Below are 163,175 nucleotides of genomic sequence, written 5' to 3' on the forward strand. Positions count from 1 at the left end.
ATGCCACTCCGCTTCAACTCCGGGGAAAGAGCGTTCCAGCCCTCTCCCGCAAGTCTGATTGACGCCAGGTCTCGTCGTGTCGCGAACAGAAATTCGAAGGCTGCGCAGGCAAGCCGAAGACCCTCGGCGTCGCCTAAGTGGAGATCGTCGATGCGGAGTTCCCCCTCCGCAAATGCGAAGCGCGCGCGGTGACCGCGGGCCGCCGAGGCCGACAAGATTGAACCGGCCTCGTAGAGGTCGACGGGTCCGCTAGAATGAAGCTGAAAGGAGCGAAAGGCGCGGCCATCTTGAACGTCGGACCCAGCGTGCCCGCCGCCCGCTCCCGGGGTGGAACCCCACTGTCCTCGGTGACCCCGGTCCATTAAAAAACCTTGGTCAGCGAGACCGCGAATGTGCGGCCGCGGCCCTTGTAGTCGAACACCGACTCGTCGGCCAGGCCGCCGTAAAGGGCTTTGGCGCGAGAACCCCAGATAGTGGTGTAATCAGTATCGAAGATGTTATGGATACCGAAATTCAACGTCGTATCGGTATTCTCGAACCTATAGCCGCCGGTTAGATCAAACAGCGTATAATCGTCGATCTTGAAATCCTGGGCGTCGGTGAGTTCGAATACGTGCTGACCGGAAAACCTAACGCTGAGAGCGTCATTGGTCCAGCCGACATAGCCGCCGAATTTGGAGACGCTCGCGCTGCCGACAGAGTCCTTTTCCCAACCGTCGGCTCCCTTGACCTCGGTTCTGACCCAGTGCCCCAGAACTCCAACGTTGAAACCATGACCGAGCTTTACGCCCGCCTTTCCTTCGATGCCGTAGACGCGTCTCTCCCGATCGATGACCTCAACGGCAAGCGATGAGCGATTGAGATTGATGGAACGATCGGAGAGCGAGTAATAGGCCGCCGTTTCAAGACTGTAAGTGCCGTCATCGAGACGATAGCCGATTTCGAATGAGTTGGTCTTGATCGCCTCGAGCGCGGAATCGCCCACGTTCACGCTATCGAGAAGCGTGTAGTGTCCACCGGAGAAGGAGTAGTTGCCAATTCCATAGTACTTGGCCGGATCCGGCAATTCGAAGCCCTGGCTGAAATTGGCGTAGACCTGCTGCGTATTCGTCAACTGATAGGTCGCGCCTGCACTGAACAAAGCGGCGTCATAATTGACTTCGCCGCCAGGTATGGTGTCGGCAGAAGTTGCTCTGCCCTGCAGGATGGCGACCTGCTGCGCCGCTCCGATAAAGTCGGATACTTTGGTGTTGACGAATTGATAGCGCACCCCGCCGTTTAGAGTGAGCCTGTCGGTAGCCTCGTAGGAGGCCTCAGCAAAGCCGGCGATGGTGGAGACATCGATGGATGGATAAAGACCGGTCCTCCCGATCGTATCGAAATCGAGCCCTCCGGATTGCCCCGCTGTCAGCGTGTCGAAAATGTTCTGACGCGCCTTGAAGGAATCCCTGTCGGCGTCGACGCCATAGGTGATTTTCAGTGCATCGGTGGGTTCCGCGACCAAGGCGGCCCTGATGCCGTAATAATCTGTGTCCTGCGAACTGCCGTAGAAGTAAGGACCCGTCTCACTATTGCCTGAAGCAGGGAAGGGATGGAACTTTATTTGCTCAGTCCGGTAAGATCCTTGAAGCAATAGCTGCTGGCCGAGAACGTCATTATCGGTGTAGGTGAGGTTGAACATCGAGCGGCGTGTCTGCGGATTGAAGTCGGACTCGTATCCGGGACGGGTTTCAAACAGGCTGGGGTCGGCGAGCGCTGCAAAGAAGGGCCCGTAATAAACCCCGTAATCCGAATCCTGCTTGCTGTCGAAGTATTGCCCGGAAAATTCAAGGCGACGGCCGTCGTCGATCTGGTAGCCGACTGACCCCATCAGGTCGATGCGCTCGTTGAAGGCGGTGGACGTCTGCGTAATGTCGGGGATCAGCAGCGTGCCGCTGCCGTCATAAAAGGCGCCGGTCCTGTTGCCGGCAATCGAAAGGCGGGCATCCCAGTTTTCGCCGTTGTAGGTGACCGCACCCGCCGCATTGCGGTCTAAGTCCTGGCTGCCGGCAAAGCCGCTGCCCATGCCGCCGGTCACTTCCGCATGCAGGCCCTGCTCCGCGTCCTTGCCCTTCTTCGTGATGATGTTGATGATGCCGCCGGTCGCGTTTCCGCCGTAGATTGCGGTGGCCCCGGACAGGACCTCCACCCGTTCGATGTTGAACGGATCGATGGCATCGAATTGTCGGCTCAGCGAGCGCGCCGAGTTCATCGAGACACCGTCGATGAGGATCAGTGGTGGCCGGCCACGCAGGTTCTGGCCGAAGGACGTGCGCGCTCCGTCGCTCGCGGGATCGAAGCTCGGAATGGATTCACCCAGAATCTGCTGCAGCGTCTTGCCCGACCTAGCCTCGGCCTGGATCTGATCCGAATCGACGACGTAAATGGTGCGCGCGATTTCCGAAATTTGCTGAGCGGATCGTCCCCCGGTGACTACGATCTCTTCCAGGCTTGTCGCAGCTTCGGATTGATTCGCCGCCTCCTGCGCGACAGCACTCGTGCCAAGCGTCATTAACAGGAAGCAGACGCACGAGCCTAGGCCGCCCTTCTCAAAATTACCCATAACGCCCCCTGCGGCCCAGAAGACAACTGCCGCTGCCGGTGAATACAAGACTATTTAAGTCATGTTTAATGGGCTAAGGGTGTTCGCCGCTTGGATAATGGCGAACCTTATTTGGACGCATGCGAACGTCAACAGGAAAGGCTGCTCACGACATGGAGACGATCCGACCGCTGAAATTCGGGACGCTTTCTTTGCCTGATCGGGAAAGTAGACTCGTTTGCAGAAGCATTCTTCTGGATATGCTCGGAGAGGCGACCATCGCCGCGGACGAGGGCGATTTGACTGGTGTGACCGGCCTCTTCTGGAAATACGTTTCCCTGTCGCTGGCAACCGTCTATTTTCCCAGAACAATGCTTCGCGTCAAGGCAAGCGGCATGGGGGACGCCGGTATCGTCATCCTTCGTGCGATGGACGGTCCGCTCGTCATCCGTCACCGTCGGATAAAGGTTGAGACGGCGCGCGCAGACGTCATATTTCTTCCCTCGGACGCTTCATCCGAGATCACACTGCCGGAAGGTGGGCGCTTCGATTGTGCGCACCTTCCGGCCTATGCTCTGGCTTCCAAGCGTGATCTTCTAAAGCCGATCATGATGCAACCGCTCGCGGCGGAATGCCTGCCTTTGCAGCTCCTGACGAATTATGCGGGCTATCTTCTAAGGCAGGAGTATCAGAGCGAGGAACATGCCGGTATGATGGTCGCGCATTTCTACGATCTTCTGCCGGTGCTTGCTCAAGATATCGGCAAGGTAACTCCGCGAGAAACGCCCCACAGTCGCATGGCATCCATCAAGATGCACATAGAACAGAACCTTGCGAACGGCTCTTTCTCGATAACCGACGTGGCCGAGGCCGAGCGTATCACCCCGAGGGCAATCCAGAAATTCTTCAGCCGCGAGGGCACAACATTCTCCCGTTATGTGCTCGGAAGACGGCTCTCACTCGCCAAGGGCCTCATACTGGCCGAAGGCGAGGCCACGTCCATCAGCCAGATCGCCTACAATGTCGGCTTCAACGATCTTTCCTATTTCAATCGAACCTTCAGGAGCCGCTACGGCGTGCGCCCCTCCGACCTGCGCCGGCTCGCGGCGGCCGCCTGACGAACTGGCAGACAAAAGGGCGCTCCCGGTTTAGGGAGCCGCCATTCTTCCGTTGCAGCCGCCTTGAAGTCGGTTACGCGGCGTTGCTGCGCTTGTCGAAGGCGACCAGTGGATTGTCCACCATGCCCTGGAAATCCGGTACCGGGCGCTCGTCGTCATCGGCATAGCCATGCGTGAACAGGCGAACCCGGTTCAGGCAAAGGCGCGGATATTCATCGCCGAAGAGATCGAATGTCGCGAAACGAGAGGCCATCTCGGGGAAGCGCTTCTGATAGGCGAGTATGCTGCTGCGCGCCAAAGCCCAGAAGGCTTGCTCGGAGAGGCCGGAGCGCTGGTCGAGCAGGACCGACATGTAGCGGAAGACGCATATAAAGAGCGTCGTCTGGATGAAATGGATCAGGAAGTCCGCAGGCAGGCACAGGAGAACCGCCCGGACCTCTTCCGGCAGGGTGGCGCTTTCGGGAAACGCCTGATCGCATACAATAACGTCGTCGATGAAATCGCGCAGTGCCAGACGCTCCGGCCGGCCGTCCTTGAGAATAAGTGTCGCATTCTGACCGTGCGCCGAAAAGGCAAGGCCGTGCTTCGCGAGCAGATGGAAGACCGGCGGGATCACGACGTCGAAGAACCGCGCCATCCATTCCGAAACCGTCATGCCTGTTTTTTCGGCGAGTGCCTGAACCAGCGGCTTGCGGTCCGTGCCGGCATGGAGGAGGGCGGCAAGTGGCATGCCTGTTTCGCCGGACTTCAGATGCGCTGCCAGACTATCGCGCCACATGCAGCCTAGCATTTCGTTGAACTGATAGGGCGCGCCCTCAATCGCGGAGAATTGCGGATGGACGTAGTGCATGCCTGCGCGCTCGCCTAGAAGAACGAGACCGCACTCCTCGGAAAGGAATCGGTCCCTGGCGAGCAGTTGGTCGAGCCACGTCGTCAGCGGCGCAGCCGTCAGCGCCCGCTTGCCGGGTATACCGCGATAGACGGCCGTGTTCAGGATGGTCATGCATAGCTTCAGCGTCGACTTCTCCGGATGGGAGATGTTCGACAAGGTTCGGACCGATTGCTGCGGCAGGTAGAGATCATCACCCTCGCCGAGAAACACGATGTGCCCTGCTGCTATGTCGGCGGCAAAGTGCGCAACGATCATGTGATCCCATTGCCATGGATGCACCGGCATCATGTAATGCGTGTCGACTGAACCGCCTCGCACGGCGAGCGTGGCGCAAAACGTGTCGAAGCGCGACACTCCGACGGCTTCGCGGACAAGCCCCTCGTTGGTCAGCGTCTTTTCCGCGACGAAGGAGGCGCGCTCCTTGCTGACACCGAGCCAAAGCACCTCGGTCGCCGTCCGGTTTTCTGGCGTGTAGGCAAGATAATCGGAATAGCCGAGGCCGATGCGCCCCTTGCTGACGGTGACCCACGGATGACCTGTGGTCTCGCCTTCCATGTTAATGTCATCGAGCTCGGCAAGTTCGGCGCCGGTTTTGGCCGCGCGTGCGGCAATATGGGCGTCGGAAAGGAGCGTGTTGCCGAGTTCTTTGATGAAGTGTGCGACCGTCATCGGCTTGACGCCGAGCTTGGGCAGCACCTCAGCGCAAAAGGCCAGCGGATCGTGAAGCGGGGTATCCGTATTGCCGTGTCGCTTCGACAAGCTCGCAGGATCGACCGAAAGGTTGTCGAAGACATAGCGCTTGGCTTTGAAGCGATACTGGCACTCGCCGAGATCGATGCGGTAGTGCCCCGGTTTTTCCTCCAGAACGCCGAAGACACGTTCATAGGCGAATTCCTCGACGACTTTGGCCAGAAGGCGTTTGGAGACCTGCTGCCAGAGCTCCTCGGAAAAGGCGCCGGGAAGAAGGGGATCATGATGCATGGGCATAGTAATCTCCTGAAATCGAGGACGAACCGGTCTGACTGGAGGGCAGACCGAACTTTTGGAACGATGCCGGCGCGTTGACGCGGTAATGTTCGCGGCCGAGAAGCTGATTGACGATGACGCCATTGCGGAAGGCGCCGAGGCCGAGATCCGGCGCGCCGACGCCGTGGTGGAAGGTTTCGGCATTCTGGACGAACACATGGCCGTAGCCGTCGTCGCTGCGGCGTGCACGGAAATCCTCGCCGACCATCAGGTCGCCCCGCTCGCAAATCGCTAGAACGCTGCCCTTCAGCGACCCCAGCCATTCCGGCCAGGCATGCCGGTACCCCGTTGCGGCCACAATCGCGTCGGTCTCAACCGTTGCCTTCTCATCCAGATGGTTGTGGTTGATGCCGATGCGCAACGACCCCGATGCCCCTGCGCTCTCCAGCGTTTCGACCGCACAATTGGAAAAGAGTGCCAGGCCTGGATCGCGTCCGCCCACCGAACGTTCATACATGAGATCGAAGATCTCACCGATGGTCGAAAAGCTGATGCCCTTGTAGAGCAGGCCTTGATTCGCAACGATCTCGCGACGTCTGGCCGGCGCGATTCGATGGAAATGGCGCATGTAGTCAGGCGTGAAGTATTCGAGTCCCAGCTTCGAATACTCCATCGGGAAGAACCCCGCCGAGCGGGTGATCCATTGGATCGAAGCGCCAGCTGCGACCATCTCCGGCGTCAGATCGTTCAAAAGCGCAAGAACGCATTCTGCGGCGCTTTGCCCTGAGCCGATGACTGTTACACGGCGTCGTTTCGAGAGCTCCAGACGCCGCCTCCCGAATTCGCTGGAATGCATGAGCGGTGCCACGGTCTTGATCTGCGCCCACTTCGGCAGGAAAGGAGCCGTGCCGACACCGACCGCAATGTTTCGGCTTCGATAGTGCTGCTTTCCCCCCAGGGCGGATCTGCTTTCGACAATGAAGCTGTCGGATGCCGGCTCATGGGCGACGTCGACCACTTCCTCGCCGAAGCGGCAAGCGGAAAGTTGCTGCGAGGCCCAGCGGCAATAGTGATCGTATTCCTGCCGCGGGATCATGAAGTTTTCGTAGAAGTAGAACTTGTAGAGGCGATCGTGCACAGCAAGGTAGTTGAGGAAGCTCAGATGATGCGTCGGGTCCGCCATTGTGACGAGATCCGCTATGAAGGGGACCTGCAGCGTCGTCCCGGGAAGAATGAGACCTTCGTGCCACCGGAACACCGGTTTGCGCTCGAGAAACACGCTCGAGAGATTTTCGTGGGAAGAGAGAAGGGCGGCAAGGCCAAGATTGAACGGCCCGATGCCGATCCCCACTAGATCGAAATCCGTCATGATCATAATCCGAATTGTTGAATGAAGCGTTCCCGGTAGCAGAACATCAGTTTGGCGCGCTTGTCGGGAAGGTCGATTTCGCCCTGTTCCTCGAAGGCGCAGGCTGGTGCATAGCGAAGCAGGCGCCGGGCTGCGACGCTCGGCTCACCGACTACCTTTTGCGTTCCCGGGTCATCGAGAAAGAGGAAGCGGGTGAAGGCACGGATGACTGCGGGCGCGATGCCGCGGCCGAAAAATGAAGGTTCGCCGACCAGCATGTGCCAGCCCCTGTCCTTTTTCTCTGCCGGATAGTAGCGGCCAAGCACATCATCCTTCGCCCAGTAGGCTTCCCAATAGCTCATCGGGGTCCCGTCGATGAGGCCGATATACGGATCCTGGTGCGGATCGGCGAGGTTGATATCGATATAGGCTGCGATGTCTTCGATCGGTTGCGCCATCTTCCATTGCGGCACGACATGCGCCTGGTTCATCCACCGCCAGAGGAGCTGAAGATCGCGCTGCTTCTCAAGAAGGCGGAAGCTGATCGTCCCGCGGATGTCGGGGTCGTAGCGCGAATAGGCCAAGGCAGTGTCCAGCTCGCTCCTCTCAAGCATCTGCCAGAACCTTTTCCGGTTCAAACAGGGGGTTGGTGATTTCAAGGTAGACCGATTGCGTTTCAAGCGGGCCGACGAGCTCGTCCATGCGGGCAAGCCGCGTCTTGAGATTCGCCTTGCATTGTAGCGTCGGCGCCAGCATCTTGCGCACAATAGGGGAATTCGCCCCCTCAAGCGCCTCGAGCCGCAGCAGCTCGCTCCGCAACATCGCAAGAAGGGCGGTCTCGCTGACGAGTCCCTCCCGCCCGAGCGCTCCAACCATGCCGAGAACCGAATTGATGAAGGCGTAGTAGAGCAGGCGCTCATCGACCGGCTCTTCGCCAAAGACGGACTCGCTTGGCTCTCCGAAGCCCGGCAGCGCCTCGACAAGCGCTCCGTGTGCACGCTCATGATGGAAGAAGCCCTGATTATCACGGTAGAACAGGCCGATCGGATAGCCGCGCTCAATTTCGACCAGGATGTTCTGCTGGTGCGCCTCCATGGCGATGCCGTGGCGTAGATAGAGCCCAAAAATCGGCCGGACGAAAATCGCCAGGAACCGCTCGAACCAATCCCTCGCAACGATATCGAGCGGGCGTTTCTCCAGGCGCGCCCGGTTTCGTATCAGCGCCCCGAGCCGGCTGCCGCGGTCCGGCAGATGCTCGCAAACGGCCGCAAGCAGCGACACATTGCGATCGGCATCCGCGCCAGTAAAGGGATTTTCACGCATCGAGAGGGAGAGACCGTCGACCAAGGTGCCGTCAATCTTGACGCCCATAAAGGCCGGATCCGGAATGAGTGTCAGGCCCGGATAGCTGCGCGAGAAATCCTGCCATAGCCCGTGGCGGCGGAAGCGGTACATGTCGTCCCCGCGGAGGAGTTCCCGGGCAAGATTGACGCGGACGGAATTGGTGATGCCGACGCCCAGCGACATCTTCAGCATGAAAGGCGCATCCGGGCGGTAAAGGGTGCGCACGGACGATGTCGGGAACCATGGCTTGCCGGCCTCGCCGCAATCGATTATACGCCCGCCCGCCACGAGAGCTGCCACTGTGGGATCCTTCAGCATCTGGTCAGCCTGCCAGGGGTGCACTGGCAATAGAGCGAAGTCGCCTACGGGCAGACGTGCCTTGAGGGCATCGATGTCGCTCCCCATTGCCTCTTTCAGCCATTCTTCCGCCGAAGGCGAGCCCTCGGAATGGCCGGTATGGAAAAGCCCGCCTTCGACGGCGAACCAACGCAGCGGGAAGCCGGCGGCGAATTCGGGGGAGTAGCGCCGCGATTCCGCTTCCGTCATGCCTTCGCGGCTTTTCGGGCAGGGATGAATGCCGTGTCCGGCAATCAGCCCCTGTTCCGCCGCGACGAAAGAGACCTCATTGCCCGCGAGTGCGGCCAGGTCACCGTTGCGGGCTTGAAGCGCCGCTTCGATCAGGAGCCGGCTCGAATGCGTGCGGCTTAGCAGGTCGGCACGGCCGTCTTTCGCAGCATTGGAAGGTTCCAGACGCTCGATAACGGCGGCTATCGCTTGCACGGCATCGACCGCCTTCGCCCCATTTTCGTCCGTCAGCATCACCGGCTCGCCGAAAAGATGGTGACCGGTTGCCGAGCGGTAGTGAGCGGGTAGGCCGAGGCTCCCGCCGCCGTCGGGGAAGGTCAGCATAAAGCGCAATTGGCCTTGCGTCTCCAACCAGCGGACGTGATGGGAATACTCGCGTGCTACGCAGTTGAGAAGGGAGCGCAGGGTAAGCGTCGCAGCGTTATGGGCGTGCATGATGGGTCTCCAGTTCGCGGGCCGTTTCGCCGATCGCATCGAGGATGCGGTGGACGACATCGGGGGTTGAACGCGGATTGAGCAGGGTGAGCTTGAAGTGGACGCGGCCGTCGAGAACGGTCGTCGCAAGCGCCGCGATGCCGGCGTTGAAAAGCGCCGCTCGCGTCTTCAGCGTGATTGCATCGGCGAATTTCGGTCCCCTCGCCGAGACGTAACGGAAGAGAACCGTCGACAACGACGGTGGCCTAGCAAGACTCAAGTATTCCCGTGTCTTCACTGCTTCCGCGGCGGCAGACGTATTTTGCAAAGTCTGGCAGATCAGAGCGTCCAGCCCGTCGCGGCCGATAGCGCGCATGGTCATGAGAATCTTCAATGCGTCGGCTCTGCGCGTCGTCTGCATCGAACGCTCGACGAGATTCGGGGCGTCGGCAAAGACTGCATCTTCGGGGTTAAGGTAATCCGCCTTGCTCGCAAGCGGTGCGAAATCCGCCCGGTCGCGCAAAAGCAGCGCGCCGCAACTGATCGGCTGAAACAGCATCTTATGAAAATCGAGCGCGACCGAGTGGGCACGCTCCAATCCCTTAAGGCGGCTGCGATGGCGGGAAAACAGAAGCCCGCCGCCGTAGGCAGCATCCACATGCATCCAAAGCTTCTGAGCGGCGGCCAAATCGGCGATGTCGACGAGCGGATCGATGGCGCCGAGGTCGGTCGTTCCCGCCGTGGCGACCACGGCGATCGGTATGCGACCTTCGCCGGCCAGCCGCAGCAACTCGGCTTTAAGCGCGTGCACTGACATCCGGCCATCTGCATCACATGGAATAGCGATGACCGCATCTCCGGCGAAACCCAGTATCGCGGCGCTCTTGCGGATACTGAAATGCGCATGTGCCGACGTCAGGATGACGCCTGCTTTGCGCGCTTCGGGGCCGCACCGCACCGCGGCCAGATATAAGGCGGTCATGTTCGACTGGGTGCCGCCGCTGGTGAAATTGCCGCTTGCCGAGGCCGGCAATTCGGCCAGTTGCGTGAGGCAGGTGAGAACGTGCTCTTCGACGAGCGTGGCGAAGGGCGATTGATCCCACGAATCGAGCGACTGGTTGGTGGCCGAGATCAGGACCTCCGCCGCGAGTGCAGGCACCGCGACGGGGCAATGGAGATGAGCCATTGCCGCCGGATGACCGACCGTCATAGCATGCTCGAGCGCCGGTCTGCCGATATCGGCAAGTGCGGCGGCGATCCCCGTCCCGGCCTCCGGCAGCGGATCGAGATCGTCGAGGAGGCCGCGTAGCCCCTGGACGCTCGTTCCGGAGTAGAGACCGCTTGCGGCTGCCGTTTGATCGACCACCATGTCGATGGCCTGCAGCATCGCGTTGCGGAATACCAGGCGTGACTCGCTGTCGGTGCCGAGTATCTGGTCGGCGTGATCAGGTTGGTTGGTCGGTGGGGTTCTGAATGCAGCGACGTTGATGTTCATGCCGCCTTGCGTCCACGACGCTCGAATGCGGCGGCAAGAGCGCCAGAGACCTGATCGATCTCCGCGTCGGAGATTACCAGCGGGGGCAAGAGGCGTAGCACGCTGCCGTAGCGGCCGCCTGTTTCGAGAATGATCCCGGCACGGAACATCTCGTGCTGGATCGTCCGTGCGATCTCCTGCCCATGCGGCGGATGGCCGAGCGCATCCGGCAGGCCATCTGGATCGACGACTTCGACGCCGAGCATCAGGCCTTCGCCGCGCACTTCACCTATGTAAGGCGTCTGTGCCGCGATCCGTTCGAGATTGGCGCGAAGCCTTCGCCCGGCGATCGCCGCTCGTTCGACAAGCCTGTCGCGCTCAATGATTTCCAGCGTCTTGGACCCGGCAGCCATGGCAAGCTGATTTCCACGGAAGGTTCCGGCATGCGCGCCCGGTTCCCAAAGGTCGAGACCCTCGCGGTAGATCACGACCGCAAGCGGCAGTCCGCCGCCGATCGCCTTGGAGAGCACGACGACGTCGGGAATGATGCCGGCCTTCTGGAAGGCGTAGAAGCTGCCCGTGCGCCCGACACCGCTTTGCACTTCGTCGACAATGAGGGGGATGCCGAGATCGCGCGTCACGCGGCGGACCGCGCGCAGCCATTCGACCGGAGCGGGTATGACGCCGCCTTCTCCCTGCACGGCTTCGAGAATGACCGCGGCTGGGCGGTTGAAGCCCCCCTCCGGGTCACGCAGTGCGCGCTCGAAGTACTCCGCGGCGAGGGTTGCAGTCTCGTTGCCCCCACGGCCGAAGGGGCAACGATAGGCATAGGGGTAGGGAAAGAAATGCGCACCGGGCACCAGCTGGCCAACGGAAGCTTTTGGTCCAAGCGAGCCCATGAGGGAAAGCGAACCCTGCGACATGCCGTGATAGGCGCCCCGGAACGAGACGACGTCGGTGCGGCCTGTCGCCGTCTTCGCAAGTTTGATGGCCGCCTCGACGGCATCAGTACCGCTCGGCGAGCAAAATTGGATCTTTGCCTCGTCACGAAGTCCGGCGGGGAGGGTGCCGAAAATGTCGGCGACAAAGCGGTCCTTCACCGGCGTCGTCAGATCTAGGGTGTGGAGCGGCAGGCCCGAACCGAGGACCTGCTGCAGCGTCTCGATCACTTCCGGGTGGTTATGACCGAGCGCCAATGTTCCAGCGCCTGCGAGGCAATCAAGATAAGATCTGCCGTCGACGTCGGTAACTGTGCAGCCGAAGGCCGATTTCAGCGCGACGGGAAAGCGGCGCGGGTAGCTGCGGGCATTCGACTCGCGTCTTTCCTGTCGGTTGAGATAAAAGGCGTTGTCAGCGCGTGCGGAAGCATCCATGAGATCAACTCCGTTCAAGATTTTCGATGACGTTCGGGCGGCTAACTCAGCCGGCGCCTCGGCCTAACTCTTTACAATCACTCTGCTTCTGCGATTTTCAGGTCGATCGACCTGAAGTCATCATGACCTAGAGGTGAAGGACGCGCTTTGATCCTTTCCAGCATCCAGACGGACAATCCGATGCCGAGCACGGAAATGAACGTCGCCGAGGAGAAGAGCGTCGCATACCCGTATCGGTCGGCAAGATAGCCCGCGACCGAGGTACCGATCAGATACACCACCAACTCGGCGCAGCTCAGGATGGTGAAGTCCGTCCCAGGCTGGTCGTCGGACGAGGACGCCATAAAGAAGGAATAGATGGCGACCAATTCCATGTAGCGGATCAGGGTCTGGAAGGCGGAGGCGGACATTACGATGGCTATACCGGGCCATATGCCGAAGGCATTGAGTGCGAAGGCAAGGAAGCAGAGGCTGCGAAGCCCGCCGAGCAGGATGAGCGTCGCCGTCAAGCCCGCCTTGCGGATGATCAGCGCGGCGATCAATGCGCCGAGAAGCCCCGCTGTCGCTGCGGCCGCCCCGGACATGTAGCCGATCCACTCGGTCGGCACTTTACTGTCGACGAGGTAAGGTCCTTCCATGCCGCGCACGAGGCCCTCGCTCGCCCTATAAGTGAGGGCGAAGGCAAGGATCATCCAGGCATTCGGCCGCTGGAAGAAGCTGAAGAGGCTTGGTCGCATGCGCGGCGGCGCTTCCGGACTAGCTATGGCCTTATCTTTCATCCAGACCGCCGCGACCAGCGGCAACAGGGAGAGGCACGCGACAAGCAGGATCGTCGGCCGCCAACCGATCTTGTCGAAAAGGACCAGCGTCAGCGTACCTCCGACAATGACGCCAAGCGCGACCGATCCGGCCTGGACGGCATTGCCGATAGGCCGCGTCCTGCCGCTAAGGTGGCGCACTGCATAGCCATCAGTGGCGATATCCTGCACCGAGGAAAGAAGCGTAATGCAGATGCCGATCGCGAACAGCGCGCCGGCCTGGTCGAGCTCGACCAGCGCCATCGATGCTATACCTGCACTGACGAGAAGCTGTGTCGGCACGACCCAGCCGCGCCGGTGGCCGAGCCCCGGCCACGGCGTCCAACGATCGATGAGAGGCGCAACCGCGAATTTCAGCACAAGCGGCAACATCAGAAGCGAGAACAGACCGATCGCAGTGCGCGATGCGCCGCTCTCGCGCATCAAGGGCGGAAGGGCCACGAGCAGGAGGTAAGTTGGGATCCCCTGGGCGAGATAGAGTCCGCCCAAGACCGCGTAAAGCCTTCCTGCACCTGCCGCCGTCGACCCTTCGCGGACCGCTGGAGAAGTCTTCGCAATTGTCATGATAAGGATCCGATCCTTGGACCACAGCGGCGAACATCGAAAACTGCCACTGCCGGGCAACATTGTTTGATGATAAACATGAGTATCGTAATCATCTTTAAATGGGCGGCCGGTGAACGGCTTGGATGTGAGCGAACCTGATTAAGACAATAGCGAACGCCCTTTTGAGAGTGGCGATAGGACGTCACAAGAGCGCTTACTCTGCTGAAATACTCGGGCGAGGAGAAAGAGACCAGCCGACGCTTCCGGCGCAGCGTCGAAGGCTATGATCACCCTCGGCCCGAACTCCTTATCTTATCTTATGGGGCAGCCACCCGGCGTGGCGGCGCTTGCGGTTTATGCGCGGGCCCTCAGTCAGGTTTAGGAGGATGCAATGGTCGAGGTGTTGATCAAGCTCGTCGTCGCCGTCGCGCTCGCAACCCATCTTATCGTGACGCTTGTCGGCCAGACGTTTCTCGGTTGTAGTGACAATTTAGTCTTGGTCTAGTCACAGAGCGTGATGCTAGGCACACCGGTCGGCGCCTTTCGGTCGACATGGTCAAGCGCGTCGTGACGCGCGACCACGGAGCTCCGCCTGATTCCCGACGGAATACGACTTCCTCGTCGTGCTCGCACATCAGGCCGGCCGCGTGGTCACCCACAGCACACTGCAACCTCCATCTTGGGCGTCGCTCACGGGAGGACATTTGAGAGTCTACATCCAGTCACTGCTTGGCAAGATCGAACGGGATCCCGGCAATCCAAAGATCGTCCGCAGGGACCCGGCGTCGGTTGCGGCTTCGTGGGCGAACGGGGATTGAGGAGCTCGAGCAGCCGACCCCATCATCGAGCCCCGGCGGCGGTGAATTCTCTGCAGGGCAATTCCAGGAACAGTGAGCAGCGGTTTCCGAATTGCGGGAAACGAAGCTGGAGCATTTCCGTGCGGAGAAGAGTGGGGGTCGCCATGTTCAACCCCCTTATTCATTGGCCTCTGGGCTGTTACTTCGGGTCGTCGCGCCAGATGCGCTCTACGGCAATGAAAGTAAACGAAGCCGACCAGGCAATCAGAACGAGCCCGTTCAACCCTTCCAGTCCGGCAAGAATTCGCATGTCGCCTGTCGCGTAGACATCGCCAAACCCCATTGTACTGTAGCAGGTCAGCGAGAAATAGAAGAAGTCTGTGGCGTTTGAGCCTGCCAGCCCTTCGAGTGAACCGAATTCAGGATGGTAATGCATCCAGGCAAAGGCCAGAGCGTAAAGGCCGACGCCGAAGAGGTGAGCCATAAAGGCTGACCCAAGAAAAACGACCATTTCAGCTCGTTTTGAAAGCACCTTGCGTCGACGCAGGATCGCTACGCCGGTCATGATTTCAAAATGAGTAGCGCTTGTCACGGTGATGAGTGCGGCGGAAAGCAGGCAGACCAACACAATCCCTGGCACTTATCAACCTCGCCCTGTGCTTGCCGCAGTACGACGGCGCCTCAAACGCACCAACTCGACTCGACGACGCTGGTACAACCACCATAGCAGGACATCGTCCGGATTGGGAGTTTCGGTCTGTCGGACCCGTCCCAATGTGCCGTTGCCGAGACCGACGGTGGGCAATAGCGGGAGTACAGGACAATGCATCTCAGGAATTCGGCGCGGTCCGTCGAGCATTTCCTTATTTTCTCTAATAGGAACCCCTGCGAAGCGCTGCCAGAGGACAGCCAGTGCGATGACCATCACGCATTGCTGAACTCTACTGCCACATGGTGCGCATCCGGGCCGCGACATCGATGCGGATCTGCTTTGCGCTGCGCTCGGAGGCATTGGGGCTGGCGACGGGCCAGATTGCACTCTCGAAGAACTGAAGCAATGTCGCGGGGATAAAGCGTGTGCGGCTCGCGTAGACATGGCGGTCACCCTGCGCGTGCTGACCGCCGGTGAAGAAGCGTTGCGGCACCATCAGCGTCAAACTGTCCTTGGCGCGCGTCATGCCGACATAGAGAAGTCGCCGCTCCTCTTCCAGCTCGTGGCTGGTGCCTGTGGCCAGATCTGACGGAATGCAACCGTCGACGACGTTGAGCATGAAGACGGAGCGCCATTCCTGCCCCTTGGCCGAATGGATGGTCGACAGGATCAGATAGTCCTCGTCGAGCAGCGGTACGCCGGCCTGGTCGCTCGTCGCGTCCGGCGGATCGAGCGTCAGCTCGGTGAGAAAGCGCTCGCGGCTCTGATAGCCGGCGGCGATCTGCTCGAGTTGCACGAGGTCGGCCCGGCGCGTTTCGGCATCCTCGTGTAGTCGTTCGAGATGGGGTTCGTACCATATCCGCGCAATCTCGATTTCCATCGGCCATGCGGGTTTGCGCAGGGCCTGCAGCAGCTCGACCAGGGACAGCCAGTCCGAGCCGCTCCTCGGCGGAGCGGGGACTTCCCCAAGCGCCATCAACGGCTCGGGGTCGGTTGCGATCGTGTCCAGGATCTTGCCTGCGGTCTGCGGGCCGACGCCCGGCAGCATCTGCAGGAGCCGGAAGCCTGCGACGCGGTCACGCGGGTTCTGTGCAAAGCGCAGCACAGCCAGCATGTCCTTGACGTGAGCGCTGTCGAGGAACTTCAGACCTCCGAACTTTACGAAGGGGATGTTGCGGCGGGTCAGTTCCACCTCGAGGGGGCCGCTGTGGCTCGAGGTGCGGAAGAGGACGGCCTGCTGTTTGAGGAGCATTCCGGATTCGCGATTGGCAAGCACCTGCTCGACGATGCAGTTCGCCTGATCGGCCTCGTCCCTCACCGTCAGCAGCTTCGGACGTTCAGCCGACTCGCGATCCGTCCAGAGGTTCTTGGTGAAGCGTTCCCGGGCCAGATCGATGACCCCGTTGGCGGCCGCGAGGATCGGCTGGGTCGAACGGTAGTTGCGGTCGAGGGTGACGATCTCGGCCGGCGGCGAGAACTGCTTCGGAAAATCCAGAATGTTGCGGACCGTCGCCGCCCGGAACGAGTAGATCGACTGCGCGTCGTCGCCGACGACCGTCAGGCCGCGCCCGCCGGGCTTCAGGGCCAGCAGCACTGAGGACTGGAGTCTGTTGGTATCCTGATATTCGTCGACGAGGACATGGTCGAAGCGGTTGCCGATATCGTCGGCCAGGGAGGGATCGCTGACCATCTGCGCCCAATAGAGAAGCAGGTCGTCGTAGTCGAGGACGTTCTGCGCCTGCTTGGCCTCGACGTAGACGGCAAACAGTTCCTTCAACTGCTGTTCCCAGCCGGACACCCACGGGTACCAAGTGCGGAGCACTTCATTCAGCGGCATTTCCGCGTTCACTGCCCGCGAATAGATCGCCAGGCAGGTGCCCTTGGCCGGAAACCGGCTTTCCATCTTCGAGAAGCCGAGTTCGTGCCGCATGAGGTTGATCAGGTCGGCGCTGTCCTCGCGGTCGTGAATGGTGAACTCCGCATTCAGCCCGATCTGTTCGGCATAGATTCTCAGCAGCCGTGCCCCAATACCGTGAAATGTGCCCGCCCACGAAAGAGCGTCGGTCGTCGTTGCGGAACTGGGACCGAGCACCTGCGCGCAGATGCGCCCGACGCGGCGCGACATCTCGGCCGCGGCCCTTCGCGAAAAGGTCATCAGCAGAATGCGGCGCGGATCGGCCCCGTTGACGATCAGGTGAGCAACACGATGAGCCAAGGTGTTGGTCTTCCCGGAGCCCGCGCCGGCGATGATCAAAAGCGGGCCTGCCTGGGCGTCTTCTCCTGCTCCGATACCATATTCGACGGCGCAGCGCTGTCTATCGTTCAGTTTCTCCAGATACGCCGCCGTCGCCATTTACTTTCCCTCGATGAGCTCTTTGATATCCGGCCGCGGCCTTAAGAACGGAGGGGGAACATACAAGCCCGAACGGCCGTTGGAAAGTGGGACGTCCCGGATTCGCTCGGACGTTGCCGCTTGTAATCAATCGACCGGCGCGGACCTTTGTCAGCCGGTCGGTGCGGCGGTGAAAACCGCCAGCTGAGCGTCGAAAGCGCGTTTGTATGCGGGCCGCGCTTTGCCGCGGGCCACATAGGCGCAGAGGTTCGGATATTCCTCCAGTATCCCCGATCCTTCCAATCTCCGCAGCACCGTCACCATCAGGAGGTCAGCGGCGCTGAACGCTCCGTCGATCCAGTCCGCATTGCCCAGACGGCCGGAAAGTTCGCCCAGCCGCCTGCGGATGCGTTCATCGATGAAGGGCAGACGCCGCTCGTACCAGGTCTCGTCGCCTTCCAGATACTCGGCGACCTCGCGATCGACGATCGGCGGCTCCACCGTGTTGAGCGCGGCAAACATCCATGTGATCGCGCGCGCCCGGGCATGGGCATCGTCCGGCAGCAGGCCCGCATGGCGCTCAGCGATATGGAACACGATCGCCCCCGACTCGAACAAAGCGAGATCGCCTTCTTCATAGGTCGGAATCTGCCCGAATGGATGAAGCGCGAGATGCGCGGGTTCCTTCATCGCCTTGAACGAAAGAAGACGAACGTGGTAAGGCTGGCCCACTTCTTCGAGCGCCCAGCGAACGCGCATGTCACGCGCCATCCCCTGGCCGCCATCGGGCGACCGCTCAAAGGCGGTAATGGTAATAGTCATGCTGCTCTCCATCGCTTGTCCGTCTTGAAGACGACCGGCTGAACGCGATTCCGACACTCCTTGCGCGAGATAATCCTCGCGGCCGATTCAGATACAGCACGATGGTGCGTTCCTGCCGTTGCTAAGCGGAAGACGGCTTCCTGGCAGCTTCCGCCCCAAAGCGTCATAGGAGTTCCGAGACCCGCTGGCGCAGAAATGCTGCCGTCCGCTCGGAAGCAGTCTGCCGATCTTGCCAGTCGTCCTTGACCTTGCCCAGATAGGCCTCACCCGCGTAGATCAGCATATCAGCTTCCTCGTCCGGCATCTGGCTTGCTGCCCATGTCGCTGCAGCATCCTTGGTGATGAAGTCACCGGTGGCCGATGTACGCCACATGCGCGCAAGGGTTAGCAACACGTTCCGCTCGTCCCCCTGTAAACTGTCGCCCAATGAGGGGAGTGCATCGCGCATTGCGCGGCGAATTTGTTCCGGCGGAAGCGAGGGCAGAAGCTCCATTGCATCGGGGCCGAACAGTGGAACGGCCTCTTGTCGCGCCTGGGCCAGCACAAGCGTGTTTTCCGGGTCGGACACAGGTAGGGGGAGACCTCCGCATTCAAAGGTGTCCCGCAGCCATTCGCCATAGATGAATTCAGCCCGAGCAGGAAAATTCGGTGCGGCGATATCTGCCCGCAGAAACACCATCAGTTCGATGCAGCGGGGCGCCCCGACCAGACGGGGATGGCGGCCGGACATTCGCAGCAAAGCCGCCAGAAGATCGCGACGCTGTTCGTCAGCCATGGGGCAGTCGACGATCGCGAGGAGGTCGACGTCACTCTGCGGTCGCAAGCCACCCGACACTGCCGATCCATGCAGATAAACCGCAAGGAGCGCGTCTCGAAGGATGCTGCGGATGGTTTCTGTCGCTGCCAGTGCCTCGTCAATCTGTTGTCTGTCCGCTCGCATGGCTCGGCTCGATTTGCATGAGTACTAACAGGAGAAAGTGCGTACCGGCTTCCCGTGCGGAAATGCGCAGTTTCAGAGTGTTAGAGCGTTTCACTGGTCCAATGAACAGTGAAACGCGCTAGAATATTGCAACGAGCGTATCAAGCTCTTGAACCGATACAAGGCAGCTTTTAGTGCGAGCGGACCTTCAGGCAGCGCTCGACTGGCCCGGGTCGCCATCTCGCAGCCACCGGACGTCACCTGGGGAAAGCGCAATTGAGAAAGCGTCGAGGCTGTGGTTGAGCTCGGAAAGCGAGCGCGGGCCGATCAGCGGGATGACACGGCCCTTCTGCGCCAGAACATAGGCGAGCGCTATTTGAATCGGGTCCTTGCCGAGCTTGCGCCCGAGTGCGATCGCCCGGTCCCGCCGAGCGAAGTTGCTTTCGGAATACCAGGAGCGGGCAAGTTCCGAATCGTCCCGCTTGCCGCGGCCCGCGCGGTCGGTGAAGAAGCCGCGCGCCTGGCTCGACCAAGCGAAATTGGTGACGCCTTTCTCCTCCAGCCAGTGCATCCAGGCGTCGTCCGAGGACGAAATGCAGCCGGCCCAGACCGGCTCGACCATCTCGGCCAGTGAGAAATTGTTGGAAAGCACGCTCGGTTTCGTCTTGCCGGTACGCTCGGCATAGGCGATTGCCTCATCGAAGCGTTCGCGCGTCCAGTTCGAGCCGCCGAAGGGACCTCGGATCCGTTCGGCCTTCACCTCCGCGTCCATGGCGTCGACGAACTCGCCCACGGGGATGTCCGGACTGTCGCGGTGCATGAAATAGATGTCGACATAATCGGTGCCCATGCGCTCGAGACTGGTTGTCAGTTGCTTGCCGATCACGTCCGGATAGCAGAGCGGACTGTGCGCACCCTTGGCGATGACGACCGTTTCCTGGCGCACACCGCGGCTGCGCATCCACTCGCCGACGAGCCGGTCCTGCAGGCCATTGCCGTAGAGAAACGCAGTATCAACCAGGTTGCCGCCCGCCTCGAAAAAGGCGTCGAGTACCATGGCAGCGGATGAGAAGGTCGAAAACTCCATGAGGCCGAGCGCAGCAAGCGATATCTCCTTTTGCAGGCCGTCGATGCGGCCGCTCCGCACATGGCTGGTCTTGCGGGAAAGCTTGTCGCCGCGCACCGTTCGGGTCCGCACGGTGTGTTTCTCGCCTTCGTATTCCAGGCCGATCGCCGCACGCCACTTGTCCATGACACGCAGATTCCCGAGTGTGTCGGCCCGGCTCGTGCCCGGATAGGCAAATTCCGTGCGACCTGCGCGGATCGCGTCGCCGGCGGCCTCGACCTCGAAGCTGTAGAGATGGCGTGGCTCGGCGACCGGGACTTCCTCCTGGCGGCCGTCGGCGTGGATTACGCGGATGATGTTGGTGCCTCCCCGCTTACCGCCGGCGAACCAGAAGTGACCGACCTCGATGCGGCCATTCGCGCCGAGGATCCGCAGCACGTTTTCCTGCACGAGAGAGACCGAGCAGGAAAGCTCGGCGATGATGCCGTTCGGGAAGGACAGGAGGGCAGAGGTCCACTCGTCGACGCCCGTCCGACCAAGATGGCCGAGGGCGGTCACCTCGGTCGGCTCCATCACGCCCGACGATGTGCCGACGCCCGCGATGAGGCGCGCCATGGAGGTGGTGTAGCCGCCAACGTCCAGTATGCCGCCGCCCGCCATTTCATTGGAAAAGAGCCGATGCCCCTCATCGTAGGGCAGCTTTGCAAAACCGAAACTCGACTGGATCTTGCGCACCTCGCCGACCATCCCGCTTTTCACGAGCTGGACGATCTTGGCGGTCAGCGGGTGAAGCCGGTACATGTAGGCTTCGGCCATGAAGGTGCCCGCCTTGCGGGCAGCCTCGAACATGGCGTCCGCTTCCGCCGCCGACAGACCCATCGGCTTCTCGCAGAGCACGTGCTTGCCCTTTTCGGCGGCCTTGATTGCGTATTCCGCGTGAAGCGGATGGACCGTGGCGATGTAGACCGCATCGATTTCCGGGTCGTCGAGCAGTGCATCGTAACCGGCGACGATGCGCGTGCCCGGAAAATCGTCCGCAAGGCCGGGCTTTGCCGGATTGCGGGCGCCGATTGCGACGACCTTTCCGTTGGCGGATTGCAGCGCGCCGGCGAAGAAGTCCTTCGCGATGTTGCCGGGGCCGAGAATGCCCCAGCGGATCCTGGTCAGTTCGTTCATATCGTGCCTACTTTGGTTTGGTTTGAATGGATGGCCTTGCGGACCGTCACGGTCCGCTCGCCGTCGCCGGCGAAGAGATAGGCGTCGTGCGGATCGATCGAGAGCGATACCAGGCTATCGGCGGCTATCGGCGTCACCTGGCCGATCTGCACCGTGATGTTGCCCGTGCCGCTCTCCGAACTGACGCATTGCAGGGCGCCGGCGTCGACATAGAGGATCGTTTCGCGGCCGAGATGCTCGACGAGGCGTACCTTGCCGGAGATCGCCGCCCGGGTGGCATCGCCAGCGGCGAGGCGGATGTTCTCGGGCCGGATACCGAGCGTGGCCCTGTCGCCCGATTTCAGTACTGTACCCTCGGCGAGCGATACGGCCAGGGGTGCAAGACCGGGCGCCGAGATCCCGGCCATCGCCCCGGAAACCTCGTCGATCGTCACGTCGAAGAAATTCATGCGCGGCGCGCCCAGAAACCCCGCGACGAAGAGGTTGCCGGGGTTGCGATAGAGTTCGAGCGGCGAACCGACCTGTTCGATCGCACCGCGATTCAGCACGACGATGCGGCTCGCCATCGTCATCGCCTCGACCTGGTCGTGCGTGACGTAGATCATGGTCGCGCCGAGTTCAGCATGGAGGCTCGAAAGCTCCACGCGCATCTGCGTCCGCAACGCCGCATCGAGGTTCGACAGCGGTTCGTCGAACAGGAAGACGTCCGGCGAGCGCGTGATTGCGCGTCCGATCGCGACGCGTTGGCGCTGGCCGCCGGAGAGCTGCTTTGGCCGTTTGTTGAGCTGGTCCGTGATCCGGAGGATCTTCGCTGCGCGTGCGACGGCGGCGTCAATTTCCTCCTTCGGACGCTTGGCCATGCGAAGCCCGAAGCCCATATTCTCTGCGACCGTCATGTGGGGATAGAGCGCGTAGGATTGAAAGACCATGGCGATGCCGCGATCGCCCGGTTCTTCCTTCGTCACATCGCGCCCGCTGATCAGGATCCGCCCCGAGGAGATCGTCTCGAGCCCGGCGATCGTCTTCAGGAGGGTGGACTTGCCGCAGCCGGACGGTCCGACCATGACGATGAACTCGCCGTCTTCGACGGAAAGGTCTATTCCGCGAAGAGCGTGGTAGGCGCCGTAGCTCTTCTCGATCCGGTGAAGTTCAAGGCTTTTCATGGTGTTCCGCTCGCTACGGTTCCTGGACTTGGCAAAGATCGGCGAGGAAGCTGCAGTCATCCCTTCACCGCTCCCATGGTAAGTCCTGAGATGAAGTGTTTTTGCATGAGGAAGAACATGACGACCGGCGGCACGGCGACGATGATCGTGCCGGCCGAGATCAGGTTCCAGGCGGAGACCCATTCGCCGCGCAGGTTCGCAAGTCCTGCCGTCACCGGCTTGACATTGTCGCTCACCGTCAAGACCACCGCCCAGAAGTAGTCGTTCCAGATGAAGGTGAAGAGCAGGATGGCGAGCGCCGCCAGCGCCGGCCGGACGAGGGGTACGACGACATGGTTCAGGGTCTGGAAGGGTGTCGCACCCTCGGCACGCGCGGCCTGGAACAGTTCGTCGGGCAACGCGGCGATGAAGTTGCGCATGAAGAGCGTCGCGAAGCCGGTCTGGAAGGCGACGTGAAAGATGATAAGCGCCGTGGTTGTGTCATAGAGGTTCAGCCTCACCATGAGATCGCGCACCGGGATCATCATGATCTGGTGCGGCAGGAAATTGCCGCCGACGAAGAGCGCGAAGATCAGCATATTGCCCGGGAAGCGGTACCGCGCCAGCACGAAGCCCGCCAGCGTCGAAAGGATCAGCACGCCGATCACCGAGGGAATGGTGATGACGAGGCTGTTGAGGAAATAGCGCGCCATCGGAGTCTGCGTGAAGACCGCCGTGTAGTTCTCGACGACGGCGATTTCCGTGGGCCAGCCCCAGAGATTGCCGCTCATCACGTCCGCCATCGAGCGGAACGAGGTTAGGATCACGGCGAAGAGCGGCGCAAGCCAGATGATGAGGATCGCTCCGACGAGCGTCATGTAGAGCCTGCGGCTCGCATGCGCAGTTTCGGGTATGGGACGGGGATACATCAGGCGCCCCTTTCTTCCGCGCGGATGATGCGCGTGAGATACCAGGCGATGAAGACGGCCATGATCACGAAGAGCACCGAGGCGATCGCCGCGCCATAGCCGAAGCGGTAGGAAAAGATCGACTGCTCGAACATCTGGTAGGCCAGCACAGACGAGGAGCCGAAGGGGCCGCCGCGCGTCATGACGGAAATCATATCGAAGGAGCGCAACGCGCCGACCACCGTCACGGCGATCGCGATGAAGGTGACTTGCGTCAGTTGCGGCAGCACGATGTGGCGCAACATGTTCCATCCGCGCGCGCCGTCGACGCGGCCGGCACCGATCAGCTCCTCGCTCAGGTTGTTGAGCCCGGCGAGGTAGAGAACCATGCAAAAGGCGATCTGCGACCAGAGGGCGGCGACGACGATGGCAAAAGTGACGAAGTGTTCGTCCGACAGCAGCGCCGGAGCGTTCGCCCCGAATGCGCGGAAGATGAGCGCCAGTAGCCCGAACTCAGGCGTGTAGACCCAGGTAAAGACCACGCCGACGGCGACCGAGGCGAGCACCAGCGGTATGAAGAACATCGATTTGATGAGGCGCATACCCTTTATCTTCTGGTTGACCAGCAGCGCGATCGCGAGCCCTATCGGCGGCGCGAGCATGAACATGACGAGCCAGATGACGTTGTTCTTGAGCGAGACGTAGAATTGTGGATCGTCCATCAACTCGCGGTAGTTACCCAGGCCGATCCAGACCATGGGACCGAAGCCGTCCCAGTCGTGCAAGCTGATCCACAAGCTTTGGATGGAGGATGCCAGGATAACCACGGCGAAGAGGATCGCGCCAGGCAGGATCAGGAGTGTCGGGGTCAGCCACCAGCGGTGGCGGCGCCAAAGGCTCGTCATGCGTGGAAGTCCCTGTGTGGGTAAGGGAAGGGCAGGACCGCAGCAGCCCAGCCCCGAGGTTATTGAGGAAGGTCTCAGAGCTTGAAGATCCGCCGGCGAGTTCCCTCCAGCCGCTGCAGGATGGCGTCCCGGCGCTCCGGTCGGGCCATGAACTCCTGGAAGCCGACAAGACCAGCCTGAGCCATGTCAGGATCTGTGTCCCGATCGTAAAATTGCGACGTGCCGGCAACTGCCTTGAGACTCTCTACGGCGGCGTTGACGAGCGGATCCTTGCTTGGCGGTAGGTCGTTGCGCGGCGGAACATTGCCGCCCGGCTCCAGATAGGCGGCCAGATTCTCCGGCTTGTAGAAATGGGTCAGGAATTCGCGCGCACCCGACTTGTTTTTGGCGTTTGTCGGAATGTGCACGGAGTTCAGCGAGAATTCCTCATACCGGCCGAGGCCATCGTCGATCACCGGGAAGGGAGCGAAGGTGAGTTGCGGCAAGTCTTGTTCGGGGAAAGCCGCCCGGACAAACGCACCGAGGTTCATTATTCCGGCCCGCTTCTGAGCGAGGAAGGCGCCTGCCTCCTGCCACCCGAAGGAGGTATGATCCGGCGTGAAGAAGCCCTGCTTTATCAATTTTTCCCAATGTTTAAAGACCGGCTTCAGCGTCTCATCCGTATAGGCCATCTCCCCGTTCATCAGTGCGAAGTGTTTGTCGAGACCATTGATACGGAGGTTCATCTGGTCGAACCATCCGGCCGCCGGCCAGAGGTCCTTCGTTCCCATGGCGACCGGCGTCAGGCTCGCACTTTTGCACTTCTCGCCGAACGCAAGGAAATCTTCCCAGGAAGCGGGGACCTTCAGCCCGTGCTCGTCGAAGACGTCCTTGCGGTAGAACATGCCCCAGAGGGTGCCGCCTGTCGGCAGGCCGTACTGCTTGCCCTCGACCGTCACCGAGCCGGCGGTAGCGCCCAGCACATCGGCATATTTCTCCTTTTGGAAGAGGTCGGAGATGTCGTCGAACAGGCCGCGTGTCACGAAGGCGCGCATGCGGTTGCCCGAAAACCAGAAGCAGACGTCCGGCGCACCGGCGACGAGATAATTGCGGATCGCCGTCTTATGGGCCTCGTGGTCCATATTGTTGACGACGACCTTGGTGCCGGCCGCCTCTTCGAAATCCGCAGCAATGCGCCGCAGGACCTCTGCCGTATTGGCGTTACTCTCGGCGGAGATGATCGTCACCTCGTTTGATTGGGCGAGAGCGGGAATTGGAAACCCGCTCAAGGCGGTAGAAACTCCGGCGGTGCCCTTGAGGAACGTACGTCGGGACAGGCTGCGCTCAATCCAATTGAAAGTCACTCGATAATCCTCCCTGGAATGGCTCGATTAAGGCGCTTCGCCCCGTCTCCTCCCAGGGCTGGCTGCCAGCAAAAGGATCCCCGTGCCGGCAACGCATTGCGTCGCCTGCTTTCGCTGCGGGGATTTCTGCATTTCAGCCGGTCGCGGATCAGGGTTGACCCGCTTGATCGGCGCGCTCAGTTATGCATAGTCGCGGAGACGAGGCAATATTAATTTACAAAATAAAATAAGGACAGACGTGAAGACGAAGGGTGACCAAAGCACGACGCGTGCGATGAACCGCCGGCTTATCCTCAACCTGCTCCGGCGCGAAGGCCCCAAGAGCCGTGCCGAAATAGCCGCCACCACGGGCCTTAGTCCCGCGGCCGTTACCTTTGTGGTGGGCGACCTCATCGAGGAGGGGTTGCTCATCGAAGGTCAATCCGTTGCCGGCGCACAGGGGCGGCGTCCGATCCCGGTCGCCATCGACTATGCCGGCGGTGTGGCGCTAGGCTTCAAGCTGATGGCAGGCAGCGTCGAGTGCGTCGTCACTGATCTAGAGACGACACCGCTCGCTTCCCTGCGGCTGCCGCTGCCGGCGCATGATCCCGATACGATTGCCGATGCCCTCGCGGGAGCGGTGCCGAAGCTGATTGCACTCGCCAACCGGCCGGCCACCCGGCTCGCCGGGATTGGCATCGCCATGCCCGGGGTCATCGACAATCAGCGGGCGGTCTGTATTCGGAGCAACCGGTACGGTTGGGACAATGTACCCCTGGGTGATCTCGTGGCGCGCCGAATCGGGGTACCCGTCTGGCTGGAAGACGACACCAATGCCTATGCGATCGCCCAGCAGCTTTTCGGCCTCGGACGGCATTACAAGACCATGGGTGTTCTTGCGATTGGGGTGGGGGTAGCCTGTTCTTTGGTGCTGGATGGTAAGCTTTATCGCGGCGCGCACGGCGCGGCCGGCAAGTTCGGCCATTTCCCACATGTGGAGGGCGGCAGACCCTGCGAATGCGGCAAGCGCGGCTGCCTTATGTCTTACTTCTCAGAGCCGGCAATGCTTCAAACCTGGCACGAACGCAGCGGCCGACCGGAGACGGACGGACGGGCCGAAATGGTCGCCGCGATTGCCGCCGGCGACAAGGCCGCTCATTCGGTCATGCGCGAAGCGGGTGAAACTTTGGGCCGGCACCTCGCCGGTCTGATGAACGTGATCGACCCGGAGGTAATCGTGGTCGGCGGCGAAGCAGTCGCCTACGGAGACGCGCTCTTCGGACCCTTGCGAGCGACCCTTGAACGCTTTGCATTCCGTCAAGCACCGCCTGTTCTACTAGATTGGGAGGACGATTCCTGGGCGCGGGGTGCAGCGGCGCTCGTGACTCAAAAGCTATTCGACTTCGAGACAACGGCGGGCAATGCCTGAGCGCGCCTGACCCGGAAGTCGCGACATTGCACCGCAGCCGCCACGCCTTCCAACGCTCGCGGCAACCGCCGCCACGATTTGCCGTATGGACTGCAACTCGCGAGTTCATACGCCGGTGATCTTGCCAGCAGGAGGTGCTCCCCTAGATGGTCAAGGATGGAGCTTCAGGAAAGCGCAGTTGGTGCCGGTCGCGTGAGCGCCTCTCCGGAAATGCGGTATCAGCCGCGCAATCCGGCTGTCATGGCCGAAGTCGAGCGCCTTCTCACGGGCCGCACGCGGGACATTCGTCTAAGAGGTGAGCTCGGTCGCCTGTTCCAGGAGCGTTCGTGGTCGCGTACGGCCAAGATCATTCGCGCGTGGATGATATGGGTGACCTTGCTGGACGTGCTGACGCTGGGTCTCAACGCGATCCTGCTTCCGAAGGCGGTCGTGCTCTCGATGCTTCCGCCGGCCTGCATTCTGCCGCCCGCGGCGCTGGCCACCGCCTATGTCTGGCGAAAACCGCGCGGTGTGCGGCTGCAAAGGATGTCCCTGCTTGCGGGCCTGTTCCTCATCCTCCTTTCGGTTGCGCTGGTGGGCGTGAGCGCGGGTGGGGAATTCCATGAGCGGCACCTGAACATCATGCTGTTCGTCGCCATCACCGCCATCATCATTTTCGCAGTTCCTTTGGCTTGGACGGTGGCGGTCGCCTCTTTCGCGCTCGGCCTCTACCTGATCTTTCAGTTGCACAATCCGATGCTGGAGAGGGGCAGTGCCGTGGCTGGAACGCTGTTTTTTGCGAGCGGTATTGTTGCGACCGTCGTTGCCCGACGCACGATAACGATCCTGGCCCAGAAGACTTTCCTTCTCGAACTTCGCGACATGCGGCGGGTAGCGGAGCTGGCCGACGCCAATGCCCGGCTGGAGCGCCTCGCAAAGACCGATCCCTTGACCCGGATCGCCAACAGGCGCTGGATGATGGAAACCCTCAGCCGCCTCTGGAGCGCAGGCGCGGAGCGGCGGCCGGGCACCGCCATGCTGATGTGCGACATCGACGATTTCAAGAACCTGAATGATCGGCTCGGTCATGCCGAGGGCGATCGCTGCCTCGTCAAAGTTGCCGGGATCATTCAGAGCAGCGTCAGGCGAAACCGCGACCATGTAGCCCGTTATGGCGGTGAGGAGTTTCTCGTCGTGCTCCCGGGCGCAGATGAAGAAGCGGCGCTGGCTACGGCTGAACGAATTCAGGGCGAGCGTCGAAGCTGCCTCCCTTCCTAACCCCGCATCCCGCGTATCGCCTTACGTCACTCTCAGCATTGGCGTGGCGGCGCAGGCGCCAGGTGAAGAGATCATCGCGCCGGAGAAGCTTCAGAACCAGGCTGACGCTGCACTCTACCTGGCGAAACAAGCGGGCCGTAACCGGGTGGTCCTCTATCAGCCTGACCTGCCGACCGTATAGCGCCGCGGGAGCCTGCGCCGCGGCGGCACCCAAGCTCGCGCTTCCTCCGCTGCGCGGCGGTCGGGGTTAACGCTCACGGGCGCCTTCTGTGGCTCTTTACGGTGAACAAGTGGGTGGTCGGCGATGACTGGCTCGGCGCGGAAGGCACGATCGCTCTTTTGCAGCGCTTCGACGTGCAGATGCCGCGGCCGTCTTATCTCGTGAACCGTTGGCTGACGGCGATTTTCACCGCCTATGAGCGCGAGATAACCGAACTGATCCGTGAGCGCGATCGCGCCTTGCTCACACACCGCCAGCCTGTAGGCGTCGAAGCACGCCAGGACCGTGCGCTGGAGGTCACTTCAGAACCTCGAGCCCTCAGATTGTAGGTGTAGCCGACCTTGCGGCCGATGCGCGGTGGCGGCATTTCTGCCGCCCCCGGGGCCACATTAGTTCGGGCAACCCGGATCGCCCGGTTGGCAGACACGTCGCTGCGGCCTGCGGCGGTCATCGTCACCACCGCTCCGGTTGCGGTTGTCGTCGCCGCGGCGGATGACGCGATTGCCATCATTGCCCCCACGTTCGAAGTTCCGGCGGTTGCGATCGCGATCGTTGCGCAGTTCACGGTCAGAGTCCCGCCGCCGATCCACATCGGGCCTGCGGTTGGGCACGCGCTCGACATCCGGAAGGCGATCTGGGCGATCGTCGAAGTCCCGGCGTCTTTCAGAGCTGCGACTAGAATCGGGCCTCCGCTCCAATCTCCGGTCAAATTCCGGACGCTGAGCCGGCCTCCGCTCGAAATCAGGTCTGCGGCTGGGCGGGCGGTCGGGTTCCACACGGCGATCCGGGCCGCGATAGAAGTCGGGCCCGCGGCGCCAGCGATCGCGGTCGCGATAAAAGTCACGGTCGCGGTAGTGACGATCCCAATAGCTGCCGAAGCTGAAGACGACGACAGGAATACCGAGGCGGCGATAATATTGAGGGCCCACATAAACCCGGCGCTGTTGATAAAGTGCCTGGATATATCGCCCGTGCACCCATCCACGGCCGTCGTAGAACTCCACGTCGCACCATGGCACGTCGGCAAGACAGCCGTAGATTTCGATAGATTCGCCAGCCGGTATTACGGTAATCGCCGGATATGCTGTGCTTGGGCCGGCGCGCATATTGACGTTCGCCGTTGCGAAGCCTTCTGCCGCCTGAGCGATCGACGGAGCAAGCAAAAGCATACCGGTCGCGGCAATTTTCAAAAGCGTGGATTTCATGTTTTCAACTCCCTGGAGGCCTGCGTCCTGCCACCGCATCCGGAACTTGCTGTACTTCGGGCTTTTCCGGTCCCGGGCATGGTCGGAGCGCTCGACAGCTTGCGTCAGGCGGCCACCATCCTCTTGTCTTTCAATGGTTTATAGCGCCTTTTGCATGAACGCGGCTTGAACACTTAGGCCGTGAGCCCCAGGCAGGAAGTCGATGGGCACAACGACGGACGCTTCCAGTCTCTTCAGCACCTGTGCCTGGCAGAAATGGGCTCTGAGCGCTCCGAGCCCTGCCAGAAGTCCAGGGGCCATCGGTAACACGCGCCTAGCGCCAATCAGTGAGGGCGGGCACGAAACCGCAGCCGCAACCAAACGACGACCGTCCCGCGATCATTCACGCGTTAATCGCTTGAGGGATCTACAGACGGTTCTCCCATCGCCACAGGAACAGCTTCGGCGTCTGGCAGCGATGGGAAAACGGGCGTGAGGAGCATCGGGAGGATGCGATGCAGAAGGGCGCCGCCGAGCGGCACGGCATTCCATCCGGAGGTGCGGTTGCCATGGGTTTCCGCCAGGCCGCGGGGCTCGTCCAGCAAGGTGAGCAGCAGGTACCGGGGATCGTCCGCCGGTACGATGCCCATGAAGGATGTGACGTTGAGAACCTTGGAATAGCGGCCCTGGACCACCTTTTCCGCCGTACCGGTCTTGCCGCCGATCACGTAGCCGGGGACAACGGCCTTCGTGGCTGAGCCGACGGCGGTGTTGAGGCGCAGGAGGTGGCGTATCGCCTCACTGGTGTTCGCGGACACGAGGTTTTCCGCCATGGTTCGTTCGGACACGGGGCTGTCCTTTATGAAGGTGGGCCTGATCAGCTTTCCGCCGTTCGCCAAAGCGGCGACGGCCATGCTGGCTTGCAGGGGCGTCACGGCGATCCCGTGGCCGAAGGAAACCGTTGCCGTGGTCACCTCGCTCCAGGAGGAGGGCCGCAGCGGTGCGGCGCTCTCCGGCAGCTCGGTCGCAAGCTGAGACAAAACGCCGAAACGTCCGAGAAAAGTCCGCAACGCTTCGGGGCCGAGCGCCATCGCCATTTTCGCCATGACGATGTTCGAGGAGTGAATGAAGGCTTCCCGAATGGTGAGCGGCCTGTATTTCCCGCGATAGTCGTGGATGCGCTGCCGTCCGAAACGCAAAGGTCTGCTCGCATCCACGACGGATTGGAGTTCGAACCGGCCCGACTCCAGCGCCATTGCCGTGGTCAGAGCCTTGAACGTCGATCCCATCTCGAAAACGCCGGCGGTGACGCGGTTTATCCGGCCGGGCTTGAAGGCGTCCACCGGATTGTTCGGGTCAAAGGCCGGATAGGAGGCGAGCGCCAGTATTTCGCCATTCGTGACGTCGAGCAGGAGCCCGGCACCCGCGGCAGCTCCGAATTTCGTGACGGCTTTACCGAGTTCCTGCTCCATGGCGTACTGAACGCGCAGGTCGATTGAAAGCTCGACCGGCTGGAGCTCACGCCCCTTAAGTTCGATGCCGGTGCCGCGCAGGTCCGCAAGCCAGTTTGCGTCGATCCATTTTTCTATGCCGGCGATGCCGAAATTGTCGATGTCCACGGCGCCAAGGACATGGGCAGCCAACGGACCGTTCGGATAGAGCCGTTGATTTTCGGGCCGAAAGCCGACCGCCGCCAATCCGGAATCGATCACCGCCTGCTGCTTGTCCGGTGGTATCTGCCGCTTGATCCACGTGAAGGCATCTTTGCGTCGGAGACGGGTATGGAGTTCGCGCGCGTCGAGTTCCGGGAAGATCGCAGTGAGTTTCTCGACCACCTCGTCCAGATCGGGAATAGATCGCGGCTCGACGTAGAGTGACGCGGTCGGAATGTCGGTCGCGAGCAGTTGTCCGTTCCTGTCGACGATCGCAGGTCGTCCACCGGGAGCCCTGTCATAGGTGAGGCGGGTTTCGCGGCCTGCCTCTTCCTGCATGCCGAGTTGCACAAGTCGTATGAACGCGCCGGCGAAAATGGCGGCGAACGCTGCCATGATGCAGACGATGCGTAACCGCCTGCTGCGTGCCCTGCTCCGCAGGGCGAAGGCGTGCTTCCTCATTTCGATCCCTCGGCGAGATAAGAGGCAATGGCTCAATAGAGGCCTTGGGGGGCTGTCAGAAGCTGCTCGCGCAACGCGGCAGGGAGTTCGGCTCCCTCCGCGCCGAACCCGTCTATGACGGGACATTCCGTCAAGCACGGCCCGGTTCCCGGTTTGAAGACCTCGACAGCCGAACCGGGGTCTCCTGAAGCGGCCCGCTTGCCCGTGCGGCGGTTCACGCTCGCGAAGGTCAGGCCTTGCGGAACGGGAAAGTCCACGGCAGGTTTGCCGCGCATTGCCACCTTCATGAAGTCGATGAAGATCGGGGCCGCGAGTCCGCCGCCCGTTTCGCCGTAGCCCATGGGTTTCGGTGCGTCGTATCCCATGAAGATGCCGGTCACCAGCGTCGGGGTATAGCCGACGAACCAGACATCCTTCTCGTCGTTCGTGGTCCCGGTCTTGCCGGCGACGGGTGCGCCGAGCTGCGCCACCCGGTGCGCCGTTCCACGCTCGACCACGCCGCGCAGCATCGATGTCACCTGATAGGCCGTCATCGGGTCGAGCACCTGCTTGCGGGTGTCGCGAAGCACCGGCTCTTCTTGATGCTGCCAGCTTGCGGCGTTGCATCGATCGCAGGCGCGACCGTCGTGACGGAAGATCGTACGACCGTGACGATCCTGGATGCGGTCGATCATCGAGGGCTTAACGGCGTGTCCGCCATTGGCGAGGACCGCATAGGCCGAAACGAGCCGCGTCAGCGTGGTTTCGCCGGCTCCGAGCGACATCGGCAAGTAGGGGGCGAGCTTGTCGTAGAGGCCGAAGGCGCGGCCATATTCGGCAACGACGCCCATGCCCAGATGCTGGGCGAGGCGCACCGTCATCAGGTTGCGGCTTTTCTCAAGGCCGGTGCGCAGAGTGGAAGGACCGCCGAATTTGCCGTCGTAGTTCTTCGGTTTCCAAAGACGGCCCGCCCCGTCCGGCATCGAAAAGGGTGCGTCCATGACCAGCGTCGCCGGCGTGTAGCCGGTATCCAGGGCAGCGGCGTAAACGAAGGGCTTGAAGGCCGAGCCGGGCTGGCGCAAAGCCTGCGTCGCGCGATTAAAGCGTGACTGTGCAAAGGAAAAACCGCCAATGCTCGCCAGCACGCGACCCGTATTCGGGTCCATCGACACGATCGCGCCCTGCACTTCGGGTATTTGTCGCAGGAGGTAACCGTCTTCCGCCTTCTCGACATGAACAACGTCCCCCGGCGAGAGGACCTTGTCGATGGAGTCGACCTGCCTGATCCTGCCTCCGGCAGAAAGCTTCAGCGCCCACTGCATGGTATTGCTGCCGATAAAGCCCGTTTCGGGGCCGGACGGCGAGTGCTCGGGACCGGGCTTTGCACTGCGAAGTCCGATGCGTATACCCGTATCGGAACAGGAGAGCACTACGGCGATCCGCCACTCCTTCACATCCGTCAAAGTCTTCTGCTCAGCCAAGGCCGCCGTCCAGTCCGAGACATCGATATGTGCGACCGGCCCCCGAAACCCCCGCGCCTGGTCGTACTCGACGAGGCCGGCCCGAAGCGCCTTCAGCGCAGCCGACTGAAGGGTCGGGTCAAGCGTCGTGCGCACGGAAAGCCCGGCATTATAGAGCGCCGCCTCGCCATATTGCCCGGCGACTTCCCGGCGCACTTCCTCGGCGAAATAGTTTGCCTCCGCCATCAAGGGGGGTTCGGCCCGAGCCTTAACGCCGAGAGGTCTCGTCATCATGCTGCTTGCCTCCGCGGCGCTGACGAAGCCGTTGCGCTGCATCTGGCCGATCACCCAGTTGCGCCGGCTGACCGCGCGCTCGGGATGCCGGTGCGGGTTGTAGTTGTTGGGTCCCTTCGGCAGAGCAGCGAGATACGCTGCCTCGGCAACGGTCAATTCGCTGACGGACTTGTCGAAATAGGTCAGCGCACCGGCGGCAATGCCGTAGGCCCCGAGCCCCAGGTAGATGTCGTTCAGATAGAGTTCGAGAATTCTGTCTTTGCTGAGAGAGTGCTCGATACGGATCGAAAGCACCGCCTCCTTGATCTTGCGTTCAAAGGTGCGATCCGAAGAAAGCAGAAAGTTCTTGGCAAGTTGCTGGGTGATCGTCGAGGCTCCGATCAACCGTTGGCCGGAGCCCAGATTCACGGCATTGGACCAGGCAGCCTTGACGATGCTCACGACATCGATTCCGGAATGGGAATAGAAGCTCTTGTCTTCGGCCGAGAGAAAGGCCGCCTTCACGCGCTGCGGGATCGTGGCGATGGGCAGATACAGACGCCTTTCCCTGGCGTATTCGGCAATCGGCGTTCCGTCATACGCGTAAAACCGCGTCATGAGCGCCGGCTCCCATTCTGCAAGCTTGCGGTGATCCGGCAGATCCTTCGCGATTCCCGACAGATAAACGGCGCCCGTGCCGAAAATGGCCAGCAATGCAGCCGAGGCGATGCCGAATATATAACCGATGACCTTCATGCCGATACCAGTGGCTCCGACCAGACAAAAACTTGACACAGGAATGGATGCCGCCTGTGGCGGATGCCGCGACGGTCGTGATTGAATGCCTGGTGCGGGATGAGGAAAGTGTGTGCGGCTTTCCGCCCGCATCCCTCTCTAACTTGTTGGAATCGATCACGTTCGTGATTTTTGGTCGACTCGATCAGAAATCGTCGTGATCTTGTACTGCCTTGAACTGCGGGGAGAATGGCAGAAGCAAGAGCACTCGACAAACGAGCAATCTTGCGGGTAGGCATGAATCAAACTTGGTCTAAACGAAGCTGATTCCATGGAACTCCCAAAACTGCCCCTCAATGCATTGCGTGCCTTCGAGGCATCGGCGCGCCACTGCAGCTTTACCCGTGCCGGACTGGAGCTACGGGTTTCGCAGACCGCGATCAGCCATCAAGTGAAGTCGCTCGAGGATCTGCTTGGCGTCAAGTTGTTCCGGCGGCTGCCGAGGGGCCTCGCCCTTACCGATGAGGGGTCGGCGCTTGCGCCGGTGATGAGCGACGTGTTCAAGCGCATGTGTGCGGCCATAAGCCGTTTCGAAGAAGGAAACTTCCAGGAAGTCGTGACCGTTGGCGTCGTCGGCACCTTTGCGATCGGCTGGCTGATGCAGCGCTTGCCGGATTTTCATGATGCACATCCGAACCTGGACCTGCGCATCCTGAGCAATAACAACCGCGTCGATCTGGCCGGCGACGGCCTCGACTTCGCGATCCGGTTCGGGGACGGGTCATGGCATGGCACGGACGCAATGCATCTGTCGGTCGCACCGCTATCGCCGGTCTGCTCGCCTCGGATTGCTGCTCGGCTCAAGGAACCGGTCGACCTCGCCGGAATCGAGCTGTTGCGTTCGTACCGATCCGATGAGTGGGCCCAATGGTTCCGGGCAGCGGGCGCCCAGCCTCCCATCCTGCGCGGCATGGTTTTCGATACCTCGCTGGCGCTGGCAGAGGCGGCCGCCCGGGGCTCGGGCGCAGCCCTCCTGCCGATCACCATGTTCGAGCATTATATCGAGAGCGGACGGCTGGTTCAGCCTTTCGACATCACGGTGGCAGCGGGCGACTACTGGCTGACTTGGCTGAAGTCACGCCAGTTCACCAGAGGCATGACCGCGTTCAAGTCGTGGCTGAAGCAACAATTGCCCAACCCTGCCGGCGTGCCATAGGCGGCAGGGTAGCTGCCGGGGCATGCCCGCCCCGGCATACCTGGCTTCAGACTGGTCGCCGCGCCCTCATGTCAAGGGCGAGTTCGCTGTCCTTGATTTCGCTGGTCGGCGCGAGCATCGAAAGTTCGAACGGCCGCAATGCGCTGCGTTCGGCCATGCGATGCGGCCAATCGGGATTGACGAGCGCGCCGCGTCCGAGCGCGATCATGTCCGCTCCGGCTTCCACCACCTGCTCAGCGCGCGCAAGATCGTGCAGGCTGCCATTGGCGATGAGGAAGAGACGCGGAGCGTGACGGTGGGCAAGCGACACGAGAGAGATGTCGCCGCCTTCGAAAGCCGGTTGCCAGGCTTCGAACTCCGTCACGTGAGCGAAATCGGCCGGGCTCCCGGCCAATGCCTCGAACACTCTCGCCGCCCCCTGTTCCCGCTCCGCCCATTTGTGCCGGAAGTCGTTGACCTTCCCCTGGGAGAGGCGCAGGCCGAGCGGCACGGATTGGCCGATGGCCGCGCGTACGGCCTTCAGCACTTCCAGGGACAGGCCCAGGCGAGCGACGATGTCGCCGCCCCAACGATCCTTGCGATGGTTGGTATAGTCGGTGAAGAACTGATCCAGGAGATAGCCGTTGGCGCCGTGTATCTCGATGCCGTCGAAACCGGCGACCTCGATCGCCAGGCGCGCGGCACCGGCGAAACCCTCTATCGCGGCGGCGATCTCTGCTTCGCTGATCTCGCGCGGCACGGCATAGGGGCCGTCGCCGCGGTAGCCGGTCATCTGGCTGCCTTTAGGGCGGACGGCCGAGGGACCGACTGTACCGGATCGGTGAGGATTTGCTTGAGACAGCGCGCCGCCATGCATGAGTTGCGCGAAGATCCTGCCCCCGGCCGCATGGACCGCATCGACGACGCGGCCCCAGGCCTCCGCCTGTTCCCGGTCGGTCAGGCCGGGCTGGCCCGAATAGGTCTGCGCATAGACCTTGTCCGTGTAGATGCCTTCTGTCGTCACCAGGCCGAAGCCGCCGCGTGCGAAGCGCTGATAGTAGTGCACCATGCGTTCGCCCGGCACACCGGCGGACGAAGCGCTGATGCGTGTCATCGGAGCGACCGACAGCCGGTTGGCGAAATCGAGACCTTTGAGGCTGGTACCGGTGAAGACCGGTGAGGGGATGATCGCCGGCGCGTTCATGTCAGCGGCTCCCGTCAAGCGCGATGGCCTCGATCTCGATCAGCGCCTTTGGCGAATAGAGCGAGGAAACCTCGATGATGCTGTCGGCTGGATAGGGCGCGGAGAACCACCTGCGGCGCAGTTCTACGATCTTTGCGAAATTTTCCATGGAGCGCAGGAAAATCGTAACCTTGACGACCTTGTCGAGCCCGGAACCGGAGGCCTTCAGGGCGCGATCGAGATTGCCGAAAGCCTGCTCGGCCTGGCGGTCGAAGTCGCCCTCGCCGACGATCTCGCCATCGTCGCCGATCGCCGCCTGACCCGAAACGAAGACGAACCCATTGGCCTTGATTGCCTGCGAAAGCAGGAACGGAGCATAGGGATCCGGCTTCGTGACGACCTGTTCGAGAAACATGGGGTGTCCTTTCATGATTGAGTTCTTCTCAGCTCGGCACTGCCGCCTTGCTCGTCGAGGGCAATATGTTGGTCCCTTCGCGCATTGACAAAGGAGCATTTCTCAGTCGATAGATGAGTTGAAATCATGCGTGAGGAAGTGATGAGAAAGCTGCCGTCACTTGGCGCATTGCGGGTCTTCGAGGCTGCTGCCCGCCGGCTGAGCTTTAAGGACGCATCCGAGGAACTCAACGTTTCGGCGACCGCCGTCAGCCACCAGATCCGCCAGTTGGAGGAGACGCTGAACGTCAAGCTCTTCGAGCGCGCAACGCGACAGGTGCATCTGACCGCCGCGGGAAAGACGCTGTATCCGGTGCTGCGCGACGGCCTGGACCGCTTCGAACAGGCGATCGCAGACGTGCGCCGCCAGCAGGCGGGACAGGTGGCGCGGCTCACGTCCACCGTCGCCTTCGTCGCGAAGCGGCTGGCGCCGCTCGCAGGCTCGTTTCGCGAGGCGTATCCGGATTGGACGTTGCGGCTCGACGCCTCCAACCTGGCCGTCGATCTAGAGGCGGATGCGGATGCCGCCATCCGTTTCGGCGGCGGCAACTATCCGGGGCTTGTCACGGAGCCGCTGTTTGCGGATCGCTTCGCGCCGGTCTGCGCGCCGCGCCTGGTTCGAACCAGCGCTGCCGATCTCCGGCATGCGACGCTCATCCATTTCGATTGGGGTCCGGCACGGCGCGACGATCCGCGCGCGCCCGTGTGGCGGCAATGGCTGGCACGGGCCGGCGTCGCCGACATCGACGCGAGCGCGGGAATTTCATTCACAGACGAAATCCACGCGGTCCAGGCCGTTGTGGCCGGGCAGGGGATCGGGTTGCTGAGCCTCACCCTGGTCGCGGAAGAGCTCGCTTCCGGCATCCTCGTCCAGCCATTCGAACTGTCGCTCGAAGGCGACCGCTGCGATCTCGTCTACAGCCCGCGCATGGCCGACCGGCCTGCGACGCGCGTGCTGCGCGACTGGGTGATGGCGCAATTCGGCGATACGGAGCATCGACTCGGCCGGCGGTCACTTGCCCAGCCTCGCGCTTAGAGCACGATGCTCTTGGGTCGGGTGGACCTAAAAACATGAACATGATCGATTTCAGGACGTTTGAGCGGGATGCGGGCGGAAAGCTGTACCCACGTCGTCGGCAAGGTGTCGCGCGGCGGAGTTTTTGCGCCAACATGTGAATTGCCGGTCGTCGAGCGCTTCGGCGCGCCGGTGCACGGCTTGGCTCTCTGAACCCGTGGCTCTATTATCTTCTTTCATGGGGTCCAGCCTCCGCGCCGTTGCGGAAATTACGGAAAACGATTGTTGAAATGACATCCACTGCGACCGCCGCGACGGTTTCCAAGAATTTCGGGGCTTTCCAGGATGCCGCCGTGCGCGAGCCGGTGATCATCACCAAGAATGGCTGGCCGCGCACCGTGCTCATCGCCTATGAAGACTATCTGCGGCTGGCGCGACGCGATCGCCGGGTCGAGGCAACGGCGGAGCTGAGCGGCGACGAGCGTGCCGCAGTCTAAAAATCCGAAATGGAGACGGGCTTCGATCATCTCGATGCCGAACTGCTGACGGACAAGAATGCTGCCGACTGAAATAAAGGTCGGCCACGTCTTCCGTTATTCCTATCTTTGGCACTGGCAATATCTCAAGGGCCGCGAGGAAGGTGACAAGGATCGGCCCTGCCTGGTGCTGGCGCTGGTCACCGCGCTCGAAGATGGCACGCCCGCGGTGCGGGTGCTGCCAATCTACCCATACGCCACCGGGCAAGCTCGACGAGTCGATCGAGATGCCACCGACGACCAAGCCGCCGCCTTGGGCTTGATGACGAGCCCTCCTGGATTGTGCTCAGCGAAAGCAACCGCTTCGCTTGGCCTGGTCCGGATATCCGGCCGGTGAATAGCGACAGCGGCTATTTCGGACCGTTGCCACCGGCGCTGTTTGGCGAAGTAAAGCGCCGCTTTGTCGAACTTGCCCGGGCTCAACGGCACCAGCCGGCAATCCGCAGCGATTAAGGTGGGCGGCAGAGAGTGCTTTGCCCGCAGCGGCATGAGTGAGGTCCATCGGATAGGGCGCCGCGACGCGTTCGGAAAGCACGCGCGGCGCCCCGACTTTATACGTTCCGAGACCTGAATTTTCAATCAGGATACAATTTCGTGCAGGTTCTCTTTCCTTTTGAATTGGATGCCCTAGCCTTCTGTGAGGCGCTGCGTTTGGAGAGGAGACGCCTAGATGTCCGATGCCGACCAGACAACGGCGGACCTGTCACGCTTGCGGCGACAAGAATTCATCACCTTTCTCGTGCTGGCCTTCGGCATTTGGCCACTTGTTGCCGTGGGGTTCGTAGGCGCCTACGGCTTTCTCATCTGGATGTTCCAGATCGTCGCCGGGCCGCCGGGGCCGCCGGGACATTGAGGGCGGCATGGGCGAGGGCACGGACACATCGAGACGGAATTTTTTGCGCGGCCGGTACGACACGCCAAGCCATCGTGTCTGTCCCCCCGGAACTACTGCTGCGAGCCTCGATGCCTGCACCGGCTGCGGGAGGTGTGTCGACGCCTGTCCGACGCACATCATCAGGTTGATCTCGGATCGCCCGGCGCTCGATTTCTCCGTCGCAGAGTGTACATTTTGCGGTCAATGCGCGGAACTCTGTCCCGAGCCGGTTTTCACCGGCCGGCTGGGATACTTTCCCCACGTCGCGATGATCGGCGAGAGCTGCCTTGCCAGGAACCGCACCGATTGCCAGGCCTGTCGCGACGTCTGTCCGACAGAGGCGATCCGCTTCCGTCCGCGTGCCGGCGGACCCTTCTCACCCGAGCTTAGCGATGAGGCCTGCACCGGCTGCGGCGCCTGTCTTTCCGTCTGTCCGGTGGCGGCGATCGGCATTCGCGAGGTCGAGTGGGAGCGCGCCCATGTCTGATCGGAGCGCGTCCTATCATATATCCAGCGCGGTTATCGTGACGATGCCACATATGCGGGAGCGTGTCGTCGAAAGTCTCACCGAGATGCCGAACGTCGACGTTTACGCCCATGAGGCGGGAAAGATCGTCGTCGTGATCGAGGGCACGAGCACAGGAATGCTCGGCGAAAGTCTTTCGCGCATCGGGATGCTCGAGGGCGTGGTGGCAGCGAACATGGTGTTTGAGCATGTCGAAACTCAAGGAGAGGTCGGCCATGACCGGCGAACTGACGCGGCGTGAAATGTTGAAGGCGCATGCGGCCGGCATCGCCGCAGCTACGGCAGGGATCGCGCTTCCGGCGGCGGCGCAGCCCGTGCCGGGCGGCGTCGAAGCACTTCAGATAAAGTGGTCGAAGGCGCCCTGCCGTTTCTGCGGTACCGGCTGCGGCGTCATGGTCGGGGTCAAGGAGGGACAGGTCGTCGCCACACATGGCGACATGCAGGCCGAGGTGAACCGCGGCCTCAACTGCATCAAGGGCTACTTCTTGTCCAAAATCATGTACGGCGCCGACCGTTTGAAGACGCCGCTCCTGCGCAAGCGCAACGGCGCCTTTGCCAAGGACGGCGAGTTCGAGCCGGTGAGCTGGGACGAGGCCTTCGACGTCATGGCCGAGCAGGCGAAGCGGGTGCTGAAGGAGAAGGGGCCGACCGCCGTCGGCATGTTCGGTTCCGGGCAGTGGACGATCTTCGAGGGTTATGCCGCGACCAAGCTGATGCGCGCCGGTTTCCGCTCCAACAATCTCGATCCGAATGCCCGCCACTGCATGGCCTCGGCGGCCTATGCCTTCATGCGCACTTTCGGCATGGACGAGCCGATGGGTTGTTATGACGACTTCGAGCACGCGGACGCATTCGTGCTCTGGGGTTCGAACATGGCCGAGATGCATCCGATCCTGTGGACGCGGCTCGCCGATCGAAGGCTAGGCCATGAGCATGTGAAGGTGGCGGTTCTTTCGACCTTCACCCATCGCAGCATGGATCTTGCGGATATTCCGATCGTCTTCAAACCTGGGACCGATCTGGCGATCCTTAACTACATCGCTAATCACATTATCCAGACAGGGCGGGTGAACGAGGATTTCGTCAGCAAGCACACGACCTTCATGGTCGGCGCGACCGACATTGGCTATGGCCTGAGGCCTGATAATCCGCTCGAGGTCAAAGCCGTGAACGCCAAGGATGCGGCGAAAATGACGCCGAGCGACTTCGAGAGTTTCAAATCCTTCGTCTCGGAGTACACGCTCGACAAGGTGGTCGAACTCACGGGGGTCGAGGCTGGGTTCCTCGAACAATTGGCAGATCTCTACGCCGATCCCAACCGCAAGGTGATGTCGCTCTGGACCATGGGCTTTAACCAGCATGTGCGCGGCGTCTGGGTCAACCACATGGTCTACAACCTCCATCTGTTGACCGGGAAGATCTCCGAACCCGGCAACAGCCCTTTCTCGCTCACTGGACAGCCCTCGGCCTGCGGAACGGCGCGCGAGGTCGGCACATTTGCCCATCGGCTGCCGGCCGACATGACCGTTGCAAACCCGGAGCACCGCAAGCATGCCGAGGAGATCTGGCGCGTGCCTTACGGCATCATTCCCGAGAAACCGGGCTACCACGCAGTCGAGCAGGACCGGATGCTGAAGGACGGAAAGCTCAATTTCTACTGGGTGCAGGTCAACAACAACGTCCAGGCGGCTCCCAATACGCAGAACGAGACCTATCAGGGCTATCGCAACCCGGAGAACTTCATCGTCGTCTCCGACGTCTATCCGACGATCACCGCTATGAGCGCGGACCTGATCCTTCCGGCTGCCATGTGGGTGGAGAAAGAAGGCGCCTACGGCAATGCGGAGCGCCGAACCCATGTCTGGCACCAGCTGGTGAATGCCCCCGGCGAAGCACGTTCCGATCTCTGGCAAATGGTGGAGTTCTCCAAGCGCTTTACCACCGACGAAGTGTGGCCGCCCGAGACTCTCGACGCCAATCCCGGCTATCGGGGCAAGACCCTCTACGATGTGCTCTTCAAGAACGGCAATGTCGACCGTTTCCCCGCAAGCGAAATCAACAATGAATATGCCAACCGGGAAGCGGAGGCCGTCGGCTTCTACATCCAGAAAGGCCTTTTCGAGGAATATGCCTCCTTCGGGCGCGGACACGGCCATGACCTAGCGCCCTATGACCGCTACCATGAAGAACGGGGCCTGCGCTGGCCGGTCGTCGACGGCAAGGAGACGCTCTGGCGCTACCGGGAAGGGTACGATCCCTATGTGAAGCCGGGGGAGGGCGTGAAGTTCTATGGTCGCCCGGACGGCAAGGCGGTGATCCTCGCCGTTCCCTACGAGCCGCCGGCGGAATCTCCCGACGACGAATACAATGTCTGGCTGGTGACGGGCCGCGTCCTCGAGCACTGGCACTCCGGCTCGATGACGATGCGGGTGCCGGAACTCTACAAGGCGTTCCCCGGTGCCGTCTGCTTCATGAATGCCGGTGACGCCCGCGATCGCGGTATCAACCAGGGCGCGGAGGTCAGGATCGTTTCCCGACGCGGCGAGATTCGCGCCCGCGTCGAGACGCGCGGCCGCAACCGCATGCCGCCGGGCGTCATCTTCGTACCCTGGTTCGACGCCAGCAGGCTGATCAACAAGGTGACACTCGACGCAACCGATCCCATCTCCAAACAGACGGATTTCAAAAAATGCGCGGTCAAAATCGTCTCTGTCGCATGATGAGAACCCCTGGACCGATGCTGGGGGCGCTATTGGCGATCCTGTTCGTCGCAACGGGAGCAATCGCGCAAATGGCCGACAAACGGGTGCCGGAGCTTTCCGGCCCGCCGCAGGAAATGGGCGACGTAGCGGCGCACCCGATCCCGAAATGGGTCGTTGACGACGTCCGCAAGGAGCGCGCCTATCCCGACCAGCCGCCTATCATCCCGCACTCGATCGAGGGCTATCAACTTTCGGTCAACACCAACCGATGCCTATCCTGCCACAAGCGCGAACTCACGCAGGAATCCGGCGCGCCAATGATCAGCGTCACCCACTACATGACGCGGGAGGGGCAGATGCTCGCGGACGTTTCGCCGCGGCGTTACTTCTGCACAACCTGCCATGTGCCGCAGGCCGACGTGCGACCGCTCGTGGGCAACACCTTCCGGGACATGAGCGAGATGGGCGTGAAGCAGGCGGGGAGCGAGTAGGCCATGGCTCGGATAAAGCGCCTCCTGCTCTGGGTGTGGAGGATTCTGACCACGCCGGCCGCAACGCTCAGCCTCGCCTTTTTGACGCTCGGCGGCTTCGTCGGTGGCGTGATCTTCTGGGGCGCCTTCAACACCGCGTTGGAGCTGACCAACACGGAGGAGTTTTGCGTATCATGTCACGAGATGCGGGCCAACGTATATGAGGAGCTTACGCGCACGGTTCATTTCTCCAACCGCTCGGGCGTCCGGGCATCCTGTCCCGACTGCCACGTGCCGCATGAATGGACGGACAAGATCGCCCGCAAGATGCAGGCTTCGAAGGAAGTGTGGGGCAAGATTTTCGGGACCATCAATACGCGCGAGAAGTTCCTCGACCACCGCCTGGAACTCGCCAAGCACGAATGGGCGCGGCTCAAGGCCAACGACAGCCTCGAGTGCCGCAACTGTCACTCGTCGGCAGCGATGGACCTTTCCAAACAGACCCAGCGTGCCGCGGAAATCCATACGCGTTACCTGCTGCCGGGCAGGGCGACCTGCATCGACTGCCATAAGGGCATCGCTCACGAACTGCCCAACATGCAGGGCGTTGAGCCCGGATGGAAGCTGCCGCCCGAACTCGAAGGAGAGACGCTGCCCTCCGCTTCCGCGATTGATGACCTGAAGAAGGCCATGGATAACGCCCATAGAATGGTCGCATCCGAACATTGACGCCAGCTGTGCGGACCTAGGACGATTTGTTTCAGATGGAAGGATGCCTGCTGGCACGGCGTTGTGCGCGGCCCACGACCAGGTTACGACGATTAGCGAAATCCGTGCCCGTTCCGCCGACACGGGATTGCCTCCTCGGCAGTCGCTTTGGCATAAATGGCGCGCGAAGGCGCGATTTAAGCAGCCAGCCGTTCACAAATAGAGCAGCGCTCGCAGAAGTGACCGCAACGGGGCGAACTGCGCCGCCGGACCCACCCAAAGGAGACGTAGGCTGAAAGGCAAAACCAGTCTACTTCAGACCACTTCCCCGCGATTGTCTCGAGCCGCTGATTCTCACATCAAGTGACAAAATCCAGCAGCGCTTCTTCAGGCGAAAATGGCTCTGGCACGGTCAAGACGGGGTAATTCACTCTTCGTGTTCATCGCCCGCCAGCCCACTGCGCCGTCGCTGCCAAATGAACACCGGAATTCCGAGCAGCAGCAGGATCAGACCATAAAGGACGGCCTCTGCTCCGCAGCCATAAAGTGTGAACATGGCAAAAGCAAAAGCGATAAGCTCAATGATGGTGACGCGCGGTACGATTGCGCCTTTGGTGACACGTGCTGAGACAAGGCTGCCCGCAAGGGCACAAAAGGCGTAGGGCACTACCGCGGTCATTGTGCTCAACCCCACGAAAAGCCGGTAGATCGATGAGAAACCCTGGGAGCCAGCCACCTGAAGCAGCACAAGCAGTGTGGCAAGTAGTGCCGAAACGATGATCCCGATGGCGGGCACGTTGCGCCCCGATAGTTTGCTGAATAATGGCGGAAAGAGACCATCCTGAGCGGCGGCCATCGGCACCTGGCCCATCAGGAGTGTCCAGCCGTTCAGGGCTCCGATGGAAGACACGACAATAGCCAGGGAAATCGCAAGCTCGCCGGACCGACCCCACATGATCCCGGCAGCCTTTGAAAAGGGAGCAACGGAATTTACCAGCTCCTCTCTGGGCACAAGTCCGATGACGACGATGCTGCCGAAGACGTAAAGCGTGGCAGCGATACTTATTCCAAGCACGGTTGAGCGGGGAATGGTTCGCTCTGCGTCGCGAACATCACCGGCCGGTACGGTGGCCGATTCAAGCCCGAGATAGGCAAACATCGTCAGCGGAGCGAGAGCGGCGCTTGCTTGGAGCAGCGGCAGACCGCTGGGGTTGAATTCAGCAAAGTGAGAGGTGTCGATGTACAGCAGACCGAGTATGGCAACTGCACCAAAAGGTATCATCTTTGCATAGGTGGTGATTTCGGAGAAAAGCCCGGCCGCGTGGACGCCGCGTAGATTGACGAGAACCACTGTCCAAATCACGCCCAAGGTAAGGCAGACCGCCACTGCGCGACCGTGTATAAATGGGAAGAGATCAAGCACGACGCCGGCGAAGGCTGCTGCGATGACGGGCAGTGCGGCCCAGATCGAAATCCAGTACCCCCATGCAATTAGAAAACCTGCAAAGTCTCCATAGGCCAATCGAGTATAGGCGTAAGGCCCGCCCACGACGGGCGCCAGGCGGGCCAATTTCGCGAAGGTGAGACCAAGGCAGATCGCGCCCGCTCCCATGATGATCCAAATTAGAATAGCAAGGTTGCCGTAAGGAGCGATCGCGGCCGGAGAGAGATAGAAGCCCGATCCGACCATGTTGCCAACGACTATCGCGGTGCATGCGGCCAAACCCAGGCCTTTACCATGTTCGGGTGTCGACATGCTGGATCCCCCTCGAGAGCGGTGCTCATGAGGTGGTCGCGCCAGTTTCTCTCCGACAGAGACAGCCAACGCGAGCCACCTCTGCCTAAGGTCTGCTGCCCTACGTTCGACAGCTCACATTCTCGCGAATTGGAATTTTACGCAATACGAAAGAGGGAAGCTTCGGATGTTACTGAGATGGCGAGACGAACGAAGCTCAATACTAGCAGGCGAAAGCCGTAGATGAATTGACCGCCCTTGAGCTATACTATCCCGACGCCTTTATGGTCTTGTTCGAGGTGCTCATTGAGAAGCGGTTTGTCCCTAGCAGCCGATGGCGATCAACTGCCCTGCGGCCGCGGAGAGCTACACCTGTAAATGCTTCGCGATGTCGTAGAGGTAAATCCTCAGGGAGCGAATGGTGGATGAGCAAGGTTTCCTGCGCGCGTCGATCGCTGCAACCGTAGTAGTGGCTGGCTTTGGAATTGTGTTCGGCTTTTTGTCCGGATCGTTCTCGATCGCCTTTGACGGTGTTTATTCCCTTGCGGATGCTGGAATGACGATTTTGGCGCTGTTTGTCTCCAGCCTGATTGTGAGGTCAGCCGAGAGCAGCGCCCGTCCTGGGCGGTTGAGCAGCCGGTTTACGATGGGTTTCTGGCACCTTGAACCCATCGTCCTCCTCCTGAACGGCAGTCTGCTGATGACAGTAGCGGTCTATGCTCTCGTGAGCGCGTTAATCAGCATTTTGAACGGCGGCCATGATCTTCAGTTTGGATTCGCGATCGTCTATTCGGCCGTCACGGTCGTCGCCTGCGCCGTCATGGCCACGCTTGGAACGAGGGTCAACCGCAAGCTTCGATCGCAATTCATCACGCTCGACGTAAAGGCCTGGATGATGTCCGGCGGGATTGCACTGGCTTTGCTGGTCGCCTTCCTTATCGGGCAGGCGGTATCCGGCAAGTCGTTTGGTTGGCTTGCCCGCTATGTGGATCCCGGGGTCTTGGCCCTTGTTTGCCTTGTGATCATTCCTCTGCCGATCGGCACCGTGCGGCAGGCCCTTTCTGATATTTTGCTCATGACCCCAGCCGATCTGATGGCGCGCGTGGATCAGGTGGCCGGCGAGACAGCGCGGCGGCACGGCTTTCTATCCCACCGGGCGTATGTGGCGAAGGTCGGACGCGCCACGCAAGTTGAGCTTCATTTCCTCGTGCCAAGGAACCTTCCAGCGAGAACTATCGAACAATGGGACCAAATCCGAGAGGAAGTTGGCGCAGCGATCGGAGACAAGAGCCAGGATCGCTGGCTCACCATCGCATTTACTGCGGATCCGAGTTGGGCAGAGTAGCTGAGACCTGCTTCGACTCCGGCAGGTTCCCTGTTCGCCTCTCCAAAGCTTTCGTCGTCCTATTGATCCGAATCAACGACGCGTGAGCATGTCGGATGTAACACTGTGCCATTGCAGAGGCTTAGCACTAGGCGAGTGACGCCAAGACCTTGATCGGCAGGAGGCTGGAACATGGAGTTCTACAGGGCCTTCCCTATTGCCATAATCGACGACGACTTCGAAGGGAAGAATGCCGCCGGGCGCGGTATGCGGAACCTGGCGGATGCGATCGAAAAGAAAGGTTATCGCATCGTCGGAGGGGTAACCTATGAGGATGCGCGCCGCCTCGTTCATGTCTTCAACACAGAATCGTGTTGGCTCGTCTCAGTCGATGGGAGTGAGGACCGTGCCACCCGATTGGAAGTTTTAGGCGAGGTCCTCGCCGCCAAACGGTCCAAGAACAATCTCCTGCCAATCTTCCTTTTTGGAGACGATACGACCGCCGAGATGGTGCCAGCGAACGTGCTGCGCCACGCAAACGCATTCATGCGGTTGTTCGAGGACTCCCCCGAATTCATGGCCCGCACGATCACCCGCGCGGCGCACAACTATCTCGATCGGCTGCCACCGCCGATGTTCAAGGCGCTGATGCAATATACGCTCCACGGCGCCTATTCCTGGCATACTCCGGGACATGGGGGCGGGGTAGGTTTTCGCAAGAGCCCGGTAGGGCAGCTTTTCTATGAGTTCTTCGGCGAAAACACGATGCGTTCGGATATTTCCGTGTCCGTGGGAAGTGTCGGTTCGCTTCTCGACCATACCGGTCCCATCGCCGAGGGGGAGCGAAACGCCGCGCGCATCTTCGGTGCTGACGAGACGCTCTTCGTTGTCGGCGGAACATCCACCGCGAACAAGATCGTCTGGCATGGCATGGTGAGCCGCGGCGATCTTGTGCTGTGCGACCGCAACTGCCACAAGTCAATTCTCCATTCCCTCATCATGACGGGCGCGACCCCAATCTACCTGACGCCGTCGAGGAACGGTCTCGGGATAATCGGGCCAATCGCCAAGGAACAGTTCACACCTGAAGCGATCGCGGAGAAGATCGCGGCCAACCCGTTTGCCGACGAAACGCATGGTAGAGTGCGGCTGATGGTGGTGACCAATTCCACCTACGACGGGCTCTGCTACAACGTCGACGGCATCAAGGCATCGCTTGGCGAATCTGTCGACGTCCTGCATTTTGACGAGGCTTGGTATGCCTATGCGAACTTCCATGAGCTTTACGACGGCTATCATGCGATCTCTTCCGCGAGCCCGGCTCGCTCACGGCGCGCGATAACCTTTGCGACACAGTCGACGCATAAGCTTCTTGCGGCTTTTTCGCAGGCATCGATGATCCACGTTCAAGATGCCGAGGAAGAGTGCCTGGACATGACGCGCTTCAACGAAGCGTTCATGATGCACACGTCGACTTCGCCACAATATGGAATCATCGCCTCATGTGACGTTGCCGCTGCGATGATGGAGCCTCCCGCTGGTCGGGCGCTGGTACAGGAAACCATCGACGAGGCGATCAGCTTCCGCCGGGCCATCAACAGCGTCAGGAACCAGTTCAACGGCTCATGGTGGTTCCAGATCTGGGAGCCCCCGATCGCCGACGAAACGCCAAGCGGTTCAAAGGCGGAATGGCTTCTGAGACCGGGAGATACCTGGCACGGATTCGAGGGCCTTGCCGAAGATCATGTGATGGTCGATCCGATCAAAGTCACCATTCTTGCTCCAGGGCTTAGCGCTAACGGCACCATGCTGGAGCAGGGCATCCCCGCAGCCGTGGTGACAAAATTCCTGTCGTCGCGCCGAATCGAAATCGAGAAGACCGGGCTCTATTCCTTCCTGGTTCTCTTTTCCATGGGAATCACGCGGGGAAAATGGAGCACTCTCATTACCGAACTCATCAATTTCAAAGATCTCTACGACGCCAACGCACCACTCACTCGTGCTCTTCCAGCTCTCGTGGAAGCCCATCCGGAAGCCTATCGGGAATTGGGGCTCAAGGATCTCTGCGCGCGTATTCACGAAGCCTATCGCAAGGACGGTGTGCCACAGGCGCAACGGGACATGTACACGGTCCTGCCTGAAATGGCGCTCCGGCCGGCAGATGCCTATGAGCACCTGGTCAAAGGGCGCGTAGAAAGCGTTGAGATCGACGAACTCATGGGCCGTACTCTCGCAGTGATGATCGTTCCTTACCCGCCAGGCATCCCGCTCATCATGCCGGGTGAGCGGGTTACCGCTGCCACGAAGTCCATCCAGAATTACCTCCTCTATGCACGTGCATTCGACAGAAAGTTTCCTGGTTTTGAAACCGACATCCACGGGCTCCGTTTCGCACCCGGCACAGCAGGGCGGCGGTATCTCGTGGATTGCGTGACCGTGGAGGCACGTGATGATACCGCGTGACGTGAAGGCGCCAACCGTGGCCATTCCGTTTCACAAGCTGCTTAAGGTTGTAGCGATAGTGGACGGAGCCAACGCGCAGACTAGAGAGCTTCTTGATCAAATCGCTTCCGAGAGATTTGATGTTGAACTTCGCGACAGCTTCGACGGTGATGTGTCCGAGGACGCGTCCGTCGGAGCCTATATCGGCTCGGTCGAGAATGGGCGAATTGAGGACGCTCGCAACTTCGTTCGAGCTGTCAGGAAGCAGGGCTTCCGCACACCGCTCTGGGCGCTTGCCGACTTGCGGGGCACCGCCGACATCCAAGCAGCCGAGATGGCGGGGGAGGTGGACGGCTTTGTTTATCTTGGGCAGCAAACACCCGCCTTTTACGCCAAACAGATCATCTCCAGCCTGGTCAATTACGGCAAGACACTGCTGCCCCCGTTCTTTGGCGGCCTCATGGCCTATGATGGAGAAGCGAACATAGCCTTCGATTGTCCCGGCCACCAAGGTGGCCAGTTCTACCGCAAGTCGGCAACCGGGCAACTCTTTTTCAAGTACTTCGGGGAAAGCATCTTTCGCAACGACCTCTGCAATGCGGACGTCGACTTGGGAGATCTGCTCATCCATGAAGGTCCGGCGGTCGAGGCCCAGAAGAACGCGGCCAAGATCTTCGGCGCGGACCGGACCTACTTCATCCTGAACGGCACCAGTACGTCCAACAAGGTCGTCACCAACGCTGTCCTGCGGGCAGGGGACCTCGTGCTCTTCGACCGCAACAATCATAAGTCGCTGCACCAGGGAGCGCTCGTCCAGGCTGGAGCGATACCCGTATATCTACCAACCTCCCGCAACCCCTTCGGCATGATCGGTGCTGTGGACTGGGATGCGTGGGATGAAGCCGAGTTGCGCGACCGTATCGCGAACCATCCTCTGTTAGAGAACAAGGAAAGAGCCAAGGGGGAGAGGCCATTCCGCCTCGCCTGCATTCAGCTCGCTACCTATGACGGCACGGTCTACAACGTCCGCAAGGTCATGGAGAAGATCGGGCACTTATGCGATTACGTGCTCTGGGATGAGGCCTGGATCGGTTACAACGCATTTCATCCGCTGTTCAGGGACCACAGCCCGATGCGGCTCGAGGCGCTCGGGCCGGATATGCCTGGGCTCTTTTCCACCCAGTCGGTCCACAAGCAGGGTGCAGGCTTTTCACAAGCCTCGCAGATACACAAGCGCGACGAGCACATTCGAGGCGAACGCCGCTTCATCGAGCATAAGCGGTTCAACGAGTCCCTGTTGATGCATGTCTCGACATCGCCCTTCTATCCACTGTTCGCATCCTTGGACGTGAATGCAAAGATACATGAGGGCAAGGCAGGTGAGGCACTCTGGGACCGCTGCATCGATCTGGGAATCGAAGCGCGCAAGAAGTTCCGCGAGTTCGTTCGCCACTACGAGTCTACTGGCAATGGTCCCGAAGAGCGTTGGTTCTTCGATCCCTTTGTGCCGGATGTGGTCACCATATCCGCATCGGAGCACACTCAGGATGTTGTCGATGCCCGCTGGGAGGACCTTCCGACCGCGTTGCTCAAACGGGAGCAGCAATGCTGGCGCTTCAAACCGGAGGCCGCATGGCACGGTTTTTCGGGCTATTCAGACGAATATGTGATGGTGGATCCCAACAAACTTACGTTGCTGACGCCAGGCATCGACCGCAAGACAGGCCACTATCGCGATTTTGGCATTCCCGCGACCGTCGTCGCGAACTATCTGCGCGAGCAGCGTGTGGTTCCTGAGAAATGCGACCTCAACAGCTTGCTGTTCCTACTGACCCCGGCGGAAGACGAGAGCAAGATCAACACTCTCATCGCCAAATTGGTAAAGTTCAAGAACCTCTGGGACCGGGATGCCTCTCTCGCAGAAGTCCTGCCGACCGTCACTGCGTCAAACAGGGAGCGCTACTCCGGCTATACGCTGCGTCAGGTCTGCGCCGAAATGCATGGATTCTATCGGCAGGCCGGCGTCAAGGAGCTGCAACGCCTCTGCTTCCGAGCGGAAAGTTTCCCCGAGCCTGCAATGTCCCCGAAACGGGCCTGTGAGGCTTTGGTTGCAAATGACGTGGACTATATTCCTCTCGAGGAAGCCGCTGGCCGTATCTCCGCCACTCTCGCACTCATCTATCCACCCGGGATCGGGGTAATCGTACCTGGAGAGCGGTGGGACGATCGGGCAAAGCCGATGCGCGACTATTTCCTGGCGTTTCAAGAATCATTCAACCGCTTTCCTGGCTTCAACTACGAGGTCCAGGGAGTTTTTCAGGAACGCGTCGACGGGCAGATCAAGTTCTACACATACACCGTTCGCGAATGACTGCCTCGCACAAGGGGAGTACCGAGGCCATGTCTGAAAATTCAATCAGTGTCGTTGCTGCAGCGGCCGCGCCCAAGAAGATGAACCTGATGCAGCTCACGTTTATTGTTGCCGTGAACATGATGGGCTCAGGCATAATCATGCTGCCAGCAAACATGGCGCAGATCGGTGCCATATCCCTTCTGTCATGGCTGGTGACGGCGATCGGATCTATGGCAATCGCCTTTGGCTTCGCTCAAGCGGGTCTCTTCAATCAGCGTCCGGGCGGAATGTCGGCCTATGCCGAGGATGCTTACGGTAGGCCGGGATACTTCCTGGTGTTCTTTCTCTATTTTCTGTCTCTGGCGATAGGCAACGTTGCGATCGGCATCTCGGCCGTCGGGTATCTTGCCGGTTTCTTCCCATGGCTGACCTCGACCCCCGTCATGACTTGCATAGGCTTGATCGCTCTGCTCTGGTTGACGACGGTCGCCAACTTTGCGGGACCGCGGATAACGGGCCGCATCGGATCGGTCACTGTTTGGGGCGTTATAATACCGGTCGGACTAATTTCGATCATTGGTTGGCTGTGGTTTAGTTCGCAAATTTTTACGGATGCATGGAATCCGAAAGGTTTGACGCTTGGGCAAGGAATGGGCTCGAGCATTTCGCTGACGCTATGGGCCTTCCTAGGGATGGAATCGGCCGCGCAGAACTCCAATGCAGTCGAGAACCCCAAGAGGGATGTGCCTCTTGCCTGCATGTTCGGGACGCTAGGGGCAGCGGTGATCTACGTCCTGTCTACGACCGTGATTCAGGGGATCGTGCCGAATGCCGATCTTGCCGCCTCCACGGGCCCGTTCGCCCTTGCCTACGCCACAATGTTCAGTCCAGCGATCGGCTCGGCTATCATGGCTCTCGCGGTGCTCGCCTGTTTAGGATCGCTGCTGGGATGGCAGTTCACTATCGCCCAGACCGCGAAGGCCGCCGCCGATGAGCGCATGTTCCCGGCCCTGTTCTCGCGAGTGAACCATGCAGGGGCGCCCGTCACTGGCATGATCGTGATGGGTATCGTTCAGACCTTATTGGCACTGATGACGATTTCGCCGACGCTGAACGAGCAATTTGCCTCACTTGTGAACCTTGCTGTCGTTACAAACGTGCTGCCCTACATCATTTCCCTTTCCGCGCTCTTCGTCATGATGAAGGCGGCCGGGGTTCCCGAGGGCAAGTACCGTTTGAACGCGGCCATCGCTATGGTGGGGATGCTTTATAGCGTCTTTGCGATTTACGCATCCGGCAAGGATGCTGTGATGGGCGGCATGCTCGTGACTGGTATAGCCTTTATCATTTACGGCCTCATTGCGCCTCGGTTCATAAGCAAGCAAGAGACGTTGCGGACGGTTTGATGATTGGCAATTCGGGAGGGAGAACTATGCAAAACGCACCCGATCGGTGGCGCCATCCGGGCAGGCGATCCATTGCTGGTGGGCTTGCCATGTGTGCTGTCGCTGCAGCCTCTTGGACGTCGGCCGAAGCGCAGACGCTGGAGCGCATTCGCAGCGCCGGAACGTTTAAGCTTGGATACGAGACGGATGCGCGACCTTTCTCCTTCGAAAGTGAGCCCGGTGAAGTCGTCGGCTATGCCGTCGCACTCTGTACGGAAATCGTTGATCAGGTTAAATCCGAGCTAGGGCTTGTGGATCTTGCGGTAGAATGGCTCCCACAGGACACGGGGCTGGGCATTCAGGCCGTGCGAGAGGGTTCAATAGACTTGCTCTGCGGCGCAGAGCCCGTCACGTTGAACCACAGAAAGGACGTTTCCTTCTCCATCGCTATCTTTCCAAGTGGGACGGGAGCGGTCGTGAGCGCCAATTCCCCCGTTGCCCTGCGGGAAGTACTCACAAAGGGCCAACCTTCGGATCGGCCTATCTGGCGCGGTTCCCCCGCGCGGACGGTACTTGAGGAAAAAACGTTCTCCTCCATCGCCGGCACGACCAGTGAAACCTGGCTGGCGGAGCGCGTTAAGACGTTCCAGCTCTCCGCGAGCGTGTCGCCCGTCGAAAACTACAAGCAAGGCATCGAAAGGATACTAGCCGGAAACTCCGACGTTCTCTTCGGTGACCTGCCGCTTCTTCTCGACGCCGCTACTCGCAGTGAAGGCTCAGGAAACCTGATCGTGCTGGACCGCCATTTCACCTACGAGCCGATTGCACTGGCACTCGCCCGCGGTGACGAGGATTTTCGTCTCGTTGTCGACAGCTCGTTGAGCGAGACGTTCCGATCTGAGGATTTTCGTGAGTTCTTCACCCAATGGTTCGGCCCGCCCGACGAAACCATTGTCACTTTCTTTCGGCAGACAACATTGCCTGAATAATATCGGCGGATTGTAGCTCGCTCAATATAGCTCCAACAGGGCTTGCCTGAAGGCGTGCGTTCGCCCTGTTGAATTCCTGCAGTTGGTGCGTGAGACCGCCGAGAAGGAATGCACCTCCCAGCTTGAACAGGATGCTAGTGACGTGCCTTCTTCCCTAATCAGTGACTACGCTCCATTTGTCATCCGGGTCGAAACGGTCGATGAATGGTACGATTGCCTCGGTGCTCGGACCGAGATCCCGTTCGTAGACGATGCCCTGTTGATTGATGACGAAGGTCTTGACCCCGGTTTCGGCATAGGTGACAGGCCAGGTGATCAGCGCGAAGCCAGCGATCATGTTCCCGTTGATGGTATAATCGTATTTGCCGCCGGCGATATTGTCGCCTTGTGAGGTCAGGATGCGGAACCGGTAACCGAAATAGCCTTCTCCGGCCCTTGCTTTTTCCAGAGCGGCGTCGCTGATAGCGTCACCGACCGGGCTTTCGCCATCCCCCTGGTCTGCCGGCCAGTAGAGCCCATCCGTCTGGCCCGGGCTGCTGATCAGCTTCTGAGCGTATTCGAAAACCCCGTCCGCATCGCGGTCCTGCAATACATAGTCCTTCTGCGCCTCGACATAGGCGCGCGCGGTCTCGATCGCCTCCAGCTCGTTCTCGCCAACGCGGCGGTTAACGATCTCCTCGAGCCCGACATAGGTGTCGAAGGCCCATCTGCCGCCCTCGTCCTTGGCGATCGGAAACGGCAGTGGCCAAAGCCTGTCGCCGATGACGATGATCTTTCGATTGTCGAGATCGCGCACGAGAATGTTGCGGGCCGCACCCTCGCGAATTAGACTGAAGGTCTCCATCGCCCCTTCGCCCGCTTTCAGTTGTGTCGCGTTCAGGCCCAGAAGTCGTGCCAGACCGTCGAAATCATTGGCGGCAAGGGCCGACTTGAAGGCTTCCACCGCGTTCGCCGGATCGTCGAACGCCGGCGGCTCTCCCGCAGCGGCATAGTCGTAGATGCTTGCTGGTCCCTCTGTCTGCGCGAGAGCAGCATCGATCGGGGCGAGGAGGGGAGCAAGCGAAATCGCCGATCCCAGGAGAAGTGTGTGCAATAGCTTGATCATGGTCCTGCCTCTCGCAGCCCGCTCAACGTCTGCCGCCGCCGCGGCCGCCACCGCCGCGACCACCGCCGCGTCCGCCGCCCCCCATCGGCGGCCTGCCGCCGCCGCGGCTGATCTGCGGCCGCCCGCCGCCACGTTGCCCGCCGCCCATACTGTGGCCGCCGCGCCGCGAGGCAGATACCTCTCGCCGTCCGGAGTTGACGTTGCCGAGCCCGGACGGTTTCTTCGGCCTGTTCTGCGCCTTCGAGGCCATCTTCTTCTTGCCTGCCGGCCGGTTGGCGGAGGATTTCTTGCCCTTGGGGCGGTTGGCTCCGGGTTTCGCGCCGCTGGATTTTACCTTTGCCACCGCCTGTCCGCCGCCGGCCCGTGCGGCGGGTCGCGCCGCGGCGTCCCGTCTCGGTTGCGCCTTCAGGCCGTCGAGCGTGCTCTTGCGCACGTCCTTGAGCTGGCCCCCACCGCCGCCTGCGCGTGCCTGCGGCCGCTCGCGATTGATCTCCGCGGCGCGGTTGCGCAGGTTGTTGTCACCATTGGCCTTGATGTTGTTCTTGATGTTCGTCCGGTCGAATTTCTGGAGCTGGTCGCGGTCGAAGCTGAGCTTGCTGCGGTCGACATTCTTCCAGTCGATGTCGTTCCAATTGACCTTGCCGTCGAAGTCGATGCTGTTGAAACACTTGTTGCAGTCGACATCGATGTCGCCGCCCCAGTCGCCGCCCCAGACACCCCAGTCGTCCCAGTCGACGATGGCGCCGAAGACCGCGCCGGTGACGGCGCCTGCAAAAAAGGCCGCGCCCGGATAGTAATAGGAGGGATAGGGGTCGTCATAATAGTCGATCGGAGCCGGCGCGTAATCCGCCTCGTAGAGCATCTCCGGCGGATACTGCGGCACATAGATGGTCTCGGGGCTCGCCGACTGGATGATGATGTTGTCTCCCTCCTCGACCACCTTCATCTTGTCGTCCGTCTTGATAATATCCTTGGCGACCGCCTCGTCGCGCAACTGCTGGATGGCGATCAGCACGTCCTTCTGCTGATTGGCGATCGCCTCGCCGAAGGTCTGCGTCCATTCGAGATCTTCACTCATCATCTCGATGATCTCGGGATAGTTCAGCAGTGAAATGACGCTGCCGTCCCAGTCTTCCTTCGGCTTCAGGTCGGGGCTTTTCTTGCGCTTCTCGAGAAACCGCTCCGCCTCTACGATCTGCAAGGGATAGAGCGATACGGCAGAAACCAGCGCGACCAGTTCGTCCGGATAGAGCGCAATCCGCGCCACCAGGACCTCCAGTTCGTCGTCACTCAACGGCTCCGGGGTTGATGTCGTAGTATCAGTTGCAGCTTTTGACGGTTCTTGTGCGAGTGAGGCGTCGATTTGCATCGACAGCATGAGCGTTAGGGCGCTCGCGAGTGCAAAGGTGGTGCCTTTGATCATGTTTTCGCCTCCCGGACGCGGGCCCTTCCGCGATTATCAAGATCGCGCTGACGTCAAGATGTCCCCGGTCTCGGCATCGACTGTCCCCACGCCTATTGCATGCAACTGCACTAGGTTACGGGCGAACGGTGCTTGTTGTCGGTGCGCGCGTTGCCGGTGCAGGCTTTGGCACTGAGCCGGTAGCCGCCGGAGGCCGTTCCTGTGCTGCCCTCCGCTTGAGGAGGTAAGTATTAATGGGTTGCCGTTTCCCGTCGATCTGACGCTGGTTGATGTCGACGCCTTCATAATACTCATCTGCAGGCGCTGGCACTGCGGCGCCCAGGATCAAACAGAAGGCCACCATCATCGCCCGACTAATTGGAATCTTGCTCATTTTCGTGATTCCTTCCTGCGATTGGCGCAGCGCAATTTTAATTGGAATCGAACGGCAAGTCGTTGATCGCGATCAAGAACGAAAAAATCCACCGCACTGCTGGCTCGGGCGACGACCGTGCGCATGGTTGATCCTGCGGGGGAAGTTACAATTGTAGGAACAATTGTTCCTGATCAATGCCGTCCGGTGCGCAAAGAATTATTCTGTTTCGCCAGGAAATACAGACGTGGGCTATCCGCGGCCTTGAGAACTGTTTTGGCTCCGGCCATGCAGGGCGCGGGAGCTCAAATGAGAAGCCTAGTTTCGCAAGCGCCGGGATGACCGTCCGGCCGGACTTTCGTCAAATGCGACCAACGCACGTCAAGTCTCAAAGACCGATGTCGCCAAAGGAGATGGCCAATGCGCACTGTCGGTGTCCATTCGGAAGTCGGCAAGCTTAGGACGGTGATGGTCTGCGGGCCGTCCTTGGCTCATCAACGACTGACCCCGGGCAATTGTCACGACCTGCTGTTCGACGACGTCGTCTGGGTGCATGAGGCGCAGAAGGACCACTACGATTTCGTCCTGAAAATGCAGGAAAGAGGGGTGGAGGTCCTGGAGTTGCACGACCTGCTGACCGACACTCTCATGGATGCCGAAGCGCGCCAGTTCGTGCTTGATCGCCGGGCCACCCCGAATGTCATGGGATCCCAGATCGCCGAGGTTATGCGTCCTTGGATGGAGGAAATGGATGCCAGGCGGCTGGCTGCCTTCCTAATCGGTGGAATCTCGATTGCAGACCTTCCGGAAGGACAGGGCAAGGCTCTCATGGCATCTGCCTTCCACTCCACCGAGTTCGTCCTCCCTCCTATACCAAACACATTGTTTCAGCGCGATCCGTCCTGCTGGATCTATAACGGAGTAACGTGCAACCCAATGTTCTGGCCCGCACGGCGCGCGGAAACCCTGGTTCAAAGGGCGGTGTACAAGTTTCATCCATCCTTCAAGGACGCGGCCTTCGACATTTGGTGGGGCGACTCCGACGAGCAGTTTGCAAATGCCACGATCGAAGGCGGTGACGTCATGCCTATCGGCAACGGTATCCTGCTGGTGGGAATGGGTGAGCGGACCACCTACCAGGCGGTGGGCCAGGTTGCCAAGGCGTTGTTCAAGGCAGGCGCCGCTACTCGCGTCATCGGTTGCCTGATGCCGAAGAGCCGGGCAGCGATGCACCTCGATACCGTATTCACATTCTGCGATCGCGACGTGGTGACGCTCTTCGCAGACGTTGTAGATCAGATCCGTTGTTACAGCCTTTTCCCTCTCGACGACCAGGGAAACTTCGAGGTGCTGCAGGAAAGTCGCCCCATGCTCGAAGTTGTCAGCGAAGCATTGGGCATCGACAAACTTCGAACCATCGCCACCGGTGGAAACGCATATGAGGCGGAACGTGAACAGTGGGACGACGGAAACAACGTCGTTGCCCTCGAACCGGGCGTTGTCGTTGCCTACGACCGGAACACGTATACCAACACCCTTCTGCGCAAGGCAGGCATCGAGGTCATCACAATCCGCGGCGCCGAATTGGGCCGAGGACGCGGGGGCGGTCACTGCATGACGTGTCCGATCTGGCGAGAGCCGGCCGACTGAATTTGCAAACGGAATTTCCGCAAATTGGAGCAACACCATGAGTTTTAATCTCCGAAATCGCTCGCTTCTAACCGTGCAGGACTACACACCGCGGGAGTTTCGTTACCTCGTGGATCTCGCTCGTGATCTGAAGCGCGCCAAATATGCGCGCACCGAACAAGAGCACCTGAAAGGCAAGGAAATCTGCCTGATCTTCGAAAAGACCTCGACGCGTACGCGATGCGCCTTCGAAGTGGCCTGTTCCGATCAAGGCGCCAATGTCACCTATCTCGACCCTGCCGGCTCGCAGATTGGACACAAGGAGTCTTTCAAGGACACCGCGAGAGTCCTCGGCCGAATGTACGATGCCATCGAATACCGCGGTGCCTCTCAGAGCGGCGTTGAAACTCTCGCAAAATATGCGGGTGTGCCCGTCTATAACGGTCTGACCGATGAATACCATCCAACGCAAATGATCGCCGACGTCCTGACGATGCGCGAGCATAGCGACAAGCCGATCAGCGAAATCAAGTACGCCTATATCGGCGACACCCGATCGAACATGGGTCATTCTCTGCTGATCGTCGGCTGCTTGATGGGTATGGATGTGCGCATTTGCGGTCCCCGATCTCTGTGGCCCTCGGAAGAATTTCAGACCATCGCGCAAGAACTTCAGGCTCAGTCCGGAGCGCGCCTGATGATCACGGATGATCCGAGGACTGCAGTGGAGGGAGTTGACTTCATTCACACGGATGTCTGGGTTTCGATGGGTGAGCCGAAGGAGGTCTGGAAAGAACGAATTGATTTGCTGACGCCTTATCAGGTCAATGCCGAGTTGATGGCAGCAAGCGGCAACCCGCAGACCAAGTTCATGCACTGCCTCCCGGCCTACCACGATACCGAGACCACTATCGGAAAACAGATCGCCAATGACTACGGGCTATCAAACGGTCTCGAGGTCACCGACGAGGTGTTCGAGTCGCAAGCGAACATCGCGTTTGAACAGGCCGAAAATCGCATGCACACGATCAAGGCGCTGCTGGTTGCAACTCTGGGGGACTGACCATGCGCGTCGTGATCGCCTTAGGCGGGAATGCGCTCCTAAAACGAGGGGAGCCCATGACCGCCGAAACACAACGTCACAACATCAAGATTGCGGCCGAGGCCATCGCGCCGCTGGCCGCCGAACACCAGATCGTGGTTACTCATGGAAATGGACCGCAGGTCGGCCTGCTGGCCCTGCAGGGAGCCGCATACAAGCCCGAGGAGGCCTATCCGCTTGATATACTTGGAGCTGAGACGGAAGGCATGATCGGCTATATGCTGGAGCAGGAACTTGGAAACGTGCTCCCTTTCGAGGTGCCGCTGGCAACAATCCTCACAATGGTTGAGGTCGATGGTAACGATCCCGGATTCCAGAACCCCACCAAATTTGTCGGCCCGGTCTACGAGGCAAGCGAAGCTGGCGAGCTTCATCAGCAGAAAGGGTGGGCATTCAAGCAGGACGGGAATAAATGGCGCCGCGTCGTAGCGTCGCCGATTCCCAGACGGATCTTTGAACTTCGACCTATCCGGTGGCTTCTCGACAAAGGAGCGGTTGTCATCTGCGCCGGCGGCGGCGGTATTCCGACGATGTATGAGCGGGGCAAGGAACGGACATTGATTGGCGTGGAAGCGGTCATCGACAAGGATCTCTGTTCAGCCCTTCTTGCCCGGGACATTGGAGCAGATCTGCTCATAATGGCGACCGACGCGGACGCTGTTTTTACCGGCTGGGGAACCCCGGAACAGAAGGCAATCTTCAAGACGAATCCCCGCCGGATAAGCGAGTTCTCGTTCCCCGCCGGGTCCATGGGACCCAAGGTCGAGGCCGCCTGTCATTTTGTCAATGCAACCGGGCATGCTGCAGCGATAGGTGCGTTGGCCGACATCCCGGCAATGGTGCGTGCAGAGCGAGGCACCATCATAAACTCATCATTCCCTGACATCACGTGGCATGTCGAGGTTCCGGTTCCTGGTCCAGTCTCCGGTCCAGTCTAGGATTGTTTGCGCATAGTCGAGGTGTGGGAAGAGCGATTGCCTTCAAGAGGTGACGGATGAAGGTGGAAATCGAAAGGAAGTTTCGGATCCTCGACGAGGGCTGGCGTGCGCAGGCTTCGGCCTCGTCGGAGCTTCGCCAGGGCTACATCGTTATGACAAAAAAACGCGTTGTGCGCGTCAGAACAATTGATGGTGCCGGAGCGGTCCTGACGGTAAAAATCCGCACCAGATCCGGTCGACGCGAGGAATATGAGTACGTGATCCCGTACGATGACGCGACAAGAATGCTTGATCACGCCCTCTGTACAATAGATAAGACGCGTCATGAGGTCGAGTATCGAGGCTTTCGGTGGGAGATAGACGTCTATCACGCTATGCAAGAAGGCTTGATCATTGCAGAGGTTGAGCTCTCAGCTTCGACAGATGAGCCACCTCTGCCGCCGTGGCTTGGCCCCGAGATCACTGGAAACCCCAAATATTCAAATCGGGTACTTGCGAAGAAGGGTGCTGCTGCGCATACCGATTTTCCCGATGTCGGCCGCAGTGGTGAACGCCTGCTGACAACTATGCGGCGAGACGTGATTTTCCGTCCTTTTGACTGAAAGTGGAGCAAGGACATGGCTGAAAAACGAGACATCGACCCGAATGCGACACCTCCGAGCGCCAAGGACCTGCGCATGCAGCTTCTTCAGCGAGAGATGGAGGAAGTGGAGAAGGAGCGGAAGTTCAAAACGCTGCAGGAGCAGAAGTTAACTGAGTTCGCCGAAAAATTCCTTGAAGAGCACGTGACGCCAGAGGAGGTTGCCGTGGTGCGCCGCCTGGTAGCAAACGCTGTTCGAGACGGAAAGTTCGAGGCGATGGTTTACAGCTTCCCCTCGGATCTTTGCACCGACAGCGGGCGTGCGATAAACAGTGCTGACCGGGACTGGCCACAGACTCTCCAGGGTAAGGCGAAGGAGTTCTTTGAGCGATATCAAAAATTTGGCAAGCCCCAGGGCTTCAAGCTCAAAGCCATGATTATCAATTTTCCAGGCGGTATGCCGGGCGACATCGGCTTCTTTCTGAACTGGGCTCCTGACGACGTCTCTGGATGAAATCTGCAACTCTGGTCCAGCCTCCAGCCAACAGTAATTTTGGATCGGGCCTCTAGGCCGTCACGCTCAAGGCGTCACCGTTGAACGCGCGGAGAGCATCTTCGATACCTTCAAAGATCATCTCGGAACCGATTCTGTCGATTACGCCAGCACGCGAGAGCATGGCACGGGCGTCGGTGTGCAGTTCAGCAAGCCCAAGTGCAATCCCTCGATTCTTCAGATCCGCATGAACTTCCTCCAGCATGATGGTCGCCGTGCTGTCGATTTGCGGCATGGCACTCGCGTCGATGATCAGCCAGCGAGTGTCCGCGGGCAGCTCGTCGGCGATCACGCGAAGGCGTTCCTGAACATGGTCGGTATTGTAGAAGAGTAGACTGCCCTGGATCATGCAAATAGTGAGGCCGAACACCGGACGCGCTGCCGGAGTGCGATGGAGCTTGTAGAAACCGTCGCGCCCCGGAATCCGGCCGAGAAGGGCGTCGTGGGGGAACATGCTCTTTTGAAGAATGTAAACGAGGGTTGCCGCAATCGCTATGATCACGCCATTCAGAACACCCAACCCGATCGGCCCCCACATGGCTATCAGTGCAAATATGAACTCCATCCGGCTGACGCGCCAAATCTGCTTAAAGGCGGCGATATCGATAAGGCTCAGTGCGGTCGCTGCCAGGATCGCACCCAGTGCGGGGATGGGCAGAATCCGCAGAATGTCTCCGAAGAAAAGGACTGTCGACATAAGTGCCGCTGCCGCGACAAGGCTCGCTATCTGCGATCGGCCTCCCACAAGGAGATTTACTGCAGTTCGGGAATCAGAGGCTGTTACCGGAAAGGCGCCGAAGAGGCCGGCAGCGATGTTGGCAGCACCGAATCCGGTAAGTTCGCGATTTGGATCGACGTGGTGTCCGGCTTTGGCGCCGAAGCTGCGGGCAGCAATGATGCCTGAGCCGAAACTGACGAGAAAAATGGCTGCACCGCCCAGCAGTAATGGCTGAAGGTGAATATTGCCGATGCTGGGCATTGCCAATGGGGGAAGTCCACCAGGGATATCGCCGACGATTGCTATTCCGTGCGTTTCGAAATCGAACATTGCGGAAAGCAGGACTGCCAGGACAACGACGAGAATCGGCCCTGGGATAGGCGAATGCATGGTACGGGAGGCCTGCAGCAGTGCGAACGAGGCCAGTGCCAGAAAGAGTGAGGGCAGATGAACCGATCCGATCTTTTGCACAAGCTCAAGAACGGGGCCGATCAGGCCTTCGGACGCGACCTCGATACCGGTAAAGCGACCAATCTGACCGATCAGAATCGACAGAGAAATGCCGGCGAAAAAGCCCGTCAGAATGGGACGTGAGAGAAAGGTCGCGAGGACGCCCAGTCGGATTGCGCGGGCAATCAGGCAGAGCGTTCCGACGACGAGCGCCAATAGCGCCGCCACCGCAACGCGATCAGCCGTGACACCGGGTGCCGCAAAGATCGTCGTCAAGACCGCTGCCAGCACGGTCATGGTGGCTGCATCCGGACCGACGATGAGCTGACGCGAAGGCCCAAAAAACGCGTAGGCCACCAACGGGGCGATGCTTGCGTAAAGTCCAGTTTCGGGCGGAAGGCCAGCAATGGCCGGATAGGCGATGGCGCTGGGCAGTCCCACAGCAGCGATTGCGAGCCCGGCGGAGACGTCACTGCGCAGCCATGCCGGGCGGTAGCCGTCCAGACCTGCAAGGAGGGGTAAACGGGGGAGGGCCAACGGCATGCTGGGCTTCCTGATCAGTGTCCCGTCAGAACGAGCGTTTGGACGGGCAGCAGCAGCGCCTGCAGCCGCAGGATCATGGCATGCACCAGTCCAAGCGCATCCACCATATGAAGGAAGAGCCAGCGCGGCGTGCTTACGTTTCCGTGGGTCAGTTCGTCATGATTGCTCGTGTAGGCATTGGCGATGCAGTTACTTCCTGGCGGAATGCCGGTGAACTGGTCTTCATAGAGTGGTTCCAGGAAGCTGGTCAGCGTTCCGGGCCTGGCCATCTGCTGCACGTCTACGAGCTGATCCGCGGGCCGGACCTGGCCAGCGGCAATAACGTCCTGGACCTCGGTCACGACCATTGGAATGATGGTAAAGGGCTTCCCGATACACGTGACTTCGGCAATCATCCCCGGTTTCAGGACCTGAGCCTCGATCTGTCCGAACCCTGCTATCAACCCTACGCGGCGATCCTCGGGAATCAGGATCCCGGCCGAGCGGATCATCGGATTGACGATATCGCCAGGTCTCAGCGCGAACTGTTGAACCATTCCGGCGGTTCCAGCGCGCACGACAGTCTTGTCCAATTCCACCTGCGCCTGGGCAAGTGCAGCTTCGGCGCTTGCCTTCTGTGCCGGCAGGAGCGAGGCGATTTTCGTTTGCAAAGTCTGCTTGTTGGAAACGGCGGCGGCGAGCGCGCCTTCTCGGCTGTTTACCGCCACTTGGCGTCTCTCGATTTCGCGCTTTGCGACCACGTTCGGATTGCGCCGATTGAGCTCAACCTGTGTCTGGTATTCGTCCACGGCCTGCTGGTAGGCGCCTTCTGCCTGGGCGATCAAACCGTCTGCCGCCACCAGCTCCGTTTTTGCCACCGCCGATTCGGCATCCAGTTCGGAAACGCGCCGGCGAGCGGTTTCCAGCGCCGCCTCCTGTCCCGTGCTGTCGAGGCGAAATAGGGGGGCACCAGCGGCAACCTTCTCATTTGTGCCAACGAAAACTTCCGCAACGCGGCCATTTGCCTCGGGCAATATGGTAACGGTGCGGAACACCGCTGTGACGTTTTTGGTGGAAGGATGATAGTAGAAGATGAGGGTAATGAGGGAAAGTGTAAGGATCACACAGGCCGTAATACCCCAGCGCAGCTCAAACCACATGGAATAGAGATTGATCTCGCGGCCGAGCCTCTTGCCCTGGGCATAGCGGCGGAAAAGAAAGTCCGGAAAGATCGTGAGCATGGAGCAGATCATGAACTCAAGCATGGCTTATCCCCTCCGCTCCGAAAGATTGTTGTCACTAGCCGAAACTTCATTTTCTACCGGTACCCACGGAGGTTCTGTCGGCACGGGGCGCGGCTTGACCACTGGTTCGAGGCCGGTTGGGTGGGCCTCGGCTGAAGAGGAGGAGGCGTCCCGAGCAGCAATCGATCGGAGCGAGTCGGCAATCGAAGCCATCGGACTGGAGAAATCAGGAAACTCGATCATTGCCAGTAGCAGGGCAGCGATCCAGAAGAGGTGGTTATGCGTAAACAGTGCAATCAAGGCGAGTACCGCGACCAGCTGTAGTTGGCCCTTGCTCGCCCCGTGAGCCATGTGTTCGGGAAGCGCGTGAAGGCGTAAGTATAATACGCCGATGAGGAGTATCAGAAGCAGGACGAAGACGGTCATTATATTGAATAAAATATCCGTCTCCCCGGGTGCGGTGATGAACGCAGGCAAATGATTAACTGCCGCTGGGTGCACGGACTCTGCCATTTGCGCTCTCCTCCGGAGACGACGTCTTTTCAGACGTACACGTATTACCGTAATGCTTCAATCGCTGCATGTTGCCGAAAAACATGCAGCAGGCGAGGACACTCCTGCCGCAGAATAATGTCAACTCAATAAGCAAAGGGCCGGTCAAACGCTTTCGTATCGCCACGATGATACGCGAAAAGGGGTGACTGGCAATGACTCGAGTCAATCGCTGAGCACTTCCGAGCTCATAACGTCAGAAATCGAAGATCTGCCCTGAGTGTCAGAACGCGCGGCATTTTTCCTTACCCGCGGAGGAGACGGAATTGTCTTTGAAATGCAAGAATCGAATCCCCCGAATGCTGAATGCGTATCCTACGGTATTTTACTGTGGCTTCATCAGAGGAAGCGCTACGATCGAAGCATCGTTCTCCAAGCGTTCTTCACGCAATATCGCGAAATGAGTTGCAGCAGACCTCAGCGGCCGTGCGAAAACGATACGAGTGCCGCTTGCAAAAATGCGCTGCGTGACGACGCAACTTAGGGGAGCGGCGAAGAGAGAGCGCACAGCTGGGTGGAAGAGGCAACAGAATGGCTGAGGATCAGCCTGACAAGGACGCCGTGAGTACCGGCCGACCTGACGAGCCATCAATAGAAGCGAGGATTACCGATATCGCCCGAATCGGGGTGGTCGTGCTTTTCGCCTATTGGTCGCTTACCCTTGTCGCTCCGTTCGCCATCATTATTATCTGGGCGATAATTTTGACTGTTGCTCTCTATCCGCTATATCAGGAGCTTAGCGTCTTGCTTGGCCAACGCGTTCGATTGGCCGCGGCCTTGATCACATTTGTCAGTCTCGTGATCATCGTAGGCCCGCTTGCAGCTATTGCTTTTAACTTCGCTGAAGGTGCGCAGACGCTTTTCACCAGATTGAGCGAGGGTTCCTCCCTGGTGCCACTGCCCACGGAAAATGTCAAAAACTGGCCACTCGTCGGTGAGCGCGTTTTTGAGGCCTGGACTCTTGCCTCTGTCAATCTTGAATCGGCAGTGAAGCGCTTTGAACCATCGTTGCTGCATGTTGGGAGCGTCGTCCTAAGCAAAGTTGCCAGCGTCGGCGTTGGCCTGTTGAGCTTCGTGGCGTCCGTGCTCGTGGCAGGCTTTCTTTTCGGGTCCGGTGCGCGCTTTGCCGAAAACGTGCAAGGCTTCGCTCGCAGAATGGGTGGGAATAGGGGCGTGGGTTTTGTGCAGCTCGCGGCGGCCACTATCCGTAATGTGGCGCGTGGAGTAATCGGTGTCGCGCTGTTGCAGGCGTTTCTTTGCGCACTGATCTTAAGCCTGTTTAGCGCACCAGCGCCTGGGATGGTGGCGTTTGTCGTGCTTATCCTATGCATTGTTCAAATCGGGCCAGCGCTTGCTTTGTTGCCTGTCATGATTTGGGCCTGGACAGAGTTGAATCCGGCCGCTGCAGCACTACTCACGCTCTTGTTGATCCCTCTGATCCTCATCGACAACGTGATGAAGCCGGTGTTGGTGGCTCGCGGACTTTCGACTCCGACTCTCGTAATTCTTCTCGGTGTGCTTGGAGGTACTCTGTCCTATGGTTTGATCGGCTTGTTCCTCGGACCCATTGTCCTCAGTGTTTTCCACGACTTGGTGATGGTTTGGATGAGAGGTGGAGCAGCGGCACCTAACACGCCGCCCCTGGCGGCAGCTTCAGAGGGAATATCGGAACAGAATTGAACAATTGAACCGCAGCAACGATTGAAGGGAAGGGGCGTCCGACGAACCGAGCACCTTCTTTATTAGTAAACGTTCGGGACTATGTTGCGTGCTGTGTTGTCGTCGACGAAATCGTCCGGCCGCTTTTGACGCTTGCCGAGTTCCGGTTTGTCGTACTTGATCCTCTCGTACGGGATAGACTTGAGAATGTGGCTGATGCAATTGACCCGCGCGCGCTTTTTACTGTCCGAGGGGACGATCCACCATGGCGCCTGCGGACTATCGCTCATCCGGATCATCTCATCGTAGGCGCGGCTGTAATCCCACCAACGGCGATAAGACTCGAGATCCATGGGGCTGAGTTTCCATTGCCGCCGTGGATCGCGAATCCGGCGTCGAAACCGACGCTCCTGTTCCTCTTCGCTCACCGTTAGGAAGTACTTTAGCAGCATCACGCCGCTTTCGACGATCGCCGCCTCAAAACGGGGCACCAGTTCGAGAAAGCGCCGCGCCTGCTTGACGGAACAAAAACCCATCACTCTCTCGACGCCCGGACGATTGTACCAGCTGCGGTCGAATATGACGATCTCTCCCCCGGCGGGAAGATGCGCCACATATCGTTGCATGTACATTTGCGTCTTCTCCCGGTCTGTCGGCGCCGGCAAGGCAACGACGCGAAACACGCGTGGGCTGACGCGCTCGGTAAGCCTTTTGATAAGGCCTCCTTTTCCGGCCGCGTCACGTCCTTCGAAAATAATCACAATGCGGGCGCCGGATGTCTTCACCCAGGCCTGGAGATGGGACAGCTCAATCTGAAGCCTTGCCATTTCCTCTTCATATTTGTGCGATCCGGTCTCTTCATTGCCGCGCTCCCGCACCTGCAAAGATCTGTCGTGCTCCGCGTCCATTCCGCCACCCTCCGTGGTTCCACATCGGCCGCCGGCCGGTCCTGCCCAGGTTCATTTGGGAGTAAATTAATGCGGAGAAGGCAAGAGTGCTTGTAGTATCGTGTAGCGTCTATCGGAGTGGCCGCAGCCCGGGTCCCTGTGGGCTCGTGTCCTGCGAAATGGAAACGCCCGCTTGCCGCAATCCCTCAAGAAAATGAAGCTGATCCTCAGTCCGGTGGATGCGCATCGCAACTTCGCGCCCGATATTCTTCAGGACGCCGGGCGCATTCGTCTCAAGCCATCGCCGCTCGATGCGAGCTTCGTCGGTCTTGCCGAGCTTACCGAGCGTGGCAAGCAATATGACGTGGAAAATTGGGTTGGCACGAAGGTCGGATAAGCGAGCCCACTTTTCCGCCGCGACGTAGTCCCGGCGAATATAACAGCAGACTGCCAGCGCCGCCTGAAAATACCCCACGGGACCAGGATTCCGGTCAACTGTCTTGGACACGAGTTCGCAACCCCTGCCCCATTGACCAGATAGCGCGAGACGGAACCCATATTCGCCGGCAAGTTCCGTGTCACTTGGGTTGATCGCAAAGGCGCGCGCGCCGACCGCCAGGGCTGCGTCGACTTGGCCGCGGAAGAAAAGCGCGACCATTCTTGCTTGGAGAGCACGGACGTTCTGCGGGTCCAGTTCCACAGCGCGTGCCGCCGTTTCGATCGCCCGGTCAAGAGCAACGGTTGACGAACCGCCCAGGCGGTTGCGAAAGCGGAGTTCGTCAACATAGGTGAGCGAAAGCAGCGCCCAGGCGGTTGCATAGCCGGGGAAGCGCCTCGTCGCGTCTGTGAGGCACTCTCGAACGGATGTATGTGCCTGAGGGTCGAGATTAGCGCGATAGCCGTAGTAAGAAAGTGTACAAGCATAGGCTTGCCAATCATCCGGAACAGCGTGCGTCAGATGCGTGGCATTTGCCTGAAACATGACTCCGTACGGCTGTGCGATCGCACTGGCTATAGCCGTCGCAGCGCGTGCCTGAAGTTCAAGCACTTTATGAGGTCGGAGATCTTCGTCATAATTGTTAGCCCATACCACTGATCCTTCTGGATGCTGAACGAGGCGTATTCCGAGCCTCAGTTTACTTCCGTCAATTCGGACACGGCCTTCCAGGGCGTAAACGGGCGGGCTCCCTTGGGCTGGATCCGGACTTTGGAGCCCGTCTATTCCCTCGTTCGTGGCAACGGTTATCTCCTTAAACTTGGAGAGATTGCTGATGACTTCGTCCGTCAGGCCTCTTGTAATCATTTCCGATTGAGGGGAACTTGAAAGATCTTCAAAGGGCATCACGACCAACCTTGGAAGCTTTGGCAGAGTCTCCCGCGTGTTGGTGGCGCTTTTCTCCAGCGCGGTTTTGACCGCGAGAAAACCGCTCGCGCCCAGTGTCGCAAGAATTGCGATAGTCGGCAGTATTCCGAACCCGCTCCAAAGAAATTTGTATCGGTTAAAGACGCTCGACACTCCTCGTCCGGAGCTTCGAGACTTGAATTTGGTCGCAGTGCCGCTCCGCGTGTGAAAAATCGGAACATAACCACCCTTGGGTATTGTTATAACGATCGGATCCTGGCGACCCGCCACTAGATAATAGCGTTCAAGAGCACGCCGGAGACGACCGGCTTCGATCCGCACCACAGGATCGTTCTGAGCATCGAACGAAGGGTCCCTGCCGAAGACCACGGTAGCGATCGAATAGGCCTTGATGCGATCAGCCCGTCCGGCGATCGCTTCCTCGATCACGTAGCTCAGAAACTTGCGCGCGCGTTCCGGGACGTCGAAATCAGCGCTTGACCGGATCCGATTGAGTTGTGCGGTGATTTCTGCGTTCGAGGGCAGGGCCGTAGACTCATGCCTGACCTTTTCCAAACCATTCGCTGTCATGCCGCCCCCGGTTTAACATACGCTGTACGACATGAAGTTCTGTAGCTTTCCGTATCTTACTCCCGGGGCGAGTGGGCGGCAATGTAGGATGCACTGAAAGTATATTTCGTTCTCGGCCCTGGAGAGGGGATCGAAATGAACAGTCATGAACTAGGCGGACGTGAACATGGTCTGACTGCGGTCTTGAGACGGTTTCCGGCGCGGTCTTTACAAATCAAGGAGCTGTCGATCCGGGACGAGAGCTTCAGGGGAATGTGCGAAGATCTTGCGGTCGCTGAAAACGCACTTGCTGCCGCCGATCAACTGCCAGTTCAGGTGAGGGAAGAGCGCCGAGCCGAATTTAGCGGCCTCGTCGAGAGCCTCGTCGCAGAGATCGAGCAGACGCTTGGATAAGCCAATCGCGCAAGCACGCAACGCTATGCATGACAAAACCTCCGGCGACTGCCGCGCGGCGCTCGGAGGAAAACAACTGCGCAGAACCTCGCAAGCCCAAGCGATTGAGCACAGCGACCCCGAAGTATGGAGAGTTGGACCATGGACGCTTATGTAGCAAACGCGTTGCAAGCCGGCACAATCATGCCCGCTGCCAGGACTAACCAGGAAGATGTGGAATCGAGGCCGCTGAGCAACTTTGCCGACGGAGAGAGGATTTACATGGATGGGGAGAGGGCCGGCCAAATCTATCGCGTGGAATATGGCGCAGTTCGCATTTGTCGCATACTGGCCAATGGCCGTCGGCAAATTCTTGCGTTTCATTTCGGCGGTAACTGGTTCGGCCTGCAAGCCGAAGATCTGCGGCGCTCCTCCGCGGAAGCGGTAGGCGCTACCGGAATAAAATGCATTAGCATTCAGGAAACGCCAGGCATGTGGCAGGGTCTGCTTCCCGTTATTCTCGACAGCTTTTCGTCGGCGCAAGAGCATCAATTGGTGATTGGTCGTCACAGCGCGATCGAGCGTGTGGCAGCCTTCCTGCTCGAAATGTCGGATCGCTCAGGAGCGCTCTGCAAATTTGATCTCTTCATGCCACGCGTCGACATTGCTGATTATCTCGGATTGACCATCGAAACCGTCTCACGCTCACTTACCAAACTAAAAAGCAGAGGCGTCATCAAACTGAACGGAACTCGCGGCATCGAGATCCTTAATCAGGAGATGCTGGAGACTTTGTGCATGTAGCATGAGTAGTTCGAGGTGGACTCATCCCACCCCTATTCGCCTTCCTGCGTGGTTCCGACGCGCAGTTCGATTTTCTGGTCGGGTAACTTCGACGTGCTCGATCTTGATTTGCGGTCCGCTAAACCCTTCCCCAACAATTCGCGCCTTCACGCGCCGGGTGCGGCCAAAGCGGCTACCGAACCGAGGAGTGACCACGTGTCGGCAGAGTTCGCACGGATTCAGCTATCGGTCGAGTTGCGAGCTATTTCGCCGGCGCTTCTGCCGCCAGCGCTGCCAAATGCTTCTTGGTGATCGCGTCGCGTGTCGCGGCAGCTGCCGCCGCCGCCGATTGCGGGTCGTCGCCGGCGACCTGGACCGTCGGCGAGGCGAAGTGGATGCCATTGGCATCGAATGCCTCTTTGATTAAGGCTTGAGCGCGGCGTCTGACCTGGGCTTGAGATCCTGGCTTGGTGGTCAGGGCGAAGCTTAGCGTTATGCCGTAATCGCCGAACTGCTCCACGCCCTTCATCTTCACCGTTTCGATGATCATCGGCGCGAGCTCCGGGTCTTCGAGCAACGCGGTCCCGATGCCCTTCACCACCTTCTTCACCTTGGCGACGTCGGAGTCATAGGAAACATTGATCAGGAACTTGTCGATGACCCAGTCGCGGCTCATGTTCTGCACGGCGCCAAGCGTTCCGAAAGGCACGGTGAACACCGGTCCCCGGTGATGGCGCAGCTTGACTGAGCGTATGCTGAAGGACTCTACCGTTCCCATGTAGCTGCCGCTCTGGATATATTCGCCGACCCGAAACGCATCGTCCATCATGTAGAAGATGCCGCTGATAACATCCTTGACCAAGCTCTGTGAGCCGAAGCCGATGGCGACGCCGAAGACCCCAGCGCCGGCGATCAACGGACCGACTGCGACGCCAAGGCCGGAGAGGACCATCATGCCGGCGGTGAGGGCGATAAAGGCTGCGAGGAAATTGCGCAGGATCGGCAGCAGCGTGCGCAGCCGCATGCTGCGAGCAAGCTGGGCTGGATCCGCGCCCTCTATACTGGCCCTCTTGATGCGAAGGCTGATGTATTCCTTCACCAGTTGCCAGATCAGATCCGCGGCAAGCAAAATCACGACGCCGGCGAGTACGCCACGGAAAATGCGATTGAATTCGTCGTCCTGCATCATCGCTGTCCCGTTGAACCGGAAGACGACGGCAAGCCAGGCGGCAGCGAGCGCGATGATCATGAACCTTGCACCACGCTCGATCAGGACGTTGCGCATCACCGGAACGTCGTTGGCAGCCGAAACGACGAGCATCGCCTTGGTCAGCGCGCTGGTGAAACGCAACAGCGGCGGCAGGGCGAGAATATAAACGCCAATCCAGAAGAGCACCTTCATGCCGGCGACCCAGAGTAGCCACAGCAGAACAAGGAAAGCGATGATAGTCGCGTTGTGCATCGTTCGCCGCGCGGCCCTCGCCGCCATGGGGCGGGACAACGTGGCTTCAGTTGCCATCCCCAGGACCACGAAGCCGAGAGCGGCTGTAACGAGATCATTGACGTCATTTGGAAACGAGAGCGCCCGCATAAGATCCCGGACCGCCCACAGGAAAGCCAGTGCTGATATGAACAGAACGGACCGCCTATACCAGAAGTGAGCCACGCGCGGGGGGATGGCCCCATTTCCCTCCTGTGCCTCTTCGGTCGCGCCTTTAAATGCAGGCCTCGATGCCGCCCAGACGATTGAAATCAGCAGGCGGGCGACGATCCACGCGATGAGCAGTGGCGCGACCGCCGCCTCCAACTGCGCCGGCCAATCGGAAAGCGCGAAAGCCGAGACACTCGCAATGGCGAAAGCCATTATGGGCAAGATACGCGTTAAGGCGGCAAGGCTGTGACCGAATTGCCTCGAATGTCCTTTTGCACTGCGGCGCAGGAAGTAACGCAGGAGAAATTCCGCGCTGTAACCGATAAGGAGAATAAGCACTAGTCCCCTGAGGATCGGCATCGCTCCCTGATTAGGCATGTCGCTCGCTATGCGGGCCATTGCCGCCTGCCATTCCGGGACCATTCGTGGCGCGGCATCCCGCAAGCCGCCAAGGTGCCGCCGGATCTCTCCAATCCATCGCGAGGCAAGGCTCGCCGCTGGCACCGCAGTCGACGGCGCAACTGCCTGCTTCGTCGAGAGCCATTCGCGTACTTCCGGATCGTCAAGCAACTGAAATAGCTGCTGTACCTTTGCCGGGGAAGCTGTAGTGGCCGGCTCTTGCGCCGCCACGAGACTCGGATGGCCAAAACCCGGTTGGAAGAACAGCAGGGCTAAGACGATAAAAATGCCTCGACGTCCACGCTCCAAGGTTGCGCTCATCGGTAGCCCCCTAGCTTGCGGCCTCTGACGACCCCGTAGCGGCTCGATCCATCATCGTGTCATAGTAGGTTCAAGCATCCTCTCCCCATAGGGATCGGGGACTTTCGGCTCCCCGACGTGAAGGAAGGGCACCCCTTTTGTTTTATGGCAGTCGTTACATTCGTCCGTCATCTCGGCAAAAAACTGATCAAATCGCTTTTCATCTTTTGTTTGTACAGCTTCTTCAAGCAGAAGCGTGATCCGATCAGTTTCCGCAAGGTCGGAGGTGGGCATGGGATAAAGGAGCTCCAGGTCCCTGAAACCCGACTTGACTTGTCCCAATTGATATACAGCCAATGTCCAGTTTCGCAGCCTTACTGAATACCAAAGCTTGGAACGACTCAGCTCGATTTTGGTCATGATCTCGCCGAGGCTGGGTACATATGCGATGGAGTCCTGGGTGGCTTCATCCTCTGCGGTAGCCGACATAGCTGGCAACATAGCAACCAAAATCACCCCGAGCGGTCGCATCACCCCGCTCCTCCGAGGTATTCGCGTTGGGTTTGGCCAACGGCGCCGATTCGAATATGGCCCGCTCCTGTCTGTGTGCCGCCATATTCGATGACAAACGAGTCTGATGAGTTGAGACAGCTTGAGTCTCCCTCAGCCTAGCGGAACCTCTCGCACTTGCTGGTGCTATCTTACTCCTGTTCGGTGGTATCGTCGTTGACAACGATCAAGGGCGCAAAATTCCGTGGCCGGCCGTTCACGGCGGCCGGTGAAAACACCCGCACGCGCGCACTGTCCCGTCCACGAACGTGTCAGCCCCACCACGGATCGGGATTTATGCCAAAAGAGGGCGCGGCGATGGTGGCGCCGCAAGGTTCATTAGGTCGACAGCAGCCGTACCCTAGGAGTCTTGTGGAAGAAGAAATACAAGATCTCGTATAGTTTACAATCGTAGCGAAAGCGCGACGTAGTGTTTTTATTGGAAGATTCGTTCGATCCAAATAAATGTTAGGAAATCACGCCCAGAATACATAGCATATGAAGATTAGATGAAGTATCTCAATAAAGAGCCGCCAAATTCCGCCATGGCGCTCAATCCCCAACTCCTCGCCGGCCAAATGACGCGCCACGATGGCATAGGGATGTGGGTTGGGCGATCAAAAACAGGGCGCGGCTGCCGTTTAGGATTGTCCATCGCTCCACACTTGTAATGATTACCTGCACCTGGAGCCGTTCACGCCCAAGCGGGTGCGCCCCGTCTCGCAAATGCGCGCCCGTTGGACGCTCACGCCGCCTCGCCCGTCACGCGCCAGATCACATCGCCGACATCGTCCGCCACCAGCAAGGAGCCGTCCGGGCCGAGGCTGACTCCAACCGGCCGTCCATAGGACGCCCGCTCGTCGGGCGAAAGGAAGCCGGTCAGAATGTCGCGCGGGGGGCCGGCGGGGCGTCCGTCTACGAACGGTACGAAGACAACCTTGTAGCCGCTCAGCGAGCTGCGGTTCCAGGAACCATGCTGACCGATCACCATTCCATTCGGAAAGCCCGGCAGAGTGCCTGCGGGAAGCCAGCAGAGACCGAGTGATGCAGTGTGTCCGCCCAAGGCATAGTCCGGCGCCAAAGCGGTTGCGACCAAGGCCGAATCCTGCGGCACCCGGTGGTCCACGATCTGCCCCCAGTAGCAATAGGGCCATCCATAAAAGCCACCGTCGCGAACGGATGTCAGATAGTCGGGAGGCGTCTCGTCGCCCAGCCCGTCGCGCTCATTGACGACCGTCCAGAGTGCACCTGTCGTTGGCTCCCACGCCATGCCTACCGGGTTCCGCAAACCGGAGGCAAATATGCGGCGTTCACCACTCTCGAGGTCAAGCTCGTGAATGGCCGCCCGTCCTTCCTCGGCCGCCATGCCGCGCTCGCCTATGTTGCTGAGCGACCCGACGCCGCTGAAGAGCTTTCGTCCATCCCGACTGGCAAGCAGGCTCCGTGTCCAGTGCCCGCCTCCCTTGAAATCTGCCAGCTTTCGCCCTGTCGCGCGGATGCTGGTGTCGCCCGTTTCATAGGGGAACGCGACCACCCCGTCTGTGTTGCCGACATATAAGGTATCGCCCAGCAACGCCATGCCGAACGGTTGATTGAGCCCCTCGAGAAATACGGTGCGTATTTCGGCCACGCCGTCGCCGTCCGCATCACGCAAAAGCGAGATGCGGTTCGGACTGGCGCCCACTGCAGCGGCGCGTTTCATTGTGCTGAACATGGCGTAGTCGAAGGCAGATTTTATGCCCCCCGGCTCGCTGAGCGCCTCGGCAACCAGGACGTCGCCATTCGGCAACACCTCAATCCAGCGGGGATGTTTAAGCCCGGCCGCGAATGCGTTCACCTTCAGCCCAACCGCCGCAGTCGGCCTTTGCCCATCGGTCCATCCCCTGGCCGTAGGCATTTTCAGCGTGGGAATGCCTTGCGGTTTGGCTCCCGGGATATTCGGGGCGCTACCATAGGCGGGTTCCAGAGAAGCGCCGTTCTGGCGGCGCACAAGGATTGCGGCGGCACCGATCAGTGCGACCAATCGACCAAAAACGTCTGACAGGCCCATGTGTCCTCCTAACCTTTTGGGAAAGCTAGCCGAAGCGCCCGCGGGTGGATACCCTCAAACTGCATTGTTCTGTGGCTGGGAAACGTCTCCTTTTGCCGATTGCCTGATCCGGCAGCGCTACCATCGCGGCCGCTCGCGTCTCTTTCGCGCGCGTCGGAGGGCCGTGCGCTGCGGGAGACCAAACTCGCCCAATCGGAACAATCGGCGTCGTGGTCGATTACACTGGAGCTTGCCAGCTACGTTGGATGGGAAGATGGCAAAGATCCCCGGGACACAAACTCTCCCGGCAGTGCTTGAGCCGCGAACGGGAACGCCAAGCCCCAGGCTGGCGGAGAACGAATTTCGCCGCCGCTTCCTCAGCCGTTTCCAAGACCCGGTTTTCAGCGGTCTTCGATCGGAACTGGATAAGATCGCTGCGGCGGCTTGGGATGCTTATTCCAACGAGCGAAAAGCGCCCAACACGCGCAAGGCCGGCACTGCCTTCAAGGACCCCGATTACGATCTGTCCGTCGATTGGCTCGCGGCGCGCGACGCAATTCATGCTGCGCAAGAGCGTCACTCGGACCCTCGGGAGCCTGCGCGCATCCTGTTGATCAGCGGGTCATCGCGCAGCGAACACACTTGTCCCGGCGAAATGTCGAAATCCTATCGGCTGACGCGGATCGCGCAGGCAACGATCGATCAAACGGCGGGGGTGAAGACCAGCATACTCGAGTTGCATCGCCTTACTTCGGAATATGGGCGAACGATCCACCCGTGCAAGGCCTGCTTTTCCACCTCGCCAGCCCTCTGCCACTGGCCGTGCTCCTGCTATCCCAACTACTCGCTTGGCCAGGTCGACGACTGGATGAACGACATCTATCCGATGTGGGTAGAGGCGCACGGCATCATGATCGTCACGCCTGTGAACTGGTATCAGGTCTCGTCGCCGGTAAAGCTGATGATGGATCGGCTGGTTTGCGCGGATGGTGGCAATCCGGACCCCACCCTAACACAGGGCAAGGATGCGAAGCTCGCAAAGGCGCTTGAACTCCAAGGCTGGAACTATCCTCGGCATCTCGCCGGGCGGCTCTTCTCCGTCATCGTTCACGGGGACGTGGAGGGCGCCGAGAACGTTCGACGCAGCCTATCCGACTGGCTGTGCTACATGCATCTCGAGCCGGCGGGGCCCTTGGCGGAGATGGATCGCTATATCGGCTACTGGAAGCCATACGCGCTCAGTCACCAGGAGCTCGATGCGGACGAGGCCGTGCAGGAAGAGGTCCGCAATGCGGCGCGAACATTGGTGGAGGCGGTGATGCTCAAGCGCGCCGGCAAGCTCGTTTCGGCGGGTGGCGAGCTCTCGGCCCCACGGCAGAAATAGTCAAGCTCTGGCCCTTGCGAAGCAATCTGAGGAACAACTCATACCCAGGAGCGTTGGGCCACCACAGGAGGAATAACGATGGCCGACCCTAATCTGCATCAATCGCATGACCTCATCGCCAGCGACATGGTCGTGGGCACCACTGTCTACGACATGAACGGCAATCAGGTAGGCTCAATAGAGAGGATCATCCTGGAAAAGCGCGGTGGACGCGTCGCCTATGCCGTGATGAGCTTCGGCGGCTTTCTCGGGGTTGGACATGAACACTATCCGCTTCCTTGGGAAATGCTCGACTACAATACGGATCTCGGCGGTTTCCAGGTGAACATCACAAAGGAACAGGTCGAAGGAGCCCCGCGCTATCCCGCAGACCGGGAATATGACTGGGGGCCCGAAAGCGGCCGTAAAGTCTACGACTATTATGGCATTCCGCCCTATTGGGTATGAATTCGCAAATGCTCAGCGCTCCGCGTTGCTCGCGGAGTGATGTCCATTGCCGCGTCGCTGCCGGATTATGATTTCGAGCGGTGTTCATCGCGGAGCGCCTTTACGGCAAGCGCCAACAGGACGTGATCTATCCGCCTGAGTCGGGACTACTCCGAAAGCGCGCTGCTAGGTACTCGCCCGCGCTGCTCTTGTGGCTCTCCAGGTCTCGTGTCTTTGCGCCCCGGGAGGGGGCCTCGCGCAGTTTCGCCTGCGTCATCAGTGGCTCGTGGACGTGTGAGACGGCCGGCCGCATACCCAGCTTCAAATGCTTCGCGTGTTCGCGCCATGTCACGATTGCACCGGGCAACATGTCCAAGCCCTCGCCACCACTCTTCCCAAGCATCCGTTACTTGCATCTGAACCTCCCTGGCGCAGCCGGGACCGCCTCGTGTGGAAGTTGAGCCGACCGGGTAGTCACCGCATAGCTGGCGAGGTCGTCCGAGGTGACACTATTCAGCAATACAATTCGCGAGCCCGCCGTTTGCCCTTTGGAACTTCGTCGCGCGCGCACTCCCGGCTGAGTGCTAAGCAATATATATCATAGCATGATATACGCAAAGAGTGTAATCGGTTGCCTTCGCGCACATAGGGCGCCGTTCAGCTCGTCAAGCGTTGTTTGTGATGCTTGCGTCCTATGGGCCCCTTGCAAACCTCAGCACCATTGCTCGCCTCTCGCGAACGCGGATTCAAGTTGCCTCCACGAGAAGTCATTAGCACCCGGCGCGGTGGGCGCTCTGGTGTCAGACAGCGGTTAGTCGTCCACTCAACAACAATTGCTCAGCGTTTCCGCGAAAACGGACGGCCGATTCGGGGGAATGAAGCTAATGTGATCCTGGTTTCACGGTAGTCCTGATCTTCGCCACTGCCTCGAGCGTGCGATGGACCGGGCACTTGTCGGCAATTTCGGCAATCTTGCCGCGAAGCTCCTCCGAGACCCCGCCATCAATTGAAATGACGCGTTCGAAACGATCGATCCTGCCGCTGCCGCTGCGTTCCGCTTCGGTGCACTCCTCGCAATCTTTTGCATGGATCTTCGCATGCGAGACGTCGACGCCGATGCGTCCGAGCGACAGCTGCTTATGGTCGGCATAGAGGCGCAGCGTCATCGAGGTGCAGGCGCCAAGAGCAATGGACAGGAAGTCATAGGGCGACGGCCCGGAATCGAGCCCACCCACGCTCTCGGGTTCATCGGCGAACAGCCGATGACCGCCAGCCTGAATCGCGTTCTGAAACTTGCCTTCGCCCGTTTCCATCACACGCACATGTTCAATTGGTCCGGTGCCCTGCGGCGTATCCGCGGCGAGATAGCGCGTCAGCCATGACGAAATGATCTGTCCGGCAAAGGCCGCATCCTGAGGGTCGGTGAGTAGGTGATCGGCCCTGTCGAGCGAAACAAAACTTTTCGGATGCCTCGCCGCGCTGAAGATCTCAGTAGCGTTCTCGATTCCGACCGTCTGGTCCAACGGCGCGTGAAGAATGAGAAGCGGTTTTCTCAGGCTTGCAACAGAGTCTTTTATGCGCTGTGCGCGCGCGTCTTCGACAAATTGCTTTCTGATGAGGAACCTACGCCCGGCAAGATCAACTTCGGCAGACCCGGTCTTCTCGATCTCCTCGAGACTCGCTCCGAAGTTCTTCAAGACGTGGCCGACATCGGCCGGCGCACCGATCGTAGCAACGGCGCGGACCTCAGGAATGTCCCTGGCGACCGCCAGGACGGCGGCGCCGCCGAGTGAGTGGCCGATCAGAAGCGACGGCGCTTGATAGTGTTGGCGCAGATAGTCGGCGGCTGAGAGCAGGTCGGCAACATTGGAGGAGAAATTGGTCGAGCCGAACTCACCTTCGCTCGACCCCAAACCCGTGAAGTCGAAACGCAGGACAGCGATACCTTCGCGAGCCAGCTCTGCTGCAACGCGGCGCGCTCCCGCGAGATCCTTCGAACAGGTGAAGCAATGGGCAAAAAGCGCGTAGGCGCGCAATGGCCCGTTCGGTAGATCAAGGCGCGCGGCGAGCGTCGCGCCGGAATGGCCGGAAAATTGGAGCCGTTGCGAGTTGAAAGACATGGTGACTTCTCCGCTGCAAGGAAGTCATCATTCTACATCCGCAAGGACATCCGGCGAGACAGAATGGCGGCGGCGCGCTCGCCGCCTTTGAACTCGGGTCTGGAGCGCTGTAAGAGCGGTTGTCCTTGCCGTCGCGATAGATCAGCGGACTGCGCAAGTCTCCCTCGAGGCGTTCGATTGCCGCGGGACCGGGAGGCAGCGCTTCGACGCGCGGCTTCGGTGAAGTTCAACGATTCAGCCACATTTCGTCATTCGGTCAAGAGTTTGCTTGAACAGAAATTGTATCATGCTATGATATAAAACGGAGGAGGAGAGACATGGCCGAAACGAATGACAGCGGTTGGGCGGCGTACCGACCTTCCAAGAGTGTATGGTTCTGGTCGGTTGTCGGCTCATCGATACTGACTATGGTGGTCGGTTTCACATGGGGCGGTTGGACGACAGCAGGTCGTGCCGGAACCATGGCCGATCTCGCGGTCCGGCAGGCTCGTGCAGAGCTCATCTCAAACGTTTGCGTGCACAATTTCGTGTCCGCCCCCGACGCGGCACAAAACCTTGTGGAACTCAAGTCGAAGTCCAGTTGGGAACAAGACAATTTCATCGAGGAGGGAGGTTGGGCGGTCGTTGCTGGTCTGTCGAAGCCCGTTCCGGATGCGGCCGATACCTGTGCCGATGCGCTTGTAAGCTTGGAGGAACTTCCATCGCTCTTGGAAGCCGAGACGAGCAGCTGAACGGCGTCTTCGGACGAACGTTGGCTGTTGCGGCTGGGGCGAGGGAAGGGGCAGCCTGAAATGATTTCAGGCTGCCCCTTCGGCGTCGTATAATTGGCGGATGCCGAGCGTGTTGCAATGATGAGAGAACGCCGAAGTCCTCCCGACCCTGGCAGCTTGTGATGTTCTCCTAATCGCTGGTTCAGGCGTGATGTTCATCGTGCGAGCCTGACAGAGCGTGATTGTGCGCAACAGAGCTCATTCTCGAAGTGGCCATCGATCAAGCGATCTTGAAATATACCTCAGCTTGCCAAAGACATGCCCTCGCAATGACAGCATTTGGCGATATATTTCGCGAGCGCGGCACTTTGCGGCGTTCGCCGTTCAGATAAGTGGGCGCGCTCGCGCCTCCTCCCTCCTGAGGTTCAACCAGTATATATCATAGAATGATATAAATAAAGGATGTTACGAATGGCCTCCGGCGCAGGTTCTAAGTCCCGCACACAAGTCCCTGAGATTGCCGATGAGGAGGCGCTTGATCCGGGGGTGTTCGAAGGTCTGGCCGGAGTCAGGCTGGCCATGCGTCGCTTCCTCTCCTTCAGCGAGGCGGTCCTTTCCGAGGCGGGCGTGACTTCGCAACAATATCAAGCACTGCTGGTACTCAAAGTTGCTCCCCAAAGCCGAATCATGCTCCGGCAACTCGCCGAAGAGATGCTGATACAACATCACGGCGCGGTTCAGCTCGTTGACCGGCTGGTGGCGGCTGGACTGGCACTGCGGATCCCATCGGCCGACGACAAACGCCGCGTCCTCGTCGGCCTCACCGATTATGGCGAACGGGTTCTGAACTTTCTGGCCAAAAGACATTTGGGTGCCATGCTCGATAATGAGCCGTTGCTGATTGAATCTCTCTCGCGTCTCCGCGCACTGGCTCGGACCGGCTAAACCCCGGTCAGTCCGCTGGTCGCGTCACGTGGCGAACTGCCCAAAGTGCTCGAAAATGCCAGCGGACCGGTGATCCGTGGACGAGAGCTACAAACGGAGCAAATCAGAAACAGGCGGGACAGAAGAAGGCTGATGGCCGATTTGGAACGTGATCGTTGAGCGTGTTCCCGGCATCGCATAATGTATCGGCTGGAAAGGTGCAGTGCCGGACATCGCCATTGAACGCCTGGTGCGCGCGCTAGGCTCCAGACTCAATTAGTCCACCAGATGACGATAGCAGCGATGTGGACGGCGGCCTGGAAGTTTGTGGCGAGCTTGTCGTAGCGGGTAGCAATCCGCCGCCAATCCTTGAGACGGCAGAACATCCGCTCGATGACGTTGCGCTGGCGATAGGCCCTTGCATCGAAGGGATGGCGGCGCTTTCTGGTCGGGTTGTTGGGAATGACCGGAATGGTGCCGCGTCCGGTCAGATACTGGCGCAGGGCATCGCTGTCGTAGGCGGTGTCGGCGGCGAGGAAATAGGCGGGTGGCAGGTGCTGGAGCAACGGCACGGCGGCGCGCACATCGCCCATCTGCCCCGGCGAGATCTGCAGACCGAGCGGCCGGCCGCGACCGTCTACGACGGCGTGGATTTTCGTCGTCCGGCCGCCGCGGGAGCGACCGATCGCCTGCGTCTGCGCCCCCCTTTTCCACCAGCGGCCGAGCGATGGACCTTCGCGGTGGTACTGTCGATCATCTGCATGTCGCCTGGACTGGCCGCGACCAGGGCCGAAAACAGCTTCAGCCACAGGCCGCGGCCGGCCCAACGATGAAAGCGATTGTAAATCGTGGTTGGCGGGCCATAGACGGCCGGGCAATCCTGCCAACGGCACCCGACACGCAACACATGGACAATGCCGCTGATGACGCGGCGGTCATCGACCCGGCGCGCACCGGGTCGGTTCTTCGGCAGCAGCGGTTCGATAACGGACCATTGCTGATCGCTCAACCAGAATTCGCTTCCCATGCTTCAACTCCGCTATTTTTCGGAAAAGAATCATGGAAATCACATGCCATCAATAGGCTGATTGAGTTTTGACCCTAGGCCGGTTCGGCTTGTTTTCTCTTCTTTTGAAGGCTATATGTAGGTAACTACCTACATGGAGGTGAGGTGTGGGTATTACGACCCTTTCCAGCCGAGAGTTGAACCACGACGTGAGTAGCGCCAAGAAGGCAGCAAAAAGCGGCCCGGTCATCATTACGGATCGCGGCAAGCCTTCCCATGTGCTCATGACCTACAATGAATTTGAGCGCTTGACCGGCAAGCACCGCAGCCTTGTCGAGGCTCTCGCCATGCCTGGCCTGTCGGGGATCGATTTCGAGCCGAACCGCGTTGAAATCAGTCCGCGCGACGTGGACTTGTCTTGAGATATCTGCTCGATACCAATGTGGTTTCCGAACTGCGCAAGATCGGTGACGGCAAAGCCGATGCCAATGTCGTCGCATGGATCGGAACGGAAGATGCATCGCGCTTTTTCCTTTCGGCGATCACAATTCTCGAACTGGAGCGGGGCGTACTCGGGGTGCACCGCCGAGACGCCGCACAAGGCGCTCGGATGCGTTCCTGGCTCGACAGTCATGTGCGTCCGGAATTCGCCGGCCGTATTCTGCCAGTTGACGAGGCGGTTGCGACACGTTGCGCCCACCTGCACATCCCCGACCGGCGCAATGAGGCCGACGCGCTGATTGCGGCGACGGCTCTGGTTCACGACATGACCGTTGTGACACGAAACACCAGAGACTTCGAAGGCACCGGCGTTGTTGTCGTCGATCCCTGGCAAGGCTGACCTTTCACTTATCCGAATACAGGCGGTCCCCGGCCGGGCAGCTCGATTGCTGGATGGCCGGATCGAATCCGTTCAAGGAGGGATAAAAATCGACCTTCTCACCGAAGCGGCGGGTGCATCTGCTGTAGCCGATCGTCCGCGAGGGGGCGGAGAGCCCGAAGAATAGAGCACTTTGCGCTGCAAAATCGGAGACACTGGTGAACTCCTATGGGAAAGACCTTGCGGTCCATTCTGCCAATTGCCGCATTGGAGGAAAGCGGCAGTACGCTATCTCTCGACGTTTGAAGCCGCGTTGCGTGCACCTATTGGAGGAAATAATGAGCGGAGAACTCGCTGACATTTATCGTGCCTACCTGGATTGCCTCAATCGACAAGCCTGGGACGAGCTTGGTCAATTCGTTGACAACGATGTGCAGCATAACGGTCACCTTCTAAGGCTATCGGGCTACCGGGAAATGTTGGTGCAGGACTTCGTAGACATTCCGAATTTGCAGTTCAACATTCAACTGCTTGTCTGCGAACCCCCGCGCCTTGCTGCCCGCCTTTCATTCGATTGCTCCCCGAAAGGCGAGTTCATGGGCCTAAGCGTCAATGGACGTCGAGTGTCCTTCACGGAGAACGTTTTCTACGAGTTCGTGGGATCGAAGATCCGCTCGGTATGGTCGGTAATCGACAAGTCCGCGATAGAGGCCCAGCTCCCATACTAAAAAGAGAGAGAGAGAGAGAGAGTTGAAACGGTCCTGACACCACCAAGAGCAACGGCCATGGCCTTTTATTCAGTGTTCAGTTCCGCGTATCGGCGGGGGTGTGCAACGACGCCCCCGCCTTTTCGGCCGCTGCCCGCAAACGCTTGTCTCGCGTCCACAAAGCCACTCGCTGACCGAGGAGAACCGAAGCCAGCAAATGTGCACCCGTGTAGCCAATCCCCATGCTGAAAATGGCGTGGCGATCAACCATCATCATGACCTCGTGGTGCGTTGCGACGAGTGCTTCGCGCTGAGCCATCAGGAATGCTATCACGGTACTTCGTTCCCGAAGACTGCCGAGTGCAAGCTCTCCGATCACGGCCGGATGGCAGAGGAGACGATCGTCCTCAACAATCCTACGCAGCTCGGCATCGGTATGCCGGAAATGATCAATCCAGATTGAAGTGTCGGCAAGAATCACTTGGCAGCTGCGCTCCGGCGGCGTGGAGCTGCCTCCGCATCCGGCATAGTTCCCCCGAGCGCGATGAGGCGTTTTCCTGACTCCACACGGACAAGCGTCTCCAATGCCTGGCGGACCAGAGCGGCGGTTTCTTTCGTGCCGGTTAGGAACTTAGCCCTTTCCATGAGAGCGTCGTCGAGGTTGATAGTCGATCGCATCGTTCGGGTTCCTGATTTTGGTGCTAAAATAGCACCATTTGGTGAAGAAATCTACGCCTGGACTGGCCATCGTAGCGACCGCATCGGCCGCACGAGCCTAAGACTGGCTAGGGCCGAGGGTTCGATTCCGCTCAAGGCGAGAGATACAGGTCGATCTTCCCGAACTCCGGAGCGATGCTGAAGCGTAGCGGCATTCGTGACTGGAGAGGCGCTTTTGTCTTTAGTAATTTGTTTCAAATTTCGATTATTAATAAATATAAAGTCAGAATATTATTGTCATTGAACTTGAAGAGAAGCGTACTATATTCCCGCGATCAACTATGAGGTATCGGCTTATCTATCCGGACGCCTCGTGTCTCAGCTGGGAGGAGCGGTTTCATGACGAAGATCGTGGGGACGGGCGGGGGCGATACGCTGCGCGGGACGGACGAGACAGATCGCATCTGGGGCCTTGCCGGCAATGACGACATCGATGGCGGTGGCGGAGATGACCTTGTCGATGCCGGTGCGGGAGACGACGTCGTCAGGAGCACAAGCGGCTATGACCGCCTCGACGGCGGCGACGGCGACGACCGGTTGATCCTCGCCGGGACGGGCGGCGCGGTCACCGGCGGCGCTGGCCACGATATCCTCGTCGTCAATGCCTCCTTGGCGACGGAGGACGTGATCTTCAACGGTCCGCAGGGTCACGCCATGATCGGCCGCGATCCCTCGACCGCCCAGCATGTCTTCTTCCGGGATATCGAGCGCCTTGAGCTGCTCACCGGCAGTGGAAATGACATCGTCTACGGCAGTACGCGCGACGATGTCATCGTGACCGGCGACGGGTCCGACGCGATCACCACGACGCTGTCTTCGGCTGTGATCGATGGCGGCGCCGGATGGGATTTGGTGACAATCGACAATTCCGAAGACGTGGATGGCGTCACCATCGACTTCGCCGCGGGCAGTGCATCGACCGGCACGGTCCTGCGCAACCTCGAGACGGCCCGTGTCTGGACCGGAAGCGGCGACGATACGGTGATCGCCGGCGGCCTCGACGATCTCCTCGCCAATACCGGTGCGGGTGACGATCGAATCGAGGGCGGAGACGGCAACGACAACCTGAACGGCGGCCTGGACAATGACGTTTTGTCGGGCGGAGACGGCAATGACGGCCTGAGCGGCGATGCCGGCAATGACCGCCTCTTCGGCGGGGCGGGGAATGACGGCCTGTCCGGCGGGAGCGGAGCCGACACGATGTCCGGCGGCGACGGGGATGACAATGTCAGGGCGGGAGCCGGCAATGATATCCTCGAGGGCGGCGCCGGCGATGACAGAATGGACGGTGGCCCAGGAGACGATCGCCTCTTTGGCGGATCGGGCAACGACATCATGGAAAGCTTCGACGGTCGCGACGTCATCGACGGCGGCGATGGCGACGACCGGATTTCGCGTTTCTCCGGCAGCGGCCCGGCAACGATCAGCGGCGGCGCGGGGAATGACCAGATCAGAGCGTGGGGCTCGGACAGCGTCGACGGCGGCACAGGGGATGACCGGATCGGAGCGGGGAGCTCGGGCAGCGTCGACGGGGGGGAAGGCAACGATCACCTCGCGTTCGAAGTGTCCCATCTGCTTGGGCCTGTCGATTTCGACGCGACGCGTGGATCGATCTCGACCGGGCTGACATGGACCGACATCGAGAGCTTCACCGTGTCGAGCGGGAGATTTGGCGATCTTGACGATACGCTGCGTGGCGCCGACGGGGCTGATCAGCTCTCAGCCTTTTTCGGTGACGATCTTCTGGAAGGACGGGCCGGAGACGACCGCCTGTTCGGTGGCGATGACAACGACCGCCTGCTCGGCGGCGACGGCGACGACTTCCTGTCCGGCGATTTTGGCGACGACCGCCTGCTTGGCGGCGTCGGCTCCGACGATCTGCGGGGCGAAGCTGGGGTCGACGATCTGAGCGGCGGTTCGGGTGACGATCACTTGTGGGGACATACGGGCAGGGACCGGCTGTCAGGAGGGAGCCGATTATCTGCACGGTGGCGGCGATGCTGACATCTTCCAGTGGTACGTCTCGTCTCTTGAGACCGACAGCGTCGACCGCATCGCGGATTTCAGCGCTTTGGCGGGCGACATCCTTAGCTTCGCCATCGACGCCGATGGCGAGATCGCCTCGATCCGCAGCTACGCGGATTTCCTGGCGGCCTCGCATGACACGCAGGACGGCGTTTTCGTCACGCTCGACGGGTTCCACGATGCCGGCATCCTGATCGAGGGCGTCACCCTCACGGAGATTTCGGCCGAGAACCTGTCCTTCACCGAGTTCTACTTTTGAGGCGCCTGGGGGTGCCCGAACCGGGGATGTCAATGGGCGTCGAATGGAATGTGGCGCTCGCCGTGAGGTACCGCCCAAGGGAGTTCATCCTTCCTCCACGAGGCGGTTGCAGGCCGTCGTCCCGGGATGTTCACGTCCTGGGCTAAGAGGATCGCAGGCCGCGCCACTCATGAGGGCTGGCGATTGCGATGATCGTAGCTCCTCGTCGCGACTCCGGCATGCGCGCCGAATGCCGAAGGGCGGCATTGTTATCGGCGGCCCTCATCCGGAATATCGAGGTCGAATTCATTTCGATTTGACCTATCCACGTCGTTCTGGCGACCCTATGAGAGTCGCATCAGAAGAATCGCACGGGAGGGACGGCATATGAGCCATGAGGCACAGAAAACCATCACCACATGGTACGTCGACCCGGACGCGGAAGACAGGATGGCGGACGGACACGCCCCGATCTGGCGGCATCTCGTCGGGCTCATCGTCGAGCGCGATCTTTCGGAAAAGAATGTCGTCGACTTCGGCTGTAACCAAGGCGGCCTGCTGCGGCATCTTTATGCGATCAGGCCGTTCCGCAAGGCGCTCGGCATCGACATTGCAGAGCAATCCATCGCAAAGGCCGAGACTCTCAAGGGCAATATTCCCGTCCAACACGCTGTTGGTGGAACGCTCGAAGGCTGGGTCGACGAGTTCGATCTCGCGATCAGCCATGAGGTCATTTACCTCCTCGAGGACATCGACGCCCATGCCGCGGACATCTTCAAGGCTCTGACGCCCGGTGGAGTGTACTATGCCGTTACCGGTTGCCACACGGACAACCCGCTCTGGCCGAAATGGCGCGAGCTCGTCGCGAAGCGCACGAACACCGTCGTCCAGGATCGCTCCATTTCCGATTACTGCCGCGCCTTTGCGAGGGCTGGCTTCGAGGTCTCCGGCCGGAAGCTGGAGTATGACGGATACATTCCATTCGTCGAGGATGGCTGGACTCCGGATTTTGCCGATGCCCTGAACTATTACACTGAGACCAAGATCGTGTTCCGCCTGATCAAGCGCCGGAGCGCAGGAAGCGCGTAAGCTCGACGTCGAAATGCGGCGGCTTGTCCGGGGCAACCTCGACGAACCGCCCCTTCACCCGGAATGTCTTTTCGATCAGGCCGCTTTCGGCCAGCGCCCTCGGCTCCCCGTCGAAGCGCAACTCGCCTTTCTCCAACAGCGAGATGCGGTCGCTGATGGCAATCGCCTGGTTGATGTCATGAATCGCCATGACGATCGTCACGCCTTTCTCTCGGCTGAGGCGTTGGACGAGGTCCAGAACCTCCACCTGATAACCGATGTCCAGGAATGACGTCGGCTCGTCGAGCAGAAGGATGGCTGCCTCCTGCGCCAGCGCCGCCGATATCCACGCCCGCTGCCGTTCGCCGCCCGAGAGTTCCTGAAGCGTTCGATTCGCCAAACGCGTGAGGCCGGTGCATTCAAGCGCCCATTCGATGGCCGCCTCGTCCTTGTGGTCATAGGAGCGGAAGAGCCCGACGTGAGGAAAGCGCCCCTGCCGCACAAGCTGGGCGATCGTCATCTCGTCGGGGGCGGAGGGCTGTTGCGGCAAGAAGGCGAGCTTTTTGGCGATGGCGCGCCGCGACATCGAAGTCACCGGAACATCCCCGATCTTCGCCTGCCCCTCCGCGGGCCGGATCAAGCCTGCCATTGCCTGTAGTGCCGTGCTTTTTCCGGAGCCGTTCGGTCCGATAAGGGTGCGGATTTCGCCTTTCTGCACCGATAGCCGAAAGCCGTTCAGCGCCTTCCGGCGACCGTAGCTAACCGATAATTGCGTACATCTCAGAGGCATGGGCGATCTCAGGGAGCTTTGCGTACAAGGGCGAGCAGTACCGGCACCCCGACGATGGCAGTGACCACTCCGATCGGCACTTCTTCGGCTTGCCCGACCAGACGACCAATCAGGTCCCCGAGGGTGACGATCACCGCTCCGAGGACGACCGTCAGGGGAAGCACCAGCGGGAAATCTCGCCCGGCGAGGAAGCGCGCCAGATGCGGCACCATGAGCCCTACGAAAACGATCGGGCCCACTGCCCCCACGGCGCTTGCGGCGAGCGTGCAGGATACGAGCAGGGCAAGCGAAAACTGCTTGCGATAGGAGAGCCCAAAGGAACGGGCGACATCGGAGTCGAACTGCAAGAGGACCAGCGGACGATAGATCAGAGGGAGGGCGGCAAGGCCGGCGATCGTGAACGGCAGCAGGAAGATCGCGTGATCCCATGTGCGCGCATAAAGGCTTCCGGAGAGCCATTCGAGAATGATCTCGATGCGGGCCGAGCCCCAGCCCGCGATCAGGCCTATGGCAAGCGCGTGCAGAACCGCCCCAATCGCGATCCCGCAGAGGGTGATCCTGAGCGGACTGAGGTCGAGCCGGAAAGCCATAATGTAGATGACTCCTCCCGCCGCGATGCCACCCACCATTCCCGCCAGCGGCAGCCATGCGATCGGCAGCTCGGCCACGGTGTTGGAACCGGGATCAAAGATGTAGACGGTGAACAGCAAGAACGCTGTGACCGTCAAAGTCGCGCCCTGTGACACCCCCATCAGTGACGGATCGGCGAGAGGGTTTCGGGTTATCGTCTGGAGCAATAGTCCTGCGACGGCGAACTGAATCCCGGCGAGGATGCCCGTGACGATACGTGGCAGACGGATGTCGAGAATGATCGAACGTGCTTCAGGCGAACCGCTCCCGGCCAGAACCGAGGCGACGTCCGTTGCGGGAATGTCGACCACGCCCAGGAGCACAGCGGCGACGAACGAGAACAGGACCAGCAGAATGACCGCGGGCAGGAGCCACGGTTTCGGTCGGGTAAGGCCGAGCGGGACTGGAGTCATGCGGTCTTTCCCTTGATACCGACGCGTCCTCGCTGGATGAGATAGATGAAAATCGGCCCGCCGAGAAGCGCCGTGATGATGCCGACGGGAAGCTCCTTCGGGATGGCAATGGTGCGGGCGATGCAGTCGGCGCAGGTCACCATCAGCGCCCCGATGGCCGCCGTGAGCGCGATCTCAAACGCAGTTCCCGAGGGCCGCAGGAGCCGGGCGATATGCGGGGCTGCCAGACCGACGAAGGCGACGGGGCCTGCAACGGGGGCGACGCCCGCTACCGGACAGATGCCGAAAAGCAGCAGGACGGGTTTCCAGAAATGAAGCTGCACGCCCATTCCGGCGGCGGCGTGGTCGCTCAGGGCGAACATGGCGATTACCCGGTGGAGCGACAGCGCTCCCACTACCCCAAGGCCAACCCAGGGAAGCATATGGACGAGGTGCGACCAGGTGCGCCCGGCGAAGCCGCCGGACAGCCAGAACAGTAGTGCGGTCGATTGCGGCCCTGCCAGAAGCAGCATGTAAATCGTGATCGCCCCGAGAAACAGCGACACGCTGACGCCCGCGAGGGCGAGATGAAGCGGGCGCCCGGTTCCGCCGCGTGCCACCCAGAAGGTCACCCAAGCGGCGGCGAGACCGCCCGCGAGGCCTACGAATGGGTAGTAGGCGGATGAAAACCATGGCAGCAAGACGAAGCAGCCAACGATGGGCGCAACGGCGCCGGCGGTGACGCCCGTAATCCCCGGATCGGCGAGCGGGTTGCGGGTCAGTGCCTGCAGCAGATAGCCCGAGACAGCGAGGCCCGAACCCGCGACGGCGGCCGCGAGGCTTCGCGGCAGCCTCAGGGTCCAAACCAGGATCGACTCGATCTTGCCGTCGGGAGCAAAGAGCACGCGCAGAACGGCATCGATGGAAAGTGTCCGCGCCCCATACAGCAGCCCGACGAGAACAATCAGCAGTGTCGCCGCGAAGACGAGGCCTATGGCTATGGAGGATTTCCGGGTGCCCATCGCCGTCGCGATCGCTCGTCCGCTATTTCTGAGCCTCGGCGGGAATGATCTTGGCGGCTTCCGCCTTCACGTCCACGGCAGGGAAGACGTCGGGATAGAGGTAGTGGGCCGCCTCGCGCAGAACGATTTCGCGCGCGATGGGGCCGTTGGTCTCGACCCACTGGTCACCGACATAGAAAACCCGATTGTTCTTGACGGCCGTCAGTTCCTGCCAGATCGGGTTGTTCTCATGCGGCCGATCGGGGCCCGAGTCATAGATAAAGAGGACTTCAGGGTCTTTCTCGAGCATGGTCTCCAGGCTGAGATCGACACCGAACTCTCCGCCCGGCGTCATGTTGCCGGCGATGTTCTCGCCACCAATCGCCGCGACGATGGACGCAGCCGTGTTTTCCGTGTGGAATGCGAACGGCGTCTCGCCACCCCACATGATCGCGAAGCGAGGGTTCACCTCCTTCGGAGCCCCGGCGGCGAATTTCGCCAGGTGCTCGCGGAACTCCTTGTTCAACTGGAGGCCGCGCTCGGGCTTGCCGAGGATCTTCGAGAGCTCGGCGATCTCACGGTCGCTCCCGTCCAAAAGCTCCATGTTGTAAGCGACATAGGGGGCAATCTTCTCGAGGTGCGGCGCATTGCCGACGGTGTAGCGGCGGATGGCGACGATCAGGTCGGGCTTGGCTTCCGCAAGAAGTTCCAGGTTTGGCTTGGCCCGCTGGCCGATCTGCTTCATGCCTGCCGTCATGCCGAGGAGGAAGTCCGGCTCCCGTCCCGCGGTCATATAGGTGCTCGCCACGGGCTTGATGCCAAGGGCAAGAGCCACGTCATCCGCGAAGTAGGAGATCGAGGCGATGCGTTTCGGCTGAAGGGGGACCTCCACCTTCACGCCACGGTCGTCGGTGATCGTCAGTGTCTTGCTGTCCTGGGCGTGAGCGGGGCCTCCTGCCATCACTGCCAGAAGAGCAGAGAGAATTGCGATTCTACGTGCGTTCGCCACGGCGATGTCCTCCACATGAATGTCGACACCGCTTTAGCTATTAAAGAGGAGTCCTGCAATCCACTTACCTGCACTTCCGATCAATTCCGAGAATCGCTTCCGCGTATGGGCCGGTGCGTTGCCCAGTGCTCGAAGGCATGGTTCACGGCATCGACGCTTGACACTGTCCACATTTCGAGTATTCTAGACATATGGAACAGGAAAATGCAATTCTGGCCCTTGCGGCGCTCGCTCAATCGACCCGGCTGGAGACCTTCCGCCTTCTTGTCCGGCATGAGCCCCATGGGCTGCCCGCCGGCGATATCGCGCGCACCTTGGCGGTGCCCCACAACACCATGTCGACGCATCTGAATATTCTTGCTCGGGCGGGCTTGGTGTCTTCGGAACGCCGCAGCCGCCTCATCGTTTACCGCGCGGATGTTTCGCGTCTGCGCGATCTCACCCTTTTTCTCCTCAAGGATTGCTGCGGAGGGGATGCCGATCTCTGCGCTCCGCTGATCGAGGAACTCAATCCCTGTCGTTCAAAGGAAAAGGTAACCGGATGACCAAGACGACGTTCAATGTGATGTTTCTCTGCACGGGCAATTCAGCACGTTCGATCATCGCAGAAAGCGTTCTGCGAAAGGACGGAGCCGGCAAGTTCAATGCCTATTCCGCGGGGAGCCAACCCAAGGGCGAGGTCAATCCGTTCGCCATCGAGACGCTCGCAGGCCACCACTATCCCGTCGAAGGGCTTCGGTCGAAAAGCTGGGACGAATTTGCCGTGCCCGGCGCTCCCCAACTCGATTTCGTCTTCACCGTCTGCGACAATGCCGCGGGCGAGGCCTGCCCCGTCTGGCCGGGACAGCCCGTGACAGCGCACTGGGGCGTCGAAGACCCGGCAGCCGTCGAGGGGACAGACGCCGAGAAGCGCGTCGCGTTCGCCACGACGCTTCGTTACATGAAACTCCGCATTGCCGCCTTCGCAGCGCTTCCGGTGGAAAGCCTGGAGCGGCTGAGCTTGACGGCAAAACTGCACGAGATCGGCCAGATGGAAGGTTCCACTGCGCAGAGGCCCGACGTCGCATGAAAGACCCGATCGACATCGTCATTTATCACAACCACGATTGCGGCACGTCTCGGAACACCTTGGCAATGATACGCAACGCCGGAATCGAACCGCATGTGGTGGAGTATTTGAAGACTCCGCCAAGCCGGCGGCTGCTGGAGCAGCTGGTCGTGCGTATGAGTATACCCGTTCGCGAGTTGGTTCGGGAAAAGGGTACACCCTACGAAGAACTCGGCCTCGGCGATCCGGCTCTCACCGATGACCAGCTCCTCGACGCGATGATGCAGCATCCGATCCTGATCAACCGCCCCATTGTCGTCTCGCCGCTTGGCGTCAGGCTGTGCCGACCTTCCGAGGTCGTCCTTGAGATCCTGCCCCAGGAGCAGAAGGGCGCTTTCGCGAAGGAAGACGGCCAGATCGTCGTCGACGCGAGCGGCCGGCGCGTCTAACCGAAGCAGAGCAGACCAGAGCAAGCGAAGCGACGCCTCGAGCGAGGCTGCGCACCGGACTTCATTTTCAAGGAGAACGCAGTTGCGTCCCGCCCAACCCACAATCCGCCTCTCGTTCCTCGATCGCTATCTTACGGTCTGGATATTTGCCGCCATGACGCTCGGCCTTGTGCTCGGCACCGTGTTCACGGGCTTGCCGGCAGCCCTCGACAGTCTTTCCGTGGGGACCACTAACGTTCCGATCGCGATCGGACTCATCCTGATGATGTATCCGCCGCTGGCAAAGGTGCGTTACGAGGAACTCCATCAGGTCTTTGCCGACAAGCGCATACTAACGCTCTCCCTGGTGCAGAACTGGTTGATCGGCCCGGTGCTTATGTTCGGGCTCGCCGTGTTGTTCCTGCGCGACTATCCGGAATATATGACGGGCCTTATCCTGATTGGTCTCGCCCGCTGCATCGCCATGGTTCTCGTCTGGAACCAGCTTGCCCGCGGCGACAATCAATACGTTGCAGGTCTCGTCGCCTTCAATTCGATCTTCCAGATACTCTTCTTCAGCATATACGCCTGGTTCTTCCTCACTTTTCTGCCGCCTTTTTTCGGCCTGGAAGGAAGCGTGATCGACGTGTCCTTCTGGACGATCGCCGAAGCAGTGCTGATCTATCTCGGGATACCGTTCCTCGCCGGTTACCTGTCGCGCCGCATTATTACGCAGGCAAAGGGCAAGGACTGGTACGAGAACGCCTTTCTTCCGAAGATCAGCCCAATAACCCTTGCGGCGCTGCTGTTCACCATCGTGGCGATGTTCAGTCTGAAGGGCGGCGATGTCGTAAGGCTGCCGTTCGATGTCGTCCTGATCGCGATCCCCCTGACGATCTACTTCGTCATTATGTTCACCGTCAGCTTCTTCATGGCGAAACTGATCGACACCGACTATCCCCGCACCACCGCCGTGGCATTCACGGCAGCGGGCAACAATTTTGAACTGGCGATCGCTGTTGCCATTGCGGCCTTCGGTCTTGCATCGCCAGTGGCCTTCGCCGCGGTCATCGGACCGCTCGTGGAAGTGCCCGTGCTGATTCTGCTGGTGCAGCTCGCACTGTGGCTCGGCCGCCGCTACTTCGCCGAAACGGCTCCCGCGGCTGTCTGAAGCATAGGAGACCCTGCAAATGAGATTGCGCACCGTTCCCGACATCAACCACCTGCCGGCTCTCGACCCTGCCTACGCACATCGTAATCCAGCGGAAGGCCTCGGCCCGATGGACCACAAGCCCCGCATCCTGCTCCTCTATGGATCGCTGCGAGAGCACTCTTACTCCCGTTTCTCGGTAGAAGAGGCGGCGCGAATTCTCGAGTACTTCGGCGCGGAGACCCGCATATTCGACCCTTCGGACCTGCCGCTGCCCGACCAGGTCAAGGGCGACGATCACCCAGCCGTCAAGGAGCTCCGTGAGCATGCGATCTGGTCCGAAGGAATGGTCTGGTGCTCACCAGAGCGCCATGGCCAGATCACCGGACTAATGAAGGCGCAGATCGATCACCTGCCGCTGAACATGGGCGGCATCCGTCCGACGCAAGGCCGTACCCTCGCTGTCATGCAGGTGTCCGGCGGCTCGCAGAGCTTCAACGCAGTCAATACGCTGCGCATTCTTGGACGTTGGATGCGCATGTACACCATCCCGAACCAGTCGAGCGTCGCCAAGGCGTTCCAGGAATTCGATGCGAACGGGCGCATGAAGCCTTCCAGCTACTACAACCGCATCGTCGATGTCATGGAGGAACTCGTCCGCTTTACGATCCTCCTGCGGCCGCACTCGGCTCAATTGGTCGACCGCTATTCAGAGCGCAAGGAAGCGAAAACGCCGGTTAACCCGGAGACCGACCTCTCCGCCATCGCGATCGCCCCGCAAAAGGGTGCGGCGTAAAAGCCGAGACCGTTCACAGCGGCAACCGATCCAAAGATCTGCACGCTTGAGTATTCAATCGCCGAAGGAGGCGATCGAACGGTGAGGCGGTTTCTTCGGTGCGCAGTGACGCTTAGACAATCAGCCGGGCCGCTCGTCCGTTCTTCCGTTCCGCGTTGTTGTAATAGCTGGCCGCCTGGCTCACTGACTTATGCAGTGACTGCTGCATGGCCTCCGGGAGGGGGATCCCGCGGTTTGCCGCTTCGGTCAGATAGCCGGATCTCAAGCCATGGGCGGAAAACAGCGCCGGATCAAGGCCGGCCTGTTCGCAGCGTGATTTCAGGATCAGGTTGATGGATTGTGGCGTCAGCGCCCGTCGGTCGACGTTGCCCCACTGATCGACGCGCCGGAACACCGGTCCGTCCTTGATTTGCGCTTCAGCCAGCCACCCTTTTAAGGCCGTGACGGGCCGGCCGATCAACAGCACATGTTCGTCATCGTCGGCCGCCGTCGTCTTCGTGCGGCCGAGGCGGATCGACAGACAGGGCAGGGGAGGGGAGTTCTTGTCGGACGGATCGGCGCGGACCGGCTCCTCGTCGGCGAGATCCTCGACGCGCAACGCCGTTACCTCGGAGCGGCGGCGGCCGCCGGAGGCAAAGGCGGTGAGGAGCAGCGCGTGATCACGAAGGTCAACCAGCCGATCGCCAGCACAGGCCTGCAACAGCTTTGCCAGGATATCGACGGTCACCGCCTTCTTGCTCTTGCGCTGCCGCGGCCGGGCGCTGGCGCGCACCGCGAGGCGCAGGGCGGATTTGAGCGACGGCGCGGCGAAGGCGCCGGCCAGCCCCCGCCAGCGCGTCAGGATCGACCAGGAGGTCAGCCGTCGCCGCACCGTGGCCGGCGCGTGCGGACCGATGGCTTTGAGCAGATGGCCGGCGCGCAGGCCGCTTTCCACCTCGATAGGCATGCCGTGGGTCGGATCCTCAGCGCGCTTGACTGGATCCCAAAGATGGTGGGCGACGAATTTCAGGAGCAGCGCTTCCGGCGCCGGCCAGGGGAGGGCGGTGCCGATCGCCAACTGACACCAGGCCTCGAGATAACCAAGATCGGAGGCAAGCGCCCTCAGCGTGTTCTCGCCCATTCCTTCGCCGGCAAGATGTTTGAGTGTGGTGACGTCGGCGTCGGTCAGCAGCGCTGCGAGCTGGTCACGGCGGTCGAAGGGCAGGATGGCGCCGAGCGCATCGAGCGCTTCGGCACGTCGCGCGAGATCGGACGAACTCTGTTCAGCGCTCATTTTCGAAGGGCCCGAGCACCGGCACCTTTTCAGCTCGCGCCGCACTGGCGAGCTTGCGGTCGAGGGTCGCGAGTGGCAATGACTGTCGGACTGCCAAGTCGAGATAGGCGGCGTCATAGGCGCTGAGCGCATGCGCGCTGGCAAGCTCGAGCACCGAGCCGTCCTGGCCGGCTCCCGCATCGTCGAGCGGCAGGCGGCGCAACCGTGCCATCGCATTGAGCGCTTGGCCGGCGGCGATCCGCTTGCGCCGTTCGGCGCTGATCAGAATGCTGCGCGCCTCGTGCCAGAACAGGTTGGGCACCGGGCAAGGCCCTGAGATGCCGGCAATCAATCGCTCGGCCGTCTCACTGTATTCCTCCGGCAAAAGCCAGGCGGCGGCAGTCGAGGCATCGAGGACGAACACGCTCAAAACCGCTGTCCCTCGCGCTTCCAATCGAGAATCTCGTCATTGCTGACCGGCTTGGCCCGCGCCCGCGCCGCCCTGACTTCGGCGATCAGCATCGCGAGCTCATTCTCCTTCTTTACCCGCGAGAGCCGGGCGACCGGATCCTTGCCGCGGGAGATGATTACCTCCTCGCCCGCTTCGACGCGCGCCAGCAACTCGGAGAGATGAGCCTTGGCCTCGGCGACCTTTACGTTGACACTCATGGAAAACTCCGTTGTTTGTCTCTGGGGCGCGCGAGCCTCGAACTCCGCGCGACGCGGGCATTTGACCGATGATAGCTTTCGATTTCGATGTGGTCAACTTGGTAGACCATCTCACTATCGATACTTGAAAACTATCGATAATGACGTGTCGAGAAAAACTTACGCCTGGGTGACGGAAAAGAAACGCCGATTAGCTTCCATTTACAGAATTTCCAACGTTAGTTCACATGGTTAATCGTTCGTAAAGTCGGTTGTTTGGTGCCCTCGGCGCTGCCGCGCCTATAGGGTACTCAGTGCGCCCGCGCAATGTTTGAATTCCGCGACTACACGGAGGGTGTCATGCGGGTGGCTCTCGAGCCTCGGGCTCGCCAATTATGCCACGGCCTTCGCTAAAAACGAGATCAGTTCGAAGTGCTGCCGCATCTGTCGGATGCGGACCTCAAGGCGCTGGGGCTTCCGATGGGTCCGAGGAAGCTCGTTCTGGCCGCGATTAGGGAGCTTGGCCAGCCCGATATGCGGGGTCCCACGGCGGCCGGCTCTTCGCCCCGCCCGGAGGCGGAACGTCGCCAGTTGACGATCATGTTCGTCGATCTCGTTGGATCGACCGCGTTGTCAGGTCAATTGGACCCGGAAGAAATGGCTGAGGTGATCCGGAAGTATCAGAACGCCGTGGCCGCGGAGATCACACGTGTGGATGGCCATGTCGCGAAGTTCATGGGGGATGGCGTGCTGGCCTATTTCGGCTGGCCGCGGGCGCACGAGGACGACGCCGAGCGGGCGGTGAGGGCCGGACTCGCCATCGCCGCCGCGGTCGCCAAGCTGATGACGCCAGCGAAAGCGCCGCTGAGAGCCCGGGTGGGCATCGCAACTGGTTTGGTGGTGGTGGGCGATCTTGTCGGCAAGGGCGCGGCGCAGGAGGCAGCGGTGGTCGGCGAGACGCCAAATCTGGCGGCACGACTGCAATCACTGGCCAAGGTCGGCTGTGTGGTTGTGGCCACTCCGACGCGGCGGCTGCTTGGCGAGCTCTTCGAGCTGGTTGATCTCGGCACGCACGACCTGCAGGGTTTCGCTCATCCGGTGCAAGCGTGGCTGGTCATTGGCAAGAGCCAAGCCGAGGGCCGCTTCGAGGCGCTGCACGGGATGCGGGTCACGTCGCTCGTCGTCCGCGATCAAGAACTGGCCGCGCTCCTCGAATGCTGGCGGCGGGCCAAGGATGGCATGGGTCAGGTAGCGCTGCTGTCGGGCGAGCCGGGCATCGGCAAATCGCGCATCGCAGTCGCCCTGCGCGAGCGGCTCCGAGACGAGGAATGCGTGTCTCTGGGCCATCACGGCTCAACCTATCATACGAACACCGCGCTGTTCCCAGTGCTGGACCAGTTGCGTAGGGCCGCTGGAATTGAGGGCCCCGATGCGCCCGAGGTGAAGTTGGCCAAGCTGGAAGCACTGCTTGCCATGGCTGTATCCGATCCGACACCGGCGATGCCGGAGATCACACTGATAGACGTTCAGACGAGTGCAGCATCCGCGCCGGCAGCTCGCTCTCGCCGAAGCCGCGCGAGCCACGGCTGACGCGCGGGTGGAAACAGGCCTTGGCGGAGGATTGCCTTTTTAAACCAAGCTACCCGACGGCTTCGTCAAGGGACGCTTCCAGGATCGGCCCTGGAACGCGATCGTAAACCGGCGGACGGAGAACTGAATTCTGGGGGGAGAAGTTCAGCGCGATGGTTATCGTCAGCTTCAATTTCGATCTGCTCTCAGGAGCGAGACCCGTCCTCAAGCCATGCGAAATGTCGTTGTCGAGGGTGATCGACTTCGTGCTGGCGTCGAGCATGCATCAAAATCTGCGACTCACTTTGCGCATTCGCGGCTGACGCCGCCAGGTCAAGCGAAGTGGCTAGTGGCATCTTCGAGCGAGAGGGAGGTGCAGATCAGACGGGTCTGACGTTTTCTGCTTTCGACTTCCCGGTCTTGCGGTCCTGACCCAGTTCGTAGCTGACCTTCTAGCCGTCTCGAAGAGATCCGGATCCCTGGACCGCCGATACATGGACGAAGACGTCTGTGCCGCCATTGTTGGGCGTTATGAAGCCAAAACCCTTGTCCTGATTGAAAAACTTAACGGTACCGGTCGCCATGAACATCCTCTTGAGCTGGGCGGCTTGAGCGCCGCCGACGGACCTTAATTCATCGCTGCGCCCGGCTGCAACCTTTCCTCCGCGCGACAGAGCGGACCAGACTGAACCCGCAAACGGCTTAGCTACTCACCGGCGAGGGATGCAGCCTCCGAAAAGTGTCGGTCGCACCGGTCGTCTCAAATGGGTGGACGGCGGTCGTCTGCCACAACCGTCACAAACTGCTCCCATGGATACGCGGTCGTCGCCAAGCCGATTGCCGAATGACGTGTTCGGGGCCGTTAGCCGGCGGACTGCTTTCGGGGAGCAGGCGCTGAAAGCCGACATTCGTTCGTCAGCGGCTCGAAGGGCTTTTAGCCGCAGCAGCCGATTTTTTGCTGCCGCCGCCGCGGTGCATGACCTCGAATGACCGGTCTACGGCATGGAAAGCTCGGAACGCTTGCGCTTCCTGCGCGAGCAGGTGACTGAACTATATGGTTCAGTATTTAAGTCCTCCCCTCGATCTCTCTTTTGCGGCGCTGTCCGATGCGACCCGCCGCGGGATCATCGATCAGCTTGGGCGAGGGGATACGTCGATCACCTGTCTCGCGGATAAGTTCCAGATGACGCTGACCGGCATGAAGAAGCACGTCCAGGTTCTCGAGCGGGCGGGGCTCGTTGTCACGCAGAAGGTTGGACGGGTGAGAATCTGCCAGCTTGGGAAAGGTGGCCTCAAGGCGGAGGCCGAGTGGATCGAGGAGCATCGCAAGCTCTTCGAGGCCCGCTTCGAAGCATTGGACGAAATCATCAGCGAAATGAAACAGGAGGGAATCGATGAATCAGCAAGTTAACAGTGCAGGTGGTGAGCAGAACGGCACGTCAGTCGAGCGCAGAGGGGATCGCGAACTCGTCGTAACGCGGACATTCAATGCGCCGCCGAGCACGGTTTACACGGCGTGGAGCCAGCCCGAGCTGTTCCAGCGCTGGTGGGTGCCAAAATCGGTATCCGGCGTTTCGCTCGTATCGTGCGATATGGACGTCCGTACCGGCGGTAAATATCGGCTGGAATTCGGCGCCGGCGGTTCGGACACCATGGCCTTCTACGGCAGGTACCTCGAGGTGGTGCCGGACGAGCGCATCGTCTGGACCAACGACGAGGGCGAAGAGGGCGCGGTAACGACCGTGACCTTCGAGGAACAGGGCGGGACGACGCTGCTGACTTTCCACGAAGTCTATCCGTCCAAGGAGGCGCTCGAGGAAGCACTTCAGGGCGGGGCGGCCGCATTGCCGGAGCAGCTGGAGCAGCTCGACGAACTGCTTTCTAGCATAGGCGAGTAGCGTGGGTCGGGAAGCACGCCTCGGAGAAACGTCTGCTCTTGGGAAGTGACTCCACCGGCCTTTCCGGGCGGAGCGGGGGGCGCAAAGCGGAAATAATTTCCACTTTGGGGCCGGTGGCGGACTGTCCGCTTTTCGATTATTGTTGGCGATAAGCTGCCATTCAGCATCCGGTCTGAAGGCATTGTGACGAAATTGAGATTTCTGCGGACGAGACTAGGCCGGTCGCAAGACAAGGCCACGGCTTATGCACAACCTTTATTGTTCAGCAAGCTTAGTTGTTCCCCTGGAACTTGAACCAAACTCAGACTCAGTGTCTTCTCAGATCAACTTCTGGGAGTAGAGATGCAGTCCGGGTCGTTTCAACACCGCGTGTGGCAGTGGGTTGTCGCGTGCTTCCCAAAATCCGCGCACCTCAACGTGCGGGAGCGGAATCATCGTTTCCTTGAGGAAGCGCTCGAGCTCGCCCAGGCGAACGCCTGCACCAAGGAAGAAGCCCACCAACTCGTCGAATATGTGTTCGGCAGACCGCCAGGCGAAGTCCGCCAGGAGGTCGGCGGGGTGATGGTGACTCTGGCGGCCCTTTGCAACGCCGCCGAGGTAAGCATGGACGAAGCAGGGGAACACGAGCTCGACAGGAACTGGGCACGCATCGACCGCATCCGCGCGAAGCAGGCGGCCAAACCTCAGGGGTCAGCCCTTCCCCAATGACCAGCATCCTACCCGAGCAGCGTGGCGCAAGCCTCGCCACCCAGTATTGCGCAAGCGGACGCTGACTCGCGAATGCAGATTTCGTATGCGACGGCCGACCTGAAGCATTGTTGCCTGAAACGGGACGTAGCGGAGCAACGGTTCGGAAGAACCTATGCTGACCGACTGGTCACCGAGCTCGCGGATGCGGAGGCTTTCGAGAATGTCCAGGAATGGCATGAGATTCTTGGGGGAAACGTGACCATCAATGACGATGACAGCTTTGAAGTCGCGATCGGTTCGCGTTACACGGCTACCTTCGTGAGCGTCGATCAGAACGTCGTCATGACGGTTGCTAGCCGGATTGACTGGGCCAGTGTTGAATTTGTGAAGCTCACAGCCATATCGGAAGTACCATGATTGACGAGCACGCCACAGCCAACTGGTTTTCGAAACCCGGCGACTCGATCCGTGCGATCATGCAGCGACGAAACATCTCCGCGCATGATCTCGCCGAGCGCTTCGAGGATGGGCTTGATGCTGTCCGGAGTCTCATAGACGGGTCGCGGCAGATCGACGAGTCCACAGCGTCGACGCTTTCGGCGATGCTGGGAGCTTCGGCGAAATTCTGGCTGAAGCGACAGGAGAACTTCGATACGGCGGTCGATCGTGCCGTCGCTCAAGTTCGAGAGAGCGGGCATGAGGATCTGCTACTACGCCTGCCTGCCCCCGGGCAGAAGGCACGTGGCAAGCTGTCTTCTGAACGCCGGGCTGCCGAAATTCGCAGGAGACTGGTGTTCTATAACGTCCCGGACGCAGAATCCTGGACGGGTCGCTATGGTCGCTTGGTCGGAGAAGCAGACTATCGCACCTCGAAGACATACGCATCGAAGGAAGATGCGACTCTTCTTTGGCTCAGGCGCGGCGAACTCGAAGCCGAAATGATCCAGACACGCGTCTGGAACTCCGGAAATCTGATGGATCGGCTGCAGGAGATCCGCAAGCTATCCATGATCCGCCATCCTCAGCTCTTTCTTCCCAGACTGAGGACGCTGTGCGCGGAGGCCGGGGTAGCACTCGTTGTAGTCAAGGCACCCGATGGATGCCGCGCCAGTGGCGCGATACGAATGGTGGACCCGGACAAGGCGATGCTGCTGCTGAGTTTCCGCTACAAGCGTGATGATCAGTTCTGGTTCACGGTTTTCCACGAGATCGGACATCTCGTGCTCCACAAGGCGAACACCTTTGTCGACGACGATGCCCTGCCCGGCGACGTCGATCGGGAGAACGAAGCTAACGAGTTTGCGGCGGAATGCGTGATTCCCCCACTCCGGGAGTTTGAATTTGAACGCGTCACGCCGAAGCGAGACGACATCGTTCGGTTCAGCGTGTCGATCGGCGTCGCGCCGGGCCTCACCGTCGGCCAGATGCAGCATCGTGGAATGCTGGAGCCCGACAAACTGAACTATCTCAAGCGCACATGGGACTGGAGCCAGATCAACCCGGCCACAGTCTAGGATCCCTATCCTTTGAAATGAACGAATGCGGTCGGGCTCTTCTGCCAATTGCACAAGGCATCTTCCATTACGGCCATTCCCACGTGCAGGCTGGCATCCAGCTCATCCACCCAGCTCTGAAGCTGCACCTCCGTTGCCGCGCCAGTGTGTGAACCTGTGAACAGGAGGCGTGCGCCGGAAGCCGGACCCGTTGCGCCCTTGAAGTAGGCCGATCCCGGCTCGATGGGAGCGATCCCGTACCGACCGATCAATGCGAGGTAGTCGAACTTCGCAAGGCGCCCAAAGGTCTTCACGTTCATGCTCCTGTACAGAGCATCGAAGATCGTCGCGGGATTGTTGCCCGACTGCTGGATCTTCGCCGCGAAGAACGCCTGGTGTCCTGCGGGGCCTATCCAGCCGAGGTAGCTCAGCAGAACGTCGCTGAAGCTCCTGTTGGAGTCCGGCCGCAAACTCTCGTACTTCCGGTGATTGCCGAACTTTCCGTCGATGCTCGTCCAGTTAGCGGCGAGCCATGAAATCATTGCCTGTGGATTGTTCGAAACAGTCTGCCAGTCCCAAACCCCAGCCCCGAGGCGGCCGTATACCTGCTGCAGTCGAAGCCATCCGGAAGACGCAGGTCGAGCGAAATGCGTCATGAGGAACACAAGCCATGCGGCCTCTTCTACGTTGCCGTTCTGCATATGATATGCAACCGCGCGCTCGGCATCGAACGTGCCCGAATTGGGATCTGCCTTCCTTGCCGGGACGGGCTTTTCCTGTACTCGCCTGTAGTAATCTTCGCGCCTCAGGCTTGCAACGAACTGCATGGCGAGTGTGTCGCGCGCTAGGTTCCCTGCGGCACCAGGAAGATTACGGACGTTGGCCGAGTAGGTATGAAGAGCGCTGGAGATCTGCGCATGTTGTTGCTGCCTCGTCGGCCACATTTCAGGCTGCTCCATTCGTTTTGGCATCTCGCAGGACTCGGGTCTTCAGCCGTCGCTCGAGATATGTTCGATAATCCTCGTCATGAAACTCGGCCTTCAACTCGTCGAGACCTTCGAAGCCTGGTGCATCCCGCCGTTTAGTCGCCCAGAAAACCTGGAGAAGGCGAATGATGTCAGCCCAGTACGGTTCTCTCGCAAAGTCTGCGGCCCGAATTTTCTTTTCTGCCCGGATCTCCCCCTCAGCTTGCAACAGGGCGTCGGTAATCGAGAATGCGTCTCCGGAAGGCATCGGGGGCATCTGCACGGTCTTCTGATGTCCTTCATTCACGTAGTGCTTCATCGCTTCGATCGAGTCGTCGTAAACGTGCATGCTGGTGGCGTAGTGAATGTAATCACCCGGATCGAGGTCAAGGCGAGTTGCCATCATCTCCTGGAGCATGGTGAAGCAGAACACGTCATGCGGCAGGCCCTTGTACGCGTCGTTCGACCGCATGGTGGTGGACATGTGAAGACGGCCGTCCCGCGCTAAGAATTGCAATGCAGTCGTGCACGGAATCTCTTCGTGATGGACTGCGATGTCCGCAGCATCGTAAAGCTGGATCACGGCGCGTTTGGAGGTGGATTTCTCTTTCAGAAGCCTGGTGACATTCTCTAGCTGGTTGATGCTCCCGCGCATCGCATGAATCCGCGGGCCGTAGGCGCCAGCGAGGATGCCATCTTCGGCATCCTTGGCGTAATCCGGGATGTATTCTTTGATGAACTCCAGAGTATTGAGGCCTCCGAGATACCAGAGCAATTCCCCCAAGGCGCTGAACGGCTTGCCACGGTCCTGTGATCGACTGATCCGAGCTCTGGGGTTAGTCATCCGGAAGGACACCCCAAGCTTTTCTCGCATTTCGCCGCGGGTGCCGACGTTCGCGGCTCCCTCCGCGAGAAGGATCGGGTATAGTTCGATCAGTATCTCATCAATGCCTTCACCGCACAGGTACATGCCGCCCCCCGAATCTACCCCTGCGGCACATCTTATGATCGGATTTGGGCAAGTAAAATACTACCGGAGCGGGCTTCTGGCTTTTCTTTCGCCTTGGGCAAGCGGCTCGGAAACCGAAGGAGATGATCCCCGGTCGTAACGGCGCAGCAGTTCGGCCTCGATATATCTGCCAATAAGGCAGCGGGGCGGATCTTACTTCCGTTTTAGGTTGCGCCCTCATGAAGAGGCGTCACACGAACGACCGCCTTTGGAGATCAACTGGCGCATTGTGATGGCTGAAATGAAGGCGCTTAGCTGCTTGGCCGCTTGCCACCCCAATTGCGGTCGCTCAGCATCGCCCTGTTTAAGCTTAAAGGCGTCGGTCATCCTGCGGATACTTCCGCCCGAAACTTGAAGGTCGTCATCGGCAGCAGGGTCAAGCAGCCGAAGAGGCACTAGCGCCACATGCTGTCCTGGCTTTGCCTGACCACCTTGAAGTCAGCGAAGTCGCCCCGGGACATGAAGATGTCGACGTCCCCTGCGATCGGTCCAAGCGCCTTAACGATCTGTGATTTCTTCAACGGGGTGCGAGGACCAACAATGACTTCGATCGGCATAAAGTTGTCGTTCAGAAGCTGAAAGTAGTTGTCGCCTTCCTTGACGACGCCTTTCTGCTCAAGGTTGATAAAGGAGCGATACTCCTGCTCGTACCGCCAGCCTGACGCCTTGACACGCGTCATTTCCTTTATCTGCTCGATGCTAATGTCTTCATATCTCGTTATACCGAGGTCGGCCTTCGTCGGGCGCTTCTTCACGTAATTTACCTTGTAGAAGGCTTTGCTCGGCACCTCGAAGCCGATCGCCATGCCCTTATAGCTGTCAGCGTAGTGAGCCCACATGAGCGGGCTCGACCAATTTTTCGCCATACAGATGATGCCTGATCGTGAGTGCATCCGGTCCCTTACTGCGCGTTGCTGTTTACGCTCCGCTTTATCGTCTAAGGCGATGCCGATAAACTCGAAGTCGTCGTTCAGTTCTGCAATCCTGCCAATGCGGATACGCTTTTCCTGCAGGGCGAGTAGACCCCAATGGGCGTTCAGGAACCTATATAGCCTCATTCCAACCGGACGCCTGTGCTGGCAGCCCCCCTAGTGCGTGTTGAAGTCGTTGTAGGGCGTTTCGAGGGCTATGCAGACGTAGGCCTCCAGCAGAGCCTGTCGCATCTGGTCGTTCTCCTCGACAAAGCGATAGTCCATGGCCCGGATGCGCGCCTTGGCTGCTGTGAAGGCATCGGCATACTCCGGACGTAATATCATGTCGGCCCGGCCCTCACCCCGTCGGTACGTCGCCTTGTGGCCAACGACCTCCGCCATCAGCTTCCATGCAAAAGAAGCCTGGTTCTGCTTGGCGGAAACGCCGCAGTGTAAGGCGTACCTGTAGGCGATACGGTTCGAGCGCCCAACGTAAAGATGGCGGTCGCCCTCGCTGAAGAGGTAGATGCCGCTCTTGGGCGTGGACACGCGCGATGGTGGAGTACCGCGCAACGGCTCCATGGCCATCAGCCGTTCAAATGAGGGGTGAAGGCTCTCCACCACCTCGGCAAATTTCGGGTGCACCGATATCCCCCAAAGATTCCGATCTTCCTCCGCGTCTCGGCAACAATATGGTCTTGGTGCCATACTTGGCTTCGAAAGTCAGCATCCCATTTTGGACGCACTCTTCAAAGTTTCCGATGCATTTCACAGCGCGCGCTGTTTTTTGACCAAGGCGCCTTCTTACCCATACCGACCCCAGCTGTTGTGGACCTGCACCCGACGTGCTCCACGGACAGCACACGGAGGCCGAGCGACTCTGGCGTAGTATTCCTAGGCCGCTGTAGGATTTGTCGAACGGCAGCTTTCGGGAAACTGACGATGTTGTCGGAATGGACGGAATGAAGGCGGGAAGCGGAAATCAATTCCGCTGAGGGGCAGTAAAGAGACCGGCAGGTTCTGAGCGGTGAAAGCAAGATAGCAATCACGACCGGTCAGACAGGCCAACGAGAGAAGGCAATGGCCCGCACCGGCAACGAGCGTAGAGCTTCAGGATGGACATTTCATAGAAGGCTGCGAAAGTACACTAGGATAATGTGAGCGGCTGCAGCAGAATTTAGAGAGATGATGGAAACCACCGAAACCAGAGTGGCAGGAGTCGCCGCTGAGATTCAGGGCCTTGCGCCCCACATCGCGCAACTAGAGCAGCTGTCGATTTGCACTTAATTGTAAGAATGCGGCAGTAGTGAACTGCTCGAACCGGCGCGCAAGCTGAACATCGCCGCTGATGGCCCCCCGCGCCTCGTTGACGCCGAAGCAGACCAATGAGATCTGCAGGATTGCTGAGGAAGCGCAGCGTGTTCAGTACGATGCGCTGCTCGCGATAGGTGCCGGCGAGGATGTTGTGCACCTCGTCGATGACCAGAACCTGTACGCCGATCGCTTCCATGATCCGCAAGGCCGACTGTTCCATCTGGGCGATGTCGGCGCGTGCGCGTTGCGGCGCGCCGAGAAGAGTGAGCAGTTCGGTGTAGAAGCGTCGTTCGCCGGGGCGGCTGGTCATTTCGATGGCCAAGACCGGTGTTTTCAGCGTACCTGTCAAAGGATTGAAGCTCGGCGGGTGCTCATCCCGGAACCGCTTCATGATCATCGTCTTACCCATGCCGCTGTCGCCGTAAGCGCATGATCGCCGTGAGTTCGGTATCAATGGCATCGTCGATCCATTCATCCAGTGCCTTCGAGCTCCCGCTGCGCAAGATGCCGTTGAAGCGCATAGCCAGGCCACGCATTATGGCGAAGACTGTCGAGCCCTGCTTCAACGCATTGACCTTTTCGGCCTGACGATCGGTCAGCAGGCCGCGCGGTTTTATGCACAATGACCAGCAGGACGACGATCATCTTTGCCAGCCGCTGCAACTTGCGGACTTCGAGTGAGAGCTGCCGACCACAGCCGCCGAAGCCCTGACGGCTGTCGGGGCCGTAAGTGCAGCCGAGCGACGGGCTGGTTCAGGCGGCGTTACCCTCTTTCAAATACTCCGGCAGCTTCGATCTCCACTCGCTCAAGAGAATGAGCGTGCATTCCACCGTTGCTCCGTCATCCTGCACGAGCTGAAGCTGCCCGGCAGGAACTGTCTTATCCCAGGCGAAGTTTTCGGAAAGCAGCTTCAGCAGTTCGCGCTTGTAGGCAGTGTCGAGATTGTCCAGCTGGTCGCCCTTGGTTTCGAGAACGGTGATGCGCGCACCGCCCTTATCGCGATTGGCGGCGAAGACGAAATCCGGATAGACCTTTGCGCGTTTCCAGCCTTGCAGGCCGTATTGTGTGCGGGCGACGTTGCGGTGCCACCATTTCAGAGCCTTGTCTTCATCCAGGTAGATCGCAACGCTCTGTTCATCGGCGTTCAGTTCACTGGCGATAACTGGAGAAAACAGGCTCTTCTCAAGTGGACTGCCATCACCTCGGGGAAGATGCTGCGGATTTGTTGGCTCAGGGATGTCGTACTCGAACGGCATCCGCCAGTTCTTGTTATCGAGGCGCAATCGAAATTGAATTGTCCCCGCCTTGACCTTCTCCCGGAACAGGCTTTCCGCAAGGGCGGTGCGGGCCATGTCCAGCTTGCGGCGCATTTCCTCGACAACCAGTCCAGCAAGCTGACCGACCTTTTCCAAGGTGAAACCCCGGACGACAAGGACATCCACCAGTTTCCCGACGATTTCCCGCGCCACGAATGGATTTGGCACCAGGTCGGAAATCATGCGCACGACATAGGAGGGATCAAAGATGAGGCTTTCCGCAGCCGCCGCGATACGCTCCGCCTTAAAACGCTCATTGGAATCCGTGAGGCTGATCCGCTGAATCTGCCCCTCAGGCCTGTGGGCATTGTCAGGTATCCCGGCGGCGATCTCCTTCGGATCGAAGCCCCGCCAGTCGACATTGGCGAGAATGTCCGTCTCATAATCGAGCATCCGGACATGTCCGCCCTCCACGTGGAGCACCAGAGGCAGATAGATTTCGGTCGAAGAGAATTCCTTCCGACGCTGGATCGTGCGGCTGCCTTTCGCCACGCCCGGAGCGTCGGTCTGCACGACACGCAAGACTAGATCGCCCAATCCGTCGCCCTCAAGTCCGTTCTTGATGGCGTTAACGACGTCGCCCGTGCCCGCGTGGTGCGTCACGACATGGCATTCGTCGAGTTCCGGAATTCCAGTTTTCAAAGCACCCGGCTGGCGCAGAATGCGACCCACAAGCTGGGTCATCGCGTTAAGGTTGGAACTCGCCGCGAGCGAACAAAGCACATAGGCGAAGGGGCAGTCCCAACCTTCCTGCAAAGCCGATTTCGTGATGATGGCCCGCACCCGGTTGGTCGGCGAAAGCAGGTCCTGATTTTCCGGCTGATTGAGGTCGTTCGTTTCCGCCGTCTTAACAGCGATCTCAGCCTCATCGAACCCAGCCGCCAGAAGCCATTCCTTCACGTCGTAGGCATGAATGAACTCGTCGTTCCGCTGATCCCTGCCGGTCCGCTCCACCTGCACAAGCATGATAGGGCGAATATAGCGGCCCGTGTCGGCTCGCAGCGTGACCGCCTTCGCATTGAGCACGTTGAGTTGTTCCACGGCCGCATTGAGCGTCGTCTTCCAATCCGTTCCTTGTTTTGGGTCCAGATTGAGCGGCATCTTGATCATGCCTTCGCTATCAAGTTCGATGCCAGTCACATCCACGAGCACATTCGAATAGCGTCCGTCTCGGGGGGTGCCGCCGCCGCGTGGCTGGACATCGTGAGGCGTTGCAGTCAGCTCCAGAACAAAGCGGGGATTGAAACCGTAGAGCGTTTTGAAGGCAAGGTCAGAGACGGCCTTGTGCCCCTCGTCCAGCACGACGACGGGGCGGATGATGCGCAAGGCATTGCCGAGCGAATCCTTCACCATCGGAAACAGGTCATCATAGCAATCGAGATTGACCACCGCCTTGATCAGTTCACCATGCGCCTTCTGGTCGCCTTCTGGGGGCGTGAAGCCCGCCACGTCGCCGCGATCCTGGAACATCTTCAAGGTGTCCTTGGTCTGGCGGTTCGCCGACTGCAGCATGAGAAGCATGATGCAAAGCTGGCCTTCCACATCGCGGACGTCCAGTCGGTCGGTCTTTTCCATGATCTTAACCCGCCCGGCGGCGGCGCGGTCCAGAACCTGCCGATAGGGGTCCTGCCGATCCTTCAGCCGTTTCAGCGTTTGGCTGTAGATCGCCTCGTTCGGCACAATCCAGAGCACGAAACCCGTGTTGCGGTTCAAGAAGCGGCCGAAAACCCGGGAAAGGGCGTTGACCGCGAGAAAGGTCTTGCCGCCGCCCGTCGGCACCTTCAAAACGGCGTTCGGTACCGTCCGGCCTGTTCCGTCTGCTCTGGGTGAAAACGGAATAGCAGAGCGGGATGATGGCAGCTTCCCTGTCGCCCCCAATCGCTCCCAAGTCTTGCGGGCGTAATCGGGTATTTCAATTCCGAGATCGGGCTGTTCGGCCACGAGCGCCGCCACCTTGTCCGCCTTGCCCTTCTCGTCAACCAGAACATCGAGATAGGCGTCCAGTATTTCGAGGACCCGCCTTTGATAATCGAGTTCGCGCAACATCGCCGTCAGCTCCGCTCAATGCGGTAGAGCGCGAAGGGGAGCGGCACGAATTCGACAGGAATGTTCTCCTCGGCCAGAAGCTTCTGGGAGACATAACGGGCGGGGGCGAAGACAAGGTGCCTGTCTTCCGGGTGCGCAGCGGCGAACTCCCGGGCTTTCGACAGGGTGAGAGCCGCTTCCTGGGATTTCAACCATTCGAGATCGGGCTTGTAGATTAGCCAGAGATGCTGGCCGTTACTTTCTCCGAGATAGCCCATTTCGAGCTTTGCTTGTGCAGGATCGAAAGCGCGATTGGTGGCTGTGTGGAACAGCACCGATCCCAAGGCGGCGAAATCCGGCAGGGTTTCGCCCGTCAGGATTTTGTCGAGTTCCACCGCCGGACCAAGCGTGCAATAGGTGAACTCGCCGCCGAGACCTTCCGTCCGCTCGGCGACTATCTTTTCCCCGGTTACGATCAGTTCGGAGTCCTTGATTTCCTTCCTGATCCGATCGAACTCGTGGCCGTGCAGGTTTTCGATTGCCTGCACTTTGTCGGTTACGGCGTTCGTGTTTTCCAGCGTCCGCCAGCTGATGCGCTCCCGCAGAAGTTCAGTCTTCTGGGTACCCTTGAACTCATACCCATTGATAACACGGCGCACACGTTCTGCGGTGAGCTTGTCAGCATAGTCTTCCATTTCGACGAGGATGAAGCTCCGGTTGCCGCCATCCCATTTATTGGCGGCAATTACCGCGTGACCCGTTGTGCCTGTTCCGGCAAATGAGTCGAGGACAATGCTGTCTTTTCGTGTTGCTATCTCAATGACGCGACGAACAAGATCGACTGGTTTCGGAGCGTGGAACCGAAGGTCATCCTCATCATACTCCGCAAAGATATCGAGGAGCAGCTTTTTCGATTCCTCCGTTGTTCCAACCTCGGACGCGGGCCAAAGCGTCATGGGGACGAGACCTTTAGCGTCTTCGGGAAATTGCTTAATTCTCGGTTTGCCGTTCCCACTCTTCGGCCAATAAACCAAATTGAGTTCCTTTAGCTTTTCGAACTCTGGTTCAGTCGCACCCCAGCAGCGCCCCTTCGGAGGGAGATGAACAGCGCCAGTTGGGGTTGTGATGTTATAAACTTGGTTTTCCCGGAAACCTTGAGCTGAGAATGGGATCGAGGCCCATGGGCCGCGAGGATCATTGTCGGGGTTTGCGTAGCCGTCTTCCTTTGGAAGGAGGCGATTCCTCCTCAGTTTCCAAGTGTCCCTTAGTGCTTTCGAGTAAACCAGCACATGGTCGAAACTTGGTGACAGCACCGCCCGATTTTCGCGCGAGGTGCGTTTTTGCCAAACAATTTGTCCAATAACGCAATCTTCGCCGAAAATCTCATCAAGGATGGAGCGGGCACGGTGTACCTCGTTGTCGTCGAGCGTAATCCAGATACTGCCATCATCGGTGAGAAGCTCATGCAGGAGCCGCAGCCTCGGCCACATCATGGCGCACCATTTGTCGTGTCGTAGGCCGTCCTCGATGCCGACGGGATTGGCACTCAGCCATTCCTTGATCATGGGCGAATTGACGTTGTCGCTATATGCCCAGTCTTCTTCCCCGGTGTTATAGGGTGGGTCAATGAAGATGCAGTCCACCTTGCCAGCGTAGATCGGCAGCAGGGCTTTCAATGCGTGGAGGTTGTCGCCCTGCACGATAAGGTTGCCATCGAGCCTCGGCTCACCGATGCCCTTTTCAGGGTTGGTTACCAAGGGACGGAAGGGAACCGAAAGATGGTGGTTATAGACGAATTCCTTCCCCTTGAAATTCAGTTCGGTCATCCCTCGCGCCCTCACAATTCAACCGCATCAAATCACCAGGTCACTTAGAATCGCTGCGTCCCCAAAAGGCAAGGTCGGAGGCGGAATAAGACACAGGGTTGCAGGTCGAGCTCCCTTGGTGTGCCACCGAAAAAAACCGTCTACACGATCCAAGCGCCCAGCCTACCCAAATGACCCCTACGGCCGTGGACGCATGGGATGGAATTTACGGCTTGACCAACCGTGATACACTCCCGAGCACCTCGGGAGCTTATGATGGCAGAGACAACTATCGAATGGACAGATGCAACCTGGAATCCGGTCGCGGGTTGCTCGATCATGAGTGCTGGCTGCACTGCTACGCCATGCGCATGGCGGCGCGTTTGGAAGCGTTCAAGCTCCCGAGCGGTCGCGGCGACGAGTTCGCCCATGGCTCGCCGAGCAGTGCGGATTCACGTGAGCGCGCCGCCGTGAAGGCGCGCGATATCTACATTCCCGATCTGCATATCGATACGCTCAAGGTGAAGGCCAGGAATTTTCATTGAACAACTCAAAAATGCGCGGCCATTAGTTCCGATCCCTTCAAGCGCTTAGCCAAGTATTTTGTAGGGCTCAGCCTGTGGTGCTGGTGGAGACGCCGCTTCTTCGATGAGCCAGTTGATGAAGGAGCTGACCTCGGCGGCCTCTCGCTTTGCGTCGGGGCAGATGCAATAGTAGTTGTGGAGGGCCGGCACGCTCAGGCGCAGCGGCTGCACCAGCCGGCCTTCGTCGAGATCGCGCGCGGACACGACTTCATCGCTGAGCGCCACGCCAAAGCCATCTCGGGCGGCCTGGAGCACGATGCCGAAGTCGTCGAAATGCACGTCGGATTCGCCGGCATAGGGAATGCCGGCTTCAGCCTGCCAGCGTCGCCACTGCGAGCCGTCATCCTCATGCAGCAACCGATGATAGGCAAGGTCCGAGGGCTGGCGGATGGCGTTCGGCCCGCGCAGGAGTTGCGGACTGCAAACCGGCGTCATGTGGATGCCATGTAGCAAGCGCCACCAGAAACCTGGCCACGGCGGCATGCCGTAGACGATCGCGACATCCGTCTTGCGCCAGTCGACGCCGTGGAAATGGCTGGAGGTGAGAACCTTCAACTGGAAATTCGGGCTTTCCGCCATGAAGGTGAAAAGCCGGGTGGCAAGCCAGGCAACGCCGTGCACCTGCGGGATGGAGATGGTCAGGGCCTGCTTTAGCGCTCCGCCATATTTATGCGCCGAAAGCTGGCGCACGCCGGTGTGGATTGCCTCCATGGCGCTTGCCACCGAGCGCTGGAGCTGGCTTCCACTCGGCGTCAAAGCCAGTTGCCGGCCGCGTTTTTGAAAGAGGTCGACGCCGAGCGTCACCTGAAGCGCGCGGATCTGCTGGCTGACGGCACCCGGCGTCACATGCAGTTCCGCCGCCGCCGCACTGACATTGCCGAGCCGCGCGACGCTTTCGAAGACGCGAAATGCATGAAGGGGTGGCAGCGCCATCGGTCTCTTCCCTCAATTGACGTTCAACGGATCAGGCATTCTGATCGCGCCCCGGCCGTAACTGCTCGACCACACGGTCGGCCAGAGCGCGCAGCACGGGGTCGTTCGCGCGGTCGACCGGGCAGATGATGTAATATTCCCGGGCCGCATTGATCGTGGTGGAAAATGGCTGGATAAGCCGCCCCTCGCTCAAATAGTTTCGCGTCAGCACATCCGAAACCAGTGCCACGCCGCGGCCCTGAACGGCGGAGGCGATCGCCTGCGCCACCGAGTTCACCCGGACACGGGTGTTGCCCTCAAGGGCGATCCGCGCCGCGACGGACCATTTTGCCCATTCTCCACCGTCGTCTTCATGCAGCAGCGCAACGGCGCTCAGCCTTCTGTCGCGATTGCGCAGATCGAGCCGCGGAAACAAGGTTGGCGAGCACACGGCACAGAGCCGGACCTCGCTGAGCGAGCGCCAATATTTTCCGGTGAACGGCGGATTGTCGTAGACGATCGCCAAATCGTTATCAGCCCAATCCACCTCTGCGGCGGTGATCGCCTCGTTGATGGTGAGATTGGCAATGCCGTGCGACTGCGCGAAATCGATGATGGTCGCCGTCAGCCAGGCAATCCCGAGTGCGGTCGGCACGGAAACCGACAGCGATGCGGGTTGGTCGCCGGAGGTTAGTCTCCGCGATGCCCGCGTCGCCGTATCGAGCTGTCCCAAGGATATGGCGACGGTCTGCGAAAAATCCCTGCCCGCCTGGGTGAGAGCGACATTTCGGCCCGACTTCCGGAACAGGATGATGCCCGTGGCATCGCTCAGCTTCTTGAGTTGCAACGAAATCGCGCTCGGACTGAGGTTCAATTCCTCCGCCGCCTGCCGCACGCCGCCAAGGCGCGCCGTCGCTTCGAAAGCGGGCAGATATTGCAGGTAGGGCAGGAGGCGGCTCATCTGGATATCCGGCTGATCGTTTAGCATTATAGAACGATATCGGTGATTTTAAATTGATTTTTTCAAACTGTTAAGGGTGCTATCCCATCGACAAAGAGGAGCTTGTTCATGATTTCGGCAAAACCATTCGACTATCCCTATGACGGCAATCTCGATGCGCGCAAAACGGCGCTTATCGTCATCGACCTTCAGGAGGATTTCCTTTCCACCACGGGTTACTTCGCCAAGCAGGGATATGATCCCGCACCGCTGCGCGCGATCCTTCCCGCGGTAAACCAGCTCATCGCTGCGTGCCGCGAGGCGGGCATCCTGATCATCCACACGCGACAGGGTTACCGCGAAGACCTCGCGGATATGACCCCTTACGAAAAATGGCGGCGGCAGCGGTCGGGTCTCGAGGGAACGACGGCGCTGCTGCGGTCGAGCCCCGGTTTCCAGATCGTTCCCGAACTCGATGTGCGCCCGCAGGACATCATTGTCGACAAGACCTGCAACAGTGCCTTTACCTATACCGATTTCGAGCATGTCTTACGCGCGCAGGGCATCACGCATCTCTTGTTTTCCGGCTGCACCACGGATGTCTGCGTTCACACGACGCTGCGTGAAGCCTGCGACCGGAATTTCCAGTGCCTGACGATCTCGGATGCCTGCGCCAGCGGCGATCAATATGCCCATGAGGCTGCCCTCCACATGGTCACCGTTGAAAACGGCATTTTCGGTGCGCTGACCGATACCGCAGCGGTGCTTGAAGGCCTGAAGAAGCTGGGAAATTCCAAGGCATGAGTGAGATCCAGAAATACGTTTCGCTGATGCGCCTGACGCAGAAGGGGCTCGCCGAACTGACCAATAGCGCGAAGCGCCGGAAGGTCAGCGAAGACCGCGTCGCGGCACTCGGCGGGCGATCGATCGCCTTCTACGCCCTGCTTGGGACCTATGATTTCATGCAGGTTTTTGAAATGCCGAGCAATGAAGCGATGATGCAATACGTGCTCACGGCGCGCCGGGACGGACATGTCGAGCCACTCATCCTCTCTGCATTCGACACCGAGACATACGGCCAGATTCTCAACGCCGTAGGCTGATCAACAGTTTAGTTTTCCTGCGACATTCCGAGGAAAACATTTAGCTTGTTTGCGAAAGGCGCTCGCATAAGACTTCACCAAACGTCAATAGAAGAAACCAAAAACAAGGGACACGATCATGACGAAATCAACAATGGGAACGAAAACGTCTCTTCTGCCAGGCACCATGCTTGCCGCTCTGCTCAGCGCCAGCACGGCTCTTTCCGCTGACCAGAAGCCCGATTTCGTATCGGGCGGCGTCTTGAAGATCTGCACCAGCGGTGAATTTCCACCGATGGAATATTATGAAAATCCGGGCGACAAGGATCTCGTCGGTTTCGAAATCGACGTCATGGACGCGATCGCCAAGCGGTGGGGTGCGAAGGCCGAGTATGTCGTCGGCGACTTCAAGGGCCTGCTTCCGTCGCTCGATTCCAAGCGCTGCGACCTCGTCGCGAGCGGCATCATGATCACGCCGGCTCGCCTCGAAAAGTACGATGGCATACCGTATTTCGGCTCTCACGTCGTGCTGGTCACCGCGGCGAGCGACACGGAGACGAAAGTCCCGGCCGATGTCAGCGGCAAGATCATGGCGATCGAAGCCGGCACGACCTACGAAAAGACTGTCGCCGATCTCAATGCCGAACTGGAAGCAGCCGGCAAGGCGCCGATTCAGGCGCAGACCTATCCGTCGGCGTCCGGCGTCATCGAGCAGATCCTGGTCGGTCGCGCGACCGCCACGATCACGCAGGATACGACCGCTGCCTATCGCATGCTGCAGGTGCCGGGCCGGCTGGCCATTCCCTATACCTACGAGGAAAGCGAGAACTACGGCATCTACCTGCGCAAAAGCGAGGGCGACCGGCAGATGCTGAAGGAAGCGATCGAGGCCTTGCAGGCGAGCGGCGAGATGAAGGCTTTTCTCAAGAAGTGGAACCTGCCGGAAACCTCGACCGACGTTTCCCACGACGTGAACTGACGATAGGCGGTCTACGTTGTTCCAGCTCGACCTCTTCCTGCAGGCCATCTTCAGTGCCCCCCTTTTCAAAGGGGCACTGCTGACGATCGGCCTCTCCCTCTGCGTCATGGCCGTGTCCCTCGTGCTCGGCATGGCGCTTGGCTCCATGGCAGGCTCACCGCGCCGCTCCGCCCGATGGCTGGCGACGCTCTATGTCTGGCTGTTTCGCGGCGCACCAGCATTGCTGGTGCTGCTGTTCGTCTGGAACGGCCTGCCGCAAATCTCCGAAATCTTTCGCGCCGGCTGGTTCACGCCGTTCTTCGCGGCCTTCCTGGCGCTGTCCCTGATTCAGATCGCCTATCTGGCAGAAATCCTGCGCAGTGCCTTTGCCGCCGTGGGACATGGGCAGCGGGAGGGTGCAGCGGCGCTCGGCATGCATCGCTGGCAGATCTTCCTGGTCATCACCATGCCGCAGGCGCTCAGGATCGCGGTCCCCGCGCTGATGAACGAGTTCATCTCACTGTTGAAGACCACGTCGCTTGCGACCGTAATCTCGCTCAAGGAACTGATGACCGTCTCGCAGTTTGCGATCGCCACCAGCTTCCGCTTCCTTGAATGGTATGGCGCAGCACTCGTCTACTACCTCGTTATCGTCTCGGTGCTGACGCTCGCCCAGAACCGCATCGAACATGTGCTTTCGCGCGGCTATCGCTGATCGCCGCAAACCCACGGGTCGGATATGAACACGCAAACCGCAATTCAGGTTGCCGGCGTCAGCAAATGGTACGGCGCCTTCCAGGTCCTCAAGGGCATCGACCTTACGGTGCACAAGGGCGAGCGCATCGTCATCTGCGGCCCGTCCGGTTCAGGCAAATCGACGCTGATCCGCTGCATGAACCGTCTGGAAGTGCACCAGGAAGGCTCAATCGTCGTCAACGGCATCGAACTCACCAGTCAGCTGAAGCGCATCGACCGCGTTAGAAGCGACGTGGGCATGGTCTTCCAGCACTTCAACCTGTTCCCGCACCTGACGGTTCTGGAGAACTGCACGGTCGCCCAGCGCTGGGTGCGCAAGCTGCCGAAAAAGCAGGCGGTCGAGATCGCCATGACATATCTCGAACGCGTGCACATTCCGGAAAAGGCCGACAAATATCCCGGCCAGCTTTCCGGCGGCCAGCAGCAGCGCGTCGCCATCGCGCGCGCCCTCTGCATGAACCCCAGCATCATGCTGTTCGACGAGCCGACCTCGGCGCTCGATCCCGAAATGGTCAAGGAGGTGCTGGACACGATGATCTCGCTCGCCAACGATGGCATGACGATGGTCTGCGTCACCCATGAGATGAATTTCGCGCGTGAGGTCGCCAGCGAAGTGGTCTTCATGGACGGCGGCCAGATCATCGAGCGCAACAAGCCCGACATCCTGTTTTCCGCCCCGACGCACGAGCGCACGAAGCGCTTCCTCGGCAAGCTGCTGCATTGAGCGAGGCCATCTTGACCAACACGAACTGGTTTTCAAAGGTCGTGATCTCGGGTCGGGTTACCCGGATCTGGGAGCCGCATGTCCATAAATTCTTCCAGGCCAACATGTTCCACGTCGTCGGCAGGGATGCCGACCTCGTCATCGATTTCGGTATGGGCCTCGACGATCTCAGAAGCGCGTTGCACATACCCTCGGGTAAACCCGTGCTCGCGGTGGCGACCCACGTTCACGTCGATCACGTCGGCTCGTTCCATGAATTCGAGACCCGGCTGGGCCACGCGGCCGAAGCCGAGGCCTTCGCGCGCATGCCGGATGCAGACACGCTCGCCGACTATTTTCGCAAGCAGCCGGACGCTTTGACCGCAGCAGCCCCCACGGGCATGACGCCGGAAGCCTACAGAATTTCGCCGGCACCGCTCACCAGGATCCTGGCGGAGAACGACGTCATCGACATCGGCGACGCCTGTTACACGGTCCTGCATCTTCCCGGCCATTCTCCCGGTTCCATCGGACTGCTCGACGATAGGACAGGGGAGTTCTTCACCGGGGACGCCATATACGAGGGTGGCCTCGTGGATGATCTGCCGGGATGCGACATCGAAGCTTACAAAGTCACCATGAAGCGCCTGTCAGAGCTTGACGTCGACGTCGTTCACGGGGGGCATGGAACGAGGTTTAGTAGAGACCGGCTGCGTGAGATCGCCATCACCTATCTGCGCTCGAAGGAATGCTGAGAAGATCAAAATGGACGAGCAATGGAACTTTGAGGAAGCCGTGGTGATCGGGCATATTCGACGCGGAGGCGGAGTACATACTGATGCACGGAAGCGCCGGTGCTGCTGCGGAACAGAGCCTTAAGATGGTACCGATTACCGCAGTAAGGTGGACGTGGGAATTTCTTATTCAGATTCGGGCGCGAAGGATCGCTGAGAACACGATGCTTACGAGCGCCTTCCGTTCTCCTTAGAAAAGAACGAAGCCTTTGCGATATCGAATCGGAGCCCGACGTCCCTAGGTAAGGCTCTGGCAGCTTCGAAGCTGAGACGGGCGCTGACGCGTCTCCCAGTCCAAGTAAATCAGCCGAGCGCAGAGACCGGTAACTTCTTCGGGGTCGAGCACGGTTTGTTAGGCCGGATTGGTCCATGACCATCGCTTTTACTAAAGAGGCAACGGTGGCGGTGGAATGGACGATCACGATTGAGGGGAAGAACGAGTTCGGCGATGTTTGCCGCCGGGAGGTCCGAATTGATAAGGGTTGGGAGCGCCTGTTCGACGGAGAGGTCGGCTTGTCGATCGAAGAGGGCAAGAAGATCATGGCGGCGCTGCAGAGCGCGGTCGTGAATCACGAGGCAGAGACCTATTCCCTCTTTCGTCGGGTCTGCCCGGATTGCCAGACGTTCCGACCGGTCAAGGACTACACGACGCGACGGATCCGAACAGTATTCGGGACAGTCGAGGTGCGCAATCCCCGCTGGGTGCTGTGCCGGGATTGTCACCCGGGCATAGCCGGCGCCTTCGCACCGCTGAAAGAAATCTGCCCCGATCGGGCTACGCTCGAGTTGATGGAACTGACAGCGCGGCTGGGAAGCATGATGCCGTACCGGCAGGCAGCGAAGGTGCTGGCCGAGTTCCTACCCGTCGAGCCGACCGAAACGCACGCCACCGTGCGTAAGCGCACCATCAGGATCGGCGAGCGGCTGGACGATCAGATTGCACAGGAAGAACGGCGCGCTAGGTCTCATCAAACGGATGAACGGCGCCAGCTCGAAATGCATCTACCCGGTGACCGACGCAAGGAGTTCGTCATCAGCATCGACACGGCTCATGTCCGCAGTGCCGATCCCAATTCAGCGCGAAACTTCGAGCTGGTCGTGGCCCGATGCGGCCGCGGCGGTCGCGGAGAAACCGACGGTCGCTATTTCGTCACCGGCAGCACCGACCAACAGGCAATCCGAGACCGAACTCTGCATGCCCTTCGGCGTGCGGGGTACTGCGGCTTCGGTGACGTCACCGTGATCTCGGATGGTGCCGAAATCCTCAAGCGGCTGCCGCGGGCGATGCCGAAGCCGACAGCCCACATCCTCGACTGGTTCCACATCGCCATGAAGATCCAGCCCATGCAGCAAATCGCCGATCACCTGACCCGCTCCAACTCTAACTGTGCGGAGGAACTGCTTACAATTGGCAGGGACATCAGGGCCGTGAAGTGGCGTCTGTGGCACGGCCGCGTCGATCGGGCGATTCGCGACCTGGAGCGGCTCCTCATGGTTCTCAAGCAGTCGCAGAAGGAAGGTGAATTCTCGATCTCACGGCTCCACAGCCTCGGCTCGCTGCTCCTGACCTACATCCGTTCTAACAACGGAGCGATCATCAATTATGGTATGCGCTACCGAGCCGGACTTCGCGTCTCTACGACCCTTGCCGAGTCGGCGGTAAATTCGCTGGTTGGAAAGCGGATGGTCAAGAAACAGCAGATGCGATGGTCGCTTCACGGCGCGCACATGCTCATGCAGGTCCGGACCGCCGCGCTAAACGGCGAACTTCGCGATCGCTTGAGGGTACCGTTCCGACAGCCAGAACCGAACGTGCCTTCAATATTCAGATCTAGGCCACCGCTCCTGCGCGCGGCCAGTTACCGGTGTCCTTTCCACGCTCTGCTGATCGCGGGTCGCACTTCGGCGCTGTCTCTGGACCGTCAGGTCGCTTGTGACCTGGGACAGCCGCGCCATCAGCGCCGACAGCCGCATCTGCGCGGCTTTCGGCGGCGGCAGGGCAGACAGGTGTCTGGCTTCGGCATAATGGGCGATCATCGCGGCATCGATGCGGTCGGTCTTTTCCAGAAAGCCCATGGCTTCGGCAAAGCGGCGCACATGGCGCGGATTAGCCAAGGCGCAGGCGATCCCCATCTCCCACAACAGCAGGAAGGCCGTCCGCTCGTAGCCGCCGGAAGCCTCCATGACGACGAGCTCGACATTTTCGGTCCGGCAAAGATCGGCCAGTGCGCCGATGCCGGCCGCGTCATTGCCGAACCGCTCAAACGTCCCGGACGGGCGGATCGGCTGTCGTCGCCAAGGCGTTGGTAAACAGCGAGACCCTACCAGTGATTCCGCGCGAGATCGAGGACATCCTTACGATCAAGACGAGCGAAAGACATCGCTGGCTGGCCGACGGTCGCTTGCCAAGTGCTGGAACGCGAACGGTCAAGCTGCGCGGGCGCGCCAGGAAATAACGTTTCACGTCTCCGAGCCGAGAATTGTCGGAGACCTTCTCGATCGAGGCGTCGTTGAAGATTGGCGCGAGGAAGACGCGGCGGCTGCCGCCGAAAACCGCGGACGGGCTGCGTACAAGGCGAAGTTGACGCGGTCGTTGAGAAACACCACCATGGGCGGGTCGAATTCCGAAACCGAACACGGAGACGTCGCTCCAACCTGGTCGGATGGGAGGAGTTCGGACGCGATGGACTTCTTCGATAGTCGGCAACCGACCGGATTGCGCCAACTCCTGACGTTGGCGCTGGATGCTGCCAAGGTCGCGAGGCGATCCATTGCGGAGACCTTTTCCGGTGACGCGGAAGTTATCAAGGTGGGACAGTGCCGCACTCTAGCAGCCCGGGACTTCGTGGCATCGATCACTACCATCGTGAGTAATCTGTGTTAGAATACTCAACCTGGTGAGCGGCGACTCCCAGCATCAAGAGATAATAGCACGTAAGAACACTGTGGGCGCGGAGCCCGCTCGAAAGCGTTTCGGGGAGGAGGCAGGCGTGTTGTCCAACGAGCTGTTTCGTCTTGTAAGCTTACGGCGGTCGAGGACCGCGCCTCTTAACGGGAACACTGCGCCTATGACGTCGGATGCACGCCTCGTGCTTGGCGATCGAATTGAAGCGCAGTCCCGTGTGACCATTTCTGAACGAACCTCGCAGTTGACGCGCTTGAAGGCTCATCATGCAGAGTTGCGCCGAACGGTTCGAGATCTTGAGTCGATACAGCACGCCCTCGTTAGAGTCGCCATGCTCCAAGCACAGGATGGCGGTGCTCCAACGCTCGGTGGTAACCAGCCAGCTGAAACCGAGCGCGGGGAGCTGCCCACACGGCGTGCTCGTAGTGCGGCTGTTCGCGCGATCGACCGAGCGAATACTCGACCAGCTATCGTTATCGATGACAGGGTTGCAGCGCTCGTTGAGAGCACGCTTTCTGAAAGTCAAACAAAACTGTTTCGGGATGCGAGAGCGCGGGCAACAGCACGCCGGCTCGGTCTGGACGACGTGCTGCACGGGCTGGATGTTAGCACTATCCTAGACGAGGCGAACCGGATTTGTTCTCAGATTCATGCAATCGAAGAGTCGAGCGCGTTGGCTCCGACCGTCTCGGCGGCTTCTGACGATGTGCCGGTTCCAATTGTGTCCGCCGTCGGCTGGGGCGATCTCATTGTAGCTCGCGAAACGCTCGTCGGTTACGCCGCTCGTGAGATTGCGCACATCGAAAATGTACTTCCTGGTGAGTCAAAGATTCGCGAGCACCAGCGGATATCGAAGACGGAGCAGGTTGAGGAGGTCGAAACCCTCACGGAACGTGAGACAGAAAAGGACTCGCAGACGACCGATCGGTACGAACTCCAGGCGGAAGCCCAGGAGACGATCCGGCGAGACTTCTCCTTGCGTGCCGGGGTGAATACGTCAGGACGATACGGAGTGACAAAAGTCGACGCCAGTTTAGATACTGCTTTTTCACAGTCGCAGTCGCAGTCTCGTTCTACCTCAATTGAAACTGCGCGCGAAATCGTAAACAAATCGGTTGAACGAACGTTAGAAAGGGTGCGGCAGCTGCGACGCCTCACTCTGACCGAAGAGATAAGAGAATTCAACCGCCATGAACTTGTAAATCAGGGTACCCCTCCTTTGGAGGGTATAAGCGGCACTTACCTTTGGCTCGAGAAAATACAGAAAGTAGAACTACGGCATTATGGAACACGCATGATGGTCGAGTTCCACGTCCCCGAGCCAGCATTATCCCTTCTCGAAGAAGCACAAACCAGTTCTGCTAAGCGCCACCTTCCTCCCTTCGACGTGGGCCCTGCCGACATTGATGAGCTGAATTATCTATGCTTTGCAATGCGATTTGGGGCGAACGTAGAGCCCCCGCCGCCGCAGTTTATTGAGGTCGGCTATGGATGGGTCGCCACTGCCAACGAGGAGGCCGAGAACTGGGCAGAAGACCAGTTTACCGACATGATAAATATCCCGGAGGGTTACCGGCCTGAATGGGCGCGCGTGGCTTGGTCCGGGTTACAAGGCAAGACGGAAAATCGAGAGTTTAATTTTGCGTTCGCCATCGCTGGAATCTCGGAGCCACCCGAAACAAAGGAGCATACTAGACCAACTTGGAACGCCGTTGTTCTCGAATTGCCGCAGCCAAGGCCTTGGCCGCAAGGTGTGCCAGTATCCGGTCGCGTTCACGGGACATGGGACGGCGCAATGTACGTTCAAATCAAGCTCACATGTCAGCGGACCTCCCAAGGCCTTGATAGATGGAGACTTGCGACATGGGCTTCGCTCCGAGCTGGATATGAACTGATGGCCCGCCAACTCGCTCAGGAGGAGGAGAGGCTTGGTTTCCAGGACGCGCGGCCAATACGCACCTCGCGTGAGGGGCCTGCCGAAGTGAACCGCGCGACTGAACGCGAGGAGTTACAAAAGTGGGCCATAAAGTCCCTGCGACGAGTGCCTCAAAACCTCAATGCGATCGAACAAGTCGGCGACTACCAGGAGGTGAGCCCATCCCATGCCGATGTCGAAGCTCCCATCGTCCGCTTTTACGAGGGGGCCTTTGAATGGGAGCACATGAATTACTTCCTTTTCCCATACCACTGGGCACGGCGAGAAACATGGCGGGCGCGTAGGGAAGCGAACGCTGTTGACTACCGCTACAGGGCATTTCTCCGCGCCGGAGCTGCCCGCGTGATCGTGCCTGTCACTCCTGGCTATGAGGAAAGAGTGGCATGGTTCCTGGACCCCTCAAATCCAGCCGTCGGCGAACTCGAGAGAATTCTCAAACCGCCACCCGATACTCAGCCCGCGTCAAGTGACGCGTTCCGGGATCTCTGGATCGAGTTACTCACCGAACATCGTCCTGACATGGCTCGGGGGTCCGGAACGCTAGATGTGAAGTCCGGATCCACTGAGGTTAAAATCAATACGCAGGCCAATCCCGACACTCAGTGGCGCGCGAAGGAGGACCGCGACTTGGGCCGCGAGATTTTCCTGGACGGCCGGCGGTATGAGATAAGCGCCGTCAAAGATGAAAGTACTTTTGAGCTTGATCGTCCGTATGAGGGCGAAACTAACGCGAAAGCGGCCTACGCAGCAGGTACGACACCCTTCGGCCCTCCGTGGACGGTGAATATACCAACATCGCTTGTCGTCCTCTCCGACAATGTGACTAAAATCGAAGACCTCGCTTGAACCGGTAGTGCCCAAACGCATCTGCTTAAAGCAAGCGATGATCCAGGTTCGAAGACTTAAGCCGGTCGTCAAAGATCTAGCTGCGAGGCTCTGATGGGAAAGCTCGTCGACGACAAGGCCAAACTGGAGCTTCACCGCCTGTTGACTGCCGCCGAGAACCGAGAGGCTCTGTACGTTAATACCGCGCTTTTTAGCGCGATCCTTGCCGCGGAACAGGTGACCGGAATTTCTATCAAACAGCTCGAAAAGAAAGGTTCACAAGGTTCAGAAACGGCGGAAATCGGAGAGTTTTTCCTCGACATCGCCATCGATCTAGTAATCACCGGCTTGGGAGGAAGGGTCCTCCAGACCGGACTTGAGAAGGTGCTCAGGCCACTGATCCGCTCTAAGCAGGCGTACTTTATATTCCCCAGTACGCCTACTGGAAATGTTCGCGGCCATCGTGTTTGGCCGGTCGCGCAAGCTAACCTGTCCGCGAAGGCAATAAGGAAAGCACAAGCACTAGCCCGCGTTAAGTTGGAGGACCATTTTACTGACATCGTTAACTCAAACGACTTCGAAGCGTTCAAGACTGTTCCGCTTGCGATTGGAAATGCCGTTCTCTCTAAGGCGGGCGGAGCTGTGTCGAGTAAGGTTAACCTGCCAGCAAAGACCCCACCACCAAGCGATACACGGGAAGGAGATCTCCCTTCGGTGCAGGTGTTACAAAGCGCGCATAACCACTACATCCGACAGACAACCGCCGTTGCGCATGTGTACGGCGAGCTAAAAGGAGCGCTGCAATACACCAAAATTGACACGGAACTTGCAAAAGAATGGACAGCGTTTCTCACGGACAACATTGCCGAGGGATACGACGAGACTTCATTACTGGCATATAGGGATCATCTTTTTCGCTACTACGAATTTGTCATATGGGCTCATTCCACTGATTTAGTCAGTTTGTCTTCAGTTAGGAATACGCATAAACCGCATCTAATGGGGGAGGAAAGGGAAGACCGGTTTTATAAAGATATAGACAATTATGAATTAAAAGATCAGGCCAACGAGAGGACCGTATATCGGTTCCCGGGATTTGCTCCCAATTATGACGACCCCTACAACAGATATGGAGGAGTGATTAAGGAAAGGATAGTAAACATCCCCAAGGACAAGCTAGAGTACTGGATTAAACGTTTTCCTTATGATTTTGATGACATCAGTGGACAGACTGTATTGGAGCGATTTCAAACTTACTACAGAAATTTTAAGAGCGACCGGAACAAAGCGGGAATTCGGGTCGCAGCCTATGAATTTGTACTAAAAGCCTTTGAGCGTTGTGACGGCAATATCAGGGACAGGTTCAGGAAGTTGCGAGATCATCGTGCTCTCTTGCGCGCCTCAGACATCGCGCAGCCGTGATCGGTGCATCTAGCCCTTTCTAGTGGTTGTCACTCGCGCCGAACATGAGAGGCGTCCCGCTGATCGACGATCAGAAGTGGCACGGCGGTAATCGCGCATCGCAGCGTCCGCTTTCCACCCCCGTTTGCCTCCGTTGGTAGCAACGAAGCTGAAAGCGCCTTCGGGTCAAGGATCCGTCGATCCATCATGGGTGGGAGAGCGGAAACGGGTGAGCAAGGCGCTGAGTGGCAGCGACGCGCGTCAGAAGCCGTGATTCTGAAAGCTAGCGTCCTGATCGTCCGCGAAGATACCGAATCGCAAACATCATGCTGATCTGGGTGCACTTCAAGGCACCGCAGAAAACAGAACGATGATAGGATAAAATAGGATCGGATGATCAGCAGCCGTCAACGCGGAATGTCTGCCGGGGAGTTCCCCTCGGATCAGACATACGACAAAGAAGCCCAAGAATATTGGGCAGATCAAGGTCATGCCGATAAATTGCCGCCCAACTCCGAACCTTGTCCATTCTAGTAGGCTTGTGCTCCGATGTTTCTCCAGTTTAGTAGCCGCCTTTCCGCCATTTCAAGGGATAGTGCAATAGGGTTGTCTGCCGAATTTGGATCGCAAGAGGCAATTCGGTCGACATCAATTCAACCGCGCACCGGGCCGGGTAGAATGCCTTTCAGGATCGTCTCCGTAATTGTCGTTGCTGCTGCTTGATAATCCTCGGCTCTCAAACGCGCCTTCCTGAGCCCGTCGGCCGCGATGGGCTCAAAATCCGCGTAGAACTGCGTTGAAGCCCAGAGCATGATGAACAGGTGGCGCGGATCGACCGGCAGCATCTTGCCGGCCGCGATCCAACCCTCCACGACCGCCACATGCGCGTCCGTGACCTGGCGCATATGGTCGCGATCCTTCTTCTTCAGGAACCGCGCTCCCTGAATGATCTCACTGGCGAAGAGCCGGGACTCGGCGATGTTCTTGCGCGTGTAGTCGAGCTTTGCCTTGATGTAGAGCCGGAAGGCCTCCGCCGGCTCACGCTCGGGCGAGATATATTTTAGCGCCTCGTCCCAGCTGGTAATGAGGTGCGCAATGATGGCCCTGTAGATCTCCTCCTTAGAGGAGAAATAGTAATAGACGTTGGCCTTGGGCAGGCCCGAGGCCTCAGCGATCTCGGCGATCCGCGTACCATCAAAGCCCTTGCGCGCGAATATCTCGATCCCGGTCTTGATGATGAGGCGCATGTTGCGTTCGCGGATGCGCTCCTCTGGATCCCGTGCTGCCGTTGCCATGCGATCTCGTCCCTCTCACGTCGCCGCTTCCTACCAGGCAATCATGCGTGGCGGCGAGGTCGTTTCCGCAATTGCCGCGTTTTACGGCGAAATGCAAGCGCACCACTATTCAAAAAACCAACGATCTGGTCAGAAAAAACTGACGTATTGGTCATTTTCTTCCTTTTAAAAGTTGACACTTTGGTCAGCTTTTGTCTAGTCTCATTTCAACGAACGCAGGGGAGCGGCGTGATGCCGGCACGACTAAGAGAGGCGATGTTAGAAACGCTCGGCGGCTGGCAAGCCGACCTGCCGCATGCCTGGCGGGATGCGCTCGGACCTGTCGAAGAGGAGTTCGACCGCATCGATGCCGGCCTCGATCTGGAGGCCTGGGAGCCGATCTTTCCCGCACGCCGCGGCAAGACCTTTCCCGGCCAGCCCCGGGGTGCCCATGTCCTCGCCGCCTTCGACGGCATCGCGCCGAACGGCGTTCATTGCATGATCCTTGGGCAGGATCCCTATCCGGAACCTGGGGTCGCAACGGGCCGCGCCTTCGAGGCCGGTAACCTTGCCGCGTGGAACGAGCTGGACAAGATGTTCTCCAAGAGCATCCGTGCCTATATGCAGCTCATAGCGGCCGCGCGCCTCGGCGATGAGAGTCTGGCGCAGGGCTTCGATCGCTGGCCCGACGTGCGACGCCTCTTGTGCGACCCCGGCGGCCCGTTCGAGGCACCCGGAGCGATTGCCGGTCGCTGGGTGGGCGAGGGCGTGCTGCTGCTCAACGCGTCGCTGACCCTCTCGCGCTTCCGGGTCGATGTTGACCCCCACCAGTCGCGCGGGCACCTTCCATTCTGGCGGCCCTTGATGCTGCGCGTCGTTGAAATGCTCGTGGCACGGGGCGAGCCGATCGTCTTCCTGGGCTTCGGCGCGGCCGCGGCCGACATTTTTGCCGAGGTCGGTATTCGCGAGGGGCACGCAGGCAATGTCGCCTATGTCCAGCGCGAGCACCCCGCCTTCGCCGACAAGGTGCTCGGTCGGGAAAATTCCTTCCTTCTCTGCAATTCCTATCTGGAGGCGATGGGCGGCCGGCCCATCGCATGGTGAACCATGGCGCCTACCCCGGAATATGATTTCATCATCGTCGGCGCGGGTTCGGCCGGCTGCGTTCTCGCGAACCGTCTGTCGAAGAACCCTGCGAACCGCGTATTGCTTATCGAGGCTGGCGGCAAGGACCAAAATCCGCTCTTCCGGCTGCCAATGCTAATGGGCAAGCTATTCCATTCGGGCATCTACAACTGGCACTATCACACGGAACCCGAGCCCTATCTCAACGGCCGGTCCCTCTATTGGCCGCGAGGCAAGGTGCTGGGCGGAACCTCCACGATCAACGGCATGATTTACGTGCGCGGCAATCGATATGACTACGACCGCTGGGCGCAGCTCGGCCTGCCTGGCTGGTCTTATGACGAAGTCCTGCCGGCATTTCGCCGCTCGGAAGCGCATATCCAGCGCAATGGGGAATTTCACAACGCAGACGGCGAGCTCACTGTCTGCCGTGCCCGTGGCCACAATCCACTGATGGACGTATTCTGCGAGGCAGGACTGCAGGCCGGTTATCCCCAGAACGACGACTTCAACGGTGCGTCTCAGGAAGGGTTTGGTCGCTACGATTTCACCATCCGCAAGGGCAAGCGCTGGTCCACATCCTGGGCGTTCCTACGCCCGGCGCTCGGCCGCAAGAACCTTACCGTACTAACCGGCGCCGAAACGACGCGTGTCCTCATCGAGGGCGGCCGGGCATGCGGTGTCGGATATTTGAAGGATGGCAGGCCGGGCCTCGCGCGTGCAGGGCGCGAAGTCATCCTGTCTGCCGGCGTGGTCAACTCGCCCAAGGCGCTGTTGCTTTCCGGCATCGGGCCGGCAGACGAACTGCGCGCGCTCGGCATCAACCCGATGCTCGACCTCCCCGGTGTCGGCAAGAACCTCCAGGATCACGTCGACTGCGTCATGAGCTGGGAATGCCGGGAGCCGATCACGCTGTTTGGTGATCTACGCGCTGACAAGCTCATTCCTGCTGTCGCGCAAGGGATGCTGTTCGGCGAGGGTGTCACGACGACCTTTCCCTACGAGGCTGGTGCGTTCATTCGCTCGAATGACGGTCTGGTCTCGCCCGACATTCAGCTGCATTTCATGCCGGCGCTGGAAAAGACCGCCAACCTACATTTCCCCAACCCCTTCGCCAAGAAGCGGGCCGTGGAGGCCGATCATGGGTTCACGATCCGCGTTGGACCCGTCAATCCGGCGAGCCGCGGCGAGATCACGCTGCGGTCGGCGAAGCCCACCGACAAACCGAAGATCCAGGCGAACTACCTCCAGTCCGACTTCGACGTCCGCACGATGATCGACGGCATCCGGCTGACGCGCGACATCGTCGGTCAGAAGGCTTTCGACCGCTACCGCGGCAAGGAGCTGGCGCCTGGTCCGGAATCGCACGACGATGCGGGGCTGACCCGCTGGCTGCGGGCCACGGCCATGACGACGTTCCACCCTGTTGGCACCGCCAAGATGGGTAATGATCCCATGGCGGTGGTGGATGCGCAGCTCAAGGTCCATGGCATCGCGGGTCTGCGTGTCGCCGACGCCTCGATCATGCCGATCATCTCGAGCGGCAACACCAACGCGCCCGCCATCATGATCGGCGAGAAATGCGCCGAATTGATCCTGAACAGCTAAGGGAGTGATCCGATGATCCTCGAACACCGCACCTATACGTTCAAGCCGGGCACGGTCGACAAGTGGATGAAGAAATACGAGGCTGACGGTCTCCCTGTGCAAAAACGCCATCTCAACACGTTCGTCGGCCTCTACGCTTCAGAGCTCGGGACGCTTCACACGACCGTTCTCATGTGGGCCTACGACAGTCTTGCCGATCGCGAGGCGCGCCGGTCGGCAATGTATGCCGATCCGGATTGGCAGAAGTTCATCTCCGAAGTCTGGGCACTTGATGCGATCCAGAAGCAGGCGGTGATGATCATGAACCCTGCATCCTATTCGCCGCCGCTTTGAGACGACCAGGCACGTGTCGCCATTGCCCGCGCGTGTCGGAATGCGCATGACACAAGACAATTAACAAAAGAGGGAACGATCATGACTGACAAGGCTTCACAACACATAATGCACCGTCGCACATTCCTACAGGCGAGCGCGGGCGCCGCTGCGCTCGGTATTGCCGCCAGCATCGTGCCCGAATTTGCCAGGGCGTCCGGTGGGCTGGTCGCACTGGTCCACACGCAGGCCGCCGGCGACAACGGCCCGGTCGATCAGATGATCGCCAAGCTCAAGCAGCTGTCGGAAGAGAAGGGGTTTGAATACCGCGCCGTCTACGCGCAGGACCCCGCAACCTACGAGACCATCTACCGCACGCTCGGTGACGCAGGTGCTGCGATCATCATCTCCACCTTCAACGAAGTGGCCGAGCCCTTCAAGGCGCTGGCGCCGTCCTATCCCGGTACCAAATGGATCCAGCTGTTCGCCGACCCCTTCGAGCCGGCGATCCCGAACGTGGTGACGGTGTCCTACGACTACTATCTCGGCTGCTATCTCTCTGGCGTCTTTGCGGCCAAGATGACAACGACGGGCAAGACCGGCTTCATCGGAGGTGTTTCGATCCCGCCGCTCAACGCCGATTTCAACGCGTTCAAAGCCGGCGTCCACTCGATCAAGCCGGACGCCAGCGTCATCGCCGCCTTTGCCGGCTCGTTCCAGGATCCTGCAAAGGGCCAGGAAATCGCCACCCAGATGTACAATGACGGCATCGACTACATTCAGACGGACGCAGCCGCCACCGACGGCGGCATTATCGCCGCAGCCAACGAAAAGGAAGGCCGCATGGTGAGCTGCCTTGCTCCAGGACAGTACGCACTCGGTCCGAAGTCGCTCATCTCCATCGTCGGCCTCGATTTCGGCGTCTCGCTCTACAACGAGGCAACGAAGGCCGTCGGTCCTGAATGGAAGGGCGGCACGCACGAGCATACGGGCCTTGGCACCGGCGTCATCGACTTCATTCCCTCGCCGGTCTTCGCCGAACAGGGGCCGCCTGAGCTGAACGCCAGGGCGAAGGAAGCGCTTGTCGAGGTCGAAAAGGCGCGTGCCGGTATTCTTGATGGCTCCATCAAGGTTCCGTTCAACACCACGCTCTGAGCCTCCGGCGCCGGCCGCAGGGGCGGCCCCGGAGCCTTGACGGAAAACCGGCATCGGCCTTTGCCTTAGGGGAGGGCCGCCGGACGTTCGCGGATCGTCTTCCTTCCTGTTGACGGTCCGTGAGCCTTCGCTCTCGATGGGAACTTTTGATGTCCAACCTTCTGAAGCCTGCGCTGGAGTGCCGAGATGTCACCGTGAAATTCGGAGACGTGACTGCACTGTCGGGCGTTGCCGTTTCGTTTGTTCCCGGCCAGATCCACGCGGTCGTGGGCCAGAACGGCGCCGGTAAGACAACCTTCGCCCGCGTCGCTGCGGGGCTCGTTCAACCGACTGCCGGTGCCGTCGACGTGATGGGCCACGAAATTCGCACCGGCCAGGTCAGCGTGAGCCGAACGGCGGGTGTGGAGCTGGTTCATCAGAGTTTCGCCCTGCCGCCATCCTTCACGGTCGCAGAAACCATGGAGTTCGGCGCCACTGGCAAAGGTGGTATTTACAGCCGCAAGGGGCTCGCCAAAAAATGGCGGGGGCATATCGCCGACCTCGATGTCCAAGTTGACCTAAGCCGGCGGGTCCGCGACTTGCCGATCGAGACCCAACAGGGCATCGAGATCGCAAGGGCGCTCGTGATGGATGCGCGCGTGCTCATCCTCGACGAGCCGACCGCGGTGCTCTCGCCCTCCGGCATAAACATGCTGTTTGCTCGTGTCCGCCGCCTCAGGGAACGTGGCGTTACCGTCATCCTGATCCTGCACAAGATCCGTGAGGTGCTCGGCATCGCCGACACGGTAACGGTGTTGCGCGGCGGCCGAAAGGTCGAGGGGCCGCTTCCGATAGCCGAGGTTTCGGCCGAGAGGCTCGCCAACCTGATCGTCGGTGAAGCGGTTGCCCAGACGCTCGACCGGCATGAGCGCGACGCGCTGGTCGGAACGAAACCGCCCTCAGGCGAGGGCGCAGGTCATCCAAAAAATGCGAAAGGTCCGAGCGTGCTATCCTTGAAGGCCGTCTCCACGCGGCCCGACAGTGAGGGCATCGCACTCGATGGCGTCGATTTGGACATTCGCCCAGGCGAGATCGTTGGCATAGCAGGCGTGGAGGGCAACGGACAAAAGACGCTGGTGCGCGCCATTTCCGCCCTTGCCGATCTTGCCGGCGGATCGATCGTGCTTGCAGGCCATGACGTGACCGGCAAACCGCTCGCCGCCCGTCGCGCGATTGGCCTCAGGATCATTCCCTTCGAGCGCAACGTCGAAGGTCTCAGCCTCACGAGTTCGCTCTGGCAGAACTGGAGCGCAAGGAAGTTGCTGCAGGGAAGCCTGCTCAAGGTGATCCGCCCCTCGGCGATGCGCGAAGCCTGCGACCGGTCGCTTAGGGAATGGAGCGTTCACTACCACAATTCAGCTCAGAAGGCGGGGTCCTTGTCGGGCGGCAATGCCCAGAAGGTGATCCTTGCGCGCGAGGTCGATCGCGATGCCAGGCTGATCATCGCGGCTCAGCCGACCCGTGGTCTCGACATCGGTGCCACCGCCTTCGTGTGGCAGGCGCTCCGGCAGGCACGCGATCGCGGTGCCGCCATCCTTTTGATTTCGTCTGATCTCGACGAGCTGTTCGACATCTCCGACCGTGTGGTGGTGATGCTGTCGGGACGTGTGAACGGCGAATTCCGCGCGCCCTTCGATGTCGCGTCGGTGGGCGCAGCCATGACCGATGCGGCTGCGAGGGTAAGCGCATGAAAGACAGTCTCGTCACGGTTGCCCGCAGCCTGATCTTCGTCGCCTTTGCGCTCATCCTGTGCGCGCTGGTGTTCCAGTTTGCCGGCTACAATGCGCCGGTCATGCTCTGGGCGGTGGCCGACGGCGCCTTCCTGCGCAGCGGTGCGATCGAACAGAGCCTCAGATGGGCATTGCCACTGTTCATCACGGCCGTAGGCGTCGGGATTTCCTTCCGGGCGGGTTTCTTCAACATCGGCGCACAGGGCCAGTTCTATGTCGGCGCAATCTGCGCTGCCTTCGCCGCCGAGGCATTCAAGGGCGGGCCGGCTTTCCTCGTCATCCCGGCACTCATCATCACCGGTATGCTGGGCGGCGCCCTCTGGGCTCTCTGGCCGGGGCTTCTGAGGCTACGGTCCGGCACCGACGAGGTGATCACCACGCTGATGGGCAACTTCATGGCCGGCCTGCTTCTGGTCTATGTGAGCTCGGGACCGCTCAAGGATCCTTCGGGGTCCGGTCAGCAGGCATCGAGCCGCCCTCTCGACGCGGCCTACCGCATCTCGGACTCGCTTGGCCTATCCCCGACCATCATCGCCATCGGGGCCGCCGTCGGCATTTTGATGTGGCTCCTTGTCAACCGCACGGCATTCGGGGTTCTTGCAAGCCTTGCCGGCCGCAACGGCACGATGGTGGAGTGGCAGGGCGCGCGGCTGTGGAAGCTCGGCCTGTCGAGCTTCATCGTCTCGGGCGCACTGGCGGGTCTTGCCGGAACTATCGAGTTCATGGGGCCGAACGGCCGCATTGCGTCCGGGTTCCTGCCGGCCCACGGCTTCACGGCAATCCTGATCGCACTCGTCGCCAATCTCTCCGTGGTCGGCACTGCGGCGGCGGCGGTGTTTTTCGGCGGCCTCGCCTCGGCGGCGCTCTATCTGCCGATCATGGCCGGGCTGCCGGCCGCCGCGATCGACATCATCAATGCGGCGATCGCGCTGTTCATCACAGCAAGGTCGAAACTCGTCGACCAAGTGCTGCGTCTCGGAGGACGCCCGTCATGAACGAGATCATCATCGCCATCCTGCGTTCCGGGACGCCGCTGATCTACGTCACCCTCGCTGGCGTCATTGCGCAGCGGGCAGGGGTGTGGAACCTCGGTCTCGAGGGCCTGATGATCATCGGTGCCTGCGCCACGATCGTCGGCATCATGCTGACCAACTCCATCGTTGCGGCCATCCTCATCGCCATCCTCATCTGTGTGCTTGCCTCCGTCCTCCTCTGGTTCGTCATCGACAGGTTCAAGGCCAATCCGATCATCGCCGGCCTCGGCCTGACGGGCCTTGGCGTCGGTGGCACGGCGCTCGCCGTTCAGTCGATCTTCGGAAGCCAGGCGAGCGTGACCGCACCGTTCGGCATTCCGAATCTCGGGCCGGCCTTCGGCGCCTATGGCGTGCTGTCGATCGCGGTCGCCGCTATGCCTTTCGTCGTCTTCGGCATGTGGGTACTGCTTCGCCGCACACGCTTCGGTCTCCGGCTCGCCGCTTGTGGCGAGCATCCCTTCGCTGCCCGCAGCGTCGGGGCCAATCCCTCGCGCATGCGCCTCGTGGCGCTTGCGCTCGGCGGGGTGCTGTGTGCCATCGGCGGGGCGGAACTTGCCGCCGGCAGCCTGCAGTTCTTCGCCCAGGGCATGACGGCGGGTCGCGGCTTCATGGCCTTTGCTGCGGTCATCTTCGGCGCTTCCCATCCGGTGGGGGCCACTTTCGCCGCGCTGTTCTTCGCCGTCGTTGGCGCGCTCGGTATCCGGGCGCAATTGATGTTCGGCGACAAGATGCCGCACGACCTTCTGCAGGCTTTGCCCTATCTCGCGACTGTCTTCGGCGTCTGGCTTTCCGGCAAGCTGCGCGGCGGCGCGAAGGCCGCCAGCTCGTTTGCCGAACTCAAGGATCAATAGGGAGGCACCATGAAGTTCGCGCAACGCCATCCGATCCAGGATGTCTGCATCCTGGTCACCGACCTCGAGGCTTCGATCCGCTTCTACACGCACAAGCTCGGCTTCGAACTCAAGCACCGTGCACCCCGCTTTGCCGATTTCACTGGCGCGGGGCTGACGCTCGCGCTCTGGGAGCGGTCGCATATCGAAAGTCACACTGATGTGCGCGTGCCCGAAGGGTCGGCATCGGCCGTGCTCGTGGCGGTGCGAGTCGACAGCCCCGCTGATATCGATGCCCTCTATGTGGACCTCGAAAAAGATGGCGTGACCTTCGTCAATCCCCCGGCCGACTACCCTTGGAACGCTCGGTGCCTCTATTTCCACGGGCCTGACGGGGAGACCTGGGAGCTTTACGCCTGGCTTGATGGCGGCGCTCCTGGCAGGGTGGCCGCATGACACGCAAGCTGATCATCCTAACCGATCCGGGTCAGGACCAGGCGGCTGCGATCCTGATGATCCTCGGGCAGAAGCAAACGTTCGAGGTTCTCGGACTGGTCGCCACCGCCGGCAACATTAACCTCGATCACACCATCGCTAACTGCCTGAAGCTGATGGAATTGGCCGGCCAGCCGGATATTCCCGTGTTCGCCGGTTGCTCGCATCCGATCATCCGTCCGCTGGTTACGGCTGAGCATGTGCATGGTCCGACCGGTCTCAACGGTCCGGACCTGCCGCCGCCGTCGATCAAGCCGCAGGAAAAGCACGGCATCGATTTCATGATCGACACCGTCTGCGCGCATCCCGGCGAGGTCACCATATGCTCGCTGTCCCCCGTGACCAATTTGGCCATGGCTTTACGCAAGGCGCCCGACATTGCCGGCAAGATCCATGAGGTCGTCGCGATGCTCGGAGCCTATTTCGAGGTCGGTAACATCACGCCGGCGGCGGAATTCAACTGCTATGTGGACCCCGAAGCCGCGGACGTCGTGCTGAAAGCCGGCATCAAGACCACGCTCCTGCCGCTCGACGTGACACACCGGATGCGCTCGACGCCGGAGCGGCTCAGCGCAATGCGGGCTCTTGGAAACCGCTGCGGCGTGGCGACCGCCGAAATGCTGGAATATTCCCAAGCCTTCGACCTCAATAAATACGGTTGGGAGGGCGCACCGCTGCACGGGCCATGCGTGCCCGCCTTCATGCTGGCGCCGGAGATGTTTTCAGGCCGACAGATCAATGTCTCGGTGGAGCTCAACGGCACGCTGACAGCGGGGATGACGGTCGCCGACTGGTGGCAGACCACCGACCGTCCGAAGAATGTCTTCTATGTCAGGGATGGCGACCCCGTCGCCTACTACGATCTCCTCCTGCAATCTTTGGGAAACCTGCCATGAGTGAAATCCTGATCCGCAACGCGACAATCGTCGCTATGGATGCTACCCATGGTGCAGCGCCGTTTACCGGTGATATTCTGATTGATGGAGGAAAGATCAAGGCGATAGGTGCGGCGCTTGCCGCCAAGCCGGATGCGAGCATCATCGAGGGGCACCGCAAGCTGGTCATGCCTGGACTCGTGAACGCCCACACCCATTCCAGCGAGACCTTCCTTCGCGGCCGCTACGAGCGCATGCCGCTTGAAGTCTGGCTGCTCTATGCCTATCCGCTGCTGATGAACGACCCGATCGGCGAACGCCTGCTCTACCTTCGCAGCCTGCTGCTGGCGATGGAGTCGTTGCGTAACGGCGTCACCACCTTGTGTGACGATTTCTTCGATCCGCCCCGGCACGATCTCGACAGACTGGCGATGGTGTTCCGCGCTTATGACGATGCAGGCATCCGCGCCAATGTCTCGAGTGCCGTGATGAACGTCCACACGCTCGAAGCGCTGCCCTTCGCGCGCGAGGTAATGCCCACTCAATTGCAGAACCTTCTCGATTTCGGCCCGCCCATGACTGCCGCCGCGTATCTGGACTACTGCAAGTCGGCCTTCTCCAGCCTGCATGGCAAGTCGGGCCGCCTGAATTTCATGATTGCGCCCTCGGCGCCGCAGCGTTGCTCGCCTGATCTCATGGCCGCTTGCATGGATCTTGCGATCGAAAAGCACGTGCCGTTCCACACGCATATTTTGGAAACCAAGACCCAGGCCGTGACGGGCCACTTGCTTCACGGCAAGTCGCTGATCGCTTACATGGCCGATCTTGGCCTTTTGAAGCGCAACACAACCATCGCGCATTCAGTCTGGGTGAGCGATGAGGACATGTGCCTGATGGGGGAGGCGGGTGTCTCCGTCGCCCACAATGCCGTATCGAACATGAAGCTGGGTGCCGGCATCGCTCCGATCCGCCGCCTGCTCGATGCAGGAGTGACGATTGGCCTGGGCACCGATGGCGTATCCTCGAACGACACCTCGCGCATCTTCGATGTTATGCGTGTTGCCGGTCTCGTCCACAGCGTTGCCGGGCCTGACTATGAGAAATGGGTTGCGGCGGACGAGATTCTCGCGATGGCCACGATCGGCGGTGCGAAGACGGCGTTGTTGGAACAGGTGACCGGCTCGCTTGAGGCCGGCAAGGCGGCAGATCTGCTTATTCTCGATTTGCGCAACTACCCCTTCATGCCGCTGAACGATCTGGCCAAGCATTTGGTCTATTCGGAGAACGGTTCGTCTATCGAGACCGTGATCGTCGCCGGTCGGATCGTGATGCATGACAGGCGGTTGACCGCATTGAATGAACCGGCCATCTTCGAGGAGATTGCCGAGTTGGTGCCGGCGTATCTTGCCGAACATGCTGACCTCGAGCGCCGCAACAGAATTTTCGAACCTGTTATGGCGGAGATCCACCATAGGGCGGCTCTGATGAATATCGGTCTGAACCGCTACCAGGGTACGGCGCCTGATAGCGGCCGTAGAACATAATTCAGTTCATTGCTGCACCGTGACCACGAGCGCCACTGTCGCGCGAGCGGTTTCGTCTTGGTTGAAGGGAGCGGGCATCACGAGCCCCGCGCACGGCTTTTCGCAAGGATGTTCACGTTCTGGGCTAAATAGATCGCATAATGTATCATCGGGAAGCTGGCCACGGTGGGGTCGGGCCCAGTCGTCGAGCATGGCCGCAACTTCTACTGCGCCTCCCTTCCGGCGCGGAGAAGGTACGGGTGCCCCTTCGACGGGAAGGCAATCGGCAACCTGTTCCAACAAGAAGTCTCTGACACGTTAAATTGGGCCTCCAGCCAGCGCATCAGCGCGCTGGCTCATTCCGATTCGACAAGATTGCTCAACGGCGAAGCCGCCCCATCGGAAAAGCCTCTGTAACGGAGGTGACTACGGTTTAGATGCGCCCGCATCGCTTCGCGTGCTTGCTCGGCGTTTCCGCTGCTGATCGCTTCGCAGATGGCCCTGTGCTCTCTCACCGTGTTCTGAATATACTCAGGTGTGATGAGCGCAGGATTGAGCTCTTTCGAGAAGGCAGGTCGGGGAAGGATCTGAAGGCTCATTAGATTGAAGAACTCGATGAAGGCGCCATTGTTCGTTGCTTCCGCGATCGAGCGGTGGAAGACAAAGTCGAGCTGGTCGAGTGCTGCTTCGTCGTCGGTCGAGGCTTCAAACTGACGTGCGGCGTTCCAGATATTCGATTCTTGAGCCCAGGACCGCCGGGTCGCCGCAAGTCCGGCAGCATGTACCTCGAACGCCATCCGCAGTTCCAGAAGGTCAATGAATGACGTCTTTAGCCGCCGGAGAGGTGCCAGCGTCAGCTCGGTATCATCACCGCCCGAATCTTCTGAGCGCGGTGCGTCCCGCACGAAAACGCCCACGCCATGTCGCGCCTCGACGATGCCATCGGACCGCAGCGCGGACACAGCCTCGCGAATGACTGTGCGGCTCACGCCGAATTTCTGGGAGAGTTCACTCAGCGATCCAAGTTTGTCTCCCTTGTCAAGTTGACCCTCACAAATGTGGGCCTTCAGTGCCTGTATCGTTCGGCTTGTCAGTGTGTCCAATGTTCACCCGTTCAACTAGCGCTGCTTTTTCGTTTGTTTATGTCCCAAGATAAGGATTCGCGGCCTCTCTGACAAGATAGCACTACTTGCAAGAGTGGTAATATCTCTGCCCGGAGTTGGCTGAGCACGAAGTGTGCGCACTCTCGGCAGAGGTTGCCCCTTCGCCTGCGCTTGAGTTCCCATTCCTCTGCGTATAATTCTCAAAAAAATTTTCAATGACAGCGAGAGATTCGCCCGGCGCACGGGTTTCACCACCGCGCTAAGTGCCGAAAACATAAGGGCATTATGAGAATGACGCCTCTTGGTCGCCGACAGAGATAGTATCTCTAATTTCCATATTGACATGTGATACTATTTCAATAAGGTTGGATGCAGCAAGTGAGCCAGAGACATCGCTCGACCAGTGAGGCGAGGGGTGACAAATGGTTCCGGGAACGAAACCTGCGCTTTATCGCGCATAAAAAATCAGATGGAAAACTGCTATGGGTGTCGTCTCTGCACGCCTCTCCGAGCTCGGCATCGTATTGCCTTCGATTGCCCCGGCGTCCGGCAACTACGTTGCTCATCGGCTTGTTGGCTCGCTTCTCTTCGTATCAGGTCAGATCCCGCGTATCGACGGCATCGAACATTTTGTCGGCGTGATCGGACAGGACGTGTCGCCTCAAGACGGCTATCAAGCAGCCCGCCTTTGCGCGTTGAACCTGGTGGCGCGGGTGAGTGCCGCGCTCGACGGCGACCTCGACCGGGTGCTCGCCTGCGTGCAGCTCCGTGGATTCGTGAACGCGCTGCCGGACTTCAAGGGACACCCCGCGGTAATTGATGGCGCGTCCGATCTGCTCGTCGAAATCTTTGGAGAAAGCGGTCGCCATGTCCGCACGGCGCTCGGCGCCGGATCGCTTCCGCGCGGCTCGTCCGTAGAGGTCGACGCCGTGTTTGAAGTCACAACAAAATCCTGACGATACCAGGAAGGGGAACTAGCAATGAGCGAGAGCGCGAATTCCGACAAAGCCATCGACATGATCGGCGTCAACAAGTGGTTTGGCCCCTTGCAGGTGCTGAAGGGCATAAACCTGAACGTCGCACGCGGCGAGCACATCGTACTTTGTGGTCCGTCGGGATCCGGCAAGTCGACGTTAATCAGGTGCATCAATCACCTGGAGGAAATCCAGCAAGGTTCGATATCCGTCAACGGGACACAGCTCAGCAAGAGCGGCACGAATGCCGACCATATCCGTCGGGACGTCGGCATGGTGTTTCAGCAGTTCAATCTCTTTCCTCATCTGACGGTGCTCGACAACTGCATGCTGGCCCAGCGTCGGGTTCGTAGAACCTCCGCGACCGAGGCCAAAGAAAAGGCAATGGGTCATCTGGAGCGCGTCCATATCGCTGAGCAGGCGTTGAAATATCCCGCGCAGCTTTCCGGCGGTCAACAACAGCGCGTCGCGATCGCCCGTGCGCTTTGCATGGACCCAAAGATCATGTTGTTCGACGAGCCGACCTCGGCGCTCGATCCCGAAATGGTCAAGGAAGTGCTCGACACGATGGTATCGCTCGCGGACGACGGCATCACCATGATCTGTGTCACGCACGAAATGGGCTTCGCCCGGGCCGTTGCCCACCGTGTCATTTTCATGGACCGGGGTGAGATCATCGAAAGCGCCAAGCCCGACGCATTCTTCAGCAATCCGAGCCATGAACGCACAAAGGCGTTCCTCAGCCAGATCCTTAATCACTAGGCGGAGGTGGCAGATGCAATATTCCTTTGATTTTGCCCCGGTCTTTGCCGCCTGGCCAATGTTCCTGGAGGGCGCCATTCAGACGCTCAGAATGTCGGCCATTTCAATGGTCGCGGGCCTTGCGCTGGGGATCGTCTTCATGCTGATGCGGATAAGCAGGCTTGGCCCGGTCCGGACGATCGCGATCGGGTACATCGAAATCATCCGCAATACGCCGTTTCTCGTACAGGTCTTCTTCATCTATTTTGGCATGCCGACACTCGGGATCATGCTGGGTGGTGAAGAGGCGGCGATCCTGGCCATGTCGCTCAACTGCGCGGCCTACGCCGCGGAGATAGTTCGCGGAGGAGTGCAGTCGATCCGCCCCGGCCAGGTCGAAGCGGGCAGGGCGCTTGGCCTCCACACGATCGACATCTATCGCTTTATCGTCTTCCGGCCAGCGATCCGTGCGGTCTATCCGGCGCTATGCAGCCAGTTCATTCTGATGATGCTGAATTCGAGCCTGGTTGCGTCGGTCTCCGCTGAGGAACTGACTTACATGGCGCAGACGCTGGATGCCCAAACATTCCGCAGCTTCGAGATCTACTTCGTGCTCGGTGCGATCTATCTCCTGCTGTCCCAGTTCTTCTCTGTCGCGCTGCAGTTCATCGGCAGAACCTACTTCTCGTATCCGACAAAGTGAGGCCGAAGCGATGATCCGTGAATTTGGTTTCGGAGAGTTCCTGTTCCTGCTGGAAGGTGCCCGCTGGACAGCCCTCCTCTCCCTGCTCGCCGTAACTTTCGGCGGTGCGCTGGGTCTTGCCGTAGCACTCGGTCGGACCAGCAAATGGGCATGGATGCGTGGTCTGATGGCAACCTACATCCAGATCTTCCAGGGGACGCCGCTGCTGGTGCAGTTGTTCATCGTTTATTTCGGCCTGCCGCTTCTCGGTCTTAAGGTCGATATCTGGGTGGCGCTGACCATTGGCTTGTCACTGCACACGAGCGCGTTTCTCGGCGAGATCTGGCGTGGCAGCATTCAGGCCGTGCCCCCCGGCCAGAGCGAAGCCGCCCGCGCACTTGGCATCGGCTATGTCCACCGCATGATCGACGTCGTCCTGCCGCAGGCCTTTCGCATCGCCCTCCCTGCCACCATTGGCTTTCTGGTCAACCTTATCAAGGGCACTGCGCTTGCCGCACTCCTGGGCCTCACCGAGCTCACCCGTTCCGGCCAGCTTATGGCGAATATCACCTTCCAACCGCTGCAAGCCTACGGGGCGGTCGGGCTCGTATACTTCTTCATCTGCCTGCCCCTGACGACCTTCAGCGCAAGGATCGAACGGCGCCTCAACGCCGCCCGATAACAAGAACGCATGATTTAACCCAACCAGAGGTACACAGCATGTTCAATTCAGCACTGACAATTTCGCGTTCCAGAGTCGTGTCGGGAGTAGCGGCAGTTCTTCTGACGGCAACCGCCTTCGCCACTGGTGCAGAGGCCGTCACCCCCGAAGAGATCAAGGCAAAGGGCACGGCCGTCATTGGGGTCCAGATGGACCAGTTTCCCTGGGGCTTCATTGACCAGAACGGTCAGAATGACGGTTTTGACATCGAAATCGCCAAGCTGATTGCTCAGGAACTCGGCGTCGAGGTGAAATTCGAGCGGATCACGGGCCAAAACCGCATTCCGCTACTCGTCAATGGCAATGTCGATTTCCTGGTGCCATCCATGACGATCACGGAAGAGCGCGCTAAGGTCATCCAGTATGTGATTCCCTATTCGTCGAACGACATCACCGTTTGGGCGAAAAAGGACGCCGAAATCAAGGGTAACGAGGATCTCGGGAAGTATGTGATCGGCGTCAATCGAGGAAGCGTATTCGAGCCGGTTTTGGTCAAAGCCGCGCCACCAAGCACTGAAATCAAGCGCTTCGATGACGATGCGACAACAGTTCAAGCGCTGCTTTCGGGCCAAGTCGATGCGATCCTTGGAAGCGTTACATATGGCTTGGTGATTAAGGAGACTGGGCATAGCGCCGAATACGAGCGCAAGTACAAAGTTGCCGACAACTTCCAGGGAATGGCAGTGCGCAAGGGCGATCAGGAAATGCTCAACTTCCTCACCGATTTCGTGACCCGTCATACTGCGGACGGCTCGCTAGACGCGCTTTACAAGAAATGGATCGGCGTGGATCGCGCGGAGCTTCCGACAACGTTGCCGGGGGTGGATTTCACCGGCAAGCAATAACGCGGAAGCGCTGCGCGTTCGTTTAGCCGCCGCGCAGCGCACCAGAAACATCAATCACTGAAGAGCTTTTTGCCGCCGCCTGCCGTGCGGGCGGGGACTGTCGCTGCGCGTCGAAAACAATCCTTCTGGGCGCGGCGCAACAACAGCTCGTTTACGGAGCATGAGTGAAGAAAATGGCGAAAGATGGCAATCAGATTAGGGTCGGTGTCGATATCGGCGGTACCTTTACCGATGTCGCGATGGAGGTGGGGACCACGCTCCATTCCATCAAAGTGCTGACGGATTATTCGTTTCCCGAAAACGCAATCGTCAAAGGCATTCGTCAGGTCGCCGAGTTGGCGCGCGTGGATCTCGCCGAAATCGACACGATCATCCACGGCACCACTCTTGCCACCAATGCGCTGATCGAGCGTCGCGGCGCGAAAACGGCCTTTATCACTACGAAGGGCTTCCGTGACGTCATCGAGATGCGCACCGAAAGCCGCTTCGAACAATACGATCTTGATATAGTGCTGCCGGCACCGCTGGTTCCGCGCAACGAACGCTTCGTGCTCGACGAACGCATCGGCGCCGATGGCTCGGTGCTCCGGGCGCTGGACCTTTCCGAAGTTGATACCTTGTGCGATCGCATTGTCGCTGCGGGCTACGAAAGCGTCGCTATCGGCTTCATCCACTCCTACCTGAACGGTGCTCACGAGAAAACGGTTCGCGACCGTCTGCTTGCCAAGAAACCGGACATCTCGGTCTCGGTTTCGTCAGAGGTTTCGCCGCAGATGCGCGAGTTCCAGCGCTTCAACACGGTGTGCGCCAATGCTTTCGTCAAGCCGCTGATGGCCTCCTATCTCAACCGCCTCGTCGGCCGCTTAAGGGAAGAGGGAACCCGCTGCCCGGTCTTTATGATCCATTCCGGCGGTGGGATCATTAGCGTCGAAAGCGCCATCGAATTCCCCGTTCGGCTTCTCGAATCCGGTCCGGCCGGCGGTGCGATCTTCGCCGCCCATATCGCCAGCAGCTACGGCCTCGACCAGGTCCTATCCTATGACATGGGCGGTACGACGGCCAAAATCTGCCTGATCGAGAAACAGACGCCGAAGACGTCGAAAACCTTTGAGGTCGCCCGTACCTGGCGCTTCAAAAAGGGCAGCGGCATGCCGATCTCCATTCCCGTCATCGAAATGGTCGAGATCGGCGCCGGCGGCGGTTCGATTGCGACCGTCGACAGCATGCGCCAGATCCGTGTCGGTCCGCACAGTGCCGGCTCCGAGCCGGGGCCGGCCTGCTATGGCCGCGGCGGCGAGAATCCAACGGTCACCGATGCCGATCTCATTCTCGGCCGCCTTGATCCCGACGAATTTGCTGGCGGCGCGATGAAGCTCGACCGTCCCGCCTCGGATAGGGCCATGGATCAGGATGTCGCGTCCAAGCTCGACACAAATGTCGCAACGGCGGCTTACGGGCTCAGCGAAGTGGTCGACGAGAACATGAGCAACGCCGCACGCATGCACGCCGTCGAGAACGGTAAGGAACTCTCCGAATTCACGATGATCGCCTTTGGGGGCGCTGCCCCGATCCATGCCTCGCGCCTGTGCGAGAAGCTCGGTATGTCGGAACTTCTTATTCCGCCGGGCGCCGGCGTCGGCTCGGCCATCGGCTTTCTGCGGGCTCCATTCGGCTTCGAATCCGTCCGCAGCGCCTATAGCCGCCTGAGCCGCTTTGAGGCGAAAACCATCAACACGACCATTTCCGACTTGATCACTGAAGCGACATCTTTCGTCCGCTCAGGAGCACCGGATGCGGACCCCGACCTCGAATGCACGGCCTACATGCGTTATGTCGGCCAAGGCTGGGAGGTGCCTGTCACCATCGATGTGCGCGATTATGTCGACGCCGACGGCGCGCTCTTCCGCAAGCTGTTCGACGAGCAGTACGAACATTTCTTCGGCCGCGTTATCGATGGCCTCGACGTCGAGATCGTCAGCTGGTCGCTGCGGGCCGCCTCGAAGGTCACCCCGCCCGCAAGGATCGGCAAGATCGAAAAGCGCGCCGCCGCCACAGTTCGCGGCGTCCGTGAAATCTTTGATGTTCAGGAAGGCAATTTCCAGGAAGCCTCGATCGTCTCCCGCGACGACATGAAGCCCGGCGACTGGGTTTCCGGTCCAGCGGTTATCACCGAACGCGAAACCTCGACCATCATAACGGCGAGCCGCGAGGTCGTCATGCAAGCCGACGGCTGCCTGCTCGTGCGCGCCAAGCAAGCCGCTTGAACGGAGGAGAAACCATGAAAACCAATGCACTTTCCGACGTCCACATGCAGATCATGTGGAACCGGTTGATCTCCGTGGTCGAGGAGCAGGCGGTCACGCTGATCCGCACCGCCTTCAGCACTAGCGTTCGTGAATCGGGCGATCTGTCCGCCGGCGTCTTCAACCGCGGCGGCAAGATGATCGCGCAGGCGGTAACCGGTACACCTGGCCACGTCAACGCCATGGCGGAAGCGGTCGGCCACTTCATACGCGACATCGGCCCGGAGAACATCTTCGAAGGTGACGTCTACATTACCAACGACCCTTGGAAGGGCACCGGCCACCTGCACGACTTCACCGTCGTCTCGCCGAGTTTTCGCAACGGTGCTCTCGTCGGCTATTTCGCCTGTACCGCTCACGTGGTGGATGTCGGCGGTCGCGGTTTCGGCCCGGATGCGAACGAGGTCTACGAGGAAGGGATCTTCGTCCCGATCATGAAGTTTGCCGAACGCGGCAACGTCAACAAGGACCTCGTGAACATCCTGCGCAACAATGTGCGAGAGAGCCATCAAGTGGTTGGCGATGTCTATTCGCTCGCAGCCTGCAACGAGATCGGCCATCGCCGCCTCATGGACATGATGGGGGAATTCGGTCTCGAGGATCTCGAGGCGCTGGCCGATTTCATCTTCAAGCGCAGCTACGATGCGACGCTCGAGCGGATTGCGGCCCTGCCGAAGGGGTCCTATTCCAATGTGATGCGGGTCGACGGCTATGGCTCGCCGATTGATATCGCCGTGCGCCTCGACGTGGCGGAGGACCATATCCTTGCGGATTTCGAAGGGACCTCGCCGCCAAGCCCGAAGGGCATAAATTGCCCGATCATCTACTCAGCGGCCTATGCCTGCTACGGTCTCAAATGCTCGATCGCGCCGGAGATCCCGAACAACCACGCCTCCCTACTACCGTTTCGTGTGACGGCTCCCCAAAATTGCATTCTCAATGCTCAACATCCCGCACCCGTGTCGGTGCGCCACGTCCTTGGACATCTCGTTCCGGACGCCGTACTCGGCGCGGTACACAAGATGCTGCCTGGTCGCGTGCCGGCGGAAGGGGCGGGTGCATTGTGGAACCTGCACGTCAGCGTACGACCGCTGCAAGGTGAGAAGGCCCCGGCCGACGGTGGTCAGCGTGCCGAAGTTCTGCTGTTCAATAGCGGCGGCGCAGGCGCACGTTCGACCCTTGACGGGCTGAGTGCAACCGCATTTCCGAGCGGCGTTCACTCGATGTCGATCGAGGCAACGGAGCATGTCGGCCCGGTGATCTTCTGGCGCAAGGAACTGCGCGACGGATCCGGCGGGGCTGGTCGTTTCCGCGGCGGGCTCGGTCAGGTCGTGGAGATCTCGCCGACCGAAGGTCACGAGATGCATTTCAACGCCATGTTTGACCGTATCGAGCATCCGGCACGCGGTCGTAATGGCGGCGAAAACGGCGCGCCCGGTGCGGTACTTCTCGACGACGGAACACGGCTGGCTTCGAAGGGCCGGCAGCAAGTGCCAGCGGGTCGCCGGCTCATCCTTCAGCTTCCCGGCGGTGGCGGCTATGGCCCAACCGACAAGCGCGATGCGGCTGCGGTAAAACGGGACAGGGAGTTCGACTACGTCGCCCAGTAATCCTCCCGGTGGCCGGGCGAGGCGATGGCTGCGTCCGGCCACAAATGCGAAATGACCTGAAGGGACCTGGAGATGAAGTTCGAGAACAAGCGGGCGGCGGGCATTACTTCCTCCCCCAGCATGGCGGTCGCGATGGCCGCGAAGAAACTCGCTGCCGAAGGGCACGACATTATCGATCTCTCCCTCGGCGAGCCGGACTTTGAGCCGCCGATGCACGTTGCCGACGCGGCCTGCGAAGCCATCCGTAAGGGCCGGGTGCGCTACGGCGTGCCGGCGGGCATGGAAAGCCTACGCCAGGCGATTATTAGTAAGTTCAAGAGGGAAAACGGGCTGGGCTATGCCCTTGATGAGGTGATCGTAGCGAACGGCGCCAAGCAGATCCTGTTCGACGTTTTCCTCGCCACGCTTGAGCCCGGCGATGAGGTCATTATTCCCACGCCATGCTGGGTATCCTATGGCGACATCGTGTCCTTACACGGTGGCAAACCGGTCTACGTCAACTGCGGACCGGACATTGGATTCAAGATCACCCCCGAGAGATTGGCGGCAGCGATCACGCCCAAGACCCGCTGGCTGATGCTGAACTCGCCGTCCAATCCGACGGGGGCGATCTACTCCGCCGACGAATACCGGGCGCTGGCCGAGGTGCTCGCCCGCCACTTGCCCATATTGGTGATCTCGGACGAGATTTACGAGCACATCCTATTGAAGGACGTGACCTTTGTGTCCTTCGCTACAGCTTGCCCGCACCTGCGTGACCGCACACTGATCGTTAACGGTGTCTCCAAAGCCTATGCCATGACCGGCTGGCGCGTCGGCTATGCTGCCGGTCCGAAAGCCTTGATTGGTGCACTCAACAAGATGCAGTCGCAGAGTGTGACATCCGTCTCGACCATTGCGCAGGCCGCCGCCCTTGCCGCGCTGACCGGAGATCAGGGTTTTGTCGTAAAGGCAGCGGAAACCTTCGCCGACCGGGCGAAGATCATTTCGCAGCATCTTGCGCACATCGACGAGCTCGATTTCACGCCGCCGGACGGGGCATTCTATGCCTTCATCGGCGTTGGAAGATTGATCGGACGGACGACGGCGGAAGGAGAGGTGATCGCCGACGACACGGCGTTTGCCTCGCATCTGCTGCAGCAGTTCGGCCTATCGAGCGTGCCCGGCGCAGCCTTCGGTGCCCCCGGTTTCATCCGCCTGTCTATCGCCGCGTCTGAACAAGAGCTGCAGGGTGCCTGCGAGCGCCTTGCCGCCATGGCTCGATCGCTCGCGGCTTAAAAAAACGTTCCCAATCCAGCGAAAATCAACCGAAGGCATCGGCATTCCGATGCGTTCTCTAAAGGAGTGTCACACCCATGAAAACTGAAGATCTGAAGACGGTGCTCGGCGCCGGCCTGCTATCCTTCCCTGTAACGCATTTCGATGCTGAGGGAAATTTCAATGCCAAGAGCTATGGGGAGCACGTCAACTGGCTCTCAAGCTACGATGCAGCCGCGCTGTTTGCTGCGGGCGGCACGGGGGAGTTCTTTTCGCTGGCGCCAGAGGAAATCCCTCAGATCGTTCGCGTGGCCAAGGAAGCTGCTGGCAAGACGCCGATTGTATCAGGCTGCGGCTACGGCACCAGCATGGCGGTTTCGATCGCCAAGTCGGTTGAAAGAGCCGGGGCCGATGGCATCCTCCTCCTGCCGCACTATCTCATCGATGCGCCGCAGGAAGGGCTCTATCGGCATATCAAAGCCGTGTGCCAGGCCACCGGCATGGGCGTGATGGTCTATAATCGAGACAATTCCGTTCTTCATGCCGACACGCTAGCGCGGCTTTGCGATGAGTGCCCGAACCTCGTTGGCTTCAAGGATGGCACCGGCGACATCGGCCTCGTTCGCCAGATTACTGCAAAAATGGGTGACCGGCTGACCTATCTCGGCGGAATGCCGACGGCTGAGCTCTTCGCCGAAGCCTATCTCGGCGCCGGCTTCACGACGTATTCCTCGGCCGTCTTCAACTTCGTGCCCGGTCTGGCGCTGGAATTCTACAAGGCGCTGCGGACCGGCGAGCGGGGCAGGTGCGAGGAAATCTTGAACGACTTCTTCTACCCGTTCATGACCATCCGCAACCGCGCGAAGGGCTATGCCGTGGCGGCCGTCAAGGCCGGCGTGCGGGCGCAGGGCTTTGATGCTGGCCCCGTCCGCTCGCCGCTTCATGACCTTACGGTGGAAGAAATGGCCATGATGGAAGCCTTAATCGGTCAGTACAAGCGCTAGTCGTCCAAGAGGTCGCCCTCGTCTGCGTGATGAGGGCGACCCTGCCCAGTGCTGCAACGGCCAACTAGTCTATGAAAGGAGACGGCATGCCACTTCACCAGAACCTGATCGCCGGCGAATGGGTCGGCGGAGACGGCGTTGCGAACATCAATCCGTCGAACACCGATGATGTCGTCGGCGAATATGCCCGCGCCAGCGCCGAAGATGCGAAAGCCGCGATCGCCGCGGCCAAGGCCGCCTTTCCCGCCTGGTCGCGCTCCGGCATTCTCGAACGCCATGCGATCCTGAAAAAGACCGCCGACGAAATCCTGGCGCGTAAGGACGAGCTCGGGCGCCTCCTCTCGCGAGAAGAGGGCAAGACGCTCGCCGAAGGTATCGGAGAGACCGTGCGCGCCGGCCAGATTTTCGAATTCTTCGCCGGCGAGGTCCTGCGTCTTGCGGGCGAAGTCGTCCCGTCGGTCAGGCCGGGGATCGGCGTCAAGATCACCCGCGAGCCGGTCGGCGTCGTCGGCATCATCACGCCTTGGAACTTCCCGATCGCCATTCCCGCCTGGAAGATCGCTCCGGCTTTGGCTTACGGCAACACCGTCGTCTTCAAGCCGGCAGAGCTGGTACCGGGCTGTTCCTGGGCGATCGTCGATATCCTCCATCGCGCGGGTCTGCCGAAGGGCGTCCTGAACCTCGTCATGGGCAAGGGCTCCGTCGTCGGCCAGGCAATGCTCGACAGCCCCGACGTCAACGCCATCACCTTCACCGGCTCGACCGCCACCGGGAAGCGGGTGGCCGTCGCCTCGGTCGAACATAACCGCAAGTACCAGCTGGAGATGGGCGGCAAGAACCCGTTCGTCGTACTCGACGATGCCGATCTGTCCGTCGCCGTCGAAGCGGCGGTCAACTCCGCCTTCTTCTCGACCGGCCAGCGCTGCACCGCCTCCTCGCGCATCATCGTCACCGAGGGGATCCACGACCGGTTCGTCGCCGCCATGGGCGAGCGGATCAAGGGTCTCGTCGTCGACGACGCGCTGAAGGCCGGCACCCATATCGGTCCCGTGGTCGATCAGAGCCAGCTCAACCAGGACACCGACTATATCGCCATCGGCAAGCAGGAGGGCGCCAAGCTCGCCTTCGGCGGCGAGGTGATCTCGCGCGACACGCCCGGCTTCTACCTGCAGCCGGCGCTGTTCACCGAGGCGACCAACCAGATGCGCATCTCGCGCGAGGAAATCTTCGGGCCGGTCGCGGCCGTCATTCGCGTCAAGGATTACGACGAGGCGCTCACTGTCGCCAACGACACGCCGTTCGGCCTGTCTTCGGGCATCGCCACCACCAGCCTGAAGCATGCGACGCACTTCAAGCGCAATGCCGAGGCCGGCATGGTGATGGTCAACCTGCCGACGGCGGGCGTCGATTTCCACGTGCCGTTCGGCGGCCGCAAGGCCTCCTCCTACGGCCCGCGCGAACAGGGCAAATACGCCGCAGAGTTCTACACCAACGTCAAGACAGCCTACACGCTTGCCTGAAGAAACAGGACGTAAAGCCGGCGTGTCCAGCCCGCGCAGGGCGCAAGGAAGGAAGAAATGAAGAAGAAAGCTGAGTGGCCGCGCAAACTCCGTTCGCAGGAGTGGTTCGGCGGTACTGGCAAGAATGCCATCATGCATCGCTCCTGGATGAAGAACCAGGGGCTTCCCGCCGACACCTTCGACGGGCGGCCGATCATCGGCATCTGCAACACCTGGTCCGAGCTCACGCCGTGCAACGCGCATCTGCGCGACCTCGCCGAGCGTGTGAAGCGCGGGGTTTACGAGGCGGGCGGCTGGACGGCCAGAGACTTTGCTCAAGAGTTGCCGGCACGTTCCCGCAACGAACCGTAGCGAGGCCAAAGATGCGTTTCCCTCCTGTGCTTACGGGATCGCATAATGTATCGTCTGGAAGCTCGAAAGCTCCTGTGCGGCTGGCTGGCTGGCGCGCACCCGAACACGGGCTCTCTCAACGATGGGGATGCCGGATATACCGATCTGGACCGTTGCGGGCATGATCGCCATTGGCGGGCTGATGAATATTATCGATCTGCTTGCCTGGCTCACTCAGACCCTGAAGCGCATTGCCAACGGCTGGCCGAGGTCAGAAATCGTGGAACTACGCCGCCTGAACGGCTTCAGCTTGCCCCTTACGGTGTCACGCGGCATCGTGGGTGATCAGGTCGTCCCATCGATCGCGTCGAGAACCATTTCCGAGAGTTCGTCGGGCGTGTGAGCGCCACTGTCGAGAATTCGTGTCTCGGGGGGGAGATGTTTCCTGGCAGCCAAGCATCGGGCGACGTTAGCCAATCGCCAGTCTCGGATCTCTGCATTTCGATTTGGATCGGGATGCATGGCCTGATTCGCGATGCGGTGGCGCAGGAGTTCCTCGTTGAGCGTCAGGAAGATATGCAAAAACTGATCGCTAACACGCATTACGCCGTCGAGGATCTCATCAAGATACTCTGGTTGCACCAGGGTCATTGGGACGAATATGTCCTGCGAGTAATGCCTTCGAATCTCTCTGAGGGCCGCGATCGTCAGCCCCCTCCACACGGGAAGATCCTGATAATCCCCGCTCGCTGGCTTGGGGACGGTCGCCTTCACCACGAAGCCGATCTCTTCGGGGTCGAAGATCAGCGATCCGGGTCGCCGATCGCGCAGTCTCTCGGCAAGGGTTGTTTTTCCGGCCCCGAAGGGTCCGTTGATCCAGACTATCATGTCGATCGCCTCTAGCCTGACGGCTCGCAAGAGGGCTCCGCCCCTTCGCGCAAGGGAACCACCGGAGTGGACCGGAAATGCTGCTCAAGATAGGTGACGCCGAAAGATACGATGTCCTGTGCGTCGAATAGGTAGCACGTCGCGGAACCAACGATTCCGTCTCGATGGCGACCGAGCTGCACGTAAGCGGTTGCGATTGTTTCTACCGCGTCCGGCTCTCCTTCCATAGCAAAGCAATCGAGAATGCCGTTGGAATCGAAATCCGCTGCCGTTTTCCATACGACCTCGCCGTCGTTTCCAGCAATCGGCATCTCGTATGTCACTCGGCGCTTGTTGGGGATATCCGCAACCGCCTCGGCGTAGTGCAACGCGGTAACGGAGTTCAGCGGCGCTCCCAACAGCAGAACCTTCCCGCCCAGGCGAACAAACCGTTCGACGGGCGATCCTTCGCCCAAGGCGTGACCGAGTTCGTGAGGCTGCGTCAACGTCTCTGCGAGCGGGCCAACTGCGACCATAGATGCATCTGGGTGTGCGCTACGCCGGGCGCCCGGAGCTTGAACGAGAAACTGATTCAGCAGACCGAACCCGCGGTGCGTACCCGCAGTTGCCGGATCGAACGGCGGCCAGGAGCGACGGGCTTCATCGTCCAATCGAGCGCCATTCAGCGTTTCCTCATAAGGTGATTTGTCCCACGATGCGTAGCCCATCACGGTGCCAGACGGCCCCACAGCCGACCGTAGCGCCGCAACGACGGTCTCTGCTCCACCTTCGACCGGACCAATCGCCTTCAATGACGCATGCACCATCAATAGGTCTCCGGGCTGGACGCCAAGTTTCTGAAGCGACTCTATTATCGACCCTCGTGTATGCATGGTGATCTCTCCTCTATACCGCAAAATCCCGACCCTATCGCGACAGTTTCTTTCGTTCCTCATTCTGCGGCGTGGATTATCGAAAATAGATTCAGGGTGGGGTCAACCCGCGGCGTCTTGCTGCCCGCTCCGCCTCCGCACGAATAGCGAGCAGCGACGGTCCCAGAAGCTCGCGCGCGTGAGCGACCGTCTCAGGGGATGCCGTGACTAGCGAGCCGCTGTCGAAGGGAGGTTTGGGATCATATTCCATGATCAGTTGCTGTAAGCGTGCGCGCTTCTCGCCACGTAGCTCTGCTGCGAGTTCGAGACCAAAATCGAGTCCAGCAGTAATACCGCCTCCCGTAATCCGATCTCGATCTTTCACGACGCGCTCATTCACGGGCGTGGCCCCGAACACGGGAAGGATGTCGAGCGTCCCCCAGTACGATGCCGCCTTGTACCCTTTGAGGAGACCGGCAGCGCCGAGAAGCACCGAGCCTGTGCAGACGCTAGTGACATACCGAGCGCGCGAGCCGCGATGAGACACGAAATCCAGAAGCCGATCGTTCTGAAGCGCAGTCAATGTTCCCTTCGGTCCACCGGGAACGAAGAAGACGTCCAAATCCTCGGGGGCACTGTTCAAACGTCACAGTGGGGACGATTGCCACGTCGCTATCCGACATCACCGGATTTGGGCTCTCGGCGACCAAATGAACCACGGAGTTCGGAAGCTTCGACATCACCAACTGGGGTGCAACAAGATCGAGGGCGGTGAGATTTGGGAAGAGCAAAAGCCCGAAGGTCAGTGGCTTTCCGTCGTCGCGGACGGGAATCTGAAATTGATCCTTCCCGGCGCGCGCAGCCGAATGGTTGGGTAGAAGTGCACTGGTGATCGCAAACGTCAGCGCATAAACAATCTCGCGCCGGGTAAAATTCAGGTCCGTATTCATAAAGTCCTCCGGTTTCGCTGCAAGACTAGCGGCTCTTTGGCGTCCTTGAGTGACAAACCGCAATCAGTTTCGGCCAAGGGCGAACAGAGAGCTATTTCGAGCTTTGGTCGACAATTCGAAACGCGACGCCGATGCCGATGCTTCCCGTCTTCCACATTGCCAACATCAATTGTAGGGCGACCAGCACTGTTCACGCGAACCATCGTACGGCTGATAGGTGTTGTCGTACGCACGGTAGGAGCGATATTGATCGAAGCACCATTCAATATGGGCGGCGGTCAGCCGGGGAGTCGGCGGCACGGGTTGGGCAAGGGTCCGGCCCACAATCACGCCGGTGGCGAATGCGGCAGGCGGAAACCAGTATCCCCGGTAAAGGCGATAACCAGGACGAGCGACGACGACGCCACGATAGCCGTTGAAGTAGTGGACGCCGCGGATCACATAGGATCCGTGCCGGTGCGCGACTTCCTGCAGGAGGACGTCATTTCCGACCGTCACTGAGGGTCGATAGAGCGAATTGGCTGATGCCGGGGCAGCGTGCGTAAGCAGTAGGAGCGCTGCGGCGCCAAGGGCGGCGATTGTCTTATTCATCGCGTTTTGTGTCCTGTTGTTGTGAGCTGAATTGACGCTTAGCGTTGACGAAGCGCCCTGAGTTCAGAGATGGATAGTGCACGGTCGCCATTGCTGTCGGCACGCAGAAGCCGATCAGGAATGAACTGTGCGAATTCCGCTTTCGTAATGCGGCCGTCGCCGTTCGCATCCATCCGGCGCGCGTTATTTTCCAGACCTTCCGCCGTTGCCATTTGGAGCCGGCCGCCCTCTCTCACGCGCTGAAGGGCGGCCTTTGCCTCACCACTTTCGAGCACGCCGTTTCGATTTGCGTCCAAGCGGTCGAACAGGGCCGCACACGCCGCCTGAATCTCGGTAAACTGAAGCGTTCGGTCACCGTTTTGATCCATTTGGCGGAAAGCCTGCCGAGCTTTCTGTCCGTCCGCCGCACAAGCGCTGCCAGTCGCAAGGACAACCATCACGCAGGCCAGCAATTTCAAATTCATTCTATTCTCCACTTCGTCGGATAGGATTGGCATCAACGCGAGCTTCTACGCGCTGGGGTCGCAAGTCTTACGCCTCGACTCGCATTTTTCTTTTTGAAGGGCCGCAGTCGGCGCGCTCGACGGTCAGGAATCGGTGAATGAGTGCGTAGGAGGAGAGCCAGCGGTTCGTATTGGTCAACGTAGCTGCCCATCGGAAGCCGGAAACCATAGAACCGAAGGAAGACAATCAATGAAAATGGCTTCATCCGTGCTGGTCACAGCGCTGATCGCCGCTCTCTCCCTGCCGGCGGTTTCGGCCCAGGCGCAAACAGCGTCGCCGATCCTTCAGCGGCTCGACGCGAACAACGACGGTTCTGTGTCGCGCCACGAGATCGTCGCGGCGCGCGCGAAACTCTTCGCTCGTCTCGACGTGAACGGCGACGGCGTAATCGACGAAGACGAAACGGAATGGCTCCGCGATGCGATCATGGATCGCGCGACGGCGATGCAGGCGCGTCTTGGAAACCAGATGCGCCGGCTCGACGCGAGCGGCGACGGAAATTTGTCAAGAGACGAGTTTCGCGACCGCACGCTCTTCTTCGATCTTGCCGACCGGGACGGAGACGGAAAGCTGTCGGACCCCGAATTTCTCGTCATCCGCGGCATCATGGTTGGCCGCTAAGGTTGATCGCCGCTACGAGCACGAATTAAATCAGTACTGAGGAGTTCATAATGATTATTTCATGGAAGAGAACCTTCGCCGCGCTTGGCATTGCCATGGTGCTTGGTGCGGCCCCGGCCATGTCGGCCGAGTGGACACGCGATACGCGGAACGGTGGGCAGATCACGCGCAGTGTAACAAGGGACGGCAACGTCTATTCAGGCCAGACGACGCGCGTCGGGCCGAATGGTGCAACCTACACGTCGAATTCGACCTGCCGTGACGGCCTTGCGAACCGGTGCCGGCGCAGCTATTCCGCAACTTGCCCGAACGGCCGAACCTACTCCGGCAATACCTTGACGGCGCGAGGCCCCCATGGTGTGCGGTCCATCGGCGTTCACACCGGGCCACGCGGAAATGTCGGCATCGGCTTTCGCCGCCACTCAAGGTAAGTCGGCGTGAGCCAAGCGCGTGCCCCGGAAATCGCAAACCTGCCGGAGCGCGTCGACGACGAGGCGCTGCTGGCCCGCGTGGCTGCGGGAGAGCAGCTTGCTCTCCGGCAGATGATAGACCGGCACGGACGCGGTCTACGTCTGTTCGTCGGGCGCTATCTTGGTGGTTCCGATGAAGCCGAGGATGTCGTGCAGGACGTCTTCATTTCGGTCTGGAAAAACGCGGAGCGTTTCGATCCGTCGAAAGGACGCGCGACCACTTGGATCTATCGGATAGCAGCAAATCGCTGCATCGACGTGCGGCGTTGGCGCAAGTTCCGCATATTCATCGGATTCGAGGAGGCTCATGAAGCATTTCCTTCAGACGACCCAGATGCGGATACATGGATGGGTGCGCGGCAGGAGTTAGCCATTGTTCGCGCCGGCGTTGAGAAATTGCCGGAACGGCAGCGCATGGCGCTGCTCCTCCGTGCAGTCGCCGATCTTGACGTTCCCGCGATTGCGGAAGTGATGGAGACGAGTGCCGGATCAGTAGAGCAACTGCTTGTCCGAGCGAGGAGAACGCTGCGCGCCCAGCTTTCGGGGGCTGGGGCGTCTGAAGAACAAAATGAAAGGACATCAAAATGAACAGGGGCGAATTCGAAGGCTTGAAACTCCGGTTTGGCATTGACGTCGAGTCTTGGCCGGCGCCTTTTCGGCGCGAGGCGTTGTCGTTCCTTGCGCTGGCTCGACATGATGCGTCCAGCGAGGACGAAAGGCTCGACCGTCTCATACTTAAGGCAACGGTCGAGCCGACCGACGAGCGTGCGCTCGCTCGCAATGTCATGGCCAAGATCGCGCAGCCGAAGCGCCGAACCTTTGGCATAGCGATTGATTTTGGATCGTGGTCGATGCCGGCGACAGCCGCGAGCATGGCCCTTGCTCTTACCGTGTCGGCGGTCGGCGGCTACGTCGCCGCAGGAGTCGAAACGGAAATTTCCGACAACGCTCTCTTGGCCTTTGCTGTGGGCGTACCGCCTTCCGAACTTGCAGAGTCGATTACCGTCACACGAAGCAACGGAGGCCGCCTGTGAAACGGTTTTCATGGCTGCGAGCGGTCCTGTTCGCCGTCTTCGCAGCTTCGCTAGTCGGGAACTTCTTTTCGCTCGGCTACATCCTGAAGAGCCAGCTTGACGCACCCGCAATGTCCATCCTCGCCGAAGGTGCGTTCTCTGCATATCCCGAAGAAGTTCGCGTCGAATTCCGTCGGTTGCTTCGTGAGAACAGGGCGCGGACCGTTGCAGCACTCGGGAAGCTGAGAGGCGCGCGTCGCCAATTGGCGTCGGTGGCGGGTACGTCGCCGCTCAACGAACCGGATGTCACGAAGGCGATGACCGACGTGCGCGAGGCGACCGAAGCACTCCAGCGGCTGATCCAGGACCTGCTCTTGCAGGCGCTTCGCTCGACGGAGCGTACAAAATTGCAATTCTGATTGGTCAAGATGTGAACGATCGTCCGGGGGCGATATCTTGGCGCGGAAGCAGCGCGCCGCCAATACCCCGCTGGTACGGATTGCGCCGTCGGCAAGCTTTTAAGCTCTCGGGAAGGATTAAGCTCACAAGGGATTGACGCAAAGCCCGTTACAGAAGGAGACCGGTAACTTGTCTGGGGCTAGGCGGCGCGCAGGAGCGGCGGTTTGGGATTGAACAGGGAAGGCACGTTCGGCCCTGGCTGTCGGAACGGCGCCCGCAATCGCTCGCGAAGCTCACCGTTGATCTCGGCCGTCCGAACCTGCAAGAGCATGTGAGCGCCATAGAGCGTCCAGCGCATTTGCTGCTTCTTAATCATCCGCTTGCCGATCAACGAGTTCACCGCTGACTCGGCGAGGGTGGTGGCGACGCGAAGCCCGGCTCGATAGCGCTGTCCATAGTTGACGATCGCACCACGGTTCGAACGAATATAGGTCAAGAGCTGCGAACCAAGGCTGTGAAGCCTTGCGAGCGAGAAAACACCTTCTTGCTGTGAGGACTTCAGCCGTGCCAAGAGTCCCTCGAGATCAAGGATGGCGCGATCGACACGTCCGTGCCACAGGCGCCATTTCACGGCTGTGATCTCCCTGTCGATTGACGAAAGGGTCTCAGCGAGCTCTGGTTGGGATCGTACCATGAAGTCCGCGATCTGCTGCATGGGCTGGACCCGCATGGCAATGTGGAACCAATCGATAATATTGGTTGTCGGTTTCGGCATGGCGCGAGGCAGGCGCTTGAGGATTTCAGCGCCATCCGAGAGCACGGTAACGTCGCCAAAACCGCAATACCCCTCCCGTCGAAGCGCATGCCAAGTTCGATCCCGGATTGCCTTCTGCTCGGTGTTGGCAGTGACGAAATAGCGGCCGCCGGCATCGCCCCTACCGCCGCGACCGCATCGGGCCACAACGAGCTCGAAGCTTCGCGCTGAATTGGGTTCGGCGCTACGAATATGGGCCCTGTCGATGCTGATGACGAACTCTTTGCGTCGATCACCAGGAAGCGGCATTTCGAGTTGATGCCGCTCCTCCATCGTCCTTGTCGCGAGCCATTCTTCATTTGCAATCTGGTTGTCGATCCGCTCGCCGACCTTAATCGTACGCTTGCGCACGGTCGCATGCGTCTCGGTTGGCTCAACAGGATGAAACTTGGAGAGTACATTCGCTGCCTGCCTGTAGGACATAACGCTTCCCAGCTGTGCCGTCAGCTCCATCAGCTCAGACGTGGCCCGATCGGGGCAGATTTCCTTCAGTGGCGCGAACGCACCCACTATGCCTGGATAGCAATCGCTGCACATCATCCAGCGGGGATTGCGAACCCTCACTGTGCCAAAGACGGTTCTGATGCGGCGCGTGGTGTAATCTTTGACTGCCCGGAAAGTCTGGCAGTCCGGGCAGACCCGGCGATAAAGGGAATAGGTCTCGCTTTCGTGGTTCACGACGGCGTTCTGCAGCGCTTCCATAATCTTCTTGCCGTCCTCGATCGATAGGCCGAGATCACCATCAAACAATTGCTCCCAGCTCTTGTCGATGCGGACCTCCTTTCGGCAAGTATCACCGAACTCATTCCTGCCCTCGATCGTGATCGTCCATTCCACTGCCATCGGCACCTCCTTCATCGAGGCAACCAAGATGGCCCAACCGGCACTAACAGTTCGTGCGCACCCCAGAAAAGTTACCGGTCTCAAATCTCAAATTAACTGCCAAGTCTCAAATTAAGTGTCAGGCTATCTTATTGAAACTATTGTCGTCAGAAGTCTTGCAGTTAAATGCAAACGACACCTCAAGAGTTTGTGAAAACGTTGGGAGTCAGTCTTATCGCTGCGTTCCGCTGCTCGTCCCGATTGCAAATACTAAGATAGGTCGACCTTCGCCATCTTGTCCTTGTAGTCGTCCTTGGGATCAAATCCGAGCAGCATTTTTACGCCCGCCACCATGCTAGACGCATCGGCCCAAACCTGGCCGCGATCGGGATCGAGCCGCAAAAGAGCTAGCTTGGGATCGTCCTTGCCGCCCTCGTACCAGGCGGCCACGAACCAATTCCACAGCCTGTCGACAACAGCCTTGTCGGTGTCGACGCGAAGGCTGCCATGTACGGCGGCGAAAATATCATGGTCCTTTGAGGCGAAGGTCGCGACCGCGCGGTCATCGCCGCGCAGTTGCTGCACCAGATCATTGTCCTTCGCGGTAAAGAACCAAATTGGACCGCCTTCGTCCCCTTCCAACTGCGCAGTCATCGGGCGGGTGTGGCCTTCGTCCAAGCCGACGATGCCGAGCATCATCGTCATATCAGATTTCAGTGCTTTCCAGAACTTGGTTTCCAACTCGGCCGGCTTGGTCATCTGTTTCTCCCGTGGCTTTGCGCAAGGGACCAAACGATACGACAATCTCAACGGTTCCAAATTCTGCTCCACGTAACCAAAGCCGATGGCGGCCTGCCATGTCAGTTCATCACGTCGATGGAGCTGTTGAGCAGAATGGCAAAAGCGCCCTCGCGACACAGGAAACGAACAGCCAAACGGCCAGCATGTCACGTCCCCATGCCGCCGCCAAAGGATCCCTCTGGCATACCTGCAAACTTCGGAACATTCTGCAAGTACGGCTGTTGGCAACGTTCATAAGTAACTCTGAACAGGAAGGAAACGTCATGCAATTCTATTAGCTGCAACATTTTCCGTTGACATGGCCATCGCTGGACCGGCTTATACCCAGACACAGTCGGATGCGGGCGCCCAACATCCATCAGTTTTATACTGACGAATCCATGGGCACGATGCGTTCCGAAGCAGAGATCAAGGCTACCTACGAAGCTTTGGCCGAGTCCGATTAGAGGGAGAAGCGGTCAAGTTGTCCCACTCCGCGCGATCTCTCCGCCTTCGCCTCGTTCCGTGAATATTGCAGTGTTCGCGGCGACAAAGGAAATCACATTGGGGCTAGAAAATCAAAAAAGTGCGGAATCGACGGCAATAAACCACCTTCGCCAGGTTACCGGCGAATTGCACCGTCGTCTTGAAAGCCGCTTCGACGCAGTTACGGAACTGGCAGATGCGGCACGCCGGCCGTTGATCATTCGACGTTACGCCGCGCTCCATAGTCCGGCCCATACAGCACTTGCTCCGAAACTCGACGGAGTGGACGGGCTTGACTTTGCCGCTCGCATTCGCGCGTGGCGCGCTGTTAGATGGCCTGCATCCGATGCCTGGGCGATGCCTCCTTTTCCCGAACCGGCGGACCGGTGGGAGGCCCTGGGATTCCTTTATGTCGTAGAAGGTTCAACTCTCGGCGGCCGGTTTATTCTGCGTGAACTCGAGGCGAAGGGGATAGCAGGCCCGGACAGTTGCGCGAGCGCTTCGCCGAGATCGAACGCGGCGAGTTCGACCTCATCATCGGCACGCAACTGGTCTCCAAGGGCCACCATTTCGAAAAGCTCTCGGTTGTCGGCGTGCTCGATGCCGATCTGGGCCTGGCGCATGGCGATCCGCGCGCCGCCGAAAAGACCTTCCAGATTCTGACCCAGGTGGCCGGCCGCGCCGGACGTGCGTCGAAAACCGGCAAGGCGTTCCTGCAGACCTATCATCCGGACCATCCCGTCATGCGGGCCATGGTCACCGGCGACCGCGAGGCCTTCTACGCCCATGAATTGGCGGCGCGTGAGGCCGGTGGGCTGCCGCCCTTTGGCCGGCTCGCCGCGCTCATCGTCTCGGCCAATGAGCACGAGGTGGCCATGGGCTTTGCCAAGAAGCTGCTCTCGGCCGCCCCGATGGCCGATGGCGTTCGCCTCTTCGGCCCCGCCGACGCGCCCGTCGCCATGGTGCGCGGCCGCCACCGCGTCCGGCTGCTCGCTCAAAGTGGAAAAGATTTCGACCTGTCCGGCTATGTCCGCTTCTGGCTGGGCTCGGCCGAGAAGGTCACGGGCAACCTGCGGGTGCAGGTGGATATCGACCCGATGAGTTTCATGTGAACGGCTGCTGCACGGGCTGCGTGACAGCAAGACATTTTTTACCTTTGGCGATCAGGGTGAGTGCCAGCCACGGAGTGATGACCGAGGCTAGCGGCGGGCGGCGTGCTTCCGGACCATCCCAACCGCCCGCTGCGCCCCCTTACCCGGTCAGAAGACCGGCGGCAATCAGAAGATCACCCCGACATATTGCGAGCACAGGTCTTAAGCCTTGAGTAACCACGCGGGCCGATACCCTGTGTCGGCCTGCTCGCCCTTGATCCGCGATGCGGGCACAGCCTCATGTCTCCTCGTCTCAATCGCTCTACTGGAGCGATTTGTCCTTCGGGGCGGATCGAGCCTGCGACACTTCGCCGCATTTAAATCGCTGCCCCAAGCCTTGCGTGTCGCTCGGGGCTTGTGCTAGAGCGTGCGCGACTGAAGGGGTCTCCGGACGGCCCCTTTTGCAGACAAGAATACGCGTCGGCAACCGCCCGGGTTTCCAGAGAAAACAGGGCGGAGAAGCGGGCAGGCAACCAAGAGGGTGTAGCGGCATTCGGGCAGCGCAGAATTCAGTGCTTACCCAGATCGCCCGGCCATATGCGTCGGCGCTGTTCGATCTCGCCGAGAGCGAGAACCAGTTGGCATCGGTGGAAACGTCGCTTCGGACGTGTCCCGCCTCATCGGGGAAAGCGCTGATTTCTCGCGTTTCCTGCGCTCGCCGGTGATTGCCGGTGACGACAAGGCCAAGGCGCTTGATGCCCTGCTGGCCAAGGGCAAGACCAATGCGCTGGTCGCCAACTTCCTCAAGCTGATCGCCCGCAACGGGCGCCTCTTCGCGCTCGACGCCATTATCGCGGCTTTCCGCGAACTGGCCGCCAAGGCGCGCGGGGAAGTCACGGCCGACGTGACCTCGGCCGCTGCCCTTCAGCGCCGACCAGGTCAAGTCCCTGGCCGAAACGCTCAAGAGCAAGATCGGCAAGACCGTTACGCTCAACCAGTTTGTCGACCCGTCGCTGATCGGCGGCCTTCAGGTGAAGGTCGCGCAGATGATCAACTCTTCCCTCAAGACGAAATTGACCGCGATGAAGATCGCCATGAAAAGATGGGGTAGAAATGGACATCAAAGCCGCGGAAATCTCTGCGATCCTCAAGGACCAGATCAAGAATTTCGGCCAGGAAGCCCAGGTTTCCGAGGTCGGCCAGGTGCTGAGCGTCGGCGACGGCATCGCCCGCGTCTATGGCCTCGACAATGTGCAGGCCGGCGAGCTCGTCGAATTCCCGGGCGGCGTCAAGGGCATGGCCCTCAATCTCGAAGCCGACAATGTCGGCGTCGTGATCTTCGGCAATGACCGCGCCATCAAGGAAGGCGACGTGGTCAAGCGGACCGGTTCCATCGTGGATACCCCCGTCGGCAAGGGCCTGCTCGGCCGCGTGGTCGATGGCCTGGGCAATCCCATCGACGGCAAGGGCCCGATCGAGCATACCGAACGTCGCCGTGTCGACGTCAAGGCGCCGGGCATCCTGCCGCGCAAGTCCGTGCACGAGCCCATGTCGACCGGCCTCAAGGCCATCGACGCGCTGATCCCGATCGGTCGCGGCCAGCGCGAGCTGATCATCGGTAGCCGCCAGACCGGCAAGTCGGCGATCATTCTCGACACCTTCCTCAACCAGAAGCCGGCCCACGACGCCAATGCGTCGGAAACCGACAAGCTCTACTGCATCTATGTCGCCGTCGGCCAGAAGCGCTCGACCGTGGCCCAGTTCGTCAAGCAGCTCGAAGAAGCCGGGGCTCTGCAGTATTCCGTCGTGATCGCCGCCACCGCGTCCGATCCGGCGCCGCTGCAGTACATCGCGCCCTTCACCGGCTGCGCGATCGGCGAATTCTTCCGCGACAATGGCATGCATGCCGTGATCGCCTATGACGATCTGACCAAGCAGGCCGTTGCCTATCGC

Annotated in this window: 145 protein-coding genes and 12 pseudogenes; 90 read left to right on the plus strand and 67 right to left on the minus strand. The window is 60.0% G+C overall.

The window, feature by feature from the left end; all coding sequences use genetic code 11:
• Positions 1-361: 361 nt before the first annotated feature.
• Positions 362-2,602, minus strand: a complete 2,241-nt coding sequence (gene rhtA, locus AC5J09_RS03910) for a TonB-dependent siderophore receptor RhtA (protein WP_494296925.1) — start codon at positions 2,600-2,602, stop codon at positions 362-364.
• A gap of 152 nt (positions 2,603-2,754) precedes the next feature.
• Between rhtA and rhrA the strand changes: the two genes are divergently transcribed.
• Positions 2,755-3,699 (plus strand): rhizobactin biosynthesis transcriptional regulator RhrA, encoded by a 945-nt coding sequence (rhrA, locus tag AC5J09_RS03915; protein ID WP_338280141.1) that lies wholly within the window; start codon positions 2,755-2,757, stop codon positions 3,697-3,699.
• A 73-nt stretch (positions 3,700-3,772) separates the two neighbouring features.
• On the opposite strand, the gene rhbF is transcribed toward rhrA, so the two are convergent.
• From rhbF to AC5J09_RS03995, 16 genes are all read right to left on the minus strand, one after another.
• Positions 3,773-5,578 carry a rhizobactin siderophore biosynthesis protein RhbF gene (gene rhbF, locus AC5J09_RS03920; protein WP_494296926.1) on the minus strand — a complete coding sequence of 602 codons (1,806 nt, stop codon included), beginning with the start codon at positions 5,576-5,578 and terminating at the stop codon, positions 3,773-3,775.
• Positions 5,562-6,926: a rhizobactin siderophore biosynthesis protein RhbE gene (gene rhbE, locus AC5J09_RS03925; protein WP_338280147.1), complete on the minus strand. Its 1,365-nt coding sequence runs from the start codon at positions 6,924-6,926 to the stop codon at positions 5,562-5,564. The genes rhbF and rhbE overlap by 17 nt, the downstream gene beginning before the upstream one ends.
• A 2-nt stretch (positions 6,927-6,928) precedes the next feature.
• A complete protein-coding gene (rhbD, locus tag AC5J09_RS03930; protein ID WP_338280149.1) occupies positions 6,929-7,519 on the minus strand; it encodes a rhizobactin siderophore biosynthesis protein RhbD in 591 nt (196 codons plus the stop codon).
• Positions 7,512-9,269, minus strand: coding sequence for a rhizobactin siderophore biosynthesis protein RhbC (rhbC, locus tag AC5J09_RS03935; RefSeq protein WP_494296927.1), 1,758 nt, complete (start codon positions 9,267-9,269; stop codon positions 7,512-7,514). The genes rhbD and rhbC overlap by 8 nt, the downstream gene beginning before the upstream one ends.
• Positions 9,256-10,743: an L-2,4-diaminobutyrate decarboxylase gene (rhbB, locus tag AC5J09_RS03940; protein ID WP_494296928.1), complete on the minus strand. Its 1,488-nt coding sequence runs from the start codon at positions 10,741-10,743 to the stop codon at positions 9,256-9,258. Before rhbB ends, rhbC begins: the two co-directional genes overlap by 14 nt.
• The gene (rhbA, locus tag AC5J09_RS03945) at positions 10,740-12,116 is read right to left on the minus strand and encodes a diaminobutyrate--2-oxoglutarate transaminase (RefSeq protein ID WP_338280915.1); all 1,377 of its coding nucleotides are present in this window, start codon (positions 12,114-12,116) and stop codon (positions 10,740-10,742) included. The genes rhbB and rhbA overlap by 4 nt, the downstream gene beginning before the upstream one ends.
• Positions 12,117-12,172: 56 nt before the next feature.
• Positions 12,173-13,477 carry a RhtX/FptX family siderophore transporter gene (locus AC5J09_RS03950; RefSeq protein WP_494296929.1) on the minus strand — a complete coding sequence of 435 codons (1,305 nt, stop codon included), beginning with the start codon at positions 13,475-13,477 and terminating at the stop codon, positions 12,173-12,175.
• A 978-nt stretch (positions 13,478-14,455) separates the two neighbouring features.
• On the minus strand, positions 14,456-14,896 hold the full coding sequence (locus AC5J09_RS03955) for a potassium channel family protein (RefSeq protein ID WP_338280155.1): 441 nt from the start codon (positions 14,894-14,896) through the stop codon (positions 14,456-14,458).
• Positions 14,897-15,197: 301 nt separating this feature from the next.
• Entirely contained in the window at positions 15,198-17,261 is a 2,064-nt protein-coding gene (locus tag AC5J09_RS03960; RefSeq protein WP_494296930.1) for an ATP-dependent helicase, read from the minus strand.
• Positions 17,262-17,411: 150 nt separating this feature from the next.
• Positions 17,412-18,062 (minus strand): glutathione S-transferase family protein, encoded by a 651-nt coding sequence (locus AC5J09_RS03965; RefSeq protein ID WP_494296931.1) that lies wholly within the window; start codon positions 18,060-18,062, stop codon positions 17,412-17,414.
• Between the two features lie 163 nt (positions 18,063-18,225).
• Positions 18,226-19,002 (minus strand): aminoglycoside adenylyltransferase domain-containing protein, encoded by a 777-nt coding sequence (locus AC5J09_RS03970; protein ID WP_494296932.1) that lies wholly within the window; start codon positions 19,000-19,002, stop codon positions 18,226-18,228.
• A gap of 187 nt (positions 19,003-19,189) precedes the next feature.
• Entirely contained in the window at positions 19,190-21,223 is a 2,034-nt protein-coding gene (locus AC5J09_RS03975; RefSeq protein ID WP_494296933.1) for an aldo/keto reductase, read from the minus strand.
• On the minus strand, positions 21,220-22,386 hold the full coding sequence (locus tag AC5J09_RS03980; protein WP_494297054.1) for an ABC transporter ATP-binding protein: 1,167 nt from the start codon (positions 22,384-22,386) through the stop codon (positions 21,220-21,222). Before AC5J09_RS03980 ends, AC5J09_RS03975 begins: the two co-directional genes overlap by 4 nt.
• Positions 22,387-22,442: 56 nt before the next feature.
• Positions 22,443-23,294: a carbohydrate ABC transporter permease gene (locus AC5J09_RS03985; RefSeq protein WP_275598597.1), complete on the minus strand. Its 852-nt coding sequence runs from the start codon at positions 23,292-23,294 to the stop codon at positions 22,443-22,445.
• Positions 23,294-24,178, minus strand: coding sequence for a carbohydrate ABC transporter permease (locus tag AC5J09_RS03990; RefSeq protein WP_338280170.1), 885 nt, complete (start codon positions 24,176-24,178; stop codon positions 23,294-23,296). Before AC5J09_RS03990 ends, AC5J09_RS03985 begins: the two co-directional genes overlap by 1 nt.
• A 74-nt stretch (positions 24,179-24,252) precedes the next feature.
• A complete protein-coding gene (locus AC5J09_RS03995; protein WP_494296934.1) occupies positions 24,253-25,521 on the minus strand; it encodes an ABC transporter substrate-binding protein in 1,269 nt (422 codons plus the stop codon).
• A gap of 238 nt (positions 25,522-25,759) precedes the next feature.
• On the opposite strand from AC5J09_RS03995, the gene AC5J09_RS04000 reads away from it, so the two are divergent.
• The 3 genes and pseudogenes from AC5J09_RS04000 (at position 25,760) to AC5J09_RS04010 (ending at position 28,735) form a co-directional block, all read left to right on the plus strand.
• Positions 25,760-26,929: an ROK family transcriptional regulator gene (locus AC5J09_RS04000; protein ID WP_275598595.1), complete on the plus strand. Its 1,170-nt coding sequence runs from the start codon at positions 25,760-25,762 to the stop codon at positions 26,927-26,929.
• Positions 26,930-27,085: 156 nt separating this feature from the next.
• Positions 27,086-28,367 (plus strand): annotated as a pseudogene (locus AC5J09_RS04005) (GGDEF domain-containing protein).
• Positions 28,364-28,735 (plus strand): DUF6969 family protein, encoded by a 372-nt coding sequence (locus AC5J09_RS04010; RefSeq protein WP_494297055.1) that lies wholly within the window; start codon positions 28,364-28,366, stop codon positions 28,733-28,735. The pseudogene AC5J09_RS04005 and the gene AC5J09_RS04010 overlap by 4 nt, the downstream one beginning before the upstream one ends.
• Positions 28,736-28,795: 60 nt before the next feature.
• Here the strand turns inward: AC5J09_RS04010 and AC5J09_RS04015 are convergent, their stop codons facing one another.
• The 3 genes from AC5J09_RS04015 to AC5J09_RS04025 form a co-directional block, all read right to left on the minus strand.
• The gene (locus tag AC5J09_RS04015; RefSeq protein WP_275598592.1) at positions 28,796-29,611 is read right to left on the minus strand and encodes an SH3 domain-containing protein; all 816 of its coding nucleotides are present in this window, start codon (positions 29,609-29,611) and stop codon (positions 28,796-28,798) included.
• 389 nt (positions 29,612-30,000) lie between these two features.
• Positions 30,001-31,704 carry a peptidoglycan D,D-transpeptidase FtsI family protein gene (locus tag AC5J09_RS04020; RefSeq protein WP_494296935.1) on the minus strand — a complete coding sequence of 568 codons (1,704 nt, stop codon included), beginning with the start codon at positions 31,702-31,704 and terminating at the stop codon, positions 30,001-30,003.
• A gap of 32 nt (positions 31,705-31,736) precedes the next feature.
• Positions 31,737-34,172 (minus strand): penicillin-binding protein 1A, encoded by a 2,436-nt coding sequence (locus tag AC5J09_RS04025; RefSeq protein WP_494296936.1) that lies wholly within the window; start codon positions 34,170-34,172, stop codon positions 31,737-31,739.
• Between the two features lie 310 nt (positions 34,173-34,482).
• Between AC5J09_RS04025 and AC5J09_RS04030 the strand changes: the two genes are divergently transcribed.
• Positions 34,483-35,367 carry a LysR family transcriptional regulator gene (locus AC5J09_RS04030; RefSeq protein ID WP_494296937.1) on the plus strand — a complete coding sequence of 295 codons (885 nt, stop codon included), beginning with the start codon at positions 34,483-34,485 and terminating at the stop codon, positions 35,365-35,367.
• Positions 35,368-35,413: 46 nt separating this feature from the next.
• Here the strand turns inward: AC5J09_RS04030 and AC5J09_RS04035 are convergent, their stop codons facing one another.
• Both AC5J09_RS04035 and AC5J09_RS04040 read right to left on the minus strand, forming a co-directional pair.
• Positions 35,414-36,550 carry an NADH:flavin oxidoreductase gene (locus AC5J09_RS04035; protein ID WP_494296938.1) on the minus strand — a complete coding sequence of 379 codons (1,137 nt, stop codon included), beginning with the start codon at positions 36,548-36,550 and terminating at the stop codon, positions 35,414-35,416.
• 1 nt (position 36,551) lies between these two features.
• Positions 36,552-36,944: a RidA family protein gene (locus AC5J09_RS04040; protein ID WP_018096585.1), complete on the minus strand. Its 393-nt coding sequence runs from the start codon at positions 36,942-36,944 to the stop codon at positions 36,552-36,554.
• A gap of 126 nt (positions 36,945-37,070) precedes the next feature.
• Between AC5J09_RS04040 and AC5J09_RS04045 the strand changes: the two genes are divergently transcribed.
• The 9 genes and pseudogenes from AC5J09_RS04045 to AC5J09_RS04085 all read left to right on the plus strand — a co-directional run bounded on the left by AC5J09_RS04045 (position 37,071) and on the right by AC5J09_RS04085 (position 43,834).
• Positions 37,071-38,018 carry a LysR substrate-binding domain-containing protein gene (locus tag AC5J09_RS04045; RefSeq protein WP_494296939.1) on the plus strand — a complete coding sequence of 316 codons (948 nt, stop codon included), beginning with the start codon at positions 37,071-37,073 and terminating at the stop codon, positions 38,016-38,018.
• A gap of 269 nt (positions 38,019-38,287) precedes the next feature.
• Positions 38,288-38,566, plus strand: a pseudogene (locus AC5J09_RS04050) (type II toxin-antitoxin system prevent-host-death family antitoxin).
• A pseudogene (locus AC5J09_RS04055) lies at positions 38,553-38,986 on the plus strand (plasmid maintenance toxin (PemK-like)). The pseudogenes AC5J09_RS04050 and AC5J09_RS04055 overlap by 14 nt, the downstream one beginning before the upstream one ends.
• Before the next feature lie 217 nt (positions 38,987-39,203).
• Positions 39,204-39,386: a periplasmic nitrate reductase, NapE protein gene (gene napE / locus AC5J09_RS04060; protein WP_324764878.1), complete on the plus strand. Its 183-nt coding sequence runs from the start codon at positions 39,204-39,206 to the stop codon at positions 39,384-39,386.
• 7 nt (positions 39,387-39,393) lie between these two features.
• The gene (locus AC5J09_RS04065; protein ID WP_494296940.1) at positions 39,394-39,894 is read left to right on the plus strand and encodes a ferredoxin-type protein NapF; all 501 of its coding nucleotides are present in this window, start codon (positions 39,394-39,396) and stop codon (positions 39,892-39,894) included.
• On the plus strand, positions 39,887-40,174 hold the full coding sequence (locus AC5J09_RS04070; protein ID WP_324764880.1) for a chaperone NapD: 288 nt from the start codon (positions 39,887-39,889) through the stop codon (positions 40,172-40,174). Before AC5J09_RS04065 ends, AC5J09_RS04070 begins: the two co-directional genes overlap by 8 nt.
• On the plus strand, positions 40,149-42,653 hold the full coding sequence (napA, locus tag AC5J09_RS04075; RefSeq protein WP_494296941.1) for a periplasmic nitrate reductase subunit alpha: 2,505 nt from the start codon (positions 40,149-40,151) through the stop codon (positions 42,651-42,653). The genes AC5J09_RS04070 and napA overlap by 26 nt, the downstream gene beginning before the upstream one ends.
• The gene (locus AC5J09_RS04080; protein ID WP_494296942.1) at positions 42,623-43,126 is read left to right on the plus strand and encodes a nitrate reductase cytochrome c-type subunit; all 504 of its coding nucleotides are present in this window, start codon (positions 42,623-42,625) and stop codon (positions 43,124-43,126) included. Before napA ends, AC5J09_RS04080 begins: the two co-directional genes overlap by 31 nt.
• Positions 43,127-43,129: 3 nt before the next feature.
• Positions 43,130-43,834 carry a NapC/NirT family cytochrome c gene (locus tag AC5J09_RS04085; protein WP_324764883.1) on the plus strand — a complete coding sequence of 235 codons (705 nt, stop codon included), beginning with the start codon at positions 43,130-43,132 and terminating at the stop codon, positions 43,832-43,834.
• A gap of 406 nt (positions 43,835-44,240) precedes the next feature.
• Here the strand turns inward: AC5J09_RS04085 and AC5J09_RS04090 are convergent, their stop codons facing one another.
• On the minus strand, positions 44,241-45,569 hold the full coding sequence (locus AC5J09_RS04090) for an amino acid permease (RefSeq protein WP_494296943.1): 1,329 nt from the start codon (positions 45,567-45,569) through the stop codon (positions 44,241-44,243).
• 397 nt (positions 45,570-45,966) lie between these two features.
• Between AC5J09_RS04090 and AC5J09_RS04095 the strand changes: the two genes are divergently transcribed.
• From AC5J09_RS04095 to AC5J09_RS04115, 5 genes are all read left to right on the plus strand, one after another.
• Positions 45,967-46,893 carry a cation diffusion facilitator family transporter gene (locus tag AC5J09_RS04095; protein ID WP_494296944.1) on the plus strand — a complete coding sequence of 309 codons (927 nt, stop codon included), beginning with the start codon at positions 45,967-45,969 and terminating at the stop codon, positions 46,891-46,893.
• Between the two features lie 171 nt (positions 46,894-47,064).
• Entirely contained in the window at positions 47,065-49,335 is a 2,271-nt protein-coding gene (locus AC5J09_RS04100) for an Orn/Lys/Arg family decarboxylase (protein WP_494296945.1), read from the plus strand.
• On the plus strand, positions 49,322-51,685 hold the full coding sequence (gene speC / locus AC5J09_RS04105; protein WP_494296946.1) for an ornithine decarboxylase: 2,364 nt from the start codon (positions 49,322-49,324) through the stop codon (positions 51,683-51,685). The genes AC5J09_RS04100 and speC overlap by 14 nt, the downstream gene beginning before the upstream one ends.
• A gap of 29 nt (positions 51,686-51,714) precedes the next feature.
• Positions 51,715-53,073 (plus strand): putrescine-ornithine antiporter, encoded by a 1,359-nt coding sequence (gene potE, locus AC5J09_RS04110; protein ID WP_324764888.1) that lies wholly within the window; start codon positions 51,715-51,717, stop codon positions 53,071-53,073.
• Positions 53,074-53,099: 26 nt separating this feature from the next.
• Positions 53,100-54,041, plus strand: a complete 942-nt coding sequence (locus tag AC5J09_RS04115; protein WP_494296947.1) for an amino acid ABC transporter substrate-binding protein — start codon at positions 53,100-53,102, stop codon at positions 54,039-54,041.
• Between the two features lie 154 nt (positions 54,042-54,195).
• On the opposite strand, the gene AC5J09_RS04120 is transcribed toward AC5J09_RS04115, so the two are convergent.
• Both AC5J09_RS04120 and AC5J09_RS04125 read right to left on the minus strand, forming a co-directional pair.
• Complete coding sequence (locus tag AC5J09_RS04120; protein ID WP_494296948.1) at positions 54,196-55,146, minus strand: DUF2950 domain-containing protein; 951 nt, start codon at positions 55,144-55,146, stop codon at positions 54,196-54,198.
• Positions 55,147-55,168: 22 nt separating this feature from the next.
• Entirely contained in the window at positions 55,169-56,569 is a 1,401-nt protein-coding gene (locus AC5J09_RS04125) for a DUF3300 domain-containing protein (protein ID WP_494296949.1), read from the minus strand.
• A gap of 772 nt (positions 56,570-57,341) precedes the next feature.
• On the opposite strand from AC5J09_RS04125, the gene arcA reads away from it, so the two are divergent.
• The 5 genes from arcA to AC5J09_RS04150 are packed head-to-tail and all read left to right on the plus strand — an operon-like array spanning position 57,342 to position 61,684.
• The gene (arcA, locus tag AC5J09_RS04130; RefSeq protein WP_494296950.1) at positions 57,342-58,571 is read left to right on the plus strand and encodes an arginine deiminase; all 1,230 of its coding nucleotides are present in this window, start codon (positions 57,342-57,344) and stop codon (positions 58,569-58,571) included.
• A gap of 37 nt (positions 58,572-58,608) precedes the next feature.
• A complete protein-coding gene (locus AC5J09_RS04135) occupies positions 58,609-59,613 on the plus strand; it encodes an ornithine carbamoyltransferase (protein ID WP_324764893.1) in 1,005 nt (334 codons plus the stop codon).
• A 2-nt stretch (positions 59,614-59,615) separates the two neighbouring features.
• Complete coding sequence (gene arcC, locus AC5J09_RS04140) at positions 59,616-60,590, plus strand: carbamate kinase (RefSeq protein WP_494296951.1); 975 nt, start codon at positions 59,616-59,618, stop codon at positions 60,588-60,590.
• Positions 60,591-60,646: 56 nt separating this feature from the next.
• Positions 60,647-61,192 carry a CYTH domain-containing protein gene (locus AC5J09_RS04145; protein WP_324764895.1) on the plus strand — a complete coding sequence of 182 codons (546 nt, stop codon included), beginning with the start codon at positions 60,647-60,649 and terminating at the stop codon, positions 61,190-61,192.
• 15 nt (positions 61,193-61,207) lie between these two features.
• Entirely contained in the window at positions 61,208-61,684 is a 477-nt protein-coding gene (locus AC5J09_RS04150) for a histidine kinase (protein ID WP_494296952.1), read from the plus strand.
• Positions 61,685-61,736: 52 nt separating this feature from the next.
• Here the strand turns inward: AC5J09_RS04150 and AC5J09_RS04155 are convergent, their stop codons facing one another.
• The 3 genes from AC5J09_RS04155 to AC5J09_RS04165 are packed head-to-tail and all read right to left on the minus strand — an operon-like array spanning position 61,737 to position 65,170.
• Positions 61,737-63,434 carry a SulP family inorganic anion transporter gene (locus AC5J09_RS04155; RefSeq protein ID WP_494296953.1) on the minus strand — a complete coding sequence of 566 codons (1,698 nt, stop codon included), beginning with the start codon at positions 63,432-63,434 and terminating at the stop codon, positions 61,737-61,739.
• Positions 63,435-63,448: 14 nt separating this feature from the next.
• Complete coding sequence (locus tag AC5J09_RS04160; RefSeq protein WP_494296954.1) at positions 63,449-64,678, minus strand: HlyD family secretion protein; 1,230 nt, start codon at positions 64,676-64,678, stop codon at positions 63,449-63,451.
• A gap of 3 nt (positions 64,679-64,681) precedes the next feature.
• The gene (locus tag AC5J09_RS04165; protein WP_494296955.1) at positions 64,682-65,170 is read right to left on the minus strand and encodes a hypothetical protein; all 489 of its coding nucleotides are present in this window, start codon (positions 65,168-65,170) and stop codon (positions 64,682-64,684) included.
• A 570-nt stretch (positions 65,171-65,740) separates the two neighbouring features.
• On the opposite strand from AC5J09_RS04165, the gene AC5J09_RS04170 reads away from it, so the two are divergent.
• Positions 65,741-66,889: an AI-2E family transporter gene (locus AC5J09_RS04170; protein ID WP_494296956.1), complete on the plus strand. Its 1,149-nt coding sequence runs from the start codon at positions 65,741-65,743 to the stop codon at positions 66,887-66,889.
• Positions 66,890-66,951: 62 nt separating this feature from the next.
• On the opposite strand, the gene ppk2 is transcribed toward AC5J09_RS04170, so the two are convergent.
• Both ppk2 and AC5J09_RS04180 read right to left on the minus strand, forming a co-directional pair.
• On the minus strand, positions 66,952-67,776 hold the full coding sequence (ppk2, locus tag AC5J09_RS04175; RefSeq protein WP_324764901.1) for a polyphosphate kinase 2: 825 nt from the start codon (positions 67,774-67,776) through the stop codon (positions 66,952-66,954).
• A gap of 109 nt (positions 67,777-67,885) precedes the next feature.
• Positions 67,886-69,688: a hypothetical protein gene (locus AC5J09_RS04180; RefSeq protein ID WP_494296957.1), complete on the minus strand. Its 1,803-nt coding sequence runs from the start codon at positions 69,686-69,688 to the stop codon at positions 67,886-67,888.
• A gap of 135 nt (positions 69,689-69,823) precedes the next feature.
• Between AC5J09_RS04180 and AC5J09_RS04185 the strand changes: the two genes are divergently transcribed.
• Positions 69,824-70,081: a hypothetical protein gene (locus AC5J09_RS04185; RefSeq protein ID WP_324764903.1), complete on the plus strand. Its 258-nt coding sequence runs from the start codon at positions 69,824-69,826 to the stop codon at positions 70,079-70,081.
• 141 nt (positions 70,082-70,222) lie between these two features.
• On the plus strand, positions 70,223-70,864 hold the full coding sequence (locus tag AC5J09_RS04190) for a helix-turn-helix domain-containing protein (protein ID WP_494296958.1): 642 nt from the start codon (positions 70,223-70,225) through the stop codon (positions 70,862-70,864).
• 241 nt (positions 70,865-71,105) lie between these two features.
• Here the strand turns inward: AC5J09_RS04190 and AC5J09_RS04195 are convergent, their stop codons facing one another.
• The 3 genes from AC5J09_RS04195 to AC5J09_RS04205 form a co-directional block, all read right to left on the minus strand.
• On the minus strand, positions 71,106-73,214 hold the full coding sequence (locus AC5J09_RS04195; protein WP_494296959.1) for a mechanosensitive ion channel family protein: 2,109 nt from the start codon (positions 73,212-73,214) through the stop codon (positions 71,106-71,108).
• 51 nt (positions 73,215-73,265) lie between these two features.
• Positions 73,266-73,724, minus strand: a complete 459-nt coding sequence (locus tag AC5J09_RS04200) for a hypothetical protein (RefSeq protein ID WP_494297056.1) — start codon at positions 73,722-73,724, stop codon at positions 73,266-73,268.
• A gap of 763 nt (positions 73,725-74,487) precedes the next feature.
• Complete coding sequence (locus AC5J09_RS04205; protein ID WP_494296960.1) at positions 74,488-75,792, minus strand: PQQ-dependent sugar dehydrogenase; 1,305 nt, start codon at positions 75,790-75,792, stop codon at positions 74,488-74,490.
• A gap of 253 nt (positions 75,793-76,045) precedes the next feature.
• On the opposite strand from AC5J09_RS04205, the gene AC5J09_RS04210 reads away from it, so the two are divergent.
• Positions 76,046-77,155 carry a flavodoxin family protein gene (locus AC5J09_RS04210; protein WP_494296961.1) on the plus strand — a complete coding sequence of 370 codons (1,110 nt, stop codon included), beginning with the start codon at positions 76,046-76,048 and terminating at the stop codon, positions 77,153-77,155.
• A 78-nt stretch (positions 77,156-77,233) separates the two neighbouring features.
• Entirely contained in the window at positions 77,234-77,602 is a 369-nt protein-coding gene (locus AC5J09_RS04215; RefSeq protein ID WP_018096592.1) for a PRC-barrel domain-containing protein, read from the plus strand.
• Positions 77,603-78,462: 860 nt separating this feature from the next.
• On the opposite strand, the gene AC5J09_RS04220 is transcribed toward AC5J09_RS04215, so the two are convergent.
• The gene (locus AC5J09_RS04220; protein ID WP_494296962.1) at positions 78,463-79,701 is read right to left on the minus strand and encodes a bifunctional alpha/beta hydrolase/OsmC family protein; all 1,239 of its coding nucleotides are present in this window, start codon (positions 79,699-79,701) and stop codon (positions 78,463-78,465) included.
• Between the two features lie 317 nt (positions 79,702-80,018).
• Here AC5J09_RS04220 and AC5J09_RS04225 point away from each other — a divergent pair, with 317 nt between their 5' ends.
• Both AC5J09_RS04225 and AC5J09_RS04230 read left to right on the plus strand, forming a co-directional pair.
• Positions 80,019-80,432: a hypothetical protein gene (locus tag AC5J09_RS04225; RefSeq protein ID WP_494296963.1), complete on the plus strand. Its 414-nt coding sequence runs from the start codon at positions 80,019-80,021 to the stop codon at positions 80,430-80,432.
• Between the two features lie 450 nt (positions 80,433-80,882).
• Entirely contained in the window at positions 80,883-81,356 is a 474-nt protein-coding gene (locus tag AC5J09_RS04230; RefSeq protein ID WP_494296964.1) for a MarR family winged helix-turn-helix transcriptional regulator, read from the plus strand.
• A gap of 251 nt (positions 81,357-81,607) precedes the next feature.
• Here the strand turns inward: AC5J09_RS04230 and AC5J09_RS04235 are convergent.
• A protein-coding gene (locus tag AC5J09_RS04235) for an IS5 family transposase (protein ID WP_494296965.1) occupies positions 81,608-82,362 on the minus strand; the annotation gives its coding sequence in 2 pieces (ribosomal slippage) (positions 81,608-82,009 and positions 82,012-82,362; 753 coding nt in all).
• A 146-nt stretch (positions 82,363-82,508) separates the two neighbouring features.
• Between AC5J09_RS04235 and AC5J09_RS04240 the strand changes: the two genes are divergently transcribed.
• The 3 genes from AC5J09_RS04240 (at position 82,509) to AC5J09_RS04250 (ending at position 83,889) form a co-directional block, all read left to right on the plus strand.
• Entirely contained in the window at positions 82,509-82,763 is a 255-nt protein-coding gene (locus AC5J09_RS04240) for a type II toxin-antitoxin system Phd/YefM family antitoxin (protein WP_494296966.1), read from the plus strand.
• Positions 82,760-83,182, plus strand: coding sequence for a type II toxin-antitoxin system VapC family toxin (locus AC5J09_RS04245; protein ID WP_494296967.1), 423 nt, complete (start codon positions 82,760-82,762; stop codon positions 83,180-83,182). The genes AC5J09_RS04240 and AC5J09_RS04245 overlap by 4 nt, the downstream gene beginning before the upstream one ends.
• A gap of 317 nt (positions 83,183-83,499) precedes the next feature.
• Positions 83,500-83,889, plus strand: a complete 390-nt coding sequence (locus AC5J09_RS04250) for an ester cyclase (protein ID WP_494296968.1) — start codon at positions 83,500-83,502, stop codon at positions 83,887-83,889.
• 76 nt (positions 83,890-83,965) lie between these two features.
• Here the strand turns inward: AC5J09_RS04250 and AC5J09_RS04255 are convergent, their stop codons facing one another.
• Both AC5J09_RS04255 and AC5J09_RS04260 read right to left on the minus strand, forming a co-directional pair.
• Positions 83,966-84,349 (minus strand): PIN domain-containing protein, encoded by a 384-nt coding sequence (locus AC5J09_RS04255; protein WP_494296969.1) that lies wholly within the window; start codon positions 84,347-84,349, stop codon positions 83,966-83,968.
• Positions 84,346-84,546, minus strand: coding sequence for a type II toxin-antitoxin system VapB family antitoxin (locus AC5J09_RS04260; protein ID WP_494296970.1), 201 nt, complete (start codon positions 84,544-84,546; stop codon positions 84,346-84,348). The genes AC5J09_RS04255 and AC5J09_RS04260 overlap by 4 nt, the downstream gene beginning before the upstream one ends.
• Before the next feature lie 378 nt (positions 84,547-84,924).
• On the opposite strand from AC5J09_RS04260, the gene AC5J09_RS04265 reads away from it, so the two are divergent.
• The 3 genes from AC5J09_RS04265 to AC5J09_RS04275 all read left to right on the plus strand — a co-directional run bounded on the left by AC5J09_RS04265 (position 84,925) and on the right by AC5J09_RS04275 (position 87,937).
• On the plus strand, positions 84,925-86,589 hold the full coding sequence (locus tag AC5J09_RS04265; protein WP_494296971.1) for a calcium-binding protein: 1,665 nt from the start codon (positions 84,925-84,927) through the stop codon (positions 86,587-86,589).
• 67 nt (positions 86,590-86,656) lie between these two features.
• Positions 86,657-86,869 carry a hypothetical protein gene (locus tag AC5J09_RS04270; protein ID WP_494296972.1) on the plus strand — a complete coding sequence of 71 codons (213 nt, stop codon included), beginning with the start codon at positions 86,657-86,659 and terminating at the stop codon, positions 86,867-86,869.
• Positions 86,870-87,235: 366 nt separating this feature from the next.
• Positions 87,236-87,937 (plus strand): class I SAM-dependent methyltransferase, encoded by a 702-nt coding sequence (locus AC5J09_RS04275; RefSeq protein WP_494296973.1) that lies wholly within the window; start codon positions 87,236-87,238, stop codon positions 87,935-87,937.
• Here AC5J09_RS04275 and AC5J09_RS04280 read toward each other — a convergent pair.
• Genes AC5J09_RS04280 through AC5J09_RS04295 form a run of 4 tightly spaced genes read right to left on the minus strand, consistent with a single transcriptional unit; the run spans position 87,909 to position 91,690 of the window.
• Positions 87,909-88,706 (minus strand): ABC transporter ATP-binding protein, encoded by a 798-nt coding sequence (locus AC5J09_RS04280; RefSeq protein ID WP_494296974.1) that lies wholly within the window; start codon positions 88,704-88,706, stop codon positions 87,909-87,911. The two genes, AC5J09_RS04275 and AC5J09_RS04280, sit on opposite strands and share 29 nt — an antisense overlap.
• An 8-nt stretch (positions 88,707-88,714) precedes the next feature.
• Entirely contained in the window at positions 88,715-89,749 is a 1,035-nt protein-coding gene (locus AC5J09_RS04285; protein ID WP_494296975.1) for a FecCD family ABC transporter permease, read from the minus strand.
• Positions 89,746-90,750, minus strand: coding sequence for a FecCD family ABC transporter permease (locus AC5J09_RS04290; RefSeq protein ID WP_494296976.1), 1,005 nt, complete (start codon positions 90,748-90,750; stop codon positions 89,746-89,748). Before AC5J09_RS04290 ends, AC5J09_RS04285 begins: the two co-directional genes overlap by 4 nt.
• A 22-nt stretch (positions 90,751-90,772) precedes the next feature.
• Positions 90,773-91,690, minus strand: a complete 918-nt coding sequence (locus tag AC5J09_RS04295; RefSeq protein ID WP_338280922.1) for an ABC transporter substrate-binding protein — start codon at positions 91,688-91,690, stop codon at positions 90,773-90,775.
• 239 nt (positions 91,691-91,929) lie between these two features.
• Here AC5J09_RS04295 and AC5J09_RS04300 point away from each other — a divergent pair, with 239 nt between their 5' ends.
• From AC5J09_RS04300 to arsH, 5 genes are all read left to right on the plus strand, one after another.
• Entirely contained in the window at positions 91,930-92,283 is a 354-nt protein-coding gene (locus tag AC5J09_RS04300) for an ArsR/SmtB family transcription factor (protein ID WP_324764925.1), read from the plus strand.
• Positions 92,280-92,807 carry an arsenate reductase ArsC gene (locus tag AC5J09_RS04305; protein ID WP_379937790.1) on the plus strand — a complete coding sequence of 176 codons (528 nt, stop codon included), beginning with the start codon at positions 92,280-92,282 and terminating at the stop codon, positions 92,805-92,807. The genes AC5J09_RS04300 and AC5J09_RS04305 overlap by 4 nt, the downstream gene beginning before the upstream one ends.
• A complete protein-coding gene (arsC, locus tag AC5J09_RS04310) occupies positions 92,804-93,235 on the plus strand; it encodes an arsenate reductase (glutaredoxin) (protein ID WP_494296977.1) in 432 nt (143 codons plus the stop codon). The genes AC5J09_RS04305 and arsC overlap by 4 nt, the downstream gene beginning before the upstream one ends.
• 82 nt (positions 93,236-93,317) lie before the next feature.
• The gene (gene arsB / locus AC5J09_RS04315) at positions 93,318-94,385 is read left to right on the plus strand and encodes an ACR3 family arsenite efflux transporter (protein ID WP_494296978.1); all 1,068 of its coding nucleotides are present in this window, start codon (positions 93,318-93,320) and stop codon (positions 94,383-94,385) included.
• Positions 94,386-94,404: 19 nt separating this feature from the next.
• A complete protein-coding gene (arsH, locus tag AC5J09_RS04320) occupies positions 94,405-95,160 on the plus strand; it encodes an arsenical resistance protein ArsH (RefSeq protein WP_494296979.1) in 756 nt (251 codons plus the stop codon).
• Between the two features lie 112 nt (positions 95,161-95,272).
• Here arsH and AC5J09_RS04325 read toward each other — a convergent pair whose 3' ends face one another.
• The 3 genes from AC5J09_RS04325 to AC5J09_RS04335 are packed head-to-tail and all read right to left on the minus strand — an operon-like array spanning position 95,273 to position 97,081.
• Entirely contained in the window at positions 95,273-96,433 is a 1,161-nt protein-coding gene (locus AC5J09_RS04325; protein WP_494297057.1) for a site-specific integrase, read from the minus strand.
• The gene (locus AC5J09_RS04330) at positions 96,423-96,842 is read right to left on the minus strand and encodes a type II toxin-antitoxin system VapC family toxin (RefSeq protein WP_494296980.1); all 420 of its coding nucleotides are present in this window, start codon (positions 96,840-96,842) and stop codon (positions 96,423-96,425) included. Before AC5J09_RS04330 ends, AC5J09_RS04325 begins: the two co-directional genes overlap by 11 nt.
• Positions 96,839-97,081 carry a type II toxin-antitoxin system Phd/YefM family antitoxin gene (locus AC5J09_RS04335; RefSeq protein WP_494296981.1) on the minus strand — a complete coding sequence of 81 codons (243 nt, stop codon included), beginning with the start codon at positions 97,079-97,081 and terminating at the stop codon, positions 96,839-96,841. The genes AC5J09_RS04330 and AC5J09_RS04335 overlap by 4 nt, the downstream gene beginning before the upstream one ends.
• 570 nt (positions 97,082-97,651) lie before the next feature.
• Here AC5J09_RS04335 and AC5J09_RS04340 point away from each other — a divergent pair.
• Positions 97,652-98,650 carry an adenylate/guanylate cyclase domain-containing protein gene (locus AC5J09_RS04340; protein WP_494296982.1) on the plus strand — a complete coding sequence of 333 codons (999 nt, stop codon included), beginning with the start codon at positions 97,652-97,654 and terminating at the stop codon, positions 98,648-98,650.
• Positions 98,651-98,699: 49 nt separating this feature from the next.
• On the opposite strand, the gene AC5J09_RS04345 is transcribed toward AC5J09_RS04340, so the two are convergent.
• Together AC5J09_RS04345 and AC5J09_RS04350 are read right to left on the minus strand one after the other, a co-directional pair.
• The gene (locus AC5J09_RS04345) at positions 98,700-98,912 is read right to left on the minus strand and encodes a hypothetical protein (RefSeq protein ID WP_494296983.1); all 213 of its coding nucleotides are present in this window, start codon (positions 98,910-98,912) and stop codon (positions 98,700-98,702) included.
• A 97-nt stretch (positions 98,913-99,009) separates the two neighbouring features.
• Positions 99,010-99,162, minus strand: a pseudogene (locus tag AC5J09_RS04350) (cold-shock protein).
• Between AC5J09_RS04350 and AC5J09_RS04355 the strand changes: the two are divergent.
• From AC5J09_RS04355 to AC5J09_RS04380, 6 genes are all read left to right on the plus strand, one after another.
• Entirely contained in the window at positions 99,124-99,261 is a 138-nt protein-coding gene (locus AC5J09_RS04355; protein ID WP_494297060.1) for a hypothetical protein, read from the plus strand. The pseudogene AC5J09_RS04350 and the gene AC5J09_RS04355 sit on opposite strands and share 39 nt — an antisense overlap.
• Before the next feature lie 422 nt (positions 99,262-99,683).
• Positions 99,684-100,040, plus strand: coding sequence for an ArsR/SmtB family transcription factor (locus AC5J09_RS04360; protein WP_494296984.1), 357 nt, complete (start codon positions 99,684-99,686; stop codon positions 100,038-100,040).
• Complete coding sequence (locus AC5J09_RS04365) at positions 100,024-100,527, plus strand: SRPBCC family protein (RefSeq protein WP_494296985.1); 504 nt, start codon at positions 100,024-100,026, stop codon at positions 100,525-100,527. The genes AC5J09_RS04360 and AC5J09_RS04365 overlap by 17 nt, the downstream gene beginning before the upstream one ends.
• A 342-nt stretch (positions 100,528-100,869) precedes the next feature.
• Positions 100,870-101,235 carry a hypothetical protein gene (locus tag AC5J09_RS04370; protein WP_494296986.1) on the plus strand — a complete coding sequence of 122 codons (366 nt, stop codon included), beginning with the start codon at positions 100,870-100,872 and terminating at the stop codon, positions 101,233-101,235.
• Between the two features lie 72 nt (positions 101,236-101,307).
• A complete protein-coding gene (locus AC5J09_RS04375; RefSeq protein ID WP_494296987.1) occupies positions 101,308-101,634 on the plus strand; it encodes a hypothetical protein in 327 nt (108 codons plus the stop codon).
• Positions 101,631-102,731 (plus strand): ImmA/IrrE family metallo-endopeptidase, encoded by a 1,101-nt coding sequence (locus AC5J09_RS04380; RefSeq protein ID WP_494296988.1) that lies wholly within the window; start codon positions 101,631-101,633, stop codon positions 102,729-102,731. Before AC5J09_RS04375 ends, AC5J09_RS04380 begins: the two co-directional genes overlap by 4 nt.
• 5 nt (positions 102,732-102,736) lie before the next feature.
• Here AC5J09_RS04380 and AC5J09_RS04385 read toward each other — a convergent pair whose 3' ends face one another.
• The 8 genes and pseudogenes from AC5J09_RS04385 to AC5J09_RS04420 form a co-directional block, all read right to left on the minus strand.
• The gene (locus AC5J09_RS04385; protein WP_494296989.1) at positions 102,737-103,669 is read right to left on the minus strand and encodes an alpha-glutamyl/putrescinyl thymine pyrophosphorylase clade 3 protein; all 933 of its coding nucleotides are present in this window, start codon (positions 103,667-103,669) and stop codon (positions 102,737-102,739) included.
• A complete protein-coding gene (locus tag AC5J09_RS04390) occupies positions 103,656-104,645 on the minus strand; it encodes a thymidylate synthase (protein ID WP_494296990.1) in 990 nt (329 codons plus the stop codon). The genes AC5J09_RS04385 and AC5J09_RS04390 overlap by 14 nt, the downstream gene beginning before the upstream one ends.
• Before the next feature lie 434 nt (positions 104,646-105,079).
• Entirely contained in the window at positions 105,080-105,742 is a 663-nt protein-coding gene (locus AC5J09_RS04395; protein ID WP_494296991.1) for a DUF2971 domain-containing protein, read from the minus strand.
• 30 nt (positions 105,743-105,772) lie between these two features.
• Complete coding sequence (locus AC5J09_RS04400; protein WP_494296992.1) at positions 105,773-106,240, minus strand: hypothetical protein; 468 nt, start codon at positions 106,238-106,240, stop codon at positions 105,773-105,775.
• A gap of 645 nt (positions 106,241-106,885) precedes the next feature.
• A pseudogene (locus tag AC5J09_RS04405) lies at positions 106,886-107,336 on the minus strand (TniB family NTP-binding protein); the annotation flags it as partial.
• Positions 107,326-107,535 (minus strand): annotated as a pseudogene (locus tag AC5J09_RS04410) (ISL3 family transposase); the annotation flags it as partial. The pseudogenes AC5J09_RS04410 and AC5J09_RS04405, both read right to left, overlap by 11 nt.
• A gap of 127 nt (positions 107,536-107,662) precedes the next feature.
• On the minus strand, positions 107,663-110,272 hold the full coding sequence (locus AC5J09_RS04415; RefSeq protein ID WP_494296993.1) for a DEAD/DEAH box helicase: 2,610 nt from the start codon (positions 110,270-110,272) through the stop codon (positions 107,663-107,665).
• A gap of 5 nt (positions 110,273-110,277) precedes the next feature.
• Entirely contained in the window at positions 110,278-112,077 is a 1,800-nt protein-coding gene (locus tag AC5J09_RS04420; RefSeq protein WP_494296994.1) for a site-specific DNA-methyltransferase, read from the minus strand.
• A 255-nt stretch (positions 112,078-112,332) separates the two neighbouring features.
• Between AC5J09_RS04420 and AC5J09_RS04425 the strand changes: the two are divergent.
• A pseudogene (locus AC5J09_RS04425) lies at positions 112,333-112,448 on the plus strand (DUF5131 family protein); the annotation flags it as partial.
• Between the two features lie 198 nt (positions 112,449-112,646).
• Here the strand turns inward: AC5J09_RS04425 and AC5J09_RS04430 are convergent.
• Positions 112,647-113,573 (minus strand): LysR substrate-binding domain-containing protein, encoded by a 927-nt coding sequence (locus AC5J09_RS04430; protein ID WP_494296995.1) that lies wholly within the window; start codon positions 113,571-113,573, stop codon positions 112,647-112,649.
• A 31-nt stretch (positions 113,574-113,604) separates the two neighbouring features.
• A complete protein-coding gene (locus AC5J09_RS04435) occupies positions 113,605-114,513 on the minus strand; it encodes a LysR substrate-binding domain-containing protein (protein ID WP_494296996.1) in 909 nt (302 codons plus the stop codon).
• Between the two features lie 108 nt (positions 114,514-114,621).
• Between AC5J09_RS04435 and AC5J09_RS04440 the strand changes: the two genes are divergently transcribed.
• The 7 genes and pseudogenes from AC5J09_RS04440 to AC5J09_RS04470 form a co-directional block, all read left to right on the plus strand.
• Positions 114,622-115,296: a cysteine hydrolase family protein gene (locus tag AC5J09_RS04440; RefSeq protein WP_494296997.1), complete on the plus strand. Its 675-nt coding sequence runs from the start codon at positions 114,622-114,624 to the stop codon at positions 115,294-115,296.
• A complete protein-coding gene (locus AC5J09_RS04445; protein WP_494296998.1) occupies positions 115,293-115,595 on the plus strand; it encodes a GYD domain-containing protein in 303 nt (100 codons plus the stop codon). The genes AC5J09_RS04440 and AC5J09_RS04445 overlap by 4 nt, the downstream gene beginning before the upstream one ends.
• 118 nt (positions 115,596-115,713) lie before the next feature.
• A complete protein-coding gene (locus tag AC5J09_RS04450; RefSeq protein ID WP_494296999.1) occupies positions 115,714-116,553 on the plus strand; it encodes a transporter substrate-binding domain-containing protein in 840 nt (279 codons plus the stop codon).
• A 16-nt stretch (positions 116,554-116,569) separates the two neighbouring features.
• Entirely contained in the window at positions 116,570-117,247 is a 678-nt protein-coding gene (locus AC5J09_RS04455) for an amino acid ABC transporter permease (RefSeq protein WP_026030019.1), read from the plus strand.
• A 24-nt stretch (positions 117,248-117,271) separates the two neighbouring features.
• Positions 117,272-118,012 (plus strand): amino acid ABC transporter ATP-binding protein, encoded by a 741-nt coding sequence (locus tag AC5J09_RS04460; RefSeq protein ID WP_494297000.1) that lies wholly within the window; start codon positions 117,272-117,274, stop codon positions 118,010-118,012.
• Positions 118,013-118,023: 11 nt separating this feature from the next.
• A complete protein-coding gene (locus tag AC5J09_RS04465; protein ID WP_494297001.1) occupies positions 118,024-118,746 on the plus strand; it encodes an MBL fold metallo-hydrolase in 723 nt (240 codons plus the stop codon).
• 408 nt (positions 118,747-119,154) lie between these two features.
• Positions 119,155-120,621: pseudogene (locus tag AC5J09_RS04470) on the plus strand (ISKra4 family transposase); the annotation flags it as partial.
• Here the strand turns inward: AC5J09_RS04470 and AC5J09_RS04475 are convergent.
• The gene (locus AC5J09_RS04475; protein WP_494297058.1) at positions 120,604-121,113 is read right to left on the minus strand and encodes an IS110 family transposase; all 510 of its coding nucleotides are present in this window, start codon (positions 121,111-121,113) and stop codon (positions 120,604-120,606) included. The pseudogene AC5J09_RS04470 and the gene AC5J09_RS04475 sit on opposite strands and share 18 nt — an antisense overlap.
• Here AC5J09_RS04475 and AC5J09_RS04480 point away from each other — a divergent pair.
• The 3 genes and pseudogenes from AC5J09_RS04480 to AC5J09_RS04490 all read left to right on the plus strand — a co-directional run.
• Positions 121,068-121,485, plus strand: a pseudogene (locus AC5J09_RS04480) (hypothetical protein); the annotation flags it as partial. The gene AC5J09_RS04475 and the pseudogene AC5J09_RS04480 sit on opposite strands and share 46 nt — an antisense overlap.
• Before the next feature lie 368 nt (positions 121,486-121,853).
• Positions 121,854-124,472: a hypothetical protein gene (locus tag AC5J09_RS04485; RefSeq protein WP_494297002.1), complete on the plus strand. Its 2,619-nt coding sequence runs from the start codon at positions 121,854-121,856 to the stop codon at positions 124,470-124,472.
• A 93-nt stretch (positions 124,473-124,565) separates the two neighbouring features.
• Positions 124,566-125,873 carry a hypothetical protein gene (locus tag AC5J09_RS04490; RefSeq protein ID WP_494297003.1) on the plus strand — a complete coding sequence of 436 codons (1,308 nt, stop codon included), beginning with the start codon at positions 124,566-124,568 and terminating at the stop codon, positions 125,871-125,873.
• 632 nt (positions 125,874-126,505) lie between these two features.
• On the opposite strand, the gene AC5J09_RS04495 is transcribed toward AC5J09_RS04490, so the two are convergent.
• On the minus strand, positions 126,506-127,147 hold the full coding sequence (locus AC5J09_RS04495) for a TetR family transcriptional regulator C-terminal domain-containing protein (protein WP_494297004.1): 642 nt from the start codon (positions 127,145-127,147) through the stop codon (positions 126,506-126,508).
• 255 nt (positions 127,148-127,402) lie between these two features.
• On the opposite strand from AC5J09_RS04495, the gene AC5J09_RS04500 reads away from it, so the two are divergent.
• The 10 genes from AC5J09_RS04500 to AC5J09_RS04545 all read left to right on the plus strand — a co-directional run bounded on the left by AC5J09_RS04500 (position 127,403) and on the right by AC5J09_RS04545 (position 137,873).
• Positions 127,403-128,230, plus strand: coding sequence for a uracil-DNA glycosylase family protein (locus tag AC5J09_RS04500; protein ID WP_494297005.1), 828 nt, complete (start codon positions 127,403-127,405; stop codon positions 128,228-128,230).
• Positions 128,231-128,233: 3 nt separating this feature from the next.
• Positions 128,234-129,859: a GMC family oxidoreductase gene (locus AC5J09_RS04505; protein ID WP_494297006.1), complete on the plus strand. Its 1,626-nt coding sequence runs from the start codon at positions 128,234-128,236 to the stop codon at positions 129,857-129,859.
• Between the two features lie 12 nt (positions 129,860-129,871).
• Positions 129,872-130,192: an NIPSNAP family protein gene (locus AC5J09_RS04510; RefSeq protein WP_494297007.1), complete on the plus strand. Its 321-nt coding sequence runs from the start codon at positions 129,872-129,874 to the stop codon at positions 130,190-130,192.
• Positions 130,193-130,300: 108 nt separating this feature from the next.
• Positions 130,301-131,326: a BMP family ABC transporter substrate-binding protein gene (locus AC5J09_RS04515; RefSeq protein WP_494297059.1), complete on the plus strand. Its 1,026-nt coding sequence runs from the start codon at positions 130,301-130,303 to the stop codon at positions 131,324-131,326.
• Between the two features lie 149 nt (positions 131,327-131,475).
• On the plus strand, positions 131,476-133,056 hold the full coding sequence (locus AC5J09_RS04520; RefSeq protein ID WP_494297008.1) for an ABC transporter ATP-binding protein: 1,581 nt from the start codon (positions 131,476-131,478) through the stop codon (positions 133,054-133,056).
• Positions 133,053-134,090, plus strand: coding sequence for an ABC transporter permease (locus tag AC5J09_RS04525; protein ID WP_494297009.1), 1,038 nt, complete (start codon positions 133,053-133,055; stop codon positions 134,088-134,090). Before AC5J09_RS04520 ends, AC5J09_RS04525 begins: the two co-directional genes overlap by 4 nt.
• Positions 134,087-134,980 carry an ABC transporter permease gene (locus AC5J09_RS04530; RefSeq protein ID WP_494297010.1) on the plus strand — a complete coding sequence of 298 codons (894 nt, stop codon included), beginning with the start codon at positions 134,087-134,089 and terminating at the stop codon, positions 134,978-134,980. The genes AC5J09_RS04525 and AC5J09_RS04530 overlap by 4 nt, the downstream gene beginning before the upstream one ends.
• A gap of 9 nt (positions 134,981-134,989) precedes the next feature.
• Complete coding sequence (locus AC5J09_RS04535) at positions 134,990-135,415, plus strand: VOC family protein (RefSeq protein WP_494297011.1); 426 nt, start codon at positions 134,990-134,992, stop codon at positions 135,413-135,415.
• On the plus strand, positions 135,412-136,350 hold the full coding sequence (locus tag AC5J09_RS04540) for a nucleoside hydrolase (protein WP_494297012.1): 939 nt from the start codon (positions 135,412-135,414) through the stop codon (positions 136,348-136,350). Before AC5J09_RS04535 ends, AC5J09_RS04540 begins: the two co-directional genes overlap by 4 nt.
• Positions 136,347-137,873, plus strand: a complete 1,527-nt coding sequence (locus tag AC5J09_RS04545; protein ID WP_494297013.1) for an amidohydrolase family protein — start codon at positions 136,347-136,349, stop codon at positions 137,871-137,873. Before AC5J09_RS04540 ends, AC5J09_RS04545 begins: the two co-directional genes overlap by 4 nt.
• 335 nt (positions 137,874-138,208) lie before the next feature.
• Here AC5J09_RS04545 and AC5J09_RS04550 read toward each other — a convergent pair whose 3' ends face one another.
• Entirely contained in the window at positions 138,209-138,955 is a 747-nt protein-coding gene (locus tag AC5J09_RS04550; protein ID WP_494297014.1) for a FadR/GntR family transcriptional regulator, read from the minus strand.
• A gap of 482 nt (positions 138,956-139,437) precedes the next feature.
• Here AC5J09_RS04550 and AC5J09_RS04555 point away from each other — a divergent pair, with 482 nt between their 5' ends.
• The 11 genes and pseudogenes from AC5J09_RS04555 to AC5J09_RS04605 form a co-directional block, all read left to right on the plus strand.
• Positions 139,438-139,911 carry a RidA family protein gene (locus tag AC5J09_RS04555; RefSeq protein WP_494297015.1) on the plus strand — a complete coding sequence of 158 codons (474 nt, stop codon included), beginning with the start codon at positions 139,438-139,440 and terminating at the stop codon, positions 139,909-139,911.
• Between the two features lie 24 nt (positions 139,912-139,935).
• Positions 139,936-140,691, plus strand: coding sequence for an amino acid ABC transporter ATP-binding protein (locus AC5J09_RS04560; protein ID WP_494297016.1), 756 nt, complete (start codon positions 139,936-139,938; stop codon positions 140,689-140,691).
• A 13-nt stretch (positions 140,692-140,704) separates the two neighbouring features.
• On the plus strand, positions 140,705-141,373 hold the full coding sequence (locus AC5J09_RS04565) for an amino acid ABC transporter permease (RefSeq protein WP_494297017.1): 669 nt from the start codon (positions 140,705-140,707) through the stop codon (positions 141,371-141,373).
• 10 nt (positions 141,374-141,383) lie between these two features.
• A complete protein-coding gene (locus AC5J09_RS04570; protein WP_494297018.1) occupies positions 141,384-142,034 on the plus strand; it encodes an amino acid ABC transporter permease in 651 nt (216 codons plus the stop codon).
• A gap of 38 nt (positions 142,035-142,072) precedes the next feature.
• Entirely contained in the window at positions 142,073-142,918 is an 846-nt protein-coding gene (locus AC5J09_RS04575) for a transporter substrate-binding domain-containing protein (protein WP_494297019.1), read from the plus strand.
• Positions 142,919-143,091: 173 nt separating this feature from the next.
• Positions 143,092-145,182 carry a hydantoinase/oxoprolinase family protein gene (locus tag AC5J09_RS04580; protein WP_494297020.1) on the plus strand — a complete coding sequence of 697 codons (2,091 nt, stop codon included), beginning with the start codon at positions 143,092-143,094 and terminating at the stop codon, positions 145,180-145,182.
• 14 nt (positions 145,183-145,196) lie between these two features.
• Positions 145,197-146,831 (plus strand): hydantoinase B/oxoprolinase family protein, encoded by a 1,635-nt coding sequence (locus AC5J09_RS04585; protein WP_494297021.1) that lies wholly within the window; start codon positions 145,197-145,199, stop codon positions 146,829-146,831.
• A gap of 72 nt (positions 146,832-146,903) precedes the next feature.
• Entirely contained in the window at positions 146,904-148,109 is a 1,206-nt protein-coding gene (locus AC5J09_RS04590) for a pyridoxal phosphate-dependent aminotransferase (protein ID WP_494297022.1), read from the plus strand.
• Between the two features lie 77 nt (positions 148,110-148,186).
• Positions 148,187-149,092: a 5-dehydro-4-deoxyglucarate dehydratase gene (gene kdgD / locus AC5J09_RS04595; RefSeq protein WP_494297023.1), complete on the plus strand. Its 906-nt coding sequence runs from the start codon at positions 148,187-148,189 to the stop codon at positions 149,090-149,092.
• A gap of 86 nt (positions 149,093-149,178) precedes the next feature.
• Positions 149,179-150,612 carry an aldehyde dehydrogenase family protein gene (locus AC5J09_RS04600; protein WP_494297024.1) on the plus strand — a complete coding sequence of 478 codons (1,434 nt, stop codon included), beginning with the start codon at positions 149,179-149,181 and terminating at the stop codon, positions 150,610-150,612.
• A 57-nt stretch (positions 150,613-150,669) separates the two neighbouring features.
• Positions 150,670-150,957: pseudogene (locus tag AC5J09_RS04605) on the plus strand (dihydroxy-acid dehydratase domain-containing protein); the annotation flags it as partial.
• A gap of 330 nt (positions 150,958-151,287) precedes the next feature.
• On the opposite strand, the gene AC5J09_RS04610 reads toward AC5J09_RS04605, so the two are convergent.
• From AC5J09_RS04610 to AC5J09_RS04635, 6 genes are all read right to left on the minus strand, one after another.
• On the minus strand, positions 151,288-151,830 hold the full coding sequence (locus tag AC5J09_RS04610; protein ID WP_494297025.1) for an AAA family ATPase: 543 nt from the start codon (positions 151,828-151,830) through the stop codon (positions 151,288-151,290).
• 11 nt (positions 151,831-151,841) lie between these two features.
• A complete protein-coding gene (aac(3), locus tag AC5J09_RS04615; protein WP_494297026.1) occupies positions 151,842-152,702 on the minus strand; it encodes an aminoglycoside 3-N-acetyltransferase in 861 nt (286 codons plus the stop codon).
• Positions 152,703-152,793: 91 nt separating this feature from the next.
• A complete protein-coding gene (locus AC5J09_RS04620) occupies positions 152,794-153,303 on the minus strand; it encodes a DJ-1/PfpI family protein (RefSeq protein WP_494297027.1) in 510 nt (169 codons plus the stop codon).
• Positions 153,191-153,631, minus strand: coding sequence for a hypothetical protein (locus tag AC5J09_RS04625; RefSeq protein ID WP_494297061.1), 441 nt, complete (start codon positions 153,629-153,631; stop codon positions 153,191-153,193). The genes AC5J09_RS04620 and AC5J09_RS04625 overlap by 113 nt, the downstream gene beginning before the upstream one ends.
• Positions 153,632-153,796: 165 nt before the next feature.
• A complete protein-coding gene (locus tag AC5J09_RS04630) occupies positions 153,797-154,222 on the minus strand; it encodes a BA14K family protein (RefSeq protein WP_494297028.1) in 426 nt (141 codons plus the stop codon).
• A gap of 38 nt (positions 154,223-154,260) precedes the next feature.
• A complete protein-coding gene (locus tag AC5J09_RS04635) occupies positions 154,261-154,686 on the minus strand; it encodes an EF-hand domain-containing protein (RefSeq protein WP_494297029.1) in 426 nt (141 codons plus the stop codon).
• 229 nt (positions 154,687-154,915) lie between these two features.
• Between AC5J09_RS04635 and AC5J09_RS04640 the strand changes: the two genes are divergently transcribed.
• The 5 genes from AC5J09_RS04640 (at position 154,916) to AC5J09_RS04660 (ending at position 157,249) form a co-directional block, all read left to right on the plus strand.
• Positions 154,916-155,347 (plus strand): EF-hand domain-containing protein, encoded by a 432-nt coding sequence (locus AC5J09_RS04640; protein WP_494297030.1) that lies wholly within the window; start codon positions 154,916-154,918, stop codon positions 155,345-155,347.
• 50 nt (positions 155,348-155,397) lie between these two features.
• On the plus strand, positions 155,398-155,778 hold the full coding sequence (locus AC5J09_RS04645; RefSeq protein WP_494297031.1) for a hypothetical protein: 381 nt from the start codon (positions 155,398-155,400) through the stop codon (positions 155,776-155,778).
• A 78-nt stretch (positions 155,779-155,856) separates the two neighbouring features.
• Complete coding sequence (locus tag AC5J09_RS04650; protein ID WP_494296495.1) at positions 155,857-156,405, plus strand: RNA polymerase sigma factor; 549 nt, start codon at positions 155,857-155,859, stop codon at positions 156,403-156,405.
• Positions 156,402-156,851, plus strand: a complete 450-nt coding sequence (locus AC5J09_RS04655) for a hypothetical protein (RefSeq protein ID WP_494296497.1) — start codon at positions 156,402-156,404, stop codon at positions 156,849-156,851. The genes AC5J09_RS04650 and AC5J09_RS04655 overlap by 4 nt, the downstream gene beginning before the upstream one ends.
• A complete protein-coding gene (locus AC5J09_RS04660) occupies positions 156,848-157,249 on the plus strand; it encodes a periplasmic heavy metal sensor (protein WP_494296498.1) in 402 nt (133 codons plus the stop codon). Before AC5J09_RS04655 ends, AC5J09_RS04660 begins: the two co-directional genes overlap by 4 nt.
• A gap of 179 nt (positions 157,250-157,428) precedes the next feature.
• Here the strand turns inward: AC5J09_RS04660 and AC5J09_RS04665 are convergent, their stop codons facing one another.
• A complete protein-coding gene (locus AC5J09_RS04665) occupies positions 157,429-158,886 on the minus strand; it encodes an ISKra4 family transposase (protein ID WP_494297032.1) in 1,458 nt (485 codons plus the stop codon).
• A 249-nt stretch (positions 158,887-159,135) separates the two neighbouring features.
• Positions 159,136-159,624: a pyridoxamine 5'-phosphate oxidase family protein gene (locus tag AC5J09_RS04670; protein ID WP_494296499.1), complete on the minus strand. Its 489-nt coding sequence runs from the start codon at positions 159,622-159,624 to the stop codon at positions 159,136-159,138.
• A gap of 995 nt (positions 159,625-160,619) precedes the next feature.
• Between AC5J09_RS04670 and AC5J09_RS04675 the strand changes: the two genes are divergently transcribed.
• From AC5J09_RS04675 to AC5J09_RS04690, 4 genes and pseudogenes are all read left to right on the plus strand, one after another.
• Positions 160,620-161,243: a hypothetical protein gene (locus AC5J09_RS04675; protein WP_494297033.1), complete on the plus strand. Its 624-nt coding sequence runs from the start codon at positions 160,620-160,622 to the stop codon at positions 161,241-161,243.
• Between the two features lie 700 nt (positions 161,244-161,943).
• A pseudogene (locus AC5J09_RS04680) lies at positions 161,944-162,081 on the plus strand (F0F1 ATP synthase subunit delta); the annotation flags it as partial.
• A 112-nt stretch (positions 162,082-162,193) separates the two neighbouring features.
• A pseudogene (locus tag AC5J09_RS04685) lies at positions 162,194-162,256 on the plus strand (hypothetical protein); the annotation flags it as partial.
• A gap of 79 nt (positions 162,257-162,335) precedes the next feature.
• Positions 162,336-163,175, plus strand: an 840-nt coding sequence (locus AC5J09_RS04690; RefSeq protein WP_494297034.1) for a F0F1 ATP synthase subunit alpha, incomplete at its 3' end; no start/stop codon positions are given.

The organism is Sinorhizobium sp., from assembly GCF_059070375.1.

What these genes read in the sequence shown, in the direction of transcription:
- rhtA (WP_494296925.1), bottom strand. Translation starts at nt 2,602, where the DNA reads ATGGGTAATTTTGAGAAGGGCGGCCTAGGCTCGTGCGTCTGCTTCCTG.
- rhrA (WP_338280141.1), top strand. Translation starts at nt 2,755, where the DNA reads ATGGAGACGATCCGACCGCTGAAATTCGGGACGCTTTCTTTGCCTGAT.
- rhbF (WP_494296926.1), bottom strand. Translation starts at nt 5,578, where the DNA reads ATGCCCATGCATCATGATCCCCTTCTTCCCGGCGCCTTTTCCGAGGAG.
- rhbE (WP_338280147.1), bottom strand. Translation starts at nt 6,926, where the DNA reads ATGACGGATTTCGATCTAGTGGGGATCGGCATCGGGCCGTTCAATCTT.
- rhbD (WP_338280149.1), bottom strand. Translation starts at nt 7,519, where the DNA reads ATGCTTGAGAGGAGCGAGCTGGACACTGCCTTGGCCTATTCGCGCTAC.
- rhbC (WP_494296927.1), bottom strand. Translation starts at nt 9,269, where the DNA reads ATGCACGCCCATAACGCTGCGACGCTTACCCTGCGCTCCCTTCTCAAC.
- rhbB (WP_494296928.1), bottom strand. Translation starts at nt 10,743, where the DNA reads ATGAACATCAACGTCGCTGCATTCAGAACCCCACCGACCAACCAACCT.
- AC5J09_RS03950 (WP_494296929.1), bottom strand. Translation starts at nt 13,477, where the DNA reads ATGACAATTGCGAAGACTTCTCCAGCGGTCCGCGAAGGGTCGACGGCG.
- AC5J09_RS03960 (WP_494296930.1), bottom strand. Translation starts at nt 17,261, where the DNA reads ATGGCGACGGCGGCGTATCTGGAGAAACTGAACGATAGACAGCGCTGC.
- AC5J09_RS03965 (WP_494296931.1), bottom strand. Translation starts at nt 18,062, where the DNA reads ATGACTATTACCATTACCGCCTTTGAGCGGTCGCCCGATGGCGGCCAG.
- AC5J09_RS03970 (WP_494296932.1), bottom strand. Translation starts at nt 19,002, where the DNA reads ATGCGAGCGGACAGACAACAGATTGACGAGGCACTGGCAGCGACAGAA.
- AC5J09_RS03975 (WP_494296933.1), bottom strand. Translation starts at nt 21,223, where the DNA reads ATGAACGAACTGACCAGGATCCGCTGGGGCATTCTCGGCCCCGGCAAC.
- AC5J09_RS03980 (WP_494297054.1), bottom strand. Translation starts at nt 22,386, where the DNA reads ATGAAAAGCCTTGAACTTCACCGGATCGAGAAGAGCTACGGCGCCTAC.
- AC5J09_RS03985 (WP_275598597.1), bottom strand. Translation starts at nt 23,294, where the DNA reads ATGTATCCCCGTCCCATACCCGAAACTGCGCATGCGAGCCGCAGGCTC.
- AC5J09_RS03990 (WP_338280170.1), bottom strand. Translation starts at nt 24,178, where the DNA reads ATGACGAGCCTTTGGCGCCGCCACCGCTGGTGGCTGACCCCGACACTC.
- AC5J09_RS04015 (WP_275598592.1), bottom strand. Translation starts at nt 29,611, where the DNA reads ATGAAATCCACGCTTTTGAAAATTGCCGCGACCGGTATGCTTTTGCTT.
- AC5J09_RS04020 (WP_494296935.1), bottom strand. Translation starts at nt 31,704, where the DNA reads ATGAGGAAGCACGCCTTCGCCCTGCGGAGCAGGGCACGCAGCAGGCGG.
- AC5J09_RS04025 (WP_494296936.1), bottom strand. Translation starts at nt 34,172, where the DNA reads ATGAAGGTCATCGGTTATATATTCGGCATCGCCTCGGCTGCATTGCTG.
- AC5J09_RS04030 (WP_494296937.1), top strand. Translation starts at nt 34,483, where the DNA reads ATGGAACTCCCAAAACTGCCCCTCAATGCATTGCGTGCCTTCGAGGCA.
- AC5J09_RS04035 (WP_494296938.1), bottom strand. Translation starts at nt 36,550, where the DNA reads ATGAACGCGCCGGCGATCATCCCCTCACCGGTCTTCACCGGTACCAGC.
- AC5J09_RS04040 (WP_018096585.1), bottom strand. Translation starts at nt 36,944, where the DNA reads ATGTTTCTCGAACAGGTCGTCACGAAGCCGGATCCCTATGCTCCGTTC.
- AC5J09_RS04045 (WP_494296939.1), top strand. Translation starts at nt 37,071, where the DNA reads ATGCGTGAGGAAGTGATGAGAAAGCTGCCGTCACTTGGCGCATTGCGG.
- napE (WP_324764878.1), top strand. Translation starts at nt 39,204, where the DNA reads ATGTCCGATGCCGACCAGACAACGGCGGACCTGTCACGCTTGCGGCGA.
- AC5J09_RS04065 (WP_494296940.1), top strand. Translation starts at nt 39,394, where the DNA reads ATGGGCGAGGGCACGGACACATCGAGACGGAATTTTTTGCGCGGCCGG.
- AC5J09_RS04070 (WP_324764880.1), top strand. Translation starts at nt 39,887, where the DNA reads ATGTCTGATCGGAGCGCGTCCTATCATATATCCAGCGCGGTTATCGTG.
- napA (WP_494296941.1), top strand. Translation starts at nt 40,149, where the DNA reads ATGACCGGCGAACTGACGCGGCGTGAAATGTTGAAGGCGCATGCGGCC.
- AC5J09_RS04080 (WP_494296942.1), top strand. Translation starts at nt 42,623, where the DNA reads ATGCGCGGTCAAAATCGTCTCTGTCGCATGATGAGAACCCCTGGACCG.
- AC5J09_RS04085 (WP_324764883.1), top strand. Translation starts at nt 43,130, where the DNA reads ATGGCTCGGATAAAGCGCCTCCTGCTCTGGGTGTGGAGGATTCTGACC.
- AC5J09_RS04090 (WP_494296943.1), bottom strand. Translation starts at nt 45,569, where the DNA reads ATGTCGACACCCGAACATGGTAAAGGCCTGGGTTTGGCCGCATGCACC.
- AC5J09_RS04095 (WP_494296944.1), top strand. Translation starts at nt 45,967, where the DNA reads ATGGTGGATGAGCAAGGTTTCCTGCGCGCGTCGATCGCTGCAACCGTA.
- AC5J09_RS04100 (WP_494296945.1), top strand. Translation starts at nt 47,065, where the DNA reads ATGGAGTTCTACAGGGCCTTCCCTATTGCCATAATCGACGACGACTTC.
- speC (WP_494296946.1), top strand. Translation starts at nt 49,322, where the DNA reads ATGATACCGCGTGACGTGAAGGCGCCAACCGTGGCCATTCCGTTTCAC.
- potE (WP_324764888.1), top strand. Translation starts at nt 51,715, where the DNA reads ATGTCTGAAAATTCAATCAGTGTCGTTGCTGCAGCGGCCGCGCCCAAG.
- AC5J09_RS04115 (WP_494296947.1), top strand. Translation starts at nt 53,100, where the DNA reads ATGCAAAACGCACCCGATCGGTGGCGCCATCCGGGCAGGCGATCCATT.
- AC5J09_RS04120 (WP_494296948.1), bottom strand. Translation starts at nt 55,146, where the DNA reads ATGATCAAGCTATTGCACACACTTCTCCTGGGATCGGCGATTTCGCTT.
- AC5J09_RS04125 (WP_494296949.1), bottom strand. Translation starts at nt 56,569, where the DNA reads ATGATCAAAGGCACCACCTTTGCACTCGCGAGCGCCCTAACGCTCATG.
- arcA (WP_494296950.1), top strand. Translation starts at nt 57,342, where the DNA reads ATGCGCACTGTCGGTGTCCATTCGGAAGTCGGCAAGCTTAGGACGGTG.
- AC5J09_RS04135 (WP_324764893.1), top strand. Translation starts at nt 58,609, where the DNA reads ATGAGTTTTAATCTCCGAAATCGCTCGCTTCTAACCGTGCAGGACTAC.
- arcC (WP_494296951.1), top strand. Translation starts at nt 59,616, where the DNA reads ATGCGCGTCGTGATCGCCTTAGGCGGGAATGCGCTCCTAAAACGAGGG.
- AC5J09_RS04145 (WP_324764895.1), top strand. Translation starts at nt 60,647, where the DNA reads ATGAAGGTGGAAATCGAAAGGAAGTTTCGGATCCTCGACGAGGGCTGG.
- AC5J09_RS04150 (WP_494296952.1), top strand. Translation starts at nt 61,208, where the DNA reads ATGGCTGAAAAACGAGACATCGACCCGAATGCGACACCTCCGAGCGCC.
- AC5J09_RS04155 (WP_494296953.1), bottom strand. Translation starts at nt 63,434, where the DNA reads ATGCCGTTGGCCCTCCCCCGTTTACCCCTCCTTGCAGGTCTGGACGGC.
- AC5J09_RS04160 (WP_494296954.1), bottom strand. Translation starts at nt 64,678, where the DNA reads ATGCTTGAGTTCATGATCTGCTCCATGCTCACGATCTTTCCGGACTTT.
- AC5J09_RS04165 (WP_494296955.1), bottom strand. Translation starts at nt 65,170, where the DNA reads ATGGCAGAGTCCGTGCACCCAGCGGCAGTTAATCATTTGCCTGCGTTC.
- AC5J09_RS04170 (WP_494296956.1), top strand. Translation starts at nt 65,741, where the DNA reads ATGGCTGAGGATCAGCCTGACAAGGACGCCGTGAGTACCGGCCGACCT.
- ppk2 (WP_324764901.1), bottom strand. Translation starts at nt 67,776, where the DNA reads ATGGACGCGGAGCACGACAGATCTTTGCAGGTGCGGGAGCGCGGCAAT.
- AC5J09_RS04180 (WP_494296957.1), bottom strand. Translation starts at nt 69,688, where the DNA reads ATGACAGCGAATGGTTTGGAAAAGGTCAGGCATGAGTCTACGGCCCTG.
- AC5J09_RS04185 (WP_324764903.1), top strand. Translation starts at nt 69,824, where the DNA reads ATGAACAGTCATGAACTAGGCGGACGTGAACATGGTCTGACTGCGGTC.
- AC5J09_RS04190 (WP_494296958.1), top strand. Translation starts at nt 70,223, where the DNA reads ATGGACGCTTATGTAGCAAACGCGTTGCAAGCCGGCACAATCATGCCC.
- AC5J09_RS04195 (WP_494296959.1), bottom strand. Translation starts at nt 73,214, where the DNA reads ATGAGCGCAACCTTGGAGCGTGGACGTCGAGGCATTTTTATCGTCTTA.
- AC5J09_RS04200 (WP_494297056.1), bottom strand. Translation starts at nt 73,724, where the DNA reads ATGCGACCGCTCGGGGTGATTTTGGTTGCTATGTTGCCAGCTATGTCG.
- AC5J09_RS04205 (WP_494296960.1), bottom strand. Translation starts at nt 75,792, where the DNA reads ATGGGCCTGTCAGACGTTTTTGGTCGATTGGTCGCACTGATCGGTGCC.
- AC5J09_RS04210 (WP_494296961.1), top strand. Translation starts at nt 76,046, where the DNA reads ATGGCAAAGATCCCCGGGACACAAACTCTCCCGGCAGTGCTTGAGCCG.
- AC5J09_RS04215 (WP_018096592.1), top strand. Translation starts at nt 77,234, where the DNA reads ATGGCCGACCCTAATCTGCATCAATCGCATGACCTCATCGCCAGCGAC.
- AC5J09_RS04220 (WP_494296962.1), bottom strand. Translation starts at nt 79,701, where the DNA reads ATGTCTTTCAACTCGCAACGGCTCCAATTTTCCGGCCATTCCGGCGCG.
- AC5J09_RS04225 (WP_494296963.1), top strand. Translation starts at nt 80,019, where the DNA reads ATGGCCGAAACGAATGACAGCGGTTGGGCGGCGTACCGACCTTCCAAG.
- AC5J09_RS04230 (WP_494296964.1), top strand. Translation starts at nt 80,883, where the DNA reads ATGGCCTCCGGCGCAGGTTCTAAGTCCCGCACACAAGTCCCTGAGATT.
- AC5J09_RS04250 (WP_494296968.1), top strand. Translation starts at nt 83,500, where the DNA reads ATGAGCGGAGAACTCGCTGACATTTATCGTGCCTACCTGGATTGCCTC.
- AC5J09_RS04260 (WP_494296970.1), bottom strand. Translation starts at nt 84,546, where the DNA reads ATGCGATCGACTATCAACCTCGACGACGCTCTCATGGAAAGGGCTAAG.
- AC5J09_RS04265 (WP_494296971.1), top strand. Translation starts at nt 84,925, where the DNA reads ATGACGAAGATCGTGGGGACGGGCGGGGGCGATACGCTGCGCGGGACG.
- AC5J09_RS04275 (WP_494296973.1), top strand. Translation starts at nt 87,236, where the DNA reads ATGAGCCATGAGGCACAGAAAACCATCACCACATGGTACGTCGACCCG.
- AC5J09_RS04280 (WP_494296974.1), bottom strand. Translation starts at nt 88,706, where the DNA reads ATGCCTCTGAGATGTACGCAATTATCGGTTAGCTACGGTCGCCGGAAG.
- AC5J09_RS04285 (WP_494296975.1), bottom strand. Translation starts at nt 89,749, where the DNA reads ATGACTCCAGTCCCGCTCGGCCTTACCCGACCGAAACCGTGGCTCCTG.
- AC5J09_RS04290 (WP_494296976.1), bottom strand. Translation starts at nt 90,750, where the DNA reads ATGGGCACCCGGAAATCCTCCATAGCCATAGGCCTCGTCTTCGCGGCG.
- AC5J09_RS04295 (WP_338280922.1), bottom strand. Translation starts at nt 91,690, where the DNA reads ATGGCAGGAGGCCCCGCTCACGCCCAGGACAGCAAGACACTGACGATC.
- AC5J09_RS04300 (WP_324764925.1), top strand. Translation starts at nt 91,930, where the DNA reads ATGGAACAGGAAAATGCAATTCTGGCCCTTGCGGCGCTCGCTCAATCG.
- AC5J09_RS04305 (WP_379937790.1), top strand. Translation starts at nt 92,280, where the DNA reads ATGACCAAGACGACGTTCAATGTGATGTTTCTCTGCACGGGCAATTCA.
- arsC (WP_494296977.1), top strand. Translation starts at nt 92,804, where the DNA reads ATGAAAGACCCGATCGACATCGTCATTTATCACAACCACGATTGCGGC.
- arsH (WP_494296979.1), top strand. Translation starts at nt 94,405, where the DNA reads ATGAGATTGCGCACCGTTCCCGACATCAACCACCTGCCGGCTCTCGAC.
- AC5J09_RS04325 (WP_494297057.1), bottom strand. Translation starts at nt 96,433, where the DNA reads ATGAGCGCTGAACAGAGTTCGTCCGATCTCGCGCGACGTGCCGAAGCG.
- AC5J09_RS04335 (WP_494296981.1), bottom strand. Translation starts at nt 97,081, where the DNA reads ATGAGTGTCAACGTAAAGGTCGCCGAGGCCAAGGCTCATCTCTCCGAG.
- AC5J09_RS04345 (WP_494296983.1), bottom strand. Translation starts at nt 98,912, where the DNA reads ATGCTCGACGCCAGCACGAAGTCGATCACCCTCGACAACGACATTTCG.
- AC5J09_RS04355 (WP_494297060.1), top strand. Translation starts at nt 99,124, where the DNA reads ATGGACGAAGACGTCTGTGCCGCCATTGTTGGGCGTTATGAAGCCAAA.
- AC5J09_RS04360 (WP_494296984.1), top strand. Translation starts at nt 99,684, where the DNA reads ATGGTTCAGTATTTAAGTCCTCCCCTCGATCTCTCTTTTGCGGCGCTG.
- AC5J09_RS04365 (WP_494296985.1), top strand. Translation starts at nt 100,024, where the DNA reads ATGAATCAGCAAGTTAACAGTGCAGGTGGTGAGCAGAACGGCACGTCA.
- AC5J09_RS04370 (WP_494296986.1), top strand. Translation starts at nt 100,870, where the DNA reads ATGCAGTCCGGGTCGTTTCAACACCGCGTGTGGCAGTGGGTTGTCGCG.
- AC5J09_RS04375 (WP_494296987.1), top strand. Translation starts at nt 101,308, where the DNA reads ATGCAGATTTCGTATGCGACGGCCGACCTGAAGCATTGTTGCCTGAAA.
- AC5J09_RS04380 (WP_494296988.1), top strand. Translation starts at nt 101,631, where the DNA reads ATGATTGACGAGCACGCCACAGCCAACTGGTTTTCGAAACCCGGCGAC.
- AC5J09_RS04385 (WP_494296989.1), bottom strand. Translation starts at nt 103,669, where the DNA reads ATGGAGCAGCCTGAAATGTGGCCGACGAGGCAGCAACAACATGCGCAG.
- AC5J09_RS04390 (WP_494296990.1), bottom strand. Translation starts at nt 104,645, where the DNA reads ATGTACCTGTGCGGTGAAGGCATTGATGAGATACTGATCGAACTATAC.
- AC5J09_RS04395 (WP_494296991.1), bottom strand. Translation starts at nt 105,742, where the DNA reads ATGAGGCTATATAGGTTCCTGAACGCCCATTGGGGTCTACTCGCCCTG.
- AC5J09_RS04415 (WP_494296993.1), bottom strand. Translation starts at nt 110,272, where the DNA reads ATGTTGCGCGAACTCGATTATCAAAGGCGGGTCCTCGAAATACTGGAC.
- AC5J09_RS04420 (WP_494296994.1), bottom strand. Translation starts at nt 112,077, where the DNA reads ATGACCGAACTGAATTTCAAGGGGAAGGAATTCGTCTATAACCACCAT.
- AC5J09_RS04430 (WP_494296995.1), bottom strand. Translation starts at nt 113,573, where the DNA reads ATGGCGCTGCCACCCCTTCATGCATTTCGCGTCTTCGAAAGCGTCGCG.
- AC5J09_RS04435 (WP_494296996.1), bottom strand. Translation starts at nt 114,513, where the DNA reads ATGAGCCGCCTCCTGCCCTACCTGCAATATCTGCCCGCTTTCGAAGCG.
- AC5J09_RS04440 (WP_494296997.1), top strand. Translation starts at nt 114,622, where the DNA reads ATGATTTCGGCAAAACCATTCGACTATCCCTATGACGGCAATCTCGAT.
- AC5J09_RS04445 (WP_494296998.1), top strand. Translation starts at nt 115,293, where the DNA reads ATGAGTGAGATCCAGAAATACGTTTCGCTGATGCGCCTGACGCAGAAG.
- AC5J09_RS04450 (WP_494296999.1), top strand. Translation starts at nt 115,714, where the DNA reads ATGACGAAATCAACAATGGGAACGAAAACGTCTCTTCTGCCAGGCACC.
- AC5J09_RS04460 (WP_494297000.1), top strand. Translation starts at nt 117,272, where the DNA reads ATGAACACGCAAACCGCAATTCAGGTTGCCGGCGTCAGCAAATGGTAC.
- AC5J09_RS04485 (WP_494297002.1), top strand. Translation starts at nt 121,854, where the DNA reads ATGACGTCGGATGCACGCCTCGTGCTTGGCGATCGAATTGAAGCGCAG.
- AC5J09_RS04490 (WP_494297003.1), top strand. Translation starts at nt 124,566, where the DNA reads ATGGGAAAGCTCGTCGACGACAAGGCCAAACTGGAGCTTCACCGCCTG.
- AC5J09_RS04495 (WP_494297004.1), bottom strand. Translation starts at nt 127,147, where the DNA reads ATGGCAACGGCAGCACGGGATCCAGAGGAGCGCATCCGCGAACGCAAC.
- AC5J09_RS04500 (WP_494297005.1), top strand. Translation starts at nt 127,403, where the DNA reads ATGTTAGAAACGCTCGGCGGCTGGCAAGCCGACCTGCCGCATGCCTGG.
- AC5J09_RS04505 (WP_494297006.1), top strand. Translation starts at nt 128,234, where the DNA reads ATGGCGCCTACCCCGGAATATGATTTCATCATCGTCGGCGCGGGTTCG.
- AC5J09_RS04510 (WP_494297007.1), top strand. Translation starts at nt 129,872, where the DNA reads ATGATCCTCGAACACCGCACCTATACGTTCAAGCCGGGCACGGTCGAC.
- AC5J09_RS04515 (WP_494297059.1), top strand. Translation starts at nt 130,301, where the DNA reads ATGCACCGTCGCACATTCCTACAGGCGAGCGCGGGCGCCGCTGCGCTC.
- AC5J09_RS04520 (WP_494297008.1), top strand. Translation starts at nt 131,476, where the DNA reads ATGTCCAACCTTCTGAAGCCTGCGCTGGAGTGCCGAGATGTCACCGTG.
- AC5J09_RS04525 (WP_494297009.1), top strand. Translation starts at nt 133,053, where the DNA reads ATGAAAGACAGTCTCGTCACGGTTGCCCGCAGCCTGATCTTCGTCGCC.
- AC5J09_RS04530 (WP_494297010.1), top strand. Translation starts at nt 134,087, where the DNA reads ATGAACGAGATCATCATCGCCATCCTGCGTTCCGGGACGCCGCTGATC.
- AC5J09_RS04535 (WP_494297011.1), top strand. Translation starts at nt 134,990, where the DNA reads ATGAAGTTCGCGCAACGCCATCCGATCCAGGATGTCTGCATCCTGGTC.
- AC5J09_RS04540 (WP_494297012.1), top strand. Translation starts at nt 135,412, where the DNA reads ATGACACGCAAGCTGATCATCCTAACCGATCCGGGTCAGGACCAGGCG.
- AC5J09_RS04545 (WP_494297013.1), top strand. Translation starts at nt 136,347, where the DNA reads ATGAGTGAAATCCTGATCCGCAACGCGACAATCGTCGCTATGGATGCT.
- AC5J09_RS04555 (WP_494297015.1), top strand. Translation starts at nt 139,438, where the DNA reads ATGGGTGTCGTCTCTGCACGCCTCTCCGAGCTCGGCATCGTATTGCCT.
- AC5J09_RS04560 (WP_494297016.1), top strand. Translation starts at nt 139,936, where the DNA reads ATGAGCGAGAGCGCGAATTCCGACAAAGCCATCGACATGATCGGCGTC.
- AC5J09_RS04565 (WP_494297017.1), top strand. Translation starts at nt 140,705, where the DNA reads ATGCAATATTCCTTTGATTTTGCCCCGGTCTTTGCCGCCTGGCCAATG.
- AC5J09_RS04570 (WP_494297018.1), top strand. Translation starts at nt 141,384, where the DNA reads ATGATCCGTGAATTTGGTTTCGGAGAGTTCCTGTTCCTGCTGGAAGGT.
- AC5J09_RS04575 (WP_494297019.1), top strand. Translation starts at nt 142,073, where the DNA reads ATGTTCAATTCAGCACTGACAATTTCGCGTTCCAGAGTCGTGTCGGGA.
- AC5J09_RS04580 (WP_494297020.1), top strand. Translation starts at nt 143,092, where the DNA reads ATGGCGAAAGATGGCAATCAGATTAGGGTCGGTGTCGATATCGGCGGT.
- AC5J09_RS04585 (WP_494297021.1), top strand. Translation starts at nt 145,197, where the DNA reads ATGAAAACCAATGCACTTTCCGACGTCCACATGCAGATCATGTGGAAC.
- AC5J09_RS04590 (WP_494297022.1), top strand. Translation starts at nt 146,904, where the DNA reads ATGAAGTTCGAGAACAAGCGGGCGGCGGGCATTACTTCCTCCCCCAGC.
- kdgD (WP_494297023.1), top strand. Translation starts at nt 148,187, where the DNA reads ATGAAAACTGAAGATCTGAAGACGGTGCTCGGCGCCGGCCTGCTATCC.
- AC5J09_RS04600 (WP_494297024.1), top strand. Translation starts at nt 149,179, where the DNA reads ATGCCACTTCACCAGAACCTGATCGCCGGCGAATGGGTCGGCGGAGAC.
- AC5J09_RS04610 (WP_494297025.1), bottom strand. Translation starts at nt 151,830, where the DNA reads ATGATAGTCTGGATCAACGGACCCTTCGGGGCCGGAAAAACAACCCTT.
- AC5J09_RS04625 (WP_494297061.1), bottom strand. Translation starts at nt 153,631, where the DNA reads ATGAATACGGACCTGAATTTTACCCGGCGCGAGATTGTTTATGCGCTG.
- AC5J09_RS04630 (WP_494297028.1), bottom strand. Translation starts at nt 154,222, where the DNA reads ATGAATAAGACAATCGCCGCCCTTGGCGCCGCAGCGCTCCTACTGCTT.
- AC5J09_RS04635 (WP_494297029.1), bottom strand. Translation starts at nt 154,686, where the DNA reads ATGAATTTGAAATTGCTGGCCTGCGTGATGGTTGTCCTTGCGACTGGC.
- AC5J09_RS04640 (WP_494297030.1), top strand. Translation starts at nt 154,916, where the DNA reads ATGAAAATGGCTTCATCCGTGCTGGTCACAGCGCTGATCGCCGCTCTC.
- AC5J09_RS04645 (WP_494297031.1), top strand. Translation starts at nt 155,398, where the DNA reads ATGATTATTTCATGGAAGAGAACCTTCGCCGCGCTTGGCATTGCCATG.
- AC5J09_RS04655 (WP_494296497.1), top strand. Translation starts at nt 156,402, where the DNA reads ATGAACAGGGGCGAATTCGAAGGCTTGAAACTCCGGTTTGGCATTGAC.
- AC5J09_RS04665 (WP_494297032.1), bottom strand. Translation starts at nt 158,886, where the DNA reads ATGGCAGTGGAATGGACGATCACGATCGAGGGCAGGAATGAGTTCGGT.
- AC5J09_RS04670 (WP_494296499.1), bottom strand. Translation starts at nt 159,624, where the DNA reads ATGACCAAGCCGGCCGAGTTGGAAACCAAGTTCTGGAAAGCACTGAAA.